The organism is Paenibacillus sp. J31P316 (assembly GCF_056269105.1).
On sequence record NZ_JBWDNI010000001.1, the window covers coordinates 807,400 to 1,038,085 of the forward strand.

Genomic DNA, 230,686 nt, shown 5'->3' on the forward strand with positions numbered 1-230,686 from the left:
GGTGCTGGCCATCGGAGAATTCCAGTCCGATTCGCATCCGCTGGAATTTCCGAAGCTGTTCGATGCCGAAACGAAGCTGATGAACTTCATGAAGCTGGGCAGCAAAGTGGAGGCCGCGGAGACCGTCGCGTCGATCTTCGAAACGCTTTGCGGCAATCGCCATTTGCCCGTCGGCTACATGCAGAGCATCTGCGTTGAGCTGATCCATATGGCCGACAAAGCCGTCGGCGAGATGGACGAACATATTCGGGACATCGTGCCCGGCTACGCCTCCGCATTCGTCGACGTCTACGACAAACGCGAGGCCGCGGAGCTTCGCGAAGCGATGCTCGAGCTGTTCGGAGGGCTGGCCGACTATTTCGCCCACAAGCATTCCCCCAAGAACAGCCGGATGATCCAGAAGATCAAAACGATCATCTCGCAGACCTACATGGAGAACATTACGGTTGCCCGGCTGTCGGAGCAGGTGTATCTGTCGCCGAATTACATCAGCTTGATCTTCAAGCAGGAGACCGGGGAAAGCATTACCGAATACGTGACCAAAGTGCGGATGGAAGCCGCGAAGGAATTGTTGAAGTCGCAGGACTTGAAGATTCTGGAGGTGGCGGAAATGGTAGGCTTCGAAAACGCCACGTACTTCAGCACCGTATTCAAAAAGTTTTCCGGCATGCATCCGCAGAAATATCGGGGTATGTTTCAAACCCATGGTTAAACAAGAAAAACCCTTCCGGATGGAAGGGTTTTGTTCGTAAGGTTGGTGCGGTCGAGAGGACTCGAACCTCCACGGCTGTTACACCACTAGAACCTGAATCTAGCGCGTCTGCCAATTCCGCCACGACCGCACGTCCGGCAGATGGACCGCGGCATTGCCGCAATCACGTTTTTTATAGTATCATTCACGGTCGGCGCAGTCAAGAAAAGCAGCGAAGTTGAAATTTTCAAATAATAACCGCAGGAAGCCTATCGACCCGGCTGCCTCCTGCTCCCCTCGCCGGATCGCCTTCATAGCGCCTCTGACTCTTCTCTACACCTCGCTGCGCGGGTCCGTTACCGGTTCGTAAATGTAGCTGCGGCTCAGCTTCACGACTTTGCGGTTCCGTTTGCGGATCACGACGCTCTCCTCGTCCCAAGCGACGACGATGCCAAGCACGTCGTTGATCTCGATGTTGTCGCGCACGACTCGCAGCGACGTGCCTTCGACTCTATAGCGGTCCAGTTGTTCTTCAGTAATCATAAGCGGCCTCCTATGCTTAAAGAACCCCAATGCTGCGTATGCGCAGGCATTGAGGTTCCCTATAATCGCTGATTAAACTTAGCTCACATGTTCCTTCGAATCATTGGTCTCGTACCATTCGTCCAGCACGCGCGACGACATCACGCGGCTCGTCACGTACTCCGACTGCTTCTCCGTAAACTGCCCTTTCCAGTCCATCTCGAGTTCTTCCGACAGCTTCACGATCGTAAGCAACTCCGACCAGGCGACATACCGTTTATACCAGAAAAATTGGGGATGTTCGATCATATAAGGATACAAGTCATCAAATTCCGTATGCTTGCAATCGAGCGCACGTTCAAAATGGTTTTTCGCGTCCGACAACTTGGTTAATAAATACTCAGCCGATAGATTTGCCATGAAAGTTGTGCCTCCCCCATCTGTACTTATGAACATTATATGTCAAAATAACGATCTCGAAAAGATGCTGATTATGGAACTATTGCTCGAAGCGGATTTTGCCGCCTTCCAAGGAAGCGATCTTAACGAGCGATTCGACCCGGATGCCCTGCTCGCGGATGGTCCGCGCGCCGGCCTGGAACGATTTCTCCACGACGATGCCGAGACCGGCCAGCTTCGCGCCGGAACGCTCGATGATTTTGATCAAGCCTCTGGCGGCGTCGCCGTTCGCGATAATATCGTCGATGAACAGCACCGTATCGTCAGCCGTCAAAAATTGCCGGGAGACCATGATATCCGTTACGATCCCTTTCGTAAAGGACGGTACGCGTTCGGAGTACGAATCCGGATCCGCGATCAGCGTCTTCTTGCGCCGCGCGAACACGAGCGGCACGTTCAGCGCCATCGCCGTCGTGAAAGCGGCCGGAATGCCGGAGGACTCGACCGTAATGACTTTCGTGATGGGCGTCTCGGCATACAGGCGCGCGAATTCCTTGCCCATCTCCAGCGTTAACTGCGGATCGACCTGATGATTCAGCAATGCATCCAGCTTCAGCACGTCTTGATTGATAATCGAAGCTTCGCGCAATATGCGTTCTTTTAACAGCTCCATTCGCATTCCCTCCACCAAAATCTTTTTCCGTTAAAGGTACCATATGGAAGGGTTGCGCGCAACTGACGGACACAAATTACCAATACGCGCTATCTATTCTGCAACTTTCTTCCATTTCAAGCGTCTACCTAATATAACAAAGACCTTACAAAACAATTTCGCTACACCTTAGGAGGTATGCGTCATGATCTCTGCTTACGCCAAACCTGCCATTCGCGCTGCCGCCGCCGCATTGCTGGTCTTATCCCTCTCCGCCTGCCAGCTGAACGTGATCGGGACAACCGGTTCGAATGCCGAGAAGGACATCTCGTCCTCGCAGCATGGTTCTGGTGCCAGGGACGTCACGGACAGCCCTCAGAAAAGCTACGATACGAAGGGTAACGGCTCCGTTAAGCCAGCGAAAGGCCCTATCACGGACGACGGCACCGCCCTCAGCCCGGATGCCACGGCGGAATCCTCCACGGGCAATGCAGGGAAATCTCCGGCAACAGCGCACAAGTCCGAAGACGATTGGCATGCGGAAGCGCCTCGCCTGCTCGGTATCGCGCTCGGAGAATCTCAATCGGAGGCCAGCAAAAAGCTCGGCAAGCCGGCAGACAGCTATCCGATCGAGGACGGCGGCGATCGACTGACGGTCGAAGAATATGCCTCCTTCTCCGTTGGCTACGACCGCGACCGGAAAGTCGTATTCGTCGATGCCTTCGATCAAGGAGCCGCAACCGGGTTAAGCGGCCTTCGCGTCGGAGACAGCGGAAGCGCAGCCATGAAGGCGCTCGGCAAACCGGATACCCACACCGCGAGCGTGCTCGCCTACGAGGCAGACGGCGCACTGCTGAAGCTTGACCTCGATCCGCAGAACGACCGGATTATATCGATCAAGCTGTTTTCAACCGATCGTCAGCCATAAGGCGAGAAGCGCGCAGACCAGTATGGGCACCGTCAATACGATTCCATACTTCATATATTCCCGCCATGACATCTCGATGCCGCCCTTGCGCAGCAGCTGCAGCCAAAGCAAGGTCGCGAGCGATCCGATCGGCGTGAGCTTGGCGCCTACCGAGGTGCCGAGCAGGCTGGCGAACGGCAAATAATGCGGCCCGCCCGTGTCCTGTATCGCCAGGGAGGATACGAGAACCGCCGGCAAATTGTTGACGGCAGCGCTCAGGAGCGAGAACAAGCCGCCGGAGCCGAGTATGCCGAGAAACGCCCCCTGCTCCGTCATGGGCCCGAGCGCCTTCGGAAACCAATCGACGGCGCCATGAAGGTACAAGCTGTATACGATCAGGTTCATCGATAACGCGAAGACGACGATCGACCAAGGCGTGCGGCGGATGGTCGCGCGAACGTTCCCCATTCCGACCGCAAAGCTTGCCGCCCACTGCACGGCCGCCCCGCCAAGCGCGATGAACGCGACGGGCACCCCGATTTTCCCCGATACCAAATAACCGACCATCATCAAGGCGATAATCAGCCACGACAGTTTGAACAGCCGCTGGTTGGTTACGGCCGAAGCCGGCTCAGGAAAGATGCGCGGCGCTTCCGCCCGTTTCTCACCTATCTGAATGCCTTTGCCGAAATACATGAGTATCATCGCGATTGTCGCGACGATCGCGATCAATCCCGGAAACAGCATCGTCCTTGCATACTCTCCGAACGTCAAGCCGAAGAAATCCGCCGTCAAGATATTCGTCAGATTGCTCATCATAAGCGGAGCGCTTGCCGTGTCCGCCATCAAACCGATGCCCAGCAGAAACGCCAGCCTCGTCCTTCGCGGGAGCTGCAGCAGCGCCGTGACCTCGAGCACGATCGGGATCATGATCAGAATCGTGCCGTCATTGTTGAAGAACACCGTAATGCAGGCCGCGAGCGCGCAAAGCCCGATCAGCAGGCGCAGCTGCCGGTGGTAGAATTGGCGAACGATGTGCAGTGCCGCCCAGCGGAAAAAGCCGTTCGCATCCAAGAGAGAAGTAAAAAGCATAATGCCAATCAGCGAAAAGGTGGCATTCCATACGAAATGCCAAATATAAGCCGCGTCTTCGGGCGCAAGCAGACGGGCCGCGAACAACAGCGCCGCTCCTGCCAGGGCGGTTATCGCCTCATGCAGCCCTTTCGGCTTCCAAACAATCAACGCCAGCGAAGCGGAGAATACGCTGACGGCTACCAGCATGGCCATAAATTTGGGATCAACTGCTTTCGTCTTCGGGATAATGGAATCGGAATAAAATTCAAGGATTATGAGAGTTAAGGATTATGAGAGTTAAGGATTATGAGATTCAAGGATTAAGGATAAACGAGAAATGAAAAAAGATAAATGATCAAGGAATGGGATTGCGTTTAGTAGTCATGCCTGTCCCCGCATGGACATACCTTTAGCTATAGGCCGTCCACGAAAGGCAGGTATCGATAGAGATGAAACGGATCAGCACAGTCATGCAAATCGCGTTTACCTATATGGGAACGGTCGTCGGCGCGGGGTTCGCCACGGGCCAGGAGATTTTGCAGTTCTTTACACGGTTCGGCTTCGTGGGCGCATTGACGATTCTGCTCGCGACGGTCATGTTCGTATGGCTCGGCTCCAAGATGATGCTGATCTCGAACGATGTTCGGGCCAAGTCGTACGAGGACGTCAATAAAGTGCTGTTCGGCGAGCGGTTCGGACGATGGATCAGCCATTTCATGCAGCTGGTCTTATTCGGCGTATGTGCGGTCATGCTGGCCGGCGCAGGCGCGATCTTCTCCGAAAATTGGAATCTGTCGTATCAGTCCGGACTGTTGATCACGATGGCAGGCTGCTTCCTCCTGCTGCGCAAGGGCATGAGCTCCATCCTGACCGTTAATTCGATCGTCGTTCCGATCATGCTGCTGTTCACGGTGCTCATCATCATCGATACCGTCCAAACGCCGGGTTCGAGCCGCTGGCTGCTGCTGACGAGCGATTTTTCGCCTGTCGCGGTATGGGCATCCCCGTTCCTGTACGCGGCCTTCAACCTGGCGATGGCGCAAGCCGTCCTTGTTCCGCTCGGCGCCGAGATCGAGGACCGCAAAGCGATCGTATACGGCTCTTGGGTCGGCGGCATCGGCATCGGCTTCATGCTCCTTGCCGGCCATATCGCGCTGTCGGTGTACATGCCCGGCATCCAGCAGTTCGCCATTCCCATGGGCGGCATCGCGCGCGAGCTGGGACACGGCATCCAATGGATTTATATTTTTCTGATCTTCGCCGAAATCTTCACGACGCTGATCGCCGACATCTACGGACTGACGCTGCAGCTGCAGGAACGGCTGAAGCTCTCCCGCACGCTGCTCACGATTCTGACGCTCGGCGCCTGTTACATCGCCAGCCAAATCGGCTTCGGTCCGCTGCTCTCGACGCTCTATCCCATCTTCGGCTTAATCAGCCTGGGCTGGCTGATTCTGCTGATTCGCCATCGGCCGCCGGTTCGGGAATGACCGGAGAGGCGTGGTTGGTGAATCGGGGATGAGAGCACTAGGGGCGATGAATGGGCAAAGGCGCGTTAGGGAAGCTTCGAGACGAATGTGCAAAGTCGCGTTAAGGAAGCTTCGAGACCAATGTGCAAAGACGCGTTAGGGAAGCTTCGAGACCAATGTGCAAAGACGCTGAAGGACAACGCCAGGAACGCCGTTATCGAGCGAGCTCGACGAGCTGCACGTCCGGGAGCCGTTCCAACAGCAGATCCCTCATATGGGCGTGACAGGTGAAGAAAATTATCTGCCTCTGTTCCGCCAGCTCCTTCAACACGTCTGCGGCGGCCAGAAGACGGCCATAGTCGAAATTGACGAACGGGTCATCGAGCAGCAGCGGAAGCGAATGAACGGCTGCCGCCTCGCCGGCAAGCGCGAAGCGCATGGCCAGATACAGCTGCTCGGCCGTGCCCCTGCTCAGAAAGCCGCTCTCCACGATGCGTCCGTCCTCGGTCTCGAGCGCAATCGTCCGCTCTCCTTCCGGCATGGAGATCCGTCTGTACCGCCCTTCCGACAGCCTGGCCATCAGCCGCGATGCTTCGCGCAGGACGCCGGGCTGCCGCTGTTCCTCCATGATCCGCTTCGTGCGCTTGATCATCGTCATGCTGACCGAGAGCACCGCATAGCGGTCGATCAGCTTCTCCAGCGCGGCAATCGTCGCCTCGCGTTCCCCGATTAATCGCTGCCGATCCCCGTCGCGCAGCAGCTGTTCCATCCGCTGCCTTTGGCGGCCGAGCAGTTCCAGCAGCGTGCTGCGGAGCTGCTCGGCTTCTTTGTGTGCCGACTGCTTCTCGGCGAGCAGGACGCGGAGCCCGTCTTCGTCCAACTCCGCATACCAAGCTTCGATTTGCGTCTGATCGGCGGCCGATAACCCGGCAGTCAGCTGCGCGTTCAGCTTGTACATGTCATGCTCGATTTCAAGCAGCCGCTCCGACTGCTGAAGCGCGTTCAGCCACCCGGGTTCATTGTCGGTCTTCCCGGCCGCGAACCAACGCTGCTGCTGTTCCTCCAGCTCCCGCATCTTCTGGCCGAGGCTGTCGATATGCACCGCTTGCTCGGCTAGCTTCGCTGACAGCTCTTCCCGCTCGAAGCGGATCGCTTCCTGCTGGGCTGCTTCGGCTTGCAGCAGGCGAAGCGCTGTCGCGGCATCGCCGCGCGCCCGGCGCATGGCGTCCGGGAACGCCTCGCAGAGCGAACCGGCCGACTGCTCGAAGCGGGCGATGCCCTCACGAAGGCGCGCAGCCTTGCCCGCTGCGCGCTCGGACGCCAGCATGCGAAGCTGCGCTTGCTCGGCGAGCTCGATCGTCTCCATCGCGGCCTCCGGCGACAATGCCGGCGGCAGCTTGCGCGCCGTCAACCAGTCGCGCCAATCGGCCGCGGCAATGTCATACGCTTGCGCCGCCTCGTCCGCCGCGGCGCCGGCGGATTGTGCCTGCGCGCGCAGCCGGGCATGCGCGCGCTTCAGCTCCGCGCGCCGCTCGGCGCTGCTCGCCTGCGCGCGCAGCTCGTCCTGGCGCGCGTCGACCGCGGCGCGCAAGCGGGCGAGCAGCTGCGCCGGGCTCGCCGGCGGCGCCGCCGTGCGCCTGCGCGGCAGCGCGGCCTCGCGCGCGGGCGCCGCTTCGCGCAGCGCCGCGGCTGCGGCTGCGCCGGCGCTTCCGCGCGGCAGCAGCCGCGCCAGCGCTGCGCCCGGCGCGGCGACGAGCGCGCCGAGCGCCGCGAGCACGCGCTGCTCCGCGGCCGCCGCGGGCGAGACCGCCGCCGCTGGCGCCGCGGCGCGGCGGCCGCTGCGGCTGCGGCTGCGCGCCCCGCGGCCGGCTTCGCGCGCGCGCGCCAGGCGCAGCAGCGCCGGCACGGCCAGCGCGGCCGCTGCTGCGCCGGCAGCGGCTGCCGCCGCTGGCAGGCCGGCGACCGCAAGCGCAGCTGCGCCGGCGGCCAAGATCACCGCCGCCGCGCCATAACCCGCGGCGGCTCCGTCCAAACCGCGGCGGCCCATATCCGCCGGGGCCGCCTCCGTCTCATGCTGCTCGCGCAGCAGCGCAAGCTCCAGCTCCCGCCACGCCTCCTCGAACTGGCGCGCGGCATAACGCAGCGCATCGCCCGTCTGCGGGAGCAAGCGGAATATCTCATCCAGCGCTTCGTCCTCGTAGGCAGCCGCCCGATCATCCCCGTCAGCTCCGGCTGCCCTGCCCGAGAGCCTTGCGGCCGTCGACTTCGATCCTTCTTCCGCAGCAAACTCTTCTATATCTAGTCCTTCGACGGATTCCCGTTCACGACCGTGCGCGGCCCGGTGTTCAGCCTCCGCGAGACGCAGCGTTCTCTCCGCTTCCTGGAGCACGTTTCGATGCTCGCGAACCGCTTCCCGCTCCGCGACGCCGGCCAGAAATCCCTGCAGCGTCGCTTCCGTCCAACCCGGCGAAATGCGCAGCAGCAGCCGCTTCGCAGCTTCCCGGTGCTCGTCCATCTCGGCGGCAAGCTCCGCCGCGGATTCCCGCGAAGCCGATACTTGCTCGACGGACAGCATCAGCGCTTCGATTTCGTCCTTGCGCGCGAGCAGCGCCGGATCGAAATGCAGCCGCTCGATCCGGTTCTCCAACACGGTCGAGTGCTCATTGGCTTCACGAACAGCTTCGTACATGCGCCGCAGCTCGCCCGCCAGCGCTTCCCAGCGGCTTCTAGCATCTGCCGCCAAGCGCGGCGCGTCTTTCAACCCTTCGAGCTCCTGCAAGAGCGTGAGCCGCCGAATCCAAGCCGTTCTTACTTCCGCGGCGCGCTCCAACAAAGCGCTTTGCTTGCGAAGCGACGGAAGATTTTCTTCCGCCGCCGCCAGCCTGCGTTCCGTATCCTCAATGCCGGTCGTCAGCTCGTTGAAAGCCGCGATGCCGTCCTCCACCTTGCGGAGCTGCGCTTCCGTCTCGTCCAGCTCCTTCAGCAGCTTGCTGATCTGCTGATTGCTGCCGCGGGGCTTGAACAGCTCGTCCAGCTGACTCTGCAGCAGCTTCTCCGTACCGGCGATCGCGCTTCCGCCATTCCAGCCGGCATGATACAACTGCTTGCCGAGCTCGTCGCCTTCGAGCATGCCGATCGCCTGCAGCTCCGTCAACGTAATGGCAAACAGCTCGTGGAATACCCGTTCGCCGATGCCTCCCAAATACAGCCGTTCCCATTGCGCCTGCGTCAGCGTATCGGCAAGTTCTCCGCCTTCTTCGCCGACTACCTGGCTTCCCAATCGCCGCACCGCGACTTTGCCGGACGAGCTGCCGTACCGTTCCATGACGTAAGACAGTCCGTCCTTATCGGAGAAAAACAACCGGCCGCCGTGGCGGCCTCCGTTCACGGGCTCCAGGCGTTCCGTCCGGCTTCCTTTATGGGCAAAGCCGAATAACAGCGATCGAACGAAGCCGAGCATCGTGCTTTTCCCCGCTTCATTGGGTCCGTAGACGATCGTCACCGGCGCATCCAGGCTGCAGGTTACGTCGCTTAGCTTGCCGAATCCTTCCACATGCAGTTTATGTAATCTCACTTCTCTCCACCGCCTTGTTCCGACGCGGTTGCGGCAACGAAGGAATTCGAAGCGCTTGAATCCGACTCGGCCGCTGTCAACAGCCCGGCTGAGAGCTCCCTAGCCTTGTCCAGCCATGCATGCGAATGCCGTTCCATTGCGGAACGGGCAAGCTTGCGCAGCTTTGGCGACGCGAGCAGCGGCTGCATCGCCTCTTCCATCAGCGATTGGAGCGCTTCTTCGCTCTCGGCCTGATGACTTCCCCGGATCAGCTCGCCGATGAAGCTGTCCTCTTCGGCCAGCGAGGCAACATCGATCGCCGCTCCCGTGAACGTCTCCAGCTCGCTGATCCAGCCCCAGGCAGCATCCCCGCTTCCTGACTCCGACGAAGACGATCCGGTCCCATTCTCGGCCATGCGCTCCCGAAGACCCTCCAGCAGCTCTTGCAGCCGCCCCGAATCTCCTAATCTAGCATGCAGAATGCCTCTGCCGACAAGGGAGAAGCGCGCCATGAAAGAACGCCCGCCGCATTCGGCAGCCGCCCGGACCGCTTCGTCTTCCATCGCGTCGAGCAATGCCTGCTCCGAAGTCAATCCGTCGATCGTGGTCTGCAGGTTCAGCCAGCGGACCGTATCGAGCGGAACGAAGCGCAGTACCGTCTCGCGCGAGGCGGAGACATCAACGATATAGCAGCCCTTCGCTCCTGTCTCCTTCGCATGCCTTCCTTGGGTGTTGCCCGCATATACGACATGCGGGTATTCATGCAGCACCGCCCTGCTATGGATATGGCCAAGCGCCCAATAATGGAAGCCTGCGCCGACGAGCTCGTCCAACCTGCAGGGGGCGTACGGGTCGTGGCCGTCGATTCCGTCCACGTTGCCGTGAAGAAGCGCGATGCCGTAGCTGTCGTCCTGTCTGGCTTTGTAGCCGGCTGCAAGGTTCGCCGTTACTGATCGCGTACCGTACGATATGCCAGTGATATAGGCCGCGAGTTCCCCTTGTCTTGTGTATGCGGGAACCTGCTCGACGCGTTCGGCGCCGAAGAAATAGACGGAGTCTGGCCAGCGCAATGCAGCCTGCTGCCCTGACAACGGGTCGTGATTTCCGTGGATGACAAAGAGCTGCACGCCATGAGCGTGCAGCCTCTGCCATTCCTTCTGTAGCGCCAGCTGGGCACGCAGCGAGCGATCGGCGGAATCGTACAGATCGCCTGCGATGACGACGAAATCGACCGCCTCTCCGATCGCAGTGTCCACAAGCCTCGTAACGGCTCGAAACGTAGATGCCTGGAGGGCTTCCCTTACGTGGGAAGGCACCTCGGACAAGCCGCGGAACGGACTGTCGACGTGCAGATCCGCGGCATGAATAAACCGAAATGAGACGCCCATGCTCCTTCTCCCTTACTCCGCTGCTTCCGGTTCTGGTTGGATTTCCGTATACACCTGCTTCAGCTGCGCGATGACCCGCTGCAGCGAATAAACCTTCTTCGCTTTGTTCCAAGCCGCCCGCGCCATGTTGTAACGGTAATCCTGATCGGATACGACCTTCTCCAGCGCGTTGCAGAGCGCCGTCGGATTCTCGGGCTCTACCAGCAAACCGTTCACGCCGTCGTCGATCTGCTCGGCGATTCCGCCAACGTTCGTGCCGATAAGCGCCAGCCAGCACAGCGCCGCTTCGGCGAACACGGATCCGAACGCTTCCGCCCGCGAAGGCAGAACGAACACGTCGAAGAACGGCATGAATTCTTCCGGATGCAGCATATAGCCGTAGAAAATAATATCGTCGTACAAGTTCAGATCGAGCGCCAGCTGCTCCAGCTCCTGGCGGCTGGGTCCGTCTCCGATGATATGGAGCACGAAGTTATGGCCGCGGGCTTTCAGCTCCGCGCAGGCATGAAGCAGTACATCCAGCCCTTTGGCCGGCACCAGCCGGCAGACGGTGATCAGCTGGACGACCGCGTTTTCATGCGAAATCGGCTTGAAGCGTTTCTCGTCGAAGCCGTTCGGGATAATCTGAATGCGGTCCGCATCCTTTACATACGGCTTCAAGTACGCCCGGAACGATTCCGACGGCGTCAGGATTCGGTCTGCCTTTGCTTCCAGCTCGCCGTAGATCGCGGTCAGGAACCGATGCTCCATGCCGCCTTCGATGATTTTTCCGTTCAGGATCAGCTCGCGTTCGAAGCTGGAATGGATCGTCATGACCAAGGGCGTATCCGGATACAGCTGCTTCATGACCAGCGCGGAGATCGGATGGTGCGCGTGGATGATATCGTAGCTCTTCTTGATTCGCAGCTTCGTCCACCAGACGTAGTCGCGGTACGTTTGCAAATATTTATCGATGATGGGATTGCCCTCGTAATTCGTAATGTCGAAAGTCTCGAAGGAGACAGGCTCCTGCCCTTTCCCTCTGACTCGTTTCGGCAGCGAAAACAATTCCATTGGCCAGCCAAGCTTGTTGAATCGATCTTGAATGTAAGGAACCATGGAGGACACGCCGCCCGGCTGCTCCGGGGGAAAAAATAGTGCCTGCAAAATGTTCATCTCAAGCCCTCCCAAACCACTGCAATTTGCTTCTCGACTTGCAAAAATCACGATCGACGAGATCCGTGCAACGTGCTGAAACATCGTTCGCGTGTGTTCATTATAGTGTTATTTCGCCCGTAATATCAATCTTTCCTCTCCTCGCCGTCGTTAAAGAGATGATCGGGATTTCAAAAATTATTTCGTCCGATTCGCGATCCTGCGGCAGAAAGTTAGTCGTGGTCTTCTTAAGGTATGATATGTGCAAACAAACTAGAAAGCATCCGTCATCGCGAGCATCATTTGACGCACGCGGCAAACGCGGAATACTGCGAAAAATAATCCTTATCGATTAAAGTTTCTCGTCAATAAATATGATATACTAGAACATACGTTTCTGTATACTCACGAAAAATCGTCTTTTTGCCGATAATCAACCTTGTTCGCACTCTCATCTTAGGTGGTTGAAATATGACGTTCATTCATTGGCTAGCCGGCCTATCCGGCCACATTTTCGCATCCGCATGCGTCATGACCATTCTCGTTCTCATGCTATTTATGGCGGTCAAGCTGTACCAGAGCTATCGGCGCAATCAAACCTATCTCATGCTGATCCTCGTGCTGCTCGTCGTGCTGATTCAGAACGCAGCCGTGCTCGGCATTGCCTGCTCCGGCCAAACTACCGCTCCTTACTGGCAGCTTGCCAGCGTCTTCCTTGATCTGCTTACGTTCATCATCATTAACTTTGTGTTCATGAAATTATATACGGGCCGTTCGGCCAAATTGAAGGGCTTTCCGTTCCTGCTTATGTTCGTCGGCCTTGCGCTCGTTACGGCGGCACAGGTGGCGTTCACGCCGGACATTGCGCTTACTGGCCCCGATGCGGGTTCGGTTAACTTTCTCGCAGTCGACTTCTACGGTCTAATCTTGAACTTCGTGATCCTGCTGAACCTGCGCGGAATCGATCAGCGCTTCACCTACTCCGCCAGTCTGATCGTCTATTTCACGCGCCAGCTGAGCGTTATGGCGGACAATTACGTGTTCCACGGCAAGGTGCCGATGCTTGTCATTTTGAGCCATTTGCTCCCGGTCGTCTATTATGCGCTCTTGTTCCTGCTGTTGTTCGAGTGGGTATTGGAACGGCTGCTGATGACCTTCCAATCGTCGATTACCGACGGCTTGACCAGTCTGTACAACCGCCGCCATTTCACCAAGAAAGCCGAGCAGCTGCTGCGGGAAAGCAAGCAGATTGCGATCATCTTCTGCGATATCGACAATTTCAAGAAGCTGAACGATACGCAGGGCCATCATAAGGCGGATGGGGTATTGAAGCAAGTGGCCGATATTCTGCGGGAAGAAACCGCCGGCATCGGCACGGCCGGCCGTTACGGCGGCGAGGAGCTTCTCGGCCTGGTGGCGGCTCCCGGCATAAAGCCGGAAATCGTCGCCGAAGCGATCCGCGGCCGAGTGGAGAAAGAAACGATCGTCACGATCAGCGTCGGCGTCAGCTCCGCACGCGATGGGTCGACCGTCGCCGAGATCGTCCGGCAAGCGGACGAAGCGATGTACCAGTCCAAGACGACAGGCAAGAACAAAGTGACGCTGCATGCGTCGATGCGAACCCGCTCCACGCGCGGTGCCTCAGACGGCTCAATGAAACAGAACGCACAGATGTGAGCGGGCCGCCCATGGAGCATTCCTCAGGCACAACAAAAGACAGTCCCGGCCGCGAGCCATGCATGAAGCTCCTCGCAGCCGGGACTGTCTTCGTATGATCGGACGTATGATCGGATCTAACCGGCTTCAGGCAGGTTGGATCGCATGACGCGCCTTAACGCGATTTGTAAGGAATCGGATCCGTCGTGCCGGCTTCTTCGAAGCCTTTCAAGCGTAGGCGGCAGCTGTCGCATTCGCCGCAGGCTTCGGCTTCGCCGTTGTAGCAGGACGTCGTCAGGTGATAAGGCACTTCCATCCGCAAACCTTCTTCAACGATGCCCGCCTTCGTCAAATCGATCAATGGCGTTTCGATCGATATCGGTTTGCCTTCCACGCCAACCTTCGTCGCAAGGGCGATGACTTCCTGCACCTTGGCGATGAATTCCGGCCTGCAGTCCGGGTAGCCGCTGTAATCCAGCGCGTTAACGCCGATGTAGATCGCTTCTGCGCCAACCGTTTCCGCATACGATGTCGCGATCGACAAGAACAGCAGATTGCGTCCCGGCACATAGGTCACCGGGATTTCGCCCGCTTCGCCTTGTACGGGCTCCGCGCCCATCTTCGGCACCTCGATGCTGTCGTCCGTCAGCGCGCTGCCGCCGAACTCGCGCAGGAAGCCGAGCTTCACGACTTTATATCTGTCGCCTGTTCCGTAATACTCGGCGACGGCACGCGCATTCTCCAATTCGATGATATGGCGTTGGCCGTAATCGAACGTCAGGGGATACAATTCATAGCCCGCTTCCTTCGCATATCCCATGCATGTCGTGCTGTCCAATCCGCCGCTCAATATAATAACCGCTTTTTTCGTCGTCAAGTTATACACCTCTCTGGGCCGGGTCCCAAATGATTTTGTGCAGCTGCATGTTCAGCTTGACCCCCGTCAAGCCCGCAGCCAGCATTTTCTGAACAAGCTTTGCCGGCGGCATGCTCTCCCATACCGGACTGAAGAGCGCGAGCGCCTCGGTCGGGTAATCCGCAAGCACCTTCACGGCATAGTCGAAGTCCGCATCGCTCGCGATGACGAACTTCACTTCGTCCTGCGGTCGCAGGAGCGCGAAGTTGTCATGCAGCATCGCTTCGTTCTCTCCGGAGTCCGGCAGCTTGTAATCCATAATATAACGCGCCTTCGGCGAGCCGATCTCGCTCAGAAACGGTGCCAAATCGATGGCCCCGTTCGTCTCGACATGCACGTCCTTGATGCGCTCGATCCCACAGAGCTCCTTCAGAAGAGCCGCTGAACGGCTGCCGTACAACAAGGGCTCTCCGCCCGTCATGCAGATGTGCTCCGCCTTGTACTGCGATTCGACCTGCGCGACGATCTCGTCAATCGTCATCGTATCGGCTGCTTCGGCAGGCGGATAGCTGTATTTCGTATCGCACCAGACGCAGCGTAAATTGCATCCGAACAGACGAACAAAAACGGTCGGAAACCCGGCACGCGTGCCTTCGCCTTCGACCGTTTCGAAAATCTCCACCATGGGCAGCCGTATCGCTCGCGGCGCCAACTCCGTTTCGTTAACCGGCATGCTCGTCCGCCTCCATAAACGCCCGCGTGACCGCCGCATAGCTGGTCGGCGTCTCCCAAAGCCGGATCTCCTCGATGCGGACATTCGGATAATGGCCTTCTTCGACCAACGCGTCGTGCAGCTGCTCGTACATCCATACGACCATATTTTCCGCGGTCGTGTTCATCGGCGGCAGCACCTCGTTCAAGTAACGGTGGTCCAGTTTATCGATGATCCGTTCCTTGGCGATTCGTTTCATATCGGCAAAATCGATCGTCAAGCCGCGCTTGTCGGTCGTGCCGGACAAAATCGTTTGAAGCTTATACGTATGGCCATGGAGGCTCTTGCATTTACCTTCGTAGAGATGCAGGTGATGCGCGCTGTCAAAAGTAAATTCTTTGGAAACGAGCACCCGCCGGTTATGATAACGAAGCTGCTGCTCCTCGATATCGGACCCGAACTGCTGAATATGCTTCGGAATCTCGTACGTCACGTTCCACACCTTCCTCATTTTCCAATTGCAATATGCTATTATAGCACAATGCCAAGCCGGTATCTAGCATCTTGCTATACCATTAATTGCCCCATCATGACCGTCACGGCATGCCCGCTCATATGGACGCGTTCCCCGTGCACCGAGACACGCAGCTCTCCGCCTCTAGCGGAAGCCTGATAGGCAGTGAACTCGTTCTTCCGCAGCCTGCGCTGCCAGTAAGGTGCCAGCGCGCAATGCGCGGAACCCGTAACCGGATCTTCATCGATGCCGCTGGCGGGATAGAATGCACGGGAGACAAAATCATAACTCGATGGGGCTCCGCCTGCTCCAGCACCTCCGGCAGCTGCACGGCTCGTAACGATCACGCCGCGGGCGTCGACGCGCGCCAGCATTCCGAAATCCGGCCTCAGCGTACGCACGGTCTCCTCGCTGTCGACCTCCACCAGATAATCCATTCGATTGCGGCCGGTATACCGCGGTATCAGCCCCAGACCTTGAATGAGTTCTTCCGGAGCAGTGACCGGCTCGGCGGCTTCAGCCGGGAAGTCTAGCCGAATGCCCGCTTCCTCCAGCGTCGCCGTCAGTAATCCGCTCCGCGTATGAAATCTTGCCTGCTGTTCTCGGCCCAGCAGCCCGTTCGTCCACAAATAATGGCTGCTTGCGAGAGTCGCATGGCCGCATAGGTCAACTTCCTGCGTCGGCGTAAACCAGCGCAGATCGAAGCTGTCATTCTGCCTGCGGCGCAGAAACGCCGTTTCGGACAAATTCATCTCCGCGGCGACCTGCTGCATCCATTCCGGCTCCCGTTCCACTTCCAGCAGGCACACCGCGGCAGGATTTCCGCGAAACGGCTCGCTCGTAAACGCATCTATGATCGCAATCGGTACATTCATATCCAATCCCCCCTAATCCTCGTTCGTATATAGCCGTTTATCCTCTAGCTGGTTCATGTTCGCTTGTACATACTTGCTTGTATACACTCCATTGTACAAAAAGTCGTTCCTATTTCCTACTCCGTTCTTAGCCGACCGTACAGTCTGACCGGCAATGCCCTCCATAACAAAAAAGAAGCGCGGCAGGGAATTCCCTGCTGCGCTTGATTCCCTGCCGCGCTTGCCGATAATGCCGGAGCATGAATGCTCCAGAATCGCACCTTAACCTTTCACGCTGCCCAACCGTATGCCCGATACGAAATATTTTTGCAGGTACGGATAGACGAGCAGCACCGGGATGACGGCCACGATCATCTGCGCGGATTTGATCGACCGATCGTTTAATTTGGCAAGCCGCTTCGCTTCTTCCGGCGACATCGTATTGAAATCGAACTTAATGACGATCGACTGCAAGTACGTCTGCAGCGGATAATGGCTGACCTTCATGTAGATCATGCCATCGAACCAAGCGTTCCAATGCCCGACGATGCTGAACAGCGTCACGGTGGCGATAGCCGGCAAGGATACTGGCACATAGATCTGCCATAAGGTCCGCCAATGCCCCGCGCCGTCGATAAAAGCCGCATCCTCGAGCTCGGTCGGCACTTCGCGGAAAAAGTTGAGCAGCAGCACGATATTGAACACTCCGACCGCTCCGGGCAGCACGAGCGCCCAAATCGTATCCAGCAGGTGAAGCTCTTTGACCAAAATATAATTGGGGATCAATCCACCGTTGAAGAGCATCGTGAAGAAGAAAATCCAGACGTACAACGTTCGCATCCGCAGCTTGTCTCCAGCCTTGGACAGCGGATAAGCCAGGATAATGACGAGCACGACGTTCAGCGTGGCTCCGATCGCAACACGCTCGAGCGTTGTGCCGAACGCATGCCAGAACGCTCCGCGCTCAAGCACATACCGGTACGGGTCTAGCGTAAAGTGAACCGGCCAGAGCTTCACGAGACCGCCCATTACCGCCGCCTTGTCGCTTAACGACAGGGACACGATGTGAATGAACGGAATGAGACAGCCCGCGCATGTCAACGTGAGCACGATCAGATTGAATAGATTGAAGATTCGGGTTCCGGTGGTCGAATGCACATGCACGCTGCCCACCCCTTCCTTAGAAGAATCGATACTTGAACAGCCTGTACGCCAAGTAGTAAGAGACCGTGATGAGCACGAAGGATACGCCGGACTTCATCAGGCCGACGCCTGCCGAAATGCTGTACTGCGATTGCTGCAGGCCCAAGCGGTAAATCATCGTATCGATGATGTCGCCGGACGCGTACACTTGCGGGCTGTAGAGATTGAAGATCTGGTCAAAGCCGGCATCGAAAATGCTGCCAAGGCTCAAGACCATCAGCAAGACGATGATCATTCTCATCCCCGGAAGCGTCACATGCCAGGTTTGCCGCCATCGGCCCGCACCGTCGACGGAGGCTGCTTCGTACAGCGTAGTATCGATGCTCGTGATCGTAGCCAGATAGATAACGCTGTTGAATCCGAAATTTTTCCAGACGTCCGAGCCCACCATCGTATACGGGAACCAGCTGTTCTCCCCTAGGAAGTATACCGGTCCCAATCCGAACCAAGACAGGATGACGTTCGCAAGCCCCGTCGAAGGGGACAGGATATCGATCATGATGCCGCTGAGAATGATCCAGGAGAGGAAATAAGGAAAATAAATAATCGTCTGGGTAACGCGCTTGAACAGCACCTGCTTCACTTCGTTCAGCAGCAGGGCGAAGACGATCGGGACGATCATGCCGAGAATGATCTTCAAGACGGCGATGAATACCGTATTGCCGATAACCTGCCAAATGTTCGGCATGGCAAAGATCGTCTTGAAATTCGCGAAGCCTACCCAGTCCTGATCCCCGAACAGTCCCTTCACCGGATTGAATTGCTGAAAGGCGATAATGATGCCCAGCATCGGAACATAAGCGAAGATCAGAAGCATAATGAGGCCGGGAACCAGCATCAGATGCAGCGGCAGCTCTCTTCGGTTTCCGTATCGCTTGAACATGGGCGCGCCCTCCCTTCTAAGTTAAGTTCCGTCCCGCGGCCGAGGCTTATTTCGGCGCGTTGACTTCTTCCGTAATTTGCTTGCCGCCGAGCTTGTTCCAGCTGTCCACGAATTTGTCGAAGCCGCTGTCCACGTCTTCCTTGCCTTGAACGATCGACGTGATCGTCGTCGCCTCAAGCTCGCCCATGGAACTCCAGCTCGTCACCATCGTCGGCGTCGGCGCGCCGCTGAACGCGCTCCAGATCACTTTATCCGGATACGTCTGATCCACGTAAGCGAACGGCGTATCCGTCGGGCCGAACATCATCGACATGCCCGTGACGCCGTCCTGCATCGACTTGTAGAAGCCCTTCGCTACTCCCTTGAGCTGGTCCGTCGTATTGTCCGCCACAGCTTTCTTGATATCCTGATGCCCGACGAGATCGATCGACGGCAGCAGCGTATGGACAGGTCCCATCCCCCACAGCGAATCGATGTCGCCGTCCGACCAGAATTTCTCGAATTGGTTCGCGTCCCCGAACATCGTCTCGACGTACACGTTCAGCATCTCGACGACGAGCTCCGGATGTTTGAATTTCTTGCTCACTACGAGATAGCCGTCCGTTGCGTTGTCGAGCGGGATATGTACGTCGTCGCCGCCGCCCTCGCCCGGCAGCGGAACCGTGACCCACTTGGCATTCTTGTCGTTCTCCGACGTCTTCTCCACGCTGTAAGCCAGCCAATGCGGCCCATAGAACATGCCGAGTTTGCCGGAAACCGCGCTTTCCATCTCCTTAGTCTCGTCTTTCGTGCCGAACTCCTTGTCGATCAGGCCGTCCTTATACATGCGCGCCAGCATATCGAGCGGCTTCTTCATCGCGTCCAGCGACGTTCCGTAGACCGCCTTGTCATCCCCGTCCTTCGTCCAGAAGTCCGGATACGCGCCGAAGCCCCAGAACAAACCGCGGGAGGAATAAAGAATATCCTTGTTGAGCCCGAGCCCGATCGTATCCGCTTTGCCGTTTCCGTCCGGATCCTGCTTGGCGAAGGCCGTGGCGATATTGTAGACGTCGTCCATCGTTTTCGGGCGTTCCAGATTCAGTTTCTTCAGCCAATCCTCGCGAATCCACAGATGGCTGTAGCCGTTCGTGGACGGCATTTTCTGCGGGATGCCGTAGATCTTGCCTCCGAACGTGGCCGGATCGAAAATGCTCTTCGTCTCCGCCTCGATAATGCTCTTCAGAAGCGGCGAAGCGTACTTGTCGTAAATCGGCCCCATCTCATAGATCGCGCCGCCTTCAGCCAGCTGCTTGAAGTCCGTTTTGTCGTTGATCGGGAAGACGTCCGGCAGATCGTCCGACGTAATCGCCAGCTTCAGCTTCGTGTTGTAATCGTTATACGGATACATCATTTTGTAATGCGTGACGACGCCAAGCTTCTCTTTGTACAGGCGCGTCCACCGATTGTCCTCCCAGGTTTCCCCGGTCTTCTTCGTCAGCTTCGCCATATACTCCGCGTTCGGATCGACTCCGCTCCCGAATTGAATATCGACGGTGCCGCCGTCCGCCGGATCGTTGGAAACGTTTGCATCGGTCTCCTTATTGTTGCCGTTTCCGCACGCCGCCGTTCCCAGGATGAGGGCCGCTGCCAATACCGTCACGGCTGCTTTCTTCTTCTTCATGCTCAATACCCCTTTCAAATGCATCGAAATAGTTGAACGCTTGCATGCAAGGAACCGATTTGAGAGCGCTGTCATCTTCACTCTGAAATTTGACAGAACACCGTTTGCGCTTCCTTGTGAACCATGATCGTGATTAGCATACACGATGTTTTTTATATATACAACAGGTATACAATCTAAATACTTTTAATATTTTTCATCAAAATAAGACATCGGTTTTCCTCACAAACAGTCATAAAGTAGCCTTTATTTATATGTTTTTTTATTGTATACAATTAGTATTCTTTTTTAAAACAAAATAGTTGAATAGATCGAATTTTACGGTTCTTTTTACCTGTTTTTGGAAGTCGCCACCCCCGCCAAGCACACACAAAAAAACACTGCCCGCAGCGGCTGTCGCAGCCCGCGGGGCAGTGTTCGTTTAAGAAACCCGTTATTGTTCTTCAATCGGAATCAACAGCTCGACCTGTTCGGCTTCGAAATGCTCATCCGTATAAAAAATTTCCAGTGATACGGCGTTATCTCGCTTCGCCAGCTTCTGTTCGTTCATCCATGCAGTCAACTGCTCGTAGCCCTCGCCGATTCGTTCGTTCGTGCAGACGGCCATGGCATAGGTGCGCTGCGGAATCGTGAATTGAACCATGCGCTGCGGCACTTGCTCCAAATGCGACACCTCGAAGCATGCCCAGTACGTCGCGAAAACCTCGTTGCCGAAATAGGGGCTGTACAAGACCATCGTTTTGACATCGCCTTCGATTTCATGCTTTCTGGAGCGAAACTCACTCTGCAAATGAATGGCTTCATCCGGAAACGTCGAATAGGGACCGCAATAGCTGATTCCAACCAGATTTATCGCTGGCTTGGTAATCAAAGTGCAATTATTCACCGCGAATGACCTCCTACACCGATTTCAATGCTTAAGGTTGACCCGTATCGTTTCCAGTTTACCATGATTGCCCGACCGATGGGTACTCTTTGTTACCGTCTGCTCCCCATGCGGGGGGCGGATAATAAAAGCCGCACTGCCCTGGAGGACAATGCGGCCAATTTTCGATTAACGTTTTACCGAGCCATGCGGGTCGATGACGAATTTCTTCGATACGCCTTGGTCGAATGCATTGTACGCCGCTGGAGCCTCATCCAAGGAAATCAGCGTCGCATTGACCGCTTTCGCGATTTGGGCGCGGCCGCTTAAGATCGCGCTCATCAGCTCGCGATTGTATTGCATGACCGGCGTTTGGCCCGTCACGAACGTATGCGACTTCGCCCAGCCGAGACCGAAGCGGATCTTCAGCGTTCCGATCTTCGCATCCTCGTCCACGGCACCTGGATCGCCCGTCACGTAGAGGCCCGGAATGCCGAGTCTGCCGCCCGCTCGCGTCACTTCCATGATGGAATTGAGTACGGTCGCCGGCGCTTCGCCATGCGATTTGCCGTGGCCATGCGCCTCGAAGCCGACGCAATCCACTGCGCAGTCTACTTCCGGCACGCCGAGAATTTGATCGATTTGTTCCGCAAGGTTCGCATGCTCGCGCAGGTTCACGGTCTCGCAGCCGAAGCTTCTCGCCTGCGCCAGGCGTTCGCTGTTCAGATCGCCGACGATGACGACCGATGCGCCGAGAAGCTGCGCGGAATGCGCCGCGGCAAGGCCGACAGGGCCTGCGCCCGCAATATAAACGGTCGAGCCCGGACGTACGCCCGCGCTGACTGCGCCATGATAGCCCGTCGGGAAAATGTCCGACAGCATCGTCAAATCGAGGATCTTCTCCATCGCGCGGTCTTTATCCGGGAATTTCAACAGTTGGAAGTCCGCATAGGGAACCATGACGTATTCGGATTGTCCGCCGACCCATCCGCCCATGTCCACATAGCCGTACGCCGAGCCCGGACGGTCGGGATTGACGTTGGAGCAGACGTTCGTATTGCGTTCCTTGCAGTTGCGACAGCGTCCGCATGCGATATTGAACGGTACGGATACGAGATCGCCTTTCTTGATAAACTCAACGTCGCGGCCGACTTCAATGACCTCGCCCGTAATTTCGTGTCCAAGCACCAGCCCGCTCGGAGCGGTCGTGCGTCCGCGGACCATATGCTGGTCGCTTCCGCAAATGTTCGTCGTGATGACTTTCAGGATGACGCCATGCTCGCATTTCCGGCCCACGTTGAGCGGATTCACGCCAGGTCCGTCACGCAGGATCAACTCCGGATACGAAATATCACTTACGTCGACCTTGCCGGGTTCCACATAGACTACCGCACGATTTCCTGCCATTCGATCAGCCACTCCTCTTAACGTTGAATTAATTATACAAGAGCAATCACTCTCTCATTGTAATCGCTTCCAGTAGGAAAAGCTATGCAAAAAAGCGCCAACCCGCTTCTTCGGCGGTTGGCACTCATCGAACAAGGCTATTCGCGGCCGCAATGCGCCACGACTTCGTCATATGACAAAGCGCCGCCGAATATGTCGAGCGCGCTGCCGATCGTGATATCCAGTTTGCCTGCCGTTAACTCGCGAAACAACGCCAAGTCCTCGAACGAACGCGCTCCGCCGGCGTACGTCGTCGGGATGGTTACCCCTTGCGCCAGCAGTTCGATCAAGCTCGTCAATATGCCGGTGCGCTTCCCTTCCACGTCGACGGCATGGATCAGAAATTCATCGCAATACGATTCCAGCTCGCGCAGGTGGTCGGCGTCGACGACGAAATTGCTGAATGTCTTCCATTGGTTCGTGACGACGAGCCATTGATTGTCGCGCTGCTTGCAGCTCAGATCGATAACGAGCCTGTCTTTCCCGACCTCGGATACGATCCGCTGCAGATTGCCCATGTCCAATTCGCCGTCGCGGAAAATATACGAGGTTACGATGACATGCGAGGCACCCGCCTCCAGATATTGCGCCGCATTCTCGGCATGAATGCCGCCGCCGATCTGCAAGCCGCCCGGATAGGCGCGCAGCGCGGCGAGCGCCGCATCTTCGTTGCCGCCGCCGAGCATGATGACATGGCCGCCGGTCAGCTTGTCCCGCTTGAACATGTCCGCATAATAAGCGGAATCATGCGCGGACACGAAATTTTCCACCACCTGCTTGTCGCTGCCGCCGAGCGTCTCGCCGACGATCTGTTTTACTTTGCCGTTATGCAGGTCGATGCATGGTCTGAATTTCATTGCTGTCCCTCTTCTCTAGTAGTAATGCCGCTCGGCAGCCTATAGCCCAGCTTATAATATCAGTATCGCCTTGTTCACGGTCATGCGGCCGCCCGCTTGCGAATCAGGTGCAAGCATGCGAAACCGATCCATGCCCCGATGGTGTTCAGGAGGACATCATCAATATCGAAGCTTCCGCGCTGCAGCAGCAGCTGGAAGGTCTCGAGCAGGAATAGGACGCAGATGAAGAGCATCGTGAACGAGAACAGCCGCATGCGGAGCAAATACGGGACGGAGAGGCCGAATGGCGCGAATACGGCAACATTGCCGATCATATTCACGATCCAATATTTGAACGGAAAGCTGTCCGCGTGGACGAAATAAAGCTTGATCGTCTGAAGCGGTATCACATTGTACTTGTAGCCTGGCAAATGCGGATTCGTCCGTCCGAATCCGATAAACATCCAATAGAGGAGTAACAGGGAATAGGCCAACGTAATCAGTGCGATTGCTCGTTTCATTGCTTTCGCTGCTAACCTCCTAACCTCGCGAGCGCTCCATCTCGCAAGCCGCGCAGATCGCCCGCATGCAAGCCAGCGCAGCCCGCCTTCTAGCCCATGGAGATCGATAGATCGAGCTCTGTCCGCGGCGGTATCGGATCGATTCTTCCAGAATCGCCCGCCACGGTGCGCCGACGGGCTGCTCCAGCATATATTCGCCTGCGCCCGTCTTGGTCGTGATCGCCCGTTCGCGGAACGAATAGTAGAGCCGGGCAATGCCAAGAACGCCCCAGGACGCCGCGTCGCGCCCCAGCAGGGCAGCACCTTTGGCCGTGAACGGCTTGTCGGATTGTTCGATCCAATCCTTCCAATAGCCGTTCAAATTCTCGTGCATCGCCGCCAGGAGGCGTTCTACATCGACGGAATAAGGCAGTGCGCTCGTCCCCCCGCCAACTATAGCTATTCCGTGCCGCTTCAGTTCATGCCACGTAACGAGATTGCATTCAAAATAACCGGAAGCCGCCATCCGTCCGTCATGGTGATACGGATACGCCTCGGTCTCCTGCGGCAGCTTGCCGAGCTGATCGGCCGTCACGTAGATCCCGTCCATATTCGGCTTGGGATACCGCTGATGAACGCTCCCGTGCACGCTTCCCAGCAGCTCGATATCCGCGGCATTCGGCCTTTCCTTCGTCACCGCGACAAAATCGATATCGCTTAGCGTCAACGAATAATCGCCGAGCGCAAGCGAGCCATAGAGATAGAAGCCATCCAAGAAATGCTTGGCAGACCGTCCTTGCCGGGACAGTGCCTCTTGCAGGGATTCGAGATACGCATACAGGATTTCTGCAATCCGCGGATGAAGCGCCAACATGCTTGCCTCGTTAATCCACATCCGCAATCTTCCATCCCGTCCCGTTCGTATTCATCAACGCATAGGCGTGTGCGCCTTCCGCCTTCAGGGCGGCAACGACGACCATCGATCTCGTTATTTTACCCGGCTTCTTGTACGTCGTCTCGCCTTGATAGAATAGCTTCGTATAGGTCAGCTCCGGCATCGTCAAGACGCTCTTAATGAAGCCTGACGTGTCCGGGTTCGCAGGAGCGGCGAAAAACTGCTGCCATACCTTATCGTCCGCCTTGATCTTAGGATTGGCGTTGACCGTCTCCACCAGCTTAAGCAGCAATCCTGCGGCGTCCGAAGGAATGCGCTTGTCGACGAGAAGATCATCGTCGGTCCGGTTCCTATAAGGATCCGCAGCTGCTTCTTCAACCTCTGCCTGCTGCTTCAGTCGTCTCTCCGCCTCGTCCAGCCGGGTTCCCGTTTCCTTCACCCTCGCTCCCAGCTTGCCGTTCTCGGCCTGCAGCGCCGTTATTTGTTCGGCTTGCGCTTCAAGCTGAGCTTGCAGCTTGTCCTTTTTCTCGTTACCGCTGCACCCAGCGGTTATGAAAACAATCGCAGCCGTGCATGCCGCCAGTCCTCCGGCGGACCAACGATCCCGCATGAGCATCCCGCCTCTACTTCAGCTTTTTCTGATAGCAAGCCAAATCGAGCCAACGATCGAATTTGTAGGCGATCTCTTCGTAGTGCGATACCTGCTTGTACCCCAGCTTGGAGAATAAAGCGATGCTGCCTTCGTTTTCCGTGCAGATGGTTGCAATCAACGAATGGAAATTCAGCGACCTCGCCACTTCTTCCAAGAAGAGCATCGCTTCCTTGCCGATGCCCTTGCCTGTAAAGTCGGGCTCCAGATAGACCGTCACTTCCGCAGTGACGTTGAACGCAGGCCGTTTCTTATGCTGGGTCAGCAAAAAATAGCCTGCATATTGTCCGTCATAGAGCGCGACATAGGAGCGATACAGCTCCGAGAGAGGTTCAATCAGCTGAACCATCTGCTCCGGCGTATAGGGAAACAGATCGAATGAGACCGTGGTCTGCTCGACGAAATAATTATAGGTGCCGCGGACCTCTTCCAAATATTGGCTGTCATAGGGTTGAAACGCAATTCTGCTCGTCATCGTTGCACCTCATCGTGTAAATGTTTGAAAAACAGGCAGACCATGCTGCTTCCAGCCCGCCTGCCCGTCTAAATGGCTATTCCCAGCGCTCGATGCTGTACACCTTGAAGGCGCTCGTCACGGGATGCTGCTTCACGGTATAAATCCATTCGTATTCATTCACCATCGATTTGCCTTCCGGATAATAAATGCCGATCTTCTCGATGATGTAAAACTTGTATTCGCCGTTGATTTTCTGGATATTCATGATCTGATACCGAATAAGCTTTTCCTTGATGTCCTTCCCGCTGAGCCGGCGAACGAGTCCTTGCTGCTCCTTGTATAGCGGGCCTTCCGGGTCCAACAGACCTTCCACAAGCGAGAAGCGGTTCTTGTTGATCGCTTCGACCATGGACTCTTCATATGCATTCATCACATCGGACGCACCCGATGAATCTCTATAGTCAAGTTGATCGCTTGGGACGGGGTCCTGCCCGTGGCTGTCGTCCTTTACCGAACAGGCACTGGTCAGCACAGTCAGACTTAGCAGCATGCCGAGCATTGCTGTTCTGTACATCCTTGTAATCTCCCGTCTTTATGAATTGCATCCTCTTCTTACCCTTGAACGTTCCGTTCATAGATGAGAATGGGCTTTCCGTCTGGCAGTACGGCGGGTCTTACCGGGCTGGCGCCTTGGCTGCGCCAAAAGGCATGCGCGGGATGATTGTCTTCGAGCACGCCGAGACGATGGGAAGCAACGCCTCTGCCTTGCATGCGTTCATCGAACCACGCCAATGCCGCGCGGGCCAATCCCTTGCCTTGAAAAGCGCCATGTATCACGAGCAGTCCGATCCACGTGCAGGAGTCCTTCGGATTGATCATCAGATACTCCAGGATCCCGGCAGGATGTTCCTGCATAGAGAGGACGTATCGTTCCGCACCGGCGGCTTCGGCATCCCGATGCTCCGCTTCGATATCTGCCAGCGACAGCGTTTCTTTATCTTTGGAAAGGCGGTTGAACAACGGATTCGCATTCAATATCTCCCGTTCGGCCGCCAAGCTTTCATTCGAAGAGCGCATAAAAGTCAACATCTGAGGTGCACGCTCGCTTTCTATGTAGTTCAGGAGGATACAGTTTCTATTCTAACATGAAACCGGGAAGGACTAAATGCCTGCGGCAAGGTTAATTATCGCGGGCTGTCAGCTTCCATTCGTTTACGATGCTGTCCAAGACGGATTCAGCAGCACCATATGAATATGATCCTCCCACCGGCCGCCGATACGCAAGTAGTCCCTGGCAAGCCCCTCGCGATGAAATCCGAGCCGTTCGCAGACTTTCAACGACGCTGCGTTGCGCGGCATGACGTTGGCTTCGATCCGGTGCAAATTCAGCTGTCCGAAGGCGAACGCGACGAGATGGGACAATGCTTCCGTCATATATCCTTTGTTTCGATACCGATCATCCATCCGATAACCGAGATGGCAGGATTGAAACGCTCCGCGCACGATATTGCTGAGGGAAACCGTTCCGATAAGTTCCCCGTCGGGTGCGCCAGCAGCCGTCAGCCATAATCGCACGCCATGTCCGTTCTGCATGACGTGGATGTCCTGCGCAATTAATCCTCGCTGGGTTTCCGCCGTGAAATAGTCGTCCTCACGGCTAGGCTCCCATTCGGCAAGCGACTCCCGATTACGGGTTACGAATGCCAGCACGCGCTCGGCGCAGGATTCATCGATTACTTGCAGCTGCAAGCGCTGCGTATGCAATTTCAGGCGATGCCATTCATGAACTGGAATCATAAGTAGTCTCTCCTTATTTTAAAGTTTGTTCGACTATGGTTTGTTCGACTATGAATTATCAACGCGTTAGAATATCATGACGTCCAACAGCGAATAGATGCCGAATCCGAGCAGAAGCAGGCCGGACAATCGATTGATCCAACGCATGGCCGCAGGGTTCAGGGTCTGCCGAACCGCACCGACGACAACGCTTAAGCATAGCCACCAGAGCGCCGATCCGGCAAAAACGCCGATAACGAGCGCCAGAAGACCGGGCAACGACGCACCCATCACGTTCAATCCGGCAAAAATGCCGAGAAACGACAGGATCGTTACGGGATTGGCAACCGTCAGCAGAAACGTCGTTCCGTAAGCGCCAGCCAAGCTGCCGCTTCGTCCCGCTTCTGCGCTTCGTTCCCCGGCAGCGGATCGGAACGAACGATAGCCCAAGTAACAGAGGAACAAGCCGCCGAGCCATGACACCGCGTCTTGCAGCGCTACGATTCTTGATATAACCGCTCCGAAGCCGAAAGCGGCGATTAATCCGTACAACCCGTCGGCCGAAGCCGCCCCAAGACCGGAGACGAATCCGTAGCGGCTGCCTTGCGTCAAGGTACGTTTCATGCACAGGATGCCGATCGGCCCCACGGGGGCGGCGATCGACAGGCCGATAAGCAAACCTTTCGCCAGCATCATAAAGTGAATGATCCCTCTCTCCGTTGTATATAAGTGCCGCTAGGCGATATCTCCCCATGATCTGTCTCCCGTGCAAGCATCTCATTCTTCGGCCATATCTCCCGGGGCTAATGCCCAAATGTGGCCGATGCGGGCTTCTGTCCAATCCGCGGACGGCGATTTTCATACAATAACGTATACCGAGTGCCGAGAACAACAACATGATCTACTTGCTGCCGGTGCCGGAAATACCATTTAGGGGAGGCAATTGCATGTCCGGTGTATTGGGAGGAAATTTTGCTGGCGTGATTCTGGTACTGTTCATTCTGCTGGTCATCGTATCCCGCGGAGCCCTGTACTAATCTGATCTAGCCTATAATGAGAAAACCGTCGAGGGAATCCCTTCGACGGTTTTTCATTATTTCCAGGCAAAAGCATGCAGCGCGTGCGCCACGCCGTCCGCCTCATTGGAACGGGTCACCACATTCGCCGCTTCTTTCACGGCCTCCGGCGAGTTCGCTACAGCGACGCCCAAACCGGCAAACACCAGCATGCCGACATCGTTAAAGTAGTTTCCGATCGCCATAATGCGGCTCTGCTCGATGCCTCTGAGCTGCGCCAGCTGCTGGAGCGCCTTCCCTTTGCTTGCCTCTCTATGCTGCACGTCGATGAAATAATCGCCGCTTCGGATATGCTGCAAGCCGTGCGTCCAGCCGTTCCATTCCGCTTCGACGCGATCAAGTTCCGCTTGATCGCCGAAGAGCGTAAACTTCACGAGCCCTTCGGGAAGCGGATCGCCCGGGTTGCGCAAGACCGGACTCGCGCCATATAACCGGTACATAGCCTCGGCTTCCGGCGTGATATCCTCGATCAGCATCTCGAACGCCGTGTTCAGGTCGAAATGCAGCTTCGCCTCCAGGCAATAAGCCCGAAAGCGCGCCACTTCCGCGTTATCGATACTGTATTGATGCAGCACGGTACGGCTCGCCGAATCCACCGTTGCAGCCCCGTTATGCGTAATCATCGTACCGGCAAGACCCAGCTCGTCCAAGACAGGGATTGCGTTCGCAGGCCCTCGTCCCGTGCACAGCACGATCTCCGCTCCGCGGCTATGCGCCTCGCGCACCGCTTCCCGAACGTTCGAGGTCAGGGTATGGTCATCCGTGAGCAGCGTTCCGTCAATATCCAGCGCGATCAAATCGTAGTTGATGTTCCCCATTGCTAGCTGTCTCTCCTATCCTTCATTAGCATCAAGCACGCCGCTAGACCGGACGTTCAGCAGCGCTTCCAGTTCCGCTTCCGTAAGCGCGCGGTATTCGCCGAGCTTCAGCTTCTTGTCCAGCGCCAGCGGCCCCATCGAGATACGCTTCAAGTAGAGAACCCGCTTGCCGACTGCCTCGAACATGCGTTTGACCTGATGGAATTTTCCTTCGTGAATGGTCAGCGTAATCCGGCTGTATACGCCGTCCGCGCGTTCTTCCTTATCGCCAACGACGAGCTCTGCAGGCATCGTTGCATACCCGTCGTCGAGCGTAACGCCCTGACGGAAGGCAGCCTGGTCGCTTGCGCCAACATCGCCAAGCACAAGCGCCTCATAGGTCTTCGGCACATGCTTGCGCGGCGATAGCAAATCATGCGCCAGCTTGCCATCGTTCGTCAGCAGCAGCAGCCCTTCCGTGTCTTTATCCAGCCTGCCGACCGGAAACGGCTGCAGGACGCGGTCTACGGGCTCCAATAAATCGATAACCGTACGATCACGCGCGTCTTCCGTCGCCGACACAACGCCCTGCGGCTTGTTCAGCATGACATAAATCGTCTCTTGATAAACGACTTCCTCGCCGTCGAAACGAACGTCCGCCGACTCCGGATCGATGGTTAAGCCGAAATCCTTGGCCGTCTGGCCGTCAACCGTTACCCGGCCCTGTTTCACGGCTCGTCTTACTTCGCTGCGCGTGCCGAATCCCATATTCGCAAGCAGCTTGTCCAGCCGCATTCTCTTCGCCATACTCATTCCACTCCCATTGCTGCCTCGATTCTTCACTCCATTGTATACTAAACCAAGTTTCTTAACCAACCCTGACCGTACTGAACGCAAAAAAAGGCTGCCGACGCTAACGGTCCCGTGGATCGGGTTCCGGAAAGCTGCCGGCAGCTCATGCGATCGCCTCGCGCGTATCCGCGGGCTCTTAGTCGTCTTCGGGATGCACGCGCTGCTCGTACGGAATCTCCGCAAGCGCTTTCGCGAGCGAGCGCAGCGTATCGTCCGTTACGACGAGGCGAAAAGCTTCGAAGGCCGGCGCCTCGCCGGCGGCAGCCGAAGAATGGCTGCTTGCCGCATCAGCGCGAAGCCGATCCAAACTCATTGCGATATCGACTCGGAGCTGCTTGAGATCAAGTCCCATCGTTACGTCGGGATACGCCGCCAGCTTGTTCTCCGCTTGGGAGAACAATTTGACCGCTCCTGAGAAATTATCGTTGCGCCAATGATGGAGACCGACCGCTGCTTGCAGCAATCCCTGATAGAGCGTGCTGCGGCCTTCTTCAAGCCAGAGCTCCTCCATCACCTCGTGACATTCGAAATAATCGGCGTCGACATTGAACAACACGACAAAATGTACGAACTTCTCGTCGTACGGATGCGGATGCGATGCCGTCATCTATGTCGAGCTGTTCTTCTTCGCACGGCCGATTGCCGCCCGAATCTCGTCGGACAGCCTCCGGATCTCGAAGGCGTCTTCCTTCTCCCACAGCTCGTTGAACCGCAGTTGGAACTGCACGGCCTCGCGAACGCGATTGAAGAAATACAATTCCTGAATGTCGCTGAGCACGCTGGAGAACATGTTCGATTTCTCTTCGAAATCGCGCTGGGCATCCAGAATTTCATTGCGAATGCTCGACATTTCCGTATCGAGCACCGACGCCGCCTCGGCCGCTTTCTTCAATCGGCCGCGGACGTCTTCAGGCAGGCTTTCTTTATACTTATAGTTTAGCGAATGCTCGATCGTCGCCCAGAAATTCATCGCGAGCGTCCGAATTTGAATCTCCGCCAATACGTTCTTCTGGCCGATCGCCGTCTGAACGGGATATTCGATGATCATATGGTAGCTCCGATAGCCGCTGTCCTTGAAATTCGTAATATAGTCCTTCTCGTATACGAGCTTCAAATCCTTGCGCGAGCGAATCAACGCCGCAACGCGATGTATATCGTCCACGAACTGGCACATGATGCGGATGCCTGCTATATCCTCGATGCCGGTATCGATCTTCTCCATCGGTACCGACAATCGTTTGGCCTTCTCCAATATGCTGGAAATCTTCTTCACCCGGCCGGTCACGAATTCGATCGGCGCGTAGGCTTCGCGATTCTTAAGCTCCGTTCGAAGCGTCTTTAATTTGACCTTCAATTCTTCCACTGCCTGCTCATACGGTTGCAAAAATAATCCCCAGTCTCTTCCGTCCATCCGGCCGCCTCCTGTCTAAGACCGATGATCTGCTCCTATAGCCTCTACGATCGATGTAAACCCGTCCTTGCGCAACAATGCTTGAAGTCCGTCCGTCAGCTCGCGCAGCAGCTCCGGACCTTGATAGATGAGCGCCGTATAAATTTCTACAAGACTTGCGCCTGCGCGAATTTTATCGTATGCATCCGATGCCGTAAAGATGCCGCCCGAACCAATAATGGGCAGCTGTCCGCCCGTTAACCGGTATACCTCGCGGATAACCTCCGTGGAGCGCTCGCGCAGCGGCTTGCCGCTCATGCCGCCGGTTTCCTTCGCATTGGTATGCCGCAGCCCTTCGCGGCTTATCGTCGTATTCGTCGCGATGATGCCGTTAACGCCGCTCGCCACGATCGTTTCAACGGTATAGGCAAGCTGCTCGCTTGTCATATCCGGCGCGATTTTGACAAGCACGGGCTTGCGGGGCGCGCCGCCCTTGGCCGCTTGAACCCCCATCTCTTCCATAACCGTCTGGAGAAGGAGCTTCAGCTCGTCGCCATGCTGGAGTGCCCGAAGGTCCGGCGTATTCGGCGAGCTGATGTTGACGACAAAAAAGTCGCCGTATGTATAAAGCTGCTGCAAGCAAGCGCGATAATCCTCGTGCGCGAGCTCGTTCGGCGTCGTCTTGTTCTTGCCGATGTTGACGGCGATCGGAATCCGGCGCTGCCCGGCGTTCGCCAACCGCTCAGCCATGGCTGCCGCTCCGTCATTATTGAAGCCCATCCGGTTGATGAGCGCCTCGTCGCTCGGAAGTCGGAACAGCCGCGGCAGGTCGTTGCCGGCTTGTCCTTTCGGCGTCACGGTGCCGACTTCCGCGAAGCCGAAGCCGATGTTCGCGAACATGTCGACGGCCTTTGCATTCTTATCCAGTCCCGCCGCGAGACCGACCGGATGCGCGAAATGCAGTCCGAACAAATCCATCGCGAGCGCCTTCGTCTCCCGTACGCCGTACATGGCGCGCATCATCGCGGGAATGCCGGGTACGCGGCTTGCCGTATGCAGCCCGTCAATCACCATATGGTGGGCTTTCTCGGCATCCATTCGGAAAAAGTATGGCTTGGCAAATTTCGTATACAACAAGGAAAAGTCACTCCGTTCTTCGTGTTAGCTCTATCGAACAGTTTAACGTGTCAGACACGAAAAAGAAAGAGTCGCCGCCGCTTTCATCCGCAAGCCACGCCCGCTACCATCGGACAAGCAGTTGTCTCCGCGCAAGAAAACGATTACAATAATAACATAATCCTATCTCCCGCGAAAGAAAGGTTGATCCCCATGAGCCAAGCCAAAAAAAAGCCGCCCATCATGAAATCCAAGCACAAAGAAGAAATCAATAAGAAAGCGCTCGTTTGGATCGGATCGATCTTTGCCGTCATCGTGGTTATCATGGCCGTACTGCTCATTATTGACAATTAAGCTCGCTTGTTAATCCAGCCAATCGTAAACCTTAGCGGGGTTCGTCTCGTCCTGGGCCGGCTGCAACCGGAAACGCGTTGCGATCGGTGCAGCTTGATCGGGAAGAACGCCGCTTTTTATGTTGACCTCCGTACCGAGGGGAACCAGATCATAGAGTTCCTCCACATCCATGCGCGTCATCCGAACGCAGCCATGGGATTCGTCCTTGCCGATGCTGTCCGGTTCGTTCGTTCCATGGATGGCATACCTCGTATCCGACAGCGCCATGCCCCGGCTGCCAAACTCGCCGTCCGTGCGGCCGTTTGGATTACGCACTTTCTCGCTGATGACGAAATGACCGGATGGCGTCTTCGCGCCTCCGAGACCGACCGTGTAGCTGCGAACGATCACGTCCCCGCTGACGACGGCCAGCTGATGATTGCTCGTGTCTACGATGATCGAGAGCGGCTCCTTCGAGAGCGGCGCTTCACCGCTAGTTGATCCGCTTCCGCCCGCCGGACCGGCGGTCCCCTCCGCGCCGTTCTTTCCTTCGTCTCCAGCTTCCACTTGCGGATCAGCATCCGCTGACGCTTCCGCTTTCATTACCTTCACCAGCGGCGCAAACAGTGCCCGCATCGCCTTGGAAGTTCCTGAGAGCATATTATTAGGATATGGCCGTGTCAAATCCTCCAGCTTGGACGGCCAGCTCTTCGTCCGTTCGCGATAATGCGTGATCGCGCTGGACAACGTCCATTGCAGTTCCTGGTCCTTACTCCAAGATGCATAGCTTTTGCGCGCAGCCGAAGATTCGTCCGGCAAGCAATCGCAAGCTTTCGCATCGAGAAGGCTGACGCCGGCTCGGCCTGTCCCTTGTCGCGCCGACTCCGCCAAGAGACGCGTTGTCCCCGTCCATTTGCGCCAATTGCCATCCTGCTGGAGCGAGACGGCTAATCCTTTTTCATTCCTCTGATCCGCGCCTCGCATCAATACGCCAAGCGCATTGCCGAGCATGGTGCCGTCTCCTCCGTTCGGTTTCACGAACACGATTCTGAGCCCGCTTCCCTGCTGTTGACCGACCGATTGTTCAGCTCCCGTCGATGTCAGCCGGTCCGCTTCCTCCCCTGCATCCTCCTCGGAGCTTGTCGTCGAGAATGCCAGCATAAGAGCAAGGATGACCAGCGTAGCCGCCGAGGTCCGCGCACCCATCAACAACCGCTTGCGCTTGCGGTTCCAGACCGCAATCAACTGCCGAGGCTCGCTCACCAGCGGGTGCTGCTTGCGTTCATAGGCGTCATAAATACTGCCGGACTGCAGGAAACAATAGTTCGCCTTGGCTTCCTTATCTTCCTGCATATACTGTTTGCCCAGTAAATACCAAGCCATACGATTATCGGGATGGTTCTGAACGTAACGCTTCAAATAATTCATATCGTCCTTCAATTCCATCATGCTGCCTCCTGTATCCGGTGCCGTTAGTTTCTATATCGGCAGAAAAGCCGTCCGGATATAATCCGGACGGCTTTTCCTGGCAAGAACATGATGAGTTAGGATGCAAACTGCTTATCGCGCAGCAAGACGGCGCGCACATCCGACAGCCACTGCACGTCGAGCCCAAGCTCTTCGGCGAAGAAGCGTACCGGCAGGAATAGGTGCCCGCCGGCGTTGAACGGCACGGCATTGGTCTTGACGGTCTGCGGCGCGGAGCCCTGGACCGTTTTGCTGATTGCGGAAGATCCGGCTTTCACTGTATATGCCGCCGTACCGAGCCGAAGCGATGTTTGACCGCCGGTATATTGCACGTTATAGCCGAGTTTCTCGGCCAGCACGCGGACCGGCACATAGGTGACGCCGTTCTTGATGATCGGATCGGCATCGCTGTTCAGCAGGTCGGTGCCGTACAGCAGGTGAATGCTTCCATCCGCCTTGACGCCGGCCGGCACTTCGTAAGGAGATGCGACGCGGATCGTATTGCTGCCGCTGTCGGCAATTCCGATCGCGCCGCCGCCCAGCCATGCGACATCCGTCGGTTTATGAAGCAGCGCGCTTCCGGCAACGCCGTCCACGCGTCCTTCCTCGTCCGGCGTGCCGACAATCGTGGTTACGGTTCCGTTCAAGAGATAACGAACGACATGATTAAGCGAATCCGCGATCAAGAGGCCGCCTTCAGGCGTCACGTCCAGGCCGCGCGGGGAGCGGAACTTCGCGGCGCTCGCGGCGCCGTCCGCATAGCCGCCCGCTGCATACGGCTCATTGGCCCCGTACACGATGGAAGCTCCGGCCTTCAAACCTGCGACCGTCGTGACGCGATCAGCAGCGAAATCAATATAACGAACGACATCGTTGCCCGTGTCGCTGACGTACAAGTTGCCTTTGCTGTCCAGCGCAAGACCGCTCGGCTCGTTGAACATCGCCTTCGCGATCGGTCCGTCGGCATAATCGCCCGCAGTCGCGATGGATCCGGGGAAGTATTCCACGATTCTGCTCGAATGCGCATTCAGCGTCGTTACGACGCCGTCTTTGATCCGGCGAATGACATGATTCAGCGTATCCGCGACATAGACGACGCCGTCGCCCGACACCGCGATATCCATCGGATGATTGAATTCGGCAGCCGTGCCCTTACCGTCGGCAGCGCCGATCAGTCCGTCGCCGGCAATCGTCGTGACAGTGCCTTCAAGATCGATTTTACGAATGGCATGATTGCCCGAATCGGCGACATACACATTCCCTGCTGCGTCTTCGGCAAGAGCGGACGGATCGTTGAAGGCCGCTTGATCAGCCGCGCCATCGACCAGGCTGCCGAGCGGCGCATTCAGATCATCGTCCCCGAAATAGAAGCCCGCAGCCGTGCTTGTCGTGCCGGGCGCGATTACCCGCAGCTGCTGATTGTGCGTATCCGTAACGAGAAACATGTGCAGCCCGGAATTGTAGAGCAGCGATGTCGGCTCCCGGAACGCGGATGCCTTAGAGTTGCCGTTTAATAGACCATAAGCTCCAGAGCCGGCGATCGTATATACCTCATAGAGCGGCTTAAGCTTCATGATCGAATCTTGGCCATTCCCCGCGGCGGCAAAGCCAGTATCGGCCATGCTGCCGAGCACTGCCGCCGTTGCAGCCGCAAGAACAGCGAATTTCATTCGTTTCTTCATAGAAAGGTTATCCTCTCGTTAATTAATCGTTCGTCCGCTGCACCCGAACGGTCAAATCCTCCGCTGCGGCCATCCCGATCGGATTGCCACTTGCGTCGACAGCCTTGATGGAGCGAATGTGGAACGGCACTGATATTAAAGTACCTTCCTGTTCCGGGTGAACCTGGAACGGCAGCTTGACCATCACCGTTCCGTCGCTGACGGCAACGGGATCACCGCTGAATTTGGCGACCGTATAGATCAATCGGGATACGTTAGCGACTTCCACTACGCGGAAATCATCCACGCTGTCGGCATCTTCGACAGACGTTCCGGCCGGTTCCACTTTGAAACCCGGAGCTCCGGCACGATATTGCAGCGCCGTTTCCGGATATGCGAAGGCATAATCGTCGAAGGAAGCCTGCTGCGAGTTATATTCCACCTCGATCTGGTAGCCGGCAATTCGCGCCGAACTGCTCATGCCGCTGAACACCACGTTCAGTTCAAGAGGCCCTCCGTTCTGAAGCGGCGTTGTTTCGAGCAGCGGGTTCGCGAACTTCAGGCTCGCCTTCGCGTTGCTGCTTGGCGGCGAAGTCGTGTTGCTGCCCGTTCCCTTCGTCGGGCCGATTTCCGGCAGACCGTTGTCCACCCGGTCCTGGTTGAACTTTTGCTGCTCGGCCGCGGTCAGCGATTGGAAGAACAGAAGCTCCGCTTGCATGAGCTGCTCGGCAGCTTTCTGCTTGTTTTTCTCCAGCAGCTCTTCTGCCTTCTGCTTCGCTTTCAGCATCGCTTCCTTCTGTTTCTCCAGCAGCGCCGCCATGGCCGCCGCTTTCTCGCGTTCAGCCTCCAGCTGCTTCTCTTTCTTAAGCTTGAGCAGCAGCTCCTGCTGCTGTTTCTCGCTATCCGTCAGCTTGAGCGACTCTACCTTGTCAAGATCGATTAGCTTGCCGCCGGCGTTTTTGTTGATCTCGTCAATCAACTTTTGATCGATTTTGTGCTGATTGATGGCTTGTTTGGCAATCAGCGCTATGAGGTTGTTCAGATTATTCGTAACCCGCTCCAAGTCTTCTTGGGACTGAATCATGCCCCCGAAATTATCATTGTTCGGCAAGCTGCCGATTTGATTCTTCGCTTTGTCCAAGAAGCCTTTGTTTTCTTCATTGATGGTTTGTATGCTCTCGATAAGGGATTGTATAATATCCGGCGAGCTGCTGCTCACTAACTCTTCGATATTGACCATCGAGAGCTGCGTCTCCAAGCCGGCCAAATCATGCACCTCGACGAGCTGTTGGCCCGGATAGATCTTCTGGATTTTGCCGATCGGGTTTTGGCTGGACGCATCCAAGCGGTTCGTGTTCGTTCCGGCTTCGACCACCCCGGCTGCAAGGAACAAATTCGTCAAGCCTGTCGAAGGGTCGACCGCCACATAAAACTGCGTCCCGCGGACGCCCATGATCGATGTCGGCGTCTCCACCTCGAATTGATCGCTCGCGTTCGATACCGACTTCACTTTGACCCATAGGGAACCGGCCCAGACGCTCAGCTTCGTTTTGGTTCCGCCCGCATCCTTCAGCTTCGAGAAATTGACGACCGAATTGGCCGCGATCGTAACGGAATCTCTGTCTGCGTCCGCGCTGGACAATTCCAGCACCGCTCCCCCGTCACTCCCTGTCGCGATTTGATCTCCTTCGTTAAGGCTCATGTTCTTGAACGCCTTGAATGGCTTCGTTCCACCCGATTTCAATACGGTCACGGTGCCCTTAAGCGACTGCACGACCGCAACGCGCAACAACTGCGCGGATGCATGCTTGCCCGCGAACAGCGATGCCGGCCCGATGACAAGCAGGAAACACAGCACCGTGAGCAGCGTGCGAAGGCTTCTTTTCCTCATGCTCCCTCTCCTCCCTTAAACTCCGCTAGCTTTATAGATTCAAATGTCTCTTCGTTGCCCAGCACTTCCGTAACCGGCACGGGCTTCTCTTTTCCCTTGACCTTGATGTCGCCGACGAAAGACGTCGCAAACGAGCCGGTCAATCGGTTCTTCGTCTCTTCGCTGATCAGAATCTGCCCCGGCTTCGCATTGGATTCCAGACGGGCAGCCAAATTGACCGTATCCCCGATAGCCGTATAATCCAATCGCAGCATCTGCGAGCCGATATTGCCGACGACGGCGGGTCCGCTGTTAATGCCGACGCCGAAACGAACGGGCAGACCGATCTCCCGCAGGCAGCGTTCCTCGAGATCGGCGGACTGCCGTTTCATTTCGAGCGCGGCGAGCACGGCCAGTTCGGGATGGTTCGGCTGCGATATGGGAGCCCCGAAGATCGCCATTACGCCGTCGCCGATAAACTTGTCCAGCGTGCCGCCGTATTTGAATACCGCTTTCGTGCAAATGTCCAAATACTCGTTCAACACTTGAATGACCTGCTCCGGCTCGAGCTTCTCCGACATCGGCGTAAAGCCGCGAATATCGACGAAGATGACGCTAATATCCCTTCTTTGGCCGCCGACCTTCACCTCTTCGCCGGATGCAAGCAGCTCGTCGACGACCGTCCTTGGAACGAAGCGGCCGAAAATGTTCGTGACCCGCCCCCGTTCTTGGCGCTCCGTCACGTAATGCTGCACGACCGACCATACGAACGCCGTCGTCATCGCCAGAAACGGATACGTGAACATGATGAAGATCGACTTGAGCTGATACAGCTCAATCCAGGTCAAGACGTACCCCGCCGCTAACGCTGCATAGACGATAAACGCCTTAAACCCGGTTACCCGCCCGAATACAAGCAGCGACAGCACCGAAAGCAGGATGATGAGACCGTAATTGACGGTTGAACCCGCTTCGGTAAAAAACTTGCCCGCTACCAGCGACTGAACCATGTTCGCGTGAATCTCGACCCCGTACATCTTCAGCGTCGTGCTGAGCGGCGTCAAATACTCGTCCTGCAGCCCAGGCGCATACGGCCCGATCAGTACGATGTCGCCTTGATAATAATCAGCCGGCACATTGCCTGTCAGCACGTCGATGAAGCTCTGCGAATCGTAGCCCGTCTCCGCGCTCATGACTTCACGCGGCTCCGTATAGAACTGCGTCGCGATTTGATTCCGGTCGTCGACAGGCAGCCGCTTCTCTCCCCGGTACCAACCGTTTTTCTCCGCATTCCAGACAATTTGATGCGACGCATCCAGCAATTCATTCGCCAGCTTCACGCTGAATGCGGGAATCATCGCGCCGGCTCCGTCCTGCAGGCCGACCGTCAGCTTCCGCACCACGGAGTCATCGTCTTGCATGACGTTGATGTGGCCGAGCTGGTTCGGTCCCGCTCCGATCGTATCCGCCGGATATTCGACGGATTCCGTCTCCAGAAGTCCGGCTTCGTCCTGCTTTGCCTTGAAATTGAATACGACAGGCAGCACGACGTTCTTATACTTCTTCATCGTCTCCGCCATCAGTGCGTCGCTCTCGGGATCTTTGCCCGGCTCGGCGAGCACCACGTCGAGTGCAATCGCTTTCGCCCCAGCATCGGCGAGCATGCCGATCAATTGCGCATAGAGACTGCGATCCCATGGAAATTGCCCCAAGCCATCCAGCGATGCCTGGTCGATCTTGATCAGCTTGATATTGGCGTTCGGCGCCCGCTCCGCGTCCGATTGCTGCGTCACCCTGTCCTGAAGCACGGATTCGAGCTTATTCAGCGTCCCTCCGGTTCCCAGCTGGCTCAGGAAACACCAGAAAAGACAGATCAGCACGCCGGCGGCTGCCGTTATGATCCATTTGCGCCCCCGCATATTCGCCCCCTACTCTCTCTACACGTTCTGCCAAAAACAGGCAGATAAACTATCTATTATTCTAGTTTAGTTTTACAGGCATTGGCAATAACTTGTTGTCGAATAAACAAGAAAAATCCCATTCCCTGTCGAAACAGGAAATGGGATTCAGCTGCATGTATGCTTTATGCGAGATTAGTAATTAAATGCTGCATCTGCGATTTTGATGGAGTCCGTCGGGCAGCCGTCAGCCGCATCTTGCAAATCATCGTACAAGTCCTCAGGAATCTCGGTGTTGCCATGGTTACCGTCGTTGCCGAAAATAACCTCTGCCAATCCTTCGTCGTCATAGTCGTAAATGTCCGGTGCCGTTGCTCCGCACGCTCCGCAAGCAATGCACGTATCTTTCTCAACCCAAGTAAACTTCGACATCGTGGTTCCCTCCTATTAGTTGTAAGTTAAAACTTACGTATATGCTTCATCATAAGCAAACAACCCTCATTCATCACTATATAACATATGCTCGTCCCTTTGCAAGGATGTCCCTCGAATTCGTTTGTTGCGAATTAAGGCTGACGGATCGTCTCCTAGCATCCCTGCCGTGAGCACCGCATCCTCGCCGAATTTGTCTCTTAACATGTCCATCGTTCTCGTCAGCGCGGCTTTCTTCGGCTGCTCCTCGTAATTGAATAAATCCAGCTGGACCGCGGTTTCCGTCTGCAGGGAAAGGTTCTGAAGCGTAATGCCCAGCAGGCGCACGGGCTCGCCCTTCTTCCAGTGCTTATCGAAAAGCTTGCAGGCTTCCCTATGAATATCGGCCGCGGAATCAGTAGGCACGCCAAGCGTGACCGATCGGTTGATCGTGGTCATGTCGGGTCTGCGGATGACGATCTGGATCGTCATGGCAAGCATCTTCTGATGCCTCATCCTCCTCCCTGTCTGATCCGCCAGATTGAGCAGAATGCGATGCGCCTCCTCGCGGTCGACAACGTCCTTGGGAAGCGTCGTCGTATGCCCGATGGACTTGTTGCGCTCCCGTTCCGCATTAACAGGGGCATAGTCGAAGCCATGCGAAGCTGCCTTCATCCAAGAGCCCATGACGCCGAAATGCTTCACGAGCATGGCCTCCTCGGCGGCGGCAAGCTGGCCAATCGTCCGAATGTTAAGCTTCGTCAGCTTATCCGCCGTTTTTCGGCCGATGCCAAAAAGCATATCGCAAGGTTTATGCCATAGTATGCTCGGGACGTCGCGAATGCGCAGCACGGTGAAGCCGTTCGGCTTATTCATATCGGATGCCATCTTGGCCAAGAGCTTATTCGGCGCGATACCGATGGAACAGGGCAAATTCCACTCCGACGAGATTCGTTCCTGAATGGTATGCGCGATATCGAGCGGTTCGCCGAATGCCGACGAGCCCGTTATATCCAGATAACATTCATCGATGGAGACGGCTTCCACGAGCGGCGTATACTGCCTGGCGATCGACATGAAGCCTCTGGAATACGTGCGGTACAGATTGAAGTCCGGACTGATCAGCAGCAGCTCCGGGCATCGCCGGAGTCCCTCCCGAACCGTCATGCCCGTCTTCACGCCCTGCGCTCTTGCCGTGTAAGAAGACGTAACGATGATTCCCTTGCGCAGCTCCACGCTCCCGGCAACCGCCGTCGGCTTGTCTTTATATAAATGAGGCTCCTCGGCCTCGTGAACGGAGCAATAGAACGCGTTCATATCCAAATGAAGAATGACCCGGCTTTTAGGAGGCGCCGTTTCCCGCTCCTTCGACATCGCTGCAATCATCCTCCTTGGAATCGTTAACCGATCATATGATCGTATTTTCAGCATACCAATCGCGCGCGTTCACCGTCAACATCCCCGGTCGCGCCGTCCTATCGAACATTTACGCCCTGCTTATCTAATGATATAATAAAAAATTATGACTACGCAAAAAGCTGTACAAATATAAGTAAAGCATGCCTGCTATTCATGTTTTCTTATATTACAAAAAATGGTTCTGAGGAAGGGGGCTTCTGCATTCATGGGAAACACGATCTCCATATTCGACACAACGCTTCGAGACGGCACGCAGGGAGAAGGCATCAGCCTTTCCGCAGAGGACAAAGTAAAAATCGCCCTGAAGCTTGATTTGCTAGGCGTTCATTATATTGAAGGCGGAAATCCTGGCAGCAACAGCAAGGACATCGAGTTCTTCCAACGCATCAAAGGGATGAAGCTGAATGCCAAGCTGACCGCATTCGGCAGCACGCGGCGCAAGAACAGCATCGCCGATCAGGACAGCAGCCTGCTGCGCATCGTCGAATCCGGCGTTCCTGCCGCTACGCTCGTCGGCAAGTCATGGGATTTCCATGTGCATACCGCTTTGCAAACGACGCTTGAAGAGAACCTGTCCATGATCTACGACTCCTTCGCTTTCCTGAAGCGCAAAAGCGTCGAAGCGATCTTCGATGCCGAGCATTTCTTCGACGGCTACAAGCATAATCCGGAATACGCGCTTGCCGTGCTTCGCAAAGCACAGGATGCCGGAGCCGATTGGATCGTACTATGCGACACGAACGGCGGCACGCTTCCGACGGAGATCCACACGATCGTCTCCCGCATCTCCAACGAGCTCAGCACGCCGATCGGCATACATACGCATAACGACTGCGAGCTTGCCGTCGCCAATACCCTTGCCGCCGTAGAAGCCGGTGCCCGCCAGATTCAAGGTACGATTAACGGCTATGGCGAGCGCTGCGGCAACGCGAATCTGTGCTCGATTCTGCCTACGCTTCAATTGAAGATGAATTACGATTGCATCAGCGACGACCAAATGCAGTCGTTGACGAAGACCGCGCGTTATGTCAGCGAGATTGCCAATGTCCATATGCCGGTTGCGCAGCCGTATGTCGGCAATGCCGCGTTCGCCCATAAAGGCGGCATTCACGTCTCCGCGATCATGAAAGATTCGAAGACGTACGAGCATATCCAGCCTGAGCTCGTCGGCAACAAGCAGCGCGTGCTCGTATCCGAGCTTGCGGGCCAAAGCAATATCATTTCCAAGGCGCAAGAGCTTGGACTCGATATCAACGCAAATAATGAGAAGACGAAGCAGATCATGGAGAAAATCAAGGATCTGGAGCATCAAGGCTATCAGTTCGAAGGCGCGGACGCCTCGCTCGAGCTGCTGCTGCGCGATGCATTCGGCGAAATGAAAGAAATATTCAAGCTGGAGTCGCTGAAAATGCTCGTCGAGAAAACGAACGGTCACGGCATGAATGCCGAGGCGATCGTCAAAGTAAATGTCGATGGGCAAACCGTCTATATGGCCGCCGAAGGCAACGGCCCGGTCAATGCGCTCAACAATGCGCTGCGCAAGGCGCTTGAACAGTATTATCCGAGCATCAACGACTTCCATTTATCCGATTACAAGGTTCGGGTTATCGATGAGAAGGATGCGACGGCCGCGAAAGTCCGCGTGCTCATGGAATCGACGGATTTCAAAAACACCTGGAACACGGTGGGCGTATCCAACAACGTCATTGAAGCGAGCTGGGAAGCGCTCGTCGACAGTATCCGTTATGCGCTGCTGACGAAGCTCAAGGTTGATAATCACGATGAGCCGCGCGAACAACTCGGGCTCGTCAACCATTAACAAGCGACAGCGACGCTAGAAGCGCCGATGTTTTCTCGCAAAGTCCGGTGATTAAGTGCCGATAAACAGAAAAACGGTAAAAATAAACGCCAAGGCCTTCGGGCCTTGGCGTTTTTCGCGCTAATGTCGTCGTGTATTGTGCTTAGGTTCCCGTTTCGCTGCCGGCTTTTTCTTCGACCGCGGCATCAAGCCATTTGTCGATCAATTCTTGCCATTTCGCTTTATCAATGACACCTTGGACACGTTCCCTGACGATGCCATTGCTGTCTACCAGCAAGCTCAAAGGAAACGAGTTCACTTTGTACAACTCCTGCGCATCGCCCTTCCGATCCATCAGAATAGGAAAGGTCAGCTTCTGCTGGTCGACGAACTCCCTTGCTTGACGCTCCTTGTCCAAGCTCGTCGCATTGATGCCTAGAATTTGAAGCTTGCCTTTGTACTCCTTCGCTAACGCCTGCAGGTCAGGCGCCTCCATCTCGCAAGGATAGCACCAGGACGCCCAGAAGTTCACCAGCGTCAGCTTATCCTGTTTTCCGCCGATCGCTACGGCTTGATCCTTCAAGTCCGGCAAGCTCAGCGTCGGGGCGGTGTAGCCTGGCTTCGGCAGTACGTCCGAAGATGCCGCTAACGCATCGTCGTGCTTGCCGTTATTTTGATAAACTGCGGCACCTGCTAGAATAAGCACGATGGCGAGCAGTATGATGGATCGTTTCATAATGCGCCTTCTTCCCGAAAGTTGTCGAATTGCATGTGGTTCGATGCTCGATTCTTCTATGTTACCACGATCGAGAATGGCAGCTCAAGTTCAGGGGCACATTACCCTCGAGACCGGACGGTCAATTCATGGGCTTGGGGGCAATAGGAGATGAAGCAAACGACGAAATCCCGCGGTGCGGGCGGCAATTCCGGCAAAGTGCGGACGGTGGAGAGCAGCGGTTCTTCGAAGGCGCAGCCTAACGGAAAAGGCGGCGGCAAGTGGCTGGAATATACCGCGCTGGCGACAGTCCCCCTCGTACTCGTGCTCGGAAATTCGATGCTTGTTCCGATTTTGCCCGATATGGAACGCAAGCTGCATATTTCGACGTTTCAAGCCAGTCTTATCATTACGCTATTTTCCGTCGCGGCGGGTCTTATTATTCCGATCTCCGGTTATTTGTCGGATCGTTACTCGCGCAAGGCCGTCATCCTGCCGTCGCTTGCTCTCTACGGCATTGCAGGCATCGGGGCAGGTATCGCTGCCGTCATGCATTCCTATGGCTTTCTGATCGCCGCTAGAGCCCTTCAAGGCATTGGAGCCGCGGGTACCTCTTCCATAGCGATGGCGCTTGTCGGCGACAAGTACAAAGACGGCGAAGAGAGCGAGGCGCTAGGACTGATCGAAGCTTCGAACGGCGCCGGCAAAGTCGTCAGTCCGATCATCGGCTCTCTGCTCGCGCTTATAATCTGGTATGCGCCGTTATTCGCCTTCCCCGTCTTCTGTGCCGGCTCGTTCGCGGCGGTGCTGTTCATGATCAAAGAACCTTCGAAGGAAGGCAAGGAGCAGGCACTGCCGATTAAGCAATACATCAAAGACATCGGCATACTGTTCAGGGAAAAAGGAAGGTGGCTGATCGGCGCTTTTATATCCGGTTCCCTAGGCTTGTTTATATTATTCGGCGTCCTATTCCGTCTATCGGATCTGCTGGAGCAAGCTCCCTACAAGATCGACGGCGTGGCGAAAGGCGGCATCCTAGCCATTCCATTGCTGTTTCTCGTCATTACTGCTTATATCACGGGCCATAAAATCAAAAACAACGGCCTCTTAATGCGCATCTTGATGATTGCCGGACTCGCCGTCATGAGCGTCGCATTAGGCGCCGCGGCGTTCTTCCATAAGAACATTTACGTCTTGATCGGCTTTGCCGCCTTAAGCAGCCTGGGAACCGGCCTTCTCCTGCCTTGCTTGAACACGCTGATCACAGGATCGGTCGACCGCCAGCACCGCGGCATGGTCACTTCGTTGTACAGCAGCCTCCGGTTCTTCGGCGTCGCCTTCGGCCCTCCGCTGTTCGGCTGGATCGCCAGCAAATCAGACACGCTGTTGTACGGGATCGTCTCCGGCTTGTCCGTTGGCGCGCTGCTCATCATCGTGTTCCTCGTCCATCCACCGAAACAAGCCGGCGATGCGTGACCTGCTCCTTCCCGTTATCCTCCCCGTTCCTCATTTGCGCTATAATGACTTGGTGTGATGGCATCGCCATCTACCACAGAAAGGGGAGCGCTATAATCGTTACGATACTTAAGCCCATATACGCCGAGCTCAAGCCAGAAGCTTATGAGCGGCTCGCCGAGCTATGCTTTGGGGCATTGCCTCACGAAGCTTGCGGCGTCTTTTCTGGGAGTTATATCAACGTCGGCGAAACCAGCGGCCCAACCTCATCGCCTTGCGCGCTGCAGGTCACAGCCGTTCATTCGGTTAAGAATGCAGCGCTTCGTCCGGAAAAGCAGTTCTCCTTCGATCCGGCCGACTGGGTACGCGTTCATTACGACATGCAAAAAAACCGACAAACGCTTGTCGGTTTCTTTCACTCCCACCCCGCCTCCCTGCCCATCCCCAGCACAACGGACCAGGCAGGCCTTCCGGCAGACAACGGCGGCATTTCCTATTGGATCGTCTCCCCGCAGCGCGAGGATAACCGCCTGCTCATTCAGCCGTATTGGCTGCAGGGAAACAGTCTCTTCCCATTAATGCTTGCTTAAATAAGCGTATAAGTCCCCTAATGTCACCACGTTCCGATCAAGCATCCGCCGCAAGTAATACAGCCATAACCTGGCCGTCATCATCGAGTCCTCGAGCGCATGATGCCGATTCGTAATTTCAATGCCGGCTTGATCCAGCAGATCGTCCAAATTGTAATTGGTCCGACCCGGATCCAGCCACTTGGCAACCATCATCGTATCCAGCACCCGATGCGTGAGATTCACCTTCGACGTACGCCACAGCGCGTTGTTCAAGAAATGCTTGTCGTGCCCGCTGGCATGCGCGATCAGGAGGCGTTTGCCGATGAATTCCATAAAATCATGCAGCACCTGCATCAAGTCCGGCGCATCCTGTGCCATCTCGTTCGTAATTCCAGTCAGCTCCGTAATATGCTTCGGTACCTTGCGTTTGGGGTTGACCAGGCTATAAAAGGACTGCTCCTCCATCAGCTGACCGCCCTTTAGAAGCACCGCTCCAAACGACAGAATCTCGTCCCCGTTCGTCGGGTAAAATCCGGTCGTCTCCAAGTCGAAGACGACGACCTCCATCTCGCTCAGCGGCCGATCCATAATCGAATCCTTGCGCTGTTCCTTGGACATGGAACGAATAAAAGCCATTTGCTGCGCATTTTGGGCGCCCATCATAGAAGCCAGCGCCGGCGTTATTCCGCCCATTTTGTACAAATGCCACATCCGGCCTACGCCTTTTTGCTCTTTCATGTTACTCCCCTCCGGGTGGTTTAGATCCGTCCCGTCGCTCGCTTCCGAACCTTCTTTTGCAGCTTCCTCACGATGCGCAGGCCCGCTTTAAGCTCTTCGATCAGCTCCTTGGTCAATCTTGCATTGGACAGCTTGCCGCTCGACGTATAGAAGCCGTCTTCCTGCTTCGACGTCGTCAGCAGGCGCAGCCGCATAAACAATCGGAAGACCTCCGCATATGCAGCCCCTTCGGCTTCGTCCAAAACCCCTTGCCGCGTCAAATCAGCAATGCGCGTCATTGTCGCAGTCGCCCGTATGCCCGCCTGTATGGCAAGCAGCCGAATCGCATTGACCATCGGGATGTACGCGCCGTATTTCAAATCCACGCTGCCCGCATCTTCGCCGTAATGCTCCTTGAACAGCTGCCCGAATACGCCAAGCAGCACCTTGTGCCGCATCGTATTGTTGAGCATGCTCTCCGCGATCCGATCCGTTGACAGCATAAGCATAAAGAAATGTTCTTTCAGCGCAATCCAAACGAATGGCTGTCCTGCGACGATTCTGCAATCCGCTACGATCAGCAGGTATCGCACCCGCTCCCAATCCGGATCCTTGAACCATAGATCCAGCTTGCCGGTCCATTGCGTCAACGATTGGCACCATAACGGATTCGAGCTGACGACCTCCCCTTCGCAGGGCGGGTAACCGAGCTGCTGAAGCGTCATGACGACCGTGTTCGCGAAGAGTTCGAAGTAGCGGGCCACCTCCTCCAGCTGCAAAGGGTCTTTAGGATCGGCATAGACAATTCCGCTGTCCTGATCGCTGGTTAATGTTTGTTCTTCTCTGCCCCCGCTGCCAAACAACAAATACGCGTAAGGCACGGGAGGGGAACCTTTCCCCATCCGTGCCATTTGCTCTTCCGAGAGGGCGACGGCACGCCGAATCAATGCGTCGTGAACCTCATTCAGATCCGTATAAAATTGTTCGATCGGTTGTTCGAAAAGCAGAGCTTCCATCTGGACGTGAATTTGATCCCGCAAGCCGCGTAGTGCTGCAACATCGCCGGTCTTGCCGATGCTTGCAAGCAGCTCCGCACGGACCGGGTCGCTCATGCTGTGCTCACCTCAATGTCAGGATAGCCAAGACGAAACTTGCACCGTCGTCCGCTGACGAGGCGCAAGTTTCATTCTCGGATCTCTTACTTTTCTATCGAACCAAGCTTACATGTTTTGTTGTGCTTTTTTCATTTGCTCCGGATAGCCGAACGTTCCGTGCTCGGAAAGATCGAGACCGATAATCTCTTGCTCTTCCGTTACGCGAAGGCCCATGACCACTTTCATGATGCCGAGCAAGATGAAGGATGCAACGAGCGTGTAACCGCCGCAAACGAGAACGGATTCGACTTGGATCCACAATTGATGCCAGTTGCCCGTGTCGATCAGACCGCCTTCACCGACATTCAATTTCTTGGCAAGTACGTCCGTTGCGAAGATACCGTTCGCGACCGTACCCCAAACCCCTGCTGCGCCATGAACGGAAAGCGCGAAGATCGGATCGTCGACTTTGATTTTCTCGAAGAATTTAGCGCTGAAGAATACGAGCACGCCCGCTACCAGACCGATTACGACCGCAGCCCATGGATCAACGAATGCGCAAGTTGCCGTGATTGCAACGAGACCGGCCAACGCACCGTTCAGTGTCGTCGTGATATCCGCTTTGCCGTTAACCAACCAGGAGATCAGAAGCGCTGCTACCGCACCGCCTGCAGCGCCAAGCTGCGTGTTGAAGGCTACGTAACCGAAGAATCCGTCGCCTACGCCAAGCGCGCTTCCTGCATTGAAGCCGAACCAGCCTACCCACAGAATCAGTACGGACAAAGCGCCGAACACTTGGTTGTGACCAAGGATTTCATTAGCGGAGCCGTCTTTATTGAAGCGGCCGATCCGCGGTTTCAACAGGACCGTTGCGGCGAAGGCCGCGATAGCGCCCGTTAAGTGAACGACTGTCGAGCCTGCATAGTCTTGCGCGCCTTTCGTAAACAACCATCCGGAGGAGCTCCAGATCCAGTGCGCGATAACAGGATAGATAAGTGCCGTGAACAGTACCGTGAAGACCAGGTAAGCAGACAGTTTGGCGCGTTCCGCGAAACCGCCCCATGCAATGGAGAGCGATACAGCGGCGAATGCCAGTTGGAATACGAAGAAGATCGTCGTCGGAAGTGCTTCGCCGTCAGCCGCGGCTACGCTTGGCGAGAAGAATGCGCCGCCCCAACCGATTACGGAGCTGATGGAATTCTCTGCGTTATCGGAACCGAAAGCGAATGCATATCCGACGGCCCAGTAAACCAAGGTACAAAGACCTAATGTGAAAATCGTTTTACCCGCAATATGACCCGCATTCTTCATTCGCGTAGAACCGGATTCCAAGAGGATGAAGCCGCCTTGCATCAAGATGACCAGAACTGCTGCGACTAGAACCCAAATCGAGTTGAGTCCCATGTTGAGCGTACCTGCGGACGGATCATCCGCGAACGCCATTGCCGGAAATAACAACGATAGAGCTCCTAAAGACAAAATCAACTTCTTGACCATTGCGACCACTCCCTAATGTAATGTTTCTTAACATGATATGAAAGACTTAATGTCATTATAGTCAGAAGTCCCTGTTTTGACAATATGGTTTTTTCATTTCTTAGAAAAAAATCTAACATTCGTGTCCGTCTTGTAAGGTATTGTTAAGTTTTTTCACAAACAAACGATCAAAACGTTTCATTTTCGGCTTCAACCTTCGCTTTTCTTACCATCCGCCACTTCTACCATCTAGTAATTCCGGCGCAATTCGGCAAAAAATGCATAGGGAAACATTTCTCATGTTAGGTTTTATGCGAAGAAGGAATTGTCAAAGCATTACGTTTGACTGTATGGTTCAGGATTTGTATCATAGATACATAGGATTTTATGTACATACCCGTCTTATAATGAAAGAGGTGACTGCGATGTCTGAATTATTATTGTATCGGATCGGCGAATTGTCCAAACTGGCCGGCGTAAGCCCTCGCACGATTGATTTCTATACTTCTATGGGCCTTATCGAACCGGAGCGCCGCTCAGCCAAAAATTATCGTTTATACAGTGATGAAACCTTATCGCGTCTCAAACGTATCGTACAAATGAAGCAAGATAAATATTCGCTGGATGAAATCAAAACGAGCTTGTCGGGCTGGGGGAAAGTTTCTTCGCAAGAAGAGGTTTCCGAGCAGCTGATCGAGCTTGAAATTCATCTTGAACAGCTTCAGCGCGAAGTCAAGGCAATCGAACCTGTGATCAGCCAATTAAAGCCCGGCCAGGCCAAGCAGGTTTTCAAGCGGCTAATTCCGCAAACGGCCGCTTGCGTCGAGACGCTCATGCTGCTGCTGAACAAAGGCGGAATCATGTAGCATCCTAAACAAACGGAGGGAATTGGCATGTTTTTTCACCCGATGGATTTTCTGATTATTATCGCATTCGCCTTATCGATCTGGGCGCAGTTCAGAGTTCGCGGCACGTTTAATCGTTGGTCGGAGGTTCAAACCGCCAGCGGCATTACCGGCTATCAGGCAGCCCGAATGATGCTGGACCGTAACGGACTCCACGATATTCCGGTCGAGCCGGTTCCAGGCACCCTCTCGGACCACTACGACCCCATTCACCGCGTCGTAAGGCTTTCGGAGCATGTCTATTACGAAAACTCGATTTCAGCCGTTTCTGTGGCCTGTCACGAGGTCGGACACGCAATTCAGCATAAGGAGCATTATCCGATGCTGGCACTGCGTCACCGTATCTTCCCGGTCGTTAATTTCGCATCGGGCGTGGCGCCCTTCTTGCTCATCGCCGGTTTTCTGTTCCATGCTACCGGCTTGATCGGGCTTGGCATCATCTTCTTCTCCTGCGCGGTCGCCTTCCAGCTCGTTACGCTGCCTGTCGAATTCAATGCCAGCAGCCGTGCTCGCGATCTGATGGTCGCTGAAGGCTTCATTACGAACGACGAAGAACGCGGCGTCGCCAAAGTATTAAACGCCGCAGCGCTAACTTACGTGGCAGCAGCGCTCATCTCGCTGCTCGAGCTGATCAAGTACATCATGATCTTTACTCAGCAACGGGAATAACATCTCCAATCACAAAGGGAGGGCAGCATTCGCTGCCCTCCCTTTTGTTTGCAATGACTGCACAAACAGGAGCTGCCCCTAAGCTTAATAGCTTTGGCGCAGCTCCTGTTTGTGTTTGCTTCTGAGTATTAGTTTGGGGCGGCAGAACGGAAGCAGGCAAGTTGAGAGCTCCCCCGCATGCCTGCAGCCGTTCCGCCAAGTCATAGGTGTTATTATCGTTGTTTAGGTACGGAAACGGCTCAACGTTTCTTTCAAGCCCGTAGAGACGGTTTCCAGCTTGTCCGACAAACGGACAAGGCTCTCGCTGATGTTCGTCTGCTCGCTGCTGAGCGAAGCGACTTCCTCGGATGTCGCGGATGATTCCTCCGCAACGGCGCTGACATTGCCCATGGCTTCCGACAGAACGAGCTGCGAACGCTCCAACGTACCGATTGAATTCGTAACGGTGCCGAGACGGCCGACGAAGTCTCCCATTTGTCCTTGTACCGTGAGGAAAATTTGATTCGCTTCTTTAACGGATTGAATCTGTTCTTGGAAGATCGGGTAGGCGTCGGATAGAACGCCAACCGTCTCGTCGATTTCTTTTTGGATCGTCTCCGTAATTTGGCCGACCACATCGATGGATTGACGCGATTGATCCGCCAGCTTGCGAATCTCGTCCGCGACGACCATGAAGCCCTTGCCGGCCGTACCCGCGCGCGCCGCTTCAATCGTAGCGTTAAGGGACAAGATGTTCGTTTGCTTCGTCATGTTGTCCAACACTTCCAAGATTTTGCGAATGGAGCGCGTCGATTCCTTCAGGCGGTCGACCTTCTCCACCATGGAACGCGTCATCTCTTCCGTCATGCCGGTTTTCTCGATCAGGCTATTCATGTACACCGTACCTTGACGGCTGGCTTTCTCCACTTCGCTTGCGGCTGCGCCCATTTCTTGGTTGGCCGTCGTTACTTGCTGCATTTGCTGGCCAATTTCGCTAGTCAGGTCGCTGCCCTTCTCCGCTTCCACAGCCAAGCTTGTAGCGCCTCCGGCGATTTCTTCCGTAGCGACGGCAATTTCCTTGGCCGATATCGCCGTTTTCTTGGAAGCGTCCGACAATTCTCCGGCCGTTGCCAGCACGTCTTGAGCGGATTGGTTCGTTTGCGTAACCAGTATGGTGATCTGCGTCATCATCTGGTTGAAGCTTTGCGCCAACTGACCGATCTCGTCCTTCTTGTTGATCTTGGAGCGCACCGTCAAATTACCGCGTTCGCCTTCGTTCATCAGGTTGCGAAGATTGACGAGCGGTATAGCAACCATACGGATAACCAGAAGCCCGATCCCGATCGCCAGCAGCGCAGCAATGGCCGCGATGATGTACGTCGCATTGCGGATTTGCTTGGCGTCTTCGACCAGCTTGTCGACCGGAACGGTACCCACTAGCTTCCAGCCGGTGCTTGCGAATTTATTGTACATCACCAACGACTCGTGACTTTGGGAATCCGTGCCGGTGACCGAACCCGATTCAGCTTCTTTGCCTTTGACCGGAAGCACAAACGGCGAAGCTTTACCCAGCTGCTCCGTTTTGGCGCTATAGATCAAATTATTGTTGTCGTCCTGAATATACACTTCGCTGCCGTCGCTAAGCTTCAGATCGCTCAGTTGATCCGCTACTTCCTGCAGGCGGACCTCGATGAGGATAATGAAATTGCCTTCGTTGCTTATTGTATTCTTCATGACGCGCCCCATGGCGAACGTCGGATCGTTCGAAGTGCCGCTGTAGCCCTTCGCTTGGCTCGGCAGCCAGGTGAGTCGCCCCGCTCCATCAATGATCGGCTTCATCCAATCTGCCTTCTGCGCATCGGCAGTCGTGATGTTCGTGGCGCCAACCGATATGGAATTGGCCTCTCCGGAAATCGGGATAATGGCCGCGCCTACGATCGTTTGGTTACCGAGGATATACGATTGAATGGAATCGCTGAGCTTCTTCATAATATCGAACTTGTCATAATCATCCGTAGCTTTTTTGTATTGCTGCAAATAATCCTGAACATTCTTGTCCAACAGAATCTGCATGGACAACGCTTCGTAGTTCTTGAACATCAGATCCAGCTTGCCGTTCGATTGCGCGATCGCGACGGAACTCGATTCCGCAACCTTGTCCTTGAGAATCGACTTCGAGGTCGAGTAGGAGAATAGACCTACGACAAGCACGCACACGACAATCGCGCAGAATATAATCAAAAACAGCATAAGTCCCACTGATTTGATCGGGTTTGAGATCTTCACGTTTTTGATCCCGTTGACAGACGAGGAATAAAGCGCCTTCGCGTTTTCATTCAAACTCTCGCCCTTTGATTTCGATTGATTTTTTTCTTTCTTTGACTTGACCTTCATTGCTGGACACCACCTGATCTAGGGATAGAGTTTCAATTTCGGATGAGCACGATTGCGGGTATGTGTCGCATGCTTATGTTGGAAAGCTTACGTCAGTTCCATCATCCAAAAGCAAGTTTCGACAAATTGTGGCATTATCCAATTTATCGGTATCCAGAAATGTTTTTGTTAGGATTAAGGAAAAAAATCACAAAAAAAACATCCTATCGAATGATCGACGAGGATGTTTTTAGGTCTAACGTATTATCGAACCCGCTTACGCATCATGTCCATTGGCTTAACCGGCGATTCCGTCCGCATCACGACATGCTGAAGCGGATGTCTCGCCGCGTCCAGGACGTTGCCGTCCGTGTCCGTGAGCGATACGACGGTTTGTTTGAAGAATGTACCGTTCGGGCCGAAAAACTCCACTTCTTGTCCGGGCTTGAAATGATTGCGCTGTTGAATGACTGCCGTACCGGAAGCTTCATCGTAGGAAACGACGACTCCTGCGAAATCATACGGCGCGGCTTTGTCTTCCGGCTCGTAAATATGATCTTCCGCTCCAGGCGTATCGTAGAAAAAGCCTGTATTGAGCGGCCGGTTCGCCGCTTTCTGAATATCGTCCTGCCACACTTGCTTCAGCTCGTAGTTTTGCGGATCCGCCATGTAGGAATCGATGGCTTGGCGATATGCATTGACGACGGTTGCCACATAATGAAGGCTCTTCATGCGGCCTTCGATTTTGAAGCTGTCCACGCCGACCTCGATCAGATCCGGAATATGATCGAGCATGCAAAGGTCTTTGGAGCCCATCGTGAATTGATCGGCTTCCATGCCCACCATTTGAATATCGTCTTCGTAGATATCATACTTCCAACGGCAGGACTGGCAGCAGCCGCCGCGATTGGAGTCGCGGTCCGTAAAGTGATTGGATAACACGCATCGTCCCGAGAACGAGGAACACATGGCGCCGTGAATGAACGCTTCGATTTCAATATCGACATGCGATTTGATCTGCGCGATCTCCTCGAGGCTGGCTTCGCGAGCCAGTACGACGCGCGGCAGACCCTCTTCCTTCCAGAACTGAACAGCCTGCCAATTCATGGTCGACTGCTGCGTGCTGAGATGAACCTCCAGCTTCGGAGCGACGCGCTGCGCCGTCTCGATAATGATCGGATCCGCCGCGATGATCGCCGCGATTCCCGCATTTTCCAACTCCCGGAGGTAGTCCGCCAATCCCGATACGTCCTCGTTATGCGCGTAAATATTGGTCGCCACGAATACTTTGGCGCCGTATTTCTTTGCGAACTCGACGCCTTCCTTCATCTCTTCGAAGCTGAAATTGTCTGCTCCCGACCGCAAGCCGTACTTCTGACCACCGATATAAACCGCATCCGCTCCGTAATGGACGGCAAATTTCAATTTTTCCAGGTTGCCGGCCGGAGCCAGCAATTCCGGCTTATCCAGCCGATTTCTTCTGCCCTTAAAACGAGGGGCCGTTTGCGTTGTCACCATCCTCACCTCCAAGAACCTTCAAGGGTGACTTCATACAGTTGATTAATAAACTTGTTCTTTATAGAAAAACCCGTACGACAGCTCGCGGGCCTGATTCTGCAGTTGGACGATCGACTCCAGCCAATCTTCATTAAACGCGTAACCTAGCGGATCCGAGCAATACGAATCGATGGCTGCGCGGTAAGCGCGCACGACAGCTTCATTGTATGCTATCGATTTTAACAGGCCTTCGATCCGAAAGCTATCGATATTAACTTCCATCAGCTCGTGCAGGTTCTCAATCATGCAAAGATCATCGGAGCTCATGATATGGGTACCGTTCGCGTCTTCATAGATCGGGAACCGTTCGTCCGGGCGTTCCGATTCGATGAGATACAGGCCGTCCTCGCGTTTGCCGTGAACCGGCACGCTTTCTAAAGCGCCGTCCTTGTTCTGATGCTCGAAGTAATTGTGTACGAGCGGCCGCTTGGAATGGTAAATATTCGTCATTCCATGCACCTGCACTTGCACGGCGAGCTCGGTATTCTCCTTGACGCCAATAATTTGCTCCAAATTCAGCTCGCGAGCGAGCACGACTCTGGACGCGCCGCGGCGTCCCCAATAGTTGGCTGTCGCGTAGTTCGTCGATGTCATTTCGGCGTTCCAATGCAGCTTCATCGCAGGCGCTGAAGTCCGCGCCGCCATGAGCACCGCCGGGTCGCCGAAAACGACGGCGTCAACGCCGGCATCAGCCAGCGCTCGGAAATAATCCGGCAGCGTGTCTACCGTGGCATTATCCATGACATTGTTGACCGCTGCATAGACGGAAACCCGATGCGCATGGGCCAGCTTCACGGCCGCCGCCATCGCGGCGATATCGAATTCGCCGGGAAGGCGCATGCCATATCTCGCCTCGCCGATCACGAACGCATCCGCACCTGCTTCAATCAACCGCTCCATGTCGGCTAAAGAAGCTGCATCAATAAGCAGCTCCGGCTTTGTTGCCATTTGTAAATCCTCCTAATGTTTGTGAGCGAAGCCTGGTCGGGCTTCAGCCAAAGAAAACAAACGTCATCGAAAGCATAATCTATTGATTTGCGGTTTGATTGCTCTTCGCGATGTTCTGATTATGCTGCTTGAGCGTTTCGGCAAACAAATGCTCATGGCTGCCGTCTTTCTTCGTCACGTAATAATAATAATCCGTCTGTTTCGGGAATAGCGCCGCTTCGATCGACTTTATGCTCGGCGAAGCGATCGGTCCCGGAGGAAGCCCTTTGATCTTGTACGTGTTATAGGGGCTGTCGACCTGCAGATCCGATTCCATGAGCCGTTCCTTCTGCTTGTCCAGCAAATACTGCACCGTCGCGTCGATTTGGAGGGGCATCCCCTTCTTGATCCGATTGTAGATAATGCCGGCTACGATCGGACGTTCCTCGTCGACAACGACTTCGCGCTCAATAAGCGACGCGATCGTCAGCATCTGATGGAAATTAACGCCGTTCTGCTCGAGCGCATCTTCCCAGTTCTCGGGCAAGCTGTCCAGCTTGCGGTCCAGTTCCTGCAGAAGCCTGTCGATGATGGCGTCCACCTTCGTATCCTTCGGCATCTCGTACGTATCGGGGAACAAATATCCCTCCAAGCGGTGGCGAAGCTTGCCGTCCGTCGGAATATGGGTCGACGCTTCCGTATCCGGCCACGTCTGAACCTTGTCCGCCGCGGCCATGAAAGACGCTTTATCTCCGAATCCGGATTCGCTCAGCTTGTCCGCGATTTGCTCGACGGTCAGTCCTTCCGGAATCGTAAATTTGATCGTTTCCGCCTTCAATATTTCGCCGGCATTCAGCTTCGCGATGATCGCCTGCTTGTCCATGCCCGGCTTTAACTCGTAAACGCCAGCTTGAAATCGAGGGCCTTCGTGCTTATAACGCAAATAATACTTGAACAGAAACGCGTTACGTATGATACCTTGCTCTTCAAGCACCTCTGCAAATCCGAAAGGCGAGGTTCCCTTCTTCAGCTCAACTTTCACAGTGTCGCCTGCGGACGTCGGGCGCAGTCCATTCCAAATATATAAGTACGTACCGCCCACAATAATGATGATCAAGCTCAAAATCGTAGTAATTACCCAAAATGTAATGCGCCCTTTACCCGGCCCCGCAGGCCGCATGTCGTCGTTGGCCGGCCAAGCGCTGTCCGGCTGATGCTTTGATGGACTCAAGCAACGATCCCCCGTTTCTCATGTCTGCGCGGAAAAAGGGCGGTCAGCGCCGCCCCTTCCCGTCCTCTATATTTCAGCCGGCGCTGAAGCCGTTAAGGCTGCTCGTCGCCTTCAAACATTAAATCATCGTAAGCTTCGGCGACGTCTTCCCATTCTTCGTCATCCTCGATGGACTCCAGCTCCGGTTCGGAACCTTCGTTCAACACGATGCGGAAGAATGCGATTTCATCTTCCTTCTGCATGCTATGCGACTGCAAGCCTGCATAGGCGCGCTCGCCAAGCTGGAATTCGGCGATGATCCGGAACGGCTCGGTCTCGCCCGATTCTCCGATCAGATCAACTTCCGTCCCATAGATCGGATCCAAGATGAAAATCCGTTTAATTTCAGACACGTGCAGTACTCCTTTCAGCCCAGGGCTGACATGTATTTCCGATTCGAAGATGCTGGCGCATGCTGCATTCCCTGCCTTACGACAGTGAACGCGATCCAATCGCCTTACGCAAACCAATCGCTTTTTTAGTCGTTATCGTCAATCTCGGCAAGAAGCGTGTTAAAGGTCTCTTCAACCATATTCCACTCTTCTTCGTCCTCGATCGTATAGAGCTTCAAATCATCGCCGTCTTCTTCGTAACGGAACGCATAGACTTCGTCCGCGTCTTCGTCCTGCTCATCCTCGGAATCGACGTTCAGCGGTACAACCATCATATATTTCTGATCGGAGCCGTCAACCTCGAACTTCATGACTACCTCGAATTCTTCTTCGTTGCCTTCTTCATCCGGAATGTAGATGATTTCTGGCTCTTCGTACTGCATGTTGTCCTTTGTCATCGTTACCCTCACCTTTTCGTTTTAGAATCGAGATAATTTTGCAAAATGAGCGTCGCCGCCATTTTGTCCACCACTAACTTTCGCTTCTTCCGGCTGACATCTGCCTCAATAAGCGTGCGTTCTGCGGCAACAGTTGTCAGACGTTCGTCCCAAAGGTGTACGGGTACATTTAGCTTCTGCTGTAAATGTTCTGCGAATGCGATGCAAATTTCGCCACGCGGTCCGATGGTGCCATTCATGTTCTTCGGTAATCCGACCACAATCTCAGATACTTCATGTTCCTGCACGAGCTTCGCAATGTCGTCGTCCTCGCGATTATCGCGGCGTTTCTCGACGACACCGACGCCCTGTGCGGTCCAACCGAATGCATCGCTGACGGCAACACCGATCCTGCGGTCGCCGTAATCCAAACCCATTAGACGCATACGGGTGGAACCTCATTTCTATTCCCTTATTTGCTGTGCTGGCTAAGGTAGGAGCGCACCAGCTCTTCAATCAATTCGTCGCGCTCTTTCCTGCGGATCAAGCTTCGGGCATTGTTATGCCGCGGGATGTATGCAGGATCTCCGGACAACAAATAACCGACAATTTGATTGATGGGATTGTAATCCTTCTCAAGCAGCGCATCGTACACGGAAAGCATGATCTCTCTCGAGGACGCTTCCCCTTCCGCCTTAACGTCGAATTTCATTGTCTTGTCCATCGAATTCATCGCCAGCACCTCACTTTCCAAGTCGCTTGACAGCCGATTTATAGCCCTATCATATCACATTTGACTGCGCAAGAACCAGTTCTTCGGCAATTTGGAGCGCTGCCGCCAGTTTGGAAGGATCTTTGCCGCCGGCTTGTGCCATATCCGGACGACCGCCGCCGCCGCCGCCGCATGCAGCCGCAGCTTCCTTCACGATTTTCCCGGCGTTGAAACCTTGCTTCACGAGATCAGGAGAGACCGCAGCAACCAAATTCACTTTGTCCTCCGCTACGGCGCCGAGCACGATAATCGAGCTGGCGAGCTTCGCCTTCAATTCGTCGACGATTCCGCGAAGGGCATCCATCGATGGTGCATTCACTTGCGCCGCCAGCAAGGTCACCCCGCCGATTGTTTTCGCCTGCGTTTCCAGCGATCCCGCTTCGATTCGGCTCAATTTGCTTTGCAGCGACTCGTTGTCGCGCGTCAGTTCCTTCACTTGAGCGTGGAGTCCCTCGATACGCTTCGGCACGTCGTTCAAGTTCGTTTTCAGCAGCGCGGCCGATTGTTTCAGCACATCGAGCTGGCCTTCCATGTACAGGTAGGCATGACGGCCTGTGACCGCTTCGATCCGGCGCACGCCGGAACCGATGCCGCTCTCGCTGACGAGCTTGAAGAGTCCGATCTGGGACGTATTCGTCACGTGGCAGCCACCGCACAATTCCAAGCTGTAGTTGCCGACGCGCACGACGCGCACCACGTCTCCGTACTTCTCGCCAAACAGCGCCATCGCGCCCATCGCTTTCGCCTCGGCCAGCGACTTGTTGTCGATCTGCAGCGCCGTACCGAGCCAGATCTGCTCGTTTACGCGGCGTTCGATTTCCGTCAGCTCTTCCGGCGTAATGCTTCCGAAATGAGAGAAATCGAAACGCAGCCGTTCAGGCTCAACAAGCGAACCCGCTTGGTTAACATGCTCGCCGAGCACGTCCTTGAGCGCACGGTGAAGCAAATGCGTCGCCGTATGATTCTTGATCGTATCCTCGCGCGTCGCTGTCGTAACGATCGCTTGAACAGAATCGCCGACTTTGACGGTTCCGCTTTCGACGATTGCATGGTGAACCGATTGGCCGTGCGGCGCTTTCGTCACGTTGTCAACCGTCAGCGTGAAGCCTGCTCCGGCAATCGTGCCGCTGTCTCCGACCTGGCCGCCGCTCTCTGCGTAGAAAGAAGTACGGTCCAGGATGATCAGCACTTGGCTGCCTTCGCCTGCTTCTTGAGCGAGCGAATCGCCATTCACGATCGCTAATACCTTAGCTCCGTCTACGACAAGGTCCTGATAACCGACGAATTCCGACTTCTCCGTGAAGTCCGCCAGCGGCCCGCCTTGCACGTTCATGCCCCCAGTGTCCTGACGCGCTGCGCGCGCGCGCGTACGTTGCTCCTCCATCGAAGCATCGAAACCGTCGCGGTCAACCGTCATGCCATGCTCGGACGCATAGTCTTCCGTCAAATCGAAAGGGAAGCCATACGTGTCATACAGCTTGAACGCATCCGGTCCGCTAATAAGCGACTTGCCTTCCGCTTTAGCTGTCTTGACCAGCTCGCCGAGCAAGGAAAGGCCGTCCGAAAGCGTCTCGTGGAAACGCTCCTCTTCCGTGCGAATGACCTTCTCGATGAATTCGCGTTTCTCTACGACTTCCGTGTAGTAGGCGCCCATGATTTCGGCAACGACCGCTACAAGCTCAAACAGGAACGGACGATCAACGCCGATCGTCTTCCCATAACGAACCGCGCGGCGCAGCAAACGGCGGATAACATAGCCGCGGCCTTCATTGGAAGGCATGACGCCGTCACCGACAGCGAAAGCTACCGTCCGGATATGGTCGGCAATGACTTTCAGCGCAATGTCATGCTCCGGATTCGTGTGGTAGGATACACCCGCGATTTCGCAAGTGCGGTCGATAATCGGGCGGAACAGATCCGTGTCGAAGTTGGAATCCACGTTTTGCAGAATCGACGTGAACCGCTCCAGGCCTGCGCCCGTATCGATGTTTTTGTTCGGCAGCGGCGTGTAACTACCGTCTTTATTATGATTATATTGCGAAAACACGAGGTTCCATACTTCGAGGAACCGTTCATTTTCGCCGCCGGGCCAGCATTCCGGATCTCTCAAGTCGCCGAATGCATCGCCGCGGTCGTAGAAGATCTCCGTGCACGGACCGCAAGGGCCTTCGCCGATATCCCAGAAGTTCTCTTCCAGTTTATAGATGCGCGCTTCCGGCAGGCCGATCTTCTCGTTCCAGAAGCGTAACGCTTCTTCGTCTTCCGGATATACCGTTACGGACAAACGCTCGGGATCAAAGCCGATCCACTGCGGGCTCGTCAGAAACTCCCATGCCCACGTGATGACTTCTTCCTTGAAATAGTCGCCGATCGAGAAATTGCCCAGCATTTCGAACATCGTATGATGGCGGCGGGTTTTGCCGACGTTCTCGATATCGTTGGTACGAATGCATTTCTGCGAGTTGGCGATACGCGGATTATCCGGAATGACGCGGCCGTCGAAATACGGCTTCAACGGCGCCATGCCCGCATTGATCCACAGCAGGGACGGGTCGTTATGCGGTACGAGAGACGCGCTCTGCTCGATCTTATGGCCTTTGCTTTCAAAAAAAGCGAGCCATTTGGAACGGATTTCACTAGCTTTCATGTTCAAATCAGCCTCCACAATGTCAAATAAAATAAAAAAACGCCCCTAAAAACAGGGACGAATCATTCGCGGTACCACCCTGGTTATTGCGCGACCCTACGAAATGCTGCCCCTGAGGCGGCTTCGTCAAGCCAACACAATCTCCTTGAAAGGACGATAACGGGTCCACCGGCGAAGTTCGTTCACACTCCGAAACCAGCTTTCGACCATCCTTCGCCCTTAGAATTCTCACAGCCATCGCGTCGTATCGGGAGCGGAATACTGCATTTCCAACCTTGCGGTCGTTCACGCTAACCAATCCGTTCATAGCGGAATGCTGCATGTCCAACCTCGGTTGTACACGCAAACCAATCCGCTTATTGCGGAATGCTGCATGTCCAACCTGCGGTCGTACACGCAAACCAATCCGCTCATTGCGGAATGCTGCATGTCCAACCTTGCGGTCGTACACGCAAACCAATCCGCTTACGCGAAGGAATTCTTTCTCTGTTGGCGGTCTATGGTCTACTTCAGTTTCATCGACGTTTTCACGTATGCAAATAACCTAGATAATAGAAGAATATCAGCAAACCTCCATCACTGTCAAATGGTCTTCCTGCGAACGTAATACGCGAAGATATGCTGCACGATGACTTTAAGCGCCGCAAAGATCGGCACAGCCAAAATCATGCCGACAATGCCGGCCAATTCCCCGCCCACGAGCAGGGCGAAGATGATCGATAACGGATGCATATGCAGGGTTCGCCCGACCACCTGAGGAGAGACGACGTTGCCCTCGAGGATTTGGCAGACGCTGTTGACGATGACCACCATCAGCATCATTTTGAGCGACACGGTCGAGGCCATCACAAGCGCAGGAGCCGCACCGAAGAACGGCCCGAGATACGGAATGATATTCGTCACCGCCACGACGCTTGCGAGCAGCAGCGGGTAGGGCATGCCGATAATGAGGTAGCCGATATACGCGAGCGTGCCTACAATGACGCAGACGATGAACTGACCGCGGATATAACTTCCCAGTGCATTGTCGATGTCCTTGAGCAATCTTACGGCATGCTTGCGATGCGGCTTCGGCACGTAGGTCAGCAGCGTCCGTTCGAATACCTCGAAATCCTTCAAAATGTAGAACGCCAGAAACGGAATAATGAACGCGATAAATACGACGTTCAACATCGCCCCGATATTGTTAATGAAGCCGAAGATGGCATCCGAGCCCTGCTTCTCCAGCTTGTACAACGATTTATTGATGCCAGAGCGTATGCTCTCCGGCAGAAACGAACTATTGTTGAGATCGTCGACGATATTTTGGGCTTTCATCGACAAGTCCGGCATATGGCGATTAAGCTCCTGCAGCTGCTCGATGAACATCGGGATCGCATTCATCAGAATAACGGTCAACCCCGCCAAGAAAACCGCGTAGATGAGCAGCACCGCCATCGTCCGGGGCACTTTGCGTTCATTCAGCAGGCTCACGATCGGATTGAGCACATAAGAAATAATCATGGCGATCAAGAACGGTGCGAGCACCGCCCGCAGGAAGACGTAGATATGGAGGAAAATCGGCTTCACCAGCAGAAGCAGATACAGGGCTACCAGTCCCATGATGAGATACAAGAGCCATGCAAATATCCGGTTATTCGTAAACCGTTCCACGGCCGCATCCCTCCCTTGTGTCAACCCAACATCCGCACTTCAGCATTCCAAGGCCGCATCCGATATAACTGGTATTACAGTATATGTACAAGTTGCCGGAATCATCCCGGGCGTCCCTGAGCGCGCAAAAAAAAGACGACCTCTACAAGGCCGTCTTCCCAAATATCCGCCGGTGGCATGCTCCGAACTAGTTCGCGTGCACCTGCGGCATTTCGTCTTCAAAGAACAAATCGTCCAGCGAGCTTAGCGTGCCGTCTTCCTCTACCTGGTAGACGGACATCTTCTCGCCGTTCACCGTCAGTTCGATGAAGCAGCCCCAACAGTAATACTGGTGCGATCCGATTTTTCCGATATCCTTTGAACTGCAATTTGGGCATTTCATAGCTCATTTCTCCCTAATATCCGTCTCAGAAACAGCGACCGGCGAGAGATGATCCTCGCTTCCGGCCGGTACTATAATGACAGCATTGCCTAGCATGACTTCGTCAGCTTGAAGCGGAGCAGGAAGCCATTTGCGGCCTTCCATGATATCCGCTATGAAACCATCCGTCAACTCATAGCCTATTATTTGTGTACCCTGTATATCGCTAAAATAAACATCCGATACGCGTCCAAGTTGTTCGCCATGAGCGGTAATGACGGGCAAATCCTTCAATCGTACGGTTCCGGTCAAAAAAGAGCGCTGCACGTCCGCTGGTTTGGTCCGCTTCACGGATGCTTCATTCATAACAATGACAGCATCTTCGCCGCACACCACGACCTCGTTCCAAGTGACAGCTTTCATCGATGTAAAGAAACGCCTGCCAGCATCCAAAATAATGCCGCCTAGTTCCCAATGCTCGTCGAACCAAGCATCCTTCACGTGTCCGACATGCTTGCCGGCGTTCATCTCAATGACAGGCAGTCCAATCAGATGCTGTAATCGCAGCAATTTGGCAAAGCCCCCTAGGCATTAGTACGAATGCGGCTCTTAAAGGTTGCAATTTTTTTTGCCGCGCATTCGAGTTCCTCCATAGTGTTTCCCAAACCGAAGCTAAATCTTACAGCAGATTCCAATCGTTCACGCGAGATTCCCATGGCCTCTAGCACATGAGAAGGCTCAAGCGCGCCAGCCGTGCAGGCAGAACCGCTCGATGCCGCAATACCGGCCAAATCCAAATTCATCAGCATCGTCTCCGAGCTGATGCCCAGGAAGCTGAGATTCAAGATATGAGGGGCACTTGCCGTGCTTTCAGCCGGGTGGCCGTTAACGACGACATGCTCCTGACCGAATAGGTCTATCATCCGTTCTATCCATGTATAACGCAGCTTGTCCAAAAAAGGTTTCCGATTCGCGAGTGAATTCACAGAATGTTCAAACGCTGCGGCGAAACCGACGATGCCTGCGATGTTCTCGGTTCCGGGTCTTCTCTTCCGTTCCTGGGAACCGCCGTGAAGCAATGGCGCAAGCACCGTCCCTTTGCGCACGAATAATGCGCCTACGCCTTGCGGCCCGTTGATCTTATGGGCAGAAATGCTCATAAGATCAACGGGCAGTATGCGAAGATCGATGGGCAGCATGCCTAGTGCTTGTACGGCATCAACATGAAAAAGAACGCCTTTAGACCGGGCGAGTTCACCGATCTCCACGATCGGCTGAATCGTACCAGTCTCATTGTTGACATACATGACGCTAATCAGCGCCGTATCGTCCGCGATGGCGTCCGCAATATCCTGAACGTACACCGCTCCTTGCTCATTCACCGGAAGTACAGACAATCGAAATCCTTCGCTCTCGAGGGATTCACAAGCATGAAGAACCGCGTGATGCTCGGTCGCAAGGGTAATGATATGGGATTTGCCACGTTTGCGCGCGGCCCTTGCGGCACCAATAATCGCGGTATTGTCGCTCTCCGTTCCACCGCTCGTGAACACGAGCTCTGCCGCCGTGCAGCCGATGCCGCCGGCGATGACGTCACGGGAACGATTCAGCATGCCTCTGGCAGCGCGGCCGTTGCCGTGAATGCTGGATGCGTTGCCTACCGTTCCGGTAAACACTTCCATCATCGCCGCCGCTGCATCGGGATGCATCGGCGACGAGGCCGCATGATCATAATAAATGCGTTCCATTGCAATCATCCTTAAATATAGAACATATAAGAGTCCTGCTGAACCTCTTCTTTGTACGTGACGAGGTCGGCAAGCGTCGTCGAGTCTAGCACTTCCGCAATGCTGTTGCGGATTCGAAGCCACAGGTTGCGTTTGGCCGGATCGTCTTCTTCCGTAAAATCAACGGGCGAAATCGGTCCTTCCAAAATTCGAATCACGTCGCCAGACGTAATTTGCTGCGGTTCCTTGGATAGGATATAGCCGCCGTACGCGCCGCGAATGCTCTTCACAAGGCCGGCATTTCTGAGCGGAGCGATCAACTGCTCCAGATAATGCTCCGACAGCTGGTTGCGCTCCGCAATGCTCTTCAGTGACGTTGGACCTTCGCCGAACTTAGCAGCCAGTTCCATCATAATCGTGAGGCCGTATCGGCCCTTTGTAGAAATTTTCAATTCGAGCACCTCTCCTCCGACGAAAGGAAATCTTATTTAAAGGTTGCTGCTTGAGAAGAAACTTCGCCGCTTACGGCGTTTCTTCCCTACAGATTACAATTCATGGTATTCCCATATCATATCTATGTTAACATAACCGCGCAACAATTTGTTGATAAAATGATGACACTTTCATGAAAATCGGTTTGGAAGTGATCGGCTAAAGTGTGCTACAATAAAAACTTAAGCGCCCTTTCCTCTCTATTTCATCGGAATGGGGCTGACATTCAAGGTGGTGGACATTTTATGAGCAATTCCAATACACGCGTCGTCGTCGGCATGTCAGGCGGCGTCGATTCGTCCGTAACCGCTTTGCTGCTCAAACAGCAAGGGTACGACGTGATCGGCATCTTCATGAAGAACTGGGATGACACGGATGAATTCGGCCATTGCACGGCCGAAGAAGACGCGGAAGACGTGCGCCGCGTCTGCGACCAAATCGGTATCCCTTATTATACGGTCAATTTCGAGAAAGCCTATCATGACAAAGTGTTCGCCTATTTCCTCGACGAATACCGGAACGGCCGTACGCCGAATCCGGATGTGATGTGCAACCGCGAAATCAAGTTCGGCGATTTCCTGCAGAAAGCGCTGGAGCTTGGCGCCGATTATTTGGCCACCGGCCATTATGCCCGGCTGGAGCGTCATGAGGACGGCGAATCGAAGCTGCTTCGCGGCGTCGACGCCGGCAAGGATCAAACGTACTTCCTGCACGCCCTGCGTCAGGATCAATTGGCCAAAGCCATGTTCCCGATCGGTCATCTGCCGAAACCGGAGGTCAGAAGGATCGCTGAGGAATTCGGTCTTGCGACCGCCAAGAAGAAAGACAGCACCGGCGTCTGCTTCATCGGCGAACGCAACTTCAAGCAATTCCTGAGCGGCTATCTGCCTGCGCAGCCTGGTCCGATGATCGATATCGTCACCGGGGAAACGAAAGGCCGCCATGACGGCCTCATGTATTATACGCTCGGACAGCGCCAAGGCCTAGGCATTGGCGGTTCCGGTAATGGCGAGCCGTGGTTCGTCGCCGATAAAGACTTGAAGGAAAACATCCTCTATGTCGTTCAAGGCGACGCACATCCTAGCTTGTACTCAACGGGACTTACGGCGACCGGCATCAACTGGATTTCGCCAGTAAAGCCGGAAGGCACGTTCACGTGCACCGCGAAATTCCGCTACCGCCAGCCCGATCAGCAGGTTACGGTGACGTTCCGGCCTGACGGATCTACCGCCGACGTCGTCTTCCTGCAGCAGCAGAAAGCGATCACCCCCGGACAGGCCGTCGTGTTCTTCGACGGTGATGTCTGCCTTGGCGGCGGCACGATCGATATCGTCGTGAAATAACGGCCTATACGAAACAAAGAAGAGGCGTTCGATATAAATCGAATGCCTCTTCTTTGTTTGCGTGCTTGATAATTTAACCTGTCTCCGCCTGAACCTCGGCTTCCAGCAGCATTTCTTCTTCTTCTTCCTCAATTGTCCGCTTGCGGATCTGAATGCGCGAGATGCGCAAATGATCGGTTTCCACGATCGTAAACTCGAAGCCGACGGGAAGCACGACCCTTTGCCCCTCGGAAGGCGGATTCTCGATCTGCGCATACATCCAGCCGCCGATCGTATCGTAATCGTCGCTTTCGATCTCCGTACCGAAGTAACTGTTTACCTCTTCGATAAGCATCATCCCGTTAATGGAATGCGTACCGTCTTCCTTCGGTTCGATATCCGCGCGTTCCTCGTCGAATTCATCCTGAATCTCTCCGACGATTTCCTCCATGATATCTTCCAATGTGACAAGTCCCGACGTACCGCCGTACTCGTCGATGAGAATGGCGATCTGCGTCTTCTTCTTCTGCATTAGCTTAAGCAGCGTGCTGATATGCATCGAATCCGGCACCGTCGTCATGGAACGGGTAATATGCCGAATGTCATGAACGCCCTGGTGCGTTACTTTCAACAAATCTTTTATATGAATAAAGCCGATAATGTTGTCTTTGTCTTTGTCGCATACGGGATAGCGGGTGTGCATTTCCTTCAGCGCGATCGCCTGGTTCTCCTCGAACGACAGGTTCGCGTACAGACAGATCATTTCGGTACGCGGAATCATGATCTCTCTGGCATGCGTCTCGGCAAAATCGAAAATATTATCGACCAGTGTAAGCTCTGTATTATCGATAAGTCCGGATTTGTGGCTTTCCTTCATGAGAATGCGGATTTCTTCTTCCGTGTGCGCAGACTCATGTTCGGCGGCAGGCTCTATGCCAACGCTCATCAGCATTCGGTTCGCCATGCCGTTCAGCAGATAAATGAACGGGTACATCACTTTATGAAACACGATCAGCGGAAGAGCGGTCCACAGCGTTACGTTCTCTGCTTTGCGAATCGCATAGGTCTTGGGAGCAAGCTCCCCGAGCACGATATGAAAAACAGTGATGACGGAAAAGGCAATAATGAACGATACCGTCGAAATGGCGACGGGACTAAAATGAAGCTTTTCGAGAATCGGCTCAATGATATGGGATATGGTAGGCTCCCCTACCCAGCCGAGTCCGAGCGAAGCGAGTGTGATTCCGAGCTGGCAGGCCGATAAATAAGCATCCAAATTCGTCGTCAGCGCAGACGCGAAGCGCGCCCGGCGATTGCCGTCCTGGACGAGCGTGTCGATTCGACTGCTTCTTACTTTAACCATGGCAAACTCAGCGGCAACGAAAAATCCGTTCAAAAAGACGAGCACCAAGATGAGCAAGATGCTCCACATTATGGGTAACGGGTCACTATTCAACGATTCCCTGTTTGCCGTTCGCGCCTTAAGCCGCAATCACGACCAACAGGTGCACCTCCTTCAGGGAATAAAAATTATAAATTTCTTTTATAATACTACATTAGACGATGACGTCTCTTTCCGTCAAATGCCGCCATCCCACCTTCTGGCCCGTATTCGGGTTATACTCATGTTTATTCCGTAATGGTCGGCCTTTATGCGCTGTTTTCGAGCTCCTGCTACCGATATTGCTTTTATAAGCGTAATCAGGCTATTTTCTCCGCTCCTGGTTTTGACGAATTTTATCCTCCATCCCCTGCATCGTCGCTTTGTAGAACTTCTTATGGGCGATTCGTTCCGGCAAATAAACCTGCTTCACGTAGTGGCCCGGGAAATCATGGGGATATTGATAGCCGACGTGGCCAAGCCGTTCGGCTCCGCTGTAATGCGTATCGCGAAGATGAAGCGGCACTTCCGCCGAGCCCATGCTTTCGATCGCGTTCATCACATTGCCGATCGCGATTGCCGCAGCGTTGGATTTGGGACTTTCCACGGCGAACAAAATGGCTTGCGTGATGTTGTACTTGGCTTCCGGCCAGCCGATCTTATGATAAGCGTCCATTGCCGTGACGGCTTGGACCATGGCTTGCGGATTGGCAAGCCCGATATCCTCGCTGCAGGCTACGATCAGTCGTCGCACGAAGGTCATCGGATCCATGCCCAGCTTCTCGACGGCGTAGAGAAACCAGAACAAGGCTGCGTCGCTGGAGCCTCGAACGCTTTTGTGAAAAGCGGAAAGAATGTCGTACTGCGTCGATTCGTCGGCGCGAATCGTCGGTTTGCGAATCGATTCCTCGGCGACCTCGAGCGTGATCTCGACGCTCCCGTCCGGTTGGGAAGGCGTCGTCACTGCCGCCAGCTCCAACGCGTTCAGCGCTCTGCGGATATCCCCGCCCGCCGTACTGGCGATATGCTGCAGCGCGTCTTCGGCAACGTTCAGCTTCATGAAACCCAATCCCCGCGCAGAATCCGTCAAGGCGCGCCGCATCGCTTCCAGCGCATCCTCCTTCGTCAACGACTCTAATTGAAACAAGGTCGAGCGCGACAGGAGCGCTCCGTTCACGTAATGAAACGGATTTTCCGTGGTCGCCCCGATAAAGACGATGATCCCCTGCTCCACGGCCGGGAGAAGCGCGTCCTGCCTGGAGGAATTGAATCGATGCACCTCGTCAAGGAATAGGATGGTTTTGCGGCCGTACATGGACTTGGTCATCTTCGCTTGATCGATTACGGCGCGGACATCTTTCACGGAGGCATCGACCGCGTTTAATTTCACGAAATCCCCTTGTGTGCGTTTGGATATAATATGCGCGAGCGTCGTTTTGCCGCAGCCCGGCGGTCCGTAGAGAAGGATGGAGGACACTTGGTCGCCTTCAATCGCCCTTCTCAGCAGCTTACCCGGTCCGACGACATCGTGCTGTCCGATATATTCATCGATTGTTTGAGGACGCATGCGGTCCGCAAGCAATTTTGCTTTAGGCTGTTCTTCTTCCTGATGATAGGTAAACAAGTCCATTTCCATCACGTTCCTTTCCCAATCAAAATTCATCATATCATACTAGCACACACGTTCGCCATGCCGCCGGAAGAAGCAAGAAGCCCTCGCCGCTGGAGGGGACTCCTTCGGGAGGACTTCGATCTGCATGATATCGATTTCGTTCGATTAGCCGGTAAATGTCTGATACAGCAAGTAAAGATTGAGGCCTGCAATGACGACTGCCACGACCCAAGCCAGGATCTTCAGCCACGGCTTGTTGGCGAATACACCCATTTTCTTCTTGTCGCTTGTAAATTTCACGAGCGGAATTACCGCGAAGGATAGCTGCAAGGACAGAATGACTTGACTTAGAATCAACAAATCCGTCGTTCCTTTGGCTCCGTACAGCCAGGTGACGATGACGGCCGGTACGACCGCAATCATTCGCGTAATCAATCGTCTCAGCCACGGCTTCAGCCTCAGGTTCAGGAAGCCCTCCATGACGATCTGCCCTGCAAGCGTGCCCGTCAGCGTGGAGTTCTGACCGGAAGCCAGCAGCGCGACGCCGAACAAGACGCTCGCCGCGGCCGTTCCCAGCATCGGCGAAAGCAGATGATAGGCATCCTGGATCTCCGCGACGTCCGTGTGGCCCGACGTATGGAACGTCGAAGCCGCGATGATCAGAATGGCCGCATTGATGAACAAGGCGAAGAACAAAGCAATGGTGGAATCCCAAGTCGCGTATTTGATCGCTTGGCGTTTGCCGAGCTCGGTTTGGTCGTATTGCCTGGTTTGAACGATGGATGAGTGCAAATACAAATTATGCGGCATGACGGTCGCGCCCAAGATTCCGATGGCGATATACAGCATCGTCGGATCCGAGACGATTTGCCCGGTCGGAATGAAGCCTTTCATGACCTCGCCCACCGCGGGCTGGGACCAGAACATCTCGATCAGGAAGCAGCCCCCGATCGTAACGATAAGCACGATTACGAGCGATTCAATGAATCGAAACCCTTTATTTTGCAGCAGCAGCACGAGGAGAACGTCCAGTACGGTCAAGATGACCCCGGCTACCAGCGGTATGCCGAACAGCAGATTCAAGGCGATTGCCGAACCGATGACTTCGGCAAGGTCGCAGGCGGCGATAGCAAGTTCGCACAGCACCCACAAGCTCATCGCGACGGGCTTGCTGTAGTGATCCTTGCACGCCTGCGCAAGATCGCGTCCCGTTACGATTCCAAGCTTGCCGGCTAGCGCTTGAAGCAGGATCGCCATGAGATTGGAGAGCAGGATGACTGCGAGAAGCGAATATCCGAACTTCGATCCGCCGGCCAGATCCGTCGCCCAGTTACCCGGATCCATATAGCCAACAGCGACCAAATAGCCCGGACCTGCGAATGCGAGGAATTTACGAAACCATGAACCGTGTTTCGGAATTTTCATCGAACGGTAAACTTCAGGAAGCGAGTTTTGGGTTCTCGTTTGACGCCAGCCGCTTTCTTGGGCAGCTGGTGCAGGCTGATTGGTGCTCATTGCCTTTCACCTCTTCATATTCGTCGTCGTTACGTTAATCTGTCGTGAAGTTAATTTGTTAATACCTACAAATATGCAGGCATGAAACCATTGTTTCCTATTTTCATTGTACACCTCCAAAAAAGTTTGTCAAAGGCAACTTTTGTTGACTGGGACAAATTTCGTGGCCCAGACAAAGAAATATAGCGTATAAATAAAAATCAGAATAAAAAACAGGCTGACGGAATCGATGAAACATCGATCCGATCAGCCTGCTGCTGTCGTCGTATTATTTAATTCATGCTTGCGGCTTGTCCGACGGGCTCTTCAGCTGCTGCTGCAGCTTTGCCGTCATCTCGCTTATCCGCTTGGCCCGCGTCACTTCTTGCTTCGCTTCGTTTATCCAGCGGATGTACTCTTTGCGGTGCGACTGCGCGAGCTCTGCGAAGAATGCTTCCGCTTCCGGTGCTTTCGATAGGGCCGCCTTCACGTCATCGGGGATAACGAGCTCTTTCACCAACGTTGTGCCCGCCGTTCGGCTTGCATCCGCAGCACGGCTAGCTCTTGCGCTCGTCTGCACCATGCCGACAGGGCGGAACCTCATGGCGGACCATGTATCGTCGACGGACACGAGCGATACGCCTTCCCAGCCCTCGTCCTTGACGACTCTCCAGCCGCGGTCACGGTTAATGTCCGTTCTGATCTTGGAGGTGCCCTTCGGATAGCATATCCAAAGGAGCCCGTCCTTCTTCACGGCTTTCAGCGCCTTCGGCGCATGCTCGGTTAAGCTCTTAATATCCTTGGCGAACAGCATCACGAAATCGTAAGTGCCGGCGTCCATCTCGCTGAATGGCTCGGCATTCTCGGCCCCAAGCGCTTCCTTGTAGGAATCGTCGGGCGTTTCAAGCAAAGCGATCCGCATTTCCAGCGAAAGTCTTAATTTGTTCATCAAATCTACGTTCATAACGGTTGGCCTCCTGTTGCAAGCAAATCTTTAACGACGGCGCCCACCATGATTAGTCCCGCCACTGGCGGAACGAAAGCGTTGCTGGCTGGCGGCTGCTGCGCTTTGCGGATATCGGGCGCGTTCTCGGGTACGATCCGCTGCGTGACATCCTCGCGCGGCTTCACCGGCTCCTCGGTAGAGAAGACGACCTTCACGCCTTTCTTAATGCCTTCTTTCCGCAGCTTCTGCCGAACGATGCGGGCGACGGGATCCATGGACGTCTTGGAAATATCCGCGACTTGGAATCTCGACGGGTCCATTTTGTTCGCTGCTCCCATGCTCGAGATAACCGGAATATTACGCTCCAGGCATTGTTTGATGAGATGGACTTTATAAATGATCGTGTCGGATGCATCGACCACGTAATCCAGATCGTATTCGAACAGCTTCTCATACGTTTCCTCGGTATAAAACATCCGCAGCGAAATCGCGTCGCAATCGGGGTTGATCAACTTAATCCGATCGCGCATCAGATCCGCCTTCGGCTGGCCGACGGTCGTCGTCAGCGCATGGATCTGGCGGTTAATGTTCGTAATATCGACGACGTCCTTATCGATCAGAATAATGCGTCCGATGCCTGTGCGCGCCAGCGCTTCCGCCGCGATGGCCCCTACGCCGCCAATGCCGAGCACCGCAACGGTGCTCTTCTTCATAATGTCCAATCCCTCTTGGCCGATAGCCAGTTCCGTACGGGAAAATTGATGCAGCATGCTTCATCACACCTCCTTGGGCGATAATAACGAATCCGGCTCCCGCCCGCCTGCTGGGGGACGAAAGCCGGGAAAGGTTTAGTTTTGCGGTGCCGGAGCAGCGCCTGCGGCAGCTGCTTCCGGCTGTTTGGCAGCCTTCTGAATCGTACGGATGTGAAGCTGCTGCAGCTGCGAGATATCTACCTCGGAAGGTGCATCGCTCAGCAAATCCGTCGCGCTTGCCGTCTTAGGGAACGCGATCGTCTCGCGCAGGTTCGTGCGGCCCGCAAGCAGCATAACCAGACGGTCGAATCCGAACGCAAACCCGCCGTGCGGAGGCGTGCCGTAATCGAACGCATCCAGCAGGAAGCCGAATTTCTCATGCGCTTCTTCCAGCGAGAAGCCGAGCGCCTTGAACATCATCTCTTGCACGTCGCGCTTGTAGATCCGCATCGAACCGCCGCCCACTTCGTAGCCGTTCAGAACCAAGTCGTACGCTTGCGCGCGGATTTCGCCCGGATTCGTCTCGAACAGCGCCACGTCGTCGTCGTTCGGACGCGTGAACGGATGGTGTTCTGCTACATAACGTTTGGCTTCTTCGTCGTAGCCGAGCAGCGGGAAGTCCACGACCCACTCCAGCTTGAACTTGGACTCGTCGATCAGGCCAAGCTGCTTGCCGATCTTCAGACGCAGGTTGCCGAGCACGTCCGCGACGACTTTCTTCTTGTCGGCAGAGAAGAGCAGCAGATCGCCTTCCTCGACGCCGAGGCGCTCCGTCATGGCCGCGATTTCTTCCGGCTTGAAGAATTTCACGATCGGACCGCGCCATTCGCCTTCCTTCACCGTCACCCACGCCAAGCCTTTGCCGCCGTAGCGCGCCGCGAACGGCTGCAAGTCGTCAAGCTCCTTGCGGCTCCAGCTCGCGCAGCCCTTGGCGTTCAGCGCCTTGACGACGCCGCCGCTGGCCGATACGGAAGCGAATACTTTCACGTCGCTCGTGGCTACGATATCGGTGATGTCTTCCATTTCCATGCCGAAACGCAGGTCCGGCTTATCGGAGCCGTATTTATTCATGGCATCCGCATGCGTAATCCGTTGGAACGGACGCGGAATTTCTACGCCGACCGTTTCGCGGAACAGCTTCGCTACGAGCTCTTCCAACAGCTCAAGCAGCTGGTCTTGCGACAAGAACGAGGTCTCGATGTCGACCTGCGTAAATTCAGGCTGACGGTCGGCGCGAAGGTCTTCGTCGCGGAAGCAGCGAGCGATTTGATAGTAGCGCTCCAGACCGCTGACCATCAACAATTGTTTGAAGATTTGCGGCGATTGCGGCAGGGCGAAGAACTCGCCCGGATGCACGCGGCTTGGCACGAGGTAATCGCGCGCGCCTTCCGGCGTGCTCTTCGTCAGAATCGGCGTCTCCACGTCGATGAAGCCTTGACCGTCGAGGTAGTCGCGGAATACTTTCGCGGCTTTCGAGCGGAGCAGCAGCGTCTTCTGCATTTCCGGACGGCGCAGATCCAAGTAACGGTACTTCAAGCGCAGCGACTCGTCGACTTCGACGCCGTCTTCGATCGGAAACGGAGGGGTCTTCGCCGCGTTCATGATTTCGATCTCCGTGACGCGAATTTCAATCTCGCCTGTCGCGATGTTCGTGTTGACCGTCTCGGCGTCGCGTTCCACGACTTGGCCGCGGACAGCCAGCACGTACTCGTTGCGCGCGCGGTCTGCAATAGCAAGCGCATCGCCGGAAAAGTCAGGGTTGAAAACGATTTGTATAATGCCTGTACGGTCGCGAAGGTCGATGAACATCACTCCGCCAAGGTCGCGGCGTCGTTGTACCCAGCCGTTGAGTGTTACGGTTTGGCCCACTTCCGCTTTCGTAAGTGTTCCGCATGCATGCGTTTTGAGCATCGTCATGATTATTCGACTCCTTTTATAAGTAAATGAATGGTATAGATCTCTTCCAGCCTAACCGCCGATGATCGCATCGGCCAGCGCTTCCAGCGTCACGAGCTTCTGCTCGCCCGACGCCATATGCTTTAGGGTGATTTCTCCCCGCTCCAGCTCGTCGTCGCCGAGAATGGCCGTGAACCGCGCCTGCAGCCTGTCGGCCGACTTCATCTGCGCCTTCATCTTGCGTCCTTGATAATCGCGCTCGGCGGCAATGCCGCGCATGCGCAAGCCGTGCAGCAGACGCGTTACTTCGCGGTCCGCCGCTTCGCCCAATGCGACCATGTACACATCGACCTGATGAAGGTTATCCAGCTGCGCGCCTTGGCTTTCAAGAAGCATGACGGTTCGCTCCAGACCGAGGCCGAGGCCGACGCCCGGCTGATCCGGTCCGCCGATGTCTGCCACGAGTCCGTTATAGCGCCCGCCGCCGCCGATCGTATCGATTGCGCCGATGCCTTCCGCCTTGTACTCGAACGCTGTATGCGTGTAGTAATCAAGGCCGCGCACCAGACGCGGATTAATCGTATAGGGAATGTTCATTCCCGTCAGATGCGCTTGCAGGGCTTCAAAGTGCGTCCGGCATTCTTCGTCGAGGCTGTCCAATATGGAAGGCGCTCCTTCGAAATGATGCTGGTCCACCTTGCAGTCCAGTACGCGAAGCGGGTTTCGGTCCATGCGGGACTGGCAGTCCTTGCAGAGGATTTCACGCTTCGGCTCCAGGAAAGCCAGCAGCCGTTCCCGGAATGCAGTGCGGACCGCCGGCGTACCGACCGAATTGATCTCCACCCGGACATCCCTCAGGCCGACTTCCGTGTAGAACGCATATCCCAGCGCAATCACTTCCGCATCGAGCGCCGGATCGACCGCGCCTAGCGCTTCGATCCCGAACTGGTGAAACTGTCTGTACCGGCCCGCCTGCTGACGCTCATAGCGGAACATCGGTCCGATGTAATACAGCTTCGTTAGGTCCGGCTCGCCGTAAAGCTTGTTCTCCACGTAAGCGCGGACAGCGCCTGCGGTTCCTTCGGGACGCAGCGTCAAGCTGCGGTCGCCGCGATCGGTGAACGTATACATTTCTTTCTCGACGATATCCGTCGTCTCGCCGACGCCCCTTTTATACAATTCCGTCATCTCGAATATCGGGGTGCGGATTTCGCGAAAATTGAACCGCCGGCAAATATCGCGCGCGATACGCTCGACGTATTGCCATTTCTCAACGGCGCCCGGCAAAAAATCCTGCGTGCCCGGTGGCTTCTGAAAGGCCATTGCAGCTTCCTCCTTCAACAGTCGAAATTCAAAAAAGCTCCCGCCCTCCGCCTTGTTCAGGCAAAAGGGACGAGAGCTTGTCATGTACGAAGCAATCGTGGTACCACCCACATTCCGAAACTCGCGCTGGATCGCGTTCATTTCGCTTTACCCGGTTAACGCCCGGCTACGCAATACGGCTACTGAGAGCGTTAGGCTTCAGCTGCAGGTTCGCCGTATGTCCTCCAGGAGGTCTATTCGCTCAAGCACGCCGAGGATTCTTCCAGCCAAGGAATCCATCTCTGAATCGGTGCAGGTAGAGCGAAACTGTCCTATCAACGGATCGACACATTATTTAATATATTTTATCATTCCAGTTTTGTCCTGTCAATATACATTCGCCCCTTAAAATAGGTCAAGCTGCATGCGGACAGAAAAAAACCTACAAACGAGTTGTAGGTCCATCAATAATATATTCAAAAAAGGGGGTCGAGGTCTATTATAGGCATAGCATGTTAGAGAAACATTGAAAATAAGTTACAGTTTCATTACAAAAAATGAAGCGATTTCTTACAAAGCACTACGTACTGCAAACCTGCCTGCATCGATCACATTAAATATCTGCTTCGATCGCACCTATTGGCTCCCTTTGCCCACCGCCTCGCCTCGATCAACCTAAGGGGTCTTCCTCGGTATTGCCGCTGCTCTGCCCAGCTCTCCGCCGGCCTCGATGCTGGATTCCTCTCTCGCCAGCATAATCGCCTCTTGGCGATCGGCGTGCAGCAGCCGTTTGGACGTTCTCTCGATTCCTTGCTCTTTACGCGATTGATGCATTCCGGATTCGACCTCCACTATTACCGCGCTGTCGTCTTGACACGATTGTCTTCGCGGCGTTGTCCTGCTCTAGTGTGCCCCGATCCGGCGCTTTCAAAACGAAAAAGGACGGCAAAGGTATGCCGCCCTTTCTATTATCGTCGCTAGCCTTTGCTGTCGATAATCAACGTGACCGGTCCCCAATTGGTAAAAGACACGTCCATCATCGCTCCGAATTTGCCGGTCTCGACATGAAGGTTCAGCTTGCGAAGCGCTTCGTTGAACCCTTCATACAGCGCCTCCGCCTGCTCCGGTCGCGCCGCCGCCATGAAGTTCGGCCGGCGTCCTTTGCGGCAATCACCGTAGAGCGTAAACTGCGAGACGGACAAGATCGCGCCGCCGATATCCGTCACGGACAAATTCATTTTCTCGCTGTCGTCCTCGAAGATCCGCAAGCCTGCGATCTTGTCTGCCATCCACCGAACATCGGCTTCCGTATCCTCGTGCGTCATGCCGACAAGCAGAACGAGACCTTTTTCGATTGAACCGACTTTCTCGCCGTCTACGATGACGACCGCTTCCTTGCTGCGCTGCACGACCACTTTCATAATCCTGCTTGCTCCCCTGCATGATCAGAATTCGTCATTCGTTACTGCATGATACGATGAACGGAATAGATATCCTTGACCCGTTTGATGCGCTCCACGACGGATTGCAGATGCTCGATGTTGCGGATGAGCACCGTCATATGAATCATCGCCAGCTTGTTTTTATCCGAACGGGCGGACACTTCCGATATATTCGTCTTGATCTCCGACACCGCCTGGAGCACTTCGTTCAGAAGGCCCGAACGGTCATGGCCGGTAATTTCAATATCGACGCTATAGTTCGCCTCGACCGACTCTTCCCAGTCCACTTCGATCATGCGCGCCGCTTCTTCTCCGTCCGCGCTTGACGTCAAGTTCGTGCAGTCCGCGCGGTGAACGGATACGCCTCGGCCGCGCGTAATGTAGCCGACGATGGTATCTCCCGGAACCGGGTTGCAGCAGCGTGCGAAACGGACAAGCAAATTGTCGACGCCTTTAACGGAAACGCCGTGCGTAGGACGAGTCTTGCGCAGCGAAGGCGACGATTTTACGACTTCCTTCATTTCGTTGGACAGCTCGATTTGGTTCGCTTCTTCGGCTTCCTTGCGCATCTTCTCGGTCAGCTTGGTACAAATTTGAGCGGCGGTGATGCCCCCGAATCCGACAGCCGACAGCATGTCGTCGATATCATTGAACGTATATTTGTACGCTGCTTCCTGCAGCTGAGCATCCGACATGAAGCTCGACGGTTCGAGTCCGAGACGCTTCAGCTCGCGCTCGATCGCATCCCGGCCTTTGACGACGTTCTCTTCGCGGCGTTCCTTCTTGAACCATTGCTTGATCTTGCTGCGCGCGTGCGAAGACTGCGCGATCTTGATCCAATCCTGGCTCGGTCCGTACGAATGCTTGGAGGTCAGAATCTCTACGATGTCGCCGGTCTTGAGCTTATAATCGAGCGGCACGATGCGGCCATTGACCTTGGAGCCGATCGTCCGATTACCGACCTCCGTATGAATGCGGTAGGCAAAATCGAGCGGCACGGCGCCGGCTGGAAGCTCGAACACCTCGCCTTTCGGCGTAAACACGAATACAAGGTCGGAAAAGAAATCCATCTTCAGCGATTCGACAAATTCCGATGCGTCGCTCGCCTCATGCTGCAGCTCGATGATTTCGCGGAACAGCGTCATTTTGTCCTCGAACGATCCGCTCGGGACGACGCCGCCTTCTTTGTAAGCCCAGTGGGCCGCGATACCGAACTCGGACGTCCGGTGCATCTCCCACGTGCGGATCTGCACTTCCGTCGGTTCGCCGGTCGGACCGATGACGGTCGTATGCAGCGACTGGTACATATTCGCCTTCGGCATGGCGATATAATCCTTGAAGCGTCCCGGCATCGGCTTCCACAGCGTGTGGATGATGCCGAGCGTCGCATAGCAATCTTTAATATTTTCAACGATAATGCGGATCGCAAGCAGGTCGTAAATCTCGTTGAACTGCTTGCTGCGCGCGGTCATTTTCTTATAAATGCTGTAGATATGCTTCGGACGGCCGGAAATATCGCCTTCGATGCCCATGTCGTCCAGCTTCTCGCGAATGCGTCCGATGACATCGTCGATGTACTGCTCCCGCTCCGCGCGCTTCTTCTTCATCAGATTGGCAATGCGGTAGTATTGCTGCGGATTCAAGTAACGAAGGGCGATGTCCTCCATCTCCCACTTGATCGCGGAAATACCGAGCCGATGCGCGATCGGACAGAAGATTTCGAGCGTCTCGTAGGCGATCCGGCGCTGCGCTTCTTCGGATTGATATTTGAGCGTGCGCATATTGTGCAGCCGATCGGCCAGCTTGATTAGAATGACCCGCATATCCTGCGCCATGGCGACGAACATTTTGCGGTAATTCTCGTTCTGCTGCTCTTCCTTGGAGCGGAACTGGATTTTCTCCAGCTTGGTGAGTCCATCCACGACGGCAGCGCATGCCTCGCCGAACCGGGAGCGGACTTCCTCCAGCGGGACGGTCGTATCTTCAACCACGTCATGAAGGAGCGCCGCAATAATCGACAATACGTCCATTTGCATATTGACGAGAATTTCAGCGACGGCAACGGGATGTAAAATATACGGCTCTCCCGATTTGCGCACCTGCCCGTGATGGGCCTGATCGGCGAATTCGTAAGCTTCCGTAATCCGTACCAAGTCTTGTTCCTTCATATAGGTTGATGCTTTATCGAGTAGCTGCTCTATGCCCATGAATGTCCCTTTCCGGAAAAGCACGCGTCTGCGAGGCGCCTTGGCTCTCCAAATCATTCGAAATCATGAAATGGTCCGACGTGATCGTATTGCCCGAGTTTTTCCTATTATTATGCCTGTTTTCAAGCCTTTCCGTCAACCTCCGCAATCGAGAACGCCGGACGACAGAAGCGATAGCTCCCGTGTCCGGCGTTTGACGGTCTTTATTAGTACGTGACGAGCGAGAAAATGTCGATGTCGCCGAGCTTGCTGCGGCCGTCCAAATAACCGAGTTCGATCAGAAACGCAGCGCCGACTACCTCGCCGCCGAGCTGCTCGATCAGGTTGATCGTCGTCGCGATGGTTCCGCCCGTCGCGAGCAAATCATCGGCGATGAGCACCTTTTGGCCGGGCTTGATCGCATCCTTATGGATCGTCAGCTTGTCTTTGCCGTATTCCAAATCATAGCTGGCTTCGACAACTTCGCCCGGAAGCTTGCCGCTCTTGCGAATCGGAACGAAGCCGACGCCCATTGCGACGGCGAGCGGCGCGCCGATGATGAAGCCGCGCGCTTCCGGTCCCGCGATTAGATCGATCTGCTTGTTCTGAACCGCTTCTTTGATTTCATTGATGGCTGCCGCATAGACGACGCCGTTGTTCGTCAGCGTAGTGATGTCTTTGAAACGGATGCCCGGTTGCGGGAAATCGGGGATCACGCGGATATGTTCTTTATAATTCATGCTTGGAGGACTCCTTCGTTTTGTTCATTTTGATTAATGCTGGCTTGAACCGCCAGCCATTCCGTCAGCTGCTTGACCGGCATGGCAAGAACGGAATCGGATTCAGCCGATCGGCGACCTTCGCGGTATTTCCGCGAAAGCGTCAGCTCCTTCTTGCCCGTTACCGCGCTCAGCTCGATCGTTCCATTCGCGAAGGCGATAAATTCCAGCTCCTCGAACACGCTCAGCATCAAATCGATGCTCGGCGCGGAGCGGTTCAGCTTCGCTGCCAGTCGTTCCCTGCTGCCCGCATCCGGAATCGGGCATTCGCGCCGAAGCAGCTGGTACAACTGACCGAATTGCTCACGCGAAGGAAACGGTCCCTGCTCCTTCTCGAAATCATAGAGAAGATGAACGGATTCAAGCCCTTGGCACGCTTCCACTGCCTTCGAAAGCAGCTCTGCGGCCGGCGGTTTTCCGTGTACGGTCAAATGGCGACAATGTACACTTTGCCCTATGAGCGAGGCATATGTCAAGAGCCGAAATCCTGGAGGAAGCTTCACGCGATCCGATCGTTCCGCTGCTTCCGCCCAGGGTTCGTTAGGCACGAGAAGCACCCCTTGCGCGCCTTCAAAACCGGATGAGGCAAACAACCGCTCCAAGGAGACGAATGACTCGCAGTCCGGTTCATTGCGCTTATCGAACAGCTGGATATGAGGAACGCGCAAATCACTGAGCATAAACTGCGCCTTGCGCTGACCGTTCCATTCATTGATCGCCAGTTCGCCGACAACCTCGACCGATGCTCCGTTCGCAAGCCGCTCCGCCAGGTAGCCATAGCCGAAGCCGACGGCATCCAGCATTTTCCCTTGTCCGGCGAGCGCCAGCTTCAGATGGGTATGCTCTTTCCCCATCGTTTTGCGGTCCGCCAGCGTGATGCCGGTGAGCAGCAGCTTCGGCGAAGCGTTGCCAGCTCCGAAGGGCTCCAGCTTCGACAGCTGCTCGCGCACTTTCAGCGTCGCGTCTTCCATCTTGCAGGCGAGATCGATCGTCAGCTTCGGAATCCAGTCGTCCGCCTGCAACCAATCATCCGCCAGCTGCGAGAGTTTCTCTTCGAAAGGCGTCAAATTGTCGCGGTGAAGCGTCATGCCCGCAGCCGCTTGGTGGCCGCCGTAATGATCGAGCCATTGCTCGCATTCGGTAAGCGCGGCGTGCAGATCGTATCCTTCAATGGAACGGGCGGATCCTTTGCATTTGCCGGTCTCCGCATCCATGCCGAGAATGATCGTCGGCTTGTAATGCTTTTCGATCATTTTGGAGGCTACGATACCGACGACGCCCGGATTCCAGCCTTCGCCGGCGAGGATGATGACGGACGGCTCGCGTTTCTCCGCCGCTTTGGCGGCTTCGCACTTGGCGGCCCACATCGCTTGTGCTTCCTGCACGATCTCCTCGACGATCCCCTGACGCGCTTTATTCAGGATATCGAGATGTAGAGCGCCTGCAGCCGCCTCTTCGTCGGAGACGGAGGTAAGCAAGGCAACCGCGCTGTTCGCATGCTCCAGCCTGCCTGCCGCATTGATTCGCGGTGCCATGCTGAATGCGATATGCGTGGCCAGCAATGCAGGCATCTCGACGCCCGCAACTTCGGCCAAGGCGCGGAAGCCAGGCTTGTCCGTCTGACGGAGCTGCTCCAGTCCGAATCGAACGAGCACCCGGTTCTCGTCCGTCAGCGGCATGAGATCCGCGATCGTGCCCAGCGCTACAACGTCCGTCCATTCCAGCGGCGGCTCTCCCAGGAGCGCCGTCGCCAGCTTGAAGGCTACGCCAACACCTGCCAAGCCTTTGAACGGGTAACCGCAGTCTTCTTGCTTCGGATTCACGATGGCGTAAGCGGCTGGCAATTCATGAGGGGGCTCATGATGGTCGGTGACAACGACGTCAATGCCAAGCCCGGCCGCGTATGCGATTTCCGCCACGGCGCTGATTCCCGTATCGACGGTGACGATCAAGGTTACGCCGGCCGCCGCAGCGGCATCGAGCGCCTTGTTGTTTAATCCATAGCCTTCGAGCGTACGATGGGGAATGTAATGATCGAAATTCATCTCCAGCCGCGTAAACAGATACGTCATGAGCGTCGTGGAGGAAACGCCGTCCGCGTCATAATCGCCATAGATACGAACCCGTTCGGCGCGTTCGCGGGCAAGCGAGATACGATCGGCGGCCTCCTTCATCCCTTTCAGCAGGAAGGGGTCGTGCAGACATTCCGCGCCGCCGTCCAGGAACTGCCTTGCGGCGTCCACGCGGTCATAACCGCGCTGCACCAGCAGTCTTGCGACAAGCGGCGTAAGGGATAGCGAACGCGCGAGCACGGCTGCGCGCGCCTCGCCTTCCACATCCAGCGATGCGAGGTTCCAGCGTGTTTTCGATTGAAGCAAGTCGCTTGTCACCTCTCTTCTGTTCTTGAGTATCAAAAAAAACGAACGCTGCTGCTATTGCAGTAGCGTTGTCAATTGTTCCTGATTGGAATCGTGATTTGTTTTATACGGATACCCCGGATCGTAAGGCTCGACATGTACGGTTACTTCGGTCATGTGATTAAAGCGCTTCATGAGAAACTCCCGGACGCGCTTCGCGATTTCGTTGCCTTCCAGCACCGAGATACGCGGATTCACGCTGATGACGACTTCCGCAACCGCATAATGCCCATGCTCCCGAGCGCGCAGCACCTCGATTTCGATGACGCCTTCCATGCGCAGAACGACGGCTTTCAGCTCTGACAGGTCGGAAGGCTCGACTTCGAGAAAACGGCTTCGCATGACGGAAGCCGATGCGACGCGGTAGCCGCTGCTGAACACGATCACGACGATGATCAGCGAAGCAGCTGGATCCAGATAATACAGCAGATGCAGGCCCAGCGGATGGCCGAGCATCGATCCGCCGGTGCCTACAAGCGCGGCAAGCGAAGCATAGAAGTCAGTACCCCGTTCTTTCGCAGAGAAGCCGACTTCCTTCAGGATGAAAACTCCGAGGACGACCGCGGCCGCCGGCCAGCTTGGACTATCGTCGACGCCGTCCGCAATCGACTTAATGGCGGATATTCCGATCTCGAGACCGACGATCATCAGCAATAGGGATGCCAGCACGCCGGACGCAGCCTCCGAACGTCCCCGGGAAGCGGGGACCGGCGCGTCGGGCGTACCGAATTGTCTGCACCGGCGGATGCCGGTCAAGGAGACAAACGAGGCGGCAGCCTCGGAAGCCGATCGGCAGGCATCGGCAAGCAGCGATTTGCTGCCCGCCATAACGCCAACCCCGGCTTTAACCGCTGCGATGCAGACATTGCCGATAAGTCCGGTCCATGCTGCAGACTCCGCCTTGGCATAACGTTGGTTCGCTGTCATGGACGCCTCCTGAATGATGTAACGTGGTACTTCTTTAATTAACGCTGCTCTACTATCTAGCTTACTACGATGCAGCCTAAGACTTGACATTCGTTTTTGGTTTTTGTCTGCGTTTCATCGCAAGCCAGAGCGGGCTGGCAATGAAGATCGACGAATACGCGCCGCTGATAAGCCCGAACAGAACCGCCAGCGAGAACATCCGAATCGATTCGCTTCCGAAGATCAACAGACACACGGTAGCGAAGAGAACGGTCATGACCGTATTGATGGAACGGGACATCGTCTGCCAAATACTCGCGTTGACGACGTTGGCAATGTCATCGTTCGTCTTGAGCTTAGCGAACCGAAGATTCTCTCGCACCCGGTCGAAGATAACGATCGTATCGTTGATCGAGTAACCGATAATAGTCAGCACCGCCACGATAAACGGCAGGTTGACTTCCAGCTTGAAGATCGAGAATAGGCTGATAACGATGAAAGCATCGTGAAGCAGCGCGACGATGGCCGCGATCGCAAAGCGCCATTCGAACCGGATGCTGACGTAGATGACGATCCCGATGCTGGCGACGAGCACGGCTTTAAGCGCGTTGCCTTGCAGCTCCTTCGCGATTTCGACGTCAACGGTGTTGACTTCCATCGACGCGCCTTTGTCGAACTTGTCGGCGATGCCTTGCTTCAGCGCCTTCTCTTTGGTATCCGTCAGCACGTCGTCGAAACGAAGCGTCACGCGCTTCGCGCCGAACGTCATGCCCGGCGTTCCGAAGTCATTGTCTTTCAAATACTGCTCGAGCGCTTCTTTTTGGCCGCTTACGTCCTTCTGGAACGAAATATCAACGCTGGAGCCTGCCTTGAAGTCGACTCCGTAATTCAAGCCGTGATAGAGGAGCGTGGCGATGCCGAGAATGGTAATGATAATCGAGAAAATAAAGAAGTAACGGGCTTTGGCAACAATGCTGAACCTTTTGTCCGAGACGTTATCGAATGCTTTATAGTGCACGCACTTCACTCTCCTTTACGCCGAAGTTGGATTTCTTCTTGACAATGCCGCTGCGGATAAGGAGCGTGAGGAGCAAGCGCGAGAAGAATACGTTCGTCAAAATACTCATTGCGATACTAAGCAGCAGGATGACGGCAAAGCCTTTAACCGAACCTACCCCGATAAAGAACAGCACGAGCGCCGCGATCGCCGTCGTGACGTGCGCATCGATGATCGTCCGGAAAGAATGCTTGGAGCCCGATTTCTGCGACGACAAAATGCTCTTGCCGCTGCGCAGCTCCTCGCGGATCCGTTCCGCCATAATGATATTGGCGTCGACCGCCATCCCGATTCCGAGAATGAAGGCGGCGATGCCCGGCAGCGTCAGCGTGGCGTGAATGAGATTGAAGCCAAGCAGCAGCAGCCAGATAAATACGATAATGGAAATGCTGGCGATCACGCCAGGCAGGCGATAGAAGATCATCATGAACAGCAGGATGACGACCGTTGCGATCGCGCCCGCTTCGACGGTTTCGTCGAGCGACTTCTTGCCGAGCGTAGCGCCTACGCTCTGCGTGTATTTCTCGGTCAGCTTCAGCGGCAGCGCGCCAAGGTTGATCGTGTCCTTCAAATTATTCGCTTCATCGCGCGTAAACGTGCCGTTGATGACGGCATCGGAGCTGTTGATTTCCTGCTCGACGTTCGGCGCGGACAATTGAACGTCGTCCAGGTAGATCGCAAGCTGATTGTTTGGAGTCAGCTTGGCCACTTCGCTCGTAACTTCCGCGAATTGCTTCGCGCTCTTGAGCTTGATCGTGATTTCGTATTGGTTCAAGTTCGTTTGAACGACGTCAGCGCCGTTTTGCTTGAAATCGCTGCCGTGAAGCTCCACAGTACAGTAGCCTGCATCGGCCGCGCAGCCGCGGGCACTGCGGAAAGTCAGTTCAGCCGGTTTCTTCAGGACGTCCCTTACTTTCGCTTCGTCGGTTACGCCCGCGATTTTGACTCGGATCCGGTTGTCGCCTTCGGTCGTGACTTCCGGCTCGGCGACGCCAGTCGCATTGGCACGGGCCTCGAGGCTCTTCGCAGTTTCATTCAATGATTCCTTTGTTACTGTTCCGCCGGCTTCAATCGGCTCGGCTTCGTATAAAATCTCGAATCCGCCTTTCAAATCCAGGCCAAGCTTTACATCGTCCATGACCCACTTGGACAAGCCTGCAACGACGCCGATCGAGACGACGACGATGAGTAAAAACGCTAACAGTCGACGATTCATAATACCCTCAGTTCCCCCTTAAGTGCTCTGTTCAATATTCCTATTATACCGATGCCTCAAAATCGAGTCAAAAAAAAGAGCCCACTCGTTAAAAATGGGTCCCTTTATACGCGCTTAGCGTAATAAAGTTCATAAATCTTGTCACTTTTAACGAAAGTATGTCATTTACGACCTGATGTCTGGCCGGCTCTCCGGTCTTGGCGTATTTCTCGCTGACGCAGTGCCACACTTCCCCGCCGGTTACGTAATCGTAGCCGAACAGCTTGAATTCGTCAGCTTTGCTCTTGCATAAATATTCGATGGTCGCGACCCAATCTTCATCCGATAACGGCCTATCGTCATATTCCATTCCACGACCCCCTCGCCTCGATGTCTCTCCAACCCTTTACATTCGCTGTCAATGTCTGCATTCCTGCCGGCACGGTTCTTTCTCCAAAAAATGACTGCATGGAAGGGGACATGCCGCGCATAAGCATGAAGATAGGACATGTTCATGGTAGAGGGAGAGGAACCCATTGACCAAGCAAACGTTTATCAAAGGAGCCCTGATCCTGCTGGCTGCAGGGATCGTCAACCGCATCCTTGCCTTCGTGCCTCGCATCGCGCTGCCCCGTATCATCGGCGCCGAGGGCGTCGGGATTTATCAGCTCGGCTATCCGTTTCTGATCGTGCTGCTTACGCTCATAACGGGCGGTATCCCGCTGGCCGTCGCCAAATCGATCGCCGAAGCGGAATCTCAGGGGAACAGCCACCACGTCAAGTCGATTTTCCGGGCCGCCATGGCATTGACCGTCATGCTCGCCGCGGTGCTTACCGTATTGTTCGTATGGATGACGCCCTGGATTTCGACCCATGTGATGACGGATCCGCGCGTCTTCCAGACATTCCGGATGATGAGCCCGCTGCTGCTTATAATCGGCATCTCCTCTGTCTACCGCGGTTATTTCCAAGGCAAACACAATATGATACCGACTGCCTTATCGCAAACGATGGAGACGGTCATCCGCATCATATTCGCTTTGCTATTCGCGCAGTGGCTGCTGCCCTACGGACTGGAATGGGGCGCGGCCGGCGCCATGCTTGGCGTTGTGGCCGGAGAGGTCGCCGGATTTGCCGTCCTCCTGCTGCAGTTTATCGTTGACCGGAAGAAACCGCCTGCAGCGCATAATGACGGCTTGGAAAGCAATGAGGCCGAGCTGCAGATTCATCCTGCGCTGAAGAAGAAGTCCTACGGGCTAATCAAATCCGATTCCAAACGCCCCGACTCCGTCATGCGGCGGCTGATCAACCTGTCCGTTCCGGTGACGGCCAGCCGCATGATCGGCTCCTTCTCCTACTTGCTGGAGTCCATTCTCACCGCACGGGCGCTGCTGGTAGCAGGAATCGCCACCGGCGCGGCAACGGCGCAATATGGCGCGCTGCAAGGCATGATTATACCGATCTTGCTTCTGCCAACGGCTTTGACCTATTCGCTCGCCGTCTCTCTCGTCCCCTCCTTATCGGAAGCCGCCGCCAAGGGCGATCGGACGACGATCCATAAAAGGCTGCATCAATCCATGCGGCTTTGTCTGGTCACCGGCGCCCCGTTCGTCGTCGTCATGCTCTTGTTCGCGGAACCGATCTGCCGCTTGCTGTATAATCACGTGGAAATCGCCCCCATGCTCAAATGGATGGCCCCGATCGGATTGTTCATTTATATGCAGGCGCCGCTTCAAGCCGCGCTCCAGGCGCTCGATAAACCGTCGACGGCGCTCATGAATACCTTTATCGGAGCGGTCGTGAAGCTCGTCCTCATCGTAAAGCTTGCTTCGATGCCCTCTCTCGGCATCTACGGCGCGCTCATCGCCATCAACGTGAACATCGTCCTCGTGACGGCGCTGCACTGGATCAGCGTAGCCCGATTGACCGGTTTTCGCATGAAGGGGCTCGATTTTCTAAAAGTGGCTGCAGCGATGTTCATCATGGGCGCAGCCTCCCTCTGGGTCATGAACCTGCAGGCGATGCCTGCCTTGTGGCAGAATCTGATCTCGGCCTGCTTGGCCGGCGTCATCGTCTATTTGATCCTCATGGTCGTACTCCGTATCATCGACCGTTACGATGCGGCAAGGCTGCCGATTGTCGGAAGATGGTTTCGGCCATGAAAAAACACCGGCTAATGCCGGTGCAGTGAAAGTGCAAATGACGCAGCAGATGACAGTGCATGTGCTGGTGCTGGCGATGGCGCTTCTTAACGGCGATAAGGTCCCTTCCTGTGCTTGATATCGATGAACAGCTCTCCTCGATGATCGATGGTGCACAGAAACACCTGCTTCGCGTCGATGATGCCGCGCTGCTTCAACTGATTGTTCAACCAGAACCGATCTTTGTCCAGCTTCTCTAGATTATGCTTTTGGATCTCGCCGTCCATGATCAATGGCACCGGCAAATTTTCGAACCTGTAATTGCGCGGGAACGTTTTAGGCAGACGCGTTTCTTTATTCCCTGCTTGGCTTTCGCTCTGAGAAGTGTTTTTGCCCGTTTGGTTCTCGCTTTGGGCACCTTGATCTTGATCAGTATTGTTTTCTTGAGACTCACCCTGCGAATCACGCTTGAGTTTATCCTTCTGAACGATGGACAGCTTGCCCGTCGTCTCCAAAATCGCAAATTCAACATCGGCGATGTTCGTCTTGTTTTCCCGGAATTGCAGCAGCAAATCATCCAGGTTGTAACGCTGCTTGCGCATCGCGTCGCGGTTTAATTTACCCCGATCGACGATAACCGTCGGTTCGCCGTCGAACAACGTCCGCATTCTGCGTGATCGTAAGGACAGAAGCGCAATTCCGATCTGAATGACAAGCAGGATCACCATTGGCATAATGCCGTCCATGATCGGCCGATCCGTATCCTCGATCACAAATACCGCGATTTCCGCAATCATGACGGAGATGACCAAATCGAAGACCGACAGCTTGCCGATTTCCCTTTTCCCCATCACCCGCATGATCAAGAACACCACGAAATAGATGAGAAGCGTACGGAATAACAGCGTCCAGTATTCCATCAGAACCGCCCTCCCTGCGTAAAGGTACGACTATTGTCACCGGATGGTCTGCGTGTCATACGAATGGAAAGGATCGAATTATTGGAAGGGGATCGGACAAGGTACTAATCCCGACGGCTCGGCCATATGTTGTAATAAACAATGGACAAGAAGATGAATAGGAGGGAACCCTAATGAAACCGATAAACGCGATGAAAAACGTACCGAAAGCGCATATGGCTTCGCCGCTGCTTGCGGGCATTCTGTATGCATCCATTTGGCTCGCCGCGGGAGCGCTGCTGCTGTCGGCGCTTCTCAGATGGGGCAGCATGCAGGAGAACGAGCTGCCGACCTACAGCTTGGTCATCCATGGCTGTTCCGCATTGGCAGGAGGCTTCGTATCGGGGAGGCGCTCCCGCGAACGCGGCTGGTACTATGGAGGCATGCTAGGCGTCGCTTACGCCGTCCTGGTGCTGCTCGTCAGCTTTCTGGCCAGCAATACCGGCTTCAGCGGCAAAACGTTAACGATGCTGATCGAGACCCTGCTTTGCGGCTCTTTCGGCGGAATGATCGGTGTGAACACGAAGCGGTCCTAACCAAACAATCCAGCATCCTCCACACGCTTGTAAATTGTAATCATCCCTGCAAATTGTGTTATACTATATCGGACCGTAACGACGTAAACACCTTAGGGGGATATTAAGAACCATGACTTTGTTTGACAACATGACTACGGTCGCGATCTATACGACTTTGACCGTGATCATTCTGATTTGGTACGGGACTGCAGCGAATCCTTTCAAGATCGGCGGACTCTTCATTAAAGAATTGATCGTCGACCGCAAATACGCCTTGCTGTTTTTCTCGCTCATTCTCATTCTGCTGTGCAACAAGTTTGAGATGCGCATCGAAAAGCACATTACGAAAACGTACGATTTTTCTCGCTTCTTCCAATCCATCGAGGGCAGCTTCGTCGCTAACGTCCAGCATACGTTCCAGAGCGATTGGCTGACGACGTTCTTGTCCTTCATGTATATCGTCGTTCTTCAGGCGCTGATCATCGCTTCCGTCGGTATCTATACATACCTGAATCCAAATAAAGTCATGTTTCGCGCCATCTGCTTTGCGATCATGTTCAACTACTTGATTGCCATTCCGTTCTTTTTATTCTTGCCGGTTAGTGAAGTATGGCATCAAGATCCGAACGTCAGCTTCCTCATGCTGAAGGTATTTCCGGATTTCGAGAATCAATACCGCGCGCTGTCGGGGTTGGATAACTGCTTCCCAAGTCTGCACACCTCGATCTCCGTAACAATAGCCATTCTTGCCGTCCGATCCGGGATCAAGCGCTGGGCCTGGCTCTGTTGCATCAGCGCCGTTATCATTATTTTTTCGATTTTTTACCTCGGCATTCACTGGCTCATCGATATGTGCGGCGGCCTGGCGCTCGGTACGTTCGCTTCCATGATGGGCATCCGGCTAAGCACGATGAAATGGTCGCTTCGCGGCCGGCGCGGCACGGTTGTTCCGCCGGCTCCAGTCAGCTATTTGCGAGAAGACGCCAAATAAATGTCTATTATTAGAAAGACCGCAGCTTCCGGGCCACATAGCCTGGTGCTGCGGTCTTTGCTTTTGCTTTGTTAGCTTATTGGTAGATTAACGGTCGCACCTCGTCGATCAGCTGCTGCAGCTGCTTGGAGCAGGCCGCGTATTGCAGCTTCTCTTTCTCGTCCGTCGTCAACAGGCCGTACATTTCCATATCGGCTTCGCATTTCTTCAAAGCCGCAAGCAGCGTAGCTTGGCCTTTCGGTTGCTTCGGCAATTTGGCCTTGTCGTCGAAGAGATCGAAGTACAAATTGCCCGAATCATCGATCTGCGCCAGAAACACGTCCTCTATTTCCACGTTCGACTTCTTCAGCTCTTTCTTCAGCCAGGCTACATTATAACCTGACGATCGAAGCGGATCGGGAAGAATGTTCCCGTCCATGATGACGGCTTGCGGTTCATGCTCGGGCTGCACACGAAGGCCGAGTGTTTTGGGCGTTAGCGGCTGATTCTCCGCCTTCAGCATGACGTTAATGGCCCCGCTCACTTCCATGACGGCAAATTCGACGTCTGCGGTCTTGAAGACGTCCTTTCGCCTTAGACTCTCCATCAGTTCGTCCGTCGTTATGCGTTCTTTCTTGAGGTTGCCTTCCAGAATCTTGCCTTTCTGAATCAGAACCGTTGGCTGTCCGTCAATCCAATCGCGAGCCTTTTTGCTTTTCATTTGAAGCAACTCGATGCCGAGCGATACGGCAGCCCACACCCCGAGGGAAAGCATCCCCAAATACCAATGATTCTCGGCTTCCAACGAAACATAGCCCGCGAGATTACCGATCGTGATACCCGTTATGTATTCGAATACGGACAACTCCGTTACCTGCCGCTTACCCAATACCTTCGTCAATAGCAGCAAAAAAAGCACAGCCGTCAGCGTGCGCAGCACAATCTCCAGCCATAAATGCATACGTTCATTTCCACCTCGATCCCGTTGTCGTCGCCATAGTATTTACCATCATGCTGGAAACTATGAGCCTCCGACGAGGGCGCCGAACGACAAAAAACCGGCAGCGCTATGCGCTGCCGGTTCTTCAAGCTTACCCTTTGATCTCTTCTGCTTTCTCTTCTTTCACTGCTGCCGTCACGGTTGTCGCTGCGACCGCGCTGGAGGAAACGACCGTATTGATTGCGCTGCGGTCGAATGTAATCCGGGTGGAATCATTCACGCGCAATACGACGGTATCGTCCGTAAGTTCCAGGATCGTACCGTGCATGCCTCCGATCGTGACGATTTTGTCGCCCTTCTTGATCGCGCTCAGCATGGCATTGCGCGTCTTGGATTTACGTTGCTGCGGACGGATCAGAAGGAAATAAAAAACCGCAAACATAAGAATAAACGGAATTAAGGATGCTGCTCCCATTTCATTTCACCCCTTTCCTTAGAATCCTTTATCGTTCTCATATAAACCGTACTTGTCAAAGAAGGAATTACGGAAATCAAGCAGCCGGTCTTCCATGATCGCTTGACGTACGTTTCTCATCAGCTCAAGCAGGAAATGCAAGTTATGAATCGTGGTCAGGCGGATGCCGAACGTCTCGTCTGCTTTAATCAGATGGCGGATATAAGCACGCGAGTAATTCGTGCACGTGTAGCAGCTGCACTCGGGATCCAGCGGACCGAAATCCTCCGCGAATTTGGCATTGCGGATGACGAGGCGGCCCGAGCTGGTCATCGTCGTTCCGTTACGCGCGATCCGAGTAGGCAGCACGCAATCGAACATGTCGATGCCGCGAATCGATCCGTCTAGCAATGCATCTGGCGAACCGACCCCCATCAGATAGCGGGGCTTATTAGCCGGCAGCAGCGGAACCGTACAATCCAGTACATTATACATGAGATCTTTCGGTTCTCCGACGCTGAGACCTCCAATAGCATACCCCGGGAAATCCATGGAAGTCAACTCGGACGCGCTTTGACGCCGCAGGTCTTCGTACATGCCGCCTTGTACAATGGCGAACAATGCCTGGTCATGCGGACGGCTGTGAGAAGCAAGACACCGCTCCGCCCAGCGAGTCGTCCGTTCCAGCGAATTCTTCACGTAATCGTACTCGGCAGGATAAGGCGCGCATTCGTCGAACGCCATCATGATGTCGGAGCCGAGCGCATTTTGAATCTCCATCGCTTTCTCCGGCGAGATGAACATTTTGTCGCCGTTCAGATGGTTGCGAAACTCGACGCCTTCTTCCTTGATCTTGCGCATGTTGCTCAAGCTGAACACTTGGAAGCCGCCGCTGTCGGTCAGAATCGGACGATCCCAGTTCATGAACTTATGGAGACCGCCTGCTTTGCGCACGATTTCATGACCTGGACGGACAAACAAATGGTAGGTATTGCTCAGGATGATATGCGCGTCCATCGTCTTCAATTCCTCAGGACTGACCGTCTTGACGGTCGCCTGCGTTCCGACCGGCATGAATGCCGGCGTTTCGATGATGCCATGCGGTGTATGCACGCGGCCGAGCCTTGCTCCCGTCTGCTTGCAGGTCTTTATTAATTCGTAAGTAATTGCCACTATGCTCTGCCTCTTTCTTCGTTCCTAATAAATAAACATCGCGTCGCCGAAGCTGAAGAAGCGGTACTCCCGTTCAACGGCTTCCTTGTACGCTTGCATGATGGCCGAACGTCCGGCCAAAGCACTGACGAGCATGACGAGCGTCGACTTCGGAAGGTGAAAGTTCGTCAGCAGCGCATTCACGAGCTTGAACTCATAGCCCGGGAAAATAAAGATATCGGTCCATCCGCTGCAAGCCCGTAACTCTTCATACGCAAAGCGGGCGGCAACGGTTTCAAGCGTTCTTGCGGAAGTTGTTCCGACTGCGACGATCCGCCCGTTCCTCGCCTTGGCACTGCGCAGCATGGCTGCCGTTTCTTCGCTCAGCTCGTAATATTCGGTATGCATCGTATGCTCTTCGATCGTATCGACTGACATCGGCCGGAACGTGCCTAATCCGACATGCAGCGTAATATAGCCGATTTGCACGCCTTTGCGCTCCAGCTGCTCCAGGAACGGCTTCGTAAAATGAAGGCCAGCGGTCGGTGCCGCAGCGGACCCTTCATGCTTCGCGTATACCGTCTGGTAACGTTCGCGGTCGCTCAGTCTTTCCTTGATGTAGGGCGGGAGCGGCATTTCGCCAAGACGGTCCAGCAGCTCGTTGAAAATGCCCTCGTAGCGGAATTCCACCACTCGCGCGCCCTGCTCGCCTACGTCTACGATCTCGGCTTGCAACAGCGGCGCGCCGCTGCCGTCGTCGCCGAAGCTCAGCTTCGCGCCGACTCTGAGCCGTTTTCCCGGCTTCGCGAGCGTCTCCCAACGGTCGCCTGCCAGCTGCTTCAAAAGCAGCAGCTCGACTTTCGCGCCCGTATCGGATTTGACCCCCAGCAGCCTGGCAGGCATAACACGGGTGTCATTTAGAATCAATGTATCGCCCTCATTGAGGAGATCAGCCAGCTTCGTGAACTGATGGTGATCGATTTCACCGGTCGCCTTGTTCAGCGTCAGCAGCCTGGATGACGTACGATCAGCCAGCGGCGTCTGTGCAATCAGTCGTTCCGGCAGTTCAAAATCAAATTCGTTTACATTCATCGGTTATGTGTCATTCCTTAACGATCTTCGCGTCTTTGTAGTAGTATTGCATAATATATTTGTAGTCATACCCAAGTCCTGCCAACCCGCGCGCGCCGTATTGCGACAATCCGACGCCGTGTCCATTGCCGGATCCGACGAAACGGAACGCGGGTTCCTTCGTCGCGGCGCGGACGGTGCCGCTGCCATTCATTATGAAGTAGTTCGCAGCCGTCAGCTCCTGCTTCTTGCCGTTTCCGCCAAGAATGTACGTCGCACTTCCGTCCGCAGGCTTCTCGGTCGTTGCTCCGCCAGTTCCGGCAATGGTCAACCTGGCGGTCTCGTCGATTTTAAACAGCGTGCTTGGCAGGCCTCCGAACGCAGAGCGGAAAGCATCCGGTGTTTTCACGCTTAATGCTTGTCCATTCGCCTTGATCTCGGTCGGTCTTCCGGAAGGGCCCTGCTTGCTGATCTCAAGCGTCCGAATCGGCCCGCTGATCGCCTTGCTCAGCTTGCCTTGCGTCAGCTTGAGCAGCTCCGCGGCGGAGTACGTACCGCGCACCCATGACATTTCGTTGGACTGGGTCACTTTCTCCAATGAGACAACAAGCGCCCCTGCGTTCACCGTATCCACTACCGGCACGGTATCCTGAACGAGCGGAATCGGACGAACCTTCGTTCCCGCTCCCTTCACGCGCAATAGAGCTTGTCCGCCTGCCGACTTCTGTCCGCTGTCTTCAAGCAGATCCTCGCGAATATAGCCTACGAGGTTATTGGGAGTCACGACGCGATACCATTTGTACAATCCGTTCTCGGACGAGGTATCCGGGCTTTGCACGCTCTTCAAATAATCGAAGCTGCTGCCCCAGATTTCTTGCGCATCCGCCGTGAAGCCGCCCGCGCTGGAGGAGAAGACGGTATTAATGACTTTGCCGCCGTACATGGCCACTTCTCCCCGCGTCGCTTCGACGGCCGCGATCGTTGCCGCCTTCTCCGAACCGATGCCGCCGTATGCTTGGCTCAGCGTCGTATCCACGACATGCGCGATCTGAAAGCCAAACCCTTGGTACAGCGCGTACGTGCGGGCAGCTACCGCCTGCGCTTTCAACGCTTCAGCCGGCCAGGAAGCCGGCATCTCCGCACCTACGACGGCGGATATGTATTGCTCGAACGGCACTTCGTTGACGACCGCCATCCGATTGCCGAGTCCGCTCACTTCGAACGAACCTCGGTAGCTGCGGCTATAACGTTCCACCAGCTTGATGCCAGTGTCGGCCGTCGTTTCCAGCCACAGCTTGGCGCCGGTCAAAGGAACGGAATAGAGCGACACCGGAGGCTTGGAGACGGATTCCGCTGTAGTGTAATCGTCGCGAATAAGTACATACGCGGACTTGGGATCCGTTGGAGTCAGCGTTAAGCCCGCTTCGGCTTGCTTCGCTTGCGCTCCGAGCGCGCTCAACGCCGCCTGATCGCTTTCCGAGCCGATCAGCACCGTGTAGACGCCTGCTGCCGTTCCGGACTGCTTGATAGCCGCATAGGCCTCGATACCGGAAGCAGTCAGTTTCTGGGCAGCCGCCGCGGCTTCGTTCTTGGAGGCGTAGTTCGTGCCTGATTCAAGATGAAGCGGCCCGATCAATCCGGCTTTCCCCGCCTTGCCGGCATAACCGGCAATCGTGCCGTCCTTCAACCACTTGTCCCCCGCCGCGTTCGCTTCGGCAGCGGACGCATACGAGCCTTCCGAGATCTGATAGACTTTACCGCGGGTATCATTCACGCCGATCATCATACCTGAGCCGCCAAGTGCCTTTAAGCGCTTCACGACGGCAGTTGCAGCCAGATAGTCCGTTGTCTCCAGCAGGATGGGCTTATAATCGTCCATAGTGAACCGAACCGACTCGTCGCTCCCTGACACGAACATCGGAACGATAGAAGAAGGAAGCCTCATGCCGACCTTCATGCCGCCAGACGAGCTGAAAGTCGCTGCCGCGGTGTTCAAGGTATACTTGCTCGTATTCATGAAGATACCGACCCGAATCGTGTCCAGCTGCGGAACGGCCGCCCCCTCGGTAGGGTGCGTCGTCCATACCGATAATGCGATGACACCGGCCCCAAAGACCGCAAGCGTTCGTTTGGCCTTCGGCATCGCGATTAGCCGCCATGCCGATCTCCTATTCCCGTCGTTATGAACGTTTACGCCATTCACGGCTATATCGTCCTCCTTAAAGTTTTGCGGAGCAAAACTACTTCGTAAGCATGGGCTTAAGTTTTGCGGAGCAAAACTGCTTCGTAAGCGTAGGCTTAAGTTTTGCTTTAGCAAAACTGCTTCGTAAGCATCGACTTAAGTTTTGCGGAGCAAAACTGCTTCGTAATCACCTGCTTGCTTAATCCCTTTTGGGCAGCGCACAGGCTCCGTCATGACAACTGTCGTCCGTCTTCCCAAACCATTCATACCGCCGGCCTGCTATAAAGCGGTAGGCGAAATCCGCCGCTCCGCGCAGACCCGGCACTTTATATAGCGGCGCAAGCCATCTTAGCCCGCGCACCGTCCTCAAAATACGAACGACGCCCGCAGCCCCGGCATGCATCGTGCCATCCATTTCCACGACATGCATTTTCGTCAGAAGCTGTTCTTCGGTTACAGCTGAAAGTTCGGGAATCGATTCATACGTTTCCTCGAGAGACTGAACGGGAATAAACCGCAAAACCGCGGTCGACTGAAGCTCCTTCAAACGGCGAACGCTGGCTAAACATAAATTGCAGGTACCGTCGTAAAGCACTATCAGCTTCTCGCGCCTCTCTTCTTCAGCTTGTTTCCTTCTAGAGCCCATTAGACGAAGCCGCCTCCTTCTTCCTTCACGTCTCCCGCATCGCCCATTGCCGCGTTATCTTGAGGAACGGGCAGTCCCAAATGGCGATAAGCAAGCGGGGTTACCATACGTCCGCGAGGCGTCCGCTGCAGGAAACCGATCTGCATCAAATACGGCTCGTAAACATCCTCGATCGTCTGCCCTTCCTCGCCGATCGTTGCGGCAATCGTATCCAGCCCGACAGGGCCGCCGCGGTAAATCGTAATCATCGCGCGCAGCATCTTGTGATCGATGCTGTCGAGCCCGAGCGGATCCACTTGGATGAGCCCGAGCGCGGAGCGCGCCAGTTCATGCGTGACAATGCCATCCCCGCGCACCTGCGCGAAATCGCGCACCCGCTTCAGCAGGCGATTGGCGATCCGCGGCGTTCCCCGGGAACGCATGGCGATTTCCTGTGCCGCTTCGCCAATCACGCTGACGCCGAGAATTTCCGAAGCGCGCGTGACGATGTACGCCAATTCGTCGACCGTGTAGAACTCCAGGCGGCTGACGACGCCGAAGCGGTCGCGAAGCGGCGCCGACAGCAGCCCGGCGCGCGTCGTTGCGCCGATCAGCGTGAATGGCGGCAGCTCGAGCCGGACGGAACGTGCGCTTGGACCTTTGCCGATCATAATATCCAGCGCGAAATCCTCCATCGCCGGATACAGCACTTCTTCCACCGTGCGATGAAGGCGGTGAATCTCGTCGATGAACAGCACGTCGCCTTCCTGCAGGTTCGTCAGCAGCGCGGCCAAGTCGCCCGGCCGTTCGATGGCCGGTCCGCTTGTCGTCCGCAGATTGACACCTAGCTCATTGGCAATGATGTTCGACAACGTCGTCTTGCCGAGTCCTGGCGGCCCGTACAGCAGGACGTGATCCAAGGCCTCTTTGCGCAGCTTCGCCGCTTCGATAAACACTTTCAAATTGTCTTTCACTTGCGACTGACCGATATATTCGGACAAATAGCGGGGACGCAAGCTAAGCTCCACCGCTTGATCTTCCATCATGAGGTTGGCGGAAATAATCCTCTCGTCCATTCACGCTTGCCCCTCTCCACTAGCCTTTAAACAATTGCTGCAGCGCCCGCTTCATGAGCGCGTCGACCGACTCGTTCGGAATATCCGTCCCCTTCATCGACTGCCACGCGCGGTCGAGCTCGGCTGCCGTATAGCCCAGCGTCATCAGCGCCTCGCGCGCCTCGCGCCAGGTTTGGCCGCCTTCCGCCTCCGCGGCTCCCGATCCCGGATCCTCCAGCATGATGCCCGCCGCTGCGAAGCTGAATCCGCCCGGAATCGCATCAAGCTTATCCTTCAAGTCAAGCACCATGCGCTGGGCCGTTTTCTTCCCGATGCCCGGCAGCTTCGTCAGGAACGTCAAATTCTCCTGTTGGATCGCGGCGGCGATCGTCTCCGGCTTGCCCCCGGCAAGAATGCCAAGCGCTACGCGCGGTCCGATGCCCGAAACGTCCAGCAGCTTGCGGAACATCGCCTGCTCGTCGCGGTTTGCGAATCCGAAGAGCAGCGCGGCGTCTTCCCGAACATGATGATGCGTATAAATCGTAATGATATCGTCGTTTTTGGCGAACGCGTACGGATTGGGAGTGAAAATTTGATAGCCGATATCATGGACGTCCACGACCACGAATTCCGTATCGAGATGGACGACCCGGCCTCTTACATAATCGATCATGAACGGTTCACCCCATTGATTTTGTTCGCTAGAACGGCAGAGTGCGCATGACAAATCGCCACCGCGAGCGCATCCGCGACGTCGTCCGGCTTCGGAATGGCGCTCAGCTTCAGCAGCATCTTCACCATTTCCTGCACCTGCCGCTTCTCCGCCTTGCCGTAGCCGACCACCGCTTGCTTCACTTGAAGCGGCGTATACTCCATGACCGGTATCCCCCGCTGAGCAGCCGCCAATATCACGACGCCCCTAGCCTGGCCGACCGAAAACGCCGTCGTGACGTTGCGGTTAAAGAACAACTTCTCGATTCCCAGCGTGTCTGGTTTATAGCGGTCCATAAGCGCGCAGGCAGACTCGTAAACCTGCTTCAAGCGCTCTTCCTGCGGCGTGCGCGCTTCCGTCGTAATGCAACCGTATTGCACGGGAACGAGCTTGCTCCCGACTTTGTCGATGAATCCGAAGCCTACGATGGCGATTCCCGGATCTATGCCTAATACTCGCAAAGCTTCTTCTCTCCTCACGCCAACCGCGATTTTAACCTGATTGCAGCCGAAACAGCCAGTTCCGTCCTTGGCGTCAGCGCACGCTGTATCGGTCATCCCTAACGTACTAAGGACGATCCTGATAGAGGCGCGTTGACACGAACCAAAAAACGGCTTCCTCCCATTATATCAAATGATGGATCGAATGAGAACACGCGTTTTGTCCCAACCGGCTCCGATTGCACAATCAAGCAAAAGGACGGCTGCTCCGGGCAGCCGTCCTTCGTCCTAGCCTCACTTTTCTTCCTTCCACCCGCTCTAGTACGTCCGTTTCATCACCTTTTGCGTCCGCGCCACCGCAAAGTCGCTGTACGTCGAAAGCACGCTGTTGAACGCGTCCTTATCCGAAATGCGAATGCCGTTCTCCAGCTCTTCGACCCGTTCTTTGGGCAGGCTGCTCTCCATATAGTTCACGTCCAGCTGGAAGAACGTCCGCATGACTTTCTCTTTTTTGGGCTCGCCGTCGAATAGAGACAGCCGTCCCAGCTTGTCCAGGCCGAAATAAGCGCTGCGTTTGCACGACTCCGATAAATCGTCGATCCGCTGCTCCATGACGACTGCTCCTTGCTCATCAAGCATGGCCGTCCACTCGGGGTGCTGCTTCATCATACGAAGCGCATCCGCGGAGCTCAAGACGCCGATCGTTTCCGATTCTACGCCGCAAATGTATACGCGCCGAAGCTTGACCGTTACCTTCTCCTGCATATCGGACAGCGCGGCGATAACGCTGCGTCTGCCGCCCTCTGGCTCGTGTCGCGAAGCAGGAGCTGCGGCTTGCGGACCGTTTATTCCTTGGGCATTTACTGCATCCTCCGCGATCGGCGAAATGAACAGGCACGCCGCCGATATCAGCATGCCGCAGGCCAGATGCCAGATCGGCCTTTTGCTGCGTCTTAGTTTCTGTCTCACTTTTCGCCAGAGGTTGAATGTCATCATATGGGTTCCCCCCCATTTTCTTTTTTTGTTAGTCTGTCTCCTATGCTGGAGAAATATGCATGCGCACTCGGCGCATAATAAAGCCCCGCACGCATCGCCAGTCGATGCATGCGGGGCTTGCTGCTGCGGCTCGTTAGCGGTTAATCCAAGGCAGACTGTCGCGGCGCTTCGGTTTTAAAGTGCGAGTTTGGCGAATGGCGGCCTTTTTGGCAGGCTTCCGGCCTGCGGCCGACTTGCTGACTTTCACCGGATCCGACTCCACTTCGAATTCCTCTTCGTCGCGTTTGTCATGGCAGCCGCAATTGCACGGCTTTTTGCCAGTCGTATTTACGGGCGAGACTTGACCGTTGCCTGCATAACCGTAGGTATACTGCGGTCCCATGTTTGCCGGCGATACCATCGACGGATTATAGCCGCCGTATCCGTAGCCGCCCATCGGTCCCGTGTTTTCAGGCGATACCAACGACGGATTGTAACCGCCGTATCCGTAGCCGCCCATCGGTCCCGTGTTTTCCGGCGATACCATCGACGGATTGTAGCCGCCGTATCCATAGCCGCCCATCGGTCCCGTGTTTTCCGGCGATACCATCGACGGATTGTAACCGCCGTATCCGTAACCGCCCATCGGTCCCGTGTTTTCCGGCGATACGAAGCCAGGCCCGCAATCCTCGTCACTGATTGGGCTTACCATCGGCGAACCCCAACCGTAATTCGGCGCTCCCCATGGAAGTCCTGCGCCGCCTTCGGGCGATGTTGCGGCAGGGCTGACAGCCGTAGGGTGTTCATAACCATAGCCGCCCGTCATCGCTGGCGACACCGCCGTCGGCTGACCATAGCCATAGCCGCCCGTCATCGCTGGCGACACCGCCGTCGGCTGATCATAGCCATAGCCGCCCGTCATCGCTGGCGACACCATTGTCGGTTGTTCATAGCCATAGCCGCCCGTCATCGCTGGCGACACCATCGTCGGCTGGCCATAGCCATAACCGCCCGTCATCGCTGGCGACACCATCGTCGGTTGTTCATAGCCATAGCCGCCCGTCATCGCTGGCGACACCATCGTCGGCTGGCCGTAGCCGTAGCCGCCCGTCATCGCTGGCGACACCGCTGTCGGCTGGCTGTAGCCGTAGCCGCTGTGAATCGGCGCAGTCGATACCGGCGACACCGGCAAGTCATGAAGCGACATGACCTCCGTTGCCGGAATACCGTATTGCTTGAACAAATCCACACTTTGCTCATATGGCTTGTGAACGGGATATTTCTTCTCCGCGATCGGCAATTCCGTTGGCACCGGCATCGGAGTCGGCACCGGCTCCGGCATATTCACTGGAGCTTCATTTACCGGAGCCGTGTTCTCCTTCGGACCCGTAGGCTTTTTGCCCGTCAAAATTTTACCGGTCGGGATTTTGCCCATCAGTCCCTGAACGCCATGCATGACCGAAGACGGATGAAGCGGGTGATTGCCCGTTCCCGATTTGTGATGGCCCGATGGCGTTCCGTGCATTTCCGGCATCGTGCTAGGCATGCCCGGTTTCGGGATGTTCACAACCTCGCCGGTCAGCAGTACGTTCGGGTTTTTGAGCTGCGGATTCGCTTTGATCATATCGCCGAGCGGAACGCCCCATGCTTTGGAGAGCTTCCAAAGCGTATCTCCCTGCTGCACGACATGCTGGTGCATGATCTCCATATCGCCGCTATGTCCTGCGGGAACTTTGATTTTCATGCCGATGTCGATTTCGTCCGGATTCGTGATGGATGGGTTGAGCTTTAAAATTTCTTCCAACGACACGTTATACTTCTGCGCTATCATATACAGCGTATCGCCTTTTTTCACAATATGAATTTTCACCCGCCAAAAACCTCCTGTCACGTTTTACGTCTTAGGCAGACGCGGCAAACGCCCGTTATCAATCCCTACATCCTATGCAGAAGGTGGGCGAGTGTCACCCTCCGGCACAAAAAAAAGATTGAAGCTCCCCCAGGCATATTCGCCTCAGGAAAGCTTCAATCTTGTTGCAGCACCCGCTTTTGCGAGCCATTCGTCCCTCTTCAGGCTAACGCGCCGCGTAGGTGAAGCTTGGATAGCTGCCCAGCACGCGGACCTGACATCCGATTGCTTCGATCTCGGCAATGGCGGACGGGAGCAGCACGGAATCCATCGACATCTCGATATCGATCAAAAAGTAATAATTGCCCAATTTCTTCTTCGTCGGCCGCGACTCGATGCGGGACAGGTTGATTCGGCGCCAGGAGAACGCGGATAGCACTTGATGAAGCGCACCTGGATAATCCTCCGGCAGCGTAATCAGGATGCTTGTCTTATGCTTCTCAGACTCCCGCAGCATGAATGGCTCCGGGCCCGCGAGCAGGAAGCGGGTGTAATTGTTGTCATGGTCGGTAACCGCCGTCTCCAACAGATCCAGACCGTTGTCAGCTGCAGCGGACACTTGGCCGATAGCCGCCCACCCGCGTCCAGGATTATCACGGACGATACGGACCGCCTCGGACGTGCTTCCGACATGCTCCAGCTCGGCATGAGGGAGATGGCGCTTCAGATATTGCGTACACTGGGCCATCGCGACGGGATGACTCATGACTTTCACGATGCGGCAGTATGCCAACTCGCCGTTGTCCTCGTTCAGCTCCGCAGAGGCTCCGATCAAGTTCTGAATGGAAGGGTAGATCCATTCCGCTTGAATCGGCAAATTCACCTCGTCAACGAGCCAATCGGTATGAAGGCTGACGGAACCGTCGATCGTGTTCTCGATCGGAATGACGGCATAATTCGTATTCCCTTCCGCCGTGGACAGAAACACGTCCGCGATCATCCGATGATATTCGTATCGAATATCGATGCCGAAGCCGTTCAGCATATACCTGGCCGCTTCGTCGGACGTAGAACCTTTCGTCAAACACGCTACGCTTATCATGCCTTGACTTCTCCTTTGATTCGTTCCATGAACGGTACTGTCTTGCCTGTTTCGAAGATGGACAGCTCGGGACCGTTCAAAGCGGGCGTAAGCCACATCGTTTGAGCTTCGATGCCATGCTGCTTCAGCGTCTCCAGCAGAAAGGCTTCCAGCTCGGTTTTCCTGGCACTTCCCCGGTCTACGAGCGTCAGGAGGGTCGGTCCGGCGCCGCTCAGCGCTACGCCAAGCGCCCCGCGGCTCGTCGCCTGCTCCAGAATCTCCGACATGCCGGGCACGAGCGGCGCGCGGTAGGGCTGATGAAGCTTATCGCGCATCGCGAATGGAATCAATTCCAGATTCCCGCTGGCGAACGCCGCGACGAGCAGCGAACTGCACGCTACATTAAAGACGGCGTCTTTCATATCGAGCTTATCGGGCAGCGCGTGCCGCGCCTTCTCCGTAGAAAGCTGAAAAGACGGAATGGCCACCAACACTTCCAGCTTCTCATGGGGAGTGATCCGAACCTTCTCCGCGCGGGTTCCGTCCCAGGCGGAGACGACGATGCCCCCGAACAACGAAGCCCCGACATTATCGGGATGGCCTTCCAGCTCGGAAGCCATTTGGAACAGCTTGTCCTCGCTAAGCGGACTTCCCGCAAGCGCATTCGCCGCCACAAGCGCGCCTACGATGGCCGAAGCGCTGCTGCCAAGCCCGCGCGTCAGCGGGATGTCGCTGTACATGGCGATTCGAAGCTCGGGAATGCTCACGCCGGCCTCCTCGAAAACCATCTGCGCGACTTTATAAATCAGGTTCGTCTTGTTCACCGGAATGCCGTCCAACCCGTCGCCGTACAGCTCGATGACCGTTTCTCCATCGGCGGCGGCTTCCATCTCGATCCACGCGTATAGCGACAGCGCCATGCCAAGCGTGTCGAAGCCCGGACCGAGATTCGCCGTGCTGGCCGGAACTTTAACCAATACCTGGCCGTTTATCATACTCCCGCACCCTCCAGATGACGGATGGCGTACTTAACTCATAACCGCTGCTGCTCGTCATGGTTTCTTCATCCGTTAACGTAATGTACTTTCACATGCCACTCTATCGCGAACGCTTCTATCGCTTACCGCCGACCGTTAGCCCTCAACCCGATAAACGCTCTTGATCGCTTTCACGACTTCCATGCCTTCAAGCGACTTCAAGACGCGGGACGCCGCTGCTTTGTTGGCATCATGCGTAATGATGATGATCTCGGCTTCCGGATTGCTCGGATTCGGCTGCTGCAGCACGGATTCCAGGCTGACCTCGTGCTCCGCGAACGCCTGCGTGATCCGGGCAAGCACCCCTGCGCGATCTTGTACATGAAGCAGCATGAAATACTTCGACGCGATTTGCTCATCGGTTTTGAGCTTCTTCTCTTTGTACGCGAGCTTAGCCTGCTTGCCGTTTACGCCGAGCTTCAGGTTCTTCACGACCGCGACCAGGTCGGCAACGATGGACGTTGCGGTCGGCATTTCGCCTGCGCCTGCGCCATAAAACATCGTTTCTCCGACGGCTTCGCCATAGACGTACACCGCGTTATACACGCCGTTGACGGATGCGATCGGATGCGAAGCCTTCACCATCGTCGGTTGTACCGAGACGCTGATGTAATCGTCCTGACGCTCTGCGATGCCGAGCAGCTTCACTTCGTAGCCAAGCCGCTTGGCATACAAAATCTCTTCGCGGCTGATGGCCGAAATGCCCTTTACGTCAACATCCTCCAGCGCAACGTTCGCACGGAAACCGAGCGTGGCGAGAATCGTCATCTTACGGGCGGCATCAAGGCCTTCCACGTCGGAGGTCGGATCAGCCTCGGCATAACCAAGCTCCTGTGCTTCTTTCAGCACATCGCTGTAAGCCGCGCCTTCCTTGCTCATCTTCGTCAAAATGTAGTTCGTCGTTCCGTTCACGATACCCATGATTTTGGTGATCCGATCGGAGGAGAAGCCCTCGACCAGCGTTCGGATGATCGGAATGCCGCCTGCGACGCTTGCTTCGTACAGCACGTCGCAGCCGTTCTCATGAGCCGCCGCTAGAATCTCGGGTCCGTGCAAAGCCATTAAATCTTTGTTGGCCGTTACGACATGCTTCCCGCGGGAGAGTGCTTCAAGGATATAACCTTTCGTCGTCTCGATGCCGCCCATGACTTCAACGATCACGTCGATCTCCGGATTATGAATAATGTCCCATGCATCTTCCGTCAATTTATCCGCGGGCATGCTGATGGAACGTACTTTGTTCTTGTTCTGTACGAGCACCTGCTCAATGACGATCGGCGAGCCTACTTGGCTTTGCAGGTCGCTCTGATGTCCTTCCACGATACGTACGACACCCGTTCCTACGGTTCCCAGGCCAAGCAATCCAACTTTAATCGGTTTCATTCCGTTCTACCTCCAAATATATAGTCTAGCCTTGCCCGATGATGGACGCCTTACGAACGCCGTCCTGCCTGCGGAGCGCATCCATGAACTCGGACATCGCGCCGCTCATTAGAGAGGTATCAACGGAAATCACAACATTGGCAAGTCCCTGAAGCGGTATCGTTTGATGAATCGTCAGCACGTTTCCTTCGTAACCGGCCACGAGGCCGAGCACCTTGGACAGCACGCCGGACCGATGGTCCAAATCCATGGAAATGGTAGCGATCGTTTCCCGCTTGAGCTGATACTGCGTATATACGCCGTCTTTGTACTTATAGAAGGCGCTTCGGCTTAAGCCTACTCGCTCGGCCGCTTCGTGAACGGTCGCCGCTTCGCCGCGGCGGAGCATTTCCTTGACCTGAATGGTCTTCACGATCGCTTCCGGCAGCATATCCTCGCGTACGACATAATAGCGTTCCTCCACGGGCCGTCCTCCCAACAAAGACATCTGTTCTTCCATAGAGGACATTATATCGAATATTCACCGATGCGGCAATAGTCATTTCCACGAGACAAGCCGGTTTCTCCATAAAAAAGCTGTCGAAGCCATGTCTGCAGTCGACCTGCAAACACAGCTCCGGCAGCTGTCGTGACGCTATTCGTGGTAATAAAAGTCGCTTCCCTCGAAAAATTCGAACGTGAAGTCCGCGATCCGAACGATATCGCCATCCTTCGCGCCGATCTTACGCAATTCCGCATCGACGCCCATCAAACGCAGCGTACGCGCGAAACGCATAATCGCGTCGTAAGAATTGTTCAAATTCACGCGTTTCATGAACTTCTCGATGTACGCGCTCTCGACGTAGAAGCCTTCGTTCTCCTTGCCGACCGTAAAGGAACGATCCTCGTCCTTGTCCAGCGTATAGACCTTGCGCTCCGCAACATCCCGCACTTCCTCGATCTGACGCGTCTCCGGCACCGTTTCGAGCAAATCCATCGCCTTGTACAGCAGCTCTTGAACGCCCTGCTTCGTAAGCGAAGACATGGCCACGACCTGATGTTTAGGCAATTCGTTCCCATCTTCATCGGTTTCGGCTTCCCCGGCTTCCGCCTTCAGCTGTTCCAGGAAGATCTCCAGGTTCGCCTCGGAATCGGGCATGTCCATTTTGTTCGCCACGATGATTTGCGGTCGTTCCGCAAGAAGCGGGTTGTACAGTTCGAGTTCCTGGTTGATCGTCACCCAGTCTTCGTAAGGGTCGCGCCCCTCCGAGCCCGACATGTCGAGCACATGCAGTATAATGCGCGTGCGTTCAACGTGACGCAGGAAGTCATGACCTAACCCGACGCCTTCATGCGCGCCTTCGATAAGTCCAGGCAAATCCGCCATGACGAAGCTGCGCCCGTCACCTACATCGACGACGCCGAGATTCGGCGAAATCGTCGTGAAGTGGTATGCGCCGATCTTCGGCTGCGCCGCCGATACGATCGACAGCAGCGTCGATTTGCCGACGCTCGGAAACCCGACAAGGCCAACGTCCGCCATGACCTTCAGTTCCAGGATGATCCAGCGTTCTACGCCTTCCTCGCCGTTCTCGGCAAAATCCGGCGCAGGATTGCTTGCGGTCGCGAACCGGCAATTGCCGCGTCCGCCGCGTCCGCCCTTCGCAACGATGATTTCCGAACCGTGCTTCGTCATGTCGGCAATGATCTCGCCGGAATCATCATCGAGGATGACCGTTCCGGGCGGAATACGGATGACCGTGTTCTCCGCGTTCGATCCGTGCATCGTCTTGACTTTGCCGCGCTCGCCCCGCTCGCCTTTGAAATGCTTCTGGTAGCGGAAATCCATCAGCGTCCGCAGTCCGTTGTCCACGCGGAAAATGACGTCTCCGCCCTTGCCGCCGTCGCCGCCGGCCGGCCCGCCGTTCGGCACGTATTTCTCACGGCGGTACGACACGATTCCATTCCCGCCGTCGCCGCCTTTTACGAATATTTTCGCCTTATCGACAAACATGTCTTTACGTCCTCCGTTTATGTCCCAAGCTGCGCTTCCAGCATCAGCATCCCTTTGCCGTAATCCGCATCCGCCAACCGCAGCGGAGAGCCTTGAAGCGCGCGCTCGCAATTCGATTTCCAGTCGCTGCCCGATTGAAGTATGCCGTCGAAATGAAACGACAGCTGCAGCTTCATCCCGTCCAAGGAAAGATCCATCAGCAACCGGGCCGCGTCGCCGCTGCCCGTTGCCGCCGCTGAACGGTACGCTTGAATAAGTTCTATGATCGCATTCGCCGCGCGTTCCTTATCCGGAAGCAGCTCGGCCAAATTCACTTCGCCATCGATGTCCATGTCGATTATCATGGAATTGGTCCGGGTTCGGAACGACTGCAGAAACATGACGAGTGACGGCACGCCGAGCTTCGCGATCTTGCTTTCGCTCGTCATCCGTTCCTTTATCTGTTCCACGCACTGAATCGTCTTATCCGTCTTCCCCATGCGAATGTAACCAAAGATAATCTGCAGATCATTCATCCAATCATGCCGATGATGATTAAGCGTTGCAATTGCCGTTTGCTGCAAGGTCCGTTCCAGGACTTCCAGCCTGCGGGCTTGTTCGCGCGCGAGAGAGCGGTTCCACATTACCGCCGCTGCCGCTGTCCATACCAGGAATACGGCCAGCAGCCATCGCTGCGTTGGCCAACTAAGCGCTGCCGCCGCCGGCAAAATGACGGATACGGCCGCAAAAATTCGGATGCGGTTCATGATCGAGCCTACTTTCCTATTCTTTCCTAGTCTTAACCAGTATAGCACGAGTAAGCGGAAAGTTCATCCGGGTCCGAAAGCGCCGAATAAAAAAAGAAAACCCCGGTCTGCATGCAGACCGGGGCGTGTTGCTTATTCCGCTGCAGCGACAGCAGCTGCTGCAACCGGGTAAACGCTGACTTTCTTACGGTCGCGTCCCCAACGTTCGTATTTCACGACGCCTTCTACTTTCGCGAAGAGCGTATCGTCTTTACCGATACCAACGTTGTTGCCCGGATGAACTTTCGTTCCGCGTTGACGAACAAGGATGCTGCCAGCCGATACCGTTTGGCCGTCAGCGCGTTTAGCGCCGAGACGTTTGGATTGGCTGTCGCGTCCGTTCTTTGTGGAACCTACACCTTTCTTCGAAGCGAAGAGTTGGAGATTCAGTTTCAACATGGATGTTCCCTCCTTTATTCACGAAATAGTTGACGAATGACAACAAACTTCCCGTACGAGGCTGCGATAGAGTCCAGCATCACGATCATACTTTCCAGAAGGAGCTGCATCTTCGCATCGGAATCAGCAGTCTCTCCGACCGGGATTTCGGATCGCAGCCAGCCGCTCTTCATCGAAGCCGGGAGTTCGCACCCCGCCAGCGCTTCGATTGCATTCACCGTGCCGACCGATACGGCCGACACGCCGGCACAGACAATGTCTTTGCCGGGCTTGGCGAAACCAGCATGTCCATCTATCGCAAACGATACGATCCGTGATTCGGCGGCAGACCGCCGCTCAATGTTGACCGTAATCATAGGATAACCTCTTAAGCTTGAATCTTGCCAATCGTAACTTTGGAGTACGGTTGACGGTGACCTTGCTTCCGGCGGTAGTTTTTCTTCGCTTTATATTTAAAAACGATGATTTTTTGACCTCTGCCGTGTTTCTCGACAGTCGCCGTTACGGTAGCGCCGGAAACGACCGGTGTACCTGTAACGAATTCTTCGCCTTTGGAAACAGCCAATACGCGGTCGAACGTTACGCTCTCGCCTTCAGCAGCATCCAGTTTTTCGATGTAAAGAACGTCGCCTTCTTGCACTTTGTATTGCTTTCCACCCGTTTCAATGATCGCAAACATGTGTTGCACCTCCTTATTTCGAAGACTCGCCTGATGCAGGTGCCGAGAAAGCGGACTGACGCGGGCTTATGTACCTGTTCGGAGCGGTATTTGGACTGCAATTCACGTTTCTCGATCGCAGACACCATAATATCTTAGCATACATTATATTCGATAGCAATGCATATTTTGGGCCATTGCAGGCTTGCCCTGGCAGCCTGCGTCAGGATCTCGCTTCGTCCCGACTGCCAGCCGACTCCTTAGCAGGAAAAACTTTCTGCTCGCGGACTTTCTTGCGCGTCATCTCCAACAAGCCAAGCCTTGTCCAGCCGACGACCTGACATTTCGTCCGGTCGGAGCGGACACGGCGCTCAAGCAGGTGCATCACCTGCTCACGGTGCTGCTCTTCTTCCATGTCAATGAAATCCACAATGATGATGCCGCCGACATCCCGCAGCCGCAGCAGCCTGGCAATCTGCTCGGCCGCCTCCAAATTCGTGCGGAATACCGTGTCCTCGAGATCGGAAGTACCTACAAAACGTCCAGTATTGACGTCGACGACCGTCAGCGCCTCGGTTTGGTCCCATACGAGATCGCCGCCGGACTTGAGCCGATAACGCCGCTGCGATGCTTCCTGAAGCTGTTCGTGAATGTGATTCAGCTGAAAGAGCGAAGCGCCGCCGATCTGCGGCTCGAACAAACGAAGGCGGGGCAGCATGGCCGGAGCCAACCGCTTCATCGTCGCCTTCGTCTTCCTGTAGACAGAGCCCTCGTCGATCCATATCTCATCGATTTCGGTCGTCAGCAGATCGCGCACGAGCCGATGCACGAGATCCGCGTCCCGGTGAATGAGCGTCGGCGTAGAAGCCGTCTCTCCCCGCTGCCGGATTTCTTGCCAATGCTCCCTAAGGAACTGAACGTCCTGCTGAAGGGATTCCTGACTCTCTCCCTCGGCAGCCGTACGCATGATAACCCCTTCGCCGGGTAGTCGGATCCGCTCGCCGACGGCGCGCATGCGCGACCGTTCCGCTTCGGTAGAGACCTTCTTGGAGACGCCTATGTAATCTGCGATCGGCATATAAACCAAATATCGGCCAGGCAGAGAAAAATGCGTGGTGACTCGAGCGCCTTTGCCTCCAAGCGGTTCCTTCATCACCTGCACCAGAATCTCCTGCCCAGGCTGAAGCAATTGGCCGATCTGCGGCTTTTCCTTCGGCTGTCGTTCCAAATGCGGGTGAAGCACGTCATCGATATATAAAAACGCGTTCTTCGGAAGCCCGATATCGACAAAAGCCGCCTGCATGCCCGGCAGGACATTGACGACGCGGCCCTTGTAAATGCTTCCGACCAGTTGGCCCGCTTGTTCGGTTTTTTCCATGTAATATTCATACAGCGACGCATCTTCCACAATGGCGATCTGCAGCATGTCTTTCTGACCGTGAACCAGCATTTTTTTCATTCCCATGACCTCCTGCCTCAGTCGGTCTCCACGGATACCTATTTTACATGAAAAGCTCCAATACTGCACGGTCTGCTTTTCCGTCCGAGAGAAATCCGCTGACAAGCCGTTGTTCCGGCAGCACGGCCAGTATGTCCCCCTTCTCCTCCATGACCACGATCAGATGATAACTGTCCCGTTTAAATAACCGCAGCGCCGCGAGTACGGTATAGCCCTTGGGCACGATAATGGGAAACGCCCAGGTTCCCCGCGATACGGCACGGGTCGACGAAAGCGCCCGGTTCGTTAGAAAGCGAAGAAACAAAAACGGAATATTGCGATAAGCTGTCCAATTCGTAAGCAGCAGAAACACGCCGACAGCGATCAGGTTGAGGTGAAGATGCACCGCGTTCCGGCTCAGCACGGCGGGCGCAATCGCGCACACAATCATTAACGCGCTAAAGAGCAGACTAATCCTAGTACCCCAAACGAGCGTCCCGTGAAACGTCAGCGCGCGGCTAAGTCCCGCCTGCATCAGCTTCCCGCCGTCCAGCGGCAAGATCGGCAGCAAATTGAACAAGCCGATCATGATATTCGCCTGGCAGACGTAAGCCGCCCAATCGTGCTGCCACAGTCCCAGCTGGCCTAGCAGCCAAGCGGCGCCCGCCATCCACGCGTTCTGCAGCGGTCCCGCGATCGCGACGAGCGCCTCTTCCCTAGCCGGCAGCCCGCTTCCATCCTCAACCTCCGCCACCCCGCCGAAGGGCAGCAGTTTTACCTCGCGAACCGTCCAGCCAAAGCCCCGAGCAGCGATAACGTGGCCCAGCTCGTGAACGAGCACGATCGCAAACAACGTCAACAGCTCGACGAAATAACCCGTCAGAACAGAAGCGAGCATAATGAGCACGAAGAGCGGGTGAACGGACCACCGGATGCCGCCAAGTTTAATCAATCGGAACGACGTCCGCCGGATCGACGTATCGGCCTTGCTCCTTCACCGCGAAGAACAACAAACTTTGGCTGCCATCTTGCGCCTTCGTTTCCGCCAGCTTGCCGAGCGTCTTGCCAGCCTCGACCCAATCATTGGCTGCCACGATCACGCTGCCGAGCCGGCCGTAGACGGTTACTCGTCCGCCCGCATGCTGGACCATGACGGTATCGCCCTCGGCATCCCCGTCGTTGGATACGAGTATGACGCGTCCCGTCTCCGCGGCGAGCACCGACTGCGCGGGATTGCCCGCGATTTCGACGCCGCTCAGCGTTTCCGCGAACGAACGTACGACCGCGCCATTGGGCAGCGGCGATACGATCGGGATCTCGACCGCGCCCTCGGCAAGCCTGGACTCCTCGTCAGCTTTGCTGCCGAAGAACGGGATAAACGAAGGTGCGCCCGCAAACCATTTCTTGTACAGCGAAGCCGAAGCGTTAAAATCCATGTTCTCCGTCAAAGCGGCTGTTACCGCTTCTTGGCCTTTCTTCGCCGCGGGCAATTGCGTCTGAAACATCAAGTACACGATGATGAACAGCGCCACGGCGATGACGGACTGAATAAAGAGCCCGCGCACGATAAAGCGGCCGCCCGTCTCCGTTGGATCAGGCGGCGGGCCGCCCGACTTGCTGGCGCGGATGTCCTTGCTTGGCAGCGGAGCAATGTTCCAGCCGGCCGTTTGCCATGGATTGGGATTCGCCTTCCACAGCCGTTCCGGATCGTCCTCGCGCAGCGGTGCCGGATAGTCGGAATGTCCCTGCATGTTGTCCGAGCGGCTGGCCGTCTGCGCGGGCAGCCGCAAAATCGGTTGTTCCTGCGGCCTTGGCTGCTGGGGCTCCGGCAGCTGACGCTGCGCTGAATGCCGTCCTGCTTGTGCCTGTGAGGCGTTACTCTCCATAATCCGGCGAATGCGCTCTTGTCTGCGTTCACGGATGCTGTTTCGGGTATCCATCGCCAATCCCTCCACCTTTATACAGCTTGTTCACTCCAGTATATGAGGCGCTTGGACGGGTTATGAGTTCGCCCGCAAGGCAAAGAAAACCGCCCGGCAGCGCCGGACGGTTTAGGTGGCTAACTCGTATTTTTCTTGATGGACTTTCACGCTGAATACGATGCCGATGCAAAGCATGTTCAGCAGCAGCGACGTGCCGCCATAGCTGATGAACGGAAGCGTAATGCCCGTAATCGGCATCAGGCCGATCATCATGCCGATGTTCTGGAAGACTTGGAAGACGTACATCGATACGATCCCGATCACGATGAACGATCCTCGCAAGTCATAACACTGGAAGGCGATGATGATCATCCTGTAAATCAACAGGAAGTACAGCATCAACACGACCGCGGCGCCCTGGAAGCCAAACTCCTCGCCGATGACGACAAAGATCGCGTCCGAGTAGGGATACGGAATGAATTTGCGGTTCTTGGACTCGCCCTTCATATACCCGTCGCCCATCAATCCGCCGGAACCGATGGCGATCTTGGCCTTGTTCGCCTGGTACACTTCCTTCTCGGAAGCCGTCTCCGGATTGATAAAGCCGTTGATTCGTTCATACCAATGGAGCTTGTCGTGATCGTACGCATAATCGTGAATTTCTTTGTTATATGTATTGAACAGGAACATGAACAAGATCACGCCGCCTACCACGGCGCCGAGTCCCAACAGAACATGCGTGTAACGGACGTTCCCGATCCATAGCATGCCAAGCACGATGACGAGATAGATGATGGCATTCCCGAGATCCGGCTGAATCATGACGAGCGCGAACGGAACGAACGAGAAGAACGCGACGACGAACAAATCCTGCCGCACGCGAAGCGGTTCGCCCTGCCGACGGCCCATCAAATAGGCGACCGTGATGATTAGAATCAGCTTGACCATCTCCGCCGGTTGAAACTGCAATCCGCCCGGGAGCGGGAACCAGCTCTTCGCGCCGTTGATTTCCGGTGCCGTCAAATAAACGATCACGAGCAGGATCAAACCGATGCCGTATAGAATGAACCATGCCTTCAAATAGATCCGATAATCGAGCAAAGCCGCGACAATCGCGACGAAAAACCCGAGGCCGTAGAAAATGATCGTCTTCGTGTCATATCCGGCGTACTCCGGATTGCCGTACGTGGCGCTATGCACGAGCATCGTGCTCACCACCGCGAAAGCCAGCAGAATGACGATCATGCCCACATCGATTTTTTTCAGTTTATTCAGCACTTCACAATCATCCTATTCCAAGAAACTTGCGGAAACGCTTCATGACGCCCGCTTTCTCTTCCAACTGCATCAGCGGAACCATATCGCCCAGCATCCGTCTGGAAATGTTGCGATAGGCGATCGCCGCGCGGGAAGAAGGATCCATGACCGTCGGTTCCCCGGCGTTCGCGGAACGGATGACCTTCTCGTCGTCAGGCACGATGCCCAGCAGGTCGATGGCAAGCACTTGGCAAATTTCATCGATATCCAGCATTTCCCCGGATTTCACCATATTCACCCGAATGCGGTTGATCACGAGGCGCGCAGGCACCTGCGACTGCTCCAGCAGACCGATTACCCGATCCGCGTCGCGAACGGCCGCGTTCTCCGGCGTCGTCACGACGATGGCGCGGTCAGCTCCGGCGATGGCGTTGCGGAAGCCCTGTTCGATGCCGGCGGGGCAGTCGATAATGACATACTCGAACTCTTTCTTCAGCTCCAGGATCATATCCTTCACCTGCTCGGGCGTCACCGCGCTCTTATCCTTCGTTTGGGCAGCCGGCAGCATGTACAGCTCTTCGAACCGCTTATCCTTCACCAGCGCTTGGTTCAGCCTGCAGCGACCCTCCGCGACATCGATCAAATCATAAATGATCCGATTCTCCAGACCCATGACCACGTCCAGATTGCGCAGGCCGATATCGGTATCCACCATACATACCTTTTTGCCAAGCAAAGCAAGCGCAGTCCCGATATTGGCCGATGTCGTCGTTTTGCCGACGCCGCCTTTCCCCGATGTAACTACAATCGCTTCTCCCATGACTTCACACTCCCCGCTCAAGCTCTAAACACGATCGGCAGCTTGCGTATCCGCTGCAGCTGCGTCAACTTATCGATCTTCATTACACCTTCACTCAGAAAAGCAAACTCCATCAGTGCGTCACCCGTCATCCATTCGTCCGGCGGACGGCTGATGACATCGTCAATGCGCAGCTGCGTCGGTCGCAGCAACGATGCGGCGATGACGGCATCCTTCCGCCCCTCGCAGCCGGCATGGGCCAGCCCGCGGAGCGCACCGAGAACGTAGATGTCACCCGTGCAGAGCACCGTGCCGCCGGGGTTCACGTCCCCCATCAGCAGTAAGTTTCCGTCGTGCTCCATCGTTTGGCCGGAGCGGACGATGCCTGTAAGCACTTTAATATTATTGCCGTCCTCGGGCTTCGTCGGGGCGATTGCTTCGCTCTCGACCGATTGCACCAGCAAATTGCCCTGCTGGCGAATCGTCGCCCGGATCCGTTCTTTATCTTCCTCGGTCACGTGACGGGAGCCCAACTTCACTTGGACATGAACGATAGGACCTGTCAGCAGCTGTTGATGCGACTTTTCCAATTTGTACTGCAGCTCGTCCAGCAAGATGGAAAACTCGCAATTGTCGTCAAGGAGAAAGATCAAGCCTTCTTTGACGCCTTTTATCGTAATATGCTGCTTCTCGGTCACGCTCGTCCCACCCCTCTCTCTATACGATTCTTTCATCCGCGCGCGTATTCCTGCATGGGAGCCGTGCTAAACTTCTTCTTCTTCGGTTTTGGGCTTGAGGCTGCCCTCGAACCATCGTCTTGCCGGTATGTACAGCGCCAATGCGAACAATAACTGAAGAAACAAGCTCGGAATGATGTGCTGGTACAGCGCCCACTCGTAAGTTTGATCCGTAAGCCGGAACACCTTATAGATGAAATAGACAACCGTATCGTAAACGAGAGTAGATAAGCCGACCATGGACAGCGCCATCAGCAGCGTGCTGCGCTTGCGCTCCAGAAGAAGGCCCGTCATATATCCGACGAGCCCCATCGAGAAGGAATGAACGCCGATAATCCGGCCGTAAAAGGCCAGGTCCTGCAGCAAGCCGAATGAGAGGCCGAGCAGCAGCGAGGCATGACGCCCTCGGTATAGGGCAGCGAATAACACGAAAGCAAGCGTAAAATGAGGCACAATGCGCCCAACGAGATCTCCCGGCACCAGCCAATAGAAGATCGTCCCCTCGGAGAGAAAGAAGAGCAGCATGACAATGATGATGCGCTGCATGCTCATGGCGCCGTATCTCCCGTATCCGGCGTTTGTACGACGAATACTTCCCGCAGATGATCGAAATCCGCTGCCGGCGTAATCGTAGCCGTGTACGTCAGACCGAAATCTCCCACTTGGCTGCTGTCGACCGTGCCGATGACCATGCCGCGAGGGAAGACGTTGCCCTTGCCGGACGAGATGATCGTGTCGCCTTTCTTAAGCGGATCGTGCTCGGAAATTTTGGACATGGACAGCTTGCCTGTCTCCGTGTCGTAATTATCCACGATGCCGAACGAGTCGGCCTCCTTGCCCAGCACGGTCGCCGCGATGAGCTTCGTGTCCGCCGAATTGACGTTCAGCTTCGTGATCGGCATGACGGACGAGAAGAACGGATCGACTCGAGTAATCAAACCGACCAAGCCCTTGTTCGTCACGACGGCCATGTTCGGCTTGATGCCGTTCTTGGAGCCCAAATTAATGCGGATCGTCTCGTCGTACGGGTCGGTGCTGACGGCTATGACCTGTGCGATGAGATATTTGTAGTTGTCCAGCTCTCTCTGGCGTTCGGTGAAATGGAGATCATCCTGAAGCTGTTTCAGTTTGTCTTCCATGCCGTTGTATTTGATGCTGTCCCGCGCGTACGCGGCGGCGGCGATGCGCAGCTGCTCATTCTCTTTGTAGACCTCGCGCATATGGGAGAGATCGTGAATGAGTTCCGACACATAGCCGGCCGGTTCATACAGCCATTGCTGGAAGAAGCCCGACGTATCGAGCGCGAAATTTTCCGGCCACGTCAGCTTCTTCCGGTCGCCGATGGAGAAGCCCATTACGGCGACGAAGAGAATAAACACGATCATGAGCACAAACATCCGTCTGTTGCGCATCCAATTAAACACTTCGCTTCACCCGCCCATTTTCCATGCTGAATGCCGAACGACCCTAAAGCTCGTTCGACCAGTCAGCGTCGCTCATCCGTTTTCCCCTAAATCCAAATACCGGATTACTTCTTGGAACGGGAAACCGGACCTCCACGTGTTTTGAACAGGTCGATATGATCAAGCGCCCTGCCCGTTCCTATTGCAACGCAGTCAAGCGGGTTCTCGGCAACGATGACCGGCATTCCCGTCTCGCGGGCCAGCAGCTTGTCCAGGTTTTTGAGCAGCGCGCCGCCGCCCGTAAGGACGATGCCGCGGTCCATGATATCCGCGGACAATTCAGGCGGACATTTCTCGAGCGTGATTTTGACGGCATCCACGATCGCATTGACCGTATCCGCCAAAGCCTCGCAAATTTCGTCGGATGATATCGGAAGCGTCTTCGGCAGTCCGGACACGAGGTCACGGCCGCGGATCTCGATCGTTTCCTGCTGTTCCGGCGCAAGCGCCGAGCCGATTTCCATCTTCAATTGTTCTGACGTCCGTTCGCCGATCATCAGATTGTACATCCGTTTGATGTATTGGATGATCGCTTCGTCCATTTCGTCGCCGGCGATCCGGATGGATCGGCTCGTAACGATACCGCCCAGCGAAATAACCGCAACCTCCGTCGTGCCGCCGCCGATATCCACGACCATGCTTCCAGTCGGTTCCCAAACCGGCAGATCCGCGCCGATCGCCGCCGCGAACGGCTCTTCGATCGTGAACGCTTCGCGGGCTCCAGCTTGAACGGTTGCGTCTTTAACCGCACGCTGTTCTACAGCCGTGATGCCGGACGGCACGCAAACCATGACGTTCGGATGACGCGGGAACAACGAACGGCTTTTCTGTGCTTGACGGATGAAGTACTTGATCATCGTCGAGGTCGTATCGAAGTCCGCGATAACGCCGTCTTTCATTGGACGGATCGCGCGAATGTTGCCGGGCGTTCTACCGATCATTTTCTTCGCATGCTCGCCGACAGCTTCGATTTTCTTTGTATCGGTACGAAGAGCAACCACGGAAGGCTCTCTTACGACAATTCCTTTTCCTTTGACATAAACCAGCGTGTTAGCCGTACCCAAATCGATTCCTAGATCTTTCGAAAAACCACCGAACATAGTTGTATCTTCCTTTCTTTCGTAAGACAATCCCTCTTATTATATTACATGTGGCCTTGCTCCTTCAAACTTATAAAGCGATTGTCACCTATTACCAAATGGTCCAGTACATCGATGCCGACAAGCTCGCCCGCTTCCATCAAACGCTTCGTGAGCGCGATGTCCTCGGGGCTCGGCGTCGGATCGCCGCTGGGGTGGTTATGCATGCAGATCAGCGAAGAGCTGCTAAGCTTGATGGCCGCGCGAAATACCTCGCGAGGGTGAACAAGCGTCGCATTCAACGTACCTACGGATAATGTTTCGGTCGATATGACTTGGTTCTTCGTGTTCAAAAACAAACAGATGAAGTGCTCCTGCTTCAAATAACGGAGCTCCTCCATCATCAATTGAGCGGCATCCGCCGGCCTTCTGATCGTCGGCAGCTCGCCCTGCTGGCTGCGTGCCAAACGGCGGCCGAGCTCAATTCCGGCGCGGAGCTGAACGGCTTTCGCAGGCCCGATTCCGCGTATCTCGGTCAGCTCCGCGATGCTCATATCCACAAGGCCGCGCAAGCTTCCGCACTGATTAAGAATACGGGAGGCCAGAAGAACGGCGGATTCGCTCTTCGTTCCCGTTCGCAGCAATATCGCAAGTAATTCCGCATGGCTAAGTGCATCGGCCCCAACGGTCATCAGGCGCTCTCTAGGTCGGTCTTCGTTAGGGACGTTTTTCAGCAAGTAGGCTTTCTCTGCTTCCATGAACGTTCCCTGCTTTCAGTTATGGTGATGGAGCCGCGAGATCGGCGATAACCGGTCTCTTAAATAACGGCGATATTGAATTCGGACAGCATGTCCGCCAGAAGCGAGAGCGGCAGGCCGACGACGTTGAAATAACAGCCGTCGATCCGGTCCACGAGGACGGCGCCCCGTCCCTGGATGCCGTAGCTTCCCGCCTTGTCGAGGGGCTCGCCGGTATCGGCGTAACGCGCGATCACTTCAGGATCGAGCGGCTTCATGACGACTTCCGTCATCCGATGCGCCGCAAACTCGCGGCCCGTATACGGATCCAAGCAGGCAATGCCGGTGAATACTTGATGCCTCCGGCCCTGCAACCGGCTTAATGTACGGATGGCGTCCTCTCGGTCGAGCGGCTTGCCCAGCACTTCGCCGTCCAGGACGACGATTGTGTCCGCACCGATTATGAGCGAACCGTCCCTGTCTTCGGCAGCGAGAAGCTCGGCTGTCGCTCTTGCTTTGCGCAGTCCGAGCTGTTCGACGATTCGGGCCGGCTGCCATTCCGGCGGCGTCCCTTCATCGGTATCGCTGGGCAAAATGAGAACCGGCAAGGAAAGGTCGAGTGAAGCGACCAATTCCCGCCGGCGGGGAGAAGATGAAGCCAGCACTAGCTGGCGCAAATGTTCGGTTGGATTACTGCGGGATTGTACCATTGAGGCAAAGCTCCTTATCGCTTGCTGACGGCTCCCTATAGTTTGCGGTACAGCCAAATCGCAAGCGCGAGACCGGCGATGCTGAGCAGACTGATATGAATCCGCAGCGTAATTGCATAGCTGAGCACGAGCAAATCCGCGGTGGGCGACCATACAATCGGGGTCGAATTCGTCAGAAACGAAAGTCCTGGGACCGTCGACAGCGAACGAGCGATAAGCGCGCCGGCCAACAGGCCGATCAGCATGAACAGCAGCAGTACCCAGAAATTTTTCTTCATCTTCCAACGTCCCTCGCCATTTTTTGACACGTACTCTTCATTATACGCGCAGCGGAAACGCTTTACAATGATTCGATCGATTCAAACCAGCCTTTCTGGATAAAGACGGCGTTCATGAGCGCGGTCTGCATGGACCATAAGTAGGCATCCGAAGGCTTCTTGACATATTCGCCCGCCGCAACCGCTGCCGTGTTCATGGCTTGCTCCAGTTTACGCAGCGACTCCTGATCGGTCTTGCTCGTCAGTCCTGCGTCCAGACGGGATGCGGATGCCGTCCACTGTTCGTGCAGCGTCTGCCATTCGGTAACGGCGCCCGTGTCCGCTTGCCCGATTAACCGGTCGAGTGTCATGCTGTCCAGCTTGGTCAGCAGCCCCGACGTATTCTCGAAGAAAGATTGAACGTCGGATGCCGCGCCTTTGTAAGGCATAGCCTTAAGCGAGGGTAGTTCGACCTGCTTCACGTAAACATCCATGCCGGTCAATGTCTGGCCTAGAAGATCGGCCGCGGCCTTATCCGTGGACATGCCGACATAGATGCGGAAATCCTCCTGCGACGTCAGCGAGGCAGCGGCCAGCCCTTTGCCGTGCAGCTCCGCCGCTGCGGCGTCCAGACCGTCTTTGCTGCTGAATACGCCATATTGAAGCATATAATAGGATGCGGCGGGCACATCTACTTTGACCGTCTTGACAGTGCCGGCATTCGCATTGCCGTTTGCGCCTTTGTCAGCATCCTTATTCCCTGCCGCGGCGGTTCCTTTTCCTCCGTCCGCCGTGCCAGCCGCTGATTGGTTTCCGTCTGCCGTGCCGCTGCTTACGGCCGGGAGTGACCCATCCGGATCGTCAACAGAAGCAGCCGGACCGCCGCCCGTGAACAGGGTCAGCACGAAATAGCCGAACAAAGCGCCCGTTGCGATCGCGCCAGCAACCGAAGCGAACACTTTAAGCCAAGAAGGCCCTTGTGCCGGCCGCCTCCCAGAGCCGGATAACGGAGAACCGAACGCCTTGCTTTGCCCCCGGCGGCCGGCATTAATGTCATATAGGTCGTCCTCGACATCAATCAGCGGATACATGTCAATTACCTGCGGCGCGGAACCTCGTTTGGAAAAGGCTTGAAGGTTGCGGTCATGGTCCGACTCCTCATCGCCGAGGAGAATAGCTGATCCCGCATCGAGCGGCGGCAATTCAGTATCCATCGGCGCGGCGGGCTGGGCTTTCGAAGAAGCGTAGGCCGAATAATCCGCCGGCTCGAGCGATTGCCTGGATCCGTTCGGGCGTGTCTTGGACGCCGTTTTAGGCAGCTGTCCATCGGCTTCGCGGATTAACTGCTCCAAGGCATGGGCATCATTTTGAAAAGGACTATTCCAGGAGCCGATGTCGGCCGTAAAAGACAGTTCCTCTTGAAAGTAAGGCACGGCGTTCGTGTCCGATGAGCGCTGCCTCTCCTGCCGCGGCAGCTCTTCGCGAGCCCCGCTCTGTTTATCGAATCGATACGTAATGCGTCCTTTCGCACTCATCGCACTCTCTCCTTGTCCGCGTACTCTAGTACAAGTCTATGAGAGGGTTGAGAGAATTATGACCCGCCTGGGGCTATTAGGCCTCTTATAATATTCGTTTGCAGGAATATTCTAAAGGGGGTATATTGAAAGCATGAATGCAACTTTAACTGCTCTTGCCGAGCCACATCGATTACACATCGTCGAACTGCTGCGCCAAGGCCCGCTGCCAGTGGGCGATATTGCCGATCGGCTGCGCCTCCAGCAGCCGCAGGTTTCCAAGCATCTGCGCGTATTGCACGAAGCCGGGCTCGTAGACGTGCAGCCCGCTGCCAATCGGCGTATCTATAAGCTGGAGACCCGTCCTCTCCAGGAGCTGGACGCTTGGCTGGATTCGTTCCGACGCCTATGGGAGAATCGCTTCGACCAATTGGAGGATTATTTGCACGAACTGCAGAGCAAGTCCAAAGAGCCGAACGGCGACTAGGAGGGCCGAATTGCTGGCTCACGCTCATTTATTTAGCACAGGATGAGGAATGCGCTCACCGAGACATTGCATCCCCATGCCGTCTACGACCTCAAAATTACGAGAAGCAAGCCATCCCTGCGGGGCTGGCTTGTTTGCGTTCCAACGGTCTGGCACTTCGTTCTGGACTAGGATAATATTGGAATGCCCAAAGGTTCCATCGACTGGCATAGACACAAACAATCACAGGCATAGTAAGGGCTGTGGTCGATACGGCCGTATACTATCTAAGGCAGGTGTCTTGTTGAATGAAGGAAAAGATTCAAGAACCGAAACGTACAGGCCGGACAGCCGCGAAAGTCTCCAAGCTGCTTGGAGCCGCGATGCTGGCCCTCGTACTGATGCTGGCATTGCCAAATGTCAGCTCCGCTATCGGCAAAGGAGCGAAGGGCCCGGATGTTTACGTCATCCAAGGCATGCTAAAGTCGCTGGGGAGCTACTCGGGACCGATCGACGGTCATTATAATGACCTCACGGTCCGCGGCGTCAAATACTATCAGAAGAAACATGGTCTTCCGGTAACGGGCGCTGTCGATCCGCGCACCTTCAAATCGGTCGTCTATAGCTATCACAGCAAAAAAGTGATGCAAATGAAAGCAAAAAGCAAAGGCATGTCGAACGGAAAAGGCTATAAAATACGCAGCAACGGTGCCGGTAAGGGCATTGGAGCCGGAAGAGGCTCAGGAGCAGGCCGCGGTAAAGGCGGCGGCGCTGGTCAAGGCGGCGGCGGTGGCCAAGGCGGTGGCGCTGGTCAAGGCGGCGGCGGTGGCCAAGGCGGCGGTGCTGGCCAAGGCGGCGGTGCTGGCCAAGGCGGCGGTGCTGGTCAAGGCGGCGGTGCTGGTCAAGGCGGCGGCGGTGCTGGTCAAGGCGGCGGCATGAACCAAGGCGGCGGTCAAGGTCAAGGCGGCGGCATGGACCAAGGCGGCACGCAAGAGAAAGGCAATGCCGAACAAAAAGGCGGCGGCACGGACCAAGGCGGCACCCAGGAGAAAGGCAACATCGAACAAAAAGGCGGCGGCCAAGGCCAAGGCGGCATGCAAGAAAAAGGCAGCGATCAGGGCCATGGACAGGATCAAGGTCAAGGTCAAGGTCAAGGTCAAGGTCAAGGCAGCGGCAAAGGCAAGGACAACTCGTAAAAATAACGCAAAACAGCCGGATAATCCATTTGGATTTTCCGGCTGTTGTTTTTGCCTCTGAAGCTGCATCGTTTAAAGAAAAGGCCGCTCCCGGTAAACCGGGAGCGGCCTTTCGTAGGCCAACGCTGAATCACTGCGACTGCAAGTTCATAAGCATGCCTGTTCAAGCTTAGCTTAGCTTAAGCTTTGGCGCGAAGCGACTTCGCCAGTGCGTCGGCTACTTTCCAGATATCGCCGGCCCCCATCGTGATCACGAGGTCGCCCGGTTTCACCCGTTCGGTCAGCACCGCCAGTACCTCTTCCTTCGAAGGATAGTAGGACGTGTTGGCATTGCTGTTCTTGATGATCATCTCGACGAGCTTCTTGGAATTGACGCCCTCGATCTGCTGTTCGCCGGCTGGCGAATAGATATCCGTGATCAACACCTCATCCGCCTCAGGGAAAGCGCGGCTGAACTGCTCCAACAGGAAGAACGTCCGCGTATAGCGCTGCGGCTGGAAAACGGCGATGATGCGTTTGCCCGTCGACTTCGCGGCGCTGATCGTCGCTTGAATCTCCGTCGGATGATGCGCGTAGTCATCAATGACAAGGATGTCGTTAACTTCCCCGAGTACTTGGAACCGACGTTTTGCCCCTCGGAAATCAACGATCGCTTCGGCGATGGACGCGAATGGAATTCCCGCTTCCAGACATGTAATGACGGTCGCCATCGCATTGTACACGTTGTGCCTGCCAGGAACGGACAGCTCGATCCGTCCGAGCAACTGTCCATGCTTCGACATATCGAAGGAAACCTTCCGGTCGCCAAGCGTTATGTTGCTGGCTTTATATACTGCGTCCTGGTCGATCCCGTAGGTCAGCACGCCATTGTGACCAAGCGGTCCGGACAGCAGTTCGGGCAGCATCTCCTGAATGTTCTCGTCGTCCGCGCAAATAATAGCGCTGCCGTCCTGCTTGACTTGACTCAGAAACTGAACATATGCAGCTTTCAATTTATTGAAATCACCGTCGTAGTTCTCAAGATGATCCGGCTCGATATTCGTTACGATCGCGATTGTCGGATGGTACTGCAGGAAGGAGCCGTCGCTCTCATCTGCTTCAGCGACAACGTATTCGCCTTTACCGGCTTTCGCATTCGTGCCGACATTGACGATTTCGCCGCCGATAATGAACGTGGGATCCGTCTTGCAGTTTTCCATGACGAGCGCGATCATCGACGAAGTCGTCGTTTTGCCATGCGCGCCCGCAACGGCTACGCCTTTGCCGTTATTCATGAGCCTTGCCAGCATTTGCGCGCGGTGCAGAATCGGAATATTCAATTCCTCCGCCGCTCTGCGCTCTACGTTGTCCCTCGACAGGGCCGTAGAATAAACGACGAGATCCGCTCCAGCGATATGCTCCGGTTCATGACCGATAAAAATGCGAGCTCCCTTAGCTGCAAGCTTCTCCGTCAATTCTTGCCGGGCTACGTCGGAGCCGGTAACTTTATAGCCCATCTCCAGCATGACACGCGCGATTGCGCTCATGCCGTAACCGCCAATTCCGATGAAATGAACGTGTTCTGCTGTATTCAAAGACGGTTCACCAACCTTTTTCAGAATCCTTATTGTAGAGCAATTTGGACCGGACGTCGGCAATCAAATAGAGCGTGCCTGTCACGACCGCCAAATCTCCCTTGCCGGTCGACTGCTGAAGCCGCGCAAGCGCCTGCTTCCAATCCGGTTCAACGATGAGCTCGAAGGAATACCCTTCTTCCTCCCGAAGCTCTTGAACGAGCGATGCCAGTGAAGAGGCAGGCAAAGCCTTTCGAAAATCCGCCTCTGTCACGATAAGCGTATTCACTAGAGGTAGTATATGCCGTAAAGCGTCACGATGATTCTTATTCGCCAGCATCCCGATCATAAGGTGAAGATGCTCGTACGCATACGTATCCTTGAGCGCGGCCGCAAGCATTTCCGCGCCTTCCGGATTATGGGCGCCGTCGATGAGAACGCGGGGGGAATCGCCGATCATTTCCAGACGACCGGGCCATGCGGCAGTGCGCAGACCTTCCCTCAAATCCTCATCTTCCAAAATAAGCGCATAGTATTGCCGCAGCACTTCCAGCGTCATGACGGCGACCGCCGCATTGGAGCGCTGGTGCGCGCCGTTCAAGGTAATCACGAGATCATCGATCGTACGGAAGATACCGTCGAAGCGAAAAGACTGCTCATTTTCTTGCACGCTTAGCGTAACCTCGTGAAACTTATCGCCCATCATATAAAGCGAGCTGTTCTTCGCCTTCGCGGTCTCGCGGATAATTGCCGCGGCCTCCGGCTGACTGACGGCGCTGATGACAGGAACGCCGGCCTTGATGATCCCCGCCTTCTCGGTTGCGATCGCCTCCAACGTATCGCCGAGAATGTCCATATGATCATGGCCGACGTTCGTAATCACTGAAACGACCGGCGTCACGATGTTCGTCACGTCAAGACGACCGCCGAGTCCGGTTTCCCATACGACGAAATCCGGATAGGATACGGTGCCGTAATATAGAATCGCCAGTGCCGTGGACACCTCGAACATGGACGGAGAACCGAGCTCCGTTGCCGCGATGTCTTCTACGAGCGGCTTCAACCGATTGGAGAGCGCCAGCAGCGTCTCTTCCGGGATATCCGTGCCGTTATATTGGAACCGGTTCGTGAATTTCGTAATGTAAGGGGACGTAAACGTCCCCACGTCATAGCCGCAGCGCAGCAGCACGCTGGTTAAGTAAGCGCAGACGGAGCCTTTGCCGTTCGTGCCCGCCACATGGATGAACTTGATCCGGCGCTCCGAATGGCCCGTCATCTCCATCAGCTTCTGGATTCGCTCCATGCCAGGACGAATGCCGAACGGAACGAGTCCTTCAATCCACTGTCTTGCTTCCTCGTAGGATGCCAACGGCTTATTTTGATGTTCCTGCATATGTTCGTTCATCTCGCTTCAGCCTCTCAATTCTACGATCCGCGCCTTCACTTTATCGCGTTTATCGGCATAATCGGCCATTTTCGCCTTTTCTTCCTCGATGACTTTCGCCGGCGCTTTGGCAACGAAGCCTTCGTTGGCAAGCTTCTTCTCCACGCGCTGCACTTCGCCGTCCAAATGTTGAATTTCCTTCTCCAAACGGGCGATTTCCTGCGCGATATCGATCAGTCCGGCTAGCGGCAGATACATCTCGGCTCCGGTAACGATGGCCGTCATCGCTTTGTCCGGGGCATTCAGATCGAGGCTGATCGCAAGCTTCGACGTGCCGCAGAAGCGGATGATGAATTCTTCGTTGCGCACCAGAATCGCTGCCTCGTTCGGGCTCGACGGCTTGATTTGCAGCTCGATCTTCTTGCTCATCGGTACATTCACCTCGGCGCGGATGTTCCGTACCGAACGGATCATCTCCATGAGCAGCTCCATCTCGGCAACGGCATCCGGCGCTTCGAACGCCGCGTCATAGACTGGCCATGGCGCAAGCATGATCGTCTCGCCTTCGTGCGGAAGATGCTGCCATATTTCTTCGCTGATGAACGGCATGAACGGATGAATCAGCCGCTGCGTGCGGTCCAGCACGTAAGCAAGCACGGATTGCGTCGCGCGTTTCGCCTCGGCATCCTGACCGTTCAAGTTCAGCTTCGCGAACTCGATGTACCAGTCGCACAGGTCATCCCATATGAAATTGTACAGGACGCGGCCCGTCTCGCCGAAATCATAGCTGTCGATCAAACGCGTCGTATCTGCAACCGCTGCGTTCAAGCGATGCAGAATCCAACGGTCCGCGGTACCGAGGTTCACGTTGATGTCAATATCGGCCGCCGTCACGCCTTCCAGGTTCATCAGCGCGAACCGGGATGCGTTCCAAATTTTATTCGCGAAGTTGCGAGCCTGCTCGACGCGTTCCCAGCGGAAGCGAAGATCCTGACCCGGCGTGCTGCTCGTCGAAATCATATAGCGCATCGCATCGGCGCCGTATTTCTCGATCACCTCGAGCGGATCGACGCCGTTGCCGAGCGATTTGGACATTTTCTTGCCGTTCTCGTCGCGGACGAGACCATGCATAAGGACATCCTTGAACGGAATTTCATCCGTGAATTCGATGGCCGTGAAGATCATCCGGGCAACCCAGAAGTAAATGATATCGTAGCCCGTAACGAGTACGTTCGTCGGGTAGAAGCGCTTCAGATCTTCCGTCTCTTCCGGCCAGCCGAGCGTGGAGAACGGCCACAGTCCCGAGCTGAACCAGGTATCAAGCACGTCTTCGTCTTGGCGGAGCGATTCGCTTCCGCAGGCGGAGCAGGCCGATTGATCCTCGCGCGCGACGTGCATTGCTCCGCAGGCGTCGCAATACCAAGCCGGAATGCGGTGCCCCCACCAGAGTTGACGGGAAATACACCAGTCGCGAACGTTCTCGATCCACTGCAAATACGTTTTGTCGAAGCGGTCCGGAACGAAATTAACGCCCTTCCCGTTCTTCTGCGCGTCAATCGCGGCGTCGGCGAGAGGCTTCATATCGACGAACCATTGCGTCGACAGATACGGCTCAACGACCGCGCCGCTGCGTTCGCTGTGGCCGACTTGATGAACATGGTCCTCGATTTTGATGCATACGCCGCTGGCTTGCATATCGGCGACGATGCGTTTCCGGCAGTCCGCGCGGTCCATGCCATTGTACGGACCCGCTTCTTCGTTCATCGTGCCGCTCTCGTCCATGACGACGATTTGCGGCAGGCTGTGGCGCAGACCGACCTCGAAGTCGTTCGGGTCATGCGCCGGCGTGATTTTGACCGCGCCGGAACCGAACTCCTTCTCGACGTACTCATCCGCGATGATCGGAATTTCCCGGCCGATAATCGGCAGGACGATCATCTCGCCGATGAGATGCTTGTAGCGCTCGTCTTCCGGATGAACCGCAACGGCCGTATCGCCGAGCATCGTTTCCGGACGCGTGGTCGCGACCGTAATGAATCCCGAGCCGTTCTTCAGCGGATACTGCAGATGATACAAATGGCCGTTTACTTCTTTATGCTCAACCTCGATATCCGACAATGCCGTGCGGGCGGCCGGATCCCAGTTGATGATTTTTTTGCCGCGATAAATCAAGCCTTTCTCATATAACCGTACGAAAACTTCGCGAACGGCTTGGGAGAGACCTTCGTCCAGCGTGAAGCGTTCGCGCGAATAGTCCAGCGAGAAGCCCATTTTGGCCCATTGCTCGTGGATCGTCGCCGCGTAGCTGTCTTTCCACTCCCACACTTTCTCCAGGAACTTCTCGCGCCCCAAGTCGTAACGGGACTGACCTTCCTCACGCAGCTTCTGCTCCACCTTCGTCTGCGTCGCGATACCGGCATGGTCCGTACCCGGAAGCCAAAGCGTATCATAGCCCTGCATCCGCTTAGCGCGGATCAAAATATCCTGCAGCGTAAAGTCGAGGGCATGACCGATATGAAGCATGCCCGTAACGTTCGGCGGCGGAATAACGATCGTATACGTTTCGGCCGAAGGCCGTTTACCCGCTTCGAAAAATTTACCTTCCATCCAAAAAGGATACCATTTGGTTTCCGCGGCCTTCGGGTCATAAGTCGTCGGCATTTCAGTTAGGATTTGTTTCTGCGACATGTGTTTTCCTACCTCCATAATATGTCCTCACCCGTCTCTTGCGCGGATTCGCGCAACACAGGCGTAGATTCGCTAGTAAGTATGAGCCCTTCGACGTGCAGCGGGCGCAACATGCTCCCATCGTCGTAAATCGAAAAAAAAATAAACCTATCGCCCTTATAGCAAAGGACGAAAGGTTTGGGCTTCCGCGGTACCACCTTTGTTCCGAAACAGACGATTCCGTCCGTCCGGCAACTCATTCACAGATAACGGCTGCAGCCGGCCGCAACTACGCGAATGTCTTCGCTTCATTCCAGCAACTCCAGGGCGACCAGTCGCAGCATATTCCTGCAGAACCTCGCAGCGCAATCGGTTCCACTCTCTGAAGGTATTCCTGCCACTCTTCCCCATCAACGTCAGTATAAACATAATTATTGCCTTATTTTTTCTATCATACACGTTCTTATTTGCAAACGTCAATCCCAGGCGGACGTCAGCCTGCCTGATTACATAGCAAAAGCCTGCCGAGAGGCCTCTAAGAGGCTTCTGGCAGGCTTTAGAACAGCGATTCAAGGGATGTACAGGACTTGGCCCTCGCTGACGCTTTGATCGCTTAGCCGGTTGTAGAGCGCGATCTCCCGCGCCTGCAGCTGGTAGCGGCCCGCAATAAGGTCCAGCGTTTCTTCGCGCTGCACGATACAGATGCGCATCTTGCGGAACGCATGATCTTCGCTCGGACGAAGCAGGTTTTTCCACTCGATCTCATCTCCGGAGGTTTTGCGGCTCTGCGCGGCTTCGCGCTCCGCATGCTGCTCCGCGGCAGCTTTGGCCTCCTGCTCCCGCTTGCTGGACTGCAGGAGCGACCTGAAGCTGACATTGGTTGCGCCTTGCTGCGCCGCTTCATCCTCTGCCGGCTTGCCGGATAGCGCGACGCGAAGCTGTTTGCGCTCCGCATCGGTATCATGCTGCACCGTCACATCGCCGAACGACTGAACCGCTTCAGGCGCGGAGGGCGAGCGGAATGGAGATTCGATTTCCTGCTGAACGAAAGCGGACGGTATTGAAGGCGCCTCTTCCGGGACAGGCTCTTGCTGCCACGCCTGCGGCGGCGGAATATCCGCTTGAAACGCCGGCGATTCAGACGGCTGAGCGAATTGCTGGCGCTCGGCTGCTTGAGCCGCTTCGCGCTCTGCCTCTTCAGCCGCCTCTTGGCGTATCTCCTCTTGACGGGCAGCTTCTTGCAGAAATGCTTCCTGGCGGAATGCCTCTAGACGGACAGACTCTTGACGGGCAGCTTCCTGCCGCGCTATTTCCTGCTGGGCGACAGCCAGCAATTCCTGCTCCCTTGCCCTGGCAGCGCGGGCCAGCGCTTCACGCGCCTCTTCCGCCTCGGCTTGGGCAGCCAACGCGCGCTGCGCGTCCTGCTCCTCGGCTTCGCGGGATTGATCCGTCTGCCAGAACTGCGGCGGCTGCGCAAAAAACGGCTGCTCCTCCGAACGCTGCGCATCCAAGAATGACGGCGCTTCAAACTGTAGTTCCTCTTCTCGGCTGTGCACCACTGTATACGGTTCTTCCCGCTGCCAATCCGCCTGCGAACTCGTTTGTTCGATTTCGATGCCAAACAACGACAGCACGCCCGTGATATTGAGCGTTCTCGTGGACAGCACATCCACGTCGAAGTTGTCGATTTCCACAGAGATGTCGTCCAATCGGTGAATGCGGTTAAGCGGCAGCGTAATTTCGACCGGAATCCAATGCTCCAGCGACTGCTCCGACAGCGGCTGCTCCTCCGAACGATAAACTCCCGTCAGCAGAAGATGTCCTTTCAGTAGAACCTGCTCGTCTTGCTGTACAATGCCAATGCGCGGAACGAGCTCGATTTCATCCAGCTCGTCGATAGCCGCCACTTCATCAGGCAAATGAACCCGCTCGTAAATATCGAATCGCAAACCGTTTGACTGGCTTGGCACGCTAGTCGTCCTCCCTTCCCCTCTTCCAAAGCTTGGCTGCCGAATTGCGCAACCATAAGTAAGTATCAGGCCGCTCATACTCTGCTTATATTTCTATTGGAATGAAACCCGCAGCGCCGGCAAACAAGCGACAGGCGTTTCATCTTGCCTATTTAACTATATGGCAAGGGGGTGGAAGGCATGACTACGATTTTCACAGGGACGCGCAGCGGCGCCGGACTTCGGCGAACCAGGAGGGCTCAGGAGCCGTCAGCGTCATCTCGCTGCCGCTCCATGGATGGCGGAAGGTCAATTGCTCGCCTCGAAGCGCCTGATGGCGCAAAATCGCATCTCGTCCGCCGTACAACGTGTCGCCGACGAGCGGATGACCTAAGTAGCCCATATGGACGCGGATCTGATGGGTTCTTCCCGTTTCCAGCCATAGCCGGACGAGCGTGGCATCTCGATAGGTTTCGATGGTCTCGTAATGCGTGACCGCTTCGTCGCCTCCCGGAGCTACGATGCGCCTGGCACGGTGATGCCGGTCTTTCCCGATCGGCGCGATTACGCTGCCGCTCTTCCGCTTCAGTGCGCCATGGACGATGGCGGCATATTGCCTGCCTATTGTTTTGGCGCGCATCGCTTCGTCGAGTCGCAGCTGCGCCAATTCATTACGTGCATATAGAACAGGACCTGCCGTATCGTCATCCAGTCGGTGAATATGCTTGGCAGGCTGCGGATCTCCTTGAAGCAGGCCATGCCGAGCGGCCGCTTCGTCCAGCGTTCCTCGTTGGCCTGGCGCGGAAGGATGTACCGGCATGCCTGCCGGCTTGTTCATGACGAGGCACCAATCATCCTGAAATAGCGCCTCAGCCATAGGAGTATCTACAATAGTCGATGCGGAAGCACCTGAGGCTGCCGTCAATGGAGGCTTATCTTGCGCCATTCGGAATGCCGGGTCTTTGACGGGGTCGCCCGGCAGGAAATTTCGCAGCCGGATCCTTCCGTCCTCCAATTTAATGCCGCCTACCGAAAATAATCGATTCAACCATTTCTCCGGAAATAAACCAAGGGCCAGCAGCCAAATCCGCACATGATGCGGATGGCTCCCGGCCTCGATCGGAGAGACGGCTATGCCTGCGGCATGCGCGATACGAAGAAGGTCGGCCGCCGCGATCGACAGCCACTCTCCATTCCGCGCATAGGGCAGTGCTTGATGATCCATGATCATAATCACTCATCTCCCATATTTGGTAACGCGCTCTATCATTTACAGACGGCGAAGCGCCTCGTCATGCGCTTCGATCGTCGCATCGATGGCCGCTTCGTCGTGGATGCCCGATACGAACATGCCTTCGAATTGCGAAGGAGCGATGCTGATGCCCAGGTCGAGCATGGCGCCGAAGTAACCTTTGAACCGTTCCAGGTCAGCCGTCTTAGCCGTGTCGTAGTTGATGACATGCGTCTCGGTAAAGAACGGACAAACCATAGAGCCGACGCGGTTGATCGTGCTGGCAATGCCATGCTTCGAGGCATTGGCTTCGAAGCCGAGCTGCAGGCGAACGGACATCCGTTCCATCTGCTCGTACGTGTCCGGCGTCAGCAAGCTGAGCGTCGTATATCCCGCTGCCATCGCGAGCGGATTGCCGGACAGCGTGCCCGCTTGATAGATCGGACCGCTCGGCGCCATCATTTCCATAATCTCCCGTTTGCCGCCATAAGCGCCAACCGGCAACCCGCCGCCGATGACTTTGCCTAAGCAGGTCAGATCGGGCGTAATGCCGTACAGGCCTTGCGCGCAATGGAAGCCGACACGGAAGCCGGTCATGACTTCATCAAAGATTAGCAGGCTGCCGTACTGGTTCGTTACATCCCGCAAGCCTTGCAGGAAGCCAGGCAGCGGCGGAACGACGCCCATGTTGCCGGCAACAGGCTCGACGATGATACAAGCGATTTCCTCGCCGAATTGCTCGAACGCGTATTTTACGGCTTCCAAATCATTGTAAGGGACCGTAATCGTATGCGAAGCCACGCTTTCCGGCACGCCGGGACTGTCCGGCAGACCAAGCGTCGCGACGCCCGATCCGGCTTTGATCAGCAGGCTGTCGGCATGGCCGTGATACGAACCTTCGAATTTCAAAATCTTGCTGCGCTTCGTATAGCCGCGCGCCAGACGCAGCGCGCTCATCGTCGCTTCCGTGCCGGAATTCACCATGCGCACGACCTCGACGGAGGGTACGCGCGAGCAGACGAGCTCCGCCATGAGCGTCTCCAGTTCCGTCGGCGCGCCGAAGCTCGTGCCTTTCTCGGCCGTCTTCTTCACCGCTTCGATCACTTCAGGATGCGCGTGACCCATGATGAGCGGCCCCCAGGAAGCCACGTAATCGATGTAGCTGTTGCCGTCGATATCGTAGACGCGGTAGCCTTCGCCGCGTTCCATATAGACGGGAGTAAGGCCGACGGATTTGAAAGCGCGAACCGGGGAATTGACGCCTCCCGGGATGACCGTTTTCGCTTTCGCGAAGGCGGCTTTGGAGCGCTCGTCCGATCGTTTGCGATTAGTATCGATCATGGTTGGTTGACACCTGCCTGTCTATGTTAGTGGACATCCTATGCGTTATTTCCGAGTTTGCGTGCGGGTACGGTATGCTTCGTTATTCGCCCCGCAGCCAGCGTGCAGCATCCAGCGCATGGTACGTGATGATGACATCCGCGCCTGCGCGCTTCATGCCTGTCAACGTCTCCAGCACGATGGCTCGCTCGTCGATCCAGCCATTCGCCGCGGCTGCTTTCACCATGGAATATTCGGCACTTACATTGTAAGCAACAAGCGGCAGATCGTATTGTTCCTTCAACATACGGATGATGTCCATATACGCGAGCGCCGGCTTCACCATCAGCATGTCTGCGCCTTCGAGGACGTCGGATTCCGCTTCGCGCAGCGCTTCGCGGGCGTTCGCCGGATCCATCTGGTACGATTTGCGGTCGCCGAACTGCGGCGCCGATTGCGCGGCTTCTCGGAAAGGTCCGTAGAACGCCGACGCATATTTAACGGAATAGGACATGATCGGCACCATTTCGAAGCCAGCCGCATCCAGTCCCTCACGAATCGCGCCGACGAAACCGTCCATCATGTTCGACGGCGCGATGATATCGGCGCCCGCTTGCGCTTGCGAAACCGCCGTTTTGACAAGCAGCTCGAGCGATGAATCGTTGTCGACTTCGGCATTGCCGGTACGAGGGTCGCGGTGGATCATGCCGCAGTGGCCGTGATCCGTAAATTCGCACAAGCACGTATCCGCGACGACGAGAAGCTCCGGCGCCCATTCCTTGATCGCGCGCGTCGCTTGCTGGACGATGCCGTCCGCTTCGAACGCCGACGTTCCGACCGCGTCCTTGGTCTCCGGCAAGCCGAACAGCAGCACGGCTTTGACGCCGGAAGCGACGACGACATCGATTTCAGCCTTCAATCTGTCGAGCGACAGATGATATACGCCGGGCATCGAAGAGATTTCCACTTTCACGTTCGTGCCGTGCGTAACGAACAGCGGATAAATAAAATCGTCCACGCTCAGCTGCGTTTCGCGAACGATGCTGCGCATCGCGGCCGTTCTGCGCAAACGGCGGTGTCTTGTAATTGGGAATGCCATAAATCAAACGCCTCCTAGTTCAAATCGATGCGCCACGCGCGACTCGGCGATGGCTTCGACAAGTTTGTCGATCGTTGCATCCTCGGGTTGTATCGTCACGGTCAGGCCCGCCTCCACCGCGGTTTTGGCGGTCACTGGGCCGATGCAGGCAATGTCGATGCCGCTAAGCAGCGCTTGCGGATCCGTGATACCCATCCGGCGCAGCACCTCCAGCAGATTCGTCACCGTTGACGAGCTCGCGAAGGTAATGACATGCACGCCGCCGTTCTTCAGCAGTTCAAGCGTTTCTTCGTCTTGATCCTGCGCGATAATCGTTTCGTAAACATCGATTTCTACAGGCTCCAGCCCTTTGGCTCTTAGCTCGCGAGGCAGTACTTCCCTCGCCAGATCGCCTCTAGGCAGCAGCACGCGCTGCCCGGGCTCCAGTTGATCCGCCAAGCTCTCCAGCAGATCTTCCGCCTGAAACTTCACCGGAAGCACGTCGGCGATGACGCCCCGCTTCTCCAGCGCTTCCGCCGTCTTGGGACCGACGGCCGCAACTCGAGCGCGATGGAACTGACGAATATCGATGCGCAGCTTCTTCAGCCAATCGAAGAAGTATTCGACGCCGTTCACGCTTGTGAACATCAGCCAGTCGTATTCGCCGGCTTGCTCAAACGCGGATTGAATGTCCGCGGTGGCCGCAGGCTCCGATACCGGACGCGTCTCGATGACCGGGAACTCGCACGCCTCGCCGCCCATTTCTTCGATCTGCTCGCTAAGGTCGCTGCTCTGCGCTCTAGCCCGCGTGACGAGTACGCGCGTGCCGAACAGCGGCTTGCGCTCGTACCAATTCAGCTTCTCGCGCTGCAGCACGACATCGCCGACGACGATGACCGCGGGCGGCTTGAAATTCGCTGCCTGCACGATCGCTTCGATCGTTTCGAGCGTGCCCGTCACCGTGCGCTGCTCAACCCGCGTCCCCCAGCGTACAAGCGCTACCGGCGTATCGGCAGGCTTGCCGTGCTTGATGAGCTGCTCCGCGATATAGCCGATCTTCGCCACGCCCATCAGAAAAACAAGCGTGCCCGTGGCCAACGTAACTTTGTCCCAGTGAATCGAATAATCAAGCTTATCCGGACTTTCGTGCCCGGTAATGATGGATAAGGAAGAGGCCAGATCCCGGTGCGTCACCGGAATGCCCGCATAGGCCGGAACGGCAATGGCGGACGTAATCCCCGGAACGATGTCGAATTCGATATTATTATTCACCAACAGCTCGGCTTCTTCGCCAACGCGGCCGAATATCGTCGGATCGCCGCCCTTGAGCCGCGTAACGATCTTCCCTTGCAGCGCCAAATCGACAAGCAGCTGATTGATATCCTCCTGCTTCATCGTATGGCGGTCAGGCAGCTTGCCTACATAGATCTTCTCCGCTTCCGGCTTCAAATAACGCAGCAACCGCGGACTTGCCAATCTATCGTACACGATGACGTCGCAAGCACGGATGCACTCCATGCCACGAAGGGTGATCAGTTTCGGATCGCCAGGACCCGCTCCTACCAAATAGACCTTCCCTTTGCTTTTCCCCGTTAGCAAGTCGATCATCCTCTCACTTCCGCCAATATGCGGTCCGCTCCCTTGGCTTTCAAGCGATTGGCGGCTTCAATGCCCAGCGCTTCCGGATCCTGTCCGCGAACCGTTTCTTTCAACAGGACCGTTCCGTCCGCCGAACCGACAATGCCCGTAAGCTCGATGACCGGCGCTTCTTCGCCGCTTGCGAAGAGCTTGGCGTGGGCGCCGATCGGAATTTGACAGCCGCCGTTCAAGGCGCCGAGGAAGCTGCGTTCCGCGGCAACCGTCAGTGCGGTATCTGCATCATTAAGCAATGACAAAAGGTGACGCACGTCGGCGTCATCCTGGCGGCATTCGATGCCTAGCGCGCCTTGTCCAACAGCTGGCACACAAACGTCTTCGGATAGGAACGATGAAATCTTCTCGTCCCAGCCCATGCGGTGAATGCCGGCAGCCGCCAGCACGATCGCGTCGAAGCCTTCGGCCTCCAGCTTCTTAATGCGCGAATCGATATTGCCCCGAACCGACTCGATCTTCAGATCCGGGCGGACGTTCAGCAGCTGGCTGGAGCGGCGCAGGCTGCTCGTTCCCACCTTCGCGCCCTGCGGAAGCTCCTCGAAGGCGATGCCGCCGGCCGTAATCAGGCAGTCACGCGGATCCACGCGCTTCGGCACCGCCCCGTTCATCAGCCCTTCCGGCAGCTCGTACGGCATGTCCTTCATGCTGTGAACCGCGAGATCGATTTCGCCGTCGAACAGCGCCTGCTCGATTTCTTTGACGAACAATCCTTTGCCGCCGACCTTGGACAGCGTCACGTCGAGAATACGGTCTCCCTTGGTTACGATCTTGCGAATTTCAAATGTATACGGCAGGCCGTGCTTCTCGCTCAGCGCCTTTAATTGATTGATGACTTGTCCGGTTTGCGTAAGCGCCAGCGCGCTCTGTCTCGTTCCAACGACGATAACTCTCTGTCCGTCTACGATATAAGTCATGATTCTATCGTCCCCTCTCGGCCGCTTGAAGCAGCTTGGTCATCCATTGTTCGATATCGAAATTCGCTTGGCCAGAGGGTGTACCTCTGCCGAAGTCGTTCTTCGCTTGGTTATCATCTTCCGGGAGTTCCTCGGCCGCCATGCGCAACACTGCAGCTCGAAGCTCAGGATCCGCGACTTCAGCCAGTACTCGCTTTCGCAGCGCGTGCAGCCGCTTCAGAAACGGCTCGTAAGCTTGTCCATATTGCGCGGCAAGCCGTCGTCTCAGCAGCGCGGTCAACGCGGGACTTGCGCCGCCCGTCGTTAATGCGATCACTAACTCGCCCCGTCTCACGACGGAAGGCGTAATGAAGCTGCCCGCTTCCCCAAGATCCGCCGTATTGACCAAAATGCCCTGACTCTCCGCATAGACGGCAATCCCGCTGTTCAGCAGCCGGTCGTTCGTGGCTGCGATCAGCAGGAATGCGCCTTCGCTATCTTTATCTTTGTATTCCCTTCGCCGAAGCGCGATACACCCGGACGCCGCAAGCTCTTCGAGCTTCGGCGTCAGTCGGGGAGCAACGACGATGAGTTCATCGGCTCCGCCCTCAAGGAGCGCGATCGTCTTGCGCTCGGCAACCGCTCCGCCGCCGACGACGACGCATCGCTTGCCGGATAATCTCACCATGATCGGATAATACGCCGACATTGCCGTTCCTCCCCGCATCGTCTCCTTATGCGCCGCCGCGAAGCTTCACGATTCAGGACCATCCGTGAAAATTGGAAGCCTGGTTGGTGAATACGTTCAGCAGCAGCACCGCGTAGCTGATCAGATTATAACGCGCGAACTTCAAGCCCGTGCCATCGAACCACTGATGCTTCGTCACGTTCCAAATGTATAAGCCAAGCGCAACGAAGGACACGATGACCTTCCAGTCCAGCAGCAGCCCGTAGCGTCCTTCGATGAGGATGGACGTAACGGCTACGGCCAGGGAGAGCATAAGCAGAGGCGTGCCGACCAACGATACCCGAAACATGAACCGATCCGCCGCATCCAGACTCGGAAGCCGCTGCATCCGCTTCGTCCACTGCTTGCCTTTCAGCCGCGCGAACAGGAACAGATACATCCCGGAGAAGATCGCGCTGATCGTAAATGCGGTATACGCAAGAATCATGAGCGCGATGTGCACGATCAGCATGTCGTGGGCCAGCTCCCATCTCGCGAGCGAGGCACCTGAGCCGATGCGGAACAAATTGACGGTCAATACCGCAAAACCAATCACGTTAACGAAGAATACGATGAATTCCATTCGAAAAAAACGGCTCATCACTAATGAAATCGTGATCAGCAGCCAAGAGAAAATGAGCAGGTATTCGAATAAGGTCATCAGTGTCATATCCAAATGGGAAATGATGCGATGAACCAGAAATCCAGTTTGCAGCACCCACACGAAAATAAGCAGCCCTGTGCCCACTTGCTTCGCTTGCCGGTTTCGATCGACGAAATCCGAGAAGTAAAACAGGAGGCTCAGGGCGTAGACATACAGTATTCCATCATAGAACCAATTATGAGTAACCATAGCCGCCTCCGCTACCCGCCAGGCCGATTTAGGTCAAAATGGCAGGAACCGCGCCTGTTCTAAGCTTCGGCGCTGACTCCGCTGATGACGACGATTCCGCGCGCGCTGAAGGCTTCGCAGACACCGCCTTCTGTTCGGCCCGCTCGACTTCTTCTTCAAGCGCGAATAATTTCACAAACATATCCATCGCCTGATCCGCATTCTTCTCACCGGACATTTCTTTTATCCGCACAATGGGATCACTCATCATTTGATTCACGATGCTCTTCGTCAGCTTATGGATGATCTTGAGCTCACGGTCGCTTAAGTCAGGCAGCTTGTTAGCCAGGCTGCCCATCGTTTCCGCATGAATGGCAGCGCCTTTCGTCTGCAGCGCTTGAATCAGCGGCGCTACGCCAAGCGTCTTGTACCATTGACGGTAAGCTTCGAGCTCCGCCGCGATGAACGTTTCGATCTTCGCCGCTTCTTGCCGGCGTTGTTCCATATTGCTCTCGACGATTCCTTCGAGATCATCGATATCGTACAGAAATACGTTCTGCACGGAAGCGATCGCAGGATCCAAATCCCGCGGTACCGCGATATCGATCATGAACAGCGGGCGCGATTTCCGTTTGCGCATGGCTGCTTCTACCTGTTCCCGTACGAGCACGAAGCCTTCGGAGCCTGTGGAACTGATGACGATATCCGTTTCGTGCAGACGCGCAATTGCTTCCGTCATGTTCAGCGGCGTGCCATTGAATTTATCCGCGAGCTGAACCGCACGGTCATAGGTCCGGTTTACGACGAAAACGCGCTCTACGCCGCTGGCATAGAGGTGCTTCGCCGTCAGCTCGCTCATTTTGCCGGCGCCGACGATCATGACCGTCTTGCCGCCGAACTGGCCGAAAATCCGTTTGCCCAGTTCTACGGCCGCATAGCTGACCGACACCGCTGCTTCGCCGACTGCCGTATCGGAATGGGCTCTCTTCGCAAGCGTGACCGCTTGTTTGAAGATGGAGTTGAACAGCGTCCCGGTCGTCTTCTGCTCTTGCGCCAGCAAAAATGCGCTCTTCACTTGTCCGAGAATTTGCGTCTCGCCGATGACCATGGAGTCCAGACCGCAAGTTACGCGGAACAAGTGCTCGATTGCCCGTTCGTCTTCATACATATATAGATCCGAGGTAAACTGCTGTCTCGGCGTTCCGAACCATTTCTCCATAAAGCTGCGAATGTAGTGTCCGCACAGATGCGGGCGGTCAACTACCGCATAAAGCTCCGTACGGTTACAGGTCGCTACAATGACACATTCCATTATGCTTTTGGTTTGTTTGAGCTGCTTCAATGCCTCGGGCAAATCCCGATCGGCGAATGTAAAGCGTTCCCTAACCTCAACCGGAGCCGTACGATAATTCAGTCCGACAACGATAATGTGCATGTGCGTTCACCTGCCCTTCATCTTGATTTCCATCACTTAGTATAGCACAGTTCGACAAGCCGTACCCCTGCAATTATGAAAATTGTTTGAAATCACGTCATCCGTTTTCATTGCTTTTCAAGGCATAAAACAAGCTGTTTCCAGGTATGTAAAATGACTGTATCAGAGCATACAAAAAGGCCGCGGACGTACCCGCGACCTCCATTGATTCTATAAAAATGCTACACAAGCTCGACTTGCTTCATATCTGCTTCTACAACTTGCAGTTCTCCCATGCCGCGGACAAGCTTCTTGGCATGCATCATTTTCGGCTTCAAAACAGACATCATGTAGTCGATCGCAAGTTGCGGATCCACTGTTTCTCCACATGTATAACAATCAAGAGCAGCGAAACCTCTCTCAGGATACGTGTGAATGGAAAGATGACTTTCAGACAGCAGTACGAGCACAGTTGCGCCTTGTGGCTCAAATTGTTGGGCTTGCACAGAGAGTACGGTAGCGCCGCAAGCTTCAGCCGCCTCTACCATTTGGGCTTGTAAAAATTCCGCGTTGTTGAGTAGGTCGAAATCTACACCCCAAGTATCAACAGCAACGTGTCTTCCGAAAGTTGAATATTCCATCTCTCGGTTCCCCCTTCCTAGGAATAAAATGTTTAGTAATTTCATCCGCTAGGACCTACGTCATTCACTGCCCGAGGGACTTTCCTCTCGCAACATTACCATGTCCTGAGTGAATCCTGGTTCCTAATATTCATTGCAACGAAAATAAAAATACCATCTATTGCGGAGAAATGCAATAGTTTTTTTTGGGCACTATGTTTGGAGAAGAAACCGCAAACTCCAATTATAAGCGTATGTCGGCAGGACGGTTTCTGTGTTCGTCCCAATCCGCGGAAAAATAAAAAAGCCGCATCGAATGCGGCTCTTCAAAAATGTCTGAGGCTATCGTCCGCTCATGCTTCCAGCATGAACAGCTGCCTGGTATAAGATGCTAAACGTTCATCGATAATGGCGGTCTGCGATAAGTCGCTGCATTGGTTGCGAAGATCAAGCAGCTGATCGATCGCGCCCTGTACGACTTTGATTTCGTTCTCGACGTCCATGATATGAAAAGCCGCTTCCAGCTGGCCGATCGTATCCTTGAACTCGAAGATCACCCTCGCTTCATTGTTTTTGTTTTCAACAATTTTGCGAACATTGCCTTGAACATAATGGTACGTCATTGTGTAATTCGGATAAATGCGATTTACGATTGCATCGCCCCTGAACGCCGCTACTGCTTTGCGCATCGCATTCGTCAGTTTGGGATGCATGATCCGGCAGGAAAGCAAACTAACATACTCGTCTTGCTGACGCTCGAAAGTTAAGCGGACCTCTTCTCGTCCTGCGTCGTCCTCGAGAACCATCTCGTGATTGCCGTTATCCAGTACCCGCACTTGCAGCTTGATATGCTGGTCTTCGAAAAACCGGACAAATCCCGCCATCTCTTCAGCCGTTAATTGCAGAGAAGCATTGACATACTCGGTGGCTATCCGCTGAGCCATAAAAATCTCCTCAATTCTTTAAAGTAACGCGTTTGTAAAACCACTGCTTACGTATATTATACCCGATCGAGGTCTTTTATTCCTGCCGCCCAGCCGCGATATTCTCGCATATTTCTGAATAATTAAGGAGATTTCACAATGAGTCCGTGCTTATATGCGTTATCCTCGCTATTCGATTGAAACTTCTTCGGTTTCTTCCGCTTCTTCGCTTGTTTCCGCGATTACCTCGTCAATAATGGCCCACAGCTCATCGCGGCCAAGGCCTGTCTCGGACGAGAACAGAACATGACGATCTTCGGGATGGAAGCCAAGCTCCGTCTTGATCATCTTCACCTGCTTCGGCCACTGACTCTTCGGCACCTTGTCGGCCTTCGTGGTCACGACGCATACCGGAATCTCGTAATGCTTCAGCCAATCGTACATCAGGATGTCGTCCTTGGACGGCGAATGCCGGATATCGACGATCAGCAGCACCATCCGCAGCGGATCGCGGTCGCCGAGGAACGTTTCGATCATCGTCCCGAATTGCGCGCGCTGGACCTTGGACACCTTCGCATAGCCGTATCCCGGAAAATCGACCAAGTAGACGCGTTCGTTCACGCGGTAATAATTCAATTGCTGCGTCTTGCCCGGCTGCGCGCTCGTGCGAGCCAAGCCCTTGCGCATGATCATTTTGTTGATCAGCGAGGACTTTCCGACATTGGAACGCCCTGCCAGAGCAAACTCTGGCAAGGCATCCACTGGATATTGATCGGGCCTTACGGCGCTGATCACAAATTCTACGTTCGTAATTTTCACGTTTAAGCAACCTGCTTTCTAATGCGTTTCTACCGGTGCCTGCGCTTCGTTGGCCGTCAGGGCATGCTGGAGGACTTCATCCATCGTGCCGACCGGCACGAATTCCATGTCAGCCTTCACGCTGTCCGGAATATCGCGAAGATCGCGTTCGTTATCCTTCGGCAGCAGCACCTTCTTGATGCCGGCCCGATGAGCGGCAAGCGATTTCTCTTTCAATCCGCCGATCGGCAGCACGCGGCCCCTTAGCGTAATCTCGCCGGTCATGGCGACTTCTTTGTTCACGTAACGGTTCGTGAGCGCCGAGATGAGCGCTGTCGCCATCGTGATGCCCGCCGAAGGTCCGTCTTTGGGAATGGCGCCTTCGGGAATATGGATGTGGATATCGTTCTTCTCGTGGAACTGAGGGTCGATGCCAAGCTCGTTCGCCCGCGACCGCGTATAACTGAAGGCAGCCTGCGCGGATTCCTTCATGACATCGCCCAGCTGGCCCGTCAAGGTCAGCTTGCCGCTGCCCGGAAGCACGGTCACTTCGATGACGAGCGTATCGCCGCCGACCTCCGTCCACGCAAGGCCGGTTACGGCGCCGACCTGATTCTCCACTTCAGCCGTGCCGTAGCGGAACTTGGCAGGTCCAAGCCATTCCTTCACTTTCGCGGAATCGACTTCGATCTCGTTCGTATTCTCGTCGGTGACGATCGCCCTTGCCGCCTTGCGGCAGATCGCCGCGATTTGCTGTTCCAAATTACGCACGCCGGATTCACGGGTATATTCGCGGATGACTTGCAGCAGGCTGCTTTCGGCCAACCGCATTTGATTCTCCTCGAGTCCATGCTCCTTCTTCTGCTTCGGCAGCAAATATCGGGAAGCGATTTGGAGCTTCTCCAGTTCCGTGTAGCCCGGAATATAGAGCACTTCCATCCGATCCAGCAAAGGTCGCGGAATGTTGTGGATGGCATTCGCAGTCGTGATGAACATGACTTTCGACAGGTCAAACGGCACCTCGATAAAGTGATCGCTGAACGTGTTGTTCTGCTCCGGATCGAGTACCTCAAGCAACGCCGAAGCCGGGTCGCCGCGGAAGTCCATCGCCATCTTGTCGATCTCATCGAGCAGGAACACCGGATTGAGCGAGCCGGCCGTCTTCATGCCTTGAATGACGCGGCCAGGCATTGCGCCGACATACGTGCGGCGGTGACCGCGGATTTCGGCTTCATCGCGCACGCCGCCGAGCGAGATGCGGACGAATTGGCGGCCAAGCGACTTCGCGATCGAACGCGCCATGGACGTTTTACCGACGCCCGGAGGTCCGACAAGGCAGAGAATCGGTCCCTTCAGCTTCTTCACGAGCTGTTGGACGGCCAAATATTCGAGAACGCGCTCCTTCGGTTTCTCGAGGCCGTAATGATCCTCATTCAGGATGCCCTCGGCCTTGTTGACGTCAAGGTCATCCTCGGTTTGTTTGTTCCAAGGTAAAGAGAGTAACCAATCGATATAATTGCGAATGACCCCGCCTTCGGCAGACGTGGAAGGCATCTTCTCAAGCCGGTCGATTTCCTTCTCGACCTTCTCCCTGACTTTCTCCGGGATGCCCGACTCGGCCATTTGGGTGCGAAGCTCTTCCACCTCGCCTGCTCGTCCTTCCTTCTCTCCGAGCTCCTTTTGAATGGCTTTCATTTGCTCGCGCAAATAGTATTCCTTCTGGGTCTTCTCCATCTGCTTCTTGACGCGCTGACCGATCTTGCGCTCAAGCTCGAGCACTTCGCGCTCATTGTTGAGGATGTCGAGCAGACGCTCCAGACGCTGCCGCACATCGATCGTCTCCAGGATATCCTGCTTATCCTTGATCTTAAGCGACAGATGACTGGAGATGACATCCGCGAGACGACCAGGCTCATCGATATCGGAGACAGCGGCAAGCGTCTCCGGCGTTACTTTCTTCGACAAATTAATGTAATGCTCGAACTGATTCAGTACGGTTCGCATCAATGCGTCGATCTCCGGGTCCGTCGTTTCAGACTCCGGCAGCTCCCGAATCGAGACTTCATAGAATTCATCGGTCGGCAGATAATCGACGATCTCGGCACGAACGACGCCTTCGACGAGCACGCGAATCGTGCCGTTCGGCAATTTCAGCATTTGCCTGACTCTCGCCACGGTTCCGATCCGATAAATATCTTCCTGGGACGGTTCCTCGATGTTCACTTCCGATTGCGAGCAAAGCAAGATCATGTGATCGTCCAGCATGGCGCGGTCAAGCGCGCGCACGGATTTCTCGCGTCCTACATCCAAATGCAATACCATACTTGGATATACAAGAAGCCCCCGTAAGGGCAACAGGGGCAATCGACGACCTTTCCATTTAGCAGGTCCCATTCCAGCACCTCCGTCGTTGAAGTTTTCCGTTCACCTATCGTGACCGAAAACTTCGGCCTTAAGTCTTAAAGCCTTTCTCCATTTTATCACTCAACGGAATCCGCCTGCAAATAGGGCAGACTTGTCGCGATAAAAACGTCGGCAGACTGGATTGGCGCCGGCGCCGGCGCATCCATATATTCCGCTCCGAACACATGGCGGAATACTTCCTCGACATGATCCACCGGAATAACCTGCACGCCTTGCAGATCGGCAAAAATCGCCTGCCAATTCTCCCGCGGAATAATAACGGTATCCGCTCCCGCCTGGAATGCAGCTTCAACCTTGGCCAACACGCCTCCGACAGGCTTCACGTTGCCGTGGATGCCCATCTCCCCGGTCATGGCCAGCTTGTTGTTGATCACTTCGCCTTTAATGGCGGATGCGATTGCCGTAGCCATGGCGATCCCCGCAGAAGGTCCATCAATCGGCGTGCCGCCCGGGAAATTAATGTGCAAATCGTAATTTTCCGGCTTCATGCCCATCCGTCTCAGCACGGTAAGCACGTTCTCGATGGAGCCCTTCGCCATGCTTTTGCGCCGGAGCGTCCGGCTGCTGCCGCCGCCGAGCTCCTCTTCGTCCACGACGCCGGTAATGGTGTAGACACCTTTCCCCGGACGCGCAACGATGGCGCTGACTTCGATTTCAAGCAGCGTACCCATATTAGGACCATAAACAGCCAGCCCGTTTACGAAACCAACCTGCGGCGCGGAAGGTACTTTTCGATCCGGACGCGGAGGGATTTGGCTGCTGTTCACAACCCACTCCACATCGGCAGCGGTGATGAATTCACGCTTCTCCGAAAGCGCCAAACCTGCGGCAAGCTGAATCACATTGACCGCTTCGCGGCCGTTCGTGGCGTAACGCGTCACGACGTCGATCGCCTCCTGGGACGGTGGCAGACCGATCTTCTTCAGTGCATTGACGGCAATTTGCGATATCTCGTCCGGCAGCAGCGGGCGGAAATAGATTTCCATGCAACGCGAGCGAAGCGCGGGCGGCAGTTCCTGGGGCGACCGCGTCGTTGCGCCTACAAGCCTGAAATCCGCAGGAAGCCCGTTTTGAAAAATATCGTGTATATACATCGGAATGTTGGTGTCTTCCGAATTGTAGTACGCGCTCTCCAGGTACACCTTGCGGTCTTCCAGTACTTTTAACAATTTATTCATCTGAATGGGATGCAATTCGCCAATCTCATCAATAAACAGCATGCCGCCATGCGCTTTCGTCACGGCGCCCGGCTTCGGCTGCGGAATACCCGCTACGCCCATCGCTCCGGCACCTTGATAAATCGGATCGTGCACGGAGCCGATGAGCGGATCCGCGATGCCGCGCTCGTCGAACCGGGCGGTCGTCGCATCGATCTCCGTGAACTTCGCATCCGCAAGAAACGGCGATGTGGGGTTCTTCTTGGCCTCTTCCAGCACGACGCGGGCAGCAGCGGTCTTGCCGACGCCCGGCGGGCCGTAAATAATGACATGCTGTGGATTCGTGCTGCAAAGCGCCGCCTTAAGAGCGCGGAGCCCGTCGCGTTGGCCGACGATGTCATTGATCGTCTGCGGCCGCGTCTTCTCCGACAACGGCTTCGTAAGCGAGACGGAACGCAGCTTGCGAAGCTTATCCATTTCCTTGCGGGACTCCCGGTCGACTGCCGTCCGGTTCGTCTTCTGATTGCGCAGTAAATTCCAAAAATACAGACCGATCACGATCGCGAAAAACACCTGGATAAACATTAGAACCACGCTTAAACTCATTTGCGTTACTCCTCTCGTCACGGAAAGCGAAGCGCTCTGCTGCTCTTCCCGCACCTAAAAAAATCCGGCCTCACAGGGCGTATACTTTTCAGTATTGCCCCCGGCCGGATGGAATAATCGCACTATTCGACTAAAGTTTGAATGCCTTGGTTATGCAGTTACATGCGGACCAGGTTGATGCTTGCGCCCGGGAATTTCGCCGGTTTCCTCGAAAACGCGCACGATCTCGTCGATTTCTTTCTTAAGCTCGGAAAGCAGCTCGGCTTCCGGTACTTTACGAATCATCTCTCCGTAACGGAACAGCATGCCTTCCCCGCGCGCGCCTGCAATGCCGATGTCCGCTTCACGCGCTTCACCGGGACCGTTCACCGCGCAGCCCAGTACCGACACCTTGATCGGCACCTTGATCTTGCTGATGTAGTCCTCGACCTCGTTGGCAATCGAGAACAGGTCAATATCAAGCCGGCCGCAAGTCGGGCAGGAGACGAGAGTTGCCGCGTTCGTGATCAGACCGAACGTCTTGAGCAGCTCGCGCGCGACTTTGACTTCCTCCACCGGATCTGCGCTCAAGCTGATGCGGACCGTATTGCCGATCCCCATCGCAAGCAGCGCGCCGATGCCGGCCGAACTCTTGATTGTGCCGGTATGCAGCGTCCCCGCTTCCGTGATTCCAAGATGAAGCGGATAGCGGATCACTTCCGCCGCCATGCGGTACGCTTCGATCGCCATCGGTACGTCGGAAGCTTTGAGCGACACGATAATATCGTGGAAATCCAACTCTTCCAGAATACCGATATGGAACAAGGCGCTCTCTACCATTGCTTCAGGCGTCGGGTAGCCGTACTTCTCAAGCAGATGGTTTTCAAGCGAACCCGCATTGACGCCGATCCGAATCGGAATATTGTGTTCCTTGCAGGCTTTTACGACCGCTTCGACTTTCTCGCGGCGTCCGATATTGCCCGGGTTGATCCGCACCTTATCCACGCCGTTCTCGATCGCGGCCAAAGCAAGCCGATAATCGAAATGGATATCCGCCACGAGCGGGATATGAATCCGCTTCTTGATTTCTTTAATGGCTTCCGCCGCTTCCTTATTGTTCACGGTGACGCGGACAATTTGGCAGCCGGCTTCTTCGAGCCGCAGAATTTCGGCAACGGTCGCTTCTACGTCGGCCGTCTTGGTCGTGCACATGCTCTGGATAATGACCTCGTCGCTGCCGCCGATTGTCAGCGGACCAACCTTTACCGGAACGGTATCCTTGCGCAAATACATGATCTAACCTCTCCCATGAACGTCAAAGTCCACCCCTACCAACCGCACGATTGAAGCAGCGGCAGGCAGAGGTGGAAACATTTGAAGTGTTATTTAGTGGATCAGGCGCTCTCTTCCTTCTTCTTGCCTTTCTTGGAAACAAGCTCCGGCATGATTCGGTCCTGAACGACCTTCTCCGTGATGAGGCAGCTGCTGACGTCGTCGCGCGACGGCACCTCGTACATCACGTCAAGCATCAAGCCTTCAATGATGGCACGCAGACCGCGCGCCCCCGTATTCCGCTTGATCGCTTCTTTGGCGATGGCTTCAAGTGCCGCCATTTCGAACTCCAGCTTCACGTTGTCCATCTCGAGCAGCTTCTGATACTGCTTCACGAGCGCGTTCTTAGGCTCGGAGAGGATACGAACAAGCGCGCTTTCATCAAGCGGCTCCAGCGTGGAGATGACCGGCAGACGGCCGACGAACTCAGGAATAAGCCCGAATTTGAGCAAATCTTCAGGAAGCACCATCGACAGGTATTCGCCCGCCTTCAGATCCTTCTGGCCGTCGCCCGCCGTGTTAAAGCCGATGACTTTTTTGCCGATCCGGCGTTTGATCAACTGCTCCAAGCCGTCGAATGCCCCGCCGCAAATGAACAGGATATTCGTTGTATCGATTTGGATAAATTCTTGGTGCGGATGCTTGCGTCCGCCTTGCGGCGGTACGGATGCAACCGTGCCCTCCAAGATTTTGAGCAATGCTTGCTGAACGCCTTCGCCGGAAACGTCGCGCGTAATCGACGGATTCTCGGATTTGCGAGCCACTTTATCGATCTCATCGATGTAGATAATGCCGCGTTCGGCTTTCTCCACATCATAATCGGCCGCTTGGATCAGCTTCAGCAAAATATTCTCGACGTCTTCGCCGACATAGCCCGCTTCGGTAAGCGAAGTGGCGTCCGCGATCGCGAAAGGCACGTTAAGAATCTTTGCCATCGTTTGCGCCAGCAGCGTTTTACCGGAGCCTGTCGGTCCTACGAGCAAGATATTGCTCTTCTGAAGCTCGACATCCTCCAGTTTGTTCTGCGAATTCACGCGTTTGTAGTGGTTGTAAACCGCTACGGAAAGCGATTTTTTCGCTTGCTCTTGCCCGATGACATATTGATCCAAAATATTGCGGATATCGCGCGGTTTCGGAATGTCCTTCAGATCAAGCTCTTCTTCGTGCCCGAGCTCTTCCTCGACGATTTCCGTGCACAGTTCGATACATTCATCGCATATATAAACGCCCGGTCCGGCAACAAGTTTGCGCACTTGATCCTGCGATTTGCCGCAGAACGAGCATTTCAATTGGCCCTTCTCGTCATTGAATTTAAACATGAGTTTTCACCCCTTCTTGTTGGTTCGCCTGTATTTATAGGGACTTCGCTTAGAGGGACGTGACAACTTTATCGATCAAGCCGTAGTTTAATGCTTCTTCGGCACTCATGAAGTTGTCGCGGTCCGTGTCGCGGTCGATGCGCTCGTAAGGCTGCCCAGTACGGTCGGACAAAATTTGGTTCAGCTTCTTCTTCGTCTTCAGGATCCAGTCTGCGTGGATCGCAATATCGGAAGCCTGGCCACGAACGCCGCCAAGCGGCTGGTGAATCATCACTTCGCTGTTCGGAAGCGCGAAGCGTTTGCCTTTAGCGCCCGCCGTCAAAAGCAGCGAACCCATGCTTGCAGCCAGGCCGACGCAAATGGTCGAGACATCCGGCTTAATGAACTGCATCGTATCGAAAATACCCATTCCTGCAGTTACGGAACCGCCCGGTGAGTTAATGTACAGATGAATGTCCTTCTCCGGATCATCGGCGGCCAGGAACAACAGCTGAGCGATGACGGCATTGGCTACATCGTCGTCGATCGCACTTCCTAGAAAAATTATCCGATCCTTCAAAAGACGGGAGTAGATATCGTAAGAACGCTCTCCCCGATTCGTTTGCTCAACGACCATTGGTATCAGATTCATGCGACCAACCTTCTTTCGTTATCGACTTGTAAATCACACTTATTCTAACATGTTCCGAATGCAATGTCATTTTTCTGAATACTACATTATACGATACGGGCAAAGACATATGTACGTGACTGTTCCCTACCTGGCAATAAGAATTCAAAACGCCGTCATTTAGGCGGCGCGGCATGCCGATATCGAAGCCTGCCTGAATTCTGAAAACTTCGGTGAGGATAAAATAAGGCACGTGGGTACGTGCCTTATCCATAAATTTACGTTAGATTGAGTTAAGCGACAACGGAAGCTGTTTTGCTGTTGTCGAGCAGGAACTTGATCGTTTTGCGAAGCACAAGGTCTTCTTTGATGTTATCCAAGTTGCCGTTGGATTCGAAAATCGAACGCAGCTCTTCAGCAGGACGGCTGTATTGCTTGGACAGGTTCTCAAGCTCTTCGCTCAGATCCTCATCGTTAACGACGATGCCTTCGTTCTTCGCGATTTGCTCCAGAACCAGGTTGTTGCGAACGCGTTTCTCTGCGTCACCGCGCATTTGACCGCGCAGGGCAGCTTCGTCTTGACCGGAGAACTGGTAGTACAGGTCAAGGTTCATGCCTTGCATCTTCAGACGGTTCTCGAAGTCGCGAAGCATGAAGGAAGTTTCGGAATCGATCATCGCTTCAGGGATGTCGATGACAGCAGCTTCAGCCGCTTTCTCTACGACAGCCGCTTCGCGTGCGGATTCGTTTTCTTTCGATTTGCGTTCAGCCAGCTTCGCTTGCAGATCTTGCTTGTACTCTTCGAGCGTATCGAACTCGCTTACGTCTTTCGCGAACTCGTCGTCAAGCGCCGGAAGGTTTTTGCGTTTGATTTCATGAACTTTCACTTTGAAGACAGCAAGCTTGCCAGCAAGGTGCTCGGCTTGGTAGTTCTCAGGGAACGTTACTTCAACGTCCTTGAAGTCGCCCGTTTGCATGCCTACGACTTGCTCTTCGAAGCCCGGGATGAACGAGCCGGAACCCAGCTCCAGGGAATGACGCTCGCTTTTGCCGCCTTCGAATGCTTCGCCGTCAACATAGCCGTCGAAATCGATAACCGCGATGTCGCCGCTTTCCGCTGCGCCTTCTTCAAGGACAGTCAGTTCAGCGTGACGCTGCTGTAGACGGTTAAGTTCTGCCGCGACTTCCTCTTCCGTTACTTCAGCTTCTGCTGCAGGAACTTCAAGGCCTTTGTACTCGCCAAGCTCAACTTCAGGTTTAACCGTTACTTTAGCGGTGTACTTGAACGTTTCGCCTTTAGCGAATTGCTCTACATCGATCTCAGGACGGTCAACAGGGAATACGCCCGTTTCTTTCAGTGCTGCCGAATAAGTATCAGGAAGCAGGATGTCGATTGCGTCTTGGTACAGGCTTTCGATGCCGAAACGCGCTTCGAAAATGCTCCGCGGTACTTTGCCTTTACGGAAACCAGGCACGTTTACTTTCTGAACGACCTTCTTAAATGCTTTGTCGATCGCTTCATTAACTTGTCCTGCCTCAACTTCTACGTTGATCGAGACAAGATTCTTGTCTATTTTTTCCCAAGTTGCTGTCATGTTATGCTTTCCCCTCCAAATTAAATAACGCTTCTGCGTCAGATCTTACCCGTAATAAACCATTCTAGTATAATCAACATTCCACCGAATATCAAGACTTGTCCCCGCCATCTTCTAGACGAAATTGCACGATTTGGCGTAAAGAGCGGCAAGCCTGCTCATATCTGAAGCGAAGGGCATCCGTAATCCCGTATGTATCGCGGACATCGTCGTCATTTACGCGCCCGTAAAGCGACAATTCCAATACTTGGTGAAGCGCGGCCGAATAGCAGTCGACTGTATCATCTTCGTCATTCAGAAGACGGATATAGGCGGACGTGCCGTAAATGCACTGCAGGCATTCTTTCCACAATTCCCGGGCGAAATGCGGCAGCGATGCCTCGATAACTTCCGTTACCGATTCGACCCGTTCCACGACTCTCGCCGCCACCAAAGGAAAATCGTCCTCGGAAAGCGGGGTAGCCTCGATCTCCAGCTCGACATGCTCGCCCAGCCTCGTCAGCTCGACCGTGCCGGATGCGCCGCGTTTCTTCAAACATTGCAGTGCCTTGAACTGCAACTGCGGATGCAGTTCAGTCCCTGTCAGCCAAGCCAGGATGACCTCATCGACGCCCGGATAGGTTAAGTAGGCCGCTCGTTCCAGCGCCAACAGCTGTTGGTCGGCGACAGGATGGTGCTGCATGATATAGAGCACCTGTTGGACATAGTCCTCGTCATGCTCGGCAGGACTAAGCGCTTGTTCGCGCAAGGCTGCTTCATTGTCATCGTCTTCTTCTATGTATGGTGCCGTAGAACTCCCGTTGCCCGATTTGTCGTAAGTAGGGAAAGCGACGTCGAGCCAAGTCAACAAATTGCTCCACTCGTCGTAATGCCGCTTCTCTTCTCCTTGACAGTTAAGCAGAAAGCGCAGCAAGTCTTTGGCTTCGCCATACTGCTCCGACTCGAGCAGCCGGGTTAACTGGTTCTGATATTGGTCCAGCATGCTGGGGAATAAATAGACGTTCTCTCTATTGTCATCTTGGGATGAATTGGACGTTGTAATAGAATCACCGCCTTGTTTGCCGTGCTCCTGCCGGCCTGTTGTTCGGATAGAGTTCGATTATAACACTCCCTGCCGTTCATTTCCATTTTGGCCGAAGCGGTATTTTTTGAAACAGGCGGATTGGTTTGCGTGCCAAGCCAAAGCTTGGCATGCAGCATTCCGCTCGCGGATTGGTTTGCGTGCCAAGCCAAAGCGGAAGCAGCATGTTCCACGTCTTAGCTAGGGCAAAAATAAAATGAATTTTATGGTTGCAATATCACTATTCGCATGCTATGATACTTCCTACGTGTCCCAGTAGCTCAGTTGGATAGAGCACACGCCTTCTAAGCGTGTTGTCGGGGGTTCGAATCCCTCCTGGGACGCCATTCACACTTCCAGGACACGATAGCAAGCCTATATAGAAAGCCTCGTAATCCCAGCAGTATCAAGGGATTCGGGGCTTTTTTCGTCTCCATGATTTCATACATTTCGTTCCGACCAGCTATCCGCTAATCGCGATTCCCACCTATATGATCCGACCACGAGCCCCCAAAAAAAAAGCATGTCCAAGAATCGGACACGCTTACAATCAATAAGCATCAGTTCAAAACCAATCCCGTCTTTGCAGCTACGAATTCAATCAATGCGGACTTGCAGCGTCCGGAAAAATAGCACCGCTTCGATTTGTCATTCACTTCCGTATCGAAAAAGGCGATGTTATACGTCTTGTCCAGCTGACGAATGTTGTTGGCATTAATCAGGCAGCCGCGGTCCGCAATAAAGAAATTGTACCCGTTGGATTCAAGCGCTTGCGCAAAATACTTGATCGTACCCGGAGCATAAAAGATTGCATCTTTCGTGTGAATCACAACATAAGGTTGCTCCGATTGTAAATAGAAGACATCTGCAACACGGATGTTAACGAGTCCGGAAGCTCCTTCAATATCTCTAGTTACTGCTAATTGAAGCATAACCCTTCACCATCTCTTTTCCGACATATCTGTACACGGCGAACGGAAACCTGCGGACTACTTGAGCAATTCGGCAGGCGTTTCTTCTTGGTGCACGTACAGCCAGCTGGCAGTCGTAACAACTACCGTTGCCAGTCCGCAGAGAACTGTAGCGATCAAACTGAATGCTTTTTTATTCACGATTATTCACACCTCCTCTCATGAGGAGTGTTGCTGCCTGGGCCAAAAACGCAGCTGCCAGCACGCTTGAACCGATCAGAAAATTGCTGGCTACGATGATGATTGAGAGTGTCTTCAGGAGCGGGAAGTAACGTGGAGGAATTCGCGTTTGTTTCTCGATCTGAGATGGCGAGAAAAACGCAACGATCGTAATGCCGACGATATTGACAGCAAGCAGCAGACCGTCCGACAGATCAGGAGTAAGGGCAAGCAAGGATAGCAGCGCTGTCGAGACCACAATGCAGGTAATGCCTGATTTTAGATGATAGCCGCCGGATACTTGCCTCAGCAAAGCAAAAGAAACAAGGACCGTTACGGTATCTTCGATGTGACCTGTCGCGATTCCTGCCAGGAGAGTGAGCAAGATGACTGACATCATATTAATGATGAAGGAGATCGAGTAAGCCATGACCGCTATGCTCCCGGGATGATCAGGAGCGCGCAGCTTGATTTGGGTGGCGAGAACGAGCGAGAGTCGTTTAATCATAAGCCGTGTGTTTTCTCCCTTCTAACGGAGTAGTAAAGAAAAATGAGCAAACCGGCAAGAGAACCTACAAGATTCCAAAATAAGTTTTGCTGGAAAATCAAGTAAATGAAGCCGACGATCAGAATGACGATGAGCAAGGTTACGATCATTCCCTCTCCCCATAAACGCAGCTTCTCCAAGTCAAACGTAAATCCGTATCCCTTCAAATAGAGGAACCTGCTGCCTCCGTAGCAAATGGCCCCCGTCACCAGCTGAACGAAGTACCCATAAACTTCCTTCTCTTGCATATGGGAAACGCCGCCGAAAACCGAGTAAACAATCATCGTCTGTATGGCCATGAAAAACGCAAAGCCTGTCAGCGTCATAAATATGGACCAGATCAAGGGGACCCGGACGATCGTCTTGAAAAACAGCATCGTTATGACCAGATTGACAATGGGCGCTACCGCAAACGCATCCTCGACGTTGAAATGCCTTGTGAGGTAATTCTGGTAATTGATCAATTCGATAATCAAGATGGAGTGCCAAAAATAGCGTTCGAAATTGATGCGGAAACAATAGAGCGCGAGCGTGTAAAGCGATATACCCTCTAGTGTGGAGAAAAACATAAAAAAGGCAAAGTCAGTCATCTGCTATCGGACCCTTCAATTTTATCTCGTATAAGAAATTCGTATGTTTTCATTCGGATCAAGCGATTAGCGAATACGCATCAGACTTTGTCAACGCACTACTTTAGTCCCATCCATAAATTGCATTTCTCAATTTACATCTTATTACACCTACTTGTTTGGTACAAGCGAATATTCGCCAAAAAACGCCTGATTTTACTCGCCAAAGCTTATTAAGCGAAATAGATATTTAGGCCTGCAGCCTGCTTCCATCGTTCAAGCCTGATTTTCATGTCGAGGCGATGACGAAGAAGATCGCGTTAGGATACGTGGCCGAATGTTTAAATAAAGGAAGACCGAAGCAAAATAGACAAATTCCACGCGAAAACGAAGGAAGAACAAGCGGTAATCGAATGCTCGGTTCCGTATGTCCGTCAAACACGACCGAGCAGTCAAACCACATTATTTTGAAGGAGTGATCTCTCATGACCGACAAGCAGCAGCAGAGCAACCGGCCGACCTCGTTCCCTCCTCAGCACCAGAATCGGCAGCCCGGTTTGGAGAGCGAGATGAATCCACGGCCTCAATTTCAATCCGACTCCTATAAAGCAGCCGGCAAGCTCGCAGGCAGGGTGGCCGTCGTCACCGGCGGCGACAGCGGGATCGGACGCGCCGTCTCGCTTCTCTTCGCCAAAGAAGGCGCGGACGTCGCCGTCTTATATTTGGACGAGCATGACGATGCCGGGGAGACGAAGAGTCTGATCGAAGGAATCGGCCGCAAATGTCTGGCTATCGCGGGCGATATCGGGGATCCCGCCTTTTGCAAAAACGCGGTGAAGGAGATTACCGCCAAACTCGGCGGACTGGACATCGTCGTCAACAACGCGGCAGAACAGCATCCGCAGGATAAACTGGAGCAGATTACGCCGGAGCAGCTGGAGCGGACGTTCAAGACGAATATATTCGGCATGTTCTACCTCACGCAGGCAGCGATGCCTCATCTGAAGGCCGGCTCGACTATCATTAATACAGCCTCGATCACGGCTTATCACGGCAGTCCAACGCTGCTTGATTACTCCTCGACGAAAGGCGCGATCGTCTCCTTTACCCGTTCGCTCGCCATGAACCTCGCCGAGCAAGGGATCAGAGTTAACGCCGTGGCCCCAGGACCGATCTGGACGCCGCTCATCCCGTCGACCTTCGACGCGGAGAAAGTAGCCAAATTCGGCGGCGATACGCCGATGAAGCGCGCGGGTCAACCGGAAGAACTGGCACCGGCCTATGTCTACCTGGCTTGCGGCGACTCCTCGTACGTCAGCGGCCAAGTCATCCATATTAACGGCGGCGAAATCGTCAACGGCTGACCGCCGTCCCAAATCGCAAAAGCCGGGAGCGACTCTTATGCAGCAATGCATGGTGGTCGCTTCCGGCTTTTTGGGTTGATGCCTATGAATTCGTTCGAGCTTGTATCAGATTCGCTTCAGCAGCCGCGCAATGGAGCGGTCCGCTTCGCGAAGCACGATGCCTTTGTCAACCGTTTTCACGCGGCCGCTCTCCACGACGAGCTTGCCGTCGACCCATACGTCCTGCACGTTCCCTCGCGACGCCGCATACACGACTCGCGAATAGGGATCGGCATCGTAGGAAGGAAAGGTGTGAAAGTCCTCCAGGTCGAGCAGCACCAGATCCGCCTTCTTCCCCGGCTCGATGCTGCCGATCAGATGGTCCAGCCCCAGCGTTCGCGCGCCGCCGATCGTCGCCATCCGAAGGACGGTCCGCGCGTTCATCGCTTCCGGACCGCAGCGGACCTTGTGAAGCAGCGCCGTCAAGCGCATCTCCTGAAACATATCCAGCGTATTGTTGCACGGCGCGCCGTCCGCTCCGATGCCGATATTGACGCCTTGCTCCAGCAGCTCGGGCACGGGTGCGATGCCGGACGCCAGCTTCAGGTTCGAGCCCGGACAGTGCGTCATCCGCGTGCCGGTCCGCCTGAGTATCTCCCGTTCTTCGTCGTCCAGCCATATGCAATGGGCCAGCACGAGCCTTGGCGAGGTAAGTCCGAGATGATCCAAGTATACGATATTGCGCATGCTGCGCTGCCTCATGACGAGTTCGATCTCTTCTAGATTCTCCGCCGCATGGGTGTGCACGAGCACTTGATGCTTCGCCGACAGATCCCTGACCTCTGTCAAAAGACGCTCGGAGCAGGATACGACGAAACGCGGACTATAGGCGTAGTGCAGGCGCCCGCCGTCATGGCCGTGCCACTTCTCGAGCAGCGCCGTGCTTTCCGCGAGGGAACGGTCCGTATCCTCTTGCAGTCCCGCGGGCACGTCTCCTCCGGCATCCATCATCACTTTCCCGGAAATCGCCCGAATTCCGCTTGCCGCCAACGCTTGAAAAGCGAAATCCGTATGGCTGACCGTCTCCATATCGAGAATCGTCGTCGTGCCGCTTCGCAGCAGCTCGCCGATGCCGAGCAGAGCCGAATAGTAGACGGACTCCTCATCATGCGCCGCCTCGAGCGGCCAGATCCGATTGCGCAGCCAGTCCATGAGCGCCATGTCGTCGGCTTGTCCGCGGAAGAGGGTTTGGCAAAGGTGGATATGGGTTTGGACGAAGCCGGGAAGCAGCAGCTTGCCCTTCGCTTCAACAACGGTCGTCGTCTCCGGGTCATACGAGGTGATCTGCCCGCCGACGGAAACGATGATATCCTCCTCAAACATGACATCACCGGTCAGTATCTCGTCCCTTTCGTTCATCGTGACGATCGTCACATTGCGCAGTAAAGTCGTTCCCATGGGACTTCCCTCGCTTCCATCGCATAATCGCAAGCACCTTTGTTAACTATGCTAACATTGTATCATGGATGAAAGCCGAATAGCGGAACGATTTGCGAAATCAAGACCAATCCATCAACCGCCGAATATCCGCCCGAACGCCGGGATACGAAAGGACCTGCTCCTTGAACGTTTCCCGCTCGCCCCAATCGGTCTTCATCGTCGGCGTATCGAACAGCTCGTCGGTGATATCCGTGAACGCCTGATGCATATTATTGTCGTACCAATCGATATCGCTTCTGGCGTCGTTGTTCACGACCGCGATCATATCGTAATCATTGTCCGCCGATTGGCCGAAATACGCGAGCAGATCTTGATTCTGCGCCTCGCTCGTATGCACCTCGACCTCCGCGCAATGCAGGCCGTCCCGGTCCGCCGCTCGTCTTACATGCGCTTCCGTCACGATCATTGCAGGCTCCCTTCGGGAAACAGTCCCATCGTTGCCACGTGGTGCTTCGTTTCATCCGTTCCAAGCTCGTAAAGCAGCCTGTAGATGTCCTCGAGCAGGCCATCGACGCCGGCATTGATCTGTTTGTCGCCTGCCGAGCTGAACGGGGTCAAGCCGTAAACGGCCGTTTGCGCCTCATCCATGGAAGACAGCTCTTCGAACAGCTCCTGCAGCCGGTTTAATTCTTCTTCATTCGCGGTTATGACAAGCTCGTAGGACGTCGCAGTCGGGTCTTCGAGAATCGAGCCCGCCTGGACAGACACATAGTACGTTTTGCGTTCAAATGCAGATGCCTCATCTTCATTGGCCATCATGGAAAACTCCCTCCTAAAAGGTTTGTGAGTGTAGCTTGCAGCTGGTCTATCTCCAAGGAAAAAATCTGCTTCTAAAGCATAATCCTAGGTCTAGCATCCCCCAGCGGACAGACATTTTATCCAATTTATCGGCATAACCATTCTAGTATCGCTGTTTTTAACCTTGCAGCCAGAAAGGAATGAATACCATGTGTGGATTCACGGGCTGGATCGACTGGACCGCCGACCTGACAAAACAATCCATTATCCTGGAGAAAATGACCGAGACGCTGGCTAACCGCGGCCCGGACGCCTCCGGTACCTGGATTTCGCCGCACTGCGCGCTCGGCCACCGCAGACTCTCGGTCATCGATCCCGCAAACGGAGCGCAGCCGATGGTTCGCACCGCCGACGACGATACGTATGTCCTCGTCTACAACGGGGAGCTCTATAACGCGCCGGAGCTGAAAAAAGAGCTGGAGGGCCGCGGACGCCGCTTTACGACGACCTGCGATACCGAGGTGCTGCTTGTCGCCTACATGGAGTGGGGACCGTCCTGCGTGGAGAAATTCAACGGCATCTTCGCCTTTGCCCTGTGGGATTCCCGCGAGGAGCAGCTGTTCATCGCCCGCGATCGTCTCGGCGTCAAGCCGTTCTTCTTCTCGCGGCAGCTGGGCCGCTTCATCTTCGGATCGGAACCGAAGGCGCTGCTGGCGCATCCGGCCGTCAAACCGGAGGTCGGACCCGAGGGTTTGGCGGAGATATTCATCGTAGGGCCGGCGAGAACGCCCGGCGTCGGCGTATATCGGGACTTAACGGAGCTGCTGCCCGGCCAATGCGCAATCGTGAATCGCGCCGGCGTCCGCGTGTCGCACTATTGGAAGCTGGAGAGCCGCCCGCATACGGAGACCGTCGATCAAACGGCCCGCACCGTCGGCGATCTGCTGAAGGATACGGTGGAGCGCCAGCTCGTCTCCGACGTTCCGCTCTGCACGCTCCTCTCGGGCGGACTCGACTCCAGCGCGCTTACGTCGCTGGCGGTCAATTATTATAAAGAAACCGGACAGGGAACCGTCCATACGTTCTCCGTCGATTACGTCGACAACGACAAGCATTTCAAATCGCATGCGTTTCAACCGAATGCGGACGCGCCATGGATCCAGCGGATGACCTCTCACCTGGGCACCATCCACCATGCGACGGTAATCGATACGCCGCAGCTCGTGACGGCGCTCCACGAGGCGATGACGGCGCGCGACATGCCCGGCATGGCCGATGTGGATTCGTCGCTCCTGCTGTTCTGCCGGGAAATCAAGAAAGAAGCGACCGTCGCGATTTCCGGCGAGGCGGCGGACGAAATCTTCGGGGGCTATCCGTGGTTTCATCGCGAAGAAGCGCTCAATGCCGGGACGTTCCCGTGGTCGCTGGCTGCCGGCATGCGGGCGGATCTGCTCTCTCAGGACGTCGCCGCTTGGATCCGGCCGCTGGAGTACATCGGGGATCGATACCTCGATGCCGTCGCGGAGGTCCCCCATCTGCACGGAGAAGACGAGAGCACGCGCAAAATGCGGCAGATGTCGTATCTGAACATTACTCGCTTCATGCCGACGCTACTCGACCGCAAGGATCGCATGAGCATGGCGGTCGGCCTCGAAGTTCGCGTGCCGTTCTGCGATCACCGCTTGGTCGAATACGTCTACAATATCCCTTGGGAGATCAAGACCGCCGGCGACCGCGAGAAAGGCATCCTGCGCAAGGGGCTTGAAGGCGTGCTGCCGCACGACGTGCTGTACCGCAAGAAAAGCCCGTATCCGAAAACGCATAACCCGAATTACCTGAACGCCGTGCGCACGCAGCTGCTTGAAATCATCAACGAGGGCACCTCGCCTCTCCTCCCCCTCATCAACGTGAAGAAGATCCGTCAGCTGGCGGAATCCGAGGAGGCGAGCTCCAATCTGCCTTGGTTCGGACAGCTGATGTCCGGTCCGCAGCTGTTCGCCTATCTGCTGCAAGTGGATATGTGGCTGCGCGACTATCATGTCAGCATCCGATAACCCGAAAATTCGATATTCCCGATAGTCCGATAATCCAGCAGCTGAACGAATAAGCAAAACCCCCGTCCGCAAAGGAAAACGGCAGGCGATGTTCGACTTAACGAACTCGCCGCGTCCCTTGTTGCGAACGGGGGTTTTCTATAGGTTACGCGCGCGCATGAACCGATCTCGCAAACGCGGTAATGGCCTGATGTATGGCCTGATTAGTGACCTGTTGGCCGGCTTGTCCTTTAATAGTTGAATCCGTGTTGGACAAGCCGCCGGCCTGTCACGCCTCCAGCTTCGTGAGCAGGCGGGCAAGTGCCTGGCCGCGGTGGCCGATCGCCTGTTTCTCTTCCTTCGACATCTCCGCCATGCCTCGCTGCGCGGCTTTCACCCAGAAGAGCGGATCGTAGCCGAAGCCGCCATCTCCTCTTGGTACGTCCATGATACAGCCGGCAACATCGCCTTCGCTTTCGGCAAACGTCCCTGCAGCCGGATCGTAAAGCGCCAGCGCGCAAACGAACCGCGCTTCGCTGAGCAGCTTCGTGCCGTCCGGCAAGCGATCGAGCGTCTCGCCGCCTTTCACCGCCAGTGCGAGCTCGCGCAGCAGCTTCTCGTTATTGCGTTCATCCGTCGCGCCTTCGCCGGAATACCGGGCAGAATAGACGCCCGGTTCGCCGCCGAGCGCCGCGACTTCCAGTCCGGAATCGTCGGCCAGCACCGGCATGCCAAGCGCCTCCGCCACTTCACGCGCCTTCTTGCGCGCGTTCTCCCCGAAAGTTGTCCCATCCTCGACCACGTCCGGTAGCGCGGGATAGTCGAACATGCTGACAACCTCGATGCCGAGCTTGCCGAAGGCATGCGCGAATTCTCTCACCTTGCCGGCATTCTTGGTGGCGACGACAACCGTCTCTCCTCGCTTCATACGACGGCCGTCCCGATTCGGCTGCCCTTCTCGCCGAGCGCATCCCGCTGCTTGGCAATCAGACTGGCAATGCCTTCTTCCGCGGACGCGAGCAAAGTATCCAGCTCTTCGCGCGAGAAAGGCGCCTCTTCGCCGGTGCCTTGTACCTCGACGAACTTGCGAGCGCCGGTCATGACCACGTTCATATCGACCTTCGCCTTGGAATCCTCTTCGTAATTGAGGTCCAGCAGCGTACGTTCTCCGATGACGCCGACGCTGACCGAAGCCAGGAAATCCGTAATCGGGTATTTCGCGAACGCATGATTCCGGTTCAGCTTGTCCACGGCAAGCGCCAGCGCAACGAACGCGCCCGTAATCGAGGTCGTCCGAGTTCCGCCGTCCGCTTGCAGCACGTCGCAGTCGAGCGTGATCGTACGCTCCCCGAGCGCCTGCAAATCCACGACCGAGCGCAGTGCCCGTCCGATGAGACGCTGGATTTCCATCGTGCGTCCCGTCAGCTTGCCCTTCGCCGATTCGCGGTGATTGCGAACCTGTGTAGCGCGCGGCAGCATGGCGTACTCGGCGTTGATCCAGCCTTTGCCTTGTCCTTTCATAAATGGAGGCACGCGCTCTTCGATCGACGCGGTGCAGAGCACCTTCGTATCGCCGAACTCGATGAGCACGGAGCCTTCCGCGTATTTGTTGGGTTGCAGCGTAATCGTAACAGCGCGAAGCTCGTCCGCCTGTCGTCCGTCCAATCTCATATCAATAGTCCTCCTGTCATGGGTCCAAACCATTTTACCAAAAGCAGCGGCGAAAAACATCTTCGTCCGTTCCGACCGCATAAAAAAGATCCGCCCCGGAGGCGGATTCTTCATTCGCCCGGGGCGGATCGGTGCTCGATTAAGATTTGAAGGCGTTCACGCGCAGCGGACGGCTTACCGGCTCGGTGTAGGATTGATTGTTCGAATCGACGAAATCCGATTTACCGTTCAGCTTAACCTGAACCTTGCTAAGGCCGGTGATTTCGGTCAGCGACAGCACGACGGCATCCAGCATTTCGGCCGGCTCCGGCTGACCGGCTTTATAGCCGTCATCCTGCAGCTCGACCGTCACGACGTCCTTCGACTTGGTGACGTTCTTCACGATCACGTCCGGCGTCATGACAGCGTTAAGCGGAAGATCGCCGATCGGGCCGCTGATCAGCTGCTCGATCGCCGTTTTGGCTCTGTTGCTGCTGCGGTTCACGAGTCTCGTAACCGGCACGTAATAAGGCACGTTATCCGGCGACACCGCGGAGAAATAAATCGTGACCGGAGCCGAGGTGCTGTAATCGACGCCGCTTGCCGCCTCCAGGTTGATGCCTACCGCGCGCGTCAGCGGTTCGTCGATCGGCATCGCATCCTTCGGCATCGACGTCAGCTCCTTGCCTTCCATCCAAATTTTCACGTTTTGGATATCCGGCTGGCTGGTCAGCGTCCAGATGACCGCTTCGACGATTTTGCGTTCATCCGCCGCGCTGTAATCGGCGAATTCCTTCGAGAAATCGACGACGGCTTGCTTCTGGTCGGGAATGAGCGTCAGCTGCTTGATGGTCGTGCCTTTCGGCAATACGGCCGAGAAGCCGTCCGGAATCTCATTCGAGTACGCGCTGCCGTCCACCATCATTTCAAGCGCTTTTTGGCCCGGCTTTTCATCCTGGCCGAGCGTCGTCAGGACGGAGATCGGAGCGAGCAGGCCGTTGCGGTCACGCAAATACAAGGTCATCTGAGACTGGTCGCCCTGCGCGGTGACTTGTCCCTGATCAAGATCCGTGCTGACGTTCTGCGTGCTGTTCGGCGGCGGATCGATCGATTCGCTGGCAGGCTGGGAGAACAATCCGCAGCCAGTCGTCAAGATGGGCAGAGCCAAAGCCCCGGCAAGCGCTGCCCGGCGAAACAGGCGATAATGTGTCATTCAACATTTCCTCCCCATTTTTGGATACATGGTCAATCCTGCTGTCATTCGCAAACCCGCGGCATGCTGCCCCTTTGGTACAAGTCCCGCTTTGTAGTACTATGTATACGAGCTGTCCAAATCAATTAGACCAGTTTTGTCCACTATTTTGAGACAAGGGGTGTTGGCATTGACCAAGTCCGAGACGTACCAGCTCAACAGCAGAACAATCGCGGGAGCGACCATGGAGTGGCTCGCGAAACGCGGCGTGACGATCGGGCAAATTGCCGAGCTCGTCATCTTCCTGCAGAAGGATTACTATCCCGACCTGACGCTTGAGGAATGCGGACAATATGTCGAAGCCGTGCTCAGCAAACGCGAGGTGCAAAACGCGGTCTTGACCGGCATCCAGCTCGACCTGCTCGCCGAAGAAGGCAAGCTGCTCTCGCCGCTGCAGGAAATGATCGAGAACGACGAAGGCTTATACGGCTGCGACGAGGTGCTGGCCTTATCCATCGTCAACGTCTACGGCAGTATCGGCTTCACGAACTTCGGTTACGTCGATAAGCTGAAGCCCGGGATCCTCAAGAAACTGAACGACAAGCACGACGCTGCCTGCCATACGTTCCTGGACGATATCGTCGGCGCCATCGCGGCAGCGGCCAGCAGCCGGATCGCACACCGCAAACAAGCCGAGCGCGAAGGCCATATCGGACCGCCGTTGGACTAAACTCGTGCTGCAAGATCGATACCCCGTGCGGTGGCGGTTCGGCGAGAATTCGCAAGGCATCTCAATCAAAAAAAGATCGCCCTCCGCTTGGCCGAAAGGCCTCGCAGAGGGCGATCTTTTTATTTATGAATAGATTATTTCACGACGGCGTCGTAAACGATTCTCGCCGATTCTTTGCCCTGCCGAATGCAGTCGGGGAGGCCGACGCCGTCGAACGCGGCGCCGGCGGCCCATACGCCCGGCATCTGGGAGCGCAGCTGCGCCCGCAGCTTAGCCGTTGCCTGCACATGCCCGACGGGATATTGCGGCATGGAGCGGTGAAGCCGGGTGATCTCCGTGAAGAGCGGTTCGGCCGTAATGCCCAGCACATTCCGGATATCGCGGCGCACCGCTTCCTTCAGATCCTCGTCCGGCAGATCCACGACTTCCTCGTCGTTCGCCCGCCCGACGTAGCAGCGCAGCAGCACTTTGTCGTCCGGGCTGGAATGGACCCATTTGGACGATGTCCAGGTGCATGCCGTAATCGTCGTCCCCTCGGAGCGCGGCACGACGAAGCCCGAACCGTCGAATTCCATGCCGAACGACGCTTTATCGAACGCCATGACGACGTTCGCGACGGATACGTAATTGACCGCCCGCAGCGCATCGACCGGAATATGCGGCTCCAGCAGATCGGCAGCGTCATAAGCCGGAGCGGTGATGATAATGCCATCCGCCTCCAGAATCTCGCCGTCGCTTAGCAGCACCTCGTATGCTGACGTCGCCAGCTCGTCCCCCGGTTCATTCTGCCTGAAAGCGACCGCCTTGAGGCCAAACCGGCTTTCCGCGCCTGCCAAAGCATCCGTCAACGCCTCCAGCATCGTCGTCAAGCCGTTCTTGAACGTCAAGAACATGCTGCGCTGCAAATGCTTCGGCAGCCGGTCCGGAGCTGCCGGTGCCGCGGCGCCCTTGCGCTTGTTCGCGCGCGTTCCGCGGATCAGACTGCCGTGCCTGCGTTCCGCATCGCGAAACTGCGGGAAGGTCGACTGCAGGCTCAGCTTGCTCAGATCGCCGGCATAAATGCCCGCGAGCAGCGGCTCGGCGATCCGCTCCATCACTTCCGGTCCGACGCGCCGCGTCAGAAATTCGCCGACGGACTCGTCCCCTTCCGCTTTGCTCGCAGGAAGGACGAAATCCATCAGCGCCCGCAGCTTGCCGCCCCATGAGATCAAGCCGGTCTTGGCAAAGGGCATGATCTCGGTCGGAACGCCCAGCACCAGACCCGGGGGCATAGGGTGCAGCTTGCCGCGATGAAGAATGTACGTTTTCTTCGCGGCAGGGTTCGTGCCCGTCAATTCATCCTGGATGCCGAGATCGTACGCCAGGTCGACGATCGGCGTCTTGCGCGCCAGGAAGGAATCCGGCCCCTTCTCGATCACGAAGCCCTGCTTGCGCAGCGTATTGATTTTGCCGCCGATCCGCTCCGAAGGGTCGACGACCGTAATATGCGCTTCCCGTCCCCGCAGCTCCGCTTCTTTCAACAAATAAAAAGCGGAGCTGAGTCCGCTGATTCCGCCGCCAATGACGACAAAACGATCCAGCTTTCCATTACTCCGCATGCAGGTCATCTCCTCTGTCGTCCATGTCTGTCACCATCAACTGAATCCCATTAAATAAACGCCGCTCGACCCGCCTGTTCGACAGTATCGGCGAGCGTCTCCATATAGAGCGGGTCCGTGCCCAGCATGTCGATCCGGACCAGCTGGATGCCGAGCTTCTTCGCTTCGGCCTGCGCTTCGATATCGATATCGTACAGCACTTCCAAATGCTCCGATACGAAGCCGATCGGCGCCGAAAGCACGCCGGCGTAACCGGCTTCCGCCGTTTCCTTCAACGTCTCCAAAATGTCCGGACCGAGCCATGGCTCGCGGGTACGCCCCGCGCTCTGCCACGTAAACTGCCAATCCGTCACGCCAGCGCCTTCCGCTACGACCGAAGACGTAGCCAGCAGCTGCTCCTCGTACGGATCGCCGATTTCGCGAATTCGCACGGGCAGGCTGTGTGCGCTGAACAGTACTTTCAACGGCTTCCCGGCTTCCGTCCCTTCGACGAGCTCCGCATAGGCGTCCTTCACCCGCTTCACCAACGCTTCAATCAGCTTGGGATGGAGATGATAGCTCTCGACGGTCTGGAACGCGATGCCGCGCACCTCGGCCCTCTCATGCGCCCGCGTCATGTAGCTGCCGACGCTCATGGACGAGTAATGCGGCGCCAGCACGATGCCGACCGCCTGCTTCACGCCGTCCGCCGCCATCGCGTCGACGCCGTCTTCGATATACGGGCGCGCATGCTTCAGGCCTTGGTATACCGCATATCGACCCGGCGCTATGGCATCAAGCGCCGTCTGCAGTCCCTCTGCCTGGCGGTTCGTATTCTCCCGAAGGGGAAATACGCCCCCGACGACCGCATCGTACCGCGAGGTCAGCTCGGCGAGCTGCTCCGGCGTCGGGGCGTGACCCCTGCGGATATGCGTATAGTATTCCTCGATGCCGTCCATGCTCTCGGGCGTCCCGTAAGACATGACGAGCACGCCGATTTTCGGATCAGCCATGGGCCACTTCCTCCCGTTTCCCGCCCAGCGCCGCAATGGCCTCCGCGGAATAATCATGCACGTAATCGGTCAGCTCGCGAAGCTTATCGAGCGAAGCTTCGGGAAACAGCCCGTGTCCAAGATTGAAAATATAGCCCGGCTCCTTGACGCCCTCGTCGATGATCGCTTTCGCATGCGCTTGGATAACGTCCATCGGCGCAGTCAGCACATAAGGATCGAGGTTGCCTTGAACGCCGAACTTGCCTCCCAGGCGGCGACGGCCTTCGGCGATGGATACACGCCAATCCAGCCCGATGACATCGGCCTTCACGCTGCCGAGCGTAGGCAGCAGCTCGCCGGACGCAACGCCCGGGAAGTAGATTTTCGGCTGCGGCAAATCCGAGAGCTCGCTGAAAATCCTCTCGATCGTCGGGAGCACGAACGTGCGGAAATCATGAGGCGCAAGCGCGCCGACCCAGCTGTCGAACAGTTGGAACGCCTTGCCGCCCGCTTCCACATGCGCGCGCAGGTACGCAATGACCATATCGCCGAGCTTGTCCATCAGCGAGAACCACAGCTTCGGCTCGGAATACATCATCGTCTTCGTCTTGATATAGGATTTGGAAGGTCTGCCTTCGATCAGGTAGCTGGCGATCGTGAACGGCGCGCCGGCAAACGTAATGAGCGGCACGTCCAGCTCGCGGTCCAGGATGCGGATCGTCTCGATGACATGCGAAAGATCGCCTTCCACGTCGATCGGCTTCAGGCGCGCGATATCGTCCGCCGTCCGGATCGGATTGTGAATGACGGGACCGACGTTCGCCACGATGTCGAAATCGATGCCGATGGAGGCAACGGGATTCATGATATCGGAATACAGAATCGCCGCGTCGACGCCCAGCTTCTTGACCGGCATCATCGTCACTTCCGCGGCCAGCTCCGGCTGACGGCAAATTTCGAGCAGCGAGAAATTCGCTTTTATTTTACGGTAGTCGGGATCGTACCGTCCCGCCTGCCGCATATACCAAACGGGTAAGCGATCGACGTGTTCTCCCCGGCAAGCCCGGATGAATAAGTCGTTGTAGCTCATTGAAGTTCCCCATTTCTATCGTTTTCCCTACGTTTCCATTATGCCCTTTTTGCAAAGTCGTAACAACCGCCCCTCCCCGAGGATCATTGACAAACATATGACAATGTCAGGTTCACGTCCTACTTGGCGCACTTTTGTCATCCGCCGGGGGACTGGTATACTGGGATGGACAGGTTCGACAACGACACAGGCTTTGAATAGGAGATTCAAATGGAACCGTGGAAAAAAAATCTTGCCGTTCTGTGGATCGGACAGTTTCTGGTCATGGGCGGAATGACGATGATCATGCCGTTCATGTCTCTCTACCTGCAAAGCCCCCGGATCGGCATGACGGATCCGCATGAGATTGCCACGTGGTCGGGCGTGATATTCGCCGGGAACTTCGTCACCGCCTTCTTGTTCCAACCGCTCTGGGGCAAGCTGTCGGACAAGTACGGTCGGAAAATGATGCTGCTTCGCTCGGGCTTCGGGATGGCGATCGTGATGGTGCTGATGGGCTTCGCCACGTCGCCGTGGCATCTGCTCGCCCTCCGGATGGTCAACGGGACGATCTCCGGCTTCAATCCCGCGGCCGTCTCGCTCGTCTCCGCTACGACGCCGAAGGAAAAGATGGGCTTCGCCATGGGCACGCTGCAGTCCGGAGGGATCGCGGGCACGATTCTGGGACCGTTCCTCGGCGGTCTGCTGGCGGATGCGGTGGGCTACCGCCCGATCTTCTACTTGACCGGAGCTTCGCTGTTCGCTGCTTCCATGCTGGCCTTTTTCGTCGTCAAGGAGCGGTTCAACCGCGCCGAAGCCGCCGCGAAGCCGAACGTGTCCGTCATCGCCGGCTTCCGTCAGCTGAGCGGCGTACCGCAGCTGACGGCGCTGTTCGCGGTGACGTTCCTGCTCCAATTCGCGATGATCGGTCCCAATCCGCTCATGCCGCTCTACGTGCAGAAACTGCACGGAACGGACGTCAACCTCGCTTTCTGGGCCGGCTTCGTCAGCTCCGCGGCCGGCATCACGAACATGATCGCCGCCCCGCTGCTCGGCAAGCTGAGCGACCGGATCGGCCAGGAACGCGTGCTCGGCATCTCGCTCGTCGGCGCCGCCTTGTTGTTCATCCCGCAGGCATTCGCCGGCTCGGTCTGGCAGCTGCTGCTGTTCCGCCTGCTGCAGGGCTGCTTCCTCGGCGGACTGATTCCGTCGGTCAACGCGCTCGTGCGCCGGTTTACGCCGGACGGCATGGAGGGGCGCGCGTTCAGCCTGAACACGAGCATGCTCTCGCTCGGCAACATGGTCGGCCCGATCGTCGGCGGCCTGGTGTCCGGCTGGACCGGCATCGGCGGCGTATTCCTCATCTCTTCGCTCTTGTTCTTCGTCAACGCGCTGTGGGTGCGGCAGACGCTCGTGTCGAAGCGAGGCATGGTCAACCGGGAATAGCTAGCCAGAAAAACAAGAAACCGGCAAGTCTCCTGTACCACAGGGATTTGCCGGTTCTTTGTTGTTGTTTCGTTATCGCTAAGCCGCTATTTGATCATTGCAATTGCCAGGCCGTCGTAAGCCGGCAGCAGCGTTCCCGTGAGCCGCTCATCGCCGACCATCGCCTCGTTGAACGAACGCATCGCCTGCACCGAAGGACCGTTCTTCTCGGGATCGATCGTTCTGCCGTGCAGCAGCGCGTTGTCGCCCGTAATGACAGCCCCCGGATTGCCGAGCTTGATCGCCCATTCCAAGTAGACCGGGTAGCTTTCCTTATCCGCATCGATGAAGAAGAAATCGAATTTGCGGCCTTCCTTCTCCAAGGCAGCCAGGCTTTCCTTGGCATCGCCGACCACATACTCCACGCGGTCGCCAAGACCGGCCGCTTCGAGATTGGACTTTGCGGTATCCGCGTAGTCCTGCATCAGCTCGAGCGACGTCAACCGGCCGCCTTCCTGCAGTCCCCGTGCCAGACAAATGCCGCTGTAACCGCCCAAAGCTCCGATTTCCAGCACATTGCGCGCTCCTTTCATTCGCACGAGCATCGTCAGCAGCTTGCCATAGCCGGACGCAATCGAGATCTGAGGCATGCCCTTCGCCTCGATCGACGCATGGACGCGTGCCAAATCCGCATCCTCGCCAAGCAGGCCGTCCACGTATTGTTCCGTCGCTTCCGTCGTCATTCGAACCACTCTCCTCGCCGCTTCTATGAGATAACGTTTGTAATGCAACCTTATGATGACTATACTTGATTGTATGATTTTCGCTGATGCAACACAAGCAGCGATTGGAAGACGGAGGAATCGAAAACAATGGATAACCTGCAGCTGATTGCAACGGCGCCCATGGGGCTGGAAGCGGTCGTCGCGCGCGAATTATTGGATCTTGGCTATACCGACCAGAAGGTGGAGAACGGCCGGGTCATTTTTAGAGGAGGACCCGCCGACATCTGCCGCGCCAACCTGTGGCTGCGCACGTCGGACCGCGTTCTGATCAAGATGGCGGAGTATCCGGCCACGACCTTCGAAGAGCTGTTCGAAGGCGCGAAAGCGATCAACTGGCCGGACTGGATTCCAGAGAACGGCGAATTCCCTGTCGAGGGACGTTCCCACAAATCGCAGCTCAGCAGCGTTCCCGCCTGCCAGAGCATCGTGAAGAAAGCCGTCGTCGAGAAAATGAAAACGGCCTACGGGACGGAATGGTTCGACGAGGACGGCGCAAGGTTCGTCATCGAGGTGTGGCTGCTCAACGACATCGCCATGATTACGCTCGATACGACCGGTCCCGGTCTGCACAAACGCGGCTACCGCAAGCTCGTCACGGAAGCGCCGCTCAAGGAAACGATGGCGGCAGCTATGGTACTGCTGAGCCGGTGGCGCCCGGAACGGCCGCTCTATGACCCGTTCTGCGGTTCCGGCACCATACCGATCGAGGCCGCCATGATCGGCTGGAATATCGCGCCCGGACTGCGGCGCACCTTCAATAGCGAAGGCTGGCCGCTCGTACCGGACAGCTTGTGGGAGCAGGCCCGCGAGGAAGCGTTCGATTCCGTCAAGGACGATATCCCGCTTCAAATCGCGGGCTCCGACATCGATCCGAGCGCGCTGGAGGTTGCGGCGGCAGCCGTGAAGAAAGCCGGCTTCTCGAAGGAGATCAAGCTGACGCAAATGCCGGTATCCCGGATCAAGCCCGAAGGGGATTACGGCTGCATCGTCACGAATCCGCCGTACGGCTCGCGGCTCGGCGACGAGACGGACGCGGAGAAGGCCGTTCGCCAGCTGGGCCTGAGCATGCTTTACTTGCCCCATTGGTCCATGTTCGCGCTGACGCAGTCGCGGACGTTCGAGGAGACGATCGGACGCAAAGCGGACAAGCGCCGCAAACTGTTCAACGGCCGGCTCGAGTGTACGTTCTATCAATTCTTCGGGCCTCTGCCTCCGCGCAATCAGAGCTGATGAGCCTACCGGAGCTTTCCCGCAAACGGCGCCGACTTCGGGCGCCGTTTCGCGTTGCCGCCCTGCTGCCGCGGCTTGATCTCTTCTTGTTCTTCGCACTGCTGCTGTTCAAGCTTGCTCTCTTCGACCGGTTCATTCATGTTCCCTATATGGACATGAATCGGGACGACCGCCTGGTCGCCGTCGGAACGCTCGCCCTGCTGTCCTTCTGGACGCTATGGCTGCCAAGACGAGGCCGGCTGCTCGCGCTGATTGTCCTGGATCTCGCGCTGACGGCGCTCTTGTATAGTGACCTGCTCTATTTTCGCTACTTTCAGGATTTGATCACGATTCCCGTTCTGTTCCAAGCCGGCCAGGTCGGCGAGCTCGGCAACAGCATCCATGCGCTGCTGTCATGGCGGGATCTATGGCTGTTCGCGGATTGGCTGCTGCTTCTCCCGCTAGGCGTGCTCGCCGTTGTCATCAAACGTACACGCAACGATCCTTGGCGAACCGTGCCGGCAGCCGTTTCATCGAAGCGAGCGTTCCCCGCGCGTCTTGCCATAAGCGCTGCCGTACTCATGGTCGGCTTCGCGCTCGTGTTCGTGCCGGTCCATAAAGCCCAGCGGACATGGGCGCATGGCGTATTCAGCGGCAACTGGTGGAACTTATCCCTTTATAACGTCACCGGCGTTCTCGGATTCCATGGGTACGACATCTACCGCTACGTCGATGAACACTGGCTGCACGGCAACGCGGCGACGGCGGAGCAGATCGGAGAGGCGAAGCAATGGTTCGCTTCGCGCGGGCAAGTCCGCGCCGGCATCGACGGGACGGATCCGCTGTTCGGCCAGTACAAAGGGGCCAATGTCATCATGCTGCAGCTGGAAGCTTTCCAAAGCTTCGTCATCGGACAACGTATCGGCGGCCAGGAAGTCACGCCGAATATGAACAAGCTGCTGTCGACGTCCATGTATTTCGATCATTTCTATCACCAGACAGCGCAGGGACGAACATCCGACGCCGATCTGGCCGCCAACGCTTCGCTGCAGCCGATGCCTTCGGGATCCGTATTCACCCGATTCGCGGATCACAGTTACGATAGCATGGCGCTGACGCTGAAGAACTACGGATATACGGCAAACGCGTTCCACGCTTACGACGGCGGCTTCTGGAATCGCAACATGATGTACGAGACGCTCGGTTATGATCAGTTCTTCAGCAAGAAGGCATTCGTCATCGACGAGCCGCTCGGCTGGTCGCTCGGGGACAAGTCGTTCTTCAAGCAATCCGTGTCGATCATGAAGAAGCAGCAAGAGCCGTTCTACTCGTTCATGATTTCGCTTTCCAGCCACCATCCGTACGCGCTGCCGGCCAAGGTACAGACGCTCGACGTCGGGGCATTTAAAGGCACGATGTTCGGCGATTACTTGGAGGCGGTCCATTACGTCGATGCCGCAATCGGCGCACTGGTCGACGAGTTGAAGGCCGCCGGCTTGTGGAACCGATCGATCTTCCTGTTCTATGGCGACCACGACAACTCCATTCCGGACTGGCAGCCGTTCGAGGAGTTCCTTGGACGCAAGCTGAACGAAGCCGATCGATTCCGCATTCTGAAAGGCGTTCCGCTGCTTGTCCACCTGCCGGACGATGCGCTTGCCGGCACGTACGGCCAAGTCGGCGGCCAGCTTGACGTGACGCCGACCGTCCTTCATTTGCTCGGCATCCCAAGCAGCGGCTTGACGATGATCGGCACGCCGCTCGTTACGAAGCAGCCGCTTGCGGGCAAACAAGTCGTCTTCCGAAACGGCGCGTTCATCGACGACCGCGTCATCTATATGCCGGCCGAAGACGGACTCGAGGAACATAGCAAATGCTATTCGTCCACGAACGGCAGCCTTCTTTCGGATTCTAGTGCCTGTGCTGCCGGTGCGGCTGAAGCGCGCAAAGAATTGGACGCATCCGATCTTGTCGTCGAACATGATCTGGTGCCGGCGATGCATGAAGGCGTGGAATCCGGCAACCAATGACAACATAGCAATTGGCATCAAAGACGGTAAGAGCGACGGCAAGCTGACCAAGAGCGAATTAACCCAAACCTCGCTTGAATAAGCTTCAACCTAACGTGAATAAACCAAAAAGACCCTCTCCCGGGATGCCGGTTCGAGGGTCTTTCGTTTATTTCTTAATATATTTGCTTGCCTTCTCAATCGCTTCATCTTCTGTCGGTGCCGTGATGTAACGGCCGTTAATGAAAATGAACGCAAATCGCGAGCAAGGGCCGCAGTACGATTTGCACGCGACTTGAATCTCCGCGTCTGGCACAAGCTTCTGCAGCTTCGGCAGCATCGTCTTCGTGCGGATATGTTTGCATTTGTCGCAAATGCGGATATCGTTCGCCATGTTTCTCTCCCCAAACCGAATTCAATTAGTGGTCGCCGTGGTTGCCTTTGGTTGGGTTCGAAATCGAAAAGCCTTCCTGCGGCACGTAGAAATAGTCGATGCGCACGCCGTCCAGCAGCTCCACGCCTTGTTCCAGCACGACCTTGATGTCCTTGTCCGTCTCGATGATCTCGTCATTCGCGGCGGCATCGTCCATCTTCATGCCATAGTGGGCGTGATCGCCGTGGGAATGCGTGACGAACACCCGCAGGAACTTGCCGTCGTTTTCCGGTTTATCGATCTCTTCGCGAAGGACCTTCGCGGCATTGCGCGTGATTTTGATGTTCATGGCTTCTTCGTCTCCTTTATAGTGATGGAGTCCGTACTGTCTTCCGGAGCTCCGTCATGTTTACCGCTTAATTTAGCCTACTTTATTTACCCTATTGTATAGAAACCTTGGCCAATGTTCAACCGTTACTTAATGACGCGTCCGTATTTTCGTTCCATATACCGTGTGTATCCTTCCGCGGCAAGCATCGTTACGGCGATATCGTCGATCGGCACGAACGGCAGTACGTCCGGGAGCACCCAATACAGCAGCACGGGAACGACGTACAGGAGCTTGTCCAGCAGCCGAACTTCCTTTGCGGCAAGCAAACGGAAGATTCGGACGAACACGGCCCGCCAATGGCGGAGCGACAGCAGCTTGCGCATCTTCACCGCCTCCTTCTTCTTGCGCTTATTATAGCACAATCGAACGGGCGGCCTCCAAGACGGCGGCAAGCAGCAGCCGAACCTCGTCGTTCAAGTCCGCGAACGACTCGACCGGAAGCGGATTGACGCCGAAGCCGACCTCAACGGTAAAGCCAGGCTTGCGATACTGGAAAATAAACCAGTCCTTGTACCCTGCGTCGCTGCCGGACAGCTTCACGGGCTTATAGCCGCTTGCCTTCCCGAGCTTGCGGGCGATTCGCTCCGCCTCGGGCGGCTCGTAGCCGCGATAATTCCAATATATCTCCTGTCCTTGGCTGTGCAGCGCAACGACAAGATCGAATTGCTGCGCTTCCGTAAATTCGGCAAGCGCCTTCGCCTCGGGCTCCGACAGCGGACTCGGCCCCGGGTAATCGCGCGGGCCAGGACCTTCCGCGTCTCGGCGGGCGGTCTCTTCTTCCCAGAAGGCGGGAAACTGATCGTTCAGATCGACGCCGCGAATATTCGCCTTCCACTTGTTGAACCGGCGCGAGCCCCGATTCCATATGAGCAGCTCCGTCGCATGCGGATGATCCGGCCGCAGTCCCTCCTGCGCCAGCTCCGCCCCGTCGGGGTTGACTAGGGGAACGACCCACAACGTCACCCGCTGCAGTAGCGCCAGCATATCAATGCCGCACAGCCTCTCTCCGAACGAGGCCGCCTTGGCCGCGTCTTCGAGGAACGCCATCAGAAGCGGCGTCGTGATCCACTCGTTCGCATGCATGCCAGCATTCATATGCACCTTGACAGGACCTTCTCCGAGCCGGACGGCGATGAGCGGCTTGCCCATGACGCTCGCTCCGATCGTCTCCGCTTGAAGCAGCGGATAGGCCTTGAGCAGCGCATCCACGTCCGCTGTCAGCTCGCGCTGGCCGTATTCGGCGCGTCCGTCCACGATCCGCCCGATGCCGGCGCATGGCAGCGTAAGCAGCGTCCCGGCCTGAAGCCGCTTCAGGTCCTGGTGCGCGTTGGCGTTCAGAATGGCATGAAGCGGCAGACTGAACTTCCCGGCAATGCCAAGCAGCGTATCGCCGGGCTGAACGCGGTAAATGGAAGCCGTCTGCACGGGAATCGACAACAGGAGCCCCGGGTAAGGCTGCTCAACTTGGGACAGCCCGGGATTCGCCGCAAGCAGCGATTCTTTATTCACATTGAACGTGCGGGCGATGCGCAGCAGCGTATCGCCGGACTGCACGACATAAGGCAGCATCGGATCACCTCTGTCAGGTTCTTGTCATCTCACATGCTTCATGCTATGCCGCCGCGCAGGAGCGCATGCCTAAACAAAAAACGCCGTCGCGCAGGCGCGACGGCGGCCAAGCTTCCTCGTATTAGACGATCTTGGGCACCTGCCACACGACAGGCGTCAATTCGATCTGCTCGCCAAGCCACTGCTGCGCGATCATGCGGAACATCCGGGAATCTCCGCTGCAGAAAAACTGATGCACCGGCAGCTCGCCTTCGCGGGTCAGCCTGTTGCGGTCATGCAGAATCGTACTGATTTCTCTGGCCGTCTCGTCCGCCGAGCTGATCAGCATAACTTCTTGACCCATCACGGACGCAATCGTTTCCGATAGGAACGGATAATGCGTGCATCCGAGAATCAACGTGTCGATATGCCGCTCCTTCAGCGGCTCGAGCGAAGCTTCCACGACTTCCTGCGTTTCCGGCGAGCGGAAATTGCCCTGCTCGACAAGCGGAACGAAGCGCGGACAAGCCAGGCTTATGACATGAATCGCCGGGGACAATTGCTTCAGCGCATGTTCGTAGGCGCCGCTGCGAATGGTTCCCTCCGTGCCGATGACGCCGACGATGCCGGTTAGCGTGCGTCCGTTAGCTGCACGGGCGCCCGGGTGGATCACGCCGACGACGGGAACGGCCACCCGCGAACGAATATCTTCCAGGGCGACGGCTGTCGCCGTGTTGCATGCGATGACGATCATTTTCGGGCGGAACTGAATCAAATACTCTACGATTTGCCTCGTAAACCGAGTCACTTCTTCAGCTGGACGCGGGCCGTATGGCGTGCGGGCCGTATCGCCGAAATACATGATTTTCTCTCGGGGAAGCTGACGCATAATCTCTTTGACGACGGTTAGACCGCCTACGCCAGAATCCAAAATTGCGATCGGTTGTTGCACAGACACACCGCTTTCTTGAGCGTTTTGACAAGACTCCAATAGAATATGAATCCGCCAGCGAAAAGGTACCTACATCTTAGCGCATATCCGGACAGGGTTCAACAAACGTGGACGGCGCAAAACGGCATGCTTCGCCAAAACATTCATCTATTCTCGCCGCTTGTCCGATATAGGCTATGTAGGACTTATTCGAAGGAGGGACAATCATGGACATTCCGGCTCTTTCCACCTCTATGGCACAAAGCAGTCTGATGCAAGCCGTAAACGTAAGCGTGCTGAAAATGGCCGTCGACATGTCGACGCAGCAATCGCAGCAATTAACGCAGATGATGGCGCAAAGCGTGACGCCCCATCTGGGCGGCAATCTGGATTTGCGCGGCTAGACGAACCTAGAAAACAAGAAGCGAGTTCCACCCGTCAACGAAATACAAGCAAAGGCCGCCCCTCTCGGGGCGGCCTTTGCTTGTATAGGTTGTCTGCTTCGGACAATCTTACTTGTAGGCAGGCAGCCAGTCGCCATGCGCTTCGATCAAATCGTCGCACATGGACTTGATGTCGTCCATCGACAGTTCGGCGCTCGTATGCGGATCCAGCATCGCGGCGTGGTAGATATGGTCGCGTTTGCCGGTAATCGCCGCTTCGATCGTAAGCAGCTGCGTGTTGATGTTCGTGCGGTTCAGCGCGGCGCATTGCGGCGGCAGATCGCCGACGAAGGTCGGCGTTACGCCGTTGCGGTCGACGAGACAGGTGACTTCGACGCACGCTTCCTTCGGCAGGTTCGTGATCAAGCCCGTGTTCATGACGTTGCCGCCGATACGGAACGCGTTGTTCGATTCGATCGCTTCGAAGATGTACGACGCGTATTCGTGCGTGCGTTTGTGCTCCAGCGTCGGATTGCCGACGAGCTCTTCCTTCAGCTTCTTCCAGTTGCCGATCTGCTCGATGCAGCGGCGCGGATATTCGTCCAGCGGAATGTTGAAGCGCTCGATCAGCTCCGGATAGTTGCGCTTGATGAAGTACGGGTGGTATTCGGCGTTATGCTCGGACGATTCCGTGATGTAGTAGCCGAAGTTCAGCATCATCTCGTAGCGGACCATATCATGATGCTTCTCGCTTTGTTTCTCGCGGGCGCGGCGCTTGATTTCCGGGTACAGATCGACGCCGTCCTTCGTCACTTCCAGCAGCCAAGCCATGTGGTTGATGCCGGCGATTTTGGATTGGACGCCGGTTTGATCCATGCCGAGGGACTTGAAGAGCTCGGAGACGCAAGCCTGCACGCTATGGCAGAGGCCGACCGTCTTGATGCCGCCGTGCGTGTTCATCACGTTCGTCAGCACGGCCATCGGGTTCGTGTAGTTCAAGAACAAGGCGTCCGGACAAACCTCTTGCATATCCTTGGCAAAATCGAGCATGACCGGAATCGTGCGCAGGTTGCGGAAGATGCCGCCGATGCCGACCGTGTCCGCGATCGTCTGGCGCAGGCCGTATTTCTTCGGAATTTCGAAGTCCGTGATCGTGCATGGATCGTAGCCGCCTACTTGGATGGCGTTGACGACGTATTTGGCGCCGCGAAGCGCTTCCTTGCGGTCGGAGTACGCCTTGATGACGGACGTGCTGCCGTAAGTGTTCTTGATATGATTGAGCATCGTTTCGGACTCGGACAGGCGCTCCGGATTAATATCGAACAGCGCGATTTCGAATCCTTGCAGAGCCGGCGTAACCAGGCAGTCGCCCAGCACGTTTTTAGCGAACACGGTACTTCCGGCTCCAATGAACGTAATTTTCGGCATGAATATCCTCCTCAGATAAGCCCGCATGTAAGCGGATTAATGTCTTCTTCTAACCACTACTATAGAGCAACAAACATAGGTTTGAGTAGGAATTAAAGCATTTTTTATATGTACATTTGTAGTTTCGTTGTATACTCTTAAAAGGACAGCATGTTGAAGGAAGAAGGTTCTATAGATGAAGAAGGCATTGGCGAGCACGCGCAGCGAAATCCCGCATACCGAGCATTCCGAGTTCACCGTCATGAACAATTCCCAGCCCGCGCAGGGCGAGCTTTCGGTCATGTTCAGCGGAGAGGGCAAGACGCTCTCCGGCCATGGCATCGGCCCGGCCGTTCATAATTATTACCTCATGCATACCGTTATTTCCGGCCGCGGCACGTTCGAAATCGACGGTCGGCGCTATGATTGCTCGCGCGGCGATACATTCCTTATTTTTCCGGACGAGCTGTTCTCCTATTTCGCTGACGACGCCCAGCCATGGCATTACGTATGGGTCGCTTTCAAAGGCCACGCGGCCGGCCATTTGCTCCTCAGCCTCGGCTTGTCCGCCTCCAATCCCGTCGTGCATACCGATGAGCTGCGACCTTTAACTTCCCTGTACCGCAAAATAAGAAGCACCTTCGAACGGACGTCGTTCCCGGAGCTGGCGGATCTGGAGGCAGGCGGCCATCTTCGCGTATTGCTGAAGGAGATCGGCATGCTGAACGAAGGCAAGCTCATCGTCAATTCGTTAGCCATTCTGCCCGACATCGACCGGCAGATCAAGCGGGCCGTCCGCTGGCTGTCGTATCAATACGCGCAGCCGATCTCGATCGAACAGCTTTCCCGAAGCCTTGGTTATCACCGCACGCATTTATCCAAAATGTTCAAGCAGGTCACAGGCGTATCGCCCATGCAGTTTCTGCTCAAGGTGCGCATGGATCGTGCCAAGGAGCTGCTGAACGAACAAAGCCACCTGTCCATCGACCAAGTGGCCTCCTCCGTCGGTTATCCGGATGCGCTGTATTTCTCGAAGCAGTTCCGCAAAACGTTCGGCTACTCGCCGTCGGAATACCGGGCCCAAGCGCGTCACGGCTAAGCGGGGTACGGCTAAGCGGGATATCGGAGAAACGCGGCTTATATCCGGTTAATCATGATACTTCTACAAGCAAATAGGCTTTGCCGTCGGTACATGACCGGCAGCAAAGCCTATTTGTGTCTCTATGATCGGCAGCCATCAACCTGCAGCAAGCGGAACGATACGCTGCCATAAGCGATGACGCTGCGGCCTTACGCAAGCGAGCCAAGCGTTAGTTGTTTACCGTTTGAAGTTCTTCGCGGTGTTCGGCCATCAGCTCTTTGCCTTTGTCCTTCACGTCTTCGACGGTATTCTTCACTTGCTCGCCTGTTTCCTCGAGTTGATCCTTAGCATCGGCACGCCAGCTGCGGACATTGTCGATTACCGAGGAAGCGGTATCCTTTGCTTTGACAGCCGCCGTGCTCGCCGTCGAACCGACTTGCTTCGCGAGCTCTACGGTTTTGTCCGTGACCTGACCGGCGATGCGCGCCGTTTGGTCTGACAGGGTGTGCGACTTATCGGCAATATCTTGCCGCAGCTCCCGGCCCGACTTCGGAGCCAGCAGCAATGCCGCTACGGAACCAACTACGCCACCTGCGATTGCACCTACAAGAAATCCTCTTTTTGCCATCTGAATACACTCCTTTATAAGTATGTTTGTTTATTAGCCCAGGCGCCTGTGCGTTTAATCCTTCGGCTTCAGTGCGCCCTTGGCTGTTTCATCTGACCGCTTCTCCCGCCGCCATGTGGCAAGCGCTTGCCGCAGTCGCTTAGTACCTCATATCGTGCCCTGATTAACGGCTTTCGCATGCAAGGTTTCCGCTGCGGTGTCTTCTTTCCGTTTGTCTTTCCAGAAATGCCAAACGGCGTATCCGACCTCTGCCCATCCCATTGCATCCGCGATATTGCGTTTCGCCTTGTCGCCGGACTTGCTGGCTACCCGGTCGACGGTGTCGTTCAGCTCGCTGGAGATCCGATTGACGGTGAAAGAAAATTGGTTTGCCGATTCTCCAATGCGCTTCGTTGCTTCCGTGAGTTTCGTAATTCCATCCATCGACTTTTGGACCGTCCGTACAGTTTCCGTGACCGGATCAAGTAAATCGCTGACCTGGGCAACGGCTACTTCGGCGCGGCGTTCGAGCGACTCGGCCAGCTGCATCAATTTCCCCATTCGTTTGTCGACTGACCGCAGCCACATCAACACGCCGACGACCAATGCCACGAATGCAACAGCGGCAGCTCCTTCAAACCAAATGACCATTCACGGCCCACCTCCATTCCAACTCTCTGTACGATTGGGCTCGTGCCCATTTCGTATTAATAGTATAAACAGCATAGGCTTGACTTGACACAGCTTCGGGAAAAGAAAAAAGACACGGGGCTTGCGCACCCATGTCTTCTTGTATCGATTTATCCTTATGCGCCGGCAATGCGATAGCTGCATTTGCCGCCGCCTTTCGCCAAGCATTCCGTCCGTTCGACGTCCGTTCCAAGCAGCTTCTGGAACAGCGCCAGCTCGCATTGGCAGGCCTGCTGATAACGGTCTGCGACATGCGCGATCGGACAATTGTATTCATGAAGCACGAGACTTTCGCCATCCGTCTCCACCTGCACCATATACCCGCCGTCGTTCTGGATGGCTGCCAGCTCCGTGACTCTCTCCGGGAGCGACTTGCCTTCCATGCGATGGGCATAACGTTCAATGAGCTTGCGCTTGCGCCCTTCGAACATCCGGTCAATCATCGCGGCCGTCTCCGGATCTTCCTCCAGCTCTTCAAGCAGATCGAGTGCCAAAACGTGATAATTCTTCGGGAATAGCAGCTCGGCCTGTTCCGTCAAGCTGAACATATGCGTAGGTCTGCCCATGGCCTGCCTAACGATGTTCGGTACGATCAGTCCGTCCCGTTCCAGCGTGCTCAAATGGCGGCGAACGGCCATCTCCGTAATCTGCAGCTGTCTGGCCAGCTCGCCGGCGTTCATCGGACCGCCCGTCTTAAGCAGCGTCAGTACGGTCTGTCTCGTCGAGCCTTCCTGCCTGAGCGCTTGTTCCTTATGCATAAACGGTGTCCCGTTCGGTTCCATTCCCATACTATCCACCGCCTTCGGCCCTAAGCCTCGCTCTTGACGTCATTGTAACGCATTTCCGCCGTTTCGTAAATCGGCGGACGACGCCGAGCAGCTTAGTTCCCAAGCTCCCGCAGCAGATAGGATTCGACGGCTTCCTTGAAAGCCATCAGGAGGTTCGGCATCGTCGCCGTAAACGGATGAAGCTCCTTGCGCGGCCATTCGAAGTAATCCTGGACAAGCGGCCTGCGTAGCTTCACCAGCTCAAGCAGAGGTTCCTGGAGCGACTCCGGGAAAACCTCCTCGCCCGCGATGATCGTCACGATATCCTCGTAGCTGCTCGCATCGCGCATGATGAAGCCGTCGATCAAGTAGCTGCCGACGTCCGTTAAGGTTTCGATCGCAAGTATAAGTGCCCGCTCCTGCGCCATGCCCTGAATAACGCTGCCGTCCCAGTGGGACTGCAAATGCTTAAGTGCCTCCGCTACCTCGGGAATAACCCCGAGACGGACGGAAATTTGTTCGCGATTGACATAATACATCGTTGTTTACCTCGTCTTCCGGTTAGGACCTTTTCTTGCGCGCCTTGCGCTTGAGCCAGATTGTCATCACGATCAAACTAACGATGATAACAATCAGGTAGGTCATCATTTCAAACACGTCGCCCATAGGATTATCTTAGACCGCCCTTACGATTCGTAATCGACGCATACGGACGCTTCACGAACCTCGCTCATATGCGCGATCACTTTTTTATGTTCCGGGTGGATCTGGTACGCATTGAGCGCATCCAGCGAGTCGAAGCGCGTCACGAGCGCGATATGGTACGAGCGTTCCGAGTGAATCACGTCGGTGCCCACTTCGATGGAGCGCAGCTCCTCGATTTTGCCTTCCATGTTTTTGAGCACCTGCACGGTTTGGGCAACGCTCTCCGGACTGCCGTCTTTCAGTTTGAATAGCACGATATGTGTAATCATCATTCATTCGCTCCTTCTTGTATGGGATGGGGATGCGCTGCACCCTTTTGTCACATAATAACGCAAGGTGCCGCCATTCGGCAATCTTCCAGCAAAGGAGATCAGCTCATGCGTTATCCAGTCACGATCGTGGCGACGCTTATCGGCCTCGCCATATGCCTGTACAACTCGACAGGCTATGACCCGCACAACATGGTGTTCTTCAGCCTAAGCGTCCCTGCTTGGATTGCGGACTTAATCGTCGATATTCATGAGGTCAATGTCTATCTGATGTATGTATTGACGATCGCAACTTGGGCGCTGCTCGGCTTTATCTGCGATTGGGCCATCGCGCGAAATCGCCGACGCTCTTATCGCTAGCGAGCCGCGGCAGCAAGCCCGCGTAAGCATATCACTTAAAAAAGGAGCCGCATGCGGGCTCCTTTTGTTGTTGCTTATGGATTGCTGCTCTTATTCAACGATCAGCACGGATTTCATGTCTGCATGGCCCGTACCGCACATGACGGCACAATGCATTTCATAAGTACCCGCCTTATCAAGCGTAACTTCCTGTTCCATCTTGTCGCCTTGAAGATCAATGCCGAGCTCAGGAATAGCAAGACCGTGAACGCCGCTTTTATTGTGGAGCTTCACGATAACTTTCTCGCCCACTTTAGCGTGGTATTCCTTCTGATCGAATACGAAGTCCTGAGAAGCTTCTACTTTCAATAAAGTCACGCCAGGCGGCAGCGATGCAGCCTCATCGACTGGCTTGCCCGGAAGCTGAGTCGTTAGCAAATAAATGCCCAAAACCGAAGCCGCTGCGAAAACGACGAACATAATCCACTTATGCATTGCTTCTTGCTCCCCTTTTCATCAAATGTCTACTCCCTATATTACCTAAGATCGTCCGTTATTCTCAACCTTAAACTGTGCCAAGCGATAAACTTTTTTTCCTTTTTTGACAAAACGATGAACGTTTTTGGGGAATCTGCATGAACGCCTACGCTTTCCTGATCTCGAAATAACTCTTCAACAGACGTTCCGATTCCGCCTTCACGAATGCCCATGGCATGGAGAATGAACGCTGGTAGCCCATGCAGCGATAGCTCGCGGTCAAGGCTTCCTTCGTCCGCTTCTCTTCATATACCCCGATTCCGCTTGCTTTGAATTGAATGCGCATGCCAGCCAGCTCAAGCAGCACGCGATCCTGAAGTCCCCGCATCATGGACTCGTACAAGCGCGGCAGCTTGGTCGGGGCGGCGCCTGCGATTCGGATGTCGTGCTCCAAGATGACTTTCGCGATTCCCAGCAGCACATAATGCTTGACAAGCTCCAGCTCCTTGCCGAGCTGTGCCGGCGGCGCTTCCGCTTCCATCGTCCGGCTGGGCGCCGTCGCCAACATTTCCGTTTCCAGCACCATACGTCTCCTCCAAGTAGGAACATTTGTTCCCATTATAACAAAGGTGTCCCGGATACGCAATCGGCGGACAAGCGGCAGATAGGCAAAAAATTAGCCATCCTGTTTAGGATGGCCTGGAAGATGAAACGTTAATCAATGCTATTTTTTATTTTTGAGCACGGTTATCAACTCACGTAACCGATCGGGCATCGGAACGCCCATTCTGCCCAAATTCTCGGTCACGGATATCAGCTCGTTGGCCAAATAAAAGTAGATCGCCCCGCCCATGGCAATATTGTTCAGCTCGAGCAGGATATCGATCCGGTGCCCCAGCAGGATAACGAGCAGCATCAAGCCTTTACGCGCCAACCCCCATGCACCTATGGTACTGTTCAACCCTTGCTTCTCCTTCAATGCAGCCGTAATCCCTGTTGCATAGTCGATTCCCATGGCAACCAGCAAGACGGTCAGGGATTCCGGCCACACCCCGAAAGAGAAAACGAGAACAGAACCGAGCACAGCCGTCATACTGCAAACAATCGTGTGCGGCATCCATCTCACGCTCCCTTCAAAATATACGCTGCCATACAATGTATGCAGAAGGGAGGCTGGTTGTCCGTCTCAATTGTCCTAGTCTTCTAGAAATCTCATCCCTGCCTCAGGCAGCGAAGTTATTTGGCGATAAACCGGTGTACCGTGCTGAAGTAATCGCCGTGCGGTCTTTCTTTCGCGACGCCCGCGTACATCAATTCGTCTCCGCCCACGACCTCGCCCGTTCCGACCCACTCGTATTGAAGGCCGGCGTCCAGTCCTTTCAGCTTCAGACGGTCAAGCTTCGCGTTCGGTTCGTTCAACACGACGACGTGGACGACGAGCGCCTCCCGGCGGTCCGGCGAGACGAACATCCAAGCGGTCTCGTTGCCTTCGAACGGACTGAGCAAGCGGTAGAAGTTGCCGTATTGGACAAGGCCCCGTACGTCCTTCACCATGGCGACTTGACGTTTCACTTCTTCGATCTCCGCGCCCGTGAACTTCGTCAGATCCAGCTCGTAGCCGAAGTTGCCCGACATCGCGACGTCGCCCCGCGTCTTGAGCGGCGTATTCCGCTCGACTTGATGGTTAGGCACGGCGGACACGTGCGCGCCCATCGAGCTGACCGGATAGACGATGCTGGTGCCGTATTGGATTTTCAATCGGCTGATGGCGTCGGAATTATCGCTCGTCCACGTTTGCGGCATGTAGTAGAGCATGCCTGGATCGAAGCGGCCGCCGCCGCCGGAGCAGCTCTCGAACAGGACGTTCGGGAAGGACGTCGTGATTTGCTCCAGGACATTATAGAGGCCGAGCATATAACGATGGGCCGTTTCGCGCTGACGGTTCGCCGGCAGCAATGCCGAGCCGATCTCCGACATATTGCGGTTCATGTCCCATTTCACGTACGTAATCGGCGCGCTGCGCAGGATGCTGCCCACCGCTTCAACGATATAAGCCTGAACATCCGCGCGGGACAAATCGAGAATCAGCTGCTGCCTAGCTTCGGAGCGGCGGCGGCCAGGCACGTGCAGGCACCAATCCGGATGCGCGCGGTACAGGTCGCTGTCCGGGGAAACCATCTCCGGCTCGAACCATAAACCGAATTCGAGTCCGTGGCTGCGTACGCGCTCCGCCAGGTCTTCCAATCCGTTCGGCAGCTTCTTCTTGTCGACGATCCAATCGCCGAGCGAGCTGTTGTCGCTGTCGCGATGTCCGAACCAGCCGTCGTCGAGCACGAACAGTTCGAGTCCGAGCTCGCTGCCGGCTTTGGCAATGGATTCGATCTTATCCGCATTGAAGTTGAAGTACGTCGCTTCCCAGTTGTTGACGAGGATCGGACGGACGGCATCGCGGAACGCGCCGCGGCACAGCCGGGTCCGGTACAGCTCATGGTACGTCCGCGACATGGCGCCAAGCCCTTCATGCGAGAATACCATGACCGCTTCCGGCGTTTGGAACGACTCTCCGGCTTCCAGACGCCAGGAGAAATCGAACGGATTAATGCCCATGTAGGCGCGGGCCGTATGGAATTGATCCACTTCTACGCCTCCGGCGAAGCTGCCGCTGTATACGAGACTGAAGCCGAATACGTCCCCGTGATCCTCCGTCGCATCTTCGGACAGCAGGGCGAAGAACGGATTGTTCATGTGGCTGCTGGAGCCGCGGCGGCTCTCGATCGCCTGAATGCCGGGCGTGAGCGCACGCTTGTGCACGTAACGCTCCCGTGCCCATGCGCCGGACAGCTGCAGCAGCTCGAAACGGTCATGCGGCAAATCGACGCTGAAGCTCAGCGCGCGCGTCAGCTGCATCACATCCGCGGTGGTATTGATCAAGCGTGCCGAACGGATCACGGCGTCGAACGCTTCGAATACGGTATACGATAATTCGACCTTCAAGCCGGAGAGCTTGTCTTCCAGCGTCACGATCAACGTTTCCGCCTCGTCCGCGCTCTCGGCGTATACGGATGGCAATCCCTCTAAGGAAGGCTTGCCGGCTTGAATCTCGTGGGAGGCGTAGAGCAGCTCCGTCACCGTCGTTCCGTTCGGCAGCTGAACGGCATACGCCGGGCTGCGGAAGTCGCTGGAGCCGTAGCCCGGATATTCCTGCGGCAGCGTATCCAGTGAAATGCTGCGATCCTCCGGAACGGGATTCGGGCTGAAGGATGCTCGCTCGACGCGCTTCAGCAGTCGCGCCGCGCTGCCCTCGCTAAGCTTGCGGCCCCAGTAGACATGCGCGGGAAATCCTTGCAACGATTGAAACATGTAGCTCATCGAACGGGTCTGCAGATGGAACAACCCGCTTTCGGGAATATACGTAATCGTCATTATAAAAACACCCTTCCTATGGAATAAACGATGCTGTGGCGCAATTGCGAAATAGCGCCAGTCGTCTACAAGTATAGGCGGTACAAGAAGTACATGACATGGAGGCTTTTAGCGATCCTATGGATTATTGTAGGGTTCTCCTCCGTAATATTCATGTAATCGGGCACTATTTCAATTCAAATACGCCGGAGTATTTCAATACCAGCTTAACGTTCACTTTGAGTTCCTTCTCTCCCGGATGCCAGCGTCCGTTCGACATGCGTTTCCACGTCCGCAGATGATGCCGGTAGAGCGTCTCGTCGAAGTTGAAGATATCAACCTCCCTCTTCGCGGCCGTATTGTATGCAGTCCGGATCTCCTCCTCGATCTGCTTCTGCGCAAGCCGGACGATTTCGGAGCGTATCATGCCCTCGCCCAATTCGTTCAACGAGCTGTGGACGCGCACGTTCAGCGCGGGCACCGGCTTCCCGTTCTCGATCGCGATGGAACGCTTCACCTTCAGATTCCTCACCGTGATGCTCGTGAAACCCGTTCCCCCCATCACCGTCATGACATCCCGATTGAAATGCTCGTTGCCCCATTGCATGCCTCGAATTTCCCCGAGGGTGAAATAGCTCGGACGCTTCTTCCCTTTGAAGGCGAAGAGACCGTCCAACTGCTCCATGTGCATCCCCTTTTTACGTTTGCTCCAGGCGCGATTGTTCAGGGATACGCTGGGCAGCAGCGCGGTCTCGGAACTCTCGTTGAAGTCGGCGACGAAGCGCTGCATCGTCATCGGCTCGAATAAGCTGTCCTGCCGAAACAGCAGCTTCGGCTCATAGATGAGGCTCGCCAGCTGCGAGCGCTGGAAGAACGTATCCGTTGCGAGAATGTCCTTGATCTCCGCTTTCGTGCCGAAGATCCAAGAGGTGTACCGCGATACGCGCACGCGGTTCAGCGCGTCAAGAATTTCGTCCATTTTGTCCATCGCCGGTTCCCTTACGACCACGACCTTGAGCTGCTCCAGATTGATTTGGACCTGCGAGGACAAAGCCAGGCCCGAGATGGCCGCGTGCAGGCTTTTTCCCTTGCCGGTGCCGATCCAAACGTTGGGCTCGCTCGGAGGAGGGCTCTCCGTCTTCGCGATGGCAGCGAAGTCCAGCAGCTGCAGGCTGATCTCGAATTGCCCTTCTTTAAAATCGACCCCGATGCCCGTCACGAACGCCTCGTCCGCCATCTCCGTGGAATCCCAGCAGCCGGCCAACAGGCAGGTTGTTGAAGCAAGCGCGGCAAACACCAGCAACTGCCGAACGTTATGGGCCGCCCGCCGGCCGATTCTCCCGATCATCAAGAACCCCGTTTGACGCGGAATTTCCATGGCAGCTGCAGCAAGGCGGTGAACAACTTGCGGAATTCGATCGGCGCTAGCGGCTGCATGTACGGCATGCCGAACGATTCCAGCGTACACAAGTAGAGCATGACCGCAAAGACCGATACGAAGAAACCGAACAGCCCCAGGAAGGCCGCCGCCGTAATGATGAACAGGCGAATGACGGTGACGGAACCGTTCAGGGATTGGTTCACGAGCGTAAAGGTGGAGACGGCGGTGACGGCGGTGATCACGAGCATCGTCGGCGACGTCAGGCCCGCGCGAATCGCCGCATCCCCGACGATGAGACCGCCGACGACCGTCACCGTCTGCCCGACGGCGCGCGGCAGCCGTACGCCCGCTTCTCGGAAAATTTCGAACATGAAGATCATGAGGTATAGCTCCATCTGCGGACTGAGCGGCAGGCCGAAGCGGGACATCGTGACGGTCGCGAGCAGCGTGAACGGCACCTGGTCGTTATTGTAAGCGAGCAGCGCCAGCCAGAAGCCCGGCAGCATGCCTGCGAGCAGGAAGCTGATCAGCCGGATGCACCGCTCGAAGGAAACGAAGTAAAAAGGCAAATAAGCGTCCTCTGGCGATTTGACGAGATAAGAAATGTTGACCGGTGCAACGAGCGCGGCTGGCGAGCCGTCCACGAGGATGGCGAACCGTCCGTTCATCAGGGACTGGACGACGAAGTCGGGACGCCCGATGTAGTGGATCGTCGGGACCATCGCGATGGACCGGTCGGAGATCGCGATCTCCAGCTCCCCGGCTCCGTGCAGCACGAGGACGTTGATGCCGTTCAATCGTTTTCGCGCCTCCTCGACGACGTCCGGCGACGTAATGCCCTCCATCCACATCAAGCAAACCTGGGTCTGCGATTCGGTGCCGAGCGTAAACCATTCGGCTGCCAGCTTCGGCGTGCGCAGTCGGGTCCGGATCAGGGACAGGTTGACGGCAATGGTCTCGACGAAGCCGTCGCGCGGCCCTTTGACCGATAGCTCCAGCGTCGATTCCTCGATGCTTCTGGAGGGCTGACCTGGGCTGTCGACGACGAACAAGGCGTTCGTCGATTCATTCAACAGGATAATCTGGCCGCCGAACATTTGCTCGAACACGCCTTTGCCATCCGGACCGGGATCCAGACGCCGGATTAGCGGATTCGCTTCGATATCGAACGCCAAGCTGCCGTCGTTATCGAACATCGTCTGAACGAAACGAAAATCAACCATGCCCGGCACGTACGCGACCGTGTAATGTATCGGCTCTTCCGCATCCGGCACGGTACGCACGACGGTCTTCATCGATACGTCGCCGCAGCGCGAGAGCTGGCCGTGCAGCCATTCAGAGGTTATTGTTGGCTCCGGCGTCGTCTCCGAAGCCGACTTGCTGTTGCTGGGAACCATCGGGTCTCCTCCCTTTCGGCAGCCCGTGGAACGAGAGCAGCCAGATCGTAGTCGTAATGAGCACAATGAGAGCCAAGTCGACCAAGAAAACGAGGCGGATCAAATGCTCCGCTTGAATCATCATGCTGGCCAGCGCTTTCGCGAGCGCGATGTAGAGCACCCCGAGAATGCAGACGAACCAAGCGCGGCTCTTGCGTTCGCGAAGCGGAATCAGCTCCATCATCAAGGTAAGGCCGAGGGATACGCGAATGAAGGCGCCCGACATCCATTGGAAGATCGCGAAAAAATCAACATGCTCGAAATATTTGCCGATCGAAACGAGGCGCCACTGCGAGAATGCCGGATAGCGGAGCTTCTCGGCTTCGATAGGCCCGAACTCCGTGATGGCGCCGATCGTCGGCCCCGTCATGAGAAGCATGATGAAGGCAGCGAAAGTCACGATCTGCCACAGCTTGATCGAAGATTTCAAATAATGCTGCAGGAAGAGCATCAGGAAAATCTCCATCGAACAGCTAAGCGCATAGAGCATGCCGTGCAGCGGAGTTCCCCAACCGTACTCCAGCATCGGCAGTAGGACGCTGTAGTCCTTGTGCGGCATGTTGGCGCTCATGACGAAGTCGCCGAGAACGACGACGACCGGCAGGAGCAGGCAGGAGACGAACGCAATCGAACGGAGGCCGCAGAGGGCGGCGGCGCCGATCAGCAGCATCATCACGGTCTGGACGACGATCTCCGGCGTCAAAGGAAGGAACGTGGCCGACGTCCAAGCCGTCGTCTCCACGAAGGATTGAAAGCTGGTAATGAGCAGGAACAGAAGCACCGGCCCGACGACCAGCCACGCTCCCGCGGGCGTGAGCCGCGAACGCAGCCAATCGCGCATATTTGCTTGTTTCGTTCGTCTCATCGGTCCGTGGACGAAGATCGCCAGCCAAGGAACGATGAATAGGAACGCCAGCGGACCGCACATCCAAGCATCCCTCAGGCTGACGTCGAGCACGGCGGGAAGCACGATGACATGCGAGGACAGACCGACGGACAGCGTCAGCATCATAAATATCGGCCAATGGCCGAGCGACCCTTCCTTCGGCAAAACGCAACGCCTCCCACATCCATTTCGGCATAGTTTTACCAACGGGTCCATAAAAAAACCGGCCGTTTGCCAATTTGCTTAGGAAACGGCCGGGTGGCGGCTCAGGCGTGCAAGCTAAAAACTATTCACGATTAACTCCGGTCAGACATTTAGGAGATAACGCCCTTCTTGAGAATCAGATTGGCATACAGCGCGCTCTCGCCCGTCGCGACGATCGCGTAGGCTTGACGTGCCCGTTCGTAGAACGCGAAGCGCTCCACCTGCTCGAACGGGGAAGCCATGCCCGTACGAGCGCCGATGATGCCGCCGTATTCCGACCAGATCGGCGTCTCGACCGGGTCGCCGGGAACGACCTGCATCAGCGAAGCAGGCTTTTCTACATAAGGATCGAGCGGGAACAGCTGCAAGATGGCGTCCAGCAGCTCCGGAATCGGATGGCCGTCGCAGCGGATCAGACGCTGGGCGTGGCTGGCCGCCGGAAAGTTGGCATCGGCAAGGACGATTTCGTCCCCGTGTCCCATCTCCATCAGGATTTTAAGCAGGTCTGGCGAAATGATCTTGGGAATACCATGCAGCATGAATAGAGTTCCTCCTTGGATGTACGTCGGTCAGCGAAGAATACGCGGGATACTAGCTCCGCTTATCGAACGTCGGCGATGCCGATGTCGTCCAGCATGACTTTGCCTTGATCGCTCGTAAAGTAAAACGTGATTCGGGATAAACGGGCCGGATCGAATTGGCTGTTGCTGCTCTGGAAGGGCTCGAAGGGCAAGCTGTACGTTTGGAAGACCGGTTCCGTCGGCTCCTTGTACTTGCCGTCCTTGACGCGCTTCTCCATCCACGGGAACAAGGTGAAATGCGTATAGGGCAGCGGCGTCACGGCCTTGAATTCCGAGAGCGGCAGACGTACCGAGGCACCGTTCCGGCTCTCAAGCTCGATCTCGATCTTTGGCAGCGGAATGCCCGAGGTACCGCCTTTGCCTGAAGCAGCTGCTTCTTTGAAGCCGGGCAGCTCCCTCTCCAAGTTCGTCATGTTGAAGATCAATTCCTGCTTGGACGCAGGCGATGCGCCGTGCCGTGCATCCATCGTCTCCGGGAGCTGCAGCGTATAGCTGCCGTCCCCTTGCTTCCATTGCAGAACCGCGCCGCGGGTTCCCTTGTCATTGCCGTCGCGGTCTTCCGCGGCGGCCTCGGACCATTGCAGCCGCTCCGCGCTCGCGGTTACGCCGTTGTCCAGCTTCGCCTTATCGTAATCGCCGTCGATTCGCGCGAGCGGCACGAAGCTGCCGTCCTCGTACCGATTCAAATAGGTGGCGGTCGGCAGCCAAGCCTCGCCGACGCGGAAGTCGCGGAACAGCGGTTCGTACTGCTTCGTGCCTTGAAGCGCCGTCTCCAGGAAAGCGGAAATATACACCTTCGCCACTTGGCGCTGGTCGTCCGCATCCATCATCTCGTTCTTCCGCAGCAGCAAGCCTCCCGGCAAACTGTCATCCATCGTCCCCCAGCTCGTATTGAACCGGCTATGGTTCGCCTCTCCAATATAGAGCGTGGTCTTAAAGCGATCCGAACCCGGCGTGAAGCTGGAACGGATATACTGGCGCTCCCCGCCGAACGTGTCGACGTCGCCGTCGCTCGCGCCCTGCAGCGACATGTAATACGTATCCTTCAGCTCTGCTTTCTTCTTGTCGACCAGCGTATCCGTCGGCGCGATCGCGATCACGGCCTGAATCTGCATAGCATCCAGTCCCGTGAGCGTCTTATCTTCGGCGAACCACTTGGAACGGTCCGCAGCCATCGCGACCGCTTGTCCGCCGCGGGAATGGCCGATCAGCGCGACTTGCTGCAAGTCCACTTTATGATAGAACGGGCTGCCCTCTTGCGCATCGAATGCTTGGATCTGCTGCAGATGCTTCAGCAGCATCCACGCGCGCACCTTCATATCATTGTTCGGAATGTTGCCCCAGAAGGAATAGTTCAGGAAGTTCTCGTCCACCGACACCGCGATATACCCCCGGCTCGCGAGCATCTCGCCCAAGTAGGCATAGCCGTCATCCGAGAACTGCTCCATCAAATGATTGCCGTGCACGATCAGCACGAGCGGAAACGGCCCTTGCCCCTCCGGCATCCATACGCGGCCGTTCACCGGCAGCTTGGTCTCGTCGAAGCCCCAGAACAGGCTCCGCACCCATTTCCAGCGGGAGATATACGCGGAAGCGTCGACGGTCTTCGTCGTCAGCGCCGCTCCCGACGCGAATTCTTCCCGTTTGGAATCGGACCCGCTGCCATAGGTGAAGGATTGCACGGGATAAGCGCCCTCTGCCGAAGGATCCTCGGCTCCGAGCTGAGCAACGGCCGGTTCTTCCGATACGACCTGGGCGTCCGCCGGCACGTCGCCGTATACATTCATCGGCCACTGGTCGAAGCTAAGACCTGTCAGCGTAATGACGACGACTAGCGCGAGCTTGACGATAACGGGCACCCGCCGGTGCGCGAGCAGACCGACGAACAAGCCGCCGGCCAAACCGATGCCCGCCAGAATGACCGCCAGCGCGATCGACATCCAATCCCCGAGGCTGGCTTTGTCGCCTATGAACCATAAGGCTGCGCCGGTGAAGGCCAGCACGCCTGTCGTCAGTCGAGGGATCGGCACATAACAAAGCGACAGCACGTAAGCTGCCGCCAATCCCGCGAGTCCCATTGCCAGCGTTCCGAGCAGTACGGCTACCGCGGCATCGAAGAGCATCCCGATGCCTGTCGGCATGCCGAGCGCCGTGATCACCAGCACAGTGCCGAGGACCGCCCACAAGCCGACGATCCCGGCACGCCAAAGCGCGGTATCGAATCGGAGCGCTACACGCCCCCGGTATAGTAGCCACGCCGCTGCTCGCTTCCATCCAGGCTTCTTCCGCGGCGGAATCGGCAACGGCATAATCGGAGTATTCGGCGTATTCAGTTCAAGTTCCATAGGCAGCTCCTAATCGATGCGTCTTGGAATCGCTTGTTGTTCCGTAATCTATCATTTGGTCACGCCATGATTCTTCCTCTACTTTATCTAGTAAATTATACGATGAATCCGCAGCATGACCAATACGAATTTGTTGACACTATTGGCAGCCGAATCGGACGGTGATCGACAATATCTCGCTGCGGCTGCCGATACGGATCGGCGGCCCCCACGTGCCGAAGCCGGAGGACACGAACGCATGCAGCCGCCCGATCCGCTTATAGCCCCAGTCCAGTTCGAATATCCGGCGGGTAATCCAATGATTCGGAGCCATTTGGCCGCGGTGCGTATGGCCGGACAACGACAAGTCCACGCCCGAATCGGCGATTTCGCGAAGCGCGGACGGCTGATGATCCATCAGAATCCACGGCTTGGAGGAATCGAGACCTGCCGTCAATTCGGCGACGGAAGCACGGGAACGGTCGGTCTTGTCCTTGCGCCCGATTAGATAAAAGCTGTCGCCGAGCAATATGGCCTCGTCACGCAGGACGGGCATATGCAGCTCGCTCATGGCCGGCACGTAGGTTTCGATGCCGCCGCCATAATATTCGTGATTGCCAAGTACCGCAAAGGTTCCGAACGGAGCTTGCATCTGCGCCAGCTGAAGCCCGTACTGCCGGCGGACGAATGGCTCGACGTCATCGTCCAGCACATCCCCGGGCAGCAGCATGATATCCGGCTTTAATTCGTTCACGCGACGGACGAGCCGGTCCAGGTGCCGCTTCCCGACCGTCGTGCCGAGATGAAGGTCGGAAGCGACCGCGATATGCAGCTGTTTCAATTCGCCCGCAGGTTTGGACAGCTCAACCTCATACTTGCGGACGATCGGCGACCAGGCATTCCACGAACCGCGGAGCATAATGATCAGCAGGATCAGAATAACGGCGCTGCCAACGGACATAATAGCTTCAACATGCGACACGGACAGAGCCCGGAGGAGCCAAGCGGCTAAATCCGCGAAAGGCAGCAGGAGCACCGCATATTCAAAGACGGCGAGCCAGTAAGAACCGATCCGTTTCAATCCCAGCGCAACCCAAGCAGGCAGCCTGCGGCGAAGCATCCGCGCTATCAAGTAGCCGAACGCCCCAACCGCGTAGATCGGCCAAAACAAGGCTGTGTAAGCAGCTCCGTCAAAGCCCAGCCACTCCCCGAGAAACAGCTTCAAGTGCCATCCCACAAAACCTTGCAGGCACAATAAAATAAACAGCATCACAAACGGTCGTACAGACATTTTGCGTTTCATGGCGTCCTCCAACTCCTCTAGCGGCGTTCGAAAAGCATCCGTTTCCATTCGTCCCTCTCGCTTCTCTGAATCTAGTATAGCGGCTTGCGAGAGTAAAAGCGAAGCAGGCCTAATCGGACAAAGAAAAGGCAGGAAATAACAGGCTTTTCCCCGAAATAATACAAGGATGCGCTGTCGATATTCTATTATTTGTAAGCGCATTCAAATTCGTTAAGATTACGTAACTGATACGCCGCGCAAGCTTAGCCGGAGGCTTCCGCTTGGTCGCGAAAGGAGGCATGCGTCCGCAGACAAGACGGACACCGATTGCAGTCTCGTACAGCGAAGAACGACGCAATCGCATAACCAACCTTTCTTAAGGAGCGTGTATTCATGAAAAAAACCTTCCTCCTCCTGCTGCTCGGCACCTTGCTGCTCGGCCTGGTGCCGGCCATCGGCGCGCAAGGCGGCGCAAGGACCGCCTACGCGGCCGACGCGTGGGGACCGCTTGCCGGAACCGACGATCTCGGCCGAACGCTGCCGCAGAACGCATCCGTCGGCGGGCCGAAACCGAACCGGACGGTTGCCCTCTTCTACTTCCTCTGGCAGCAGCGCGGCACCATCAATCCGACCAACTGGATCATCAGCGACGTCGTCTCCTCCCACCCCGGCGTACTCTCCGACATGAACAGTCCTTACTGGTACAGCGCCATCGGCAGCGGCAGCATGTATTATTGGGGCCAGCCGATCTACGACTACTACGACAGCTCGGATTACTGGGTCCAGCTCAAGAACGTGCAGCTGTTGACCGACGCCAACGTCGACATCCTCGTGATCGACGCCACGAATGCCGTCACGTACTCGAACGTGGCCAACATTCTCATGAACGCGATCGACGCGGTCAAGGCGCAGGGCAAAAACCCGCCGAAGGTCGTCTTCTACACGAATACGAATTCCGGCAGCACGATGCAGCAAATTTATAACGACTTCTACAAGCCCGGCGCTCCTTACGCGCATCCGAACAGCGTCTACTACTTGGACGGCAAGCCGCTGATCATCGGCTTGAGCGGCCAAGCGGCAGGCCATGATTACCAGAACTTCTTCACCTACCGCGAATCGCAGTGGCCGAACGAGGGCCAGAAGACGAACGGTTGGCCATGGCTCGAATTCGTCCGGCCGCAGCGGGTGTACACGAACGCGAGCGGCCAGCGCGAGATCGTCAACGTCTCCGTTGCCCAGCATCCGAACGGCATTTTCGGCGACACGGCGCTCTATGGCGTTCCCGGCGCCTGGGGCCGAAGCTATCATAACGGTGCCTCCGGCAGCGAGCCGGCGGATACGCCGTACGGCTACAACGTCCAAGAACAATGGGACTACGCCATCGCGCAGCAGACGCCGTTCATCTTCGTCACCGGCTGGAACGAATGGATCGCCGGTCGGTGGGACTACGGCAACGGCAAATCCAACTTCGTCGACCTTGCCACCGCCGAGTACAGCCGCGACATCGAACCGACGCTCACGGGCAATCTGAAGGATAACTACTATATGCAGATGGTCGACAATATCCGGCGTTACAAAGGCATCGAGCCTATCCCGCAGCCGAGCGCGGCCAAGACGATCGCAAGCTTCGCCGACTGGACGGACGTCTCTCCGTCTTACAGGGATTATACCGGCGATACGCTGGCCCGCAATTCCATCGGCGCTCCGGCGGGCATCACGTACGCGAACAACACCGGGCGCAACGACTTCGACACGCTGAAGGTGAGCCGCGACGCAAGCAATCTGTACTTCTATGCCAAAACCGCCGCCAACGTCACCGCCAATTCCGGCAGCAACTGGATGCGGCTCTATCTCGACATCGATCATAATCCGGCCACCGGCTGGAAGGGCTATGATTATCGCGTCGCCGGAGGAAGCGCGCTCCAGCATTACGTCGGCAGCAGCTGGACGAGCGCCGGCACGGTCGCGTACTCCGTCAGCGGCAAGGAAATGATGATCACTATTCCTCGCAGCACCGTCGGCAGCCCTTCGGATCCGCTTCAATTCGAATTCAAGTGGTCCGACAACATGCAGAGCGACACCGATCCGCTCGACTGGTACGTGAACGGGGACGCCGCACCCGGCGCACGGCTCAGCTACGCCTATTCCGCGGTGACGCCGCCCGCTCTGCCGGCCGTCGCGAACGGCAGCTTCGAGACGCCGGCCATCTCCGGGTTCCAGTACAATCCGTCCGGCTCGGGCTGGACGTTCGATCCGGGATTCGCGGGCATCGAGCATAACGGCAGCGCGTTCGGCGCGCCGAACGCGCCGGACGGCACCCAGGCCGCGATTCTGCAGCGGACGGGCTCCTTCACCCAAGCGGTGAATTTCCCGTCTTCCGGCACGTTCCAGCTTTCCTTCAGCGCGGCGAAGCGTCCGGGGAACGATCAAACGGTCAAGGTATATATCGACTCCACGCTGATCGCCACCGTAACTCCTACGAACACGAGCGCGTTCACTCCCTTTAAGACAAGTCCGTTCACGGTATCGGCCGGCAGTCATACCGTCAAATTCGCCGGCCAATCGGCGGACGACAACACGGCCTTCGTCGACGGAGTCGCCGTGCAGGCGCTGCCGGTCATCGCGAACGCCGGCTTCGAGACGCCATCCGTCCCGACGCTCCAATACAACCCATCCGGCTCGGGCTGGATCTTCGACTCCGGCTATGCCGGCATCGAGCATAACGGCAGCGCGTTCAACGCGCCAAACGCGCCTGAGGGCACGCAGGCTGCCTTCGTGCAGCGTACGGGCTTCGTCAAACAAAACGTAACGTTTCCCGCGGCAGGCAGCTTCAAAGTGACGTTCTCCGCGGCGAAACGTCCGGGAGACGGGGACCAGACGCTGAAGGTGTACTTCGATTCGACGCTCATCGGCACCTTCACGCCGACGAATACGAGCGCGTTCGCCTCGTTCGAGACGAGCGGCTTCACCGCAACGCCGGGCGTGCATACGATCACCTTCGCCGGACAAGCGGTACCGGATTGCACCGATTTCGTCGATCAGGTGGCCGTGGTCCTGAACTAACCTTCGGATTACGCGGCTAAGCATTACATTATGTCGAGCCGCATAGGCGCAGCAACAAGCGAATAGCCTCCAAGCTCCCAACGGGGAGCCTGGAGGCTATTCATGTTCTAAGCTTCCTCGAGTGGGCTTCGAAGCATTTTCGAAGCATTTTCGATGCATTTCGAACCATTTTCGAAGCATCTCCGAAGCGTTCGCTAAGCGTATGCGACCTGTTTGCGAATTGTCGACCGCCCGGCATTCAGGCCCTAATGTTTGCGATGCTCCCTAGGCGTCGTCCCGAAGCGCTTCTTGAACGCCCGTTCGAAATGCGGAAGCGTATTGAAGCCGGAGGCGAAGCAGATCTCCGTCACCGGCAGCCGCGTCGTCTTCAGCAATGATTTGGCGAATTGCAGGCGCAGCTCCTGCACGTAGGCTTGGAACGTGACGCCCGTCCCTTTGCGAAAGCACTCGCTGAAATAGTTGGGCGACAGGCCGCAGCTCCCGGCAGCCTCCTCCAGCGTAATCGTCTCCCGAAAATGATGCTGGATATAGATCAGCGCTTTCCGGACCGCGGGCTGAATCGGCTGGATAGGTTGATTCGGCTGAATCTCCGCTTCTGTGCCGGAAGCACCCGCCTGCGACTCCCTGCTGCTGCGGGACAGCTGGATAAGCAGGCGTTCGACGCTGCCTTGCACCAGCATGCCGCTCCCCGGCTGCCAGTTCTCGGATTCCTCCCAGATGAGCTCGAATTCCCGCTCCGCCGCGTCGGACTCCTCCGGGCCGTAGCCTGCGGCATGATGCGTCCCATGCGCGAATAGCAGTTCCTGCAGCGGCTCGCGGATGAAGTGGCCGCCGAAAATCAAATCATACAGCTGCAGCGTATCGCCGGGATCCGGCTCCAAGCTGTGAAAATCCGCCGGCGTCAGCAGGAACGCATCGCCTCGGCGGATCCGCATCGGAACGCCGTTCAGCACATGGGTTCCGCTGCCCGCGACGACGAAGCCCATTTCATAAAATTCATGCCAGTGCGTATCGATATGTCCGTCCAGCTGCTGCTTGAAGAGGCGCACGGGCGAGGATTGCGTCATATAGCTGTCGTTGGTCAACCGTTCGGGACTCTTATAGACGCTCATGCCTTCACCGTCGCCCCCCCGTAATACGTTATTCTATCACTCGATATGCGACTGGACGCGTAATTGCTCCGTTCGCAGGCGTGTGGATTCTATTATACATTCACAAAGGGATTGCCTGCGATATCCTTTCCGCGCGCGAGCCAAATTTTGAAGCCCGGGTTCTTCTCCGGCAGCACCTTCGCTTCCGTGGAGAAGTAGCGCATCGTATAGCCGCAGCGACGGTTAGGGCTCTTGTTCGGCGTCGCGCCGTGGATGATCCGCGAATCGTGGATCGAGCATTGGCCTGGCTCCAGCTCAAAGTAAACCGCTTGCGATTCATCGATATTTTTGATTTGCGTGGCGAAAATATTCTCGTTCTCGTTCACGGCCTCGTAATCCGAGAATCCGTTCTTGTGCGTGCCCGGGATGACCCGCATGCAGCCGTTCTCCTTGTTGCTGCGATCGATGGCCAGCCAGACGGTCGCGATTTTGTCGAAACGGTCGAGGCGGCCTTTCCAGTAGGCGGAATCCTCATGCCATGGCGTCTGCTTCCCGATCAGCGGCTCCTTGCAGATGAAATGGCTCGACCACAGTCCGATGTTCGGTCCGAGAATCGGTTCGACGAGGTCCAGCACCTCGTCCGCGAGCAGGAATTTGAGCAGCCGCTCATCGCGGAAATGCGGCGTATCAAGCTCGCTGTTCAGGCGGCGTCCGACCATCTCCCATTGCTCTTCGAAAATTTCCGACAACTCCGCCTGCTTCTCATCGCTGAACAGCTGGCTCTTGCATAACGTGTAACCATTCTCCTTGTAAAAATCGACTTCCGCCTGCGTTAATTGGGCTTTTGCAATATTGGACATGTATGCCGCCTCCTGGATTTTGGGGTACCTGCGTTATTTACGGTTTGTTGAAGCCTTCCATGACCCCATTATCGCGCGATTGCCGCGAAAGCGCTTTTCTTCTTCACGGGAAAAGTATGCATATGTTCGGATTATCGCAAAAGGCGAAGCGGTCCCATGGCAGCAAAAAGCCGCAGCCCTTGATAGCTGCGGCTTCTATACGCGGTCAGGTCATGCAATTGACCGCTTAATGATACGTGAACTCGCCCACGTCGATCCCGCAGGGGCCTCCATCGGGATTGCCTTCCAGCACGACTTCCGAACCGTCGGCCTTGTAGAGCGGGTTGTAATGCACGCTGATCGTAGCCGCGGACGCGTTGGCGTAATGGCAGATGAACGCGCGGCGGAATTGATCCTTCGTCTTGTTCCGGTAGGAACCGTGGATCAGATTGCCGTTGAAGAAGAGCACGTCGCCTTTATCCATGATGACCGGCATGACGACTCCGTCCTTCGGCGGCTTCACGTAATGATTCGTGAACGACTCCTTCGTGTCTGCCTCTTCCGGACAGGAAATTTCATGCGCTTGCGTCTTCGGCACGATCAGCAGGCCGCCGTTCTCTTCATAGGCGGCATCGACCGCCGTCCAAGCGGCGATGCAGTTGCCCGGCTCGACCTTCAAATAGAAATTGTCCTGATGCAGCGCCTGGCCTCTGGAGCCCGGAGGCTTGTAATAAAACATGCTTTGTGCCGCGTAAGCCTCTTCGCCGTACAAATCGGCCAGCACTTCGAGCACCGGCGGATGAAGCATGAATCGCTTCGCCGTCTCGTTATAGCGATGCGGATGCATGACGCGCGGATACCGCTGCAGCGGATCCTGGGATTCGCCGTCCAGCTTAGGCTCGAAATAGCCGGGAATGGTTTCCGTGCTCATGTTCTCGAAGGTTTGCTCGATTTCCCCCAAATTGTCCGGCGAAAACAACCCTTTGACGATCAAATAGCCTTCAGTATCGAATTGCTTCTTCTGTTCTTCCGTAATCGCGCGAAGTAGCTGTGCCATTATCCTTCCCCCTGTGCAAGAGTTGACGTGAATGAATGTATTTCCTATGACTTCATTGTAGAATTTTCCGCCGCAAAGCTGAAGTAAGAATCATGCTGAAAACTGCTACGATCCTGCTATAATGAAATCAATCTTCAAAGAGTTGGGAGCGTGGCACCGGTATGAGCGCGATCGATAAACGACTGCCTTCAGTAATCAAGGAGCAAGGAGCAAGCACCGTCATTTCCGGGCATTTCAATGAATCGGATACGTATATCACCAGACGCCCGGGCGGCATGAGCGATTGGCTGATCACGTATACGTTAGACGGAAGCGGCTACTTCCTCATCGACGGAGAGGAACGATTCTGCCAGGCCGGCGAAATCGCGCTGCTGCAGCCCGGCGTGCCTCACCAATATGGCACGCGCAAAGGCGGCCATTGGAACTTCATGTGGGCGCACTTCACCTCGCGGATTACGGAAACGAACCTCCTGCCTGCAGAGAAGCTGCTGGTTCACGCCTTGGATAACGAATCGGCGCGCAAGCGCGTCGGACGCGCGTTCAAACGGATCCTGTCGGACGCGATCGAACAGAGCGCGTTCTGGGGCGAATTGTGCGAGAATACGCTTCGCGAGGTTATTCTGCTGCTGGCGCAGCGGTATGCCAAGCCGCTTGATCCGCGGATCGAGGAGGTTCGCTACCTGCTTTCCTCCCGCATGCGGGAGCCGGTGCGCATCGAGGATTTGGCACAGGAGATCGGTTTGTCCCCCTCCAGACTATCCCATCTGTACAAGGAATCGACCGGCATGTCCATCATCGATTCCTTGAACGACATGCGCATCCGGCAGGCGGCCGTGCTTCTCGAGCATACCGGACGGCAGGCGTCCGAGGTGGCGGCGGATGTCGGCTTCGAGAACTATAACCATTTTGCCAATCAATTCCGCAAGCGCTTCGGCGTCAATCCGCGGAGCTATAAGAACGCGCAGCCGCGGGATCCGCAATAGGGTTGCTTCCGGATCGGCCGCGCCTGACCTGCCCCGCGAAGCTGTATCCGAACTGGTTTGCCGACCAGCTGCTCGATGGCCAAGTCGCGGCTGCCTTGAACTCACCAAACAAACCCGCCGATTCTTCAGAGAAGACGGCGGGTTTGTGGTCATGCTTATGGCGAGTTGCTTAAGAAGATATATGCTTTGGTGAAGCTGTAGATGATGATAATTGAACTGACTTAAGCCGCGACGGTGCCCGCCTGCGAGACCTTCAGTCTCCGGCGGATCAGCAGCGTGAACGGAATGGCGGCGACGGCGATGAAGGTCGCGATCAAGAACACGTCGTTCACGCTCATCGTGAAGGACAACAGCGGAATGAGCTTCACGGGATCCTTCCCGCTCTGCGTCAGGTCGGTCGCGTGCGTCAGCGTATGGGACGCGAGCAGCGAAGTGAACAAGGCGATGGCGAACGAACCGCCCACGTTACGCACCCAGTTCGTAACGGAAGAGGCATGGCCGACCATGGTCGGTCCGATCTCTTCCATTGCCGCCGTGCTCGTCGCCGCGGCTGCGAGCGATACGCCGAGATTTCGGACAGCCATCCACAGAATAATGTAGAAGTGCGTGCTGTCGCTATGAAGCTGCGTCATCTCGTAGCTGCCGTAAATGATGAGCACGAGACCTGCGATCGTCATCCACTTGGCGCCGACGATCGGATAGATTTTACCGGCAATCGGCATAGCTAGCGCCATGATTAACGAGGAAGGCAGCAGGATCAACCCGGTGTCCATCGCGGAGGTTTGCTGGACGTTTTGCAGGAACAGCGGAACGAGCAGCGTACCGGAATAGAGACTGATCGTAATGATCGTATTCGCCACCAGCGTGATGGAGAAACGGTAATTGCCGAACACGCGCAGGTTGAGCAGCGGATTCTTCGTTCGCAGCTCCCACACGATAAAGATTGCCAGCAGAACAGCGCCGATAACGAACAAGCCGATCGTCTTGCCGGAATCCCAGCCCCACTGACGTCCTTGGCTGAGCGCGACGAGCAGCGATGCGCTGCTAGCCATAACGGTAAAGAGGCCAAGCTTATCAAGCGGCGAAGGTTTGCCGATACGGTAGCTCGGAATCATAATCATGATGAAGACGATCGCAATCAAGCCGATCGGAACATTGATGAAGAACAGCCAGTGCCAGCTCAGCTGCTGAATCAGCCAGCCGCTGATCGTCGGGCCGAATGCGGGCGCCAGCATGGCGGACAGGCCCCAGATGCTGACGGCGAACGGCTGCTTTTCCCGCGGAATGACTTGGAAAATAATCGTCATCGTCGCCGGCAGAATCAAGCCGGTGAAGATCCCCTGCAAAATGCGGAACGTAATCAACGAACCGATGTTCCATGAAAATCCGCACAGCAGCGAGAAGACGACAAAGCCGACCATCGCAAACAAATACACGTTCTTATACCCGAACTTATCGCCCAAGTAGCCTGTCAAAGGCGCGATCGTGCCGAGCGACAGCATGAATCCGGTGAGCGTCCATTGGACGGTGCTCAGCGCTGCATGAAAATCGCCCATGAAGATGGTCAGCGCAACATTGATCGTGCTGATGCCGAGTATGCTTAGAAAGGCGCCGAAAAAGATGGCGGTCATAATGGGCCAAAAGCGGACGGTCGGTACGTTCGTAGTGCTCATACGGTTTGGTTCTCTCCCTCGCGTTATCGTCATGGCTCTTTCGCATGTTCATCACAGTGCGTCGGCCATTTTGTAAAATTGATCATACACCAACGCCTAGATAAAGTAAACTCATTTCGTCAATATTAGTTTAGTTTGGCTATATCGTTTATTTTACAATCCGACTTGTGTATAATTAGCGGTATAGAAAGAGAGCGTGATCCAATGGAACCGAGCAACGAAACGCAGCACTGCCGGTATACGGACGAGACGATCAAGAACAAATACGTAGTCAAGCTCCTTCACCCCGTCAAATTAAACGGCTTCCAAAGCCTTCGCATGGACGACATCGCCAAAACGATGGACTTGTCCAAAGCGACCTTGTACAAATACTTTACGTCCCGGGACGAAATCATAGACATTCTCGTGCAGCTGTTCATCCAGTATGTCGTCGGAGCCGAGAGTCAATTCGTGCCCGGCAGCGCGGAGGATTATTTCAAAGGCTTCAAGTCCTCCTTCGCCCAAACGCTGCTGATCGCCAACTATGGTACCGAAACGTTCTTCGGCGACCTGCGGGAAGTGTATCCGCAATTGATGGCGTCCATCGACGTCGCGATCAGCGAACGGAACGAGCGGCTGCGCCGCTTCTACGATCAGGGCATCCAAGACGGCATCATGTACGATACGAACACCACGCTGCTGATCATCCAGGATGAGCTCATGTTCCGCCATTTGCTGGATCCGCATTATTTGATGAAGCACAATTTGACGCTTCGCAGCGCCATCGCGGATTACTACAACATCAAGAAGAGACAGCTGTTCCGGTCGGAAGTCTACGGGCAGCTGGACGATTCGGGCATGGCGGAACGGATCGAACAGCTCGTTCGCAAAGTCACGTACGGGGTGTATTGATTCGGATTGAGCGATTGATGATTGAGCAATTTGATGATTGAGCGATTGAATGATTGAACGACAAAGGACCGCGGCAGGCGCTTTCACGCTTGCTGCGGTCCTTTGTCGTTGGCGGCGAGAATGATGTTGATGAATGCGTGGATGTTGTTGGAGTTTCCGTGGATGTTGTTGGAGTTTCCGTGGATGTTCTTGGAGTTTCCGTCGACGCTGGTTTATATCGAGATTCTCTCTCGATCCGACTGATTCTCGTGAACGACGACCCGATTGCGCGTCCGCTTCGCTTCGTACAAGCATTTGTCCGCTGCCGCCACCAGCGAATCCTCTTCGCTTCCGAACTTGGGCACGACCGATGCCACGCCGAGACTGATCGTCAGATAACGGCTGACCTTCGAATTGGCATGCGAGATTTCTTTGCCTTCGATTCGTTCCCGAAGAGACTCCGCAAGGCTCGCCGCCTCGCTTAGCGTCGTGCCCGGAAGCACGATGCCGAACTCTTCGCCGCCGTATCGGGCGACGAAATACCGCGGCTTCTTGAGCGAGGTTCGGATCGCGGATGCGACCGTCTTCAAGCACATGTCGCCGCCAAGATGCCCGTACGTATCGTTGTACGCCTTGAAATAATCGATGTCCAGCATGATGAGGGACAGCGGTTCTTTCTTGAGGGTATGCGTGTTCCATTCCGCGCGCAGCTGTTCGTTGAAGTACCTCCGGTTGAATATTCCCGTCAGGCCGTCAAGCGAGGACAGCTTTCTCAGCTCGTCATTCGCTGCACGAAGCTCCGTCTGCGTCGCGATCCGCCCGGTAATGTCCGACAGCGAGACGAGCACGCTGCTCACGTTCCCCTCCTGGTCTAACAACGGCGAGCAGTTGCAGGAGATCATCGCGCTTTCCCCGTTCGGCCTTCTGAAAATAAACTCGCTGTTCGACACCGCCCGGCCCGTCCTAATCGCGATCGAAACGGGATATTCCTCGATCGGCAGCGGATTGCCGGCGAAGTCGGCCAGCACCCAGATCGGGCTGTCGTACGGAAGGCTGATAATCTCCTCCTTGTCCATGCCGAAGATTTCTTCCGCCATCCGGTTCGCCACGGCGATCCGTCCGCTCTGATCGACGACCACGATTCCCGACGGCACCGTCTCGATGATCGTGCCGAGCCGCAGCTGGCTTTCGACGGCCGTCTGCTCCAGCGCCTTGCGCACCGTGATGTCCTGGAGATAGATGGACAGACCGACTTTGGACGGGTAGATATGCACGCTGTACCACGCTTTCAAATGCGGCACGTAATCTTCCGTCGAGACCGGCACCTGCTCCTCCATGGCTTGTCGGCAGCTCTCGCGCATTGGCGAGTCCGCCATTCCGGGGAAAACGTCCCAAAGCAGCCTGCCCATGATCTGCGAGCGGCTTCGGCCGAGCATGCGCTCCGCTTCGCTGTTTACATAAGCCAGCGTCCAATCATAATTCAGCGCCATGAAAGCATCCGTGATGCTCTCTAAAATATTGTTGATCCGCGCTTGCGACTCCCGGTACGCTTCTTCGGCCGCCTTCAGCTGCGTAATGTCGCGGCTGACGGAGACGACGCCCATGATGTCGCTGTTGTCGCGAAGCGTGGAATACGACGTTTGGTAGCTGCGCGGAGCGCCTTCGGATGATTCCGCGCACCATTCGATAACGTTCGTCTTCTCCTGAAGCGCCAGCCGCATCGCCTGCTCGTGCAAATCGGCGTTATCGGAATTCATCAGCTGACGAACCTTCATCCCCGTCTGCATAGCCGGGAACGTTTGGCCGCCGTCGTTCATGGACCTGCCGTAGACGCCGGTCAGCTTCAGCTCGGCATCGTACGTCGCCACGACCTCTTCCATGGAACCGACGATCAGCCTGAACCGTTCCTCGCTCTCGCTCAGCGCGCGCTCGACCTTGCGTTGTTCCGTAATATCGATGCCGATGCCGATGACGTGTTTGACGTCTCCGTTCGGTTCCTGAACGATCGTATTGGACCAGGCGATCAAACGCAGCTGGCCGGAACGCGTGCGCCAATGATTCTCGTTGCGATTGCTTCCGCCGGCAGACAGCAGCGCCTGGAAATGCGAGCGGACGGACTCCCGCTCTTCGGCCGGAATGAGCATGTCGTAGATGGAGGCGTTCCGCACGTCCGCGAAGGTGTAGCCGGTTGCCTGCTCGCAGCTGTGATTAAATCGCAGCATTCCGCCGTTTCTGTCCAAAACGACGATAAGCGAGGCCGCCGTATCGATGATCGACGAAGCAAAATTACGCTCTTGGCTGAGCGCTTCCGTCCGCTCCCGGATCGTATCGGACATGGCGTTGAACGATTGGCCCAGTTGTTGAAACTCAACCGTCGACGACTTCAGCACGCCGGGATCGATCCGGTGATGATAGTCCCCGTCCCTGATGATCCGAACGCCTCGCAGCAGATGGTTGACCGGGCTTGAAATTCGTTTGGACGTGCGAAGCATGACGAGCACGGCTGCAAGCATGGCCAGCAAAATGAACAACGACGCGTATTTGAGCTCCGTGTACAACGCCGACAGCACGTCGTCCTTGGCGGCTTCCCCGATAATCAGCCAGCTGCCGTTCTTGGTCCATAAATACGCGCCGTACACCGATACGCCAAGGTAATTGTCGTACGCGCGCAAGGAGATGCCGCCGGCCTTCGCCTTCTCCAGCAGGTCAGGATGGATCCGGAGCGGTTCATCCGCCCCGCTTCCCTCGCCCGTAATCAGCGTTCCGTCCCGATTGACTACGTACGTCTGCCCTTGCTCGCCGTACGTAAACCGCCGCATGAGCTGCTCGATGGTCGTAAGTTCGACCGTGCCCATAATGAGTCCTTGAAAGGAATGGTCCTTCGAGACGACGGGCGAAGCAAACACGATGATTCGTTTGCCGTCTACGCGCGAGGCGAGCACATCCGATACCGTCGCCGCCCCCTGCTTCGCAGCCTTGAAATACGACCTGTCCCGAAGATCCGTGCCGTCGGAAGTCCTGCCGTCGGGGCCGACGAGCCCGATCGCGCGGAATTCCCGGTGGTTCTCTTTGACCAGTCCCATCAGGTCCTGGACTCTGGCCTTGTCGCCGGCCTTGTGCGCCGGATCGTTCGCGATAAGCTTGATGTCCGCCATCCGGTCGTCCAGCCATTTATCGATAAACTGCTGCTGCAGCATAATCGTCTGTTCCAGTTGATGATGGATATTCTTCTCTTGATGCACAAGCTCGACATAGGAAAAAATAGACGTGCACGCGCAGCCGACGATCAGGACGAATACGAGTCCGAGCGCTCTCAGTCTGGCGTTCAACGTCGGTTTTCTCTTCCAACGGTGAGGCACGATGTTTATGTTCGGTCACTCCTTTGATGATTGCAGCAGGGAAACGATCTGGTTTGATTCACTCATTCGACAAATAATCGCAAAACCCTTCGCTCATCCGAAGATCTTGTCGCCTTTTGTCACACGAACAATAAAAAAACCCGCGAACGCGGGCATTGTGGGTATGGCAGTATTCGCGCGTAAGGCAGTCCGTTCTCAGAAATCATGACTCGCAAGCGACGCCGTCGCCGTCGCCGTCCATTTTGGCGCTGTAACCGGGATCGCCTTTATGGAGCGGAGTTTTGCCGGCTGCTTTGGCTTCGGCGCAGCTGCGATAGACGACCGTTCCTCCGGAAGATGCGGCGGGAGCGGTTGACTTCGCGGGACCGGCGGTTCCATCCGCGATCGAAGGAGACACCGCCTCAAAAGCCGCCGTATCCGTCCACATCGCTTCGAATTGGCTCTCGAACGACTTGGCGACGTCGGCATTCCGCAGCACCATCAGCACTTCGTCGTTCTCCGTGCTCGCCGCCTTCGAATAGTTGAACGAGCCCGTCGTCGCCGTTTGGTTGTCGGCGATCGCCATTTTGAGATGCATCAAGCCGCTGTGCTTGTTCAGCTTCATCGGAATGCCAGCGCTGCCCAGCAGCTTCAGCGCTTCCTGCTGGCTCTTGCCGCCTGCCTGGATGCGGTCCGTGATGAGACGGACCTTGACGCCGCGCTGCTTCGCGCGCTTGATGGCATCTACGATGTCCGGCTTCGTCAGGCTATAGATCGCGATATCCAGCGTTTTCGAAGCGTCGTCGATGACGCCGATCAGCAGTTTTTCCGGCTTTTGCCCGGCCTGCGTGAATGCCCATTCCGCATGGATGCCTTCCGCCTCCGGGGCCGTTGCCGAGGGCGATGCGTAGATCGAGCAGCTGGCAAGGAAGACGGACAATAAGGCCGTGAGTACAAATGGGATGCGTTTCATGATGCGGCCTCCTGCATAAGTTTTCCTCCAGTTTACCATGAAACCGCCCTGTGACAACAATGAAGACCCCTCCGCCTGCCGGCAAAGGGATCTTCATTGTCGGCGCCGCTAAGCGTGCGACGTATATCAGTTTTGATCGCATCGGCATTGCTTAATCAGCTTTGCTTTCGTTAGCCTTGAGCGACGGCACTCTCGTCCATGTAGATGACTTCCCACAAATGGCCGTCCACATCCTGGAAGCTCCAGGCGTACATGAAGCCGTGGTCTTGCGGATCGTTCGATATTTGACCGCCGGAGGAAAGCGCCTTGTACACGATTTCGTCCACGCTTTCCCTGCTGGAAGCGGATATGGCCAAAATCACCTCGGTGCCTTTGCTCGCATCGGAAACGGGTTTCTTCGTGAAGGTTTGGAAGTATGGCTCGGACAGCAGCATGACGAAGATATGCTCGCTGATGACCATGCAGGCCGCGTTCTCGTCCGTGAATTGGGCATTGAACCCAAAGCCGACGTCATTGAAGAAATGGACGGACTTCTTGATGTCTTTTACCGGCAAATTAATGAATATTTTATCTGCTTGAATTCCCACAATCAATCACCTCCTCGTCAGGATATCGGATTCGGAAAACCATGTCAAATGACGCCGCTGTCAGGCCCTGCAAGAGAATGGATTCATCGGCCGCGGTATCCTTCATCGCACCACGCGGGCTGCCTTTACGTATTTGCCGCCATTCTCGACGACGAAGGCGCTGTCGACTGCCGTTCCCTTAAGCTCGAACAGCTTGCTGCCTTCCTTCAGCAGGTTGCTGTCGCCGTCCTGCTTGACGTACGGCTGGATCGTCTCCCCTTCCGGAACGGCTATCGCGTCCATACTCGAGATATCCCTTCGGACCTCGCCGATCGGGCTTCCGACCTCTGCCTCTTGAACGATATCGTCGCTGATCGCATAGGTTTGGCCATGGTTCCACACGACGAACGCATAAGCCCACGATGCCGAACTGTTGACCATCACCTTCGGATGGCCGTTGCCGGCATTCCCGTTGGCGCGCTTCTCTTCTGCTGCTCCGCAAGCCGAAAGCGTCAACAGGCTAAAGCCGATCAGGACAACCATGACGAACTTCTTCTTCATTGTGCCGCCTCCTTGTCTGCGCCAGCGTCATCCGAACATTATTCTACAAGACGGAGCGGGGACGCAAAAGGTTGCCTTCTCGCAGCTGAGCGCCGGACTCTTCCGACAAAGAGCCGACGACATTCGCCGCGCATAATGTTCATTGGCAGCAAAAACAGGACAGCCGAGCGCCGACTGCCCTGTTTCGCATGTATAGATGGTTTGAATCAACGCTCCTGCATCAAGTTCCGCAAAAGGTCTGGTACCGCTTGTTCGATGGCGCCGGCGGCGCAGCGTATTCCGCTTGTTCGGCGGCATGCGCGAACGGCTGCGCGAGCGCCTCGAGCAGCCGGTCCATCACGGCGTAATCGCCTTCTTCCACGGCAGCTCGCAGCGCTTCCTCCACCCGGTGATTACGCGGAATGACGGCCGGATTGCTGCTTTGCATCAGCTGCCGCGAAGCAGCTTGCGATACCTGCTGTCGGCCCCGTCTCGCCTGCCATTGCTCCTGCCACCTTTCGAACTCCGTCGTGCCGGACATGGCCGTATCCTCAGGCTTATCGAACGTCAAGGCAACGAACGTATTCGTATAATCCGCCCGATGCTTCTGCATCAGCTCGAGCAGGTCTTGAACCAAAGCTTCATCCTCCGGCTCTTCGCCAGCAATTCCGAGCTTTGCCCTCATTCCCGAGAGCCAATTGCACTGATACTGCTCGATAAATCCCGCCAGCGCATCCTCCGCCAGCTTGACCGCCTGCTCCTCGTCGGCATGCAGCAGCGGCAGCAGCGCTTCCGCCAGACGTGCCAGATTCCATACGGCGATACGCGGCTGATTGCCATATGCGTATCGGCCTTGCGAGTCGATGGAGCTGAAAACCGTTGCCGGATCGTACGCATCCATGAACGCGCAAGGCCCATAGTCGATGGTCTCCCCGCTAAGCGCCATATTGTCCGTGTTCATGACACCGTGGATGAAGCCCGCGAGCTGCCAGCGGGCAATTAGGGAAGCTTGACGCTTGATGACTTCTCGCAGCAGCGTAAGGCTGCGGTCATCGTCCGCTTCCGCTGCAGCGTCAGGGTAGTGCCGCTGCAAGGTGTACGCTACCAAGTCCCGCAACTCCTCGACCGGCCGGCCAGCCGATACGTATTGGAACGTACCGACGCGAATGTGGCTGGCAGCCACGCGGGTCAGAACGGCACCGGGCTGCTCCGTTTCGCGGTATACAGGCTCGCCGGTTTCCGTGACCGCCAGGCTGCGGGTCGTCGGAATGCCCAGCGCATGCATGGCTTCGCTGATGATATATTCGCGCAGCATCGGCCCGAGTCCCGCGCGGCCATCGCCGCGACGAGAATAAGGCGTCCGGCCGGAGCCTTTCAGCTGAATATCGAATCGTTCCCCGGAGGGGGTGATCTGTTCGCCGAGAAGCAGAGCACGTCCATCCCCCAGCATGTTCAGATGTCCGAATTGATGTCCCGCATACGCTTGCGCAAGCGGCATTGCGCCTTCCGGAATCCGGTTGCCGCCAAACACGGCAGCGCCCTCCGGGGTATCCAGCGCCCCCGCGTTCAATCCGAGGGAAGCGGCCAGCGGATCGTTAAACCGCACCAGCTTCGGCGCGTGCACGGGGACCGGATCCTGCCTCGTGAACAGGGCTTCCGGCAGTTGCGCATAGCTATTGTCGATCTTCCAGCCCGGCTCCGGGCTTATTTGATTCGCTGTCATGGTAATCCCTCCTTTTGCTCCTGCAAGCAATCATTATTCCTTGCCGTCCGTAAACGCAGCTTCGAATAGAAGTAATGGGGCCGACTACCCTTCCACTACGTCCGCCTCCAGCTCGCTCGCGACCTCCAGCATCATGGGAATGACGGCTTCATTGGTACCGGATACGTAAATATCGCCCTGATAATGCCGGAATGGAATCTGAACCGCACCGTGGCGCCACATAAAGAAATCCCCTTCGATCGACATCGTCGTAGCACCGGTCACCGTAAATACGGAAGAGTAGGTGAAATCAGGCTTCGTACTGAAATACTGCTTGCATTCCTCAAGCGTGATGGCGGCATCCGGACTGCCGCCCGACTTGATTTCTCTCGTGATGCGATAACGTTGACTCATTGCGAGGCCTCCATAGGATTCCATATTCGATGGATCAGTTATTGTTTTCTGCCGATGTAAAGCAAATGCGAGCCGGTCGCCCCCAGCAAGTAAGGGTCGTCCGCCGATTCGTAGATCAATTCCATTAGCCTGTCCTCTTCGCCGCGCTCTGACCAGTAGGCCCAATTCTCGGTTGTCAATCGTCCGCCGATTCCCGTCGACGATAGTAATTTAACCGTTTCGAAGCCCTGACTTTCAAAGAACGGAAGGACATCCGCAATCTCGAAGAAATACGCACCCGTGAATCGGCCTGGATCCTCATGATTGAATTGACCGGTACGCTTAAAGGCTTCGATCTCGGACATGCGGTCCAGCGGCTTCCACTGCTCTGGCGACATCAAGGCCGTCAACACTTTGCGAATTCGCGGCCTGACAGCCGCGAAGACGATTCCGCCGGGCTTGGTCACGCGGTACAGCTCCCGTACGGCTTTGATCCGGTCTGCCTCCTCCTGCAAATGATACAACGGCCCCAGCATAAGCGATGCGTCGAATTGCTCCGATGCCAGTCCGTGCAGATCCCTGGCGTCTCGAACAAGAAAATCGGCAAAACGATCCTTCAGACCGAGCTCGGAAGCCTTCTCTTCAGCAATCTTCACCTGCTGCGGCGTTAGATCCGCCAGCGTTACCGCGTATCCGCGTTTGGCCAGCTCCATCGCGTATTTCCCCGGGCCGGCGCCATTGTCCAATACCTGTCCGCAAGCGGGAAGATAGGATGAAATAAAATGCCAATTCACCTTAAACTCAAGCGGTTCGCGGTCCAGCCGGCCCCACTCGTCGAACTTCGAATAATACGCGACGACATCGCTCATATCCCAGCCCCCCATCGGTAATTCCAACCATAATAAAGCCTCTTGCGGACATAAGCAACTATCCTGTGCGATCCACGTCGTATTTTTTTTTGCGGCAGCAGCCCCGTCTCCCATCGGCAGTCATGCTATGATTCTCTTCCGGAGCCATGCTATCATAATAATCAGCAAATGATTCTCTTCCGCCAATACTCTCATCAAACTCAAACGCTAGCGAGGAATCTGCTATGCCATTATCCGCATCAAGCAAGAACCCGCGCACCGTCGTTCGCCTGTTATTGGCCGTCACGCTGCTGCGCAGCATGGGACAGGGCGCCGCCCTTGCCGTCACGAGCCTCTACCTGCGGGAGCTCGGCTGGAGCGGCGCCGCGATCGGCGCGGTCATCGCGGGAGCAGGCATCTTCCGTGCCGTGCTGTCCGTGCTCGCAGGCGAAGTCAACGCGCTGCTGGGACCCAAACGTTATTTGCTGGTCTATGAAAGCTTAACGCTGCTTGCGGCGATTCTTGCAGCCGCGACCTCCGTGCCGTGGCTGCTGGCGGCAGCGGTCGTCATGGCCGGACTCGGCAGCGGACATTCCGGATCCGGCGGCCCCGCCGCGCCCATCGAACGCGCCTGGCTCGGCGCGCATGCGAGTGACAAGCAGCGAGCCAGGGCATTGTTCGGCAGCAACGCCTTGTTCGGCTATGCCGGCCTTGGATCCGGCGCGCTGCTCGCTTGTCTGCCCGCATTGTTCTACGGGAGCTCGGAGGGTGCAGGGAGCTTTCGGCTGATCTATGTTTGCACGGCGCTCCTGACGGCCGGCTGTATCTACTGCCTCTTCCGTCTCCAGGGCGGCGGCCGCAAGCCGAAACCGGCGGCAGCGTCTGCAGCGTCTATTACGGCAGAGCCGAAGCCGCTCCCGGAGGCAGCTTCGAGAAGCGGCCATTCACGCCTTCAAGGCCGCAAGCTCCTTGTCCTACTAACCGGGATCATCCTCGTCGTCATCCTCTCGAGCTTGCTGAGAGCCGCCGGGCTTTACGAACTGTCGCTTTTCATTCCGGTCGTTTTCTTCCTGCTTCTGCTTGCGTCCGCTAACTATCGACTGTTCCGCAAACCGCGAACGGAGCGGGAGGCTGCCGGGCGCACCGAAGAGTTCAAGCTGCTCGCAAGCATGCTTGGCGGCGTCACGGCAACGATGACAAGCACCGTGACCGCGTATTGGTTCACGGTCAGATACGGCGTCTCTCCCGGGATGATCGGCGCCGTTATGGGCGCTTCCTTTCTGAGTGCGGCGCTCGTATCGCGGCTCACGAGTCGAAGCTTAAGCAGGACGAGCACGCTGCGAACGATCATCGGCCTCCAGTCGGCCGCGATCGTTCTGCTCCTCGCGCTGCCATGGGTCACGTCCTTCCCGCTGGCCGCCATCATCGAGATTTGCTGCACCGCTTGCTGCCTGGGTACCCGCGGCAGCCGTACGGCGGTCATGATGGAAGACCGCGGCAAAACTTCGCGAAGCTTGCTGGCGAGGCTCAATCTGCTGGTGATTCGATTGGCGGCAGTGTCTTGGCCAGGCGTGTTCGTCGCATTCGTCGCGAAAGGCCACGCGGTGCTTCCTTTCTGCCTTGCGGCAGTCTTTCAAGCGATTGCAGCCATCCTATTCGGCTTGGCCTACCGCCAGGAAGGGCGCCCGGGCGCCGATGCAGCTGCATCTCCTTCCAGCCCACTAGGCCCAACAAGCACATCCATAGAATCGGCCAGCCGCTAAGGCTGGCCGATTCTGTGGATGGCCGATGACGATTCGGATGAGCAGGCAATGCCCCTGCCTTCCCTCCTCTGCCTTCCCGCTAGTCTTCTTTACGCTCGAAAACAACGCGCGACGGCTTATAGACGCGTTCGCGCTGGATCGGCTCCGGCTCGACCATTTTGATCTGCATCTGTTTCTTCGTTTTCCCGGGCGTCGCCTTGGCTTTGCCTTTCGGCTTCGCCTTCGCGTCCGGCTTTACTTTCGCTGCGGATTTGGGTTTGGATTTGGACGGGCCGGCGGAACCTTTCGCCGGTTCGCCGTCTCCGCCTGCTGCCTTCTCCTCTTCCGCCTCTTCGTCCGAAGCGACCGGCGCGGGCTCAATGACATTCTCCGCGCTTTGCCTGGCAAGCATGCCGTCATGCAAGCGCCGCTCCTTGATGCGTGTCGGCTCCTCCAGCAAGCTTCCCGCCAACCGGCTGCATTCCTGCTTCGTGATCGGCTCCTTGACGACGGCGAAATGATACAGGATCTCATCCACCATATTGAGTTGGACTTCCATCAGCCCCATCCGTTCTCCCGGCTCGTACAGCGGCGATAAATACAGCGGGAAATAAAAGAATTCCATGCGCAGCAGCCGGAAATCCATCTCGCTCGGCTCCGCCGGAATAAATTCCGGCGAGAACTGGGACGCCGAGACGATTTCATGATGATGCTCCTTCGGCGTCAAATAATACGGCGTATATTCGTTAAACGCGCTGCGGATCGACGGATTCGCCACATGAATGGCTGCCTGCGCGTGCGGGGCCACGATGCAGACGACCGCCTTATGCTTGCACACCCGGTAAATTTCTTTCATCACGCCGCGAAGATCCTTCGCGTATTCCAAGCTTCGGCATGCGAGCAGGAACGACACCGAATCGTCCTCCAGCGGCAGCCGCTCGTTCAAATCATGCACCAGATCGGGATTTAACGAAGCATCATTGTCGATCCCCATGCAATCGCGGTGTTTGTTCAAACCGCAGCCCAAATCTACTCGCTGCATGCTGCGACCTCCTATTTGCCGAATTTCTCCATACAGACATTGTATGAAGCGGTTCGGCAGCGATATGCCGCGAACGCCGAACCTCTTTGACTCTGCTTGGTTATCCGCGAAGCGTACTTCATCGGACAATGAAGTAAAGACAGCCTAATGGCTGTCCCTCTTCATCCGCAGCAGCTGCAGCAAGTAGTTATCCAATCTCTCGATCATTAACGCTTTCGTCAGCCCGGTGACGCCGAGAGCCGTCCAGCCGCCGTAAACTTCAGGCTCCCAGAATGCAAAATCGATCAGCGAGACGAGATCCCAGTAAGGATCGTACGTAAAAGCGTCTCCCGCATGGCGGCAGTAAGCGGATAGGAACTCGTCGGCAGCCTCCACGCCGTGCAGCAGTGCCAGATTGACGCGACAATGGCCGACATCGACGCCCGTCGGGCCGATGCAGCCGTTCACCCAATCCACAATGCCGCTCACCTTATTTTCTTCCCATAAAATATTGGTCGGATGATAATCCCGATGAATGAAGCGCGAAGGTCCAGCGGGCTGGGGCTCGGCTATGATCGCAGCAGCTGTCTGCCATTGCTCCGGACAGCGCGACCACATGGACGTATCCAGCTTGGAGGCGTCGCAATACCGAAAATAGGTCCACGGCATCTCTTCCGGCTGCACCTCTGCTCGATGAATCGCAGCAAGAGCGCGTCCCATGCCATCCAGCCAGCGTCTCATGTTCGGCGGCGCCAATAGAACCTTGCCAGCAAGCCGGGTCATCAGCACGGCCGGTACGCCGCTCTCGCTTCCGCGTTCGTCGAACGCGATAATCTCTGGCGTCGACACGCCCGCGGCCTTGGCAGCTATTCGCAGGCTATAGGCCTCATGGCGGGCGAGATCGGGTTCATCACGCAGCCAATCCTCGTTATTGAACAGCCGGAGTACCAACGCCTGATTCGCTTCTCCCAGCTGCAGCAGGATTTCGTAGACTAACGATGAAATGCCGCCCTCGAGCCGCTTGACCGCAAGCAATTCGGCATCGGGATGCACGGCTGCGGCAGCCCATTTCAATGCTTGTTGAAGCTTCGGATGATCGTGTTCGTGCTCCACCATGCCATCTACCTGCCTTTTCGGAATTTCCAATGGATTCCTGTCGTTCTATCAATCATAGCCGCCTTCAGCCTCGGGCAGCGCTTTATACGCCGGCTTGCCTTTTACGATGCCTTCGATATAGGTCTGCAAGTCAAGCAGCTTCTGCGCATCTTCCGTTATTCTGCAGTGCTCCGACGTCCAGGTCAGCGACAGCGTATTATCCGCGATCGTAATCGACCAGCTGGCCTGATTATACGGCGTTTGGTCGCAGTTGGAACTTTCCGGTTCCGGTTCCAGCTTCGTCAAATGGATGACATCGATTGCTTTCATCTTCGCGTAGATGGCGCTCATTTCCTCTTCCGAGAGGATAATGTCGGCAGAAGCGGCTCCTTTTACAACCAAGTCCTTGGTGACCGTGTTCTCGTAGGTGTTGATCTCGTCCTTCATTCCATAGCCGTATCGAACGGAGAAATCGAAATCCGCCGGCATCCCTTCGGGCATTCCGTTCTTATGCAAGTCGGTTTGCGACGTCTTCTGGTCCACGGTTACGGCCGGACTTTTTTCAGCTCCGCACCCGGACAAGAATACAACCGCCGTCAATGCGGTCAACATCCATTTTCTCATCATGGTCCCCCCTTCTCTTGTAGACGTAAGGATTCGGCGGATGTTGCGTGATGGAAGGCTTGGAGAAAGGGAATTTCGCCTCTCATGGCGAACGAATAGGCAGCACAGTGAGGAAGGGGTTATGACTAGGACATGCATCTTCATTCGCAGCATTCGATTCGGCCAAAAAGGCTGATCATTATCGACGGCATTCCCGGTTCCGGCAAGACCACGACGGCGAATCGCATCCACGACAGCCTGGCTGCCCAAGGCGTCACATGCCGATGTTTCTTGGAGCAGGAAGAGAATCACCCGCTCCTGCTGCCGAACGTGCAGTACGATGCCCTGCATACTACCGAAGGCGCCGAGCACTTCATCCGGCAATTGACGGACCGGTACAACCGGTTCGTGCAAGAGCAGCTGGACGCCCCCGAAGATGTCGTCATGATCGAGAGCGTCCTGCTCCAGGATACCATCAGCGTATCGCATCTGCAGAAGATGAATCCGGACCAGCTTCGCGGTCTTAGCGATACGCTTCAGCAGATACTGGCGCCGTTGAATCCATGCTTAGTCTACTATTATCACACCGACGTCGAAGGGCAGTGGCGTTTTATTTGCAGCGTGCGCGGCAATGAATGGGGGCCAGTCTCCTTCCAGTCCGACGCCGACTTCGTCGAAGCCGGCGAAGTATGGAGCCGAAGCCAGGCGTTCGTAAGGAAGATTGTCGACGAATGGGCCATTCCGAAGCTTGTCATCGAGAATACGGATTACTTGTGGGCGGACTATGACGCGCGAATTGATGCTTTCGTGGCATCCGAGTTGCAGGACAACAGCAGAAGCAGCTAGATGGGAGATACGAGAAGGAAGGCCTCAAGCTCCTGCCTCTCGCCAAATGAAAAAAAGGACGACCCGATTCACTTCGGATCATCCTTTACGGAGCCGTCCAATGAGCGCGTTCACGTCCGGCATGTGCTCGTTTATCTATTAGCAGCTGATCTATAAGTCGAACCTTCCGCTTAGGATTCCCCGCTCAGCGTATGACGAAACCCTTCGCGCCACGAAGCGAACATCGGCGTCCAGCCGTTTCTCAGCGCTTTGGCATTCGTCGCACCGCGCTCGCCTCTCGCGCCGCCCGTCTCCATCCTCGGAGCCGGGGCGCCGAGGATGTCCGCGTAGACGCGCAGCCACGCCGTGCCGGGCGCAGGGTCGCTGTCCACGATGTTGTACGCGCCGGACGGCCAGCTCAGCGCCAGCACGGCGGCCGCCGCGGCATCCTCGATATGCACGAAGGAGCTGACGCCGTCCGCCATGGCGAGCTTCCCTCCCCGTACTTGCTCCGCCATTATTCCGTTCGGCGCATACCAAGTTCCGCCGCCGTACAGCAAGCCGTACCGCAGCAAGACATGCTCCGGCATCTCCGCCGCCGCGGACTCCAACGCATGAATGCCTTGAACGGTCTGGAGCCGCGGCGCGGGGGCGTCGAGGTCGAGCGGACAGTCCTCCGCCGCCGGCCCGTCGCCGGGCGCATAAGCCCAAGAGATGCTCTGCGCGATCATGCGGCGGGCGCCTGCCGCGCGCGAAGCGTCCACGAGATTGCGCGTTCCTTCTGTGCGAATACGCGCATTGTCCGCCATGTTGAAGCCTTGGAGCGCGGTCAATTGGTGAATGACCGCTTCCGGCGCCGCCTCGGCAAGTGCGTCGAACAGCGCGCCGCGGTCAAAGACGTCCGCCAGCGCATAGGCGGCCCCGGCTTCCTTCAATGCCGCTGCTTGCTCCGGACGGCGAACCAATCCCGTCACCTCATGTCCCGCCGCTATGAGCATCGGAATGAGCGACCGCCCGATGGCGCCGCTGGATCCTGCTACGAATATTCTCATTTCCGCTACCTCCGATATGGGTTAGGATTTCCACCGATTCTGTTTCATACGCAAACTTGCACACTTCCGATATGTCCGCCCCGATGAAACCTACTGGTCTGAACGGCCATTCACCGCTTATAGCGCATCACCTCGTCTTCCCGCTGCGCCAATCCATTCCGGGTTCCGCTTAATTCGACGATACAGCCGCTTCTGATGTGACAATCTCGTGCCTTGCTCTTTTTTCCATCACCGTCAGCCCGAGAACGTGTCACATACACGAGGCGCTATGTCGTCATAGTTCTCGAAGAGCCGGGTAAGCGCTGCTTGGCGCTTCGCTGATTATATTCGCCTTGGCGCGACGGGGCGAGACTGACGGAGAATATCGCATCATGAATTGGAGGATACCTGCATGGATGGACTGAATCGGTTATTTCGTGAACGCATCGGCATGCCGGCGGAAGAACCGCTCGAATTCGCGGGACTGAACCGACTGCTGGAGAAGACGGCAGCGGCGTTTCCCTTTGAAAATATGCGCGTGCTGGACGGCCGGGCCCGCCCGATCACGGAGCCGTACTTGATCAACAAGCTGCTGCTGGAGAAGGAAGGCGGACTCTGCTACGAGCTGAACTCGCTCCTTTATCTCTTCCTGGCCGAAAACGGCTTTCGCGTGGTGCTTACGAGCGGGGTCAACTACGACCGGGACGCGCAGCGTTATCTGACCCTGGGTCGAAGCCATATCGCCGTGCTCCTCGTCTTCGAAGAGCGGCGTTACTTGCTCGACACGGGATTCGGGGCGCATTTGCCGCTGACGCCGGTTCCGTTGACCGGGGACGCCGTCGTTTCCGCGAACGGTAAGTTTCGAATCCAGCCGGAGGACGGCTTTCCGGGCGATTGCAGACTCGAAATGAAAATCAAACATAAGGATACGAAATGGCAGATCGGGTATGCCTTCGACAGCGGGAAACCGATCGCCGGGCTGGCCGAAAGCGAGAAAATTCGGAGACTGGTCACGGAACATCCCGATTCCAAGTTCAATAAGCGGCCGCTCGCCACGAAATTGACGCAGACCGGGAACATCACGCTGACGGACGAAACGTTTACGGAATGGCATGACGGCATCGTGACGAAGGAAAGCATCGACGGCCCGCGCTATCGGGATCTGCTCCGTTCGCGCTTCGGCCTGCGCCCATGAACCCGCAGGCGGGAACCGAACGCGTTCTTCCCCTTTTTTACGATGACGGAGCCGGCAATCGACGCGAATACCACTACCACCTAGGAGGCAGCAAACATGACGCAATTATTGTATATTACCGCTAATCCCAAGTCGCCGGAGCATTCGGTCGGCCTGCAAGTCGGACAAGCGTTTCTTAAAGCCTATCGGGAAGCTTATCCCGACGACGAGGTAATCGTATTCGACGTCTACCGGGAAGCGTTCCAGACGGTCGACGGCGATGTGGTGCGGGCATGGGAGAAATTAAAAAAAGAACGCCTGGACTTCTCCGAGCTGAGTCCCGTCGAAAAGCAAAAAGTGAATGCGCTTCATGAAATTACCGAAATGGCGGCACGCGCCGATAAATATGTGTTCGTCTCCCCCATGTGGAATTGGGGCATCCCACCGCGGCTCAAAGCATTTATCGACGCCTTCGTCATCGTCGGCAAAACGTTCCGTTACGCGGAAGGCGGTCCGGTCGGCCTGCTGTACGACAAAAAAGCGCTGCATATCCAGTCGAGCGGCGGGATTTACTCCGCGGGGCCGACGGCAGCCATGGATCACAGCCATCCCTACCTGAGCATGGTGCTCGGCATCGTCGGTATTCGAGATGTCCAAGCGCTGTACGTGGAAGGCCATGAGCATCAACCGGAGCGCGCGGAAGCGATCGTTCAGGCGGCGATGGAACGGGCCGCAGAGCTTGCCGCAGGCTGGTAACCCGACCGACGCGAAAAATCCCCCTCGAGGGGATTTTTTCGTTGATCGCCAGATCGGCGTCACAGCATGCGCCGCTATCTCGTCTTGTTAACAAAGGAACAGAAAGGATGAGCATACATGAATACAAAGACTTGCGTCGTCATCGGCGCCGGATACGCGGGCATTCACGCCGTGAAAGAAATTCGCAACCTGCTCGGAAATCAGGCGGGCAACCATCCCCTCCGTCTCGTCCTGATTGACCGAAATCCCTACCATCTGCGCAAAGTGCTGCTGTTTCGGCCGGCCGTCACCGACGAGGACATTCGAATCCCCTTGGCCACGCTTTTTCCCGACGGGGTGGAATTGGTGCAGGCGACCGTCACGCGGATCCGTTCGGAGGAGCGGAAGCTTATGTATGAGGATGCCTCGGGAGCGGAGCGGGAGATGGATTACGACCTTCTCGTCGTCGCGGCAGGCAGCGTCGTAAGGGAACCGGCTCCCGCGCAAGGCGGCATCGCGCTCGCTTCCCTGGCGCACGCGCGGCAAATTCGGAGCGCGTGGCTGGCTAATCTGGAGCGGGCCACGACGGAAACCGACCCGGACGAGCGAGCGCGCCTGATGCGCGTGGCGATCGCGGGAGCGGGCATAAGCGGCATGGAGACCGCGGCAGAACTGGCGCATCATGGCCGCAAAGATGCGGAGCGGCTCGGCCTCGATCCGAGGGCCGTCTCCATCGAGCTGTACAATGCGCAATGGCGGCTGTTTCTCGACGGTCCGGCCAAGGTCGGACAGAAACTGGAACACTACCTTCGGGAGCTGGGAGTCGACGTCCTGCATGAGAAACGCGTCGTCAAGGAAATCGACGGCGCGTTGACGTTGTCTGACGGCGAAGAACGCCGCGTCGGCCTCTGCATCTGGACGCTCGGGCTGCTACCCAATCCGATGCTGCGCGCGATCGGCATGCCGGTCACGGCGGAAGGCGCCGCGATCGTGGATGCGAGCTACCGGGTCAAGGATATGCCGGGCGTCTACGCCATCGGCGACTGCGCCCGAATCGCTGCCCCCGGCAGCGGGCAGACCGACGGCATGACGTGCAAGGAAGCGATTCCCCAAGCGGCCAGGATCGCCAAAGTGCTGCTGGCGGATCTCGAAGGCCGCCAAGCGCCGGTGCACGAAAGCTATATGAAAACGTTCTGCATCGGGCTCGGTCCCGACAAAGGACTGGCTTGGGTGAACAAATGGGGACTCGATTTCGTGATTACGGGTAAATTGGGCTGGAAAATCAAAACCTATACGTGGGAAATGGCAAGCATGCTGCCCAAATGATAGACGGCATGACCGGGAACGGAGTTGGCTCACATGGAAGAACTGTTCAAGGCGTATAACGGGCTGCTGCTCACGCTGGCTTACCAGATGACCGGCTCGTGGTCCGATGCGGAAGATGCGGTACAGGACGTGTTTCTGAAGGTCTGCGACGCGAACCAAGCGAGCGCTGCCGATGATCCGAAGGCGTATTTGTGCAAAATGGTCGTCAATCGCTGCCGCGACCTGTACAAATCGGCGCGCAGACGGAGAGAATGTTATTTCGGCGAATGGCTTCCCGAACCCGTCCCAACCTCGGAAGATGAACCGCTGGAATTCATCCTCCAAGACGAGCTGCTATCCTATGCGACGCTTGTTCTGCTGGAGAAGCTCACTCCTGCGGAACGGGCGGTGTTCGTGCTGCGCGAAGCGCTTGCCTTCGACTATGCCGGCATCGCCGGGATCATCGGCAAAAACGAGGCCAACTGCCGCAAGCTGCACAGCCGCGCGAAGAGCAAAATGGCGCTCGGCGAGGAGCAGCCGGTCGTCGCCGAACCCGCCAAGACGGCTTGGATCCGCCAATTCGTCGAGGCGCTCGAGCAGGACAATACGGAGACGGTCGTCTCCATGCTGGCAGACGACGTAGTGCTCGTCTCGGACGGAGGCGGCAACGTCTTCGCCGCCGCTCACCCGATCGCCGCGCGCGACGCCGTCTCCAAATTCCTGATCGGTTATTATCGGAAGTCGCTTCGCCTCGAGGAAGGCATTCGCTTCGAATTCGGCGGGGTTAACGGACAGACCGGGATCGTCGTCTATTCGGGAGCGCGCGTCGATTCCGTCGTGCTGCTCCATGCGGAGGGTTCTTCGGTTCAAGGCATTTACATCGTCCGCAATCCGGATAAACTGAAACTCTTCCATCCTCGTCAGCCTGCCGCGGATGGAACCGAATCGTTTCCAAAACAGCATACATTCTGATGAATTTGAGAATTATAACCGTTAATCTAAAGATCTCGAAGTTAAAGGGGCTAATCCATGCCTTTCATTGCTATGGACATCCTATTCATACTTGCTGCGTGGCGCTGGGGGGATTGGAGACACTGGGAAAAATATCATTCGACCATTTTGTATTTCTTGCTTGGCGACGTTTTTTATATGGTGCTAACAAGCCATTATCCACTATGGCAGCATCAGCCCTCGACGCCAATTCCTAGTTATATAGGTGTCGAACTCTGTTGTTTGGCGTGCTTTGCATCAACCACGCTGATATACCTTGGTATTTTCCCAAACAGAGTCGGCAAGTCAATATTATGGATTGTACTTTGGGTAGCCATTTATTCCATGATTGAGGTCATCTATTTGCTTTTCGGATCGATCAAACATTTTAATGGTTGGACTATGCTTTATTCGGTTTTATTCAATATGGCCTTGTTCCCCATGCTTCGATTACATTTGTCCCGGCCGTTACTGACCTACCTGATCTCAATTCCAATTGCTATTGCGATAATGATTATATTCAAGGTACCAATAAAATAATAGGCGCTCTGAGATGAGCCTATCGTGGGAGGGCTTGTTCTCATTTGCTAGTTTGCTTATTTGCGTGTAAGCCAGCTTACGCTAGTCCCGCTCCCACTGCAGTTCATTCTTATAAGCAACGCCTTGCATGCCTACGGTAATTTCCCCCATCTCGTAAGCCCAACAACCGGCTGCCGCCAAATGCGCGATCAGTCTTTCCGCATGTTCTGGTTCGGCTACAACCGCCAAACCCACGCCCATATTGAAGGTTTGCAGCATATCATCATCTGGCAATTGACCATACCCCCGAATGACCGGGAAAAGCGGATGAATGTTGATTTTGCTCAGATCAATGCTCGCCCCCGTCCCCTGCGGCAAGATCCGCTTGAGATTCCCTTCGATCCCGCCACCGGTAATGTGAGCCATTCCATGTATGGCCGGGTCGCTAAGCAGCGCTTGAAGCGGCCTGTAATAACACGTATGGGGAAGCAGAATCGCGTCCAGAAAGTTCAGTCCCCCGATCATTTCCGCCAAGATCTCCGGCCGCTCGGCCATCAGCCTGCGAACCAACGAATAACCGTTGGTGTGCAGACCGTTCGAGGCAAGCGCGAGCACCCGGTCTCCCGCACGAATCCGAGTGCCGTCGACGATTCGATCGCGGTCCGCGACGCCGACGATGCTGGCGTTCAGCATATATCGCCCTTCGGGAAGCATGCCCGGCTGCTCGGAGGTCTCGCCCCCGATCAGGCTGCATTCCTGCTCCCGGCATGCCTGCGCGAGATGCTTGACGATCGCCACTACCGTCTTGCTTTCAATCCGCCCGCACAGGATCGTGTCCAGCACGACCTCCGGCTTCGCTCCCATGACGACAATATCATTGATCAGATGATGAATCAGGTCTTGGCAAATGCCCTGGATGCGGTCATGCTCAAAAGCAAGCTGCTGTTTGGATCCGGGCTCTTCCGCCTTCATCACAAGCACGGGATTCTCGATACCGTCAAACCGCGGCAGGAACAAGGAAGCAAAAGCGCCGCTCCGATTCAATACCCGAGGGTCCTCGCTTTCCGTCCACGCCCCCATTTCTCCTTTCGCCCGCTCCGCGTTTCGAATATCCACTCCAGCATTCTTATAGCTGTGCTTGTTTATGTCCACTCGTCTCAACGCCTCTCCTCGTAATCGGCCTGAAGCAGCCTGTAACGATAAGGATAGCGGAAATCTGTCATTTTCAAATGGACAGTTAACAATTAAAATGAATGACAGATAGCGAGGACGAAGAAAGAAGAACGCAAGGAGTTGACCCGCTTGTTCATGCCGCCGCAGCTGAAAGTATCCGCCTCGCAGCCAGGCTATTTACGCATTTACCATTACTATAAGGAGCTTATTCTGCTCGGAACCATCCCGCGGCACGCCAAGCTTCCCTCCATTCGCGCTCTCGCTCACCATATGGGAATCAGCCGCAATCCCGTCGAGGCCGGCTATGCGCATCTGGTCGCCGAAGGATACATTCTGAACCAACCCAAGAGCGGTTACTATGCCGCTGCAATACAGCAGCTGCCGCTGTCAGCTCCAACTGCTGCTCTCGGATCCGTTTCAATGCAAGCCTCGCACGATCAACGAGCCCAAGCATCTTCCGTTCCTACGCTAAATCAGAGCTTATCTCAGCATGACGGCAGCGGCAAGGATACCATCGACTTCGCTTACGATCGCATACAGACCGACTCCTTCCCGTTGAACATATGGAAGAAGCTTACCCAGCGCATGCTGCGCGAAGCCGATTCCGATCTATTCAGTTATGGCGACCGGAAGGGCGAGCCGTCCTTGCGCCGCTTGATCCAGTCTTATGTCAGGCAAAGCCGAGGCGTCGTCTGTGAACCGGAGCAAATTATCGTTACGTCCGGCACGCAGCAGTCAGCACTCCTTATCGGCCTGCTTCTTCGTTCCGAGCAGCGCCCATTCGGCGTGGAAGCAGCCATGCATCCCGGCCTGCATCATATATTCGACCAGCAGCTGCGAAGCTTGTTACCCATTCCGCTCGAACAAGACGGGATTTGCTGCGATGCGTTGGAGAGGTCGATTCCTTTATGCGGCGTCTATGTAACGCCGTCCCATCAGTTCCCTTATGGCTGTATCCTGTCTGCCGCGAAGCGAACCCGATTGCTGCAATGGGCTGCCGATACGAATGCATGGATCGTCGAGGATGATTATGACAGTGAATTCATTTATGACGGCCAGCCGCTTCCGGCGCTTCAGGGGATGGACAGGCGCGACCGAGTTATTTATATGGGGACGTTCTCCAAAGCATTAGCTCCTGCGCTGCGCCTCGGCTACCTGATCCTGCCTCCGGAATTGCTGGCGCGATACGAGCATGAATTCTCGAGTTATGACGGGACTGCATCGCGATTGACCCAAATTACGATGGCGCGATTTATGGAGGCCGGGCATCTCGACCGGCATATTCGGAAGATGCGAACCCGATATAACACCAATCGGAAGACATTGATCGCAGCAGTCGCGCGGCATTTCAAGGAGCATGCCCGCGTGTCAGGCGTATCGTCGGGTGTGCATGCGAGGCTTGGCGTGATGACAGCATTGTCCGCGCAAGAGCTTGCCGCAAGCGGAAAACAGGCGGGGATCGGTATTTGTCCGGTAACGGATTTTCATCTGTTCGCCAATGCTGCTGGCTGTGCGACCGAGGCCATTCGCGAATTCGTTATCGGTTACGGAGGCGTGACAGGGGAGGAAATCGAGTCGGGGATCCGCAGGCTGGCTGAGGCTTGGTCGTTTGCGTAACCAGGACCCAGCCCAGCCGAGATGCCCGCGCTGGCTGTTCATGATTGTTCTTCAATTGCCCAGAAGCGATTTCCATAAGGATCGCAGAACCGCAAGATTCGATCTCCCGGGCCGCCGGGAATGATTTCAATCTCTCCGACGGTTACGCCGCTGTTGATTAAATCCGATCGCAATTCATCGATGTTATCGGTTGCAAATTGAATGGAATAGTGCGGACTCAGCTTCGTGTTACCTGTATACCATATACTCTTCTCATCTTCTTCTTCTCCAAAAAGCAATATTTCTTGTCCGGATGTTAATTTAAGGCTAGCAATACCCATCTTCCACACGAGTTCGAATCCAAGCACGTTAACATACCATTCGATGGCTTTCTCATATTCCTCGAAATTCCCCGATTTTGTAACCGGAATGCCTAGTACCATTTCTTTTACGCCCAAAGTGAATGGCCCCTCTCGACTTATAAATGGATAAATAATGTAATTAGCCAAGCCGCGTTGCGACGCACGCTGCCTCGCCGTCTAACAAAGCCGGTCCGGTCAGATGCAATTGCATGTGATCCTCGACAGGGTTCAACATGAAGCGGATTTGGAAAGGCAAGGATGCCACGTCAAACGAGCCTCCCGGATTCGGCAGCAATTCGGTTTTGGTCCATATTTGGGGTAATCCATCGACGACTAATTTGCCCGATTCGCATTGAACCGTACAGAGACGATCCTTGTTATCCTCATCGGCATACGAGTAGCGTCCTACATATATGTGCAGATCCACGGGAGAATCGACGATTTCGCCGGCTAATTCGATTCCGATAAACGCTTCGATTTGACGATAGTAGGTTGGCCAATCAGCTAGATGATTCTCGATCTTCAATTTAGAAAGCTGCATGTGGTCGTACAGATGATCCATGACGTTGCGATATTGCTTCCAATAGGTTACCGCTCCATCCATGCCGGTTAACTGGTGGGTTTGGCCGTACTGCGACTCCGAGGCACGCTCGATCATGAATTTTTCGGTCTCGGCACCTCTCCTTCTCATGATTTTCTTGATTGCGGTTTCTACATCGTCTTGATACAAATGAATGACGAATGGCTGAAGCCTCTGAATGATCGTTTCGACCGCTTTTAAATAAGCCGCAATCTCCGCCTCGGCCACATTATTCGGAAACAAGCTCCAGGTTAAATACCCGAACAGGCAACCGTCAATTAAGATGATTTCATTAGCGGAATCCACGTATGCTGCGAACTGTTCCCACTGGCGAAGCGCTCCTTCAATGACGCCTTGATAGCTGCCGTTGCTTAAATCGTTCACGATTTGATTGGCCGAAGCAAGGTCACGATACACGTAAACGGGATGTCCCAATTCTTCTTCATACCACCATTTGTTCGGATAGCCTAACCGGGTCAAAGTCCGTGATAAATATTGGGCTGTTGACGATTTGCCGGACCCTGGAATTCCCTCGACACAGATTAATTGGGTATTTAACAAGCTAACCAAGTCCTCTCGTCTATCCTTCGTAATCTTCCTATCCCTTCAAGTTCTCCGGATTCAATCCCTGCAAAGCTTCGGGAAGAAAAATGCCGTCCTTACGGACCAAAAGATCATCAAACCAGATCTCGCCTCCACCGTATTCGGGTCGTTGAATATTCACGATATCCCAGTGCAGCTCGGACAAATTATCGTTGCCAGACGAAAGGAAAGGCACGCACCCAGGCGTAAAATGGTAGCTGCCGCATATCTTCTCGTCGAATAACGTATCTTTCATCGGCTTCTCGATATAGGGATTCAGACCGATTCCGAATTCGCCGAAATACCGAGCTCCTTGATCCGTATTCAATAAGGCGTCGATTCGATCGGAATCATTCGCCGTCGCATTCATGATCTTGCCAGCTTTAATTTCGAACCGAATATTGTCGTACGTAAATCCGTCTTTCAGCGAAGGCGTATTATAGGCTATGAAGCCGTTGACCGAATCCTTGACCGGCATGGTGTAGACCTCGCCATCGGGAAGGTTCATGATCCCCGCATCTTTGAAGACCGGCATGCCTTTAATCGAAAACGTCAACTCCGTGCCCGGTCCCGTTATCTTCACGATATCCGTCCGTTCCATCAAGCTGACGAGAGGGTCCATCGCTCGATCCATTTTGGAATAATCCAGATTGCATACGTTAAAATAAAATTCCTCAAAATCATCCGTAGACATGTTCGCTTGTTGTGCCATCGCGTAGTTCGGATAGCGAAGAATACACCATTTCGTATGGTCATAACGCCTTGCGTTGATCTTTTGAGCATAATGCTTGCGATACAGTGCCATTTTCTCGGGAGATACCCCGCTTAATTCACTCAAATTGTCTCCGGCTCGGATGAGGATATAGGCTTGCATCTCATTGACGCGATTTAAGTCGTAGGCAGCCATGGCAACGAGTTGTTCTTCGCTGCATCCGTTTAAGATCTCTCTTAACAGTTCATGGTTATTTATGAGCAAGAACGGAAAGCCGCCGACGCCATAGGCTTGTCTGATCAACGCCTTGGCCAAGGGAATTTCCAAGCCATCCACTTCGATTAATAGCTTTTCTCCCCGCTGCAGCTTCACGGAATAATGAATCAAGTTATGAGCAAGCTGCTCCATTCTTGGATCTTTCATCGATTGGCCTCCTTTGTAGAGATACAGAATGACGGCAATTCGGTAGTCACATTCAAATCCATGTCCGAAACGACTTATTGACCATCTTTACGTCGTTCGTTTCTGCCCATTTCACAATATCCGCGATGCCTTTATCCTGATCTTCAGAAAACCTAAAACTCATTTTGGCGGGGACCAAACGTTTCCCATGCGGCTTGATCCCAATAACGGGTCTGAAATAACCCATCTTCAAAATACATTTGATTTCCTTCGCATGAATCGCACGCCCGTTTAATCGTATTTCCGAATGGTCTAGATACATCTCCGTCGGTTTCTTGAACGCTCTGTACAACGCCACTACCCATACAAGCAGACAAAACAGAAACGCTGCAATCGTATACGTAAACAGGATCATGCTATCCGTCTCATTTAGGCGGAATAACTGAATTAACAGCATCAGTGTTACTAACGTCACAGCAATCGTGACTCTTTTCCCCGAAGGACCTTTTACGGCATGTTTTACAAGCTCGATTACGAACCCCTCCTCTGCTCTCTCAACATTACCATATTCTCCTTTAACTGGAACACTGATAATTATGGCGCATGCGGAACACAAGCCCACTTTCGCGTAAAAAAACAGCCGATAGATCGGCTGTTCCGGCGGAAAATGTATGCGGCTATTCTTCGTTCCGAATGACGCGTTCAAAAATAATTTCATATTCTCCGGGCTTCCCATGACCATTATAGTTGGTGGGCAACACCTGCACTAATCTCCAGCCTTGTTTGGCATATTCATCGATTGTTTCTCGATGCGTGGCAGAGGAGAAGAACCCGCCTAGCGAAGTTTCTACATATTTGTATTCGTACCGATCCACGATCTATCAATCCCTTCGCATCGTATGGTTGTGCTTTATGGGGAAATCCACTCATATCGAATATCGGCTAAATTTTCTTCGTTTTCATGTCCGCGACCGATGATTTTAAATCCATGCTTTTCATAAAATCGTTGCGCGATAGGATTAACTTCAAATGTGTATAAGGTCAACTTGCCCTTGGATTGCTCCTTGGCTTTATTGAGCAGCGCTTGACCGATACCGACGCCTTGATAATCGACATGCATATAGAGTTGGCTAATTTCATGCTCATTGTAAGCCATGATTCCAACCACTTGTTCGTCGATAAGCACGACTTCAACTTGGAACTGCGTGGGCAAGACATGATTTAAAAAATAAATGTGGTCTTCAACGCTATGAATTGGTTTCTGCCCAAGCGCCTTTTCCTTGCTCGCCCGCCACATGCTCACGGTTTGTTCGGCATATTCGGGGCTGTACGGAGTAATCGTGTATCGCTTCAAAGTAATCCCCCTTTCAGGTTTAGATTTGAGCAGTTTCAATCACCATGGAAGATCATTCCTCTCCCAATATTTAACGCAGCTGGAACAGAATTGTTGCAGCCTCCTCTCCGCACGCTGGGCTTGTTCCGCAGATGCTAGACAGCCGATACAAAAAAATAGACGTTCACCTATTTCACCCTAGGTGAGTACCTTATGAGGGATGTTACTTTCAACTCAACGAGGTGATCGGCGTGGGATACTTTGTTACGGTGGAACCAGGGGTAAAAATATTTGTAGAGGATATAAACCCGACGGGGACGAAGACGATCCTTTTTATTCATGGCTGGCCGTTGAATCATAAACAGTTTGAATATCAGTTTAGTTTTCTGCCGACATTGGGTTTTCGATGCATAGGCATTGACTGGCGGGGGTACGGAAATTCGGATAAACCGTTCAGCGGCTACAATTTCGACA

Annotated in this window: 221 protein-coding genes, 2 tRNA genes and 1 other annotated feature (2 of these 224 running past the window's edge); of the genes, 39 read left to right on the forward strand and 184 right to left on the reverse strand. The window is 55.7% G+C overall.

The annotated features are described in order from the left end of the window. Positions 1–712, forward strand: the end of a protein-coding gene (locus tag AC0YNU_RS03435; protein WP_475753124.1) for a response regulator. The gene continues 917 nt to the left of window position 1, outside the view; only the last 712 of its 1,629 coding nucleotides appear in the window; the start codon falls outside the window, past its left edge; the stop codon is at positions 710–712. A 43-nt stretch (positions 713–755) separates the two neighbouring features. On the opposite strand, the gene AC0YNU_RS03440 is transcribed toward AC0YNU_RS03435, so the two are convergent. The 4 genes from AC0YNU_RS03440 to AC0YNU_RS03455 all read right to left on the reverse strand — a co-directional run bounded on the left by AC0YNU_RS03440 (position 756) and on the right by AC0YNU_RS03455 (position 2,285). Continuing rightward, a tRNA-Leu gene (locus tag AC0YNU_RS03440) sits at positions 756–842 on the reverse strand. Positions 843–1,024: 182 nt separating this feature from the next. Next, a complete protein-coding gene (locus AC0YNU_RS03445; RefSeq protein ID WP_475753126.1) occupies positions 1,025–1,234 on the reverse strand; it encodes a hypothetical protein in 210 nt (69 codons plus the stop codon). A 78-nt stretch (positions 1,235–1,312) separates the two neighbouring features. Next, entirely contained in the window at positions 1,313–1,633 is a 321-nt protein-coding gene (locus AC0YNU_RS03450; RefSeq protein WP_475753128.1) for a hypothetical protein, read from the reverse strand. Between the two features lie 79 nt (positions 1,634–1,712). Further along, positions 1,713–2,285: a xanthine phosphoribosyltransferase gene (locus tag AC0YNU_RS03455; protein ID WP_475753130.1), complete on the reverse strand. Its 573-nt coding sequence runs from the start codon at positions 2,283–2,285 to the stop codon at positions 1,713–1,715. Between the two features lie 184 nt (positions 2,286–2,469). Between AC0YNU_RS03455 and AC0YNU_RS03460 the strand changes: the two genes are divergently transcribed. Continuing rightward, positions 2,470–3,192, forward strand: a complete 723-nt coding sequence (locus AC0YNU_RS03460) for a hypothetical protein (RefSeq protein WP_475753132.1) — start codon at positions 2,470–2,472, stop codon at positions 3,190–3,192. On the opposite strand, the gene AC0YNU_RS03465 is transcribed toward AC0YNU_RS03460, so the two are convergent. Beyond that, positions 3,172–4,458, reverse strand: coding sequence for an ArsB/NhaD family transporter (locus tag AC0YNU_RS03465; protein ID WP_475753134.1), 1,287 nt, complete (start codon positions 4,456–4,458; stop codon positions 3,172–3,174). The genes AC0YNU_RS03460 and AC0YNU_RS03465 overlap by 21 nt on opposite strands. Before the next feature lie 236 nt (positions 4,459–4,694). Here AC0YNU_RS03465 and AC0YNU_RS03470 point away from each other — a divergent pair, with 236 nt between their 5' ends. Next, entirely contained in the window at positions 4,695–5,735 is a 1,041-nt protein-coding gene (locus AC0YNU_RS03470; RefSeq protein ID WP_475753136.1) for a YkvI family membrane protein, read from the forward strand. Between the two features lie 193 nt (positions 5,736–5,928). Here AC0YNU_RS03470 and AC0YNU_RS03475 read toward each other — a convergent pair whose 3' ends face one another. The 3 genes from AC0YNU_RS03475 to AC0YNU_RS03485 are packed head-to-tail and all read right to left on the reverse strand — an operon-like array spanning position 5,929 to position 11,810. Further along, positions 5,929–9,288: an AAA family ATPase gene (locus AC0YNU_RS03475; RefSeq protein WP_475753138.1), complete on the reverse strand. Its 3,360-nt coding sequence runs from the start codon at positions 9,286–9,288 to the stop codon at positions 5,929–5,931. Beyond that, positions 9,285–10,655 (reverse strand): metallophosphoesterase family protein, encoded by a 1,371-nt coding sequence (locus tag AC0YNU_RS03480; protein ID WP_475753140.1) that lies wholly within the window; start codon positions 10,653–10,655, stop codon positions 9,285–9,287. Before AC0YNU_RS03480 ends, AC0YNU_RS03475 begins: the two co-directional genes overlap by 4 nt. A gap of 12 nt (positions 10,656–10,667) precedes the next feature. Beyond that, positions 10,668–11,810, reverse strand: a complete 1,143-nt coding sequence (locus tag AC0YNU_RS03485) for a glycosyltransferase family 4 protein (RefSeq protein ID WP_475753142.1) — start codon at positions 11,808–11,810, stop codon at positions 10,668–10,670. Between the two features lie 450 nt (positions 11,811–12,260). On the opposite strand from AC0YNU_RS03485, the gene AC0YNU_RS03490 reads away from it, so the two are divergent. Then, the gene (locus AC0YNU_RS03490) at positions 12,261–13,466 is read left to right on the forward strand and encodes a diguanylate cyclase (RefSeq protein ID WP_475753144.1); all 1,206 of its coding nucleotides are present in this window, start codon (positions 12,261–12,263) and stop codon (positions 13,464–13,466) included. A 154-nt stretch (positions 13,467–13,620) separates the two neighbouring features. Here the strand turns inward: AC0YNU_RS03490 and queC are convergent, their stop codons facing one another. The 18 genes from queC to AC0YNU_RS03580 form a co-directional block, all read right to left on the reverse strand. After that, positions 13,621–14,322: a 7-cyano-7-deazaguanine synthase QueC gene (gene queC, locus AC0YNU_RS03495; RefSeq protein ID WP_475753146.1), complete on the reverse strand. Its 702-nt coding sequence runs from the start codon at positions 14,320–14,322 to the stop codon at positions 13,621–13,623. Position 14,323: 1 nt separating this feature from the next. Further along, positions 14,324–15,034, reverse strand: coding sequence for a 7-carboxy-7-deazaguanine synthase QueE (locus tag AC0YNU_RS03500; RefSeq protein ID WP_475753148.1), 711 nt, complete (start codon positions 15,032–15,034; stop codon positions 14,324–14,326). Continuing rightward, positions 15,024–15,506, reverse strand: a complete 483-nt coding sequence (gene queD, locus AC0YNU_RS03505; RefSeq protein WP_475753150.1) for a 6-carboxytetrahydropterin synthase QueD — start codon at positions 15,504–15,506, stop codon at positions 15,024–15,026. Before queD ends, AC0YNU_RS03500 begins: the two co-directional genes overlap by 11 nt. A 74-nt stretch (positions 15,507–15,580) precedes the next feature. Further along, positions 15,581–16,402 (reverse strand): PhzF family phenazine biosynthesis protein, encoded by an 822-nt coding sequence (locus tag AC0YNU_RS03510; protein ID WP_475753152.1) that lies wholly within the window; start codon positions 16,400–16,402, stop codon positions 15,581–15,583. 261 nt (positions 16,403–16,663) lie between these two features. Beyond that, complete coding sequence (locus tag AC0YNU_RS03515) at positions 16,664–17,545, reverse strand: carbohydrate ABC transporter permease (protein WP_475753154.1); 882 nt, start codon at positions 17,543–17,545, stop codon at positions 16,664–16,666. Positions 17,546–17,561: 16 nt separating this feature from the next. Beyond that, positions 17,562–18,467: an ABC transporter permease gene (locus tag AC0YNU_RS03520; protein ID WP_475753156.1), complete on the reverse strand. Its 906-nt coding sequence runs from the start codon at positions 18,465–18,467 to the stop codon at positions 17,562–17,564. Between the two features lie 46 nt (positions 18,468–18,513). Beyond that, complete coding sequence (locus tag AC0YNU_RS03525; protein ID WP_475753158.1) at positions 18,514–20,127, reverse strand: extracellular solute-binding protein; 1,614 nt, start codon at positions 20,125–20,127, stop codon at positions 18,514–18,516. Positions 20,128–20,560: 433 nt separating this feature from the next. Continuing rightward, positions 20,561–21,013, reverse strand: coding sequence for a GyrI-like domain-containing protein (locus AC0YNU_RS03530; protein WP_475753160.1), 453 nt, complete (start codon positions 21,011–21,013; stop codon positions 20,561–20,563). Positions 21,014–21,181: 168 nt separating this feature from the next. Then, positions 21,182–22,399, reverse strand: a complete 1,218-nt coding sequence (gene fdhA / locus AC0YNU_RS03535; RefSeq protein WP_475753162.1) for a formaldehyde dehydrogenase, glutathione-independent — start codon at positions 22,397–22,399, stop codon at positions 21,182–21,184. Between the two features lie 137 nt (positions 22,400–22,536). Then, positions 22,537–23,295, reverse strand: a complete 759-nt coding sequence (gene hisA / locus AC0YNU_RS03540; protein ID WP_475753164.1) for a phosphoribosylformimino-5-aminoimidazole carboxamide ribotide isomerase — start codon at positions 23,293–23,295, stop codon at positions 22,537–22,539. 80 nt (positions 23,296–23,375) lie between these two features. Then, positions 23,376–23,795: a VanZ family protein gene (locus AC0YNU_RS03545; RefSeq protein ID WP_475753166.1), complete on the reverse strand. Its 420-nt coding sequence runs from the start codon at positions 23,793–23,795 to the stop codon at positions 23,376–23,378. Positions 23,796–23,814: 19 nt separating this feature from the next. Next, complete coding sequence (locus AC0YNU_RS03550) at positions 23,815–24,669, reverse strand: nucleotidyltransferase domain-containing protein (RefSeq protein WP_475753169.1); 855 nt, start codon at positions 24,667–24,669, stop codon at positions 23,815–23,817. Next, positions 24,659–25,279: a hypothetical protein gene (locus tag AC0YNU_RS03555; protein WP_475753171.1), complete on the reverse strand. Its 621-nt coding sequence runs from the start codon at positions 25,277–25,279 to the stop codon at positions 24,659–24,661. The genes AC0YNU_RS03550 and AC0YNU_RS03555 overlap by 11 nt, the downstream gene beginning before the upstream one ends. A 13-nt stretch (positions 25,280–25,292) precedes the next feature. After that, on the reverse strand, positions 25,293–25,793 hold the full coding sequence (locus AC0YNU_RS03560; RefSeq protein ID WP_475753173.1) for an N-acetyltransferase family protein: 501 nt from the start codon (positions 25,791–25,793) through the stop codon (positions 25,293–25,295). 76 nt (positions 25,794–25,869) lie between these two features. Next, a complete protein-coding gene (locus tag AC0YNU_RS03565) occupies positions 25,870–26,349 on the reverse strand; it encodes a TcaA NTF2-like domain-containing protein (protein ID WP_475753175.1) in 480 nt (159 codons plus the stop codon). 38 nt (positions 26,350–26,387) lie between these two features. Then, positions 26,388–26,864 carry a GNAT family N-acetyltransferase gene (locus tag AC0YNU_RS03570; RefSeq protein WP_475753177.1) on the reverse strand — a complete coding sequence of 159 codons (477 nt, stop codon included), beginning with the start codon at positions 26,862–26,864 and terminating at the stop codon, positions 26,388–26,390. Positions 26,865–26,987: 123 nt separating this feature from the next. Then, positions 26,988–27,572 (reverse strand): GNAT family N-acetyltransferase, encoded by a 585-nt coding sequence (locus AC0YNU_RS03575; RefSeq protein ID WP_475753179.1) that lies wholly within the window; start codon positions 27,570–27,572, stop codon positions 26,988–26,990. 66 nt (positions 27,573–27,638) lie between these two features. Then, a complete protein-coding gene (locus AC0YNU_RS03580) occupies positions 27,639–28,247 on the reverse strand; it encodes a LysE family translocator (protein WP_475753181.1) in 609 nt (202 codons plus the stop codon). A 251-nt stretch (positions 28,248–28,498) separates the two neighbouring features. On the opposite strand from AC0YNU_RS03580, the gene yjcZ reads away from it, so the two are divergent. Further along, positions 28,499–28,588: a sporulation protein YjcZ gene (gene yjcZ / locus AC0YNU_RS03585; RefSeq protein ID WP_475753183.1), complete on the forward strand. Its 90-nt coding sequence runs from the start codon at positions 28,499–28,501 to the stop codon at positions 28,586–28,588. Between the two features lie 56 nt (positions 28,589–28,644). Here yjcZ and AC0YNU_RS03590 read toward each other — a convergent pair whose 3' ends face one another. From AC0YNU_RS03590 to AC0YNU_RS03610, 5 genes are all read right to left on the reverse strand, one after another. Beyond that, positions 28,645–29,445, reverse strand: a complete 801-nt coding sequence (locus AC0YNU_RS03590; RefSeq protein WP_475753186.1) for a Cof-type HAD-IIB family hydrolase — start codon at positions 29,443–29,445, stop codon at positions 28,645–28,647. Positions 29,446–29,460: 15 nt separating this feature from the next. Continuing rightward, positions 29,461–30,231 carry a pseudouridine synthase gene (locus AC0YNU_RS03595; protein WP_475753187.1) on the reverse strand — a complete coding sequence of 257 codons (771 nt, stop codon included), beginning with the start codon at positions 30,229–30,231 and terminating at the stop codon, positions 29,461–29,463. Between the two features lie 181 nt (positions 30,232–30,412). Beyond that, positions 30,413–30,883: a DUF309 domain-containing protein gene (locus AC0YNU_RS03600; protein WP_475753189.1), complete on the reverse strand. Its 471-nt coding sequence runs from the start codon at positions 30,881–30,883 to the stop codon at positions 30,413–30,415. Beyond that, the gene (yjbM, locus tag AC0YNU_RS03605) at positions 30,884–31,687 is read right to left on the reverse strand and encodes a GTP diphosphokinase (RefSeq protein WP_475753192.1); all 804 of its coding nucleotides are present in this window, start codon (positions 31,685–31,687) and stop codon (positions 30,884–30,886) included. It abuts the gene before it with no gap. Between the two features lie 15 nt (positions 31,688–31,702). Further along, positions 31,703–32,803, reverse strand: a complete 1,101-nt coding sequence (locus AC0YNU_RS03610) for a quinone-dependent dihydroorotate dehydrogenase (RefSeq protein WP_475753194.1) — start codon at positions 32,801–32,803, stop codon at positions 31,703–31,705. A gap of 192 nt (positions 32,804–32,995) precedes the next feature. Between AC0YNU_RS03610 and AC0YNU_RS03615 the strand changes: the two genes are divergently transcribed. Further along, the gene (locus AC0YNU_RS03615) at positions 32,996–33,136 is read left to right on the forward strand and encodes a hypothetical protein (protein ID WP_475753196.1); all 141 of its coding nucleotides are present in this window, start codon (positions 32,996–32,998) and stop codon (positions 33,134–33,136) included. Between the two features lie 9 nt (positions 33,137–33,145). Here the strand turns inward: AC0YNU_RS03615 and AC0YNU_RS03620 are convergent, their stop codons facing one another. From AC0YNU_RS03620 to AC0YNU_RS03645, 6 genes are all read right to left on the reverse strand, one after another. Continuing rightward, positions 33,146–34,564, reverse strand: a complete 1,419-nt coding sequence (locus tag AC0YNU_RS03620) for a L,D-transpeptidase (RefSeq protein ID WP_475753198.1) — start codon at positions 34,562–34,564, stop codon at positions 33,146–33,148. Between the two features lie 95 nt (positions 34,565–34,659). Further along, entirely contained in the window at positions 34,660–36,264 is a 1,605-nt protein-coding gene (locus AC0YNU_RS03625) for a stalk domain-containing protein (protein WP_475753200.1), read from the reverse strand. Positions 36,265–36,286: 22 nt separating this feature from the next. Then, positions 36,287–38,134 (reverse strand): FecR family protein, encoded by a 1,848-nt coding sequence (locus tag AC0YNU_RS03630; protein ID WP_475753202.1) that lies wholly within the window; start codon positions 38,132–38,134, stop codon positions 36,287–36,289. Continuing rightward, the gene (locus tag AC0YNU_RS03635) at positions 38,131–40,032 is read right to left on the reverse strand and encodes a CHASE2 domain-containing protein (protein WP_475753204.1); all 1,902 of its coding nucleotides are present in this window, start codon (positions 40,030–40,032) and stop codon (positions 38,131–38,133) included. The genes AC0YNU_RS03630 and AC0YNU_RS03635 overlap by 4 nt, the downstream gene beginning before the upstream one ends. A gap of 174 nt (positions 40,033–40,206) precedes the next feature. Beyond that, positions 40,207–40,443 (reverse strand): ferredoxin, encoded by a 237-nt coding sequence (locus AC0YNU_RS03640; RefSeq protein ID WP_475753206.1) that lies wholly within the window; start codon positions 40,441–40,443, stop codon positions 40,207–40,209. Positions 40,444–40,509: 66 nt separating this feature from the next. After that, positions 40,510–41,796 (reverse strand): DNA polymerase IV, encoded by a 1,287-nt coding sequence (locus AC0YNU_RS03645; RefSeq protein WP_475753208.1) that lies wholly within the window; start codon positions 41,794–41,796, stop codon positions 40,510–40,512. Between the two features lie 250 nt (positions 41,797–42,046). Here AC0YNU_RS03645 and cimA point away from each other — a divergent pair, with 250 nt between their 5' ends. Continuing rightward, entirely contained in the window at positions 42,047–43,660 is a 1,614-nt protein-coding gene (cimA, locus tag AC0YNU_RS03650; protein ID WP_475753210.1) for a citramalate synthase, read from the forward strand. Positions 43,661–43,802: 142 nt separating this feature from the next. On the opposite strand, the gene AC0YNU_RS03655 is transcribed toward cimA, so the two are convergent. Further along, entirely contained in the window at positions 43,803–44,375 is a 573-nt protein-coding gene (locus AC0YNU_RS03655) for a TlpA family protein disulfide reductase (protein WP_475753212.1), read from the reverse strand. Between the two features lie 150 nt (positions 44,376–44,525). On the opposite strand from AC0YNU_RS03655, the gene AC0YNU_RS03660 reads away from it, so the two are divergent. Both AC0YNU_RS03660 and AC0YNU_RS03665 read left to right on the forward strand, forming a co-directional pair. Further along, on the forward strand, positions 44,526–45,830 hold the full coding sequence (locus AC0YNU_RS03660; protein ID WP_475753214.1) for an MFS transporter: 1,305 nt from the start codon (positions 44,526–44,528) through the stop codon (positions 45,828–45,830). Between the two features lie 44 nt (positions 45,831–45,874). Then, positions 45,875–46,399, forward strand: a complete 525-nt coding sequence (locus tag AC0YNU_RS03665) for a M67 family metallopeptidase (protein ID WP_475753951.1) — start codon at positions 45,875–45,877, stop codon at positions 46,397–46,399. Here AC0YNU_RS03665 and AC0YNU_RS03670 read toward each other — a convergent pair. The 3 genes from AC0YNU_RS03670 to AC0YNU_RS03680 form a co-directional block, all read right to left on the reverse strand. After that, a complete protein-coding gene (locus AC0YNU_RS03670; RefSeq protein ID WP_475753217.1) occupies positions 46,385–47,119 on the reverse strand; it encodes an exonuclease domain-containing protein in 735 nt (244 codons plus the stop codon). The two genes, AC0YNU_RS03665 and AC0YNU_RS03670, sit on opposite strands and share 15 nt — an antisense overlap. Positions 47,120–47,139: 20 nt before the next feature. After that, the gene (locus AC0YNU_RS03675) at positions 47,140–48,210 is read right to left on the reverse strand and encodes a DUF294 nucleotidyltransferase-like domain-containing protein (RefSeq protein ID WP_475753219.1); all 1,071 of its coding nucleotides are present in this window, start codon (positions 48,208–48,210) and stop codon (positions 47,140–47,142) included. 108 nt (positions 48,211–48,318) lie between these two features. Then, entirely contained in the window at positions 48,319–49,689 is a 1,371-nt protein-coding gene (locus AC0YNU_RS03680; protein ID WP_475753221.1) for an ammonium transporter, read from the reverse strand. Positions 49,690–50,093: 404 nt separating this feature from the next. Between AC0YNU_RS03680 and AC0YNU_RS03685 the strand changes: the two genes are divergently transcribed. Together AC0YNU_RS03685 and AC0YNU_RS03690 are read left to right on the forward strand one after the other, a co-directional pair. Further along, a complete protein-coding gene (locus tag AC0YNU_RS03685; protein WP_475753223.1) occupies positions 50,094–50,534 on the forward strand; it encodes a MerR family transcriptional regulator in 441 nt (146 codons plus the stop codon). A gap of 27 nt (positions 50,535–50,561) precedes the next feature. Further along, entirely contained in the window at positions 50,562–51,242 is a 681-nt protein-coding gene (locus AC0YNU_RS03690; protein ID WP_475753225.1) for a zinc metallopeptidase, read from the forward strand. Between the two features lie 222 nt (positions 51,243–51,464). Here the strand turns inward: AC0YNU_RS03690 and AC0YNU_RS03695 are convergent, their stop codons facing one another. The 14 genes from AC0YNU_RS03695 to cymR form a co-directional block, all read right to left on the reverse strand. Further along, a complete protein-coding gene (locus tag AC0YNU_RS03695; protein ID WP_475753227.1) occupies positions 51,465–53,615 on the reverse strand; it encodes a methyl-accepting chemotaxis protein in 2,151 nt (716 codons plus the stop codon). A gap of 243 nt (positions 53,616–53,858) precedes the next feature. Further along, a complete protein-coding gene (locus AC0YNU_RS03700) occupies positions 53,859–55,112 on the reverse strand; it encodes a peptidase U32 family protein (RefSeq protein WP_475753229.1) in 1,254 nt (417 codons plus the stop codon). A 42-nt stretch (positions 55,113–55,154) separates the two neighbouring features. Continuing rightward, on the reverse strand, positions 55,155–56,099 hold the full coding sequence (locus AC0YNU_RS03705) for a peptidase U32 family protein (protein ID WP_475753231.1): 945 nt from the start codon (positions 56,097–56,099) through the stop codon (positions 55,155–55,157). Between the two features lie 79 nt (positions 56,100–56,178). Continuing rightward, on the reverse strand, positions 56,179–57,309 hold the full coding sequence (gene mltG / locus AC0YNU_RS03710; protein ID WP_475753233.1) for an endolytic transglycosylase MltG: 1,131 nt from the start codon (positions 57,307–57,309) through the stop codon (positions 56,179–56,181). Positions 57,310–57,401: 92 nt separating this feature from the next. Continuing rightward, a complete protein-coding gene (locus AC0YNU_RS03715; RefSeq protein WP_475753235.1) occupies positions 57,402–57,701 on the reverse strand; it encodes a DUF1292 domain-containing protein in 300 nt (99 codons plus the stop codon). 125 nt (positions 57,702–57,826) lie between these two features. Continuing rightward, positions 57,827–58,138: a DUF1292 domain-containing protein gene (locus tag AC0YNU_RS03720; RefSeq protein ID WP_161694143.1), complete on the reverse strand. Its 312-nt coding sequence runs from the start codon at positions 58,136–58,138 to the stop codon at positions 57,827–57,829. Between the two features lie 8 nt (positions 58,139–58,146). Beyond that, on the reverse strand, positions 58,147–58,563 hold the full coding sequence (ruvX, locus tag AC0YNU_RS03725) for a Holliday junction resolvase RuvX (RefSeq protein WP_475753238.1): 417 nt from the start codon (positions 58,561–58,563) through the stop codon (positions 58,147–58,149). Between the two features lie 26 nt (positions 58,564–58,589). Next, positions 58,590–58,850 carry an IreB family regulatory phosphoprotein gene (locus AC0YNU_RS03730; RefSeq protein WP_090642134.1) on the reverse strand — a complete coding sequence of 87 codons (261 nt, stop codon included), beginning with the start codon at positions 58,848–58,850 and terminating at the stop codon, positions 58,590–58,592. A gap of 49 nt (positions 58,851–58,899) precedes the next feature. After that, positions 58,900–61,536 (reverse strand): alanine--tRNA ligase, encoded by a 2,637-nt coding sequence (alaS, locus tag AC0YNU_RS03735; RefSeq protein ID WP_475753240.1) that lies wholly within the window; start codon positions 61,534–61,536, stop codon positions 58,900–58,902. Positions 61,537–62,118: 582 nt separating this feature from the next. Further along, on the reverse strand, positions 62,119–63,189 hold the full coding sequence (locus AC0YNU_RS03740) for an AI-2E family transporter (protein ID WP_475753242.1): 1,071 nt from the start codon (positions 63,187–63,189) through the stop codon (positions 62,119–62,121). Between the two features lie 187 nt (positions 63,190–63,376). Continuing rightward, positions 63,377–63,571, reverse strand: a complete 195-nt coding sequence (locus AC0YNU_RS03745; protein WP_090641631.1) for a hypothetical protein — start codon at positions 63,569–63,571, stop codon at positions 63,377–63,379. A 3-nt stretch (positions 63,572–63,574) separates the two neighbouring features. Then, entirely contained in the window at positions 63,575–64,120 is a 546-nt protein-coding gene (locus AC0YNU_RS03750; RefSeq protein WP_475753245.1) for a PRC-barrel domain-containing protein, read from the reverse strand. A gap of 14 nt (positions 64,121–64,134) precedes the next feature. Then, a complete protein-coding gene (locus tag AC0YNU_RS03755; RefSeq protein ID WP_475753247.1) occupies positions 64,135–65,298 on the reverse strand; it encodes a cysteine desulfurase family protein in 1,164 nt (387 codons plus the stop codon). An 11-nt stretch (positions 65,299–65,309) separates the two neighbouring features. After that, positions 65,310–65,729, reverse strand: a complete 420-nt coding sequence (gene cymR / locus AC0YNU_RS03760) for a cysteine metabolism transcriptional regulator CymR (RefSeq protein WP_475753249.1) — start codon at positions 65,727–65,729, stop codon at positions 65,310–65,312. A 285-nt stretch (positions 65,730–66,014) separates the two neighbouring features. Between cymR and mnmA the strand changes: the two genes are divergently transcribed. Further along, positions 66,015–67,112 (forward strand): tRNA 2-thiouridine(34) synthase MnmA, encoded by a 1,098-nt coding sequence (mnmA, locus tag AC0YNU_RS03765; protein ID WP_475753251.1) that lies wholly within the window; start codon positions 66,015–66,017, stop codon positions 67,110–67,112. A gap of 73 nt (positions 67,113–67,185) precedes the next feature. Here mnmA and AC0YNU_RS03770 read toward each other — a convergent pair whose 3' ends face one another. From AC0YNU_RS03770 to AC0YNU_RS03845, 16 genes are all read right to left on the reverse strand, one after another. Then, entirely contained in the window at positions 67,186–68,523 is a 1,338-nt protein-coding gene (locus AC0YNU_RS03770; protein WP_475753253.1) for a hemolysin family protein, read from the reverse strand. 274 nt (positions 68,524–68,797) lie between these two features. Continuing rightward, positions 68,798–70,102 carry a replication-associated recombination protein A gene (locus AC0YNU_RS03775; RefSeq protein WP_475753953.1) on the reverse strand — a complete coding sequence of 435 codons (1,305 nt, stop codon included), beginning with the start codon at positions 70,100–70,102 and terminating at the stop codon, positions 68,798–68,800. 147 nt (positions 70,103–70,249) lie between these two features. Then, on the reverse strand, positions 70,250–71,599 hold the full coding sequence (locus AC0YNU_RS03780; protein ID WP_475753255.1) for an Nramp family divalent metal transporter: 1,350 nt from the start codon (positions 71,597–71,599) through the stop codon (positions 70,250–70,252). Positions 71,600–71,876: 277 nt separating this feature from the next. Beyond that, positions 71,877–72,542, reverse strand: a complete 666-nt coding sequence (locus tag AC0YNU_RS03785; protein ID WP_475753257.1) for a YdeI/OmpD-associated family protein — start codon at positions 72,540–72,542, stop codon at positions 71,877–71,879. Further along, positions 72,539–73,294, reverse strand: coding sequence for a tRNA threonylcarbamoyladenosine dehydratase (locus AC0YNU_RS03790; protein WP_475753259.1), 756 nt, complete (start codon positions 73,292–73,294; stop codon positions 72,539–72,541). Before AC0YNU_RS03790 ends, AC0YNU_RS03785 begins: the two co-directional genes overlap by 4 nt. A 78-nt stretch (positions 73,295–73,372) precedes the next feature. Next, entirely contained in the window at positions 73,373–75,187 is a 1,815-nt protein-coding gene (aspS, locus tag AC0YNU_RS03795; RefSeq protein WP_475753955.1) for an aspartate--tRNA ligase, read from the reverse strand. Positions 75,188–75,244: 57 nt separating this feature from the next. Next, the gene (gene hisS, locus AC0YNU_RS03800) at positions 75,245–76,495 is read right to left on the reverse strand and encodes a histidine--tRNA ligase (RefSeq protein WP_475753261.1); all 1,251 of its coding nucleotides are present in this window, start codon (positions 76,493–76,495) and stop codon (positions 75,245–75,247) included. Positions 76,496–77,149: 654 nt separating this feature from the next. Further along, entirely contained in the window at positions 77,150–77,308 is a 159-nt protein-coding gene (locus AC0YNU_RS03805; protein ID WP_475753263.1) for a hypothetical protein, read from the reverse strand. A 143-nt stretch (positions 77,309–77,451) separates the two neighbouring features. Then, positions 77,452–77,895 (reverse strand): D-aminoacyl-tRNA deacylase, encoded by a 444-nt coding sequence (gene dtd, locus AC0YNU_RS03810; protein ID WP_475753265.1) that lies wholly within the window; start codon positions 77,893–77,895, stop codon positions 77,452–77,454. A 41-nt stretch (positions 77,896–77,936) separates the two neighbouring features. Further along, on the reverse strand, positions 77,937–80,123 hold the full coding sequence (locus tag AC0YNU_RS03815) for a RelA/SpoT family protein (protein ID WP_475753267.1): 2,187 nt from the start codon (positions 80,121–80,123) through the stop codon (positions 77,937–77,939). A 206-nt stretch (positions 80,124–80,329) separates the two neighbouring features. Further along, positions 80,330–80,842, reverse strand: a complete 513-nt coding sequence (locus AC0YNU_RS03820; protein WP_475753269.1) for an adenine phosphoribosyltransferase — start codon at positions 80,840–80,842, stop codon at positions 80,330–80,332. Further along, positions 80,839–83,259: a single-stranded-DNA-specific exonuclease RecJ gene (gene recJ, locus AC0YNU_RS03825; RefSeq protein WP_475753271.1), complete on the reverse strand. Its 2,421-nt coding sequence runs from the start codon at positions 83,257–83,259 to the stop codon at positions 80,839–80,841. The genes AC0YNU_RS03820 and recJ overlap by 4 nt, the downstream gene beginning before the upstream one ends. 54 nt (positions 83,260–83,313) lie before the next feature. Continuing rightward, on the reverse strand, positions 83,314–84,225 hold the full coding sequence (locus tag AC0YNU_RS03830) for a cation diffusion facilitator family transporter (RefSeq protein ID WP_475753274.1): 912 nt from the start codon (positions 84,223–84,225) through the stop codon (positions 83,314–83,316). Positions 84,226–84,301: 76 nt separating this feature from the next. Next, the gene (gene secF / locus AC0YNU_RS03835) at positions 84,302–85,222 is read right to left on the reverse strand and encodes a protein translocase subunit SecF (RefSeq protein ID WP_475753276.1); all 921 of its coding nucleotides are present in this window, start codon (positions 85,220–85,222) and stop codon (positions 84,302–84,304) included. After that, positions 85,212–86,477, reverse strand: a complete 1,266-nt coding sequence (secD, locus tag AC0YNU_RS03840; RefSeq protein WP_475753278.1) for a protein translocase subunit SecD — start codon at positions 86,475–86,477, stop codon at positions 85,212–85,214. The genes secF and secD overlap by 11 nt, the downstream gene beginning before the upstream one ends. An 88-nt stretch (positions 86,478–86,565) precedes the next feature. Next, positions 86,566–86,826: a post-transcriptional regulator gene (locus AC0YNU_RS03845; protein ID WP_475753280.1), complete on the reverse strand. Its 261-nt coding sequence runs from the start codon at positions 86,824–86,826 to the stop codon at positions 86,566–86,568. Positions 86,827–86,992: 166 nt separating this feature from the next. On the opposite strand from AC0YNU_RS03845, the gene spoVB reads away from it, so the two are divergent. Further along, positions 86,993–88,618: a stage V sporulation protein B gene (spoVB, locus tag AC0YNU_RS03850; RefSeq protein ID WP_475753282.1), complete on the forward strand. Its 1,626-nt coding sequence runs from the start codon at positions 86,993–86,995 to the stop codon at positions 88,616–88,618. Between the two features lie 86 nt (positions 88,619–88,704). On the opposite strand, the gene AC0YNU_RS03855 is transcribed toward spoVB, so the two are convergent. Further along, positions 88,705–89,517: a DUF421 domain-containing protein gene (locus AC0YNU_RS03855; protein ID WP_475753284.1), complete on the reverse strand. Its 813-nt coding sequence runs from the start codon at positions 89,515–89,517 to the stop codon at positions 88,705–88,707. A gap of 173 nt (positions 89,518–89,690) precedes the next feature. On the opposite strand from AC0YNU_RS03855, the gene AC0YNU_RS03860 reads away from it, so the two are divergent. Beyond that, positions 89,691–90,092: a TIGR04086 family membrane protein gene (locus tag AC0YNU_RS03860; RefSeq protein ID WP_475753286.1), complete on the forward strand. Its 402-nt coding sequence runs from the start codon at positions 89,691–89,693 to the stop codon at positions 90,090–90,092. Positions 90,093–90,204: 112 nt separating this feature from the next. Next, on the forward strand, positions 90,205–91,065 hold the full coding sequence (locus AC0YNU_RS03865) for a phosphatase PAP2 family protein (protein ID WP_475753288.1): 861 nt from the start codon (positions 90,205–90,207) through the stop codon (positions 91,063–91,065). 76 nt (positions 91,066–91,141) lie between these two features. On the opposite strand, the gene AC0YNU_RS03870 is transcribed toward AC0YNU_RS03865, so the two are convergent. The 33 genes from AC0YNU_RS03870 to AC0YNU_RS04030 all read right to left on the reverse strand — a co-directional run bounded on the left by AC0YNU_RS03870 (position 91,142) and on the right by AC0YNU_RS04030 (position 121,769). Further along, positions 91,142–92,005: a DUF421 domain-containing protein gene (locus AC0YNU_RS03870; protein ID WP_475753290.1), complete on the reverse strand. Its 864-nt coding sequence runs from the start codon at positions 92,003–92,005 to the stop codon at positions 91,142–91,144. A 130-nt stretch (positions 92,006–92,135) separates the two neighbouring features. Then, a complete protein-coding gene (gene yajC, locus AC0YNU_RS03875) occupies positions 92,136–92,459 on the reverse strand; it encodes a preprotein translocase subunit YajC (RefSeq protein WP_475753292.1) in 324 nt (107 codons plus the stop codon). Between the two features lie 18 nt (positions 92,460–92,477). Next, complete coding sequence (gene tgt, locus AC0YNU_RS03880; RefSeq protein ID WP_475753957.1) at positions 92,478–93,614, reverse strand: tRNA guanosine(34) transglycosylase Tgt; 1,137 nt, start codon at positions 93,612–93,614, stop codon at positions 92,478–92,480. Positions 93,615–93,635: 21 nt separating this feature from the next. Continuing rightward, positions 93,636–94,682, reverse strand: a complete 1,047-nt coding sequence (gene queA / locus AC0YNU_RS03885) for a tRNA preQ1(34) S-adenosylmethionine ribosyltransferase-isomerase QueA (protein WP_475753294.1) — start codon at positions 94,680–94,682, stop codon at positions 93,636–93,638. A 10-nt stretch (positions 94,683–94,692) separates the two neighbouring features. Then, positions 94,693–96,864: a SpoIID/LytB domain-containing protein gene (locus AC0YNU_RS03890; RefSeq protein WP_475753296.1), complete on the reverse strand. Its 2,172-nt coding sequence runs from the start codon at positions 96,862–96,864 to the stop codon at positions 94,693–94,695. A 178-nt stretch (positions 96,865–97,042) separates the two neighbouring features. Beyond that, positions 97,043–97,489, reverse strand: coding sequence for a thiol-disulfide oxidoreductase DCC family protein (locus AC0YNU_RS03895; protein WP_475753298.1), 447 nt, complete (start codon positions 97,487–97,489; stop codon positions 97,043–97,045). Next, positions 97,489–98,544, reverse strand: a complete 1,056-nt coding sequence (ruvB, locus tag AC0YNU_RS03900; RefSeq protein ID WP_475753300.1) for a Holliday junction branch migration DNA helicase RuvB — start codon at positions 98,542–98,544, stop codon at positions 97,489–97,491. Before ruvB ends, AC0YNU_RS03895 begins: the two co-directional genes overlap by 1 nt. Positions 98,545–98,563: 19 nt before the next feature. Next, complete coding sequence (gene ruvA, locus AC0YNU_RS03905; protein WP_475753302.1) at positions 98,564–99,196, reverse strand: Holliday junction branch migration protein RuvA; 633 nt, start codon at positions 99,194–99,196, stop codon at positions 98,564–98,566. Continuing rightward, positions 99,193–99,696 (reverse strand): crossover junction endodeoxyribonuclease RuvC, encoded by a 504-nt coding sequence (ruvC, locus tag AC0YNU_RS03910; RefSeq protein WP_475753304.1) that lies wholly within the window; start codon positions 99,694–99,696, stop codon positions 99,193–99,195. The genes ruvA and ruvC overlap by 4 nt, the downstream gene beginning before the upstream one ends. A gap of 297 nt (positions 99,697–99,993) precedes the next feature. Further along, a complete protein-coding gene (locus AC0YNU_RS03915) occupies positions 99,994–100,671 on the reverse strand; it encodes a BofC C-terminal domain-containing protein (RefSeq protein WP_475753306.1) in 678 nt (225 codons plus the stop codon). 133 nt (positions 100,672–100,804) lie between these two features. Continuing rightward, complete coding sequence (locus AC0YNU_RS03920) at positions 100,805–102,520, reverse strand: LysM peptidoglycan-binding domain-containing protein (protein WP_475753308.1); 1,716 nt, start codon at positions 102,518–102,520, stop codon at positions 100,805–100,807. Between the two features lie 205 nt (positions 102,521–102,725). After that, entirely contained in the window at positions 102,726–103,601 is an 876-nt protein-coding gene (pheA, locus tag AC0YNU_RS03925) for a prephenate dehydratase (protein WP_475753310.1), read from the reverse strand. Further along, on the reverse strand, positions 103,598–104,575 hold the full coding sequence (gene thrB / locus AC0YNU_RS03930) for a homoserine kinase (protein ID WP_475753312.1): 978 nt from the start codon (positions 104,573–104,575) through the stop codon (positions 103,598–103,600). The genes pheA and thrB overlap by 4 nt, the downstream gene beginning before the upstream one ends. Positions 104,576–104,713: 138 nt before the next feature. Further along, the gene (locus tag AC0YNU_RS03935; protein ID WP_475753314.1) at positions 104,714–106,000 is read right to left on the reverse strand and encodes a homoserine dehydrogenase; all 1,287 of its coding nucleotides are present in this window, start codon (positions 105,998–106,000) and stop codon (positions 104,714–104,716) included. Positions 106,001–106,025: 25 nt separating this feature from the next. Then, on the reverse strand, positions 106,026–106,463 hold the full coding sequence (locus AC0YNU_RS03940; RefSeq protein WP_475753316.1) for an ACT domain-containing protein: 438 nt from the start codon (positions 106,461–106,463) through the stop codon (positions 106,026–106,028). A gap of 171 nt (positions 106,464–106,634) precedes the next feature. After that, positions 106,635–107,993, reverse strand: coding sequence for a GTPase ObgE (gene obgE / locus AC0YNU_RS03945; protein WP_475753318.1), 1,359 nt, complete (start codon positions 107,991–107,993; stop codon positions 106,635–106,637). 17 nt (positions 107,994–108,010) lie between these two features. Then, on the reverse strand, positions 108,011–108,739 hold the full coding sequence (locus AC0YNU_RS03950) for a Spo0B domain-containing protein (protein ID WP_475753320.1): 729 nt from the start codon (positions 108,737–108,739) through the stop codon (positions 108,011–108,013). A 132-nt stretch (positions 108,740–108,871) separates the two neighbouring features. Then, entirely contained in the window at positions 108,872–109,177 is a 306-nt protein-coding gene (gene rpmA, locus AC0YNU_RS03955) for a 50S ribosomal protein L27 (RefSeq protein ID WP_475753322.1), read from the reverse strand. 14 nt (positions 109,178–109,191) lie between these two features. Continuing rightward, positions 109,192–109,533 carry a ribosomal-processing cysteine protease Prp gene (locus tag AC0YNU_RS03960; protein ID WP_475753324.1) on the reverse strand — a complete coding sequence of 114 codons (342 nt, stop codon included), beginning with the start codon at positions 109,531–109,533 and terminating at the stop codon, positions 109,192–109,194. An 11-nt stretch (positions 109,534–109,544) separates the two neighbouring features. Then, positions 109,545–109,856 carry a 50S ribosomal protein L21 gene (rplU, locus tag AC0YNU_RS03965; protein WP_161694067.1) on the reverse strand — a complete coding sequence of 104 codons (312 nt, stop codon included), beginning with the start codon at positions 109,854–109,856 and terminating at the stop codon, positions 109,545–109,547. Positions 109,857–110,058: 202 nt separating this feature from the next. Next, positions 110,059–111,294, reverse strand: a complete 1,236-nt coding sequence (locus AC0YNU_RS03970) for an Rne/Rng family ribonuclease (protein ID WP_475753326.1) — start codon at positions 111,292–111,294, stop codon at positions 110,059–110,061. Positions 111,295–111,337: 43 nt separating this feature from the next. After that, a complete protein-coding gene (locus AC0YNU_RS03975; RefSeq protein ID WP_475753328.1) occupies positions 111,338–112,225 on the reverse strand; it encodes a M50 family metallopeptidase in 888 nt (295 codons plus the stop codon). Further along, a complete protein-coding gene (locus AC0YNU_RS03980; RefSeq protein ID WP_475753331.1) occupies positions 112,218–113,213 on the reverse strand; it encodes a peptidoglycan DD-metalloendopeptidase family protein in 996 nt (331 codons plus the stop codon). The genes AC0YNU_RS03975 and AC0YNU_RS03980 overlap by 8 nt, the downstream gene beginning before the upstream one ends. 111 nt (positions 113,214–113,324) lie before the next feature. Continuing rightward, on the reverse strand, positions 113,325–114,473 hold the full coding sequence (locus AC0YNU_RS03985) for an FtsW/RodA/SpoVE family cell cycle protein (RefSeq protein ID WP_475753333.1): 1,149 nt from the start codon (positions 114,471–114,473) through the stop codon (positions 113,325–113,327). A gap of 7 nt (positions 114,474–114,480) precedes the next feature. Next, positions 114,481–115,272 carry a septum site-determining protein MinD gene (gene minD / locus AC0YNU_RS03990; protein WP_475753335.1) on the reverse strand — a complete coding sequence of 264 codons (792 nt, stop codon included), beginning with the start codon at positions 115,270–115,272 and terminating at the stop codon, positions 114,481–114,483. A gap of 17 nt (positions 115,273–115,289) precedes the next feature. Next, complete coding sequence (gene minC, locus AC0YNU_RS03995; protein WP_475753337.1) at positions 115,290–115,949, reverse strand: septum site-determining protein MinC; 660 nt, start codon at positions 115,947–115,949, stop codon at positions 115,290–115,292. Positions 115,950–116,015: 66 nt separating this feature from the next. Continuing rightward, positions 116,016–116,540, reverse strand: coding sequence for a rod shape-determining protein MreD (gene mreD / locus AC0YNU_RS04000; RefSeq protein ID WP_475753339.1), 525 nt, complete (start codon positions 116,538–116,540; stop codon positions 116,016–116,018). Then, the gene (mreC, locus tag AC0YNU_RS04005) at positions 116,537–117,412 is read right to left on the reverse strand and encodes a rod shape-determining protein MreC (protein ID WP_475753341.1); all 876 of its coding nucleotides are present in this window, start codon (positions 117,410–117,412) and stop codon (positions 116,537–116,539) included. The genes mreD and mreC overlap by 4 nt, the downstream gene beginning before the upstream one ends. A 104-nt stretch (positions 117,413–117,516) precedes the next feature. After that, entirely contained in the window at positions 117,517–118,551 is a 1,035-nt protein-coding gene (locus AC0YNU_RS04010; protein WP_475753343.1) for a rod shape-determining protein, read from the reverse strand. A gap of 44 nt (positions 118,552–118,595) precedes the next feature. Next, positions 118,596–119,288 carry a RadC family protein gene (radC, locus tag AC0YNU_RS04015; RefSeq protein WP_475753345.1) on the reverse strand — a complete coding sequence of 231 codons (693 nt, stop codon included), beginning with the start codon at positions 119,286–119,288 and terminating at the stop codon, positions 118,596–118,598. A 59-nt stretch (positions 119,289–119,347) separates the two neighbouring features. Continuing rightward, positions 119,348–119,977, reverse strand: coding sequence for a Maf family protein (locus AC0YNU_RS04020; protein ID WP_475753347.1), 630 nt, complete (start codon positions 119,975–119,977; stop codon positions 119,348–119,350). A 35-nt stretch (positions 119,978–120,012) separates the two neighbouring features. Next, positions 120,013–120,255 (reverse strand): DUF4321 domain-containing protein, encoded by a 243-nt coding sequence (locus tag AC0YNU_RS04025; RefSeq protein WP_475753349.1) that lies wholly within the window; start codon positions 120,253–120,255, stop codon positions 120,013–120,015. A 62-nt stretch (positions 120,256–120,317) separates the two neighbouring features. Next, positions 120,318–121,769 carry an SPOR domain-containing protein gene (locus AC0YNU_RS04030; RefSeq protein ID WP_475753351.1) on the reverse strand — a complete coding sequence of 484 codons (1,452 nt, stop codon included), beginning with the start codon at positions 121,767–121,769 and terminating at the stop codon, positions 120,318–120,320. A 133-nt stretch (positions 121,770–121,902) separates the two neighbouring features. On the opposite strand from AC0YNU_RS04030, the gene AC0YNU_RS04035 reads away from it, so the two are divergent. Together AC0YNU_RS04035 and AC0YNU_RS04040 are read left to right on the forward strand one after the other, a co-directional pair. Then, positions 121,903–122,235 carry an ArsR/SmtB family transcription factor gene (locus AC0YNU_RS04035; protein ID WP_475753353.1) on the forward strand — a complete coding sequence of 111 codons (333 nt, stop codon included), beginning with the start codon at positions 121,903–121,905 and terminating at the stop codon, positions 122,233–122,235. Positions 122,236–122,522: 287 nt separating this feature from the next. Next, positions 122,523–123,410, forward strand: coding sequence for a peptidoglycan-binding domain-containing protein (locus AC0YNU_RS04040; RefSeq protein ID WP_475753355.1), 888 nt, complete (start codon positions 122,523–122,525; stop codon positions 123,408–123,410). Positions 123,411–123,589: 179 nt separating this feature from the next. Here the strand turns inward: AC0YNU_RS04040 and murC are convergent, their stop codons facing one another. The 22 genes from murC to AC0YNU_RS04150 form a co-directional block, all read right to left on the reverse strand. Then, a complete protein-coding gene (gene murC, locus AC0YNU_RS04045; RefSeq protein ID WP_475753357.1) occupies positions 123,590–124,984 on the reverse strand; it encodes a UDP-N-acetylmuramate--L-alanine ligase in 1,395 nt (464 codons plus the stop codon). 7 nt (positions 124,985–124,991) lie between these two features. Next, on the reverse strand, positions 124,992–126,368 hold the full coding sequence (locus tag AC0YNU_RS04050) for a bifunctional folylpolyglutamate synthase/dihydrofolate synthase (protein ID WP_475753360.1): 1,377 nt from the start codon (positions 126,366–126,368) through the stop codon (positions 124,992–124,994). Between the two features lie 6 nt (positions 126,369–126,374). Then, complete coding sequence (locus AC0YNU_RS04055) at positions 126,375–129,035, reverse strand: valine--tRNA ligase (RefSeq protein ID WP_475753362.1); 2,661 nt, start codon at positions 129,033–129,035, stop codon at positions 126,375–126,377. Between the two features lie 161 nt (positions 129,036–129,196). Beyond that, positions 129,197–129,437: a binding site (T-box leader), on the reverse strand. Positions 129,438–129,583: 146 nt separating this feature from the next. After that, on the reverse strand, positions 129,584–130,984 hold the full coding sequence (locus tag AC0YNU_RS04060; RefSeq protein WP_475753364.1) for a LysM peptidoglycan-binding domain-containing protein: 1,401 nt from the start codon (positions 130,982–130,984) through the stop codon (positions 129,584–129,586). A 193-nt stretch (positions 130,985–131,177) separates the two neighbouring features. Continuing rightward, positions 131,178–132,194 carry an RluA family pseudouridine synthase gene (locus AC0YNU_RS04065; protein ID WP_475753366.1) on the reverse strand — a complete coding sequence of 339 codons (1,017 nt, stop codon included), beginning with the start codon at positions 132,192–132,194 and terminating at the stop codon, positions 131,178–131,180. Between the two features lie 39 nt (positions 132,195–132,233). Further along, positions 132,234–133,535, reverse strand: a complete 1,302-nt coding sequence (gene hemL / locus AC0YNU_RS04070) for a glutamate-1-semialdehyde 2,1-aminomutase (protein ID WP_475753368.1) — start codon at positions 133,533–133,535, stop codon at positions 132,234–132,236. A gap of 82 nt (positions 133,536–133,617) precedes the next feature. After that, positions 133,618–134,613 (reverse strand): porphobilinogen synthase, encoded by a 996-nt coding sequence (hemB, locus tag AC0YNU_RS04075; RefSeq protein WP_475753370.1) that lies wholly within the window; start codon positions 134,611–134,613, stop codon positions 133,618–133,620. Positions 134,614–134,616: 3 nt separating this feature from the next. Continuing rightward, complete coding sequence (cobA, locus tag AC0YNU_RS04080) at positions 134,617–136,200, reverse strand: uroporphyrinogen-III C-methyltransferase (RefSeq protein ID WP_475753372.1); 1,584 nt, start codon at positions 136,198–136,200, stop codon at positions 134,617–134,619. Next, complete coding sequence (gene hemC / locus AC0YNU_RS04085) at positions 136,197–137,159, reverse strand: hydroxymethylbilane synthase (RefSeq protein ID WP_475753374.1); 963 nt, start codon at positions 137,157–137,159, stop codon at positions 136,197–136,199. Before hemC ends, cobA begins: the two co-directional genes overlap by 4 nt. 4 nt (positions 137,160–137,163) lie before the next feature. Next, complete coding sequence (locus tag AC0YNU_RS04090) at positions 137,164–137,847, reverse strand: precorrin-2 dehydrogenase/sirohydrochlorin ferrochelatase family protein (protein WP_475753376.1); 684 nt, start codon at positions 137,845–137,847, stop codon at positions 137,164–137,166. A 52-nt stretch (positions 137,848–137,899) separates the two neighbouring features. Further along, the gene (locus AC0YNU_RS04095) at positions 137,900–138,718 is read right to left on the reverse strand and encodes a cytochrome C assembly family protein (RefSeq protein WP_475753379.1); all 819 of its coding nucleotides are present in this window, start codon (positions 138,716–138,718) and stop codon (positions 137,900–137,902) included. Between the two features lie 28 nt (positions 138,719–138,746). Beyond that, entirely contained in the window at positions 138,747–140,132 is a 1,386-nt protein-coding gene (hemA, locus tag AC0YNU_RS04100) for a glutamyl-tRNA reductase (protein WP_475753381.1), read from the reverse strand. A 221-nt stretch (positions 140,133–140,353) separates the two neighbouring features. Beyond that, positions 140,354–140,752 carry an adenosylmethionine decarboxylase gene (gene speD, locus AC0YNU_RS04105; protein WP_161694013.1) on the reverse strand — a complete coding sequence of 133 codons (399 nt, stop codon included), beginning with the start codon at positions 140,750–140,752 and terminating at the stop codon, positions 140,354–140,356. Positions 140,753–141,084: 332 nt separating this feature from the next. Then, complete coding sequence (locus AC0YNU_RS04110; RefSeq protein WP_475753384.1) at positions 141,085–141,675, reverse strand: non-ribosomal peptide synthetase module; 591 nt, start codon at positions 141,673–141,675, stop codon at positions 141,085–141,087. A gap of 168 nt (positions 141,676–141,843) precedes the next feature. Further along, positions 141,844–142,473, reverse strand: a complete 630-nt coding sequence (gene yihA, locus AC0YNU_RS04115; RefSeq protein ID WP_475753386.1) for a ribosome biogenesis GTP-binding protein YihA/YsxC — start codon at positions 142,471–142,473, stop codon at positions 141,844–141,846. 18 nt (positions 142,474–142,491) lie between these two features. Then, positions 142,492–144,846 carry an endopeptidase La gene (gene lon / locus AC0YNU_RS04120; protein ID WP_475753388.1) on the reverse strand — a complete coding sequence of 785 codons (2,355 nt, stop codon included), beginning with the start codon at positions 144,844–144,846 and terminating at the stop codon, positions 142,492–142,494. 86 nt (positions 144,847–144,932) lie between these two features. Beyond that, complete coding sequence (gene lonB / locus AC0YNU_RS04125; protein WP_475753390.1) at positions 144,933–146,639, reverse strand: ATP-dependent protease LonB; 1,707 nt, start codon at positions 146,637–146,639, stop codon at positions 144,933–144,935. 150 nt (positions 146,640–146,789) lie between these two features. Continuing rightward, positions 146,790–147,911, reverse strand: a complete 1,122-nt coding sequence (gene ispG / locus AC0YNU_RS04130) for a flavodoxin-dependent (E)-4-hydroxy-3-methylbut-2-enyl-diphosphate synthase (RefSeq protein WP_475753392.1) — start codon at positions 147,909–147,911, stop codon at positions 146,790–146,792. A gap of 101 nt (positions 147,912–148,012) precedes the next feature. Then, the gene (clpX, locus tag AC0YNU_RS04135; RefSeq protein ID WP_475753395.1) at positions 148,013–149,269 is read right to left on the reverse strand and encodes an ATP-dependent protease ATP-binding subunit ClpX; all 1,257 of its coding nucleotides are present in this window, start codon (positions 149,267–149,269) and stop codon (positions 148,013–148,015) included. Between the two features lie 49 nt (positions 149,270–149,318). Beyond that, positions 149,319–149,900, reverse strand: coding sequence for an ATP-dependent Clp endopeptidase proteolytic subunit ClpP (clpP, locus tag AC0YNU_RS04140; protein ID WP_475753397.1), 582 nt, complete (start codon positions 149,898–149,900; stop codon positions 149,319–149,321). 272 nt (positions 149,901–150,172) lie between these two features. Beyond that, a complete protein-coding gene (gene tig / locus AC0YNU_RS04145) occupies positions 150,173–151,474 on the reverse strand; it encodes a trigger factor (protein WP_475753399.1) in 1,302 nt (433 codons plus the stop codon). Between the two features lie 91 nt (positions 151,475–151,565). Further along, a complete protein-coding gene (locus AC0YNU_RS04150; protein ID WP_475753401.1) occupies positions 151,566–152,456 on the reverse strand; it encodes a hypothetical protein in 891 nt (296 codons plus the stop codon). A gap of 348 nt (positions 152,457–152,804) precedes the next feature. Here AC0YNU_RS04150 and AC0YNU_RS04155 point away from each other — a divergent pair. After that, positions 152,805–152,881: transfer RNA gene (locus AC0YNU_RS04155), tRNA-Arg, on the forward strand. 213 nt (positions 152,882–153,094) lie between these two features. On the opposite strand, the gene AC0YNU_RS04160 is transcribed toward AC0YNU_RS04155, so the two are convergent. Genes AC0YNU_RS04160 through AC0YNU_RS04175 form a run of 4 tightly spaced genes read right to left on the reverse strand, consistent with a single transcriptional unit; the run spans position 153,095 to position 154,801 of the window. Continuing rightward, positions 153,095–153,466 carry a LytTR family DNA-binding domain-containing protein gene (locus AC0YNU_RS04160; protein WP_475753404.1) on the reverse strand — a complete coding sequence of 124 codons (372 nt, stop codon included), beginning with the start codon at positions 153,464–153,466 and terminating at the stop codon, positions 153,095–153,097. A gap of 57 nt (positions 153,467–153,523) precedes the next feature. Further along, positions 153,524–153,646, reverse strand: a complete 123-nt coding sequence (locus AC0YNU_RS04165) for a cyclic lactone autoinducer peptide (protein WP_475753406.1) — start codon at positions 153,644–153,646, stop codon at positions 153,524–153,526. Continuing rightward, entirely contained in the window at positions 153,639–154,172 is a 534-nt protein-coding gene (locus tag AC0YNU_RS04170) for an accessory gene regulator ArgB-like protein (RefSeq protein WP_475753408.1), read from the reverse strand. The genes AC0YNU_RS04165 and AC0YNU_RS04170 overlap by 8 nt, the downstream gene beginning before the upstream one ends. Next, positions 154,169–154,801 carry a hypothetical protein gene (locus AC0YNU_RS04175; RefSeq protein WP_475753410.1) on the reverse strand — a complete coding sequence of 211 codons (633 nt, stop codon included), beginning with the start codon at positions 154,799–154,801 and terminating at the stop codon, positions 154,169–154,171. Before AC0YNU_RS04175 ends, AC0YNU_RS04170 begins: the two co-directional genes overlap by 4 nt. 464 nt (positions 154,802–155,265) lie before the next feature. Between AC0YNU_RS04175 and AC0YNU_RS04180 the strand changes: the two genes are divergently transcribed. Next, the gene (locus AC0YNU_RS04180) at positions 155,266–156,144 is read left to right on the forward strand and encodes an SDR family oxidoreductase (RefSeq protein ID WP_475753412.1); all 879 of its coding nucleotides are present in this window, start codon (positions 155,266–155,268) and stop codon (positions 156,142–156,144) included. Positions 156,145–156,249: 105 nt separating this feature from the next. On the opposite strand, the gene AC0YNU_RS04185 is transcribed toward AC0YNU_RS04180, so the two are convergent. The 3 genes from AC0YNU_RS04185 to AC0YNU_RS04195 all read right to left on the reverse strand — a co-directional run bounded on the left by AC0YNU_RS04185 (position 156,250) and on the right by AC0YNU_RS04195 (position 158,382). Next, positions 156,250–157,581 carry a 5'-deoxyadenosine deaminase gene (locus AC0YNU_RS04185; protein ID WP_475753414.1) on the reverse strand — a complete coding sequence of 444 codons (1,332 nt, stop codon included), beginning with the start codon at positions 157,579–157,581 and terminating at the stop codon, positions 156,250–156,252. A 100-nt stretch (positions 157,582–157,681) separates the two neighbouring features. Next, complete coding sequence (locus tag AC0YNU_RS04190) at positions 157,682–158,029, reverse strand: hypothetical protein (protein WP_475753416.1); 348 nt, start codon at positions 158,027–158,029, stop codon at positions 157,682–157,684. Further along, positions 158,026–158,382 (reverse strand): hypothetical protein, encoded by a 357-nt coding sequence (locus AC0YNU_RS04195; RefSeq protein WP_475753418.1) that lies wholly within the window; start codon positions 158,380–158,382, stop codon positions 158,026–158,028. Before AC0YNU_RS04195 ends, AC0YNU_RS04190 begins: the two co-directional genes overlap by 4 nt. A gap of 188 nt (positions 158,383–158,570) precedes the next feature. Here AC0YNU_RS04195 and asnB point away from each other — a divergent pair, with 188 nt between their 5' ends. Then, positions 158,571–160,415, forward strand: coding sequence for an asparagine synthase (glutamine-hydrolyzing) (gene asnB / locus AC0YNU_RS04200; protein ID WP_475753420.1), 1,845 nt, complete (start codon positions 158,571–158,573; stop codon positions 160,413–160,415). Positions 160,416–160,683: 268 nt separating this feature from the next. Here the strand turns inward: asnB and rdgB are convergent, their stop codons facing one another. From rdgB to AC0YNU_RS04215, 3 genes are all read right to left on the reverse strand, one after another. After that, a complete protein-coding gene (gene rdgB, locus AC0YNU_RS04205) occupies positions 160,684–161,322 on the reverse strand; it encodes an RdgB/HAM1 family non-canonical purine NTP pyrophosphatase (RefSeq protein ID WP_475753422.1) in 639 nt (212 codons plus the stop codon). Beyond that, positions 161,319–162,065, reverse strand: a complete 747-nt coding sequence (gene rph / locus AC0YNU_RS04210; RefSeq protein WP_475753424.1) for a ribonuclease PH — start codon at positions 162,063–162,065, stop codon at positions 161,319–161,321. The genes rdgB and rph overlap by 4 nt, the downstream gene beginning before the upstream one ends. Positions 162,066–162,204: 139 nt before the next feature. Continuing rightward, entirely contained in the window at positions 162,205–163,257 is a 1,053-nt protein-coding gene (locus tag AC0YNU_RS04215) for a GerMN domain-containing protein (protein ID WP_475753426.1), read from the reverse strand. Between the two features lie 223 nt (positions 163,258–163,480). Here AC0YNU_RS04215 and AC0YNU_RS04220 point away from each other — a divergent pair, with 223 nt between their 5' ends. Further along, on the forward strand, positions 163,481–163,966 hold the full coding sequence (locus AC0YNU_RS04220) for a phosphatidylglycerophosphatase A family protein (RefSeq protein WP_475753959.1): 486 nt from the start codon (positions 163,481–163,483) through the stop codon (positions 163,964–163,966). 134 nt (positions 163,967–164,100) lie between these two features. Here AC0YNU_RS04220 and hemG read toward each other — a convergent pair whose 3' ends face one another. The 3 genes from hemG to hemE are packed head-to-tail and all read right to left on the reverse strand — an operon-like array spanning position 164,101 to position 167,625. Beyond that, a complete protein-coding gene (hemG, locus tag AC0YNU_RS04225; RefSeq protein WP_475753429.1) occupies positions 164,101–165,564 on the reverse strand; it encodes a protoporphyrinogen oxidase in 1,464 nt (487 codons plus the stop codon). 50 nt (positions 165,565–165,614) lie between these two features. Next, positions 165,615–166,556 carry a ferrochelatase gene (hemH, locus tag AC0YNU_RS04230; RefSeq protein WP_475753431.1) on the reverse strand — a complete coding sequence of 314 codons (942 nt, stop codon included), beginning with the start codon at positions 166,554–166,556 and terminating at the stop codon, positions 165,615–165,617. Beyond that, complete coding sequence (gene hemE / locus AC0YNU_RS04235; RefSeq protein ID WP_475753434.1) at positions 166,549–167,625, reverse strand: uroporphyrinogen decarboxylase; 1,077 nt, start codon at positions 167,623–167,625, stop codon at positions 166,549–166,551. Before hemE ends, hemH begins: the two co-directional genes overlap by 8 nt. 210 nt (positions 167,626–167,835) lie before the next feature. Between hemE and AC0YNU_RS04240 the strand changes: the two genes are divergently transcribed. After that, a complete protein-coding gene (locus tag AC0YNU_RS04240; protein ID WP_475753436.1) occupies positions 167,836–169,050 on the forward strand; it encodes an MFS transporter in 1,215 nt (404 codons plus the stop codon). 86 nt (positions 169,051–169,136) lie between these two features. Here the strand turns inward: AC0YNU_RS04240 and AC0YNU_RS04245 are convergent, their stop codons facing one another. After that, on the reverse strand, positions 169,137–169,772 hold the full coding sequence (locus tag AC0YNU_RS04245; protein ID WP_475753438.1) for an O-methyltransferase: 636 nt from the start codon (positions 169,770–169,772) through the stop codon (positions 169,137–169,139). A 129-nt stretch (positions 169,773–169,901) separates the two neighbouring features. On the opposite strand from AC0YNU_RS04245, the gene AC0YNU_RS04250 reads away from it, so the two are divergent. Both AC0YNU_RS04250 and AC0YNU_RS04255 read left to right on the forward strand, forming a co-directional pair. Continuing rightward, complete coding sequence (locus tag AC0YNU_RS04250; RefSeq protein ID WP_475753441.1) at positions 169,902–171,044, forward strand: THUMP domain-containing class I SAM-dependent RNA methyltransferase; 1,143 nt, start codon at positions 169,902–169,904, stop codon at positions 171,042–171,044. Then, positions 171,044–173,053: an LTA synthase family protein gene (locus AC0YNU_RS04255; protein WP_475753443.1), complete on the forward strand. Its 2,010-nt coding sequence runs from the start codon at positions 171,044–171,046 to the stop codon at positions 173,051–173,053. Before AC0YNU_RS04250 ends, AC0YNU_RS04255 begins: the two co-directional genes overlap by 1 nt. 148 nt (positions 173,054–173,201) lie before the next feature. Here AC0YNU_RS04255 and AC0YNU_RS04260 read toward each other — a convergent pair whose 3' ends face one another. From AC0YNU_RS04260 to racE, 5 genes are all read right to left on the reverse strand, one after another. Next, positions 173,202–173,426, reverse strand: coding sequence for a YuzB family protein (locus AC0YNU_RS04260; protein WP_161693963.1), 225 nt, complete (start codon positions 173,424–173,426; stop codon positions 173,202–173,204). Positions 173,427–173,451: 25 nt separating this feature from the next. Beyond that, entirely contained in the window at positions 173,452–173,754 is a 303-nt protein-coding gene (locus AC0YNU_RS04265) for an iron-sulfur cluster assembly accessory protein (protein WP_161693961.1), read from the reverse strand. 125 nt (positions 173,755–173,879) lie between these two features. Continuing rightward, positions 173,880–174,125, reverse strand: a complete 246-nt coding sequence (locus tag AC0YNU_RS04270; protein WP_475753961.1) for a hypothetical protein — start codon at positions 174,123–174,125, stop codon at positions 173,880–173,882. Positions 174,126–174,147: 22 nt separating this feature from the next. Next, the gene (locus AC0YNU_RS04275; protein ID WP_475753446.1) at positions 174,148–175,365 is read right to left on the reverse strand and encodes a M14 family zinc carboxypeptidase; all 1,218 of its coding nucleotides are present in this window, start codon (positions 175,363–175,365) and stop codon (positions 174,148–174,150) included. A 121-nt stretch (positions 175,366–175,486) separates the two neighbouring features. Further along, on the reverse strand, positions 175,487–176,296 hold the full coding sequence (gene racE, locus AC0YNU_RS04280) for a glutamate racemase (RefSeq protein ID WP_475753448.1): 810 nt from the start codon (positions 176,294–176,296) through the stop codon (positions 175,487–175,489). A 206-nt stretch (positions 176,297–176,502) separates the two neighbouring features. Here racE and AC0YNU_RS04285 point away from each other — a divergent pair, with 206 nt between their 5' ends. Then, complete coding sequence (locus AC0YNU_RS04285) at positions 176,503–176,679, forward strand: YjfB family protein (protein ID WP_475753450.1); 177 nt, start codon at positions 176,503–176,505, stop codon at positions 176,677–176,679. 108 nt (positions 176,680–176,787) lie between these two features. On the opposite strand, the gene melA is transcribed toward AC0YNU_RS04285, so the two are convergent. Continuing rightward, entirely contained in the window at positions 176,788–178,086 is a 1,299-nt protein-coding gene (gene melA, locus AC0YNU_RS04290) for an alpha-galactosidase (protein WP_475753452.1), read from the reverse strand. A gap of 175 nt (positions 178,087–178,261) precedes the next feature. On the opposite strand from melA, the gene AC0YNU_RS04295 reads away from it, so the two are divergent. Further along, the gene (locus AC0YNU_RS04295; protein WP_475753455.1) at positions 178,262–179,164 is read left to right on the forward strand and encodes a helix-turn-helix domain-containing protein; all 903 of its coding nucleotides are present in this window, start codon (positions 178,262–178,264) and stop codon (positions 179,162–179,164) included. A 211-nt stretch (positions 179,165–179,375) separates the two neighbouring features. Here the strand turns inward: AC0YNU_RS04295 and AC0YNU_RS04300 are convergent, their stop codons facing one another. The 5 genes from AC0YNU_RS04300 to AC0YNU_RS04320 all read right to left on the reverse strand — a co-directional run bounded on the left by AC0YNU_RS04300 (position 179,376) and on the right by AC0YNU_RS04320 (position 182,184). Beyond that, on the reverse strand, positions 179,376–179,774 hold the full coding sequence (locus tag AC0YNU_RS04300; RefSeq protein ID WP_475753457.1) for a YtxH domain-containing protein: 399 nt from the start codon (positions 179,772–179,774) through the stop codon (positions 179,376–179,378). A 147-nt stretch (positions 179,775–179,921) separates the two neighbouring features. Beyond that, positions 179,922–180,404: a DUF948 domain-containing protein gene (locus AC0YNU_RS04305; RefSeq protein WP_475753459.1), complete on the reverse strand. Its 483-nt coding sequence runs from the start codon at positions 180,402–180,404 to the stop codon at positions 179,922–179,924. 155 nt (positions 180,405–180,559) lie between these two features. Beyond that, entirely contained in the window at positions 180,560–181,225 is a 666-nt protein-coding gene (locus tag AC0YNU_RS04310; RefSeq protein WP_475753963.1) for a helix-turn-helix transcriptional regulator, read from the reverse strand. A gap of 98 nt (positions 181,226–181,323) precedes the next feature. After that, positions 181,324–181,749 (reverse strand): DUF86 domain-containing protein, encoded by a 426-nt coding sequence (locus AC0YNU_RS04315; protein ID WP_475753461.1) that lies wholly within the window; start codon positions 181,747–181,749, stop codon positions 181,324–181,326. A 147-nt stretch (positions 181,750–181,896) separates the two neighbouring features. After that, positions 181,897–182,184, reverse strand: coding sequence for a Dabb family protein (locus AC0YNU_RS04320; protein ID WP_475753965.1), 288 nt, complete (start codon positions 182,182–182,184; stop codon positions 181,897–181,899). Positions 182,185–182,292: 108 nt separating this feature from the next. Here AC0YNU_RS04320 and AC0YNU_RS04325 point away from each other — a divergent pair, with 108 nt between their 5' ends. Then, positions 182,293–182,544 carry a hypothetical protein gene (locus AC0YNU_RS04325; protein WP_161693940.1) on the forward strand — a complete coding sequence of 84 codons (252 nt, stop codon included), beginning with the start codon at positions 182,293–182,295 and terminating at the stop codon, positions 182,542–182,544. A 90-nt stretch (positions 182,545–182,634) separates the two neighbouring features. On the opposite strand, the gene AC0YNU_RS04330 is transcribed toward AC0YNU_RS04325, so the two are convergent. The 10 genes from AC0YNU_RS04330 to AC0YNU_RS04375 all read right to left on the reverse strand — a co-directional run bounded on the left by AC0YNU_RS04330 (position 182,635) and on the right by AC0YNU_RS04375 (position 194,517). Then, positions 182,635–183,018 (reverse strand): cupredoxin domain-containing protein, encoded by a 384-nt coding sequence (locus tag AC0YNU_RS04330; RefSeq protein WP_475753464.1) that lies wholly within the window; start codon positions 183,016–183,018, stop codon positions 182,635–182,637. A 148-nt stretch (positions 183,019–183,166) separates the two neighbouring features. Next, entirely contained in the window at positions 183,167–183,586 is a 420-nt protein-coding gene (locus AC0YNU_RS04335; protein WP_475753466.1) for a YhjD family protein, read from the reverse strand. Between the two features lie 138 nt (positions 183,587–183,724). Beyond that, entirely contained in the window at positions 183,725–184,117 is a 393-nt protein-coding gene (locus tag AC0YNU_RS04340; RefSeq protein ID WP_475753468.1) for a phage holin family protein, read from the reverse strand. Positions 184,118–184,236: 119 nt separating this feature from the next. Continuing rightward, the gene (locus AC0YNU_RS04345; protein WP_475753470.1) at positions 184,237–186,423 is read right to left on the reverse strand and encodes an alpha-galactosidase; all 2,187 of its coding nucleotides are present in this window, start codon (positions 186,421–186,423) and stop codon (positions 184,237–184,239) included. Positions 186,424–186,589: 166 nt separating this feature from the next. Further along, entirely contained in the window at positions 186,590–187,750 is a 1,161-nt protein-coding gene (locus AC0YNU_RS04350; protein ID WP_475753472.1) for a Ger(x)C family spore germination protein, read from the reverse strand. Next, positions 187,750–189,180: a spore germination protein gene (locus AC0YNU_RS04355; protein WP_475753474.1), complete on the reverse strand. Its 1,431-nt coding sequence runs from the start codon at positions 189,178–189,180 to the stop codon at positions 187,750–187,752. Before AC0YNU_RS04355 ends, AC0YNU_RS04350 begins: the two co-directional genes overlap by 1 nt. After that, a complete protein-coding gene (locus AC0YNU_RS04360) occupies positions 189,119–190,270 on the reverse strand; it encodes a GerAB/ArcD/ProY family transporter (protein ID WP_475753476.1) in 1,152 nt (383 codons plus the stop codon). The genes AC0YNU_RS04355 and AC0YNU_RS04360 overlap by 62 nt, the downstream gene beginning before the upstream one ends. A gap of 149 nt (positions 190,271–190,419) precedes the next feature. After that, positions 190,420–190,848, reverse strand: a complete 429-nt coding sequence (locus AC0YNU_RS04365; RefSeq protein ID WP_475753478.1) for an RbsD/FucU family protein — start codon at positions 190,846–190,848, stop codon at positions 190,420–190,422. 62 nt (positions 190,849–190,910) lie between these two features. Beyond that, on the reverse strand, positions 190,911–193,235 hold the full coding sequence (locus tag AC0YNU_RS04370) for an alpha/beta hydrolase family protein (RefSeq protein ID WP_475753480.1): 2,325 nt from the start codon (positions 193,233–193,235) through the stop codon (positions 190,911–190,913). A 139-nt stretch (positions 193,236–193,374) separates the two neighbouring features. Further along, positions 193,375–194,517, reverse strand: a complete 1,143-nt coding sequence (locus AC0YNU_RS04375) for a metallophosphoesterase (protein WP_475753482.1) — start codon at positions 194,515–194,517, stop codon at positions 193,375–193,377. 372 nt (positions 194,518–194,889) lie between these two features. Between AC0YNU_RS04375 and AC0YNU_RS04380 the strand changes: the two genes are divergently transcribed. Next, a complete protein-coding gene (locus tag AC0YNU_RS04380) occupies positions 194,890–197,559 on the forward strand; it encodes a carbohydrate-binding protein (RefSeq protein WP_475753484.1) in 2,670 nt (889 codons plus the stop codon). Between the two features lie 245 nt (positions 197,560–197,804). Here the strand turns inward: AC0YNU_RS04380 and AC0YNU_RS04385 are convergent, their stop codons facing one another. The 3 genes from AC0YNU_RS04385 to AC0YNU_RS04395 form a co-directional block, all read right to left on the reverse strand. Then, positions 197,805–198,671, reverse strand: a complete 867-nt coding sequence (locus tag AC0YNU_RS04385; protein ID WP_475753486.1) for a helix-turn-helix domain-containing protein — start codon at positions 198,669–198,671, stop codon at positions 197,805–197,807. Between the two features lie 92 nt (positions 198,672–198,763). Further along, positions 198,764–199,510, reverse strand: a complete 747-nt coding sequence (locus tag AC0YNU_RS04390; protein ID WP_475753488.1) for a phytanoyl-CoA dioxygenase family protein — start codon at positions 199,508–199,510, stop codon at positions 198,764–198,766. Positions 199,511–199,736: 226 nt separating this feature from the next. Further along, a complete protein-coding gene (locus AC0YNU_RS04395) occupies positions 199,737–200,546 on the reverse strand; it encodes a phytanoyl-CoA dioxygenase family protein (RefSeq protein WP_475753490.1) in 810 nt (269 codons plus the stop codon). A 161-nt stretch (positions 200,547–200,707) separates the two neighbouring features. On the opposite strand from AC0YNU_RS04395, the gene AC0YNU_RS04400 reads away from it, so the two are divergent. Further along, positions 200,708–201,529, forward strand: a complete 822-nt coding sequence (locus AC0YNU_RS04400; RefSeq protein WP_475753492.1) for a helix-turn-helix domain-containing protein — start codon at positions 200,708–200,710, stop codon at positions 201,527–201,529. Positions 201,530–201,750: 221 nt separating this feature from the next. Here AC0YNU_RS04400 and AC0YNU_RS04405 read toward each other — a convergent pair whose 3' ends face one another. Beyond that, entirely contained in the window at positions 201,751–203,202 is a 1,452-nt protein-coding gene (locus AC0YNU_RS04405) for a DHA2 family efflux MFS transporter permease subunit (RefSeq protein WP_475753495.1), read from the reverse strand. Positions 203,203–203,406: 204 nt separating this feature from the next. Between AC0YNU_RS04405 and AC0YNU_RS04410 the strand changes: the two genes are divergently transcribed. After that, positions 203,407–204,093 carry a TetR/AcrR family transcriptional regulator gene (locus AC0YNU_RS04410; RefSeq protein ID WP_475753497.1) on the forward strand — a complete coding sequence of 229 codons (687 nt, stop codon included), beginning with the start codon at positions 203,407–203,409 and terminating at the stop codon, positions 204,091–204,093. Positions 204,094–204,305: 212 nt separating this feature from the next. Here the strand turns inward: AC0YNU_RS04410 and AC0YNU_RS04415 are convergent, their stop codons facing one another. The 7 genes from AC0YNU_RS04415 to AC0YNU_RS04445 all read right to left on the reverse strand — a co-directional run bounded on the left by AC0YNU_RS04415 (position 204,306) and on the right by AC0YNU_RS04445 (position 212,453). After that, a complete protein-coding gene (locus tag AC0YNU_RS04415) occupies positions 204,306–207,401 on the reverse strand; it encodes a PAS domain S-box protein (protein ID WP_475753499.1) in 3,096 nt (1,031 codons plus the stop codon). Positions 207,402–207,633: 232 nt separating this feature from the next. Next, a complete protein-coding gene (locus AC0YNU_RS04420) occupies positions 207,634–208,383 on the reverse strand; it encodes a phospholipase D-like domain-containing protein (protein WP_475753502.1) in 750 nt (249 codons plus the stop codon). Between the two features lie 170 nt (positions 208,384–208,553). Further along, a complete protein-coding gene (locus AC0YNU_RS04425; protein WP_475753504.1) occupies positions 208,554–208,970 on the reverse strand; it encodes a VOC family protein in 417 nt (138 codons plus the stop codon). Between the two features lie 102 nt (positions 208,971–209,072). Next, positions 209,073–209,510, reverse strand: coding sequence for a hypothetical protein (locus AC0YNU_RS04430; protein ID WP_475753507.1), 438 nt, complete (start codon positions 209,508–209,510; stop codon positions 209,073–209,075). A gap of 220 nt (positions 209,511–209,730) precedes the next feature. Further along, a complete protein-coding gene (locus AC0YNU_RS04435) occupies positions 209,731–211,212 on the reverse strand; it encodes a protein adenylyltransferase SelO (RefSeq protein ID WP_475753509.1) in 1,482 nt (493 codons plus the stop codon). 84 nt (positions 211,213–211,296) lie between these two features. After that, on the reverse strand, positions 211,297–211,605 hold the full coding sequence (locus AC0YNU_RS04440) for a hypothetical protein (protein ID WP_475753511.1): 309 nt from the start codon (positions 211,603–211,605) through the stop codon (positions 211,297–211,299). Positions 211,606–211,643: 38 nt separating this feature from the next. Beyond that, positions 211,644–212,453: a class I SAM-dependent methyltransferase gene (locus AC0YNU_RS04445; RefSeq protein ID WP_475753967.1), complete on the reverse strand. Its 810-nt coding sequence runs from the start codon at positions 212,451–212,453 to the stop codon at positions 211,644–211,646. Between the two features lie 224 nt (positions 212,454–212,677). Between AC0YNU_RS04445 and AC0YNU_RS04450 the strand changes: the two genes are divergently transcribed. Continuing rightward, positions 212,678–214,195 (forward strand): MFS transporter, encoded by a 1,518-nt coding sequence (locus AC0YNU_RS04450; protein ID WP_475753513.1) that lies wholly within the window; start codon positions 212,678–212,680, stop codon positions 214,193–214,195. 79 nt (positions 214,196–214,274) lie between these two features. Here the strand turns inward: AC0YNU_RS04450 and AC0YNU_RS04455 are convergent, their stop codons facing one another. The 3 genes from AC0YNU_RS04455 to AC0YNU_RS04465 form a co-directional block, all read right to left on the reverse strand. Next, entirely contained in the window at positions 214,275–215,216 is a 942-nt protein-coding gene (locus tag AC0YNU_RS04455) for a class I SAM-dependent methyltransferase (RefSeq protein ID WP_475753515.1), read from the reverse strand. 144 nt (positions 215,217–215,360) lie between these two features. Further along, positions 215,361–216,311 (reverse strand): phosphotransferase family protein, encoded by a 951-nt coding sequence (locus AC0YNU_RS04460; RefSeq protein WP_475753517.1) that lies wholly within the window; start codon positions 216,309–216,311, stop codon positions 215,361–215,363. 48 nt (positions 216,312–216,359) lie between these two features. Further along, the gene (locus AC0YNU_RS04465) at positions 216,360–216,914 is read right to left on the reverse strand and encodes a hypothetical protein (protein ID WP_475753519.1); all 555 of its coding nucleotides are present in this window, start codon (positions 216,912–216,914) and stop codon (positions 216,360–216,362) included. Between the two features lie 132 nt (positions 216,915–217,046). Here AC0YNU_RS04465 and AC0YNU_RS04470 point away from each other — a divergent pair, with 132 nt between their 5' ends. Next, on the forward strand, positions 217,047–217,739 hold the full coding sequence (locus AC0YNU_RS04470) for a P-loop NTPase family protein (protein WP_475753521.1): 693 nt from the start codon (positions 217,047–217,049) through the stop codon (positions 217,737–217,739). A 170-nt stretch (positions 217,740–217,909) separates the two neighbouring features. Here the strand turns inward: AC0YNU_RS04470 and AC0YNU_RS04475 are convergent, their stop codons facing one another. After that, positions 217,910–218,770 (reverse strand): NAD-dependent epimerase/dehydratase family protein, encoded by an 861-nt coding sequence (locus AC0YNU_RS04475; protein WP_475753523.1) that lies wholly within the window; start codon positions 218,768–218,770, stop codon positions 217,910–217,912. Between the two features lie 391 nt (positions 218,771–219,161). On the opposite strand from AC0YNU_RS04475, the gene AC0YNU_RS04480 reads away from it, so the two are divergent. From AC0YNU_RS04480 to AC0YNU_RS04500, 5 genes are all read left to right on the forward strand, one after another. Beyond that, positions 219,162–219,944: an arylamine N-acetyltransferase family protein gene (locus tag AC0YNU_RS04480; RefSeq protein ID WP_475753525.1), complete on the forward strand. Its 783-nt coding sequence runs from the start codon at positions 219,162–219,164 to the stop codon at positions 219,942–219,944. Between the two features lie 96 nt (positions 219,945–220,040). Then, positions 220,041–220,679 carry an FMN-dependent NADH-azoreductase gene (locus AC0YNU_RS04485; RefSeq protein WP_475753527.1) on the forward strand — a complete coding sequence of 213 codons (639 nt, stop codon included), beginning with the start codon at positions 220,041–220,043 and terminating at the stop codon, positions 220,677–220,679. A gap of 117 nt (positions 220,680–220,796) precedes the next feature. After that, positions 220,797–221,984 (forward strand): NAD(P)/FAD-dependent oxidoreductase, encoded by a 1,188-nt coding sequence (locus AC0YNU_RS04490; protein ID WP_475753529.1) that lies wholly within the window; start codon positions 220,797–220,799, stop codon positions 221,982–221,984. A gap of 33 nt (positions 221,985–222,017) precedes the next feature. Continuing rightward, positions 222,018–222,935, forward strand: coding sequence for an RNA polymerase sigma factor SigJ (gene sigJ / locus AC0YNU_RS04495; RefSeq protein ID WP_475753531.1), 918 nt, complete (start codon positions 222,018–222,020; stop codon positions 222,933–222,935). Positions 222,936–223,007: 72 nt separating this feature from the next. Next, positions 223,008–223,493, forward strand: coding sequence for a CBO0543 family protein (locus tag AC0YNU_RS04500; RefSeq protein ID WP_475753969.1), 486 nt, complete (start codon positions 223,008–223,010; stop codon positions 223,491–223,493). An 81-nt stretch (positions 223,494–223,574) separates the two neighbouring features. Here the strand turns inward: AC0YNU_RS04500 and purM are convergent, their stop codons facing one another. Continuing rightward, on the reverse strand, positions 223,575–224,624 hold the full coding sequence (purM, locus tag AC0YNU_RS04505) for a phosphoribosylformylglycinamidine cyclo-ligase (protein ID WP_475753533.1): 1,050 nt from the start codon (positions 224,622–224,624) through the stop codon (positions 223,575–223,577). Between the two features lie 156 nt (positions 224,625–224,780). Here purM and pdxR point away from each other — a divergent pair, with 156 nt between their 5' ends. Then, positions 224,781–226,262: a MocR-like pyridoxine biosynthesis transcription factor PdxR gene (pdxR, locus tag AC0YNU_RS04510; protein ID WP_475753971.1), complete on the forward strand. Its 1,482-nt coding sequence runs from the start codon at positions 224,781–224,783 to the stop codon at positions 226,260–226,262. A gap of 38 nt (positions 226,263–226,300) precedes the next feature. On the opposite strand, the gene AC0YNU_RS04515 is transcribed toward pdxR, so the two are convergent. Genes AC0YNU_RS04515 through AC0YNU_RS04540 form a run of 6 tightly spaced genes read right to left on the reverse strand, consistent with a single transcriptional unit; the run spans position 226,301 to position 230,176 of the window. Next, entirely contained in the window at positions 226,301–226,699 is a 399-nt protein-coding gene (locus tag AC0YNU_RS04515) for a VOC family protein (protein ID WP_475753536.1), read from the reverse strand. 43 nt (positions 226,700–226,742) lie between these two features. Next, positions 226,743–227,753, reverse strand: a complete 1,011-nt coding sequence (locus AC0YNU_RS04520; RefSeq protein WP_475753538.1) for an AAA family ATPase — start codon at positions 227,751–227,753, stop codon at positions 226,743–226,745. A gap of 28 nt (positions 227,754–227,781) precedes the next feature. Beyond that, entirely contained in the window at positions 227,782–228,900 is a 1,119-nt protein-coding gene (locus AC0YNU_RS04525; RefSeq protein ID WP_475753540.1) for an aminopeptidase, read from the reverse strand. Positions 228,901–228,952: 52 nt separating this feature from the next. Then, positions 228,953–229,597 carry a hypothetical protein gene (locus AC0YNU_RS04530; RefSeq protein ID WP_475753542.1) on the reverse strand — a complete coding sequence of 215 codons (645 nt, stop codon included), beginning with the start codon at positions 229,595–229,597 and terminating at the stop codon, positions 228,953–228,955. Continuing rightward, positions 229,557–229,754 (reverse strand): DUF4177 domain-containing protein, encoded by a 198-nt coding sequence (locus AC0YNU_RS04535; RefSeq protein ID WP_475753544.1) that lies wholly within the window; start codon positions 229,752–229,754, stop codon positions 229,557–229,559. The genes AC0YNU_RS04530 and AC0YNU_RS04535 overlap by 41 nt, the downstream gene beginning before the upstream one ends. A gap of 35 nt (positions 229,755–229,789) precedes the next feature. Further along, positions 229,790–230,176 carry a GNAT family N-acetyltransferase gene (locus AC0YNU_RS04540; protein ID WP_475753973.1) on the reverse strand — a complete coding sequence of 129 codons (387 nt, stop codon included), beginning with the start codon at positions 230,174–230,176 and terminating at the stop codon, positions 229,790–229,792. 287 nt (positions 230,177–230,463) lie between these two features. Here AC0YNU_RS04540 and AC0YNU_RS04545 point away from each other — a divergent pair, with 287 nt between their 5' ends. Beyond that, positions 230,464–230,686, forward strand: partial view of an alpha/beta fold hydrolase gene (locus AC0YNU_RS04545; RefSeq protein ID WP_475753546.1) — the start only. The gene runs 560 nt beyond the window's last position; the window shows 223 of its 783 coding nt (coding positions 1–223); the start codon lies at positions 230,464–230,466; its stop codon lies beyond the right edge, outside the window.

What these genes read in the sequence shown, in the direction of transcription:
- AC0YNU_RS03445 (WP_475753126.1), bottom strand. Translation starts at nt 1,234, where the DNA reads ATGATTACTGAAGAACAACTGGACCGCTATAGAGTCGAAGGCACGTCG.
- AC0YNU_RS03450 (WP_475753128.1), bottom strand. Translation starts at nt 1,633, where the DNA reads ATGGCAAATCTATCGGCTGAGTATTTATTAACCAAGTTGTCGGACGCG.
- AC0YNU_RS03455 (WP_475753130.1), bottom strand. Translation starts at nt 2,285, where the DNA reads ATGGAGCTGTTAAAAGAACGCATATTGCGCGAAGCTTCGATTATCAAT.
- AC0YNU_RS03460 (WP_475753132.1), top strand. Translation starts at nt 2,470, where the DNA reads ATGATCTCTGCTTACGCCAAACCTGCCATTCGCGCTGCCGCCGCCGCA.
- AC0YNU_RS03465 (WP_475753134.1), bottom strand. Translation starts at nt 4,458, where the DNA reads ATGGCCATGCTGGTAGCCGTCAGCGTATTCTCCGCTTCGCTGGCGTTG.
- AC0YNU_RS03470 (WP_475753136.1), top strand. Translation starts at nt 4,695, where the DNA reads ATGAAACGGATCAGCACAGTCATGCAAATCGCGTTTACCTATATGGGA.
- AC0YNU_RS03480 (WP_475753140.1), bottom strand. Translation starts at nt 10,655, where the DNA reads ATGGGCGTCTCATTTCGGTTTATTCATGCCGCGGATCTGCACGTCGAC.
- AC0YNU_RS03485 (WP_475753142.1), bottom strand. Translation starts at nt 11,810, where the DNA reads ATGAACATTTTGCAGGCACTATTTTTTCCCCCGGAGCAGCCGGGCGGC.
- AC0YNU_RS03490 (WP_475753144.1), top strand. Translation starts at nt 12,261, where the DNA reads ATGACGTTCATTCATTGGCTAGCCGGCCTATCCGGCCACATTTTCGCA.
- AC0YNU_RS03500 (WP_475753148.1), bottom strand. Translation starts at nt 15,034, where the DNA reads ATGCCGGTTAACGAAACGGAGTTGGCGCCGCGAGCGATACGGCTGCCC.
- AC0YNU_RS03510 (WP_475753152.1), bottom strand. Translation starts at nt 16,402, where the DNA reads ATGAATGTACCGATTGCGATCATAGATGCGTTTACGAGCGAGCCGTTT.
- AC0YNU_RS03520 (WP_475753156.1), bottom strand. Translation starts at nt 18,467, where the DNA reads ATGTTCAAGCGATACGGAAACCGAAGAGAGCTGCCGCTGCATCTGATG.
- AC0YNU_RS03525 (WP_475753158.1), bottom strand. Translation starts at nt 20,127, where the DNA reads ATGAAGAAGAAGAAAGCAGCCGTGACGGTATTGGCAGCGGCCCTCATC.
- fdhA (WP_475753162.1), bottom strand. Translation starts at nt 22,399, where the DNA reads ATGGCAGGAAATCGTGCGGTAGTCTATGTGGAACCCGGCAAGGTCGAC.
- hisA (WP_475753164.1), bottom strand. Translation starts at nt 23,295, where the DNA reads ATGAAATTCAGACCATGCATCGACCTGCATAACGGCAAAGTAAAACAG.
- AC0YNU_RS03545 (WP_475753166.1), bottom strand. Translation starts at nt 23,795, where the DNA reads ATGAAACGAGCAATCGCACTGATTACGTTGGCCTATTCCCTGTTACTC.
- AC0YNU_RS03550 (WP_475753169.1), bottom strand. Translation starts at nt 24,669, where the DNA reads ATGTGGATTAACGAGGCAAGCATGTTGGCGCTTCATCCGCGGATTGCA.
- AC0YNU_RS03555 (WP_475753171.1), bottom strand. Translation starts at nt 25,279, where the DNA reads ATGCGGGATCGTTGGTCCGCCGGAGGACTGGCGGCATGCACGGCTGCG.
- AC0YNU_RS03560 (WP_475753173.1), bottom strand. Translation starts at nt 25,793, where the DNA reads ATGACGAGCAGAATTGCGTTTCAACCCTATGACAGCCAATATTTGGAA.
- AC0YNU_RS03565 (WP_475753175.1), bottom strand. Translation starts at nt 26,349, where the DNA reads ATGTACAGAACAGCAATGCTCGGCATGCTGCTAAGTCTGACTGTGCTG.
- AC0YNU_RS03570 (WP_475753177.1), bottom strand. Translation starts at nt 26,864, where the DNA reads ATGTTGACTTTTATGCGCTCTTCGAATGAAAGCTTGGCGGCCGAACGG.
- AC0YNU_RS03575 (WP_475753179.1), bottom strand. Translation starts at nt 27,572, where the DNA reads ATGATTCCAGTTCATGAATGGCATCGCCTGAAATTGCATACGCAGCGC.
- AC0YNU_RS03580 (WP_475753181.1), bottom strand. Translation starts at nt 28,247, where the DNA reads ATGATGCTGGCGAAAGGTTTGCTTATCGGCCTGTCGATCGCCGCCCCC.
- yjcZ (WP_475753183.1), top strand. Translation starts at nt 28,499, where the DNA reads ATGTCCGGTGTATTGGGAGGAAATTTTGCTGGCGTGATTCTGGTACTG.
- AC0YNU_RS03590 (WP_475753186.1), bottom strand. Translation starts at nt 29,445, where the DNA reads ATGGGGAACATCAACTACGATTTGATCGCGCTGGATATTGACGGAACG.
- AC0YNU_RS03595 (WP_475753187.1), bottom strand. Translation starts at nt 30,231, where the DNA reads ATGGCGAAGAGAATGCGGCTGGACAAGCTGCTTGCGAATATGGGATTC.
- AC0YNU_RS03600 (WP_475753189.1), bottom strand. Translation starts at nt 30,883, where the DNA reads ATGACGGCATCGCATCCGCATCCGTACGACGAGAAGTTCGTACATTTT.
- yjbM (WP_475753192.1), bottom strand. Translation starts at nt 31,687, where the DNA reads ATGGACGGAAGAGACTGGGGATTATTTTTGCAACCGTATGAGCAGGCA.
- AC0YNU_RS03615 (WP_475753196.1), top strand. Translation starts at nt 32,996, where the DNA reads ATGAGCCAAGCCAAAAAAAAGCCGCCCATCATGAAATCCAAGCACAAA.
- AC0YNU_RS03620 (WP_475753198.1), bottom strand. Translation starts at nt 34,564, where the DNA reads ATGATGGAATTGAAGGACGATATGAATTATTTGAAGCGTTACGTTCAG.
- AC0YNU_RS03625 (WP_475753200.1), bottom strand. Translation starts at nt 36,264, where the DNA reads ATGAAGAAACGAATGAAATTCGCTGTTCTTGCGGCTGCAACGGCGGCA.
- AC0YNU_RS03630 (WP_475753202.1), bottom strand. Translation starts at nt 38,134, where the DNA reads ATGAGGAAAAGAAGCCTTCGCACGCTGCTCACGGTGCTGTGTTTCCTG.
- AC0YNU_RS03635 (WP_475753204.1), bottom strand. Translation starts at nt 40,032, where the DNA reads ATGCGGGGGCGCAAATGGATCATAACGGCAGCCGCCGGCGTGCTGATC.
- AC0YNU_RS03640 (WP_475753206.1), bottom strand. Translation starts at nt 40,443, where the DNA reads ATGTCGAAGTTTACTTGGGTTGAGAAAGATACGTGCATTGCTTGCGGA.
- AC0YNU_RS03645 (WP_475753208.1), bottom strand. Translation starts at nt 41,796, where the DNA reads ATGTCGAAGGAGCGGGAAACGGCGCCTCCTAAAAGCCGGGTCATTCTT.
- cimA (WP_475753210.1), top strand. Translation starts at nt 42,047, where the DNA reads ATGGGAAACACGATCTCCATATTCGACACAACGCTTCGAGACGGCACG.
- AC0YNU_RS03655 (WP_475753212.1), bottom strand. Translation starts at nt 44,375, where the DNA reads ATGAAACGATCCATCATACTGCTCGCCATCGTGCTTATTCTAGCAGGT.
- AC0YNU_RS03660 (WP_475753214.1), top strand. Translation starts at nt 44,526, where the DNA reads ATGAAGCAAACGACGAAATCCCGCGGTGCGGGCGGCAATTCCGGCAAA.
- AC0YNU_RS03665 (WP_475753951.1), top strand. Translation starts at nt 45,875, where the DNA reads ATGACTTGGTGTGATGGCATCGCCATCTACCACAGAAAGGGGAGCGCT.
- AC0YNU_RS03670 (WP_475753217.1), bottom strand. Translation starts at nt 47,119, where the DNA reads ATGAAAGAGCAAAAAGGCGTAGGCCGGATGTGGCATTTGTACAAAATG.
- AC0YNU_RS03675 (WP_475753219.1), bottom strand. Translation starts at nt 48,210, where the DNA reads ATGAGCGACCCGGTCCGTGCGGAGCTGCTTGCAAGCATCGGCAAGACC.
- AC0YNU_RS03680 (WP_475753221.1), bottom strand. Translation starts at nt 49,689, where the DNA reads ATGGTCAAGAAGTTGATTTTGTCTTTAGGAGCTCTATCGTTGTTATTT.
- AC0YNU_RS03685 (WP_475753223.1), top strand. Translation starts at nt 50,094, where the DNA reads ATGTCTGAATTATTATTGTATCGGATCGGCGAATTGTCCAAACTGGCC.
- AC0YNU_RS03690 (WP_475753225.1), top strand. Translation starts at nt 50,562, where the DNA reads ATGTTTTTTCACCCGATGGATTTTCTGATTATTATCGCATTCGCCTTA.
- AC0YNU_RS03695 (WP_475753227.1), bottom strand. Translation starts at nt 53,615, where the DNA reads ATGAAGGTCAAGTCAAAGAAAGAAAAAAATCAATCGAAATCAAAGGGC.
- AC0YNU_RS03700 (WP_475753229.1), bottom strand. Translation starts at nt 55,112, where the DNA reads ATGGTGACAACGCAAACGGCCCCTCGTTTTAAGGGCAGAAGAAATCGG.
- AC0YNU_RS03705 (WP_475753231.1), bottom strand. Translation starts at nt 56,099, where the DNA reads ATGGCAACAAAGCCGGAGCTGCTTATTGATGCAGCTTCTTTAGCCGAC.
- AC0YNU_RS03720 (WP_161694143.1), bottom strand. Translation starts at nt 58,138, where the DNA reads ATGACAAAGGACAACATGCAGTACGAAGAGCCAGAAATCATCTACATT.
- ruvX (WP_475753238.1), bottom strand. Translation starts at nt 58,563, where the DNA reads ATGCGTCTAATGGGTTTGGATTACGGCGACCGCAGGATCGGTGTTGCC.
- AC0YNU_RS03730 (WP_090642134.1), bottom strand. Translation starts at nt 58,850, where the DNA reads ATGAATTCGATGGACAAGACAATGAAATTCGACGTTAAGGCGGAAGGG.
- alaS (WP_475753240.1), bottom strand. Translation starts at nt 61,536, where the DNA reads ATGAAAGCTAGTGAAATCCGTTCCAAATGGCTCGCTTTTTTTGAAAGC.
- AC0YNU_RS03745 (WP_090641631.1), bottom strand. Translation starts at nt 63,571, where the DNA reads ATGAAATGCCCAAATTGCAGTTCAAAGGATATCGGAAAAATCGGATCG.
- AC0YNU_RS03755 (WP_475753247.1), bottom strand. Translation starts at nt 65,298, where the DNA reads ATGGAACGCATTTATTATGATCATGCGGCCTCGTCGCCGATGCATCCC.
- mnmA (WP_475753251.1), top strand. Translation starts at nt 66,015, where the DNA reads ATGAGCAATTCCAATACACGCGTCGTCGTCGGCATGTCAGGCGGCGTC.
- AC0YNU_RS03770 (WP_475753253.1), bottom strand. Translation starts at nt 68,523, where the DNA reads ATGTGGAGCATCTTGCTCATCTTGGTGCTCGTCTTTTTGAACGGATTT.
- AC0YNU_RS03775 (WP_475753953.1), bottom strand. Translation starts at nt 70,102, where the DNA reads ATGGACTTGTTTACCTATCATCAGGAAGAAGAACAGCCTAAAGCAAAA.
- AC0YNU_RS03780 (WP_475753255.1), bottom strand. Translation starts at nt 71,599, where the DNA reads ATGAGCACCAATCAGCCTGCACCAGCTGCCCAAGAAAGCGGCTGGCGT.
- AC0YNU_RS03785 (WP_475753257.1), bottom strand. Translation starts at nt 72,542, where the DNA reads ATGAACGTAGATTTGATGAACAAATTAAGACTTTCGCTGGAAATGCGG.
- AC0YNU_RS03790 (WP_475753259.1), bottom strand. Translation starts at nt 73,294, where the DNA reads ATGCTGCATCAATTTTCCCGTACGGAACTGGCTATCGGCCAAGAGGGA.
- aspS (WP_475753955.1), bottom strand. Translation starts at nt 75,187, where the DNA reads ATGCTCAAAACGCATGCATGCGGAACACTTACGAAAGCGGAAGTGGGC.
- hisS (WP_475753261.1), bottom strand. Translation starts at nt 76,495, where the DNA reads ATGGCCTTTCAGAAGCCACCGGGCACGCAGGATTTTTTGCCGGGCGCC.
- AC0YNU_RS03805 (WP_475753263.1), bottom strand. Translation starts at nt 77,308, where the DNA reads ATGCATCAATCGCGTAAAGAGCAAGGAATCGAGAGAACGTCCAAACGG.
- dtd (WP_475753265.1), bottom strand. Translation starts at nt 77,895, where the DNA reads ATGAAAGTGGTCGTGCAGCGCAGCAAGGAAGCGGTCGTCATCGTAGAC.
- AC0YNU_RS03815 (WP_475753267.1), bottom strand. Translation starts at nt 80,123, where the DNA reads ATGGGCATAGAGCAGCTACTCGATAAAGCATCAACCTATATGAAGGAA.
- AC0YNU_RS03820 (WP_475753269.1), bottom strand. Translation starts at nt 80,842, where the DNA reads ATGAATTATAAAGAACATATCCGCGTGATCCCCGATTTCCCGCAACCG.
- AC0YNU_RS03830 (WP_475753274.1), bottom strand. Translation starts at nt 84,225, where the DNA reads ATGACAGCGAACCAACGTTATGCCAAGGCGGAGTCTGCAGCATGGACC.
- secD (WP_475753278.1), bottom strand. Translation starts at nt 86,477, where the DNA reads ATGAATCGTCGACTGTTAGCGTTTTTACTCATCGTCGTCGTCTCGATC.
- AC0YNU_RS03845 (WP_475753280.1), bottom strand. Translation starts at nt 86,826, where the DNA reads ATGGAATATGACGATAGGCCGTTATCGGATGAAGATTGGGTCGCGACC.
- AC0YNU_RS03855 (WP_475753284.1), bottom strand. Translation starts at nt 89,517, where the DNA reads ATGGAATACTGGACGCTGTTATTCCGTACGCTTCTCATCTATTTCGTG.
- AC0YNU_RS03860 (WP_475753286.1), top strand. Translation starts at nt 89,691, where the DNA reads ATGAAACCGATAAACGCGATGAAAAACGTACCGAAAGCGCATATGGCT.
- AC0YNU_RS03865 (WP_475753288.1), top strand. Translation starts at nt 90,205, where the DNA reads ATGACTTTGTTTGACAACATGACTACGGTCGCGATCTATACGACTTTG.
- AC0YNU_RS03870 (WP_475753290.1), bottom strand. Translation starts at nt 92,005, where the DNA reads ATGCATTTATGGCTGGAGATTGTGCTGCGCACGCTGACGGCTGTGCTT.
- yajC (WP_475753292.1), bottom strand. Translation starts at nt 92,459, where the DNA reads ATGGGAGCAGCATCCTTAATTCCGTTTATTCTTATGTTTGCGGTTTTT.
- queA (WP_475753294.1), bottom strand. Translation starts at nt 94,682, where the DNA reads ATGAATGTAAACGAATTTGATTTTGAACTGCCGGAACGACTGATTGCA.
- AC0YNU_RS03895 (WP_475753298.1), bottom strand. Translation starts at nt 97,489, where the DNA reads ATGGGCTCTAGAAGGAAACAAGCTGAAGAAGAGAGGCGCGAGAAGCTG.
- ruvB (WP_475753300.1), bottom strand. Translation starts at nt 98,544, where the DNA reads ATGGACGAGAGGATTATTTCCGCCAACCTCATGATGGAAGATCAAGCG.
- ruvA (WP_475753302.1), bottom strand. Translation starts at nt 99,196, where the DNA reads ATGATCGATTATGTAAGAGGCCGGGTCGTCCATCTCGATACGGAATTC.
- AC0YNU_RS03915 (WP_475753306.1), bottom strand. Translation starts at nt 100,671, where the DNA reads ATGATGACATTCAACCTCTGGCGAAAAGTGAGACAGAAACTAAGACGC.
- pheA (WP_475753310.1), bottom strand. Translation starts at nt 103,601, where the DNA reads ATGATAAGCGTAGCGTGTTTGACGAAAGGTTCTACGTCCGACGAAGCG.
- thrB (WP_475753312.1), bottom strand. Translation starts at nt 104,575, where the DNA reads ATGATAAACGGCCAGGTATTGGTTAAAGTTCCGGCCAGCACGGCGAAT.
- AC0YNU_RS03935 (WP_475753314.1), bottom strand. Translation starts at nt 106,000, where the DNA reads ATGAAACCGATTAAAGTTGGATTGCTTGGCCTGGGAACCGTAGGAACG.
- obgE (WP_475753318.1), bottom strand. Translation starts at nt 107,993, where the DNA reads ATGTTTGTCGATAAGGCGAAAATATTCGTAAAAGGCGGCGACGGCGGG.
- AC0YNU_RS03950 (WP_475753320.1), bottom strand. Translation starts at nt 108,739, where the DNA reads ATGAACCGCATCCGAATTTTTGCGGCCGTATCCGTCATTTTGCCGGCG.
- rpmA (WP_475753322.1), bottom strand. Translation starts at nt 109,177, where the DNA reads ATGTTGAAACTGAATCTCCAACTCTTCGCTTCGAAGAAAGGTGTAGGT.
- AC0YNU_RS03960 (WP_475753324.1), bottom strand. Translation starts at nt 109,533, where the DNA reads ATGATTACGGTCAACATTGAGCGGCGGTCTGCCGCCGAATCACGGATC.
- rplU (WP_161694067.1), bottom strand. Translation starts at nt 109,856, where the DNA reads ATGTTTGCGATCATTGAAACGGGTGGAAAGCAATACAAAGTGCAAGAA.
- AC0YNU_RS03970 (WP_475753326.1), bottom strand. Translation starts at nt 111,294, where the DNA reads ATGAAAAAAATGCTGGTTCACGGTCAGAAAGACATGCTGCAGATCGCC.
- AC0YNU_RS03980 (WP_475753331.1), bottom strand. Translation starts at nt 113,213, where the DNA reads ATGGATACCCGAAACAGCATCCGTGAACGCAGACAAGAGCGCATTCGC.
- minD (WP_475753335.1), bottom strand. Translation starts at nt 115,272, where the DNA reads ATGGGAGAAGCGATTGTAGTTACATCGGGGAAAGGCGGCGTCGGCAAA.
- mreD (WP_475753339.1), bottom strand. Translation starts at nt 116,540, where the DNA reads ATGAGCATGCAGCGCATCATCATTGTCATGCTGCTCTTCTTTCTCTCC.
- AC0YNU_RS04010 (WP_475753343.1), bottom strand. Translation starts at nt 118,551, where the DNA reads ATGTTCGGTGGTTTTTCGAAAGATCTAGGAATCGATTTGGGTACGGCT.
- radC (WP_475753345.1), bottom strand. Translation starts at nt 119,288, where the DNA reads ATGGAAGCAGAGAAAGCCTACTTGCTGAAAAACGTCCCTAACGAAGAC.
- AC0YNU_RS04020 (WP_475753347.1), bottom strand. Translation starts at nt 119,977, where the DNA reads ATGGTACAATCCCGCAGTAATCCAACCGAACATTTGCGCCAGCTAGTG.
- AC0YNU_RS04025 (WP_475753349.1), bottom strand. Translation starts at nt 120,255, where the DNA reads ATGAAGAAAAATTTCTGGGTACTGCTGCTGTTCATGCTGATCGGCCTG.
- AC0YNU_RS04030 (WP_475753351.1), bottom strand. Translation starts at nt 121,769, where the DNA reads ATGAGTGCGAAAGGACGCATTACGTATCGATTCGATAAACAGAGCGGG.
- AC0YNU_RS04035 (WP_475753353.1), top strand. Translation starts at nt 121,903, where the DNA reads ATGAATGCAACTTTAACTGCTCTTGCCGAGCCACATCGATTACACATC.
- AC0YNU_RS04040 (WP_475753355.1), top strand. Translation starts at nt 122,523, where the DNA reads ATGAAGGAAAAGATTCAAGAACCGAAACGTACAGGCCGGACAGCCGCG.
- AC0YNU_RS04050 (WP_475753360.1), bottom strand. Translation starts at nt 126,368, where the DNA reads ATGAACGAACATATGCAGGAACATCAAAATAAGCCGTTGGCATCCTAC.
- AC0YNU_RS04055 (WP_475753362.1), bottom strand. Translation starts at nt 129,035, where the DNA reads ATGTCGCAGAAACAAATCCTAACTGAAATGCCGACGACTTATGACCCG.
- AC0YNU_RS04065 (WP_475753366.1), bottom strand. Translation starts at nt 132,194, where the DNA reads ATGATCATGGATCATCAAGCACTGCCCTATGCGCGGAATGGAGAGTGG.
- hemL (WP_475753368.1), bottom strand. Translation starts at nt 133,535, where the DNA reads ATGATCGATACTAATCGCAAACGATCGGACGAGCGCTCCAAAGCCGCC.
- hemB (WP_475753370.1), bottom strand. Translation starts at nt 134,613, where the DNA reads ATGGCATTCCCAATTACAAGACACCGCCGTTTGCGCAGAACGGCCGCG.
- cobA (WP_475753372.1), bottom strand. Translation starts at nt 136,200, where the DNA reads ATGATCGACTTGCTAACGGGGAAAAGCAAAGGGAAGGTCTATTTGGTA.
- hemC (WP_475753374.1), bottom strand. Translation starts at nt 137,159, where the DNA reads ATGACTTATATCGTAGACGGACAGAGAGTTATCGTCGTTGGAACGAGA.
- AC0YNU_RS04090 (WP_475753376.1), bottom strand. Translation starts at nt 137,847, where the DNA reads ATGTCGGCGTATTATCCGATCATGGTGAGATTATCCGGCAAGCGATGC.
- AC0YNU_RS04095 (WP_475753379.1), bottom strand. Translation starts at nt 138,718, where the DNA reads ATGGTTACTCATAATTGGTTCTATGATGGAATACTGTATGTCTACGCC.
- hemA (WP_475753381.1), bottom strand. Translation starts at nt 140,132, where the DNA reads ATGCACATTATCGTTGTCGGACTGAATTATCGTACGGCTCCGGTTGAG.
- speD (WP_161694013.1), bottom strand. Translation starts at nt 140,752, where the DNA reads ATGGAATATTCAACTTTCGGAAGACACGTTGCTGTTGATACTTGGGGT.
- AC0YNU_RS04110 (WP_475753384.1), bottom strand. Translation starts at nt 141,675, where the DNA reads ATGGCTCAGCGGATAGCCACCGAGTATGTCAATGCTTCTCTGCAATTA.
- lon (WP_475753388.1), bottom strand. Translation starts at nt 144,846, where the DNA reads ATGGGACCTGCTAAATGGAAAGGTCGTCGATTGCCCCTGTTGCCCTTA.
- lonB (WP_475753390.1), bottom strand. Translation starts at nt 146,639, where the DNA reads ATGAGTTTAAGCGTGGTTCTAATGTTTATCCAGGTGTTTTTCGCGATC.
- ispG (WP_475753392.1), bottom strand. Translation starts at nt 147,911, where the DNA reads ATGTATTTGCGCAAGGATACCGTTCCGGTAAAGGTTGGTCCGCTGACA.
- clpX (WP_475753395.1), bottom strand. Translation starts at nt 149,269, where the DNA reads ATGTTTAAATTCAATGACGAGAAGGGCCAATTGAAATGCTCGTTCTGC.
- clpP (WP_475753397.1), bottom strand. Translation starts at nt 149,900, where the DNA reads ATGAATCTGATACCAATGGTCGTTGAGCAAACGAATCGGGGAGAGCGT.
- tig (WP_475753399.1), bottom strand. Translation starts at nt 151,474, where the DNA reads ATGACAGCAACTTGGGAAAAAATAGACAAGAATCTTGTCTCGATCAAC.
- AC0YNU_RS04150 (WP_475753401.1), bottom strand. Translation starts at nt 152,456, where the DNA reads ATGCTGGACCAATATCAGAACCAGTTAACCCGGCTGCTCGAGTCGGAG.
- AC0YNU_RS04160 (WP_475753404.1), bottom strand. Translation starts at nt 153,466, where the DNA reads ATGCTTCAATTAGCAGTAACTAGAGATATTGAAGGAGCTTCCGGACTC.
- AC0YNU_RS04170 (WP_475753408.1), bottom strand. Translation starts at nt 154,172, where the DNA reads ATGATTAAACGACTCTCGCTCGTTCTCGCCACCCAAATCAAGCTGCGC.
- AC0YNU_RS04175 (WP_475753410.1), bottom strand. Translation starts at nt 154,801, where the DNA reads ATGACTGACTTTGCCTTTTTTATGTTTTTCTCCACACTAGAGGGTATA.
- AC0YNU_RS04180 (WP_475753412.1), top strand. Translation starts at nt 155,266, where the DNA reads ATGACCGACAAGCAGCAGCAGAGCAACCGGCCGACCTCGTTCCCTCCT.
- AC0YNU_RS04185 (WP_475753414.1), bottom strand. Translation starts at nt 157,581, where the DNA reads ATGGGAACGACTTTACTGCGCAATGTGACGATCGTCACGATGAACGAA.
- AC0YNU_RS04190 (WP_475753416.1), bottom strand. Translation starts at nt 158,029, where the DNA reads ATGATCGTGACGGAAGCGCATGTAAGACGAGCGGCGGACCGGGACGGC.
- AC0YNU_RS04195 (WP_475753418.1), bottom strand. Translation starts at nt 158,382, where the DNA reads ATGATGGCCAATGAAGATGAGGCATCTGCATTTGAACGCAAAACGTAC.
- asnB (WP_475753420.1), top strand. Translation starts at nt 158,571, where the DNA reads ATGTGTGGATTCACGGGCTGGATCGACTGGACCGCCGACCTGACAAAA.
- rdgB (WP_475753422.1), bottom strand. Translation starts at nt 161,322, where the DNA reads ATGAAGCGAGGAGAGACGGTTGTCGTCGCCACCAAGAATGCCGGCAAG.
- rph (WP_475753424.1), bottom strand. Translation starts at nt 162,065, where the DNA reads ATGAGATTGGACGGACGACAGGCGGACGAGCTTCGCGCTGTTACGATT.
- AC0YNU_RS04215 (WP_475753426.1), bottom strand. Translation starts at nt 163,257, where the DNA reads ATGACACATTATCGCCTGTTTCGCCGGGCAGCGCTTGCCGGGGCTTTG.
- AC0YNU_RS04220 (WP_475753959.1), top strand. Translation starts at nt 163,481, where the DNA reads ATGGAGTGGCTCGCGAAACGCGGCGTGACGATCGGGCAAATTGCCGAG.
- hemG (WP_475753429.1), bottom strand. Translation starts at nt 165,564, where the DNA reads ATGCGGAGTAATGGAAAGCTGGATCGTTTTGTCGTCATTGGCGGCGGA.
- hemH (WP_475753431.1), bottom strand. Translation starts at nt 166,556, where the DNA reads ATGGCTGATCCGAAAATCGGCGTGCTCGTCATGTCTTACGGGACGCCC.
- hemE (WP_475753434.1), bottom strand. Translation starts at nt 167,625, where the DNA reads ATGAGCTACAACGACTTATTCATCCGGGCTTGCCGGGGAGAACACGTC.
- AC0YNU_RS04240 (WP_475753436.1), top strand. Translation starts at nt 167,836, where the DNA reads ATGGAACCGTGGAAAAAAAATCTTGCCGTTCTGTGGATCGGACAGTTT.
- AC0YNU_RS04245 (WP_475753438.1), bottom strand. Translation starts at nt 169,772, where the DNA reads ATGACGACGGAAGCGACGGAACAATACGTGGACGGCCTGCTTGGCGAG.
- AC0YNU_RS04250 (WP_475753441.1), top strand. Translation starts at nt 169,902, where the DNA reads ATGGATAACCTGCAGCTGATTGCAACGGCGCCCATGGGGCTGGAAGCG.
- AC0YNU_RS04255 (WP_475753443.1), top strand. Translation starts at nt 171,044, where the DNA reads ATGAGCCTACCGGAGCTTTCCCGCAAACGGCGCCGACTTCGGGCGCCG.
- AC0YNU_RS04260 (WP_161693963.1), bottom strand. Translation starts at nt 173,426, where the DNA reads ATGGCGAACGATATCCGCATTTGCGACAAATGCAAACATATCCGCACG.
- AC0YNU_RS04265 (WP_161693961.1), bottom strand. Translation starts at nt 173,754, where the DNA reads ATGAACATCAAAATCACGCGCAATGCCGCGAAGGTCCTTCGCGAAGAG.
- AC0YNU_RS04275 (WP_475753446.1), bottom strand. Translation starts at nt 175,365, where the DNA reads ATGCTGCCTTATGTCGTGCAGTCCGGCGATACGCTGCTGCGCATCGCC.
- AC0YNU_RS04285 (WP_475753450.1), top strand. Translation starts at nt 176,503, where the DNA reads ATGGACATTCCGGCTCTTTCCACCTCTATGGCACAAAGCAGTCTGATG.
- melA (WP_475753452.1), bottom strand. Translation starts at nt 178,086, where the DNA reads ATGCCGAAAATTACGTTCATTGGAGCCGGAAGTACCGTGTTCGCTAAA.
- AC0YNU_RS04295 (WP_475753455.1), top strand. Translation starts at nt 178,262, where the DNA reads ATGAAGAAGGCATTGGCGAGCACGCGCAGCGAAATCCCGCATACCGAG.
- AC0YNU_RS04300 (WP_475753457.1), bottom strand. Translation starts at nt 179,774, where the DNA reads ATGGCAAAAAGAGGATTTCTTGTAGGTGCAATCGCAGGTGGCGTAGTT.
- AC0YNU_RS04305 (WP_475753459.1), bottom strand. Translation starts at nt 180,404, where the DNA reads ATGGTCATTTGGTTTGAAGGAGCTGCCGCTGTTGCATTCGTGGCATTG.
- AC0YNU_RS04310 (WP_475753963.1), bottom strand. Translation starts at nt 181,225, where the DNA reads ATGGAACCGAACGGGACACCGTTTATGCATAAGGAACAAGCGCTCAGG.
- AC0YNU_RS04315 (WP_475753461.1), bottom strand. Translation starts at nt 181,749, where the DNA reads ATGTATTATGTCAATCGCGAACAAATTTCCGTCCGTCTCGGGGTTATT.
- AC0YNU_RS04320 (WP_475753965.1), bottom strand. Translation starts at nt 182,184, where the DNA reads ATGATTACACATATCGTGCTATTCAAACTGAAAGACGGCAGTCCGGAG.
- AC0YNU_RS04325 (WP_161693940.1), top strand. Translation starts at nt 182,293, where the DNA reads ATGCGTTATCCAGTCACGATCGTGGCGACGCTTATCGGCCTCGCCATA.
- AC0YNU_RS04330 (WP_475753464.1), bottom strand. Translation starts at nt 183,018, where the DNA reads ATGCATAAGTGGATTATGTTCGTCGTTTTCGCAGCGGCTTCGGTTTTG.
- AC0YNU_RS04335 (WP_475753466.1), bottom strand. Translation starts at nt 183,586, where the DNA reads ATGGTGCTGGAAACGGAAATGTTGGCGACGGCGCCCAGCCGGACGATG.
- AC0YNU_RS04340 (WP_475753468.1), bottom strand. Translation starts at nt 184,117, where the DNA reads ATGCCGCACACGATTGTTTGCAGTATGACGGCTGTGCTCGGTTCTGTT.
- AC0YNU_RS04345 (WP_475753470.1), bottom strand. Translation starts at nt 186,423, where the DNA reads ATGACGATTACGTATATTCCCGAAAGCGGGTTGTTCCATCTGCAGACC.
- AC0YNU_RS04350 (WP_475753472.1), bottom strand. Translation starts at nt 187,750, where the DNA reads ATGATCGGGAGAATCGGCCGGCGGGCGGCCCATAACGTTCGGCAGTTG.
- AC0YNU_RS04355 (WP_475753474.1), bottom strand. Translation starts at nt 189,180, where the DNA reads ATGGTTCCCAGCAACAGCAAGTCGGCTTCGGAGACGACGCCGGAGCCA.
- AC0YNU_RS04365 (WP_475753478.1), bottom strand. Translation starts at nt 190,848, where the DNA reads ATGCTGCATGGTATTCCCAAGATCATTTCGCCAGACCTGCTTAAAATC.
- AC0YNU_RS04370 (WP_475753480.1), bottom strand. Translation starts at nt 193,235, where the DNA reads ATGGAACTTGAACTGAATACGCCGAATACTCCGATTATGCCGTTGCCG.
- AC0YNU_RS04375 (WP_475753482.1), bottom strand. Translation starts at nt 194,517, where the DNA reads ATGAAACGCAAAATGTCTGTACGACCGTTTGTGATGCTGTTTATTTTA.
- AC0YNU_RS04380 (WP_475753484.1), top strand. Translation starts at nt 194,890, where the DNA reads ATGAAAAAAACCTTCCTCCTCCTGCTGCTCGGCACCTTGCTGCTCGGC.
- AC0YNU_RS04385 (WP_475753486.1), bottom strand. Translation starts at nt 198,671, where the DNA reads ATGAGCGTCTATAAGAGTCCCGAACGGTTGACCAACGACAGCTATATG.
- AC0YNU_RS04390 (WP_475753488.1), bottom strand. Translation starts at nt 199,510, where the DNA reads ATGTCCAATATTGCAAAAGCCCAATTAACGCAGGCGGAAGTCGATTTT.
- AC0YNU_RS04395 (WP_475753490.1), bottom strand. Translation starts at nt 200,546, where the DNA reads ATGGCACAGCTACTTCGCGCGATTACGGAAGAACAGAAGAAGCAATTC.
- AC0YNU_RS04400 (WP_475753492.1), top strand. Translation starts at nt 200,708, where the DNA reads ATGAGCGCGATCGATAAACGACTGCCTTCAGTAATCAAGGAGCAAGGA.
- AC0YNU_RS04405 (WP_475753495.1), bottom strand. Translation starts at nt 203,202, where the DNA reads ATGAGCACTACGAACGTACCGACCGTCCGCTTTTGGCCCATTATGACC.
- AC0YNU_RS04410 (WP_475753497.1), top strand. Translation starts at nt 203,407, where the DNA reads ATGGAACCGAGCAACGAAACGCAGCACTGCCGGTATACGGACGAGACG.
- AC0YNU_RS04420 (WP_475753502.1), bottom strand. Translation starts at nt 208,383, where the DNA reads ATGAAACGCATCCCATTTGTACTCACGGCCTTATTGTCCGTCTTCCTT.
- AC0YNU_RS04430 (WP_475753507.1), bottom strand. Translation starts at nt 209,510, where the DNA reads ATGAAGAAGAAGTTCGTCATGGTTGTCCTGATCGGCTTTAGCCTGTTG.
- AC0YNU_RS04435 (WP_475753509.1), bottom strand. Translation starts at nt 211,212, where the DNA reads ATGACAGCGAATCAAATAAGCCCGGAGCCGGGCTGGAAGATCGACAAT.
- AC0YNU_RS04440 (WP_475753511.1), bottom strand. Translation starts at nt 211,605, where the DNA reads ATGAGTCAACGTTATCGCATCACGAGAGAAATCAAGTCGGGCGGCAGT.
- AC0YNU_RS04445 (WP_475753967.1), bottom strand. Translation starts at nt 212,453, where the DNA reads ATGAGCGATGTCGTCGCGTATTATTCGAAGTTCGACGAGTGGGGCCGG.
- AC0YNU_RS04450 (WP_475753513.1), top strand. Translation starts at nt 212,678, where the DNA reads ATGCCATTATCCGCATCAAGCAAGAACCCGCGCACCGTCGTTCGCCTG.
- AC0YNU_RS04455 (WP_475753515.1), bottom strand. Translation starts at nt 215,216, where the DNA reads ATGCAGCGAGTAGATTTGGGCTGCGGTTTGAACAAACACCGCGATTGC.
- AC0YNU_RS04460 (WP_475753517.1), bottom strand. Translation starts at nt 216,311, where the DNA reads ATGGTGGAGCACGAACACGATCATCCGAAGCTTCAACAAGCATTGAAA.
- AC0YNU_RS04465 (WP_475753519.1), bottom strand. Translation starts at nt 216,914, where the DNA reads ATGAGAAAATGGATGTTGACCGCATTGACGGCGGTTGTATTCTTGTCC.
- AC0YNU_RS04470 (WP_475753521.1), top strand. Translation starts at nt 217,047, where the DNA reads ATGCATCTTCATTCGCAGCATTCGATTCGGCCAAAAAGGCTGATCATT.
- AC0YNU_RS04475 (WP_475753523.1), bottom strand. Translation starts at nt 218,770, where the DNA reads ATGAGAATATTCGTAGCAGGATCCAGCGGCGCCATCGGGCGGTCGCTC.
- AC0YNU_RS04480 (WP_475753525.1), top strand. Translation starts at nt 219,162, where the DNA reads ATGGATGGACTGAATCGGTTATTTCGTGAACGCATCGGCATGCCGGCG.
- AC0YNU_RS04485 (WP_475753527.1), top strand. Translation starts at nt 220,041, where the DNA reads ATGACGCAATTATTGTATATTACCGCTAATCCCAAGTCGCCGGAGCAT.
- AC0YNU_RS04490 (WP_475753529.1), top strand. Translation starts at nt 220,797, where the DNA reads ATGAATACAAAGACTTGCGTCGTCATCGGCGCCGGATACGCGGGCATT.
- sigJ (WP_475753531.1), top strand. Translation starts at nt 222,018, where the DNA reads ATGGAAGAACTGTTCAAGGCGTATAACGGGCTGCTGCTCACGCTGGCT.
- AC0YNU_RS04500 (WP_475753969.1), top strand. Translation starts at nt 223,008, where the DNA reads ATGGACATCCTATTCATACTTGCTGCGTGGCGCTGGGGGGATTGGAGA.
- pdxR (WP_475753971.1), top strand. Translation starts at nt 224,781, where the DNA reads ATGCCGCCGCAGCTGAAAGTATCCGCCTCGCAGCCAGGCTATTTACGC.
- AC0YNU_RS04525 (WP_475753540.1), bottom strand. Translation starts at nt 228,900, where the DNA reads ATGAAAGATCCAAGAATGGAGCAGCTTGCTCATAACTTGATTCATTAT.
- AC0YNU_RS04530 (WP_475753542.1), bottom strand. Translation starts at nt 229,597, where the DNA reads ATGAAATTATTTTTGAACGCGTCATTCGGAACGAAGAATAGCCGCATA.
- AC0YNU_RS04540 (WP_475753973.1), bottom strand. Translation starts at nt 230,176, where the DNA reads ATGTGGCGGGCGAGCAAGGAAAAGGCGCTTGGGCAGAAACCAATTCAT.